The sequence below is a fragment of the Allobosea sp. MMO-172 genome (genome assembly GCF_037147855.1).
Classification (GTDB): domain Bacteria; phylum Pseudomonadota; class Alphaproteobacteria; order Rhizobiales; family Beijerinckiaceae; genus Allobosea.
The window spans coordinates 111,056-282,904 of record NZ_JBBCUM010000006.1 but is presented as its reverse complement, the minus strand read 5'-3'; the positions used below and the strand labels follow the sequence as shown (position 1 = coordinate 282,904).

The 171,849-nt window shown below is 67.4% G+C and carries 142 protein-coding genes, 2 tRNA genes, 1 riboswitch and 1 other annotated feature (1 of these 146 running past the window's edge); of the genes, 75 read left to right on the top strand and 69 right to left on the bottom strand.

The genetic code is table 11. The annotated features are described in order from the left end of the window. Positions 1-312: 312 nt before the first annotated feature. Entirely contained in the window at positions 313-1,179 is an 867-nt protein-coding gene (locus WFK61_RS12005; RefSeq protein ID WP_336811893.1) for a LysR substrate-binding domain-containing protein, read from the bottom strand. Positions 1,180-1,378: 199 nt separating this feature from the next. On the opposite strand from WFK61_RS12005, the gene ilvD reads away from it, so the two are divergent. The 3 genes from ilvD (at position 1,379) to WFK61_RS11990 (ending at position 5,526) form a co-directional block, all read left to right on the top strand. Beyond that, complete coding sequence (gene ilvD / locus WFK61_RS12000; protein ID WP_336811891.1) at positions 1,379-3,220, top strand: dihydroxy-acid dehydratase; 1,842 nt, start codon at positions 1,379-1,381, stop codon at positions 3,218-3,220. Positions 3,221-3,410: 190 nt separating this feature from the next. Beyond that, complete coding sequence (locus WFK61_RS11995) at positions 3,411-4,511, top strand: HPP family protein (protein ID WP_336811890.1); 1,101 nt, start codon at positions 3,411-3,413, stop codon at positions 4,509-4,511. Positions 4,512-4,581: 70 nt separating this feature from the next. Next, positions 4,582-5,526 carry a hypothetical protein gene (locus tag WFK61_RS11990; RefSeq protein ID WP_336811888.1) on the top strand — a complete coding sequence of 315 codons (945 nt, stop codon included), beginning with the start codon at positions 4,582-4,584 and terminating at the stop codon, positions 5,524-5,526. 57 nt (positions 5,527-5,583) lie between these two features. Here the strand turns inward: WFK61_RS11990 and WFK61_RS11985 are convergent, their stop codons facing one another. Next, entirely contained in the window at positions 5,584-6,045 is a 462-nt protein-coding gene (locus tag WFK61_RS11985) for a hypothetical protein (protein WP_336811886.1), read from the bottom strand. A 235-nt stretch (positions 6,046-6,280) separates the two neighbouring features. On the opposite strand from WFK61_RS11985, the gene WFK61_RS11980 reads away from it, so the two are divergent. Next, on the top strand, positions 6,281-6,724 hold the full coding sequence (locus WFK61_RS11980; RefSeq protein WP_336811884.1) for an Lrp/AsnC family transcriptional regulator: 444 nt from the start codon (positions 6,281-6,283) through the stop codon (positions 6,722-6,724). Positions 6,725-6,902: 178 nt separating this feature from the next. Further along, positions 6,903-8,030 carry a saccharopine dehydrogenase family protein gene (locus tag WFK61_RS11975; RefSeq protein ID WP_336811882.1) on the top strand — a complete coding sequence of 376 codons (1,128 nt, stop codon included), beginning with the start codon at positions 6,903-6,905 and terminating at the stop codon, positions 8,028-8,030. Positions 8,031-8,189: 159 nt separating this feature from the next. Here WFK61_RS11975 and WFK61_RS11970 read toward each other — a convergent pair whose 3' ends face one another. Beyond that, positions 8,190-8,804 carry an HAD family hydrolase gene (locus WFK61_RS11970; RefSeq protein WP_336811880.1) on the bottom strand — a complete coding sequence of 205 codons (615 nt, stop codon included), beginning with the start codon at positions 8,802-8,804 and terminating at the stop codon, positions 8,190-8,192. A gap of 98 nt (positions 8,805-8,902) precedes the next feature. Here WFK61_RS11970 and WFK61_RS11965 point away from each other — a divergent pair, with 98 nt between their 5' ends. Then, complete coding sequence (locus WFK61_RS11965; RefSeq protein ID WP_336811878.1) at positions 8,903-9,811, top strand: protein-methionine-sulfoxide reductase heme-binding subunit MsrQ; 909 nt, start codon at positions 8,903-8,905, stop codon at positions 9,809-9,811. 79 nt (positions 9,812-9,890) lie between these two features. Beyond that, entirely contained in the window at positions 9,891-11,621 is a 1,731-nt protein-coding gene (locus tag WFK61_RS11960; RefSeq protein WP_336811876.1) for an MFS transporter, read from the top strand. Positions 11,622-11,631: 10 nt separating this feature from the next. On the opposite strand, the gene WFK61_RS11955 is transcribed toward WFK61_RS11960, so the two are convergent. Further along, positions 11,632-12,429, bottom strand: a complete 798-nt coding sequence (locus WFK61_RS11955) for an undecaprenyl-diphosphate phosphatase (RefSeq protein ID WP_336811874.1) — start codon at positions 12,427-12,429, stop codon at positions 11,632-11,634. Positions 12,430-12,686: 257 nt separating this feature from the next. On the opposite strand from WFK61_RS11955, the gene WFK61_RS11950 reads away from it, so the two are divergent. From WFK61_RS11950 to WFK61_RS11940, 3 genes are read left to right on the top strand one after another with little or no spacing between them, the layout of a single operon-like run. Then, a complete protein-coding gene (locus WFK61_RS11950; protein WP_047572819.1) occupies positions 12,687-13,379 on the top strand; it encodes a glutathione S-transferase family protein in 693 nt (230 codons plus the stop codon). Further along, the gene (gene queG, locus WFK61_RS11945) at positions 13,376-14,515 is read left to right on the top strand and encodes a tRNA epoxyqueuosine(34) reductase QueG (RefSeq protein WP_336811870.1); all 1,140 of its coding nucleotides are present in this window, start codon (positions 13,376-13,378) and stop codon (positions 14,513-14,515) included. Before WFK61_RS11950 ends, queG begins: the two co-directional genes overlap by 4 nt. Further along, complete coding sequence (locus tag WFK61_RS11940; protein ID WP_336811868.1) at positions 14,512-15,378, top strand: SDR family oxidoreductase; 867 nt, start codon at positions 14,512-14,514, stop codon at positions 15,376-15,378. The genes queG and WFK61_RS11940 overlap by 4 nt, the downstream gene beginning before the upstream one ends. A 6-nt stretch (positions 15,379-15,384) precedes the next feature. Here the strand turns inward: WFK61_RS11940 and olsB are convergent, their stop codons facing one another. From olsB to WFK61_RS11915, 5 genes are all read right to left on the bottom strand, one after another. Further along, complete coding sequence (gene olsB, locus WFK61_RS11935) at positions 15,385-16,248, bottom strand: l-ornithine N(alpha)-acyltransferase (protein ID WP_465246943.1); 864 nt, start codon at positions 16,246-16,248, stop codon at positions 15,385-15,387. Positions 16,249-16,434: 186 nt separating this feature from the next. Further along, positions 16,435-18,528, bottom strand: coding sequence for a hybrid sensor histidine kinase/response regulator (locus WFK61_RS11930; RefSeq protein WP_336811865.1), 2,094 nt, complete (start codon positions 18,526-18,528; stop codon positions 16,435-16,437). A gap of 92 nt (positions 18,529-18,620) precedes the next feature. Beyond that, positions 18,621-20,159: a YifB family Mg chelatase-like AAA ATPase gene (locus WFK61_RS11925; RefSeq protein ID WP_336811863.1), complete on the bottom strand. Its 1,539-nt coding sequence runs from the start codon at positions 20,157-20,159 to the stop codon at positions 18,621-18,623. Positions 20,160-20,274: 115 nt separating this feature from the next. After that, on the bottom strand, positions 20,275-20,931 hold the full coding sequence (msrA, locus tag WFK61_RS11920) for a peptide-methionine (S)-S-oxide reductase MsrA (RefSeq protein ID WP_336811861.1): 657 nt from the start codon (positions 20,929-20,931) through the stop codon (positions 20,275-20,277). An 82-nt stretch (positions 20,932-21,013) separates the two neighbouring features. Further along, entirely contained in the window at positions 21,014-21,334 is a 321-nt protein-coding gene (locus WFK61_RS11915) for a hypothetical protein (RefSeq protein ID WP_336811859.1), read from the bottom strand. Between the two features lie 186 nt (positions 21,335-21,520). Here WFK61_RS11915 and WFK61_RS11910 point away from each other — a divergent pair. Together WFK61_RS11910 and WFK61_RS11905 are read left to right on the top strand one after the other, a co-directional pair. Beyond that, positions 21,521-21,610, top strand: a tRNA-Ser gene (locus tag WFK61_RS11910). A gap of 499 nt (positions 21,611-22,109) precedes the next feature. Then, positions 22,110-22,165 (top strand) — a sequence feature (sul1 is cis-regulatory element that is thought to sense ions involved in sulfur or methionine metabolism; They are found in Alphaproteobacteria). 73 nt (positions 22,166-22,238) lie between these two features. Next, positions 22,239-23,717 (top strand): SulP family inorganic anion transporter, encoded by a 1,479-nt coding sequence (locus tag WFK61_RS11905; RefSeq protein WP_336811857.1) that lies wholly within the window; start codon positions 22,239-22,241, stop codon positions 23,715-23,717. A gap of 213 nt (positions 23,718-23,930) precedes the next feature. Here the strand turns inward: WFK61_RS11905 and WFK61_RS11900 are convergent, their stop codons facing one another. The 4 genes from WFK61_RS11900 to WFK61_RS11885 all read right to left on the bottom strand — a co-directional run bounded on the left by WFK61_RS11900 (position 23,931) and on the right by WFK61_RS11885 (position 28,318). Continuing rightward, positions 23,931-24,857, bottom strand: coding sequence for a serine hydrolase (locus tag WFK61_RS11900; protein WP_336811856.1), 927 nt, complete (start codon positions 24,855-24,857; stop codon positions 23,931-23,933). A gap of 36 nt (positions 24,858-24,893) precedes the next feature. Further along, entirely contained in the window at positions 24,894-25,706 is an 813-nt protein-coding gene (locus WFK61_RS11895; RefSeq protein WP_336811855.1) for an ABC transporter permease, read from the bottom strand. Between the two features lie 4 nt (positions 25,707-25,710). Continuing rightward, on the bottom strand, positions 25,711-26,646 hold the full coding sequence (locus tag WFK61_RS11890) for an ABC transporter permease (protein ID WP_336811853.1): 936 nt from the start codon (positions 26,644-26,646) through the stop codon (positions 25,711-25,713). 145 nt (positions 26,647-26,791) lie between these two features. Then, the gene (locus WFK61_RS11885; RefSeq protein WP_336811852.1) at positions 26,792-28,318 is read right to left on the bottom strand and encodes an ABC transporter substrate-binding protein; all 1,527 of its coding nucleotides are present in this window, start codon (positions 28,316-28,318) and stop codon (positions 26,792-26,794) included. 120 nt (positions 28,319-28,438) lie between these two features. Here WFK61_RS11885 and WFK61_RS11880 point away from each other — a divergent pair, with 120 nt between their 5' ends. Then, a complete protein-coding gene (locus tag WFK61_RS11880) occupies positions 28,439-29,314 on the top strand; it encodes a LysR family transcriptional regulator (RefSeq protein WP_336811850.1) in 876 nt (291 codons plus the stop codon). Then, on the top strand, positions 29,311-30,198 hold the full coding sequence (locus WFK61_RS11875) for a LysR family transcriptional regulator (RefSeq protein WP_336811848.1): 888 nt from the start codon (positions 29,311-29,313) through the stop codon (positions 30,196-30,198). Before WFK61_RS11880 ends, WFK61_RS11875 begins: the two co-directional genes overlap by 4 nt. A gap of 125 nt (positions 30,199-30,323) precedes the next feature. Here the strand turns inward: WFK61_RS11875 and WFK61_RS11870 are convergent, their stop codons facing one another. From WFK61_RS11870 to WFK61_RS26130, 8 genes are all read right to left on the bottom strand, one after another. Then, positions 30,324-32,099: a CopD family protein gene (locus tag WFK61_RS11870; RefSeq protein WP_336811847.1), complete on the bottom strand. Its 1,776-nt coding sequence runs from the start codon at positions 32,097-32,099 to the stop codon at positions 30,324-30,326. A gap of 1 nt (position 32,100) precedes the next feature. Beyond that, positions 32,101-32,454, bottom strand: coding sequence for a copper homeostasis periplasmic binding protein CopC (gene copC / locus WFK61_RS11865; protein WP_336811846.1), 354 nt, complete (start codon positions 32,452-32,454; stop codon positions 32,101-32,103). A 36-nt stretch (positions 32,455-32,490) separates the two neighbouring features. Continuing rightward, positions 32,491-33,297 (bottom strand): ABC transporter ATP-binding protein, encoded by an 807-nt coding sequence (locus tag WFK61_RS11860; RefSeq protein ID WP_336811845.1) that lies wholly within the window; start codon positions 33,295-33,297, stop codon positions 32,491-32,493. Further along, the gene (locus tag WFK61_RS11855; RefSeq protein WP_336811843.1) at positions 33,291-34,313 is read right to left on the bottom strand and encodes an ABC transporter permease; all 1,023 of its coding nucleotides are present in this window, start codon (positions 34,311-34,313) and stop codon (positions 33,291-33,293) included. Before WFK61_RS11855 ends, WFK61_RS11860 begins: the two co-directional genes overlap by 7 nt. Further along, positions 34,300-35,319: an ABC transporter substrate-binding protein gene (locus WFK61_RS11850; protein WP_336811842.1), complete on the bottom strand. Its 1,020-nt coding sequence runs from the start codon at positions 35,317-35,319 to the stop codon at positions 34,300-34,302. Before WFK61_RS11850 ends, WFK61_RS11855 begins: the two co-directional genes overlap by 14 nt. 48 nt (positions 35,320-35,367) lie before the next feature. Beyond that, positions 35,368-35,904 (bottom strand): OsmC family protein, encoded by a 537-nt coding sequence (locus tag WFK61_RS11845; RefSeq protein ID WP_336811840.1) that lies wholly within the window; start codon positions 35,902-35,904, stop codon positions 35,368-35,370. Positions 35,905-36,371: 467 nt separating this feature from the next. Beyond that, positions 36,372-37,379 carry a PLP-dependent cysteine synthase family protein gene (locus WFK61_RS11840; RefSeq protein ID WP_336811839.1) on the bottom strand — a complete coding sequence of 336 codons (1,008 nt, stop codon included), beginning with the start codon at positions 37,377-37,379 and terminating at the stop codon, positions 36,372-36,374. A gap of 420 nt (positions 37,380-37,799) precedes the next feature. Beyond that, positions 37,800-38,024 (bottom strand): PLP-dependent transferase, encoded by a 225-nt coding sequence (locus tag WFK61_RS26130; RefSeq protein ID WP_442896294.1) that lies wholly within the window; start codon positions 38,022-38,024, stop codon positions 37,800-37,802. Between the two features lie 913 nt (positions 38,025-38,937). Here WFK61_RS26130 and WFK61_RS11830 point away from each other — a divergent pair. Next, complete coding sequence (locus tag WFK61_RS11830) at positions 38,938-41,727, top strand: bifunctional aconitate hydratase 2/2-methylisocitrate dehydratase (protein ID WP_336811836.1); 2,790 nt, start codon at positions 38,938-38,940, stop codon at positions 41,725-41,727. A gap of 355 nt (positions 41,728-42,082) precedes the next feature. Here WFK61_RS11830 and WFK61_RS11825 read toward each other — a convergent pair whose 3' ends face one another. Beyond that, entirely contained in the window at positions 42,083-42,745 is a 663-nt protein-coding gene (locus WFK61_RS11825; protein ID WP_336811834.1) for a TenA family protein, read from the bottom strand. 2 nt (positions 42,746-42,747) lie between these two features. Next, the gene (locus tag WFK61_RS11820; RefSeq protein WP_336811832.1) at positions 42,748-43,395 is read right to left on the bottom strand and encodes a TenA family protein; all 648 of its coding nucleotides are present in this window, start codon (positions 43,393-43,395) and stop codon (positions 42,748-42,750) included. A gap of 79 nt (positions 43,396-43,474) precedes the next feature. Next, a riboswitch (TPP riboswitch) is annotated at positions 43,475-43,589 on the bottom strand. Between the two features lie 638 nt (positions 43,590-44,227). Between WFK61_RS11820 and WFK61_RS11815 the strand changes: the two genes are divergently transcribed. The 8 genes from WFK61_RS11815 (at position 44,228) to WFK61_RS11780 (ending at position 54,290) form a co-directional block, all read left to right on the top strand. Then, positions 44,228-44,731, top strand: coding sequence for an RNA polymerase sigma factor (locus tag WFK61_RS11815; protein WP_336811830.1), 504 nt, complete (start codon positions 44,228-44,230; stop codon positions 44,729-44,731). Positions 44,732-44,831: 100 nt separating this feature from the next. Beyond that, positions 44,832-45,779, top strand: a complete 948-nt coding sequence (locus WFK61_RS11810) for a FecR family protein (RefSeq protein ID WP_336811828.1) — start codon at positions 44,832-44,834, stop codon at positions 45,777-45,779. Between the two features lie 119 nt (positions 45,780-45,898). After that, complete coding sequence (locus WFK61_RS11805) at positions 45,899-48,358, top strand: TonB-dependent siderophore receptor (RefSeq protein WP_336811826.1); 2,460 nt, start codon at positions 45,899-45,901, stop codon at positions 48,356-48,358. After that, positions 48,355-49,275 (top strand): ABC transporter substrate-binding protein, encoded by a 921-nt coding sequence (locus WFK61_RS11800; RefSeq protein WP_336811824.1) that lies wholly within the window; start codon positions 48,355-48,357, stop codon positions 49,273-49,275. The genes WFK61_RS11805 and WFK61_RS11800 overlap by 4 nt, the downstream gene beginning before the upstream one ends. Next, positions 49,268-51,271, top strand: a complete 2,004-nt coding sequence (gene fhuB / locus WFK61_RS11795) for a Fe(3+)-hydroxamate ABC transporter permease FhuB (protein WP_336811823.1) — start codon at positions 49,268-49,270, stop codon at positions 51,269-51,271. Before WFK61_RS11800 ends, fhuB (WFK61_RS11795) begins: the two co-directional genes overlap by 8 nt. Continuing rightward, positions 51,268-52,077 (top strand): siderophore-interacting protein, encoded by an 810-nt coding sequence (locus WFK61_RS11790; protein WP_336811821.1) that lies wholly within the window; start codon positions 51,268-51,270, stop codon positions 52,075-52,077. Before fhuB (WFK61_RS11795) ends, WFK61_RS11790 begins: the two co-directional genes overlap by 4 nt. Positions 52,078-52,532: 455 nt before the next feature. After that, positions 52,533-53,396 carry a flagellar motor stator protein MotA gene (gene motA / locus WFK61_RS11785; RefSeq protein WP_336811819.1) on the top strand — a complete coding sequence of 288 codons (864 nt, stop codon included), beginning with the start codon at positions 52,533-52,535 and terminating at the stop codon, positions 53,394-53,396. A 21-nt stretch (positions 53,397-53,417) separates the two neighbouring features. Continuing rightward, on the top strand, positions 53,418-54,290 hold the full coding sequence (locus WFK61_RS11780; protein ID WP_336811817.1) for a flagellar motor protein MotB: 873 nt from the start codon (positions 53,418-53,420) through the stop codon (positions 54,288-54,290). Positions 54,291-54,360: 70 nt separating this feature from the next. On the opposite strand, the gene WFK61_RS11775 is transcribed toward WFK61_RS11780, so the two are convergent. Further along, a complete protein-coding gene (locus WFK61_RS11775) occupies positions 54,361-56,445 on the bottom strand; it encodes a putative bifunctional diguanylate cyclase/phosphodiesterase (RefSeq protein WP_336811815.1) in 2,085 nt (694 codons plus the stop codon). A gap of 183 nt (positions 56,446-56,628) precedes the next feature. Beyond that, positions 56,629-57,681 (bottom strand): alpha/beta fold hydrolase, encoded by a 1,053-nt coding sequence (locus WFK61_RS11770; protein WP_336811813.1) that lies wholly within the window; start codon positions 57,679-57,681, stop codon positions 56,629-56,631. Between the two features lie 309 nt (positions 57,682-57,990). Between WFK61_RS11770 and WFK61_RS11765 the strand changes: the two genes are divergently transcribed. The 4 genes from WFK61_RS11765 (at position 57,991) to WFK61_RS11750 (ending at position 60,773) form a co-directional block, all read left to right on the top strand. After that, positions 57,991-58,407, top strand: coding sequence for an organic hydroperoxide resistance protein (locus WFK61_RS11765; RefSeq protein ID WP_336811811.1), 417 nt, complete (start codon positions 57,991-57,993; stop codon positions 58,405-58,407). A gap of 26 nt (positions 58,408-58,433) precedes the next feature. Next, positions 58,434-58,577, top strand: coding sequence for a hypothetical protein (locus WFK61_RS11760; RefSeq protein ID WP_336811810.1), 144 nt, complete (start codon positions 58,434-58,436; stop codon positions 58,575-58,577). Between the two features lie 145 nt (positions 58,578-58,722). Then, positions 58,723-59,463, top strand: a complete 741-nt coding sequence (locus tag WFK61_RS11755) for a response regulator (RefSeq protein ID WP_336811808.1) — start codon at positions 58,723-58,725, stop codon at positions 59,461-59,463. Next, on the top strand, positions 59,460-60,773 hold the full coding sequence (locus WFK61_RS11750; RefSeq protein WP_336811806.1) for an ATP-binding protein: 1,314 nt from the start codon (positions 59,460-59,462) through the stop codon (positions 60,771-60,773). Before WFK61_RS11755 ends, WFK61_RS11750 begins: the two co-directional genes overlap by 4 nt. A 40-nt stretch (positions 60,774-60,813) precedes the next feature. On the opposite strand, the gene WFK61_RS11745 is transcribed toward WFK61_RS11750, so the two are convergent. The 9 genes from WFK61_RS11745 to WFK61_RS11705 all read right to left on the bottom strand — a co-directional run bounded on the left by WFK61_RS11745 (position 60,814) and on the right by WFK61_RS11705 (position 72,558). Then, positions 60,814-61,125, bottom strand: coding sequence for a DUF2218 domain-containing protein (locus WFK61_RS11745; RefSeq protein WP_336811804.1), 312 nt, complete (start codon positions 61,123-61,125; stop codon positions 60,814-60,816). A 10-nt stretch (positions 61,126-61,135) separates the two neighbouring features. After that, positions 61,136-62,245, bottom strand: coding sequence for an ABC transporter substrate-binding protein (locus WFK61_RS11740; protein WP_336811802.1), 1,110 nt, complete (start codon positions 62,243-62,245; stop codon positions 61,136-61,138). Further along, on the bottom strand, positions 62,245-64,515 hold the full coding sequence (locus WFK61_RS11735) for a TonB-dependent receptor (RefSeq protein WP_336811800.1): 2,271 nt from the start codon (positions 64,513-64,515) through the stop codon (positions 62,245-62,247). Before WFK61_RS11735 ends, WFK61_RS11740 begins: the two co-directional genes overlap by 1 nt. 101 nt (positions 64,516-64,616) lie before the next feature. After that, a complete protein-coding gene (locus tag WFK61_RS11730) occupies positions 64,617-65,576 on the bottom strand; it encodes a FecR family protein (RefSeq protein ID WP_336811798.1) in 960 nt (319 codons plus the stop codon). Between the two features lie 97 nt (positions 65,577-65,673). Then, a complete protein-coding gene (locus WFK61_RS11725) occupies positions 65,674-66,183 on the bottom strand; it encodes an RNA polymerase sigma factor (RefSeq protein WP_336811796.1) in 510 nt (169 codons plus the stop codon). Positions 66,184-66,322: 139 nt separating this feature from the next. Then, positions 66,323-67,399, bottom strand: coding sequence for a siderophore-interacting protein (locus tag WFK61_RS11720; RefSeq protein WP_336811794.1), 1,077 nt, complete (start codon positions 67,397-67,399; stop codon positions 66,323-66,325). Continuing rightward, entirely contained in the window at positions 67,392-69,389 is a 1,998-nt protein-coding gene (fhuB, locus tag WFK61_RS11715; protein WP_336811792.1) for a Fe(3+)-hydroxamate ABC transporter permease FhuB, read from the bottom strand. The genes WFK61_RS11720 and fhuB (WFK61_RS11715) overlap by 8 nt, the downstream gene beginning before the upstream one ends. Continuing rightward, positions 69,382-70,272, bottom strand: coding sequence for an ABC transporter substrate-binding protein (locus WFK61_RS11710; RefSeq protein ID WP_336811790.1), 891 nt, complete (start codon positions 70,270-70,272; stop codon positions 69,382-69,384). Before WFK61_RS11710 ends, fhuB (WFK61_RS11715) begins: the two co-directional genes overlap by 8 nt. A 69-nt stretch (positions 70,273-70,341) precedes the next feature. After that, the gene (locus WFK61_RS11705; RefSeq protein ID WP_336811788.1) at positions 70,342-72,558 is read right to left on the bottom strand and encodes a TonB-dependent siderophore receptor; all 2,217 of its coding nucleotides are present in this window, start codon (positions 72,556-72,558) and stop codon (positions 70,342-70,344) included. Positions 72,559-72,786: 228 nt separating this feature from the next. Here WFK61_RS11705 and WFK61_RS11700 point away from each other — a divergent pair, with 228 nt between their 5' ends. The 6 genes from WFK61_RS11700 to WFK61_RS11675 all read left to right on the top strand — a co-directional run bounded on the left by WFK61_RS11700 (position 72,787) and on the right by WFK61_RS11675 (position 80,600). Beyond that, positions 72,787-73,686: a helix-turn-helix transcriptional regulator gene (locus WFK61_RS11700; protein ID WP_336811786.1), complete on the top strand. Its 900-nt coding sequence runs from the start codon at positions 72,787-72,789 to the stop codon at positions 73,684-73,686. A gap of 188 nt (positions 73,687-73,874) precedes the next feature. Further along, on the top strand, positions 73,875-74,675 hold the full coding sequence (locus WFK61_RS11695; RefSeq protein ID WP_336811906.1) for an ATP-binding cassette domain-containing protein: 801 nt from the start codon (positions 73,875-73,877) through the stop codon (positions 74,673-74,675). A 22-nt stretch (positions 74,676-74,697) separates the two neighbouring features. Next, a complete protein-coding gene (locus WFK61_RS11690) occupies positions 74,698-76,452 on the top strand; it encodes an ABC transporter ATP-binding protein (protein WP_336811784.1) in 1,755 nt (584 codons plus the stop codon). A gap of 194 nt (positions 76,453-76,646) precedes the next feature. Continuing rightward, entirely contained in the window at positions 76,647-78,194 is a 1,548-nt protein-coding gene (locus WFK61_RS11685) for an ankyrin repeat domain-containing protein (RefSeq protein ID WP_336811782.1), read from the top strand. A 157-nt stretch (positions 78,195-78,351) separates the two neighbouring features. Further along, positions 78,352-79,284: an acetamidase/formamidase family protein gene (locus WFK61_RS11680; RefSeq protein WP_336811781.1), complete on the top strand. Its 933-nt coding sequence runs from the start codon at positions 78,352-78,354 to the stop codon at positions 79,282-79,284. A 44-nt stretch (positions 79,285-79,328) separates the two neighbouring features. Then, on the top strand, positions 79,329-80,600 hold the full coding sequence (locus WFK61_RS11675) for a M20/M25/M40 family metallo-hydrolase (protein ID WP_336811780.1): 1,272 nt from the start codon (positions 79,329-79,331) through the stop codon (positions 80,598-80,600). 137 nt (positions 80,601-80,737) lie between these two features. On the opposite strand, the gene WFK61_RS11670 is transcribed toward WFK61_RS11675, so the two are convergent. From WFK61_RS11670 to WFK61_RS11650, 5 genes are all read right to left on the bottom strand, one after another. Then, positions 80,738-81,790: an aldo/keto reductase gene (locus WFK61_RS11670; RefSeq protein ID WP_336811778.1), complete on the bottom strand. Its 1,053-nt coding sequence runs from the start codon at positions 81,788-81,790 to the stop codon at positions 80,738-80,740. Between the two features lie 71 nt (positions 81,791-81,861). After that, on the bottom strand, positions 81,862-82,677 hold the full coding sequence (locus tag WFK61_RS11665) for an ABC transporter permease (protein WP_293808591.1): 816 nt from the start codon (positions 82,675-82,677) through the stop codon (positions 81,862-81,864). Next, positions 82,674-83,504 (bottom strand): ABC transporter permease, encoded by an 831-nt coding sequence (locus tag WFK61_RS11660; protein WP_442896293.1) that lies wholly within the window; start codon positions 83,502-83,504, stop codon positions 82,674-82,676. The genes WFK61_RS11665 and WFK61_RS11660 overlap by 4 nt, the downstream gene beginning before the upstream one ends. A gap of 176 nt (positions 83,505-83,680) precedes the next feature. Beyond that, positions 83,681-84,811 carry an ABC transporter substrate-binding protein gene (locus tag WFK61_RS11655; RefSeq protein ID WP_336811773.1) on the bottom strand — a complete coding sequence of 377 codons (1,131 nt, stop codon included), beginning with the start codon at positions 84,809-84,811 and terminating at the stop codon, positions 83,681-83,683. A gap of 15 nt (positions 84,812-84,826) precedes the next feature. Continuing rightward, complete coding sequence (locus WFK61_RS11650; protein ID WP_336811771.1) at positions 84,827-85,942, bottom strand: ABC transporter ATP-binding protein; 1,116 nt, start codon at positions 85,940-85,942, stop codon at positions 84,827-84,829. Between the two features lie 123 nt (positions 85,943-86,065). On the opposite strand from WFK61_RS11650, the gene WFK61_RS11645 reads away from it, so the two are divergent. After that, a complete protein-coding gene (locus WFK61_RS11645) occupies positions 86,066-86,581 on the top strand; it encodes a haloacid dehalogenase (protein ID WP_336811769.1) in 516 nt (171 codons plus the stop codon). A 10-nt stretch (positions 86,582-86,591) separates the two neighbouring features. Here the strand turns inward: WFK61_RS11645 and WFK61_RS11640 are convergent, their stop codons facing one another. Beyond that, positions 86,592-88,403, bottom strand: coding sequence for a chloride channel protein (locus WFK61_RS11640; protein WP_336811767.1), 1,812 nt, complete (start codon positions 88,401-88,403; stop codon positions 86,592-86,594). A gap of 256 nt (positions 88,404-88,659) precedes the next feature. Beyond that, the gene (locus WFK61_RS11635; RefSeq protein WP_336811766.1) at positions 88,660-89,139 is read right to left on the bottom strand and encodes an Lrp/AsnC family transcriptional regulator; all 480 of its coding nucleotides are present in this window, start codon (positions 89,137-89,139) and stop codon (positions 88,660-88,662) included. 104 nt (positions 89,140-89,243) lie between these two features. Here WFK61_RS11635 and WFK61_RS11630 point away from each other — a divergent pair, with 104 nt between their 5' ends. The 3 genes from WFK61_RS11630 to WFK61_RS11620 all read left to right on the top strand — a co-directional run bounded on the left by WFK61_RS11630 (position 89,244) and on the right by WFK61_RS11620 (position 92,352). After that, entirely contained in the window at positions 89,244-90,428 is a 1,185-nt protein-coding gene (locus tag WFK61_RS11630) for a diaminopropionate ammonia-lyase (RefSeq protein WP_336811764.1), read from the top strand. A 20-nt stretch (positions 90,429-90,448) separates the two neighbouring features. Continuing rightward, a complete protein-coding gene (locus WFK61_RS11625) occupies positions 90,449-91,093 on the top strand; it encodes a glutathione S-transferase family protein (protein ID WP_336811904.1) in 645 nt (214 codons plus the stop codon). Between the two features lie 62 nt (positions 91,094-91,155). Beyond that, positions 91,156-92,352, top strand: a complete 1,197-nt coding sequence (locus WFK61_RS11620; protein ID WP_336811762.1) for a multidrug effflux MFS transporter — start codon at positions 91,156-91,158, stop codon at positions 92,350-92,352. Positions 92,353-92,355: 3 nt separating this feature from the next. Here WFK61_RS11620 and WFK61_RS11615 read toward each other — a convergent pair whose 3' ends face one another. Beyond that, a complete protein-coding gene (locus tag WFK61_RS11615) occupies positions 92,356-94,518 on the bottom strand; it encodes a transglycosylase domain-containing protein (RefSeq protein ID WP_442896291.1) in 2,163 nt (720 codons plus the stop codon). Positions 94,519-94,767: 249 nt separating this feature from the next. On the opposite strand from WFK61_RS11615, the gene WFK61_RS11610 reads away from it, so the two are divergent. Continuing rightward, a complete protein-coding gene (locus tag WFK61_RS11610; RefSeq protein WP_336811758.1) occupies positions 94,768-95,154 on the top strand; it encodes a DoxX family protein in 387 nt (128 codons plus the stop codon). Between the two features lie 77 nt (positions 95,155-95,231). Here the strand turns inward: WFK61_RS11610 and trxA are convergent, their stop codons facing one another. From trxA to WFK61_RS11545, 13 genes are all read right to left on the bottom strand, one after another. After that, positions 95,232-95,552 carry a thioredoxin gene (gene trxA, locus WFK61_RS11605; RefSeq protein WP_038366779.1) on the bottom strand — a complete coding sequence of 107 codons (321 nt, stop codon included), beginning with the start codon at positions 95,550-95,552 and terminating at the stop codon, positions 95,232-95,234. 117 nt (positions 95,553-95,669) lie between these two features. Then, entirely contained in the window at positions 95,670-96,329 is a 660-nt protein-coding gene (locus tag WFK61_RS11600) for a DUF1345 domain-containing protein (RefSeq protein WP_336811751.1), read from the bottom strand. Next, positions 96,326-99,820 carry a double-strand break repair helicase AddA gene (gene addA / locus WFK61_RS11595; protein WP_336811750.1) on the bottom strand — a complete coding sequence of 1,165 codons (3,495 nt, stop codon included), beginning with the start codon at positions 99,818-99,820 and terminating at the stop codon, positions 96,326-96,328. The genes WFK61_RS11600 and addA overlap by 4 nt, the downstream gene beginning before the upstream one ends. Next, positions 99,817-102,924: a double-strand break repair protein AddB gene (addB, locus tag WFK61_RS11590; protein ID WP_336811748.1), complete on the bottom strand. Its 3,108-nt coding sequence runs from the start codon at positions 102,922-102,924 to the stop codon at positions 99,817-99,819. Before addB ends, addA begins: the two co-directional genes overlap by 4 nt. Further along, positions 102,917-103,657, bottom strand: a complete 741-nt coding sequence (locus WFK61_RS11585; RefSeq protein ID WP_336811746.1) for a nucleotidyltransferase family protein — start codon at positions 103,655-103,657, stop codon at positions 102,917-102,919. The genes addB and WFK61_RS11585 overlap by 8 nt, the downstream gene beginning before the upstream one ends. A 28-nt stretch (positions 103,658-103,685) precedes the next feature. Continuing rightward, positions 103,686-105,242 (bottom strand): tRNA (adenosine(37)-N6)-threonylcarbamoyltransferase complex ATPase subunit type 1 TsaE, encoded by a 1,557-nt coding sequence (gene tsaE / locus WFK61_RS11580; protein ID WP_336811744.1) that lies wholly within the window; start codon positions 105,240-105,242, stop codon positions 103,686-103,688. After that, on the bottom strand, positions 105,239-107,719 hold the full coding sequence (locus WFK61_RS11575; protein ID WP_336811743.1) for a sensor histidine kinase: 2,481 nt from the start codon (positions 107,717-107,719) through the stop codon (positions 105,239-105,241). Before WFK61_RS11575 ends, tsaE begins: the two co-directional genes overlap by 4 nt. 398 nt (positions 107,720-108,117) lie before the next feature. Beyond that, on the bottom strand, positions 108,118-109,524 hold the full coding sequence (gene ahcY, locus WFK61_RS11570) for an adenosylhomocysteinase (RefSeq protein WP_442896290.1): 1,407 nt from the start codon (positions 109,522-109,524) through the stop codon (positions 108,118-108,120). A 253-nt stretch (positions 109,525-109,777) separates the two neighbouring features. Beyond that, positions 109,778-110,092, bottom strand: a complete 315-nt coding sequence (locus tag WFK61_RS11565; protein WP_257734371.1) for an HPr family phosphocarrier protein — start codon at positions 110,090-110,092, stop codon at positions 109,778-109,780. A gap of 30 nt (positions 110,093-110,122) precedes the next feature. Continuing rightward, positions 110,123-110,524 (bottom strand): PTS sugar transporter subunit IIA, encoded by a 402-nt coding sequence (locus tag WFK61_RS11560; protein ID WP_293808554.1) that lies wholly within the window; start codon positions 110,522-110,524, stop codon positions 110,123-110,125. 108 nt (positions 110,525-110,632) lie between these two features. After that, positions 110,633-111,091: an HPr kinase/phosphorylase gene (locus tag WFK61_RS11555; protein WP_336811737.1), complete on the bottom strand. Its 459-nt coding sequence runs from the start codon at positions 111,089-111,091 to the stop codon at positions 110,633-110,635. Between the two features lie 16 nt (positions 111,092-111,107). Beyond that, positions 111,108-112,907, bottom strand: coding sequence for a sensor histidine kinase (locus tag WFK61_RS11550; RefSeq protein ID WP_336811736.1), 1,800 nt, complete (start codon positions 112,905-112,907; stop codon positions 111,108-111,110). Positions 112,908-112,974: 67 nt separating this feature from the next. Then, a complete protein-coding gene (locus WFK61_RS11545; RefSeq protein WP_336811735.1) occupies positions 112,975-113,676 on the bottom strand; it encodes a response regulator transcription factor in 702 nt (233 codons plus the stop codon). Between the two features lie 141 nt (positions 113,677-113,817). Here WFK61_RS11545 and WFK61_RS11540 point away from each other — a divergent pair, with 141 nt between their 5' ends. The 3 genes from WFK61_RS11540 to WFK61_RS11530 all read left to right on the top strand — a co-directional run bounded on the left by WFK61_RS11540 (position 113,818) and on the right by WFK61_RS11530 (position 117,492). Next, positions 113,818-114,579, top strand: coding sequence for a HugZ family pyridoxamine 5'-phosphate oxidase (locus WFK61_RS11540; RefSeq protein ID WP_336811733.1), 762 nt, complete (start codon positions 113,818-113,820; stop codon positions 114,577-114,579). A gap of 255 nt (positions 114,580-114,834) precedes the next feature. Next, complete coding sequence (locus WFK61_RS11535) at positions 114,835-116,445, top strand: phosphoenolpyruvate carboxykinase (protein WP_336811731.1); 1,611 nt, start codon at positions 114,835-114,837, stop codon at positions 116,443-116,445. Between the two features lie 36 nt (positions 116,446-116,481). After that, positions 116,482-117,492: an Lnb N-terminal periplasmic domain-containing protein gene (locus WFK61_RS11530; RefSeq protein ID WP_336811729.1), complete on the top strand. Its 1,011-nt coding sequence runs from the start codon at positions 116,482-116,484 to the stop codon at positions 117,490-117,492. Between the two features lie 145 nt (positions 117,493-117,637). On the opposite strand, the gene WFK61_RS11525 is transcribed toward WFK61_RS11530, so the two are convergent. The 3 genes from WFK61_RS11525 to WFK61_RS11515 form a co-directional block, all read right to left on the bottom strand. Next, on the bottom strand, positions 117,638-119,008 hold the full coding sequence (locus WFK61_RS11525) for a sodium:proton antiporter (protein ID WP_336811902.1): 1,371 nt from the start codon (positions 119,006-119,008) through the stop codon (positions 117,638-117,640). A 63-nt stretch (positions 119,009-119,071) separates the two neighbouring features. Next, the gene (locus tag WFK61_RS11520; RefSeq protein ID WP_336811901.1) at positions 119,072-120,745 is read right to left on the bottom strand and encodes a TRAP transporter large permease; all 1,674 of its coding nucleotides are present in this window, start codon (positions 120,743-120,745) and stop codon (positions 119,072-119,074) included. A gap of 158 nt (positions 120,746-120,903) precedes the next feature. Further along, a complete protein-coding gene (locus WFK61_RS11515; protein ID WP_336811727.1) occupies positions 120,904-121,503 on the bottom strand; it encodes a TRAP transporter small permease subunit in 600 nt (199 codons plus the stop codon). Between the two features lie 284 nt (positions 121,504-121,787). Here WFK61_RS11515 and WFK61_RS11510 point away from each other — a divergent pair, with 284 nt between their 5' ends. From WFK61_RS11510 to WFK61_RS11490, 5 genes are all read left to right on the top strand, one after another. Then, the gene (locus tag WFK61_RS11510; protein ID WP_336811726.1) at positions 121,788-122,576 is read left to right on the top strand and encodes a class II glutamine amidotransferase; all 789 of its coding nucleotides are present in this window, start codon (positions 121,788-121,790) and stop codon (positions 122,574-122,576) included. 143 nt (positions 122,577-122,719) lie between these two features. Beyond that, positions 122,720-124,375: an acetolactate synthase large subunit gene (locus tag WFK61_RS11505; RefSeq protein ID WP_336811724.1), complete on the top strand. Its 1,656-nt coding sequence runs from the start codon at positions 122,720-122,722 to the stop codon at positions 124,373-124,375. Positions 124,376-124,528: 153 nt separating this feature from the next. Further along, a complete protein-coding gene (locus WFK61_RS11500; RefSeq protein WP_336811722.1) occupies positions 124,529-125,911 on the top strand; it encodes an aldehyde dehydrogenase family protein in 1,383 nt (460 codons plus the stop codon). Positions 125,912-126,000: 89 nt separating this feature from the next. Beyond that, complete coding sequence (rocF, locus tag WFK61_RS11495) at positions 126,001-126,981, top strand: arginase (protein WP_336811720.1); 981 nt, start codon at positions 126,001-126,003, stop codon at positions 126,979-126,981. Positions 126,982-127,201: 220 nt separating this feature from the next. Further along, a complete protein-coding gene (locus WFK61_RS11490) occupies positions 127,202-128,347 on the top strand; it encodes a Gfo/Idh/MocA family protein (RefSeq protein ID WP_336811718.1) in 1,146 nt (381 codons plus the stop codon). A 21-nt stretch (positions 128,348-128,368) separates the two neighbouring features. On the opposite strand, the gene WFK61_RS11485 is transcribed toward WFK61_RS11490, so the two are convergent. From WFK61_RS11485 to WFK61_RS11470, 4 genes are all read right to left on the bottom strand, one after another. Then, positions 128,369-129,370 (bottom strand): pyridoxal-phosphate dependent enzyme, encoded by a 1,002-nt coding sequence (locus WFK61_RS11485; RefSeq protein WP_336811716.1) that lies wholly within the window; start codon positions 129,368-129,370, stop codon positions 128,369-128,371. 97 nt (positions 129,371-129,467) lie between these two features. Continuing rightward, the gene (locus tag WFK61_RS11480) at positions 129,468-129,749 is read right to left on the bottom strand and encodes a hypothetical protein (RefSeq protein ID WP_257734357.1); all 282 of its coding nucleotides are present in this window, start codon (positions 129,747-129,749) and stop codon (positions 129,468-129,470) included. A 305-nt stretch (positions 129,750-130,054) separates the two neighbouring features. After that, positions 130,055-130,130: transfer RNA gene (locus tag WFK61_RS11475), tRNA-Ala, on the bottom strand. Between the two features lie 166 nt (positions 130,131-130,296). Beyond that, complete coding sequence (locus tag WFK61_RS11470; protein ID WP_047577354.1) at positions 130,297-130,695, bottom strand: TIGR02300 family protein; 399 nt, start codon at positions 130,693-130,695, stop codon at positions 130,297-130,299. Between the two features lie 215 nt (positions 130,696-130,910). Between WFK61_RS11470 and aroA the strand changes: the two genes are divergently transcribed. The 3 genes from aroA (at position 130,911) to WFK61_RS11455 (ending at position 133,820) form a co-directional block, all read left to right on the top strand. After that, the gene (aroA, locus tag WFK61_RS11465; RefSeq protein ID WP_336811710.1) at positions 130,911-132,254 is read left to right on the top strand and encodes a 3-phosphoshikimate 1-carboxyvinyltransferase; all 1,344 of its coding nucleotides are present in this window, start codon (positions 130,911-130,913) and stop codon (positions 132,252-132,254) included. Continuing rightward, the gene (gene cmk, locus WFK61_RS11460) at positions 132,251-132,901 is read left to right on the top strand and encodes a (d)CMP kinase (RefSeq protein WP_336811709.1); all 651 of its coding nucleotides are present in this window, start codon (positions 132,251-132,253) and stop codon (positions 132,899-132,901) included. Before aroA ends, cmk begins: the two co-directional genes overlap by 4 nt. 115 nt (positions 132,902-133,016) lie before the next feature. Continuing rightward, on the top strand, positions 133,017-133,820 hold the full coding sequence (locus tag WFK61_RS11455) for a DUF1194 domain-containing protein (protein ID WP_336811707.1): 804 nt from the start codon (positions 133,017-133,019) through the stop codon (positions 133,818-133,820). A 141-nt stretch (positions 133,821-133,961) separates the two neighbouring features. On the opposite strand, the gene hrpB is transcribed toward WFK61_RS11455, so the two are convergent. After that, a complete protein-coding gene (gene hrpB / locus WFK61_RS11450; RefSeq protein WP_336811705.1) occupies positions 133,962-136,466 on the bottom strand; it encodes an ATP-dependent helicase HrpB in 2,505 nt (834 codons plus the stop codon). A gap of 78 nt (positions 136,467-136,544) precedes the next feature. Between hrpB and trpA the strand changes: the two genes are divergently transcribed. The 6 genes from trpA to WFK61_RS11420 all read left to right on the top strand — a co-directional run bounded on the left by trpA (position 136,545) and on the right by WFK61_RS11420 (position 142,037). Next, positions 136,545-137,390: a tryptophan synthase subunit alpha gene (trpA, locus tag WFK61_RS11445; RefSeq protein WP_336811703.1), complete on the top strand. Its 846-nt coding sequence runs from the start codon at positions 136,545-136,547 to the stop codon at positions 137,388-137,390. A 106-nt stretch (positions 137,391-137,496) separates the two neighbouring features. Further along, on the top strand, positions 137,497-138,396 hold the full coding sequence (gene accD / locus WFK61_RS11440; protein WP_336811702.1) for an acetyl-CoA carboxylase, carboxyltransferase subunit beta: 900 nt from the start codon (positions 137,497-137,499) through the stop codon (positions 138,394-138,396). 38 nt (positions 138,397-138,434) lie between these two features. Beyond that, positions 138,435-139,757 carry a bifunctional folylpolyglutamate synthase/dihydrofolate synthase gene (locus tag WFK61_RS11435; protein WP_336811700.1) on the top strand — a complete coding sequence of 441 codons (1,323 nt, stop codon included), beginning with the start codon at positions 138,435-138,437 and terminating at the stop codon, positions 139,755-139,757. Between the two features lie 206 nt (positions 139,758-139,963). After that, positions 139,964-140,386, top strand: coding sequence for a hypothetical protein (locus WFK61_RS11430; protein ID WP_336811699.1), 423 nt, complete (start codon positions 139,964-139,966; stop codon positions 140,384-140,386). Between the two features lie 10 nt (positions 140,387-140,396). Next, complete coding sequence (locus WFK61_RS11425; RefSeq protein WP_336811697.1) at positions 140,397-141,239, top strand: aldo/keto reductase; 843 nt, start codon at positions 140,397-140,399, stop codon at positions 141,237-141,239. Between the two features lie 132 nt (positions 141,240-141,371). Then, positions 141,372-142,037: a L,D-transpeptidase gene (locus WFK61_RS11420; RefSeq protein WP_336811695.1), complete on the top strand. Its 666-nt coding sequence runs from the start codon at positions 141,372-141,374 to the stop codon at positions 142,035-142,037. 168 nt (positions 142,038-142,205) lie between these two features. On the opposite strand, the gene WFK61_RS11415 is transcribed toward WFK61_RS11420, so the two are convergent. After that, positions 142,206-143,090, bottom strand: a complete 885-nt coding sequence (locus WFK61_RS11415; RefSeq protein WP_336811693.1) for an aldose epimerase family protein — start codon at positions 143,088-143,090, stop codon at positions 142,206-142,208. Positions 143,091-143,278: 188 nt separating this feature from the next. Here WFK61_RS11415 and WFK61_RS11410 point away from each other — a divergent pair, with 188 nt between their 5' ends. From WFK61_RS11410 to WFK61_RS11400, 3 genes are all read left to right on the top strand, one after another. After that, positions 143,279-144,175 carry a 2-dehydro-3-deoxygalactonokinase gene (locus WFK61_RS11410; RefSeq protein WP_336811691.1) on the top strand — a complete coding sequence of 299 codons (897 nt, stop codon included), beginning with the start codon at positions 143,279-143,281 and terminating at the stop codon, positions 144,173-144,175. Beyond that, positions 144,172-145,092: a ribokinase gene (locus WFK61_RS11405; protein ID WP_336811690.1), complete on the top strand. Its 921-nt coding sequence runs from the start codon at positions 144,172-144,174 to the stop codon at positions 145,090-145,092. The genes WFK61_RS11410 and WFK61_RS11405 overlap by 4 nt, the downstream gene beginning before the upstream one ends. A gap of 133 nt (positions 145,093-145,225) precedes the next feature. Further along, entirely contained in the window at positions 145,226-145,753 is a 528-nt protein-coding gene (locus WFK61_RS11400) for a retropepsin-like aspartic protease family protein (RefSeq protein ID WP_336811688.1), read from the top strand. Positions 145,754-145,830: 77 nt separating this feature from the next. Here the strand turns inward: WFK61_RS11400 and WFK61_RS11395 are convergent, their stop codons facing one another. From WFK61_RS11395 to WFK61_RS11385, 3 genes are all read right to left on the bottom strand, one after another. Beyond that, positions 145,831-146,424, bottom strand: a complete 594-nt coding sequence (locus WFK61_RS11395) for a TadE/TadG family type IV pilus assembly protein (RefSeq protein WP_336811687.1) — start codon at positions 146,422-146,424, stop codon at positions 145,831-145,833. A gap of 23 nt (positions 146,425-146,447) precedes the next feature. Beyond that, a complete protein-coding gene (locus WFK61_RS11390; protein ID WP_336811685.1) occupies positions 146,448-147,059 on the bottom strand; it encodes a TadE/TadG family type IV pilus assembly protein in 612 nt (203 codons plus the stop codon). A 183-nt stretch (positions 147,060-147,242) separates the two neighbouring features. Then, entirely contained in the window at positions 147,243-147,743 is a 501-nt protein-coding gene (locus tag WFK61_RS11385; RefSeq protein WP_336811683.1) for a pilus assembly protein N-terminal domain-containing protein, read from the bottom strand. Positions 147,744-148,158: 415 nt separating this feature from the next. On the opposite strand from WFK61_RS11385, the gene WFK61_RS11380 reads away from it, so the two are divergent. The 9 genes from WFK61_RS11380 (at position 148,159) to WFK61_RS11340 (ending at position 156,870) form a co-directional block, all read left to right on the top strand. Then, a complete protein-coding gene (locus WFK61_RS11380; RefSeq protein ID WP_336811682.1) occupies positions 148,159-148,323 on the top strand; it encodes a Flp family type IVb pilin in 165 nt (54 codons plus the stop codon). Positions 148,324-148,455: 132 nt separating this feature from the next. Next, on the top strand, positions 148,456-148,968 hold the full coding sequence (locus WFK61_RS11375; RefSeq protein WP_336811680.1) for an A24 family peptidase: 513 nt from the start codon (positions 148,456-148,458) through the stop codon (positions 148,966-148,968). A 122-nt stretch (positions 148,969-149,090) separates the two neighbouring features. Then, positions 149,091-149,864, top strand: coding sequence for a Flp pilus assembly protein CpaB (gene cpaB / locus WFK61_RS11370; RefSeq protein ID WP_336811678.1), 774 nt, complete (start codon positions 149,091-149,093; stop codon positions 149,862-149,864). Then, positions 149,861-151,306, top strand: coding sequence for a type II and III secretion system protein family protein (locus WFK61_RS11365; protein ID WP_336811676.1), 1,446 nt, complete (start codon positions 149,861-149,863; stop codon positions 151,304-151,306). Before cpaB ends, WFK61_RS11365 begins: the two co-directional genes overlap by 4 nt. Before the next feature lie 33 nt (positions 151,307-151,339). Next, complete coding sequence (locus WFK61_RS11360; protein WP_336811675.1) at positions 151,340-152,086, top strand: CpaD family pilus assembly protein; 747 nt, start codon at positions 151,340-151,342, stop codon at positions 152,084-152,086. Beyond that, positions 152,086-153,351, top strand: a complete 1,266-nt coding sequence (locus WFK61_RS11355) for a CpaE/TadZ family protein (protein WP_336811673.1) — start codon at positions 152,086-152,088, stop codon at positions 153,349-153,351. Before WFK61_RS11360 ends, WFK61_RS11355 begins: the two co-directional genes overlap by 1 nt. A gap of 80 nt (positions 153,352-153,431) precedes the next feature. Then, entirely contained in the window at positions 153,432-154,880 is a 1,449-nt protein-coding gene (locus tag WFK61_RS11350; protein ID WP_336811671.1) for a TadA family conjugal transfer-associated ATPase, read from the top strand. Positions 154,881-154,907: 27 nt separating this feature from the next. Next, the gene (locus WFK61_RS11345; protein WP_336811669.1) at positions 154,908-155,885 is read left to right on the top strand and encodes a type II secretion system F family protein; all 978 of its coding nucleotides are present in this window, start codon (positions 154,908-154,910) and stop codon (positions 155,883-155,885) included. Between the two features lie 7 nt (positions 155,886-155,892). Next, on the top strand, positions 155,893-156,870 hold the full coding sequence (locus tag WFK61_RS11340) for a type II secretion system F family protein (protein ID WP_336811668.1): 978 nt from the start codon (positions 155,893-155,895) through the stop codon (positions 156,868-156,870). A 146-nt stretch (positions 156,871-157,016) separates the two neighbouring features. Here the strand turns inward: WFK61_RS11340 and WFK61_RS11335 are convergent, their stop codons facing one another. Further along, on the bottom strand, positions 157,017-157,910 hold the full coding sequence (locus WFK61_RS11335; RefSeq protein ID WP_336811667.1) for a tetratricopeptide repeat protein: 894 nt from the start codon (positions 157,908-157,910) through the stop codon (positions 157,017-157,019). 130 nt (positions 157,911-158,040) lie between these two features. On the opposite strand from WFK61_RS11335, the gene WFK61_RS11330 reads away from it, so the two are divergent. From WFK61_RS11330 to WFK61_RS11320, 3 genes are all read left to right on the top strand, one after another. Continuing rightward, complete coding sequence (locus tag WFK61_RS11330; RefSeq protein WP_336811666.1) at positions 158,041-159,414, top strand: leucyl aminopeptidase family protein; 1,374 nt, start codon at positions 158,041-158,043, stop codon at positions 159,412-159,414. Positions 159,415-159,559: 145 nt separating this feature from the next. After that, complete coding sequence (locus tag WFK61_RS11325; RefSeq protein ID WP_336811665.1) at positions 159,560-159,913, top strand: MarR family transcriptional regulator; 354 nt, start codon at positions 159,560-159,562, stop codon at positions 159,911-159,913. A 41-nt stretch (positions 159,914-159,954) separates the two neighbouring features. Next, complete coding sequence (locus tag WFK61_RS11320; RefSeq protein ID WP_336811664.1) at positions 159,955-160,812, top strand: NlpC/P60 family protein; 858 nt, start codon at positions 159,955-159,957, stop codon at positions 160,810-160,812. A gap of 163 nt (positions 160,813-160,975) precedes the next feature. On the opposite strand, the gene mutS is transcribed toward WFK61_RS11320, so the two are convergent. After that, positions 160,976-163,699, bottom strand: a complete 2,724-nt coding sequence (gene mutS / locus WFK61_RS11315) for a DNA mismatch repair protein MutS (protein ID WP_442896289.1) — start codon at positions 163,697-163,699, stop codon at positions 160,976-160,978. A gap of 104 nt (positions 163,700-163,803) precedes the next feature. On the opposite strand from mutS, the gene WFK61_RS11310 reads away from it, so the two are divergent. The 5 genes from WFK61_RS11310 to WFK61_RS11290 all read left to right on the top strand — a co-directional run. Beyond that, positions 163,804-165,636, top strand: a complete 1,833-nt coding sequence (locus WFK61_RS11310) for a methyl-accepting chemotaxis protein (protein ID WP_336811662.1) — start codon at positions 163,804-163,806, stop codon at positions 165,634-165,636. Positions 165,637-165,758: 122 nt separating this feature from the next. Further along, the gene (locus WFK61_RS11305) at positions 165,759-168,044 is read left to right on the top strand and encodes an NADP-dependent malic enzyme (protein WP_336811660.1); all 2,286 of its coding nucleotides are present in this window, start codon (positions 165,759-165,761) and stop codon (positions 168,042-168,044) included. A 188-nt stretch (positions 168,045-168,232) separates the two neighbouring features. After that, the gene (locus tag WFK61_RS11300) at positions 168,233-169,990 is read left to right on the top strand and encodes an ABC transporter ATP-binding protein/permease (RefSeq protein WP_336811658.1); all 1,758 of its coding nucleotides are present in this window, start codon (positions 168,233-168,235) and stop codon (positions 169,988-169,990) included. Positions 169,991-170,033: 43 nt separating this feature from the next. Next, on the top strand, positions 170,034-170,600 hold the full coding sequence (locus WFK61_RS11295) for a hypothetical protein (RefSeq protein ID WP_336811656.1): 567 nt from the start codon (positions 170,034-170,036) through the stop codon (positions 170,598-170,600). A gap of 304 nt (positions 170,601-170,904) precedes the next feature. Next, positions 170,905-171,849, top strand: the 5' portion of a protein-coding gene (locus WFK61_RS11290) for a lysylphosphatidylglycerol synthase domain-containing protein (RefSeq protein ID WP_336811654.1). 3 nt of this gene lie beyond the right edge of the window; 945 of the gene's 948 nt are visible here — the first part of the coding sequence; it begins with the start codon at positions 170,905-170,907; the stop codon falls past the right edge of the window.

Sequence of the window (171,849 nt, the reverse complement as noted above, 5' to 3'; positions counted from 1 at the left end):
AAATTCAGACAGGAACCCGTCCGGCGAACCGGCATCAGCCCCAGCGTCCTTAGGAAGCGCAGAAGAGGCGCCGCTCAGCGGCGGCGCCGTCTCGATGGGCGGTTTATAGGCGGGACCCCTTTCTCCTGTCAACGCGCTTTTTGAAAGTTTTTCGACAAAAATGAGTTCCGCAATGAATTCAGATACTTAATACGAAAGTATGAGTTTCAGACATCGGATGGGCTGCTGCCGGGCCTGTTTCGAAGCCCCTTTGCCGTCCGGCCAGACCTGACCCGCCCCAGGCCAGCGGACAGGGCCTCGAAGAATAGAGGCTCATGGAAGAGGAGCGGCGTCGCTCAAGGCTTCCGCCAGGAAGGCGCTCAGCGCCGCCATGGCAGCCGCAGCCCGCCCCGGCGCCAGATGCAGCGCGATCTCGGAAGCCGGCAGAGCGGGCAGTCCATGCTCGGCACCGAGCAGCTGAAGACCAGGACGCGCCGTGCCCGCCTTCACCACCGTCAGCGCCACGCCGGAAGCCGCCATCGCCTCGACGGCCCCGATGCTCGACGAGGAGAACAGGATGCGCCAGCGCAGGCCGGCCTCGTTCAGCGCTTCGAGGGCCCATTCGCGAAACATGTTGGGCGCCTTCAGTAATGCGAGCTGCAGCGGCTCCTCCAGAGAGAAGGCCACACGATCCGAACAGGCCCAGGCCGTCTGCTCCTTGCGCAGGACATCGCCGCGCCCGTCCCCGGCCTTCTGGGTGGCGAGCACGAGGTCGAACTCCTCGCCGAGGCTGTTGAGGAGATCGCGGGTGAAACCGGTCGTGACCTCAAGCTCGACCTCCGGATGCGAGCGGGCGAAGCGCGCCAGCGTCTCCGGCAGGACGATGGTGGCGTAATCGTCCATCACCGCGAGCCGGACCCGTCCGCTGACGCTCTGGGCATTGATGACGTCGAGCGCCTCGTCATGCAGCGCGACGATGCGGCGGGCGTACCCTAAGAACTGTTCGCCCGCGCGCGTGAGAAGAACCTCGTGCGGCGAACGCTGCAGCAAGGTCTGGCCGGCGAGCTCCTCGAGGCGGCGGATCTGGGTGCTGACCGTCGACTGGCTGCGGAAGAGCGTAGCGGCTGCCCGCGTGAAGCTCCTGAGCTCCGCGATCGTGACGAAGCTGCGCAACAGGTCCACGTCGATATTGCGCAGCATGGCGCGGCGTCCTCACTTCCCTCGCGGTTCGGCAGGAACCGTTATGGCAATTCGGAAACCATCTGTCCCATAGGCAGGCCGGGGGCCGCCATGCGCGGCGCCGATCATGGAAATCGAAGAATTCAATTTTGTCGCAGGGCGCGGGAGCTATAGCCTGCCGCGCAACGGGACATCAGGAGCCCGAACGGAGACGCATGAGATGCCCAGGTTGAGATCCGCCACCTCCACCCATGGCCGCAACATGGCCGGCGCCCGCGGCCTGTGGCGCGCCACCGGCATGAAGGACAGCGATTTCGGCAAGCCGATCATCGCGGTGGTGAACTCCTTCACCCAGTTCGTGCCGGGCCATGTCCATCTCCAGGATCTCGGCCAGCTCGTCGCGCGCGAGATCGAGAAGGCCGGCGGCGTCGCCAAGGAGTTCAACACGATCGCGGTCGATGACGGCATCGCGATGGGCCATGACGGCATGCTCTACAGCCTGCCCTCACGCGAGCTGATCGCCGACAGCGTCGAGTACATGGTCAATGCGCATTGCGCCGACGCGATGGTCTGCATCTCCAATTGCGACAAGATCACGCCCGGCATGCTGATGGCCTCGATGCGCCTGAACATCCCGACCGTGTTCGTCTCGGGCGGCCCGATGGAGGCCGGCAAGTTCATCGCCGAGGGCGTGCTGAAGAAGGTCGATCTCGTCGATGCGATGATCGCGGCGGCCGACGACAAGTATACCGACGCCGAGGTCGACGTGATCGAGCGCTCGGCCTGCCCGACCTGCGGCTCCTGCTCGGGCATGTTCACCGCGAACTCGATGAACTGCCTGACCGAGGCGCTCGGCCTCGCCCTGCCGGGCAACGGCTCGACGCTCGCCACCCATGCCGACCGCAAGCGCCTCTTCGTCGAGGCCGGCCACCTGATCGTCGATCTCGCCCGCCGTTATTACGAGCAGGACGACGAGAGCGTGCTGCCGCGCAATGTCGGCTCGTTCAAGGCCTTCGAAAACGCGATGACGCTCGATATCGCCATGGGCGGCTCGACCAACACCGTGCTGCATCTGCTGGCGGCGGCGCATGAGGCCGAGATCGATTTCACCATGGCCGATATCGACCGGCTGTCGCGGCGCGTGCCCGTGCTGTGCAAGGTCGCCCCCGCCGTCGCCGACGTGCATATGGAAGACGTCCATCGTGCCGGCGGCATCATGGCGATCCTCGGCGAGCTCGACCGCGCCGGGCTGATCGACACCTCGCTGCCGACCGTCCATAGCGCGACGATGGCGGACGCGCTGGCGCGCTGGGACATCACGCAGACCCAGAGCGAGGCGGTGCGCTCCTTCTATAGCGCGGCGCCCGGCGGCGTGCCGACGCAGACCGCCTTCAGCCAGGACCGCCGCTTCGCCGAGCTCGACGCCGACCGCGAGAAGGGCGTGATCCGCAGCGCCGAGCATGCCTATTCCAAGGATGGCGGCCTCGCCGTGCTGTTCGGCAATATCGCGCTCGATGGCTGCATCGTGAAGACGGCGGGCGTCGACGCCTCGATCCTGAAATTCTCCGGCCCGGCCGTGATCTTCGAGAGCCAGGACGCTGCGGTCGAGGGCATCCTCAACCGGAAGGTCAAGGAAGGCGATATCGTGCTGATCCGCTATGAGGGGCCGCGCGGCGGGCCGGGCATGCAGGAGATGCTCTATCCGACGAGCTACCTGAAATCGAAGGGTCTCGGCAAAGCCTGCGCGCTGATCACGGACGGGCGCTTCTCGGGCGGCTCGTCGGGCCTCTCGATCGGCCATGTCTCGCCGGAAGCGGCGGAAGGCGGCGCGATCGGCCTGGTCGAGAGCGGCGACGTCATCGCGATCGACATCCCCAACCGCAGCATCCAGCTTCAGGTCTCCGACGAAGAGTTGGCACGTCGCCGCGCCGCCATGGAAGCCAAGGGCAAGGATGCCTGGAAGCCGGCCGCGCCGCGCAAGCGTAAGGTCACGACCGCGCTGAAGGCCTATGCCGCGACGACGACGAGCGCCGCCAAGGGCGCGGTGCGCGTCGTCGATTGATGATTGCGGGTCGCCCTGCCCTTACAGCCGGGCGACCTCGCTAGATCGAAATTCCCCAAGCGCGCCGCGCGGAAAGACGTTTCTGCCTTTTGCAGAAAAACCGCCGGCTCGACGGCAGAATGGCGTTGCCCCGCCAAACACGATCCGCCTATTGAGCCTGCACACAATTTAAGCAGCCCAGTCGGCCGTCATGAGTTCGGTTTCCCCTCCCTCTCCGGAGCGCTCGCGTTTCCGGCTCTTCGTGCCGATCCTGGCCGGGGCGACCTGGCGCGATCGATTGGTCGCCTGCCTCGGCGCGCTCGTCTGCGTCGGCGCGACCGGGCTGATCTGTAGCCTGCTGCTCGGCAACGATCCGCATCTGCCGCTGCTCGTCGCGCCGATGGGGGCGTCCGCGCTCTTGCTCTTCGCGATCCCGTCGAGCCCGCTGGCACAGCCCTGGCCGATCGTCGGCGGCAACACCGTCTCCGCCCTGATCGGGCTCCTTGTCAGCCGCTATGTGCCGGAGCCTGCCATCGCGGCCGGCTTCGCCGTGGCGCTCTCGATCGCGGCCATGTCGCTGCTGCGCTGCCTGCACCCACCGGGCGGGGCCGCGGCGTTGACCGCCGCGCTCGGAGGACCTGCTGTCGCGACCTATGGGCTCGGCTTCGCCTTCGTTCCGGTCGGGCTCAACGCGCTGGTGCTGACCCTGCTCGGCATCGCGTTCCACCGCTTCTCCAGCCATAGCTATCCACATCGCGCGCAAGCCCCGGCGAACAGCCACGGCACCAAGGACCTCCCCTCCGCGCAGCGCGTGGGCTTCAACCAGGCCGATATCGACGCCGCATTGAGCGATGTCGGCGAGACCTTCGACATCGATCGCGAAGATCTCGACCGGCTGCTGCGGCGCGTCGAGCTGCATGCGCTCGCCCGCAAGCGCGAGCTGCCGCGCTGCACCGACATCATGTCCCGCGACCTCATCCGCGTCGACCAGCATGACGATATCGAGACCGCCCGCCGGCTGTTGCTCGACCATGCGGTCCGGACGCTGCCCGTGGTCGATCGCGAGAACCGGGTGCTCGGAACGGTCGGCCTGCGCGAACTGACCCGACCCGGCCTGCGCGTGCATGACGTGATGTCCCCGGCCGTGATCGCGCGCCCGGACGAGCCGGCCGTCGACCTCATCGCCGCCCTCACCGATGGCCGCCACCATGCCGTCATCGTCGCCGACGACCGGGAGCACCTCGTCGGCCTGGTCAGCCAGAGCGATCTTCTCGCCGTGCTGCTGCGCCCGCTCCGGCGCGAGGCCGCCTGACGAAAAAGCGGGTTCCCCCCGGCACCTGTCCTGCTTTAGCCTTGGGACAGGGTTCAACGGAGGAATTTGGATGCGGGCCGCGATCGTCGCCCTGAGCTGTCTTCTGTCCTTGCCGGCCGCCGCCGCCGGCCCGTTCGGCAAGATCGTCGTCGGCAACTGGTCGGGCGGCACCTTCACCAACGACCAGACCGGCGCCTTCTCGCATTGCGCCGTCAGCGCCCGCTACAAGAGCGGCGTGACCATGCTGACCTCGGTGACCGCGCAATTCTCCTGGCTGCTCGGCTTCTCGAAGCCGGAATGGAAGCTCAGGACCGGTGAAACGCTGAAGCTCCAGCTCGTCTTCGACCGCAGCTCGACCATCGACGTGACCGCCAATATCAAGTCACCGACGCTGGTCACCATCGCCATGCCGGCGCAATCCGCCCTGATCAATGCCTTCCGGCAGGGGCGCTATCTCGAACTCGTCGCCAATGACGCGCGCTATACTTTCGCGCTGACCTCGACAGGCGAGATGCTGCCGGCGCTGGTCGAATGCGTGAAGCAGAGCGCCAATGTGCGCGGGCCGGTCACGCCCGGCGCGCCCGGCGCGCCCGCCCAGGCCCAGACGCCCCAGCCGACGGAGCAGGAGCGCGCGGCACGGGCGGAGAAGAAGGCGCTGCTGGAGAAGACGCGCGACCTGATCCGCACCAAGATGCTGGCCTGCATCGGCCGCGAGGGCGCGACGATGCTGCTCACCGACGAGAAGGCCGAGGTCGTCGCCAAGGCCGCGATGCTGTTCTGCAAGGGCGATGTCGACGCGCTGACCAACGCCACGATCGAGATCATCGAGAACGAGGACGGGCGGCCGGCCAATCGCAGCGCCGTGCGCGACGCCGCCGAGAAGCGCGTCCAGGAGGTGGTGACCGCCCATGTCATCCGCTCGCGCGGCGACATGATCGGCAAGGGTCAAAGGCAGGACGCTCCGGCGCCGAACCGGCCGACCGATTCAGGATCGCGCCCCTCGCAGTCCCTTTAAAAAGGAAACGCCGCGCCTTGCGGCGCGGCGTTCCGAAAACGTGCCTGCGGCTGAGGATCAGCTCTTCAGCTTGGTGTTGCACTGGCTCCAGTAGCCGCCGCCCTTCTCGATCCATTTCAGTTCGCCATTGGCGTTGGCGGCCTTGTTGGCATTGTACTGGTCGGCGCAGGTCTTGAGACGGGCCTTGCCGGCGCTCTCGTTCGAGTATTTCTGAGAGACGGTCCTCGGGAAGACGGCAGCCTTGGCCTTGCCGGCCGGCTTGGCGGCAGGAGCGGCAGCGGTCGCGCTCGGCGCCGGGGTGTCCGGCACGGCCGCAGCGGCATCCGCATCATTGGCGTCGTCGTCACCGCACTGGGCCTTGCGGAAATCGTTCCACTTCTGGCCCTTCAGCGTGTTGGCCTTCTTGGCGTCCTGATACTTGGCGCTGCACTCCTTCATCGTCAGCGCCGAGGCGGGCGCCACGGAGAAGGAGGCGAGCGCGAAGGCCGATGCGGATGCGAGAATGAAAGTCCTGAACATGGCGTTCTCCATGGCAAAGCGTGCTGCCGCCGGACGGCATGCCACTCCGATTTGCACCCCGAAGCAAGTCCCCTCCGGCGTGCCGACAATGCTTCGGACCACAAGATGTTCCTTTTCGGGCGAATTCCCGCTCAATAGCCCCTGAATAGCGCGCGGATCGCGGAACGAGCCGGGCCCTTGCGAGGCAGCACCGTTTCCCTGCTATATGACGGCCCGCCGAACCGCTGGAGACGACATGGCACGGCCGTCAGACGCCGCAAAGGACCGCGAGCTCATCCGCATCCTGACCGAGAACGCCCGCCTGCCGCTGTCCGAGATCGCCAAGCAGCTCGGCGTCTCGCGGGCAACGGCGCAGGGCCGGCTCGGCCGCCTCGAACGCGACGGCGTGATCGCCGGCTACACCACGATCCTCGGCAAGGCGAGCCGGCCGGCGACCACGGTCGCGGCGCTGATCCTGATCGAGCTGGAGATGAAACAGCAGGGCGGCGTCGTCGCAGCACTGAAGAAGCGACCGGAAATCGTGCAATGCCACACGCTGAGCGGCCATTTCGACCTGAGCGTCAAGATCGAATGCGAGACCTCTAGCGACCTCGACACGATCATCGACTGGATCGCCGAGATGGAAGGCGTGCGCCGGACGACATCCTCGGTGATTCTGGCCCGCAAGTTCGAGCGCTGACGCTCACGCCCCGTCACCGCCTGCATTTCCCATCGTTATTGATCATATCCCATCGAATTGATCGATCATAACGCCCTCCTCCGGCGATCCGCCCGTTAAAGCCCCCACGGCTTGCGGCGATGCTGCGCATCGAGGGGGAGGCTCCTGGCCTGCCCGAGACCCCACCAGGAGATCGCACATGACCATTCAGAAGCGCATTGCCGTGCTCGGCGCCGGCCAGATCGGCGTCATCATCGCCGGCATGCTGGCCGAGCAGGGCCATCAGGTGACGCTGGCCGACGCCTCCGCCGCCCAGCTCAAGCACGCCGCCGGCGGCCGTTTCGCCACCGAGACCGTCGATGCCTCGAACCTCGACGCGCTGCGCAGCTTCCTCAAGGATCGCGACATCGTCGTCAGCGCCTGCCCCTATTTCCTCAACAAGGGCATCGCCAAGGTCGCGGCCGAGACCAAGACCCATTATTTCGACCTGACCGAAGACGTCGCCACTACCGCCTATATCAAGGAGCTCGGCGAGACCTCCGATGTCGCGCTCGTTCCGCAATGCGGCCTGGCACCGGGCTTCATCTGCATCCTCGGCGCCGACATGGCCGCGCGCTTCGAGACCGTCCGCGCCATCAAGATGCGCGTCGGCGCGCTGCCGCTCTATCCGACCAATGCGCTGCGCTACAACGTGACCTGGTCGGTCGACGGCCTGATCAACGAGTACTGCAACCCCTGCGAGATCGTCTTCGACGGCCAGCCGACCCTGGTTCCGGCGCTGGAAGGCATCGAGAGCGTGATGATCGACGGCGTCGCCTACGAGGCCTTCAACACCTCGGGCGGCCTCGGCACCCTGACCGAGACGCTCGCCGGCAAGGTCCGCAACATGAGCTACAAGACGCTGCGCTATCCCGGCCATGCCGAGATCATGAAGCTCCTGCTGCGCGACCTCGACCTCGCCGACGACCGCGAGACGCTGCGCCGCATCCTGACGCATTCCGCGCCCTTCACCCGCAAGGACGTGGTCGTGATCTTCGTGACCGGTGTCGGCGAGCGGAACGGCCGCCTCGAGGAAGAGAGCGTCGTGCTGCGCTATGACGGCAATGACGAGCTCGGCGCGATCCAGCTCACCACCGCCGCCGGCTGCGTCGCCATGGTCGAGCTCTTCCTCGCCGGCAAGCTGCCTGCCAAGGGCTTCGTGCGCCAGGAAGACGCCGTCCTCGCCGATTTCCTCGCGACCAAGGCCGGCGCCCGGCTGGTCGGCGAAGCCCGCGGCGTCGATGCCGCCGGCCTCGCGCCGACCGTCGCGATCAAGAGCGCGGCCTGAACGCCTGTCATTGAGAACGGGAAACACACCGTCATCCCGAGTTTGCCCCGGAATCCATCGAAGGGCGTTGCGTTCTACGATGGATCTCGGATCAGCGCGGCTTCGCCGCTTGTCCGGGATGACGCCGTGGTTCCGAGAACAACAAACAGGCTCTACCCGTCAGAGCCTGACGCCCAGGCCGCGCAGTTCGGCGCGCAGGTCGATGGGCTCGACGAAATGGACGGCCCGCATGCCGGCGGCGCGGGCCCCCACCACGTTCTTCTCGCTGTCATCGACGAAGATGCAGTCCCCGGCCTTCAGGCCATAGCGATCGAACAGCACCTCGTAGATCGCGCGCTCCGGCTTCAACAGCCGCTCATGGGCGGAAACGACGACGCCGTCGAAGCTCTGCAGGAACGGGAAGCGGACCAGGCATTCCGCCCATTTCTCGCGCGAGAAATTGGTGATGGCATAGACCTTCTCGCCCTGCCCTTTCAGCTCCTCCAGCACCCCGACACTGTCGGCGATGGTATGAGGCACGCTGTCATGCCAGCTCTCGTCGAAGGCGCGGATCTCGCGCTCCCATTCCGGATGCTGCTTGACCAGCAGCGCCACGCCCTCCTCCCAGGAGCGGCCGCGATCCTGCTCCAGATTCCAGTCGCCCGTGCAGATGTTCTGCATGAACCAGTCGAGCCGCTCGGGTTCGGGGATCAGCGAGCGGTAGATCAGCCGCGCGTCCCAGCGCAGCAGGACGTTGCCGACATCGAAGACGACGATGGGAGTGCTGGAAGCCATGACCGAACCCGGTTGAAAGGGCCGGCAGGACAAACCATTCACGCGCTTGTGTCCAGACGTGCAGGACAGGGGCCGACCCCATCGTTTATGCCGGGGTGATGAACGCCCGCCCCGCCAATACAGCTTTGCGAACCTGGCTGCCCTGGACCGACCGGCAGGGCCGGTTCTCTGCCTTGCGGGCGGCGGCCTTCGCGCTGCTGCTCGTGCCGGCGCTCATGCTGCTCTACGCCGCCTGGATGCACCAGCTCGGCTCAAAACCCTGGACGCAGGCGATCCACCAGACCGGGACCTGGACGGTGCGTCTCCTCGTCGCCACGCTCGCGGTCTCGCCGTTCCGGCGGCTGTTCGACTGGGGCAAGCTGATCGGCATCCGGCGGATGCTGGGCCTCGGCGTCATGGCCTACGCACTCGGGCATCTCGCGCTGTACTGCATCGACATGGCCTTCGACTGGGGGCTAATCGTCTCGGAGATCGTCAAGCGCTTCTACCTGACCATCGGCTTCGTCGCGCTGATCGGCCTCGTCGCGCAGGGCGTGACCTCGACCGACGGCATGATCCGCCGCCTCGGCAAGAACTGGCAGCGCCTGCACAATCTCGTCTATCCGATCGCTGTGCTGGCGCTGCTGCATTTCGCGCTGCAGTCGAAGATCGACGTCACCGAGCCGGTGCTGATGAGCGGGCTCTTCCTGCTGCTGATGCTCTATCGGGGGCTGTATCGCTGGAAGCTGCCCGTTTCCGTGCCTGTGCTCGCGAGCGTGGCGCTGCTCGGAGGGCTGCTCACCGCCGGCCTCGAAGCCGGCTGGTATGCCGCGACCTCCGGCGTCTCGGCCTGGCTGGTCTTCCAGGCCAATGCCGACATCCTGACCTATCAGGACTATGCCTCGATCCGGCCGGCGCATTGGGTGGCGCTTGCGGGTCTCGCGGTGGCCTTCGGTCATGGCCTGCGCGCCCGCAAGGCACGCCCGCCACGGCAGGCGCGCGAGCCGGCGACCGCACGAGCTGCGTGAGGGAAAAACTTTCCAAGTTTCGACATCTTCCAGATGGAAAGGGTTTCCCCCTCCAGCACTCATGCTCTAACCCTATGACATGCCTGACGACCAGCACGCCCAGCCCACGGCCGATGTCGTAGAAGCCGAGCTCGCCTCGGAAGGCATCAAGCCTACCCAGGCCCGGGTTTCGCCCTTCGTCCCGCTGCAACAGCCGATCTTCCGCGCCGTCTGGTTCGCCAGCCTCGTCTCGAATTTCGGCGGCCTCGTCCAGGCGGTGGGCGCCTCCTGGATGATGGCCTCGATCTCGCCCTCGGCCGAGATGGTGGCGCTGGTGCAGGCCTCGACGACCTTGCCGGTGATGCTGTTCTCGCTAGCGGCCGGGGCCATCGCCGACAATTACGACCGGCGCAAGATCCTGCTGGTCGCGCAAGGCTTCATGCTGACGGTCTCGATCGGGCTCGCGGTTTTCGCCTGGTTCGGCCTGATCACGCCCTGGCTGCTGCTCACCTTCACCTTCCTGATCGGCTGCGGCACGGCGCTGAACAACCCGGCCTGGCAGTCCTCGGTCGGCGACATGGTCCCGCGCCGCGACGTGCCGGCGGCTGTGACGCTGAACAGCGTCGCCTTCAACATCGCCCGCAGCGTGGGTCCCGCGATCGGCGGCGCGATCGTCGCGGCGGCCGGCGCGGTCGCAGCCTTCATCATCAATGCCTTCAGCTATATCCCGCTGCTCGTGGTGCTGGCGCGCTGGCAGCCGCCCAAGGTCGAGCGCCTGCTGCCGCGCGAGACGCTGTTCATCGCGATGAGCGCGGGCATCCGCTATGTCGCGATGTCCCCGAATATCCGCACGGTCACGCTGCGCGCCTTCGTCTATGGCTTCGGCGCCATCGTGGGCCTGGCGCTGCTGCCGCTGATCGCGCGCGACCTCGTGCGCGGCGGCCCGCTGACCTATGGCGTGCTGCTCGGCGCTTTCGGTGCGGGCGCGGTGGCGGGCGCCTTCATGAGCGCGCGCCTGCGCCGGGCGATGAGCACGGAGGCGCTCGTGCGCTCGACCTTCATCGCCTATGCCTGCGGCGTCACGCTGATCGCCTTCAGCAAGACGATCTGGCTGGCAATGGCGGGCCTGTGCGTCTGCGGCGCCTGCTGGGTGCTGGCGCTCTCGACCTTCAACGCGACGGTGCAGCTTTCGGCGCCGCGCTGGGTCGTGGGCCGGGCACTGGCGATGTACCAGATGGCGACCTTCGGCGGCATGGCGACGGGCAGCTGGGCCTGGGGCCGCTCGGCGCTGCATTTCGGCGTCGAGAAGGCGCTATTGATGTCGGCTGTTGTCTTGATCGCCGGAGCGATACTGGGGCTGCGTTACCGTCTGCCGCCGCTTGAGGCACTCAATCTCGACCCGCTCAGCCGCTGGCGCGAGCCCAAGGTCGCGGTCGATATCGAGCCGCGCTCGGGCCCGGTCATCGTCACCATCGAATACATCATCAAGCCGGAGGACGTCGTCGCCTTCCTGACCGTGATGGCGGAGCGGCGGCGCATCCGGCGCCGCGACGGCGCCCGGCACTGGACCCTGCTGCGCGACCTGACCGACCCGACGTTGTGGATCGAGCGCTATGACAGCCCGACCTGGGTCGAATATGTCCGGCAGAACCAGCGCGTCACCCAGGCCGATGCCGAGATCGGCGAGCAGGTCCGCGCGCTGCATAGCGGCCCGAACCCGCCGGTTGTCCACCGCATGATCGAGCGGCAGACGGCCTCGCTGCCGCAACTGACGCCGAGCCGGACGCCGACGCTCGCCGACTCGCTGAACGACCCGGCGCGGCCGGCTTGAGGCGTCGGCTTCAGCCGACGATCCAGAGGCCGGCGAGGCCAACCATGCCGACGATGATGCGCCACCAGGCGAAGGGCGCGAAGCCGCGCTTCGAGACGAAGTCGAGGAAGCTCCTCACCACGATCAGCGCCGAGATGAAGGCCGCGACGAAGCCGACGCCGATGAGCACGCCATCGTCGAAGGTGAGGTTCTTGTAGCTCTTGAGCAGGTCATAGGCGAAGGCGCCGGCCATGGTCGGCATCGCCAGGAAGAAGGAGAACTCGGCCGCCGCGCGCTTGCTGGCGCCGAGCAGCATCGCGCCGACGATGGTCGAGCCCGAACGCGAGACGCCGGGGATCATCGCCAGGCACTGGATCAGGCCGATCTTGAAATACATCGGCAGCGGGAAGGTCGTGGCGTCGGTGTGCTTCTCCTGCAATTCCAGTTCGTCGACGACGAGCAGGATCAGGCCGCCGGCGATCAGCGTGCAGCAGACGAGGAAGGGGTTAAACAGCACGCCCTTGATGAAGCCGTGCAGCAACGCGCCGATCACCGCCGCCGGCAGGAAGGCGATGAGCACGCCGATGACGAAGCGACGCGCCGAAGGGTCGCTCGGAATGCGCAGGGCGATGTCGAGCAGGCGGCGGAAATAGACCAGCGTGATCGCCAGGATCGCGCCGAGCTGGACCAGCACCTCGAAGGTCTTGCCGTTGGATTCGAAGCCGAGGAAATGGCCGATCAGGAGCAGGTGCCCGGTCGAGGAGACCGGCAGGAACTCGGTCAGGCCCTCGACGATGCCGAGGATGAAGGCTTCGATCAGGTTGTGCATGGAAGGCTGTCCTCGTGCGAATCAGCCGGCCCGGTCGTCCGCCCGCGTCAGCCTGCTGCCGGCTTACGCCCAGCTCTTTGCAAATTGGTTACCACTTCGCGAAGCAGCAGCGGCAAATTGCAGAGATCGCCATCGTCGCGGGTTGTGGCGTTTTTCCGGCATGATTATAGCAAGCCGCCGTCGCCTATCGGGTCGCTGCAAGCCCGGCGGCCCTGCTTCCGTCGCATTTTGCCTGCTTCACAGTCCTCATGAGTGCCATGGCGACCCTTTATCATTATCCGCTATGCCCGCATTCGCGTTTCATCCGCCTCGTGCTCAGCGAGTTCGGCATGGAGGCCGAGCTGGTCGAGGAACGCGTCTGGGAGCGCCGGCGGGAGTTCATCGAGCTCAATACCGCGGGAACGACACCGGTCTTCCAGGAGCAGAACGGCCTCGCCGTCCCCGGCGCCGGACCGATCGCGGAATATCTCGACGAGACGCGGGGCCTCGCGCTCGGCGACCGCCGCCTGCTGCCGGAAGGGCCGGGCGAGCGCGTCGAGGTGCGCCGCCTGCTCGACTGGTTCAACATCAAGTTCCATGACGAGATCACCAGCCCGCTCGTGCTGGAAAAGGTGATGAAGCGCTTCATGAGCCGCGACGAGGGCGGCGGCCCGCCGGAAATGAGCGCGATCCGCGCGGCGCGCGCCAATGTGCGCTATCATCTGCGCTATATCTCCTGGCTGCTGGCCAAGCGGAACTGGCTCGCGGGGGCGCAGATGAGCTATGCCGATCTCGCGGCGGCGGCGCATCTGTCCTGCGTCGACTATCTCGGCGACGTGCCCTGGGAAGAGGATGAGGCGGCTCGCGCATGGTATGCGAGAATCAAGTCGAGACCGAGCTTCCGGCCGCTGCTGAGCGACCGCGTGCCGGGCATGGCTCCGAGCGCCCATTACGACAATCTGGATTTTTGAAGGCCGAGAAGCTGAAGCGCGCCGTCGCCGAGCGCGCGCTCACCGAGGGCTTCGCGGTCATGCGCGTCGCCAAGGCCGATGCGATCCCGCAGGCGCCGGAGCGCCTCGAAGCCTGGCTCGCCAGCGGCTATCAGGGCGAAATGGGCTGGATGGCGGAGCGGCAGGCGCAGCGCGCCGACCCGCGCCAGCTCTGGAGCGAGGTCCGCTCCGTCGTGATGCTCGGCATGAACTATGCCGGCGAGGGCGACCCGCTCGCCATGCTCGCCCAGCCCGACAAGGCGGCGATCTCGCTTTATGCGAGGCGGCGCGACTATCACGACGTCATCAAGGGCAAGCTGAAGAGCGTCGCGGGGCTGCTCGCCGCGCGCGGCGGCGCCGACGTCAAGGTCTTCGTCGATACCGCCCCCGTCATGGAGAAGCCGCTGGCGCAGGCGGCCGGGCTCGGCTGGCAGGGCAAGCATACCGTGCTGGTCTCGCGCGAGCATGGCTCCTGGCTCCTGTTAGGCGCGATCTACACCACCGCGGAGCTACCTGCGGACGCGGCGGAGCGCGACCATTGCGGCTCCTGCCGGCGCTGCCTCGACATCTGCCCGACCGACGCCTTCCCGGCGCCCTACCAGCTCGATGCGCGCCGCTGCATCGCCTATCTCACCATCGAGCATGCCGGCCATATCGACGCCGCCTTGCGCCCCGGCATCGGCAACCGCGTTTTCGGCTGCGACGACTGCCTCGCCGTCTGTCCCTGGAACAAGTTCGCCGCGGCCGCGCAGGAAACACGGCTCGCGCTCAAGGACGAACTGGACGGACTCGACCTCGCCGCCCTTGCAGTCCTCGATGATCCGGGTTTCCGCACGCTCTTCGCGGGCACGCCGGTAAAGCGGACCGGGCGCGACCGCTTCCTGCGCAATGTGCTGATCGCGATCGGCAATAGCGGCCGGCCTGAACTGATCGACAGCGCCCTGCCCCATCTCGCCGATCCCTCGCCAATCGTCCGCGCCATGGCGGTCTGGGCGCTGGGGAGGCTGGATGCCGAGCGCGGCCGGCAACTTGCCATCGTCCGCCTCGGCGAGGAGAACGACCCGCAGGTCCGTGCTGAATGGCATGCCCTCACGCTCCAGACGGAAGACGCCGCATGAACATCCTGATCCTCGGCCTCGGCTACTCGGCCGGGTTCTTCGCGCGCGCCGCGCTGGCGCAAGGGTGGGAGGTGACGGGCACCGTGCGCTCGGCCGAGAAGGCGGCCGAGCTCAGCCGCGAGGGCATCCGGACGTTGGTCTTCGGCGGCTTCGCAGTCTCGTCGGCGCTCGCCAAGGCGGTGGCGGAGGCGGACGCGGTTCTGGTCTCGGTGCAGCCGGCAGAGGATGGCGACCCGGCGCTCGGGCCCTTGCGCGCGGCGCTGATGGCGGCGCCGAACCTGCGCTGGATCGGCTATCTCTCGACGATCGGCGTCTATGGCGACCAGGGCGGCGCCTGGATCGACGAAGCCACGCCGCCGGCCCCGACCAATGCCCGCACCCGGCAGCGCATCGAGATCGAGGAGGCCTGGCTTCAGCTCGGGCACGACAGCGGCAAGCCGGTGCAGATCTTCCGCCTGTCGGGCATCTACGGCCCCGGTCGCAATGCCATCACCAAGCTGCGCAACGGCACGGCGAACCGGTTGATCAAGCCCGGTCAGGTCTTCAACCGCATCCATGTCGACGATATCGCCGGGGTGCTGATGGCTTCGCTGGCGCAGCCGCGTCAGGGTGCCGTCTACAACGTCACCGACGACGAACCCGGTCCGCCGCAGGACGTCATCACCTTCGCGGCGGAATTGACCGGCCTGGAGCCGCCGCCGGAAATCCCGTTCGAGCAGGCCAGGCTCTCGCCGATGGCGGCGAGCTTCTACGGCGAGAGCAAGCGCGTCTCGAACGCGCTGGTGAAGCGGGAATTCGGCTATGCCTTCCGCTATCCGACCTATCGCGAGGCGCTGCGCGACTTGGCCGCAGACGGCGAATAAGGCAGCTCAGGCGGCGTGGCGCGGGCCTTCGCCGCCGTAATAATCGGCATAGCGCTTGTCGATCGCCGAGACCGGCAGCACGACCAGCACGTCGGTGGTGCCGAACTGCCGGTCGATGACCGCGCCGGTGCCGAAGCGGGCACCGATCCGCAGATAGCCCTTGATCAGCGGCGGCAGCTGCTTGAGCGCGAGCTTGGCATCGACCATCTCCGGCGGCAGGCGGTCCATGCCGACGAAATGCCCGGCATGGGCAGAGGCGCTCCATGCGCCTTCCGAGCGGGCATGGTGATGCAGGAAGCTCAGCGGCAGGGCCAGCGCATCGGGATCGGTGCCGTCGAAGGAGGCGCAGCCGAACATCGCGTCGATGCGGTGGTGCTGGAGATAGGCCCAGATGCCGGACCAGAGCAATTCGACCGTCCGCCTGGTGCGATAGGGCTTCAGCACGCAGGAGCGGCCGAGTTCGAGGAAGCGGCTGCCCGGATGGAGCGCCAGCATCGGGCCGAGATCGAATTCACTCTCGGTATAGAAGCCGCCGAGCCGCTCGGCCGCGCTCTGCCGCATCAGGCGATAGGTGCCGACGACCTTGGGCTTGATGCCGCCGAAGCGGCCGCGCGCGGCATGGTCGATGACGAGGAGATGGTCGCAGGCCTTGTCGAAACGATCGGCATCACGGCGGAACATGCGCGAGATGACGTCGGGCTTGGCCGACATTTCCTGGTAGAAGACGCGATAGCGCAGGCGTTGCGCCCGCCAGATCTCGCGCGGGCCGCGCGCCAGCCGCACTTCGAGCGAGCCGATTCGGCCGAGCGTCCCCGATAGCGGCGCTTCATCGATCTCGGCGCCCGAACGGCGCATGGCTCCACCCTTCATCAATATCAACGGGGCGAAGCGCGAGAACGGATTGCCGGCTGAAAATCGGCTGGGCAGCGCGTTCTTGCTTCCAGAAACGTGCAATGCCATCGCTTCTCTCATCTCCTGCCGCTACCGGCATGAGGTAGGCTTGCTCCGCTGATCTTACAACTTCGCGACGAAACTGCGTCGGAGCGATGACAGCCGTCAAGCCGTCAGGCTGCCCGCCGAACCCGCGGACAGTTTCTCAAGCCAGCGCAGCAGCGCCTCGCGCTCCAGTGGTTTCGCCAGGCAATCATCCATCCCCGCCGCAAAGGCCGCGGCCCGGTCGGCAGCCGCAACATTGGCGGTGACGGCGACGAGCGGCAGCATGGTGGCGCGGCCGAGGCGTTTCTCGTGAGCGCGGACGGCGCGGGCACAATCGAGCCCGGTCATCACCGGCATCCGCACATCGAGCAGGGCGAGCGCCAATGGTGGCGCGACGCCGGCAAAGCTCGCCTCGACCCGTTTCAGGGCCTCGCGCCCGTCGCGCGCCCAGATCGCCGTGCAGCCGAAGCGCTCAAGCGTGCGGACGACGAGCAAGGCATTGATTTCGTTGTCTTCCGCGACCAGCACGGTTAACCCCGTTCCGGGCTGGCGCGCCGGAGCGGCGCCGGATGCCGTGGTGCCGGCCAGAACCGGCCCGCCCGGCTGGAAGCGATTGCCCAGCTGTTCGTAAAGCGAGCGGGTGCGCACGGGCTTGATCAGGAAGCCGGAGAAGCCGGCCGCCTGCGGCGCACCGAACTGCCGGCGCGCCTGCGGCGACAGCAGGATGAGGCAATCGCGAATGCCGGCTGCCGCCACGATGGCAGCGAACTCCTTTGCCGGGGTATCGCCGAGCGCGTGGTCGATCAGCACGGCGGTTACCGGAACATCCCCGGCGAGCTTCGCGCGCGCGACCTCGACGGTGCCGGCTATCGACACGGTCGCGCCGGTCGTCCGCAGCGTCTCGGCCAGAAAGCGAGCCGCGAAGGGCGCCGGCGAGACGAGCAGGACATGTTGGTTCGGCCAATGCGGAATCCGCGCCTCCGGTGCGCCGGATGCGGCAACGAGCGGCAAGGTGACGCGAAACACCGCGCCCTCGCCAAGCCGGCTCTCGACCCTGACCTCGCCACCCATCAGGCGCGCAAGACGGCGCACGATCGCAAGGCCGAGGCCGGTGCCGGCCTGCCGCTCGGCGGCGCCATGGTCGAGCTGCTCGAACTCGCCGAAGATCGTGTCGAACCGGTCGGCCGGGATGCCCGGGCCGGTATCCGCGACCGTGATCTCGAGCTGGCTCTCGACCCGTGCCAGACTCAGGCCGACACCGCCGGCCTCCGTGAACTTCACGGCATTGCCGACGAGATTGAGCAGGATCTGGCGCAGGCGGTCGCGATCGCCCATCAGCCTTGCCGGCAGATCGGGCGCGATATGGGCCGCGAGCTCGATGCCCTTGGCCTGCGCCCGCGGGGCCATCAGCTCCGCCGCCGTCTCGACGAGCTGCACGAGGTCGAAGGGCTCCTCGACCAGCTCCAGCCTACCGGCCTCGACCTTGGCGAAGTCGAGGATGTCGTCGACCAGCGCCAGCAGCGCTTCGCCGGAGACACGCAAGGCGGCGACATAGGTCGCCTGCTCGGCATCCGGGCCGGTATCGTCGAGGAGATCGGCCATGCCGAGAATGCCGTTGAGCGGCGTCCGGAATTCGTGGCTGACAGTCGCGAGGAAGCGTGACTTCGCCTCGTTCGCGGCTTCCGCCCGCGCCCGTGCCTCGACCAGGGCGTCTTCACCGGCGATGCGCGCCGAGATATCGCGGCCGACGCGCTGAATCAGCGTGCGCCCGTTCGGGCCCGGCACGGCGGTCTCGATCCAGGAGACCCAGCGCTCGCCTTCATAGGTCGCGAGGCATTCGTCGAAGCTGCGCGCGCCGCCTTCCAGCAGCACGAGCGGCCGGCTGGCGAGCTGCGGCAGCAGCATCTCGCTGCCGACGAGATCCTGCTCGGCTGCGCCGAACAGCGCCGCATAAGCCTTGTTGGCATAGACGATCCGCGCGCCATCGCGCCGGACGATCAGGTCGCCCTGGGCCTCGATCAGGCTGCGATAGCGCTCTTCGCTGTCGGCGAGGTTCCAGAGCCGGTCGTTGAAGAGCTCGGCATCATGAACGAGCGCCGCGACCTGTCGGCGCAGACCGTCGCGCTGGCGCAGCAGCGACAGGCCGCCCCAGGCAACCAGGAGCAAGAGCGCCGCGAGGGCAAGAGCAAGCCATGACCAGATCGAAGAAGCCATGCCCTTCGATCTACGCAGGTCGCCTTGAAAAAGCGGCCGGAGAAAACGGCGAATTCGAGGGGATGCAGAGGAGAGTTCATTAACCCTCGACCTCAGGCCGCCTGCACGAGGTCCTCGCCACGCGCCCGATAGGACAGGGCCTCGGCGAGATGGCGCCGGCCGACCTTTGCCTCTTCGTCGAGATCGGCGAGCGTGCGGGCGACCTTGAGCACGCGGTGATAGGCGCGCGCCGTCAAGCGCAAGGCCTCGGCCGCGTCGCGCAGCAGCGCGAGCCCCGCATTGTCCGGCCGCGCGATCTCCTCGATCACCGGGACCGGGCAAGCGGCATTGGTCATGACATGGCCAAGCCCGAGGCCCTCGAAGCGCGCCGCCTGGATACGGCGGGCAGCGGCAACACGGGCGGCGACCGTCGTCGAATTCTCTCCCGCGGCTGGGCGGATCAGGTCCGCCGCCGTCACGGCAGGCACGTCGATCGCGATATCGATCCGATCGAGCAGCGGGCCGGAGACGCGCGCCTGATACTGCGCCATGCAGCGGTCGTTCGGCTGGCGACGGCAGGCATAGCCCGGCTCCGTCGCCCGGCCGCAGCGGCAAGGGTTCATCGCAGCGACGAGCTGGAAGCGCGCGGGATAGACGACGCGGTTATTGGCACGGGAGATCAGGACTTCGCCGGTCTCCAGCGGCTGGCGCAGGGCATCGAGCGCCTGCGGCTGGAATTCCGGCAATTCGTCGAGGAAGAGCACGCCGTGATGCGCGAGCGAGACCTCGCCCGGCCGGGCCTGAAGGCCGCCGCCGACGAGCGCCGCCATCGAAGCGGAATGGTGCGGTGCCCGGAAAGGCCGCCGGTCGGTCAGGGCGCCGTCGGCGAGCTTTCCGGCGACGGAGAGGACCATCGATACCTCCAGCAATTCGCGCGGCGAGAGCGGCGGCAGGATCGAGGGCAGGCGGCTCGCCAGCATCGACTTGCCGGCGCCGGGCGGCCCGTTCATCAGGAGATTGTGCCCGCCGGCCGCAGCGATCTCGAGCACGCGCCGGGCGCTTTCCTGGCCCTTGACGTCGGCGAGATCCGGCAAGGACCCGGCCTGGCGCGCCACCGCCGGCTCGGGCCGTGCCATCACCTGCGTGCCCTTGAAATGATTGGCGAGCTGAATGAGCGAGCGCGGCGCCAGGATGTCGATATCGGCCGCCGCCCAGGCCGCCTCGGGGCCTAAAGCCGCCGGGCAGATCAGCCCCTGCCCTCTAGAATAGGCTGCGATCGCCGCCGGCAGGACGCCCGCCACCGGCGCGATCGAACCGTCGAGCGCGAGTTCGCCGAGCACCGCGTAGCCTGCGAGGGCATCGGCGGGAATCGCCCCGATCGCCGCCATCACGGCGAGCGCGATCGGCAGGTCGTAATGGCTGCCCTCCTTCGGCAGGTCGGCCGGGGCGAGGTTCACGGTGACGCGCTTGGCCGGCAAGGCAAGACCCGAGGCCAGCAGCGCCGCGCGAACCCGCTCGCGGCTTTCGGCCACCGCCTTGTCAGGAAGGCCAACCAGGACGAAGGCGACGCCGCCCGGCGCGATCTGGACCTGAACGTCGACGACGCGCGCCTCGATCCCCTCGAACGCCACCGTCGCGACCCGCGCCACCATCTCGGCTTCGCTCCCCTGTCCCTTGGGGAAGCTAGCGAAGCTTCAGCGCCAACGCAAGAACATATCGGGAACTCATCAGACCCAAAAGAAGGGGAGGCCGAGCCTCCCCTTGTCGTCAGGCCTCGACGCCGAGGCCGATCTGGCAGGCGACGCCGGTGCCGCCCAGGCCGCAATAGCCGCCCGGATTCTTCGCGAGGTATTGCTGATGGTAATCCTCGGCGAAATAGAGTGTCGGCGCTTCCCGGATCTCGGTCGTGATCGGGCCATAGCCGCCAGCCGCCAGCGCCTTGCCGTATTCGGCGCGCGAGCGCTCGGCCGCCTCCTGCTGTTCGGCGCCATAGGTATAGATCGCGGAGCGATACTGCGTGCCGATATCGCCGCCCTGGCGCATGCCCTGGGTCGGGTCATGATTCTCCCAGAAGATCCTGAGCAGGTCCTCATAGGCGATCTTTTCGGGATCGAAGACCACGAGGACGATTTCGGTATGGCCGGTCAGGCCGCTGCAGACCTCCTCATAGGTCGGGTTGGGCGTCGCGCCACCGGCATAGCCCACGGCGGTAACCCAGATGCCCTCGCCGCTCTGCCAGAACTTGCGCTCGGCGCCCCAGAAGCAGCCGAGGCCGAAGACGGCCTTGCGGAGCCCTTCCGGATAGGGCCCGGCGAGTGGGCGGCCATTGACGAAATGGGTTTCGGCGGTAGGGATCGCGGTAGGGCGGCCGGGCAGCGCCTCGGCGGCAGTCGGAATCTCGGTCTTCTTGCGCAGGGAGAACATCGTTGGCTCCGTTCGTTCGGGCTCGACGCCTATGTAAGCGTCCGCAGGCCGTTCGGACAGGGGAGGCAATGCAAGCGTGCCATCACCGACGCGTGACGATGCCGATGGCCTCCTGTGGGCGCCGCCCGAGCCAGAGCAAGGCGAAGCCGAGCAGGAGAGCGGCCAGGGCGACAGGTGAGCGCAGGACCGTCAGCACGACCGGGTCCCAGAGCCAGGGGTGGATATTGCGTTCGATCGTCGGCTGGATGAGCTGATAGCGCTCCTGGACGACCGCGATCAGCACCTCGCCGACCGGCGTGAAGCGCAGGCCGGCATTGGCGATCGACCTGGCACCGTCGATCACCAGCGCGACGAAACCGGCGGCAACGGCCAGATACCCGATCAACCGGAGAAGAAACCGCACCGCCCGCTCCCTGTCGCAATCCGCAGCGACAGGTCATGCCGCCGGCCGGCATGCCGGCTCAGGCTTCCAGATGTGACCCTGCCGGCCCGAGATCGCAACCGGATGAGCATGATTTACCGCGATTGTGCAAAACCCTGCATCTCGGGCCTTGAAAGATGGCGGGCCGGCAGTCATAAGCAGCGCGCCGGACAGGTGGCCGAGTGGTTGAAGGCGCACGCCTGGAAAGTGTGTATACGGGAAACCGTATCGCGGGTTCGAATCCCGCCCTGTCCGCCATTTACTCCCAGCTAAGCAAATGATTTAACTTGGAAATCAAGCTTGGTTGACGTTCGGCACCCCAGCATCCGCTCCTGATCGGGAACTTCTCGGACGGCCGAGAGCTACAACGCCCGTGCCTTCCCTCACAATGTGCCAGTTCGCTCTGCACTGCCGCGACAGCGCAGGTTTGGACGACGTCTGGCATGGCATGCCGCTGGAAACCTATCCCTATTTCTCGAATGCGAATGACTACGTCCAAGTCCTCGCCCTTCCAAGAAGACGGAGGTGAGGGGCGGTCTTGCCGTTCCGACAGATCCCGGCATCGGCGCTCAGATTGATCTCGAAGCGATCAACCCATCCTGCTGCTTCGATTTCAAAGCGGATGTCTGGAAACAAATCGCGAAACGGCCCGCCCGCCGCCTGAGGCGTCGGAAGGCTGGCCTGCGCCAGTCCAGCAGTTATCGGCGGATTGCCCGTTGTCCCTCGCGGTCAGGTGGCTATAACGGTTCCCACGAACCTCGGACCCGGTGTAATTCCGGGTGGCTCTTCCGGCCGCCGATCCGCCGGACAACGCAACAGGCAATCTAACGTCCATCGGAAGGTCGCACCGCCGGGTGGACCGATGGCGATGCCTTGCGAGACCACCATGCTCATATCCACTCTTCGGCGCGAATGGCTGACCAATCCGCCGCGCGAACTTCTTGCCGGCGCCGTTGCCACTTTCGCTCTTATCCCCGAGGTCATCGCCTTTTCCTTTGCCGCCGGCGTCGATCCGCAGGTCGGGCTCTACGGCTCTTTCGTTATTGGCATCGTGATCGCCTTCGCTGGCGGGCGCCCGGCCATGGTTTCGGCAGCTGCCGGCTCGGTCGCGCTGGTGGCGGCACCGCTCGTCGCCTCGCACGGCCTGTCCTACCTTTTCGCAGCCGGCCTGCTGGCCGGTGCGCTGCAGATCGTCTTCGGGCTGCTTCGACTCGGCGTGCTGATGCGCTTCGTCTCGCAATCGGTCCGCACCGGCTTCGTCAACGCCCTGGCGATCCTGATCTTCGCTGCGCAAATGCCGCATCTCCTCGGCGAGGGCTGGCAAACCTATGCGCTCTTCGCCGTCGCGCTGGCGCTGATCTACGGATTGCCGCGGCTGATCACCGCCATCCCATCGCCCCTGATCGCCATCGTCCTGCTCACGGCCGCCGCGAGCCTGCTCCAGCTACCGGTGAAAACGGTAGCCGACCTCGGCCGCCTGCCCGAGGCGCTGCCAGTCTTCGCCTGGCCGACCGTGCCGCTCAGCTGGGAGACGCTGCGGATCATCGTCGGCCCGGCTGTTGCCATCGCCATGGTCGGCCTGCTCGAATCACTCATGACCGCCACGGTGGTCGACGACCTGACAAAGTCGCCGAGTTCCAGGGACCGCGAGTGCACGGGCCTGGGCCTCGCCAACATGGCGTCGAGCCTGTTCGGTGGCATTGCCGGCTGCGGCATGATCGGCCAGACCGTCAGTAACGTGAAATATGGCGGGCGCGGCCGCCTCTCGACGCTGTTTTCCTGCGCCTTCCTGCTGGTGCTGATGGTCGCGCTGAAGCCTTGGGTCTCGCAGGTGCCGGTCGTCGTGCTGGTCGCGATCATGGTGATGGTCTCGGTCGACACCTTCAATTGGTCCTCGCTCAGGGCCGTCGTCGCGCATCCGCGACTGTCGAGTACGGTGATGCTGGCAACGGTGGCGGTCACGGTGGCGAGCCACAATCTCGCGCTCGGCGTTCTCGTCGGCGTGCTGCTCAGCGGCGTCTTCTTCACAGTGAAGGTCGCGCGGCTGATGCATGTCGTCCCCGAGAGCGATACTGCTGCCGGCCCGCTGACCTATCGCGTCACTGGCCAGGTCTTCTTCGCCTCGGCGGACGCCTTCACCGAGGCCTTCGACCTCAATGCGGCGGGCGAGGCCGGCGTGCGCGTCGACATCTCGCAGGCGCATTTCTGGGACGTCACGGCCGTCGCCGCGCTCGACAAGATCGTCGGCCGCTACCGGGCCAACGGTATTCCCGTGGAGGTCGTGGGCATGAACCAGGCCAGCGCGACGATCGTCGAGCGCCTCGCCGTTCACGACACGAAACGACCAGAGTTCTCAAAACACTGATACCGCGAGGTCAGAACGGCCACCCGCGGTCGTTTTGCGTGGTTGGCCAGCGTCCGCTCTTGGAGCCATACCTTGAGACGGCTCATGCGCAGGAGCGAACGCAAAGCGCCAGGAGCAGTCCCAGAGCGTACGCCGGAAAGCGGACATCGAAGGACGATCGGCGTGCAATTAGGGAGCAGTCGCTTCGGGCCGACCAGCGCAGCGATCGGCCTTCTAGCGTCGGCCGGTCATCTCGGCTGCGACCAGCGCCCCGATCGCGGGGAGGAAGCTGTCATCCTCGGCGATAGCCTCGCCCTGGGTGAAGACGGTGAGCAGGAACTCGTCTCCCCCGGGCAGGATCGCGCGCAGCGTGTCGTGCCGGCGGAAGGAGGCGCGGTCGTCACCGAGCCAGCGCGTGCGCCCGGCCTTGGACCAGATCCGGGTGCCGGCCGGCAAGGTGTCGCCGAGATAGCCGAGCAGCTGATAGGCCCCGCGGCCGCGGTCGGGATCATCGGCGTCGCGGGCGAGATGGTCGCGGATGACGGCGCGGCGCGCCGGCGGCAGCAAGTCGGAGCCGCTGAAGATCTCGTGCATCAGCCGCGCCATGGCGATCGGCGTCAGGCAATTGTGACCAGCGGCCGAGCGGTCGAGCGCGACCTTTTCCCGGCCGTAGCGCAGATCGTCCATCAGCTTCTGGTTGAGGTTGATGCCGGAGAGCTCTGGCCAGCCCAGCCCGGCGAAGATCCGGTTGATCTCCTCGCGGCGCTCGCACCAGTCGCTCATCTCGGTATCGCTCAGCAAGGTATCGCCGGTCGTGCCCGTCAGCAGGTCGATGATGTAGTTCGTCGCCGAATTCGACGACCACAGGATCATGTCACGCATGGCGCGGTCGAGTTCGCCATGGGCCGATAGCTGCCCGTCCTGAAGTCGCAACTGCGCGGCGACGAGATGGAACACCTTCACCAGCGAGCAGGGATAGGCGCGCCAGTCCGGCCGGAGAGCAGCTCCCTCGGGCTTGCCGCCGGGCCCCAGCGCAGGCCGGGTCAGGACATAGGCGAACTGGGAGAAGGGGGTGTTGCGCGCGGCATAGATCGGGGCGGCATGGGCCTCGATCAGGGCGCCGATCCGCTTGAGGTCGGAACTGTCGGTGAAGAAGCTCATGGTCGTCTCGCGAGGCAGGTCGTTCGGGGAGATGGGTCAGCCCTTGGGGCGCAAGGCGGTGTCGAGGCCCTCGCCGATCAGGGCGAAGGTGACGCCGGTGTACATGATCGCGAGGCCGGGAGCGGTCGCGATCCACCAGGCGTCGAACATGAACTGGCGTCCGTCGGCGATCATCAGCCCCCATTCCGGTGTCGGCGGCTGGATGCCGAGGCCGAGGAAGGAGAGCGAGGTCACGGCCAGGATCGTCAGCACGACGTCGGCCATGGCGTAGACGATCGCCGGCGTCACCGCGTTGGGCAGGATATGCGCGGCGATGATGCGGCGATCGGTCGAGCCGAAGCTGCGCGCCGCCTGCACGTATTCGAGTTCGCGCAGCACCAGCACCTCGCCGCGGGTGATGCGGGCGAACGAGATCCAGTTCACCAGCAGGAAGGCGAGATAGAGATTGGCCTCGCCCGGCCCGAGCACGCCGACGATGGCGATCACCAGCACATGGAAGGGGAAGGCCCAGAAGATATCGGTGAGGCGCATGATCACGGTATCGACCCGCCCGCCGATGAAGCCTGCGAGCGCGCCGATCGCGATGCCGAGAAGCGCCGGCGCGATGACGCAGATGAGCGCGACCCGCAGGTCGACCAGCCCGCCCGCCATCACCCGCGAGGCGACGTCGCGGCCGAGATCGTCGGTGCCGAACCAGTGCGCGGAAGAGGGTGGTTGCAGTGTGTTGCCGTAGTCGACCAGGAAGGGATCGTACGGCGTCCAGACTTGGCCCAGCCCGACGAGCAGGGCGAGCAGCAGGAGCATGACGAGGCCGACAAGCAGCGTCGGATCGAGGCGGCGCTTGCTCATCGCTTCAATCCAGCCGGATGCGCGGATCGGCCAGCGCATATCCGATGTCCGTCGCGAGATTGATCAGGACGACCAGCACGGCGAAGACGATCGTCAGCCCCTGGATCATCGGGTAGTCACGGGCGAAGATCGACTCGACGAAGAGCGAGCCCAGGCCCGGCAGCGCGAACACGGTCTCGATCACCACCGTCCCGCCGATCACCCAGCTGGTATGGGCGCCGAGCACCGAGATCGAGCTGATCAACGCATTCGGCAGCACATGGACGCGCATGGTGCGTCCCGTTGCATTACCCTTGGCGCGAGCCGTGGTGACATAGTCCGAACCAAGCACGTTGAGGATGCCGCTGCGCAGGCTGCGGATCGTCAGCGAGGCCGTTGCGAGCGCGATCACGAAGGCCGGCAGCGTCAGGTGATGCAGGCGCGAGAACAAGCCGGTGCCATAGCCCGAGGTCGGAAACAGCGGCACCCAGATGGCAAGAACGACGACGAGCACGAGCCCGAGCCAGAACGAGGGGATCGCAAGCAGCACCGTGAAGACGAGCTTGACCAGGATGTCCGGCGCCTGATCGCGCCGCACAGCCGACCATAGCGCCAGCGGGATCGTCAGCAGGACTGCGATCACGGTCGAGTAGGCGACAAGCCAGAGCGTCGCCGGCAGGCGCTCCAGCACCAGCGAGATCACCGGCTGACCGTAGACGACCGAGCGGCCGAGGCTGCCGGACAGGATGTCGCCGAGGAAGAGCAGATATTGACGCCACAGCGGCAGGTCGAGCCCGAGCCGCTGCTTCATCGCGGCGATCTCCTCCGGCCCGCCGCGCGCGCCGAGAAGCAGCGTAGCCGGGTCGCCCGGCAACGCACGCAGCAGGAAGAAGCAGGCGAGCGTGATTCCGAGCAGCACCGGGACGAGCTGGACGAGCCGCTTGAGAATGTAGGTCAGCATGGCAACGGGCCGGGGAGCTGGGCGGCCTCGATCATCGCGCGTCCGAGCGGACGCGGCCGCGATGATCGATCGTATGGTTTTAACATCGGATTCTTCCGAAAAGTGGAATCCACTTTTCGGTCCGATGCTACCGGCCGCCCCGTCCTCACTTCAGCTTGACGTCTTCGAGGCGGAAATTGCCGGTCGGCAGCACCTCGAACCCGCTGACATTGCTGCGATGGGCGTAAGGCGTGCCGGGGTAGAACAGGAAGATAGACGGCGCGCCCTCATGCGAGAGCTTGACCATCTCCCTGAACATCGCGCCGCGTTCGGGGCCGTCCTTGGTGGCGCGCTCCTTCGCGTAGAGCTCGTTGACGCGCTCGTTCTTCCACTCGGTATGATAGGCGTTGGCACGTTCCGGATTGACAATCAGGAAGCCCGCCATCTGGTCGGGATCGATCGTGTCGCTGGAAGCGTAGGAAACGGCCATCTCGTAATCGCCTGCCTTAGTGGTGGACCAGTGCGTGCCGCCCTCGACAAGGCGGATTTCGGCGGTGACGCCGATCTGCGCGAGCGCGCTCTGCAGCGCCTGACCGACCTGGCGGTGCAGCGGCCGGCCGGAATGCACCAGGAGAGAGGTCTTGAAGCCGTCGGCATAGCCGGCTTCCTTGAGCAGGGCCTTGGCCTTGGCGATATCATGCGCATAGGGCTTCAGGTCGGGATCGGCATAGGCCATCAGCGGCATCGGCGAGTTCGCCACCTTGCCGGCGCCATAGAGCAGCGCCTTGACCAGGCCTTCCTTGTCGATGGCGTAGTTGAGGGCCTGGCGGACGCGAACATCGTCGAAGGGCTTCTTCTTGGTGTTCAGCAGCACGAAATCGGTGCGCAGCACATTCGCGACGGCGGTCTTGATGGTGCCGGCGCGGCCGAGGCTCTGCATCTGGTTGAGCGGGATCTCGAGCGCGGCGTCGATCTCGCCGGCCTGCAGCTTCAGCACGCGGCTATTGCCCTCGGGCAGGACGAGGATCTCGGCGCCATCGAGGCTCGGCTTGCCGACCTGCCAGTAATGCGCGTTCTTCTTCAGCGAGAGCGCCTGCCCCTTGTTCCAAGCGGCCACGGTGAAGGGGCCGGAGCCGATCGGCTTCTCGAAGAACTTGTCGGGCGCCGCCTCGAACGCCTTCTGCGGCAGGATCGCCGAGGAGAACAGGGCGAGGTTGTTGAGCAGCGGGGTGAAGACCGTCTTCAGCTTCAGCACGACGGTGCGCTCGTCCGGCGTCTCGATCGCGTCGATGCCGGCGAAGAAGCGCTTCCAGCTCGAAGCGTCGCTGCCGGCGCGCTTCAGCGAGAAGGCGACATCGGCGGCAGTGACGGGCGTGCCGTCCGAGAACTTCGCCGCCCTCAGCTTGAAGCTATAGGTCAGGCCGTCATCGCTCACCGTCCAGCTCTCTGCGAGGCCCGGCTCCAGCTTGCTGGCGTCCGTGCTCGGGCGCAGCAGGGTGTCGTAGATCAAGAGCTGCGCGTGGATCGACGGGTTGTCGCTGGTCGCGATCGGGTCGAGCGAAACGAGGTCCTGCGTCTGCGCCAGCTTGAGAATGCCCTGCGCAAAGGCGCTGGAGGGCGCGGCGGTGAGAGCCGGGCCGATGATGGAGAGCGCAAGCGCGGCAGCCGACACCATGGAGCGGAATGTGGTCATGGATATCCCCTGATCTTGGCCGCTCTGCCTCGGCGGCGGCGGCTTGCAACCTTCCACGGGTACATCTAGTCTCGCAAATGAAACATTCGGCAAGATCATCAACCAAATGGAATAGATTGGATGAAGCTGGGAGCGCTGCAGGTCATCGACGCCTTCGTCCGGCTCGGCGGCACCGGCGAAGCAGCCCAGGGGCTGGGCGTCAGCCAGTCCGCCGTGATCAAGGCGCTGCACCTGGCCGAAAGGGAGCTCGATCTCAGCCTCGTCGCGGTCGTCCAGGGGCGGCTGACCCCGACGCCCGAAGCGCTGGAACTGAACAGGCTCGCCCGGCCAGCCTTCGGCGCCTTGCGCCGGGCCCATCATGAAGCCGACATGATCCGCGTCGGCATGGCCGATCGCCTGCGGATCGCAACCGTGCCGGGACTGGCGCACAGCATCTTGCCGCCTGCCATCGCCGGCGCGCGCCGCGACCTGGACGACCGGGCCGCCGTCGAAGTGATGTTCGACCATGTCCGCGATCACCTCAGCGCCAATGAGGTCGACCTTGCGATTTCCTACGGCCCGATGGGGACGGAAGGGCTGCGGGACATCGCGCTGCGCTGCAGCCCGCTCGTCTGCGTGCTCCATGAGGCTCATCCGCTCGCCGTCTGCGACCGGCTGACGCGAGACGCCCTCGAAGGCCAGCGCCTGATCAGCTACGGGCCGGACGGGATCAGCCTGGCCGACAGCTTTCAGGATGCATTGGGGCGGATCGGCCTGTCGGACCGGATCGCGATCACCGTCCGCCATACCGATAGCGCCTGCCATCTGGCGCGCGAGGGCGTCGGCATCGCCATCGTCGATGGCTTCGTCATCAGCAGCGGCCTGACGCAAGGGCTGGCGGTTCGGCCGCTTGACGAGAGCCCCCTCGTCACGGCCTTCGCGCATCACCGCGACGGCGCGCCGCTCGACCATGCCGCGCGCATCCTGCTGGAGCATCTCGTGGGAGCGGATGCATGAAGTCGTTGACGCCATCCCACGCGACGGTCCTGCGCGCCGTCGCGCGTTGCGGCACCACCGTCGAAGCCGCACGGCAGCTTCATCTGACGCAGTCGGCCGTCAGCAAGATCATCGCCCGCAGCGAACTGGCCCTTGGCGTCCGGGTCTTCGATCGCAGCGATGGTCGCCTCGCCCTGCGCCCGGAGGCTCGCGGCCTGATGTCGGCGCTGGGGCATGTCGAGGATGAATGGCACGCCCTGCGTGGAGCGGTCGGCGACGTGCGGTCCGGATATGCCCTGCCCCTGCGGATCGCCTCGACGCCCAGCATCGGCCAGGGGCTGATCGCGCAGGCGATCCGGCGACTGATGAGCGACTATCCTCAGGCCCGCATCGAGCTGATCATGGGCGATGCGCCCACGGAACTGTCAAAAGGAGCAGCCGATCTCGGCGTGATGTTCTCGCCCCGCGTCACCGACGATATAGCCCTGACGCCCTTCGCGCAGGCGTCGATCATCGCCCTCGTTCGCGAGGACGATCCGCTGGCCCGCCGCGGCCGGGTCAGCTTGCCTGAACTCAGGGACCGACGGCTGATCTGCTTCGATCGCGAGAAATCGCCGCTGGGATGGCTGATCGCGCGCGCGCATGAGCAGGCCGGCATCGACTACGCGCCTTTCATGACCGTGCCCTACAGCATCTCCGCCGCCCATCTGCTGGCGCGCCAGGGCGATGTCATCCTGATCGACAGCCTGCTGACCCAGGCCCAGCGCTTCGAAGGGCTGGTCAGGCTGGACGTAACGCCGGAACTGCCGATCACGATATGCCTCATGACGGTGCGCAGCCGTCCCTTGACCCGGCTGGCAGCATGCTTCGTCGAGATCCTGTTGGGCGGCGAGAACGCCGCTTAGAGGGGCGCTACCGCAGTCGCCCTGCGGGAAGGGGTGCTGGACCGGTAGCAGGCGTCGGAATGTCGACGGGAAGCGGACATGCAGATTCACGGCCTCGTTCGCCTGGCGATCGCTGGATTTGGCCATCAGTGATGTTGCGCATCGCTCTCCAGAGGGCGCTGGCGAATCTCGGCGAGCTCGGATGCGATGGCACTCGGCGTGGCGTCGCCTTCGGTCTTGAAGGCGCGCCGCTGCCAGCCATTGGCATCGACGAGGACGAGCGCCGGCGCGAGAGCGCTGTTGGTGATCTCGGCCAGAGCCGCGGCCAGAGGCTCTGGCTCCTCGACAAGGCATGTGAGACCCGGGCCATCGGCGAGAACCTGTGCGCGTACGCCATGCTGATCGTGCCCGATCCACACCTGCAGCGGTTTCCCATCGCCCGGAGCCACGATGGTGCCGTCGCCGCAGCGTGCGACAAAGCCCGGCATGCGCGCTGCGCCAGACCAGCTCATTTCGGACGATGAGAAGATGCGGGCGCCGGCACGCAGCCTGATGAAATCAACCAGCGACCAGATCGCCATGTCGTCGATCTGTGACGCTGCCGGCATCGAGCCGGTGCCATGGCGAATGGACCAGAACAGCTCGCCGCCCGGGCGCCGGGCGATCAGCGGCGCGGAGAGATCCGGCGGCCAGACCGATTGGGCAACCGCAACGGGGCCTCGGCCCCGCGCGTCCGCGCCGTGACAGCCCGCGCAATCGCGCTGGAACAGGTCCCGGCCCGTTGCGATGGAGCGCGCTGCATAGCCGGTTGGAGACAGCTGAAAACTCGTCGGCACCGCAGCGACGACATAAGGACGCCAGGGCGGGACCTGCACGAAGCTCACGGCGACTGCCCCGGCAAGGAGAGCCGGCCAGCGCAGCTTGCGACCCCCCAAGGCCAACGCGAGGAGGGCCACAGCGAAAGCAGCCGGAGCCACCATGCGCAGAAATCCGTGCCTCAGATAGGCGTCGTTCCAGAGCCCTGGGACCGGCCTCAACGCGAGCGGCCAGATCGACGGCTCGTGGATAGCAGGCGGCTCGGACGCCAAGGCAGCCGCAACCGCCACGGTCGCGAGCCCGAGGGCCGTTTCCGCCGCGATCGACAGCGCAAGACCCCGCGTCGAACCGGTTGCCTCGGCCGCCGGCACAAAGCGGAACCGGTTGGCGGCAGCCATCAGCAGAAGCCCGCCGAACAGGGCGATCTTGGCGATCGCGAGCTTGCCATAGGCGGTGCCAAGCAGGCCGGGCAGTGCCCCGATCAGTGCCTGAATCTGAAGGATCGATGTGGCGGACAGAACGGCGACGCAGGCCAGGCCGAGCGGCGTGAAGCGCCGGGCGATGGCCGGGGCGAATTCGGGGCAAAGCAGACAGGTTGCCAGGAGTGGTGGCAGCGCTCCGAGCCAGAGCCCGGCCGCCACCACATGAAGGCCCAAGGCCACCGTGGTCGTAACATCGGTTGCGGCGCCATGCCCCAGGAGACCTTGCAGCGCGGTCGCGATCCCCAGCACGACCAATCCGCTGACCTGCTTGCCTCCTCTGCCACGCAGGAGGGCGATTGCGAGAACGAGCAGGCCTATGCGCAGGAGCAGCACTTCGCCGAAGCGGGTTGCGGCCACCACGCCTGCGGCATCGACGCTGTCCAGCGGTCGGCCCAGCATTGCGCTGCCTTGCAAGGCAAACCAGCCCATGCTGCTCACAAGCGCCAGGACGAGGGAAAGCCTGCTCCAGGACATCAGCCTGAGCAGGAACAATTCGCCGTTCGGGCTGGCCGCCAGCAGGCGCTGCGACAGGAGACGAAATGCCTCCGTGCCGAGAGCGGACAAAAGGGCGGCGAGATGGAGCCAGCGGACCGCCGGCAGCGCCGCCCCGATCAGTGCTTCCACATCAAGGCCTGATCGTGAATCGATACTGCCCGGTGACGCGATGGGTATCGACCGAGGTCGCGGCCCATTCGACGCTGTAGATGCCCGGCGAGACCGGCTTGAGACGGACCTTGAGTGCCTTGCGGTCTCCCGGAACGGCCTCCGCCGGTGCCGCGCTGACGACCTCGCCGCGCGTATCCTTGACGGTGATGCTGCTCAGCTTGACTTCGAGTTCCTCGGTAAAGCCGAGGGTAACCTCCGCCGGCGCGGCGACGGTCGCACCGGCGGCGGGCGATGCGGTCTTGAGATGGGCATGCGCGAAGGCCTGCGATGCGGCGAGAGCAAAGGCGAGCGTCAGCCCGAAACGTCGAGACATGGATAGGGTCCTGCTATGGGAGAAGGGATTGCGGGCTCACCAGCTCGCGTCTAGCCCGAGATGGGCGAGCGCCTGTCCGCGCAATTCCGCCAGGCGCGGATCGCCGCGATGGCGCGGATAGGGCAGGTCGTTGACGATCTCGGCCTTGATCCGGGCCGGGCGCTCGCTCAGCACGATGACGCGCTGGGCCAGGAACAGCGCCTCCTCGACATCATGGGTGACAAGCAGCGTGGTGAAGCCGCGCTGGCGCCAGAGCTCGGCGATCTCGGTCTGCATCGCGATCCGCGTCAGCGAGTCGAGCTTGCCGAGCGGCTCGTCGAGGATAAGCACGCTGGGATCGTTCACGAGGGCACGGGCCAGTGCGGCACGCTGGGCCATACCGCCTGAGAGCTGGCGCGGGAAGGCCCGCTCGAACCCGGCGAGGCCGACCGTCTTCAGGGCGTCGTCGACGCGGCCCCTCTGGCTGGCGAGCAGGCCGCGGGCCTCGAGCCCGAGCGCGACGTTCTTCCAGACCGTGCGCCAGGGGTAGAGCGTAGGGTCCTGGAAGACGACGACGCGGGAGGGATCCGGCGTCGTGATCTCCTCCCCCGCCGCGGCGATGCGGCCCTGCGAGGGCTGTTCGAGCCCGGCGACGAGCCTGAGCAGGGTCGACTTGCCGCAGCCGCTCGGCCCGAGCAGGGCGACGAACTCGCCGGCCCGGATGTCGAGATCGATATCGTCGAGCACCGGCAGAGGGCGGCCATCGAGATCGAAGGCATGCGAGACGCCGGCGATCGAGAGTTCGGCGCCGTTGGACGCGGGAGCACCAGTCGGGGGCGAGACAGCGAGCTGGGCGGCTACCATTTCACGACATCCTTCTGCCAGCCGAGCAGGCGATCGCGCACGGCGAAGAGCAGCGTGATGAGCCCCGAGAAGATCAGCGCCATCACGATCAGCGCGCCATACATGTTGGAATAGGCGGCCCAACCCTGCGCCCATTGCAGGTAGTAGCCGAGGCCGGACTTGACCCCCATCATCTCGGCCGCGACGAGCACCGAGAACGAGGCGCCGAGCCCCATGAACAGGCCGACGAAGACATGCGGCAGGGCGGCGGGGATCGCGACCTTGAAGATCAGGAAGGCGCGCCCTGCACCGAGCGTCCGGGCGACGTCGTAATAGGCCTTGTCGACGCTGGCGACGCCGGACCAGGTCAGCACCGTGACCGGGAACCAGGTGGCGAGCGCGATCAGGAAGATCGCCGCCGAGAAGCTTGACGGGAAGAAGAAGAACGCCATCGGCAGGAGCGCGGTCGATGGGATCGGCCCGAGGAAGCGCAGCACCGGATGGACCCAGTAACCGAGCCCGCGCGACCAGCCGATCGCGACACCGGTGACGAAGCCAGAGATCGTGCCGAACAGGAAGCCTAAAGCCAGCAGGCGCAGAGAATGCAGCACGCTTTCGCCGAGCCGCGGCCAGTCCTCGGCATAGACCTCGACCAGCGCGGAAGGCGGGGCGAAGAAAGGCACGGGCAGCAGGCCGAGCTTCGCCGTCAGCAGGTCCCAGACGCCCACGAAGAGCGCCAGCACCACGAGCCAGGGCGCGGCGCGGCCGAGGCGCCGGCCAAGCGGCGGCCAGAGCGCGCCCACAGCCGTCGCCAGCGCCAGCAGGACAGCCCAGCCGATGAAGCCGGCATTGGTCTCAGCGACATAGAGCGGGTCGGCAAAGCCGACCTTCTTGTTCGCCAGAAGCGTGACCGAGGCGGCGACGGCGGTCCAGGCCGTCGTGGCGAGCGCCCCCCGCGCCAGGACCGAGCCGTCGACCTGCAGGCGCGGCTGGTCGAAGGCCGTCGATGCGGGGCCTGTCTGTTCAAACGGGGACATGGGGCACGATCTTCTGCGCGAAGGCCTTGGCGTCGGTGTTCTTGCGGATCACGTTGACGAGCTTGAGCTGCTCGGTGAACAGCGCGACATCGTCGCGCAGCGCCGTGCCGGTGGAGTGATGGTCGTGGGTGTGGCTGCGCAGGATCGCGGCCACCGTCTCCGGCGTGACCTTGGCGGGAACGAAGGGCGCGAAGATTTCGGCCGTCTTGTCGGGATTGGCGGCCGTCCAGGCCTGCGCCTCGACGATGGCGCGCGAGATCGCGCCGGCAACCTCGGGCTGGTCGCGGATCAGAGCGCCGCGCAGGCCGAGCACGCAGCAGGTCGATTTCGCGTACTGACCTTCGAGATTGGTGGCGAGTTCGACGAGCTTGTCGCGCTCGCGGATGAGATAGAGATGCGGATCGTCGCCCGCGAGCGCCTGGACCTCGCCTTTCTTCAGGGCTTCGCCGAACAGGTCCTGCGGATACTGCACCCAGCTCACGTCCTTCTCGGGATCGAGCCCGATCTCGGCGAGGCGGATGGCGAAGAAGTTGCGTACCGGGCTCGCGGGATCGGTGACAGCGACCGACTTGCCCTTGAGGTCCTTGAGGCTGCGGATATTGGCGGCTTCAGGCACCAGCAGCCGCATGCAGCCGCCATGGGTGCCGACGGTGAGGCCGACATCGAAGCCCTGCTCCAGCGGCTTCAGCCAGCGCAAGGCCATGCCGATGCCGCCATCGGCGTGGCCGGTCGCGATCGCCTGCAGCAGGGCGTCGGTCGGGCCGCTGAAATTCACCGGCTCCACCGCAAGATTGTATTTCTCGAACAGGCCCTGTTTCAGCGCGACCGAGATCGGCGACTGGCACACGGCTGTCTGGCCCCAGGCGAGCTTTATCGTCTGGCGCTGCTTCAGCGGCGCCACCTGCGCGAAGGCATGCTGCCCGGCCAAGCCGGCCAGCGGCGCGGCGGCGAGCGCAGCGGCTCCGCGCAACAAGGTGCGGCGGGAGGGAAAGGTCGTCTGGGTCATGGTCGCTCCTTGCCGCGCTGCGCGGCTGCATGGTCGGTCGGGGAAAGGTCAGGCTGCCGCGCGGCTGACGGGCACGCGCTCGACGGTGCCGCGCACTTCGACGCCCTGCCGGAGCAGGTTCAGAATCGGGCAGCAGCGCTCGACGGCAGCGTTCAGCGCGTCGAGCTCGGTCGCGTCCGTCGTGAGCCTGACGGTGTAGGACAGGTCGTGCGGATAGATCGGCGTGGTCTCGTGGCCGGGTGTTCCGGCGCGCGGGTCAAGCTGGCCGTGAACCTCGACCGAGACATCTTCCAAGGCGATCTGCTGGTCGGCGGCCTGGATCAGGTAGGTGTGGGTCAGGCAGCTCGACAGCGCGCCGAGCAGCAATTCCGGCGAACTCGGCCCAAGATCGTAGTCGGCGAAATCCGGCGGGCTGTCGCTGATCACCTGGAAGTCGCGGATGCGGATACGCCGCACGCCGCTGCGGCCCTCGGCATGAGCCTGGGCCTGCAGACGCAGCGGGCGAACCTCTCCCGAGCGGGCATGGGCCCTGCGGCGCAAGAGGGCGTCGCGCTTCTGGGCGAGATATTCGGTGAGATTGGACATCGATGCGCCCCGGTCTGGCTTGATGAAGGAATCTGGACAGACGCGCGCGCTCGGTCGCGCAGCCGCGATTGCGGCTGGCGCCAGATGGCTTTGTCTGAGCTGTGAATAGGCTCGAAGCGAGCGAGGAGCGGTGGCCCGTCCTCAAGCTTCGACGGTCAGAGCCGTCGGTGGAAAAGCGATCCGGCTGCGAATTCTGCTATGCTGAACGTCATGGACATTCGCGTCTCCAAAACAAAAGGAGCCCACGAGACATCGTGGTGCTTTTAGCGTTGTTGACGCGGCGCAAGCTGCTCCAGCAAATCCCGCGGCGAAGACGCTGCATGCGTCGTTGCGTTCAAGATTATTGCTCGAGTTATTATTATTGGCAATGAAACAGAATGTGCGTTTTGTGCGGCAGGAAGCGATGATTTGTTTTGTATCCGGCGAGATGACGAGGCGATCGATACCTGCATCGCATCGAGCGGATGTCAGGCCGTGACGGCTTCCCGGGTCTGCGTTCGCGCCGGCTCGTTCGAACTGGCCGGGCCGAGTTTCGGCGCGCTGAGATAGCGCTCGCCGCTATCAGCGACGATGGCGACGATCGTCTTGCCGGCATTCCCGGGCCGTTGCGCAAGAGCTGCGGCGGCGAACAGCACCGCACCCGACGACGTTCCGGCCAGGATACCCTCGCGCCGCGCCAGGATCCGCGCGAATTCCCGCGCCTGCGCCGTCTCGGTGACCACCACCTCGTCGACAACGGACGCGTCGAAATTCTCCGGCAGGTAGCCGGGCTCGACATCGGTCACCTTGTGAACGCCCTCGATGGCGTCCGGATAAGGGATATCCAGCGAGGGCACCGAGGCCGGGCCGGGCTCGACAACGACGACCTGCACGTCCGGATTCTGCTGCTTCAGGAACCGCCCCGTGCCGGAGATCGTGCCGCCAGTGCCGACGGCTGCCACGAAGATGTCGACCTTCCCCTCCGTAGCGCGCCAGATCTCGGGGCCTGTGGTCTCGAAATGAACGCGCGGATTGGCCGGATTGGCGCGCTGATTGGTGTAATAGGCGTCGGGATTCTCGCGGCGCACCCGATCGATGATCGCGTGGATGGCGCCGGGTTCGAGGAAGACACTGTTATCGATCAGCACGACTTCGGCGCCGTAGTGCCTGAGCAGCTTGAGCTTGTCGTCGCTGATCGTGTTGCGCAGATAGAATTTCGATGGGTAGCCGCGCGCGGCCGCCAGCGCCGCAAGCCCGATCCCGGTATTGCCGCTGGTGAGGTCGACGATCTGCTGGCCAGGCTTCAACCGGCCGCTCTCCTCGGCCTCGCGGATGATGCCCCAGGCCGTCCGGTCCTTGATGCTGCCAGCGGGGTTCAGATACTCGATCTTGGCGAGGATGCGGGCGCCAAGCTTCAGCTGCTCTGCAAACCGGCCGATCTCCAGCAGGGGCGTATTGCCGACCAGAGCGGGAAAATTGTCGTTTCGCGATGCCATGACATGCTCTCAGGAAAGGCTGAAAAATGCGACCCTGCCGGGCCCTCGATGGCCCTCTTCATTCGCCCGCCTCGTCGTCGGCTCCGGCGCCAGAGCACTATCGCGCGGACTGGACCACTGCCGCGCGATGAGCGGCTAAAGGTGTCGGAGGCGATACCGGGGTTCGAGCCAATGGGCTTCGGCGCTCGGGTCGAGCGGCGTTGATCTTGCTATGTCGTCGGTCATGGTGAGGTCCCATCGAATGACGCTGGCGGTCGAATTCGCGAGCAACATTCGGGCCCAATCCAGCCCCTCAATCAATACCTCCAATAAAATAAGTATGTTGGCCTACATGCGGGCCAATCATTGCGTAATATTTCCAACGACCATTGAACCAGGAACAAGAACTTGCTGCCGGTGATGACGAAGCCGGCAAGCCACTCATGGCTGCCGGTATCCATTTATCCTGAAGCCGTCGAGCGCTGCGGTGAGGTCGCCGAGGATATCCTCCACGCTTTCCAGCCCGATCGAAAGGCGCAGTAATCTGTCGCTGATGCGTGCTTCAGCCGGCCCTCGCGACTGACAATCGTGTGAGTCATGCTCGTCGGGTGCTGGATCAACGTTCCGCGTCGCCGAGACCGACGGCGCGCGGTGAGGCGATCGAATGCCCGCGACCGCGCGCGAGACCCGGCGATTACGCTCCCGCGCAAAGTCGATAAAAAAATATACGCAACATCAATTACTTAAATTGACTATAAGCACAGCGCCCGTGCGGTGACCCTCCCGATTTACCTTTTGATTTCTCTCATCTTTTTGGGCGGCGACATCCGCCGTCGGGTCGATGCGAGGAAGGTCGTGATCAAGCAGATCACCCGCCGGCTCCCGCGCGAAGCGCGGAGCGAGGCCTCTTTGAGCCTTCTCAACCGCTAGCCCCACGAAACCCAGGGTAGATCGCCTCGAAGGCCTGCGTCGATTTGCGGTTGATGGTTTCGAAGAGGTAGTCGTCTCCCGAACGAGGAATGGCCGCAGCCGGTCGAATTTTGGCGCCAGCTTCAGCCAGTATCTGCCGAAGCACGGCGATGCCCTGCGTTGGCGTGCTGTTGTCCGAGCCGATTTCGTCGAGCAGGTCCTCCTCCGCCAGCGTCAGAACGGAGCTGCGATTTCGATTGCTCCGCCTGCTATCGACATGGCTGGATTCAAAGACGGAAACAAGGGAATGAATATTGTCGCAGAGATGATCACGACCATTTGCAAGCAGATGGGTTTTAGCACTCCTGACGTCATCGGCAGCTGATTGCCAGCGGCGAAAGATCGAGACAACGAAGATTTCATCATCATTCAGATCAGAAAATCCTAGAGGATCTCAGTCGATATTTAGCATTATTCCAATCCGAAACAGGCTGATCTAGGAATCCTGTATGATCGGGGCGGAATCCAAAGTGCATACTTTCTCGATACGCGCTACCTTGCCAGCCGGCCCGCGGTCGCATAGTTCGTGCGTGCAAAGCTTAGCGCCCTTGGAGATGTCGCTGTTTGGGCTGCGTCTCTGATCCGCGCACTGTGTCGTATCGGGATCACGATGAGCCTCTACCAGGATTATCTCGCTGAAATTGAAGCCAGAAAGCCTCAAGGGCTCGCGCCTAAGCCGCTTGATGACGGCAAGCTGGTCGAAGAGATCACCGGCCTGATCGAGGATGCCGGCAACGCTCACAGGGCAGATGCCCTGAGGTTCTTCATCTACAATACGCTGCCCGGCACGACGAGCGCTGCCGGCGTCAAGGCGGCCTTTCTGAAGCGGGTCATCCTGGGCGAGATCGCGGTCTCCGAGATCACCCCGGCCTTCGCGCTTGAGCTTCTGTCGCACATGAAGGGCGGCCCCTCGGTCGACGTTCTGCTCGATATCGCTCTTGGCGACGACGCAGCACTCGCGAAGCAGGCGGGCGACGTGCTGACGACCCAGGTCTTCCTCTATGACGCCGACATGTTCCGGCTGCGCGATGCCTTCAAGACGGGCAACGCCGTCGCGAAGGCCGTGCTCGAGAGCTATGCCAAGGCCGAGTTCTTCACCAAGCTCCCGGATGTCGAGGACGAGATCAAGGTCGTGACCTTCATCGCCGCCGAAGGCGATATCTCGACCGATCTTCTCTCACCGGGCAACCAGGCGCATTCACGCTCTGACCGCGAGCTGCACGGCCAGTGCATGATCACGCCTGAAGCGCAGCAGGAGATCGTGGCGCTGCAGAAGCAGCACCCGGACAAGCGCGTGATGATGATCGCCGAGAAGGGCACGATGGGCGTCGGCTCGTCGCGCATGTCGGGCGTGAACAATGTCGCGCTCTGGACGGGCAAGCAGGCCAGCCCCTATGTGCCCTTCGTCAATGTCGCACCGATCGTCGCGGGAACGAACGGCATCTCGCCGATCTTCGCCACCACGGTCGATGTCACCGGCGGCATCGGAATCAACCTGAAGAACTGGGTCAAGAAGACCGGCGAGGACGGCAAGCCTATCCTCAACAACGACGGCAACCCCATCCTCGAGCAGAAATATTCCGTTGAGACCGGCACCGTCCTGAAGATCGATGCCAAGGGCAAGAAGCTCCGCGACGAGAACGGACAGGAGCTCATCGACGTCGCCTCCGCCTTCACGCCCCAGAAGATGGAGTTCATGAAAGCTGGGAGCTCCTATGCCATCGTCTTCGGCAAGAAGCTCCAGACCTTCGCAGCCCAGACACTGGGCATCGAGCCGACTCCGGTCTTCGCCCCGAACAAGGAAATCTCCATCGAGGGGCAGGGCCTGACCGCGGTCGAGAAGATATTCAATCGCAACGCTGTCGGCGTCACGCCGGGCAAGGTGCTGCATGCGGGCTCGGACGTCCGCGTAAAGGTCAACATTGTCGGGTCGCAGGATACGACCGGCCTGATGACCGCGCAGGAGCTCGAGGCGATGGCGGCTACCGTCATCTCGCCGCTGGTGGACGGCGCCTATCAGTCCGGCTGCCATACGGCGTCGGTCTGGGACAAGAAGGCCCAGGCAAACATTCCGAAGCTCATGTCCTTCATGAACAATTTCGGCGTGATCACGGCGCGCGACCCCAAGGGGGTCTATCACTCGATGACGGACGTCATCCACAAGGTGCTGAACGACATCACCGTGGACGATTGGGCTATCATCATCGGCGGCGACAGCCATACCCGCATGTCCAAGGGCGTGGCGTTCGGCGCCGACTCGGGCACGGTGGCGCTGGCGCTGGCGACCGGCGAGGCAACCATGCCGATCCCGCAATCGGTGAAGGTCACGTTCAAGGGCAAGATGCAGCCCTATATGGACTTCCGCGACGTCGTGCATGCGACCCAGGCGCAGATGCTGCAGCAATGCGGGGACAACGTCTTCCAGGGCCGCATCATCGAAGTGCATATCGGCACGCTGCTGGCCGACCAGGCCTTCACCTTCACGGATTGGACGGCGGAGATGAAGGCCAAGGCCTCGATCTGCATCAGCCAGGACGAGACGCTGATCGAGTCGCTGGAGATCGCGAAGTCGCGCATCCAGATCATGATCGACAAGGGCATGGAGAATGCGGCCCAGACGCTGAAGGGCCTGATCGCCAAGGCGGACCAGCGTATCGCCGAGATCCGCTCGGGCGAGAAGCCAGCGCTGACCCCGGATGCCAATGCGAAGTATTTCGCCGAGGTCGTCGTCGATCTGGACGTGATCGACGAGCCGATGATCGCCGATCCCGACGTCAACAATGCGGACGTCTCCAGGCGCTACACCCACGACACGATCCGCCCGGTCTCCTATTATCGGGGCGAGAAGAAGGTCGATCTCGGCTTCGTCGGCTCCTGCATGGTGCACAAGGGCGACATGAAGATCGTCGCCCAGATGCTGAAGAACCTGGAGAAGGCCGAAGGCAAGGTCGAGTTCAGGGCGCCGCTGGTGGTCGCGGCCCCAACCTACAACATCATCGACGAGCTGAAGGCTGAAGGCGACTGGGAGATCCTGCAGAAGTACTCGGGCTACGAGTTCGACGATCTCAAGCCGAAGACGAGCAATCGGACCGAATACGAGAACATCCTCTATCTCGAGCGTCCCGGCTGCAATCTTTGCATGGGCAACCAGGAGAAGGCCGAAAAGGGCGATACCGTCCTGGCGACCTCGACCCGCCTGTTCCAGGGGCGCGTTGTCGAGGACACCGCCGAGAAAAAGGGCGAGTCGCTGCTAGCTTCGACTCCCGTCGTCGTGCTCTCGGCCATTCTCGGCCGTACGCCCAGCATCGAGGAGTATCGCGCTGCCGTCGACGGGATCGACCTGACGAAGTTCGCTCCGCCCAAGACGGCCCGTATCGATGCATTATCGGTCCACTACTGACGTCAGATCGCCACTCGTCGTCAGCTGATGCGAGGAGCGGAATGGGCGAGCCACCAAGGCGCAGCCCGTTCTGACCTCGACGTACCACGAGACCATCCGGGCCGGCACGTCGTTTAAGTCGTCGCTGCGCCTCTGGAGGACAATCTGCGCCTTGCGCTCGCACATGCGCGCGGAGACTGGACGGCAATCGTGCCGAACCCCGTCGCCCATGTGGTGCGCTGACATCTTGATCAGGTGGTCCGCCAAGAATCGAAGATGGATTTCCTACAGCCTCCTTGTGAGACGCCGATTGGGCCGGTTCGCTGGAGATCGGTGAAATGCGCCGACAACATCACGTCGTGCCGGCGCAAGGCCGTCAACCAGCAGCCTCAAGCCCCATCTGCCAGAAATCCGCTTCCAGCTGCGACGCCTTGCTGAAGAGGGCAGCCAGCTCGCCGAAACGATGCTCGGTCATGCTTCGCGCGGCAAGCCTGTCGAGCTGCTTTCGGGCGGCTGCGGCGACGTCCTGATACGCTTCGCCGGCATATTCGGCGATCCAGTCGCGGTAGGGATGCTCGGCCAGCGCAGCCACACCGTCGGGGGCAAGCGCATTGCCGATCTCGGCGTAACCGATGACGCAAGGTGCCAGCGCCACCTGGAGGTCGAGCAGATCTCCGGCCGCGCCGCAATCCAGCACGAAGCGCGTATAGGCGACCGTCGCCGGATGCTCCGGCGCGGCATCGAGCTCCGCGCGCGAAATCCCGCGGCGTGCGCAGAGCCGCACATGCAGCTCCGTCTCGTCCAGAATTGCAGCCAGCCCCATCTGCGCGGCGCGGATGTCGGCGATGGTGCGGCTCTTATAGGCGGCGAGCGCCCAGGCACGGGCGAACTGGATCAGGAACAGGTAATCCTGCACGAGATAGGTGCGGAACGCGGCTTCCGGCAGCGTGCCCTGGCCCAGCTGCCGAACGAAGGCATGGTCGACATAGCTCTGCCATTCGGGAACAGCGGCCTGCTTGAGACGATCGAAGACGTCCATGATCACTCCGCTGCCTCATAGGCGACATCGAAGAAGGCGAGTTCGAGCGAGACGGCCCGAAGGAAGAAATCCCGGCTGACCTCCGCTTCGGAGGGGCCGACGCGATCCAGCTCCGAGCGCAGGAAGGCGACGAAGTCGCGGAAGTCGGGATTGTCGTGCAGCGTGACCCATTCGGCATGGACGAAATTGTCTGGCAAGGGCCGCGGCGCGCGGGACGCCCAGTCAAGATAGAGCCATTCGGCGACATTCAGCACCGAAAGTGCCGCGGCATAGGAGCGGGTTTCCGCAGCTTCCCTCATGATCGCCTGGAAGCCTTTGGTGGGCGCTGCATCGGGAATGGCTTCGCGCTGCGCCTGCGTCACGCCCAATGCGTCGAAGGCGCGCAGGAAATAGGTGTTCTCCTCGCCCGACACCATGCCGACGAAACGGCCGAAGCGCAGCCGTGCATCGAAGCTATCCGCGGTGGCAATGGCCGCGCCGAGCAGCGTCAGGAAGCTGTCGAGGAAGCGGTGGTCCTGAACGAGATACGACGCCATGACCTCGTCGGAGATCGAGCCTGCGAGGAGTTCAGTGACGAAGCGGTGCTCAACGGCTTTCGTCCAGGCCGGCTCGCTGGCCTGCTTGAGCGTCTCGGTGAATCGTTCGGTCATGATGCTGCCCTTCCACGCTTGGCAGCGAGACCGCGGCTTTCCGACATGATGCAGCCTCGCGACGAGGCCGGCAAAAGGCAGGGCTGACAATTCCCATCCCTTCGCCGGCATGATCCGGATCAGGTTCGAAGGGTCACCGCGCTGCTCGCGCCAGCGGTATCTCAGCCCCTTGCGGGACACCCCTTGGTCCGGACATTTGTAGGCGAGACCAGAAGCAATGTCACCGAGGCATCTGCCGACGCCATTCGCGGCCCGAAAAATACGCTGTCCGATGCCGCTCCCGCGGGTTTCACGAGAACGCGGGATCGCTACGCGAGCGGTTAGCGGTGCCCAATGATCTCAAGCGTTCAGCGGGCGGCTCTGCGCTTGGCTTTTCCGAGGTGCGCCAACGGCTTGATAGTGGCGATCGCCCGGGAGCGCATGTCCACATCCCCGGGGCAAGGCTGGATCTCGCCAAGTTTCGAGCATTTTCGGTCTAGCTGAGCGGGATAACGCTTTGTTCGCAGTGGGTACTGCCGTGCCCCACCAGCACCATCGGCAGCCGCCGTAGCATGGATTCCGTGAACGGCATTCGGAATTCCCGATGCTGAAGATGCACTCTGAAATAGTTCTAAATCATTGTCATTGCAAGGAAATCCCTGCTCGTTTATCCACGGGCACCATGACGCCGAAGATCGGCTGAACGATTTGAACTTTGCCCTAGCCCTTGGTCGCCCTGGCTCATGACCTACGCCAGACCATTCCCTGACGGCTCACAGGAGCGGAGCCAGGCGCATCCAGCGATGCTGCCCGGCTGCCTGCTCCCTTGCGCCGCAGAGCCGGTGAAGGTGCGATGAGCTGGGACCTGCAGCAGCTGTTCGTGCGCTATGCCCGCGACATCAACCGCTTCCTGCGCAAGCGCGGCCACAGCCCCGAGACGGCCGAGGACCTGACGCAGGACACCTTCGTGCGCGTGCTCGCCGCGCCTCCGCCCGAAGCTGGGCTCAACCATAATCCCCGAGCCTATCTCTATCAGGTCTCGCGCAATCTCAGCATCAACCATCACCGGCGCGACGCGATCGTATCCTTCACGGACCTGCCGGCCGAGGATGCCGCGCAGATCGCCGACCCTGCGCCGTCGCCCGAGCGGATCGTCTATTCCCGCCAGTGCCTCGCGCAGACCCAGCAGGCGCTCGCGGAACTGCCCGAGCGCACCCGCCTGGCCTTCGAGATGCACCGGATCGGCGATTGCACGATCGCGGAGGTCGCCCGGGAACTCGGCCTGTCGAATGCCCGGGCCTGGGGGCTGATCCACGAGGCCTATCGCCATCTGCTCGCGCGGGTCGACGATCTCTGAAACCAGCCTGCCCTGCTGGTGAATTTTTCCGCCGCTCGTTTGTTATAGACGGTAGGCGTGTGTCGTCGGCCTTGGGCCGCGCCACGCCGAAGGATGACGGATGCGCGAAACGGAACAGGACCAGGACAGGCTGACCGACGAGGCGATCGACCTCGTGATCCGCCTGCAGAACGACCCCGCCAATCCGGTGGCGAGCGAGATGATGCGCTCGTGGCGGGCGCGCAGCCCGGCGCATGAGCGCGCCTGGGCGCGCGTCGCAAGGCTGCATGGCGCTGCCGGCAAGGTGCTCGCCGAGCATGGCGAAGGAGCCGAGCCGAATCGCCGGGCCCTGCTGCTCGGCGGCGTGCTCGGCCTCGGCGCTCTCGGCGCCAGCTATGCGCTGCTGCCGGAGATCCTGCTGCGGAACCGCGCCGACCATGCCACCGGCAAGGGCGAGACGCGGCTGCTCACGCTCGCCGACGGCACGAAGGCGACGCTCGGCCCCGACAGCGCGATCGCCGTCGATTATGGCGAAGCGCGCCGCAAGGTCGAGCTGCTGACGGGCATGTGCTTCTTCGAGGTGGCGCGTGAAACGTCGCGGCCCTTCATGGTGACGGCAGGCGATCTCGATGCGACGGCACTGGGCACCGCTTATGACGTCTCCTACGAGGCCGGCCTCGCTCAGGTCGCCGTCGATCGGGGCACGGTGCAGGCGGCCGCTCCCGGCCTTGCGCTGCCGGCCGGCCTGAGGCTGGAGGCCGGGGATTGGATGAGCTTCGATGCGTCCTCGAACCGGCTGGAGCGCGGCCGGCTGGAGGCCGGGCAGGTCGCCACCTGGCGCGACCGGCTGATCATCGCCGAGAAGGAGGCCGTCTCGACGCTCGTCGCGCGGATCGGGCGCTGGATACCGGGGCGCATCGTCATGGCCGATCCCTTCATCGGCTCCCAGCGCGTCAGCGGCCTGTTCGACCTCAGCGACCCCGTCCGCGCGCTCGAAGCGGTCGTTCATCCGGCCGGCGCGCGCGTCCGCCAGGTCTCCTCCTTCGTCACGATCATCTCCCCGCTCTGAAAAAATTCGCAGCGAGGGTGAAAATCCCGCGGCCCCGATTGTAACAGTGATGGGGCCGGCGCGACCCGCATGATCGGATGCCGCCATCCCCGTGACGTACAAGCACGGAGTTGTTCGGGATGGGGTTCGGGGCTGGAAATTCCACCGCCGCAGTCAGGCGGAGGGCAGCGCTGTTCGCGGCGTTGACGATCACGGCGCTCGCCACCGGTGTCGTCACGACCGATACCGGTGCCTTCGCCCAGAGCGCCGTCCAGTCGTCGTTCGACATCCCGGCCGGGCCGCTGAACCGCGCCCTGACCGCCTTCGGCCGCCAGGCCGGTATCCAGGTCACCTATCTCGCCAGCGTCGCGGCCGGCAAGACTTCGCCCGGCCTGTCGGGGCCGGCGACGCGCGAGCAGGCGATCGCCCGCATCCTGCAGGGGACCGGGTTGTCCTACCGCTTCACCAACGCCACCACCGTCGCGATCTCGCCGCAGGTCGCGATCACCGGCTCGGCCGCGGGCGCAGGCTCGCTGCAGCTCGACACGATCGAGGTCCAGGGACGCAACGAGACTGCCTGGGGGCCGGTCGACGGCGTGGTGGCGCATCGCAGCGCCTCCTCGACCAAGACCGACACGCCGCTGCTAGAGACGCCGCAATCGGTCTCCGTCGTCACTGCCGCGCAGGTCACCCAGCAGGGCACGCAAAGCATCGGCGAGGCGCTGCGCTACACGCCCGGCACCTATAGCGACATCTACGGGACGAACACGACGCGCGACCTCGTCCGCATCCGCGGCTTCTCGCCGAAATTCTATCAGGACGGACTGGTGCTGCCCTATGGCGTCGGCTCCCAGGGTACTCAGAGCGAGCCTTTCGGCCTGGAGCGCATCGAGGTCCTGCGCGGCCCCTCCTCCGTGCTCTACGGCCAGAACCCGCCCGGCGGCATCGTCAACATGGTGAGCAAGCGCCCGCTCGATGAGGCCCGTCGAGAGGTCTTCGTCCAGGCCGGCAGCTTCAGCCGCCTGCAGGCGGGCATCGACGTCAGCGGCCCGGTGACGGCCGACAAGAGCCTGCTCTACCGCGTCGTGGCCATGGGCCGGCAGAGCGGCACGCAGGTCGATTTCGCCGATAACGACCGCTCCTATTTCGCGCCGAGCTTCACCTGGAGGCCGACTGCCGCCACTTCGCTGACGGTGCTCGCCTCGGTCCAGCGCGACCGGACGGGCATTGCCGACCAGTATTTCCCGGCGGCCGGCACGCTCTACCCCAACCCGAACGGGCGCCTGCGCACGCGCACCAATATCGGCGAGCCCTGGCTCGACAAGCTCGACCGCAAGATCACCACGGTCGGCTATGCCTTCTCGCACGACTTCTCGAACAATCTCAGCTTCCGCCAGAATGTCGGCTACAACTATGCCGAGGTGTTCAACGCCTCGACCTATACGACCGGCATCCTCGCCGATAACCGCACCATCACGCGCCGTTTCAGCACGATCGACCGCACGCTGCGCTATTTCTCGATCGACAACCAGCTGATCGCGAAGATCGAGACGGGGCCGCTGCGGCACGAAATCCTCGTCGGCCTGGACCATCGCAATTCCAGCGAACTCGCGCTGAACGGCGGCGTCACCTCGGCGCCGAGCCTGAACATCTTCGCGCCGGTCTATGGCCGGCCGTTCAACGCCTACTCCTACAACCAGAACTACCGGGACTTCGTCCGTCAGACCGGCATCTATGCGCAGGACCAGATCCGCTTCGACAAGTGGCTGCTGACGCTGAGCGGACGCCAGGACTGGTCGAAAGTGGGCCGTGATGCCTATTTCCCGACCCGCTCCAAGACCCAGGCCGAGGACAGCGCCTTCACCGGACGCGTCGGCCTGAGCTACCTCTTCGACAACGGGCTTGCCCCCTATGTCAGCTATTCCACCTCGTTCGAGCCCGTCACCGGCGCGACCTCGCCGGCGCGCGGCTCGGAGGCGTTCCGGCCGACGGAAGGCGAGCAGTTCGAGGCGGGGGTGAAATACCAGCCAACCTGGTTCGACGGCCTGTTCACGGCCGCGATCTTCGACCTGCGCCAGACCAATGTCTCGACGACCGATCCGCTGGATACGCGTTACAGCGTCCAGACCGGCGAGGTGCGCGCCCGCGGCTTCGAGTTCGAAGCGCGCGCCAACATCACCGCGTCGCTCAGCGTCATCGGCTCCTACTCCTACACGGATACCGAGGTCACGAAGAGCAATGTGGCGGCGCAGCTCGGGCGCGTGCTGCCCTCGACGCCGAAGGACCAGGCCAGCCTGTGGGCGCAATACGCCTTCAAGGAAGGGCCGTTCAACGGCCTCTCGGTGGCCGGCGGCGTGCGCTATGTCGGCGCAACCTATGGCGATGCGGCCAATCTCTGGCGCGTGCCGGGCTATACCCTGGTCGATGCCTCGCTGACGCTCGACCTCGGCAAAATCTGGCAGCCGGCCAAAGGAGCCACCTTCCAGGTCAACGCCAACAACCTCTTCGACAAGGAGGTCGTGAACGTCTGCTTCAACGCCTATAGCTGCATGGTCGGCCAGCGGCGCACCGTGCTGGCGACTTTGCGCTACCAGTGGTGAAGCCGGTCGGACCGACCCGCCGCCAGGCCGTGCTGGCGCTTGCGGCGGCGGGCATCATGCCCACCGTCAAGACGCCCGCGGCGGCCGGCGAACCGGCGCGCGTCGCCTGTACCGACTGGACCGCCGCCGAGACGCTGCTCATGCTCGGCATCGCGCCGGCAGGCGTCATCGACAAGGCGGGATATGCCCGCACGATGGTGGAGCCCTCCCTGCCGCCGGCCGTGGTGGAGCTGGGGGCCGGCTGGGCCCCGAATATCGAGATGCTTCAGCATCTCGGGCCCGACTTCATCCTCGTCCCACAATGGACGGTCCGGCAGCCGCATTTCCCGCGGATCGCGCCCGTCGTCGTGCTGCAGAACCGCAGCACGGCGCTCGACGCGATCGAGACCGCCAAACGGCAATTGCCGGAACTCGCCGAGCGCTTCCGGGCACCGCGGTCTGCGGTGGAGATCGGCACGCGCTTCGACGCTGATCTGCAGGCGATCCGCGATGCTCGCGGTACCTGGGATGACCGGCCGATCGCCTATCTCAACCTCAACCCGGACGGTCGGAACGTCTCGATCGCCACGGCGACCTCGCTCTTCGAAGATGTGGCGCGCCGGCTCGGCCTGAAGAACGCATGGGGGCGGCAAGCGCATATCTGGTCCTTCTACGTGACGGGCGTGGAGCAATTGGCAAGCATTCCCGATGCGCGGCTGATCTATGCCGATCAGGGGCCGCGCACGGATGCGGCGCTGCGCCGGCTGGCGGAGAACCGGATCTGGAACAGCCTGCCGGCCGTGCGCGAGGGTCGGGTCACGCGCATCGCTGCGACCTATCCCTATGGCAGCCTGCCCACGGCCCTGCGGCTGGCGCGCATGCTCGCGGAGACCGTCAGCCGCCCTGCCCCGCCGCAGCCCGGACCGGTCTATGGCTGAGGTCGCGAGCGTGTCGCGGCCGGCCCTCCGTCCGCATCCCTGGCTTCTGGCCGTCCTGCTGCTCGTGCTCGCCGGCGCGAACACCGAGATTCTGCTGTCACGGCAGGCGTCGTCAGCGCACTGGCTCGCCGCGCTGTTGCAGCCGCAGGAAGCCGCGATCGGCGACCTGCTGATCGCCTACAGCCTCGCGCCGCGCGCGGCGATGGCGCTGCTCTGCGGCGCGGCACTCGGCCTTTCCGGCAGCATCTTTCAGACGGTGTTGCGCAACCCGCTGGCGGAACCGAGCACGCTTGGCGTCTCGGCCGGGGCCAGCCTGGCGCTGGTGAGCGCAACCCTCTGGCTCCCCGAATGGCTCGCCTGGGGGCAGGAGGCGATCGCGCTCGCCGGCGGCGGTCTCGGCTGTCTCTCGGCCTTCCTCATCGCGCGGCGGCAGGGCATGGCGCCGGCCGCGCTGATCATGGCCGGGCTGGTGGTCAGCCTCTATTGCGGGAGCCTTGCTGCGCTCGCGGTCCTCTACAATCAGGACAACCTCACCAACCTTTTCATCTGGCAGTCCGGCGCGCTCTTCCAGAGCGGATGGAGCGGCGTGCACTACCTGCTGCCACGCGTCCTGCTCGGCGCCATCCTGGCATTCGCGGCATTGCGCCCGCTCGCCCTGCTCGAACTCGGCGATCAGACGGCCACGGCAAGCGGGCTGAAGGTCGGACAGGTTCGAGCCGGCATCCTCGTCATCGCGGTCGCGCTAGGCTGCTTCGTCGTCAGCGCGGTCGGCATGATCAGCTTCATCGGGCTGGCTGCGCCGAACCTCGCCCGCTTCTGCGGCGCACGCACGGCCCGCCAGCGCCTCGTTTGGGCGCCTCTCATCGGTGCCGGCCTGCTCTGGTCGGCGGACAGCCTCGTCCAGCTTCTCGGCCTCGTCATGCGGGAGCTGCCGACCGGCACCGCGACGGCGCTGCTCGGCGCGCCCTGTCTCCTCATCCTCCTCGTGCATAGCCGGCAACGCATCCTGCCTGCCGTCAGCGAGGCGGGGCTGCCTCGCGCGTCGCGGACCGGCGCCGGGCTGCTCGGCCTCGTGATCCTGCTCGCGGTCGCGGTTGGTGTCGCGCTGTTCATCGGCCGCGGTCCGGATGGCTGGGAAATCACCCTGCCATTCGCCGACGCGCACGCGGTGCTGCAATGGCGCTGGCCACGCGCGCTCGGCGCGCTGGCTGCCGGAGGCCTGCTGGCGATCGCGGGGACAGCCTTGCAGCGGCTCACCGCCAATCCGATGGCAAGCCCCGAGGTGCTCGGCCTGACATCGGGCGCGGCGCTCGGCTTCATGGTGCAGATCATGCTCCTGCCGGCCCAGGCGGCCGGGGCTGGCCTTGCGGGAGCCGGCATCGGCGCCGCGCTGACACTGGCCGCGCTGCTGCTGATCGGATCGCGGGCCCATGGCGGCCCGGAGCGCAGTCTTCTGGTCGGCATCTGTCTGGCGACGTTGTGCAGCGCGGTCGTGACGGTGCTGCTCTCGACTGGTCATCCGGCCTTGCGCGGACTTCTCGGCTGGCTCTCGGGCTCGACGGCCGGCGTCACGCCGCAGGCGGCGCTGGGGGCGCTGGCAGCGCTGCTCGGCGCGCTGCTGATCCTGCCGGCCCTGTTGCGCTGGCTCGCGATCCTGCCGCTGGGATTGGCGACGGCAGGCGCTGTCGGGGTGTCCGTGAGGCCCGCCCGCGCGCTCATCCTCACCTATTGCGCCGTCGCCACCGCAGCCGCGACCCTGCTGATCGGGCCGCTCGGCTTCGTCGGCCTGATGGCGCCGCATATCGCCAGGCGCTTCGGCTTCACGGCGCCGGGCAGCCAGTTCCTCGGCGCTGTGCTGGTTGGGGCTGCGCTGCTCGTCGTCTCCGACTGGATCGGGCGCGTCGCGATCTTCCCCTGGGAGATCCCGGCCGGGCTGGTCTCTGCCTTCGTCGGCGGACCTTACTTCATCTGGTTGATGCAGAGGCGCGGGCCATGACGGGCTTCGGCATAACCCACAACCCCGGCCGCGGCACCTTCCGGAGGCTGCAGGTTCTGCGCGCCTGGTGCTTGACGCCGCACATGCGCCGGGTCGTCCTCTCCGGCCCGGAGCTGGCGGGCTTCGCGTTCTACCGGCAGGGCCTCGGACCCTATGTGAAGCTGCTCGTGCCCCCCGCCAATTTCAAGGATCCGGGCTGGCCGCGCTTCGACGCCGCCGGCGCGATCGAAGGCCCGGTCGCTGAGCGGCCGGTCGTGCGGACCTACACGGTGCGGGATTTCGACGAGGCGCTACAGGAGCTCACCATCGATTTCGTGCTCCATGGCGATGACGGCCCGGCCTCGCGCTGGGCCATCCGGGCGGAGCCCGGCGACAGCATCGCGCTGCTCGAACGCGGCTTCTCGCAGCCGCATGGCGTGGACCGCTATCTCTTCATCGGAGACCATACGGCGCTGCCGGCCATTGCCCAGAGCCTGGAGAGCCTGCCGGACGACAGCAAGGGGCAAGCGGTCATCTGCCTGCATGATGCGGCCGACAAGCAGCCGCTTCGCGCTCCGCCCGGCTTGTCACTGACCTGGCTGATCGACGAGGGGCCGATCGGCTTTGCTGCCGTGATGCAGGCCGTGCAACAACCGCTCACCGCGCAGGGCGAGCATATCTTCCTCTGGGTCGGAGCCGAGGCCAGCCTCGCGAGGTCGCTGCGGGCCTATGCGAAGAATGAGCTTGGGCTGCCCCGGGATCAGCACTCGATCCTCAACTACTGGCGCCAGGGATTTGCGGAGGGAGCGTTCGAACGTAGCGGCTAGGTTTCCTCGAATGCGCTTGAGCAATCCTTGCATTAGGCCGCTTGCCGCCGGGCCAGTCTGGAAGCACGGATCGATATGCCGGAAACCGGACATTCTGCATGTCGGACACGCTTCAGTTCGACCATGCAGAACCTGGCCATGCTGAACCACCTAGATCCCGACATTCCTGGCGCCAGCAATGGGCCAAGATCGGGCGCTCTAGATGTTGGCTCGGGGCCATTTTGGGCGTTGGCACCATCGTCAGCCATCTATCTCCGCTGAATTGACCCGGCACTGAACCCCGATCATCGGGATTGGCGGAGCTTCATTGCACCCCGATTTCGGCCCCAGGGCCACCCTCACAAACCTGCCGGCGAAGCGGGCATAAACTCGCCCTTAACCTCGATCGTTCATTTCCTCGAAGCAGTAGTGGCTTCGCGCGGGCTGTAGCTGCTGCGGTGCGAGGGTAGCAAACCATGCGGCTGATCGTCGGCGCAATCATCGTCTTCGTCTGCGTCTTCGGCAGCTACGCGGCCATGGGCGGCCATCTCGAGGTCCTCTGGCAGCCGTTCGAATTCGTCATCATCCTCGGTGCCGCGATCGGCGCCTTCATCATCGGCAACCCCGGCCCGGTGCTCAAGGCCGTGCCCGGCATGCTCGGCACGATCGTGAAGGGCCCCAAATACAAGCAGGAATGCTATGTCGAGCTGCTGGGAATGCAGTATTCCCTGTACAAGCTCGTGAAGCAGAAGGGCATGCTCGCGGTCGAGCAGCACATCGAAAATCCGAGCGAATCGACGCTGTTCAACGCCTTCCCGACTTTCGCGGCGAACCACCATGCGGTCGAGTTCGTCTGCGACTACATGCGCATGCTGACGCTGGGCGCCAACAACGTCCACGAGATCGACGCTCTGATGGACGAGGAACTGGAGACGCACCACCAGGAGCAGGAGCGCATCGTCTCGGCCATGCAGTCGATCGCCGACGGAACGCCGGCGCTCGGCATCGTCGCCGCCGTGCTCGGCGTGATCAAGACGATGGGCGCGATCAAGGAGCCGCCGGAGGTGCTGGGGCATCTCATCGGCGGCGCGCTCGTCGGCACCTTCTTCGGCGTCTTCGTCGCCTACGGCTTCTTCGCGCCCATGGCCGCGTCGCTCAAGAGCACCTTCGAGGCGGAATCGAAATACTTCCTGTCGCTCAAGGCGGGCCTCCTCGCCCATATCAGCGGCCAGCCGCCGGTGATGGCGGTCGAATTCGCCCGCAAGGCCCTGATGAGCGACGTGCGCCCGACCTTCGCCGAAGTGGAAGCGGCCACCGCCGCTCTGCCCGCCAGCATCTGATCCAGTCTCCCGCAGGACGCGATGGCCAAGTCGACCCAGCCGATCATCATCAAGAAGGTCAAGAAGGCCGGCCATGCCCACCACGGCGGGGCCTGGAAGATCGCCTATGCGGACTTCGTGACCGCCATGATGGCGTTCTTCCTGCTGATGTGGCTGATCAGCATGACCACGCAGGAGCAGAAGGAAGGCCTGGCGGAATATTTCGCGCCGGCGGCCCTGAGCCCGACGAATAGCGGCGCCGGCGGCGTGCTGATGGGCACCGCCCTGGACAAATCGGGCAACAGGGCATCGGTGCCCCGCGACGTGGCGAGAGGCACCACCGGGCAGGACGACAAGGCGCGGCCGACCAGTGGGGGCGGCGCCAGCGAGCGCGAGGTCAGCCGCCGGCCCGCCAACGTGCAGGCCAATTACAGCGCCATCGCCAGCATCCGGCAGGCACTCCAGAACATGCCGGAAATCGCCGAACTGTCGCGCAACATCGTGATCGAGCAGACCAAGGAGGGGCTGAACGTGTCTCTCGTGGACGATAACGGCCGCTCCATGTTCCCCGACGGCTCGGTCCAGCCCTACGAGCGCACCCGTCTCGTGCTGGAGGCGATCGCGCCCACCCTGCGCCGGATGCCCAACCAGCTGTCCGTCAGCGGCCACACGGCCGCTGCGCGCCCGGGCGCGGTACAGGCCGTCGAGTCCTGGGGCCTCACCGCCGGGCGCGCGCTCGCCGTACGCGAGATCCTGTCGGGTGCCGGGCTCCCCAACGACCGCTTCACCTCCGTGGTGGGACGTTCCGACACCGAGCCGCTCTTCCTCGACAATCCCTATATCCCGCCCAATCGCCGGGTGACGATCACACTGCTCAATGCGGAGCCGCCGCTGCCCCCGGGCTCCTTCCCCTGACGGCAAGGCGCCTCGGCCGCCTCGGAGACCGTCCGAGATCGAGCCCGATGGGTGAGCCGGACACCCGGCATCAACGCAGGTTGCGAACGTATCTGCCCTTGTCGGTTCCGGCCGCGCCATGGATCTGGCGCAGGGGCCAATCCTGGATGGTCTTCGGCACCTCGGCGCCGGGGCGAGGCTTCGCATACAGGTAGCCTTGGGCGAAATCGCAGCCGGCTTCGCGCAGACGCGTCATCTGCTCGGTGTTCTCGACCCCTTCCGCGGTCACGTGAATGCCCATGGCGTGGCCGAGATTCACGATGGCCGAGACGATCGCAGCATCACCGTCATCGCAGGTGAGGTTCTGAACGAAGCTCTGGTCGATCTTGATGTGGTCGACCGGGAACTGCTTGAGATGGATCAGCGAGGCGAAACCCGTCCCGAAATCGTCGAGGGCGATGGAGACGCCGGCCTTGTGCAACTCGCTCAGGATGAAGGACGCCGTCGCCGTCCGGCGCGCCAGAAAGACCGTTTCCGTGACCTCGACCTCGAAATGCGCCGGGGGAACGCGGGCCTCTTCCAGGATGCGCATGATCCTGGCGGCGAGGCGCGCGTCGGAGAAATCGGCCGAGGACAGGTTGACGGCCACCCGGCCGCATTCGAGCCCCTGGTCCAGCCATGACCTGACATCGGCGGCAACCTGGCGGATCATCTGCTCGCCCAGCGCGGCCGAAATGGCCTGCTCGGCGAAGACGGAGCCGAAATAGGCGGGGGACAGAAGCCCCTTCTTCGGATGCTGCCAGCGCACCAGCGCCTCGAACCCAACGATCTTGCCCGTCGTGAGCGAGACTTTCGGCTGGTAGTGCGGATGAAACTGCCTGGCCGCCAGCCCGTCGCGGACCTCGCGGGCGACCGTCACGCGATGCTCCATCTTCGCGCGGGCGGCGCTGGTGAACACGGCCGCCTGGCTGCGGCCCTGCTCCTTCGCGCGGTAAAGCGCGATATCGGCCGCCTTCATCAGCTCGATCGGCTCGCGATGATGCTCCGGGAAGGTGGCCACCCCGATGCTGACGGTGGTCGAAAGCGCCCGCCCTTCCTGCTGGAAGGGGATGCAGAGGTCATCGACGATGGCTCTGGCCCGCGCGGCGGCTTCGGACGCGCCGGACACCTCGGCAAGAATGATGGCGAACTCGTCGCCGCCCAGTCTGGCGACGGTATCCCCCTCGCCAACGAGATTGCCGAGCCGAAGGGCCGTTTCCTGGAGAAGCAGGTCCCCGACCACATGGCCGAGTGTATCGTTGACGTCCTTGAAGTCGTCGAGATCGAGCAGCAGGAGGCCGACGCCGGAGCCCGAAATCTCCGCGTTCTTCAACGCCTCCTCAAGGCGGGACTGGAACAGCGCGCGATTCGCCAGCCCCGTGAGCGGGTCATGGTTTGCGGTTCGCCAGATGGCGTCCTCGGCCGCCTTCCGGTCCGCGATGTCGAAGGTGAGCCCGATGAGCCGCCGCTCGTCCTTGCGCTCGGCCCTGAGCGCCACCCAGGTCTGCCTGCCGCCGGGCACGAGATAGCGCACCTCGGTCGCGTTGCTGCCCTCCGACATGACCGAGCGCCAGAACGCGGCCACCTTCGGCCGATCGTCGGGATGAACCCGCTCGATGAAATCGGATGCCGGCCCGGAGCCGATGCCCAGCAGCGCCATGGAATTCTCGGAGCGGTCGACCCATTGCGTCTCGAGATCGAGCTCCCACGCAGCCATCAGGCTCGCCTGCAAGGCCAGCCGCAGGCGCTCCTCGCTGACGCGGATCGCGCTCTCGGCCGCCTTCCTGATGGTGATATCCGTGAAGGTGCGAACCATACCGCCATTGGGAAGGCGGTTGGTCCGGATCTCGAGCACGGTTCCGTCCGGCCTCTGCCTTTCGTAGTCGAGAATCTCGACGTTGATGCCCTCGTATTTGATGGCGCGCAGCAGCGTGTCGGTGACCGTGCCGAATTCGCCTTGCTCCAGCTGCCATCTCTTCACGTCCTCGAAGAGCGGATTGGAGCGCATCAGATCGGGAGGCAGGCCGAGCAGGTCGATTGCGCGCTGATTGCAGACGGCTACGTAACCCTGGGCATCCACCATCAGGATGCCCTGATCGACATGCTCCAGGACAGCATTCAGCAGAGCGCCGTCCACGGAAAAGGGTTGAGCCTTGCCTTCAACCGTCAAATGCCGACCTTTCCCGAGCATGGGGCCGGTCAGGATTAAGGTGGAGCGCTTTCGAAATCCTAAAAGATCAAGCTCGACCTGTTCCGGTCATGCGACAAATATCTTCGCCGGGCCTGCCGTCCGGTTCTGACCCGGACGGCGAGCCGCGCTTCAGAGCCTGTCGGCGTCGAGGATCGCCTGCGCGAACTCCCGCGGCGCCTCCTGCGGCGGATTGTGGCCGATACCGCCCTTGAACAGCCGATGCTCGTACTTGCCGGAGAAGCGCTTGGCATAGGCGGCCGGCTCCGGATGCGGCGCGCCATTCGCGTCGCCCTCGATGGTGATGCTCGGCACGCCGATGCCGGGGAAGGCGGCGAGCTTCCGCTCCAGCGCATCGAATTGCGGCTCACCCTGCGCCAATCCGAGGCGCCAGCGATAGTTATGGATCGAGATCGCGACATGGTCGGGATTGTCGAGCGAAGCGGCCGAACGCGCGAAGGTGGCGTCGTCGAACCGCCATTGCGGCGAGGCGAGTTCCCAGATCAGCCGGGCGAAGTCATGGGTGTTCTTCGCATAGCCGGCCGCGCCCCGCTCGGTGGCGAAATAGAACTGGTACCACCATTGCAGTTCCGCCTTGGGCGGCAGCGGCGCCTTGTTCGCCTCCTGGCTGCCGATGAGATAGCCGCTGACCGAGACCAGCGCCTTGCAGCGCTCCGGCCAGACGGCAGCGATGATGCCGGCGGTGCGCGCGCCCCAGTCATAGCCGCCGATGACGGCCTTATCGATCTTCAGCGCGTCCATGAAGGCGATGATGTCGGTGGCGAGTGCCGCCTGCTGGCCGTTACGCGGCGTATCGGGGGAGAGGAAGCGGGTGGTGCCATAGCCGCGCAGATGCGGCACGAGCACGCGGTAGCCGGCCCGGGCGAGGATCGGGGCGACGTCGACATAGCTATGGATATCGTAGGGCCAGCCATGCAGCAGCAGCACCGGCGGACCATCGGCCGGACCGTCCTCGGCATAGCCGATATCGAGCACGCCGGCCTTGATCTGCTTGATCGCGGCGAAGGTGGCGTGGCCGCCCTGCCCCGCCTGAGGCAAGGCCGCGGAGGATTGCGAACGCGTCTGGGCATGGGCACGGCCGATCGCGGTGAAGGGCGCGACAGCGGCGCCGAGAGCGAGCGCGCCCAGCAGGTTGCGGCGAGAGGAGATGATCTGTTCCGACATGGGTTCGTTCCCGTTGCGATGATGGCAACGAGATGAGCGCCTCTGCTGTATCCAGGCTGTGTCGGCAGCGGCCGGAATTGTAAGCCTTCTCCCGTTTCAGGCCCAGCGATACAAGTCGGTACAATCAGCCCGCCTCCCGCCCGGTCGCAATCCGGCCGGTGCCTCCTCCTCGTCAGGCTCTGTATCGCGACGCTAGAGACATACGTTGCGTTACAAATCGGCCGGGTCGGCCAAACAATCCGGACATCTCGGCTTGGCAAATGCTCCTCACCCGCCGCCGCTCATGGCGGCGCAGAGATGGAGCGTTCCATGACCACGATCGACAAGGTCCTCTATACCGGCAGCACCCACACCACCGGCGGCCGCGACGGCGCCTCGCGCAGCTCCGACGGCCGGCTCGACATCAAGCTGTCGCCTCCCGGCAGCGCCGGCGCCGGCACCAATCCCGAGCAGCTCTTCGCCGCCGGTTGGTCGGCCTGCTTCATCGGCGCGATCGGCCTCGCCGCCGGCAAGCGCAAGGTCACTCTGCCGGCCGGTCTCGCCGTCGATGCCGAGGTCGATCTCGGCACGACCGACGGCGCCTATTTCCTGCAGGCGCGCCTGCGCGTCAGCCTCCCCGGTCTCGACCGCGAGCTGGCGCAGAGCCTCGTCGCGGAGGCGCACCAGACCTGCCCGTACTCGAAGGCCACGCGCGGCAACATCAACGTGGAACTGAGCGTCGCCTGACGGCGCTGCAGCAAGGAGGCGATGACGTGACCACCATCCGCAAACGCAAGATCGCCTTCGCCCTGCTGGCGATCATCGCGCTGGCCGCCGTGCCCTGCGCCTGGGATGCGAGCGACCCCGCCGTCGCATCCTGGCTCCCGGCCGTGTACGCGACGCTGGCCGGCTCGTAGCCGAAGGCCAGACGGTGCCGGGCGTCATCGCACGCCCGGCACCGCACGTCCCAAGGCCATGTTCGGGGCTTCGCCGGAGCCTGCCCCCCGGCTATGACAAACACCTGTTGCGAAGCGCCCGTCAGTGAAAGCGGAAAGCCCGGACATGGACCATGTCGACCACATCCTGATCGTCGATGACGATCGCGAGATCCGCGATCTGGTCTCGAGCTATCTCACGAAGAACGGGCTGCGCACCTCGACCGCCGCCGACGGGCGGCAGATGCGCAGCTTCCTCGACGCCAACAGCGTCGACCTGATCGTGCTCGACGTGATGATGCCGGGCCAGGACGGGCTGGCGCTCTGCCGCGAATTGCGGGCGGGCAAGCACAAGGCGACGCCGATCCTGATGCTGACGGCCCGCAGCGACGAGATGGACCGCGTCATCGGGCTGGAGATGGGCGCCGACGACTATCTCTCGAAGCCTTTCGCCGCCCGCGAATTGCTGGCGCGGATCAACGCTGTCCTGCGACGGACCCGGATGCTGCCACCGAACCTCCAGATCAGCGAGGCCGGCCAGATACTGACCTTCGGCACGTGGCGGCTCGATACGGTGCGCCGCCACCTCATCGATGCACAAGGCACGGAGGTGGCGCTCAGCGGGGCCGAGTACCGGCTGCTGCGCGTCTTCATCGACCATCCCCAGCGCGTGCTCAACCGCGACCAGCTCCTCAACCTGACGCAGGGGCGCGATGCCGAATTGTTCGACCGCTCGATCGACCTGCTGGTCAGCCGATTGCGCCAGCGGCTCGGCGATGACGCGCGCGAGCCGACCTATATCAAGACGGTGCGCAGCGAGGGCTATGTCCTCTCGGTACCGGTCGAGATCACGGAGCCCCGGTCGTGACCGCGACCACCGCGTTTAGCCTGCTGCCCCGGAGCCTGCGCGCGCGCCTGTTCCTGATCCTGCTCGCGGGGCTGGCGATCGCCTACGGCCTCTCCTTCAGCGCTCTCTATGCGGAGCGCAGCATGGCGGCCAAGGCCGTGATGTTCCGCACGCTGGAGAACGATGTCGCGACCTCGCTCGCGGTGCTCGACCGGACGCCGGCGGCGGAGCGGCCGGAGCTGCTCGAATGGCTCAGCCGCGGCAATTACAGCCTCGCCCTGGGTCCGGGCCGTGCCGGCGTGCCCAACAAATCCCCCCATGGCCGGGAGATCGCGGCCAGGCTGGAGAACGCCGCGGGGACGCGCTTCCCGCTGCGGATCGAAGCGATCCCCGGCGAGGGGGGCCGCCTCCAGGCGCATCTGAACCTGAGCGACGGCAGCCCGTTGACGATCGAGATCACGCCGCGCGGCATCATGCCGGTCGCGGACTGGTTGCCCTATGTCCTGGTCGCGCAGATGCTCCTGCTGCTGGGCTGCACCTGGTTTGCGGTCCGAGAGGCGATCCGCCCGCTCGGCGAGCTCGCCGCCGCCGCCGATGCGCTCGATCCGAACACGAAGAGCGCGCCGCTCAGCGAAGCGGGGCCCAGCGAGGTCGCCCATGCCGCCCGCGCCTTCAACGCGATGCGCGAGAGGATCGCCCATTACCTCGAAGAGCGCGTCCAGATCCTCGCTGCGATCTCGCATGACCTGCAGACGCCGATCACCCGCATGCGGCTGCGCGCAGACATGGCCGACGACACGCCCGAGAAGGACAAGCTCGTCAGCGATCTCCGCGAGATCGAGCGGCTGGTGCAGGACGGCATCGCCTATGCGCGCAGCGCCCATGGCAGCGGGGAAAAGACCGCGCGCATCGATCTGGCGTCCTTCATCGACAGCATCGCCTATGACTATCAGGACACCGGCAAGGCAGTCTCCGTCACAGGCCCGATCGACGGCACGGCCTCGACCAGGCCGCATGCGCTGCGGCGCATCCTCTCGAACTTCATCGACAATGCCCTCAAATTCGCGGGCGCTGCGGAAATCGAGGTGGAGCACAGGGACGGGGGCGCCATCGCGATCACCGTGCTGGATCGCGGCCCCGGCATCCCCGATGACATGCTGGCTGCCGCGATGCAGCCCTTCTTCCGCCTGGAGCAATCACGCAACCGCGAGACCGGCGGAACCGGGCTCGGGCTCGCCATCGCCCAGCAGCTGGCCGCGACGCTGGGCGGCTCCGTCAGGCTCTACAACCGGTCAGGCGGCGGGCTCGCGGCAGAAGTGGTCATTCCCTGATCGCTCGCGCCACAGGGCCTACCCGTCGGTGCCCGGGTTGTCAGGCAGCAGCTCCGGCCCGCCATTCGACGGTGAGCGGCTCGCGGAAGGCGAAGCGAAGGAGGTGGCTCGCGACGACATCCTGCAATTGCAGCAGCGCCTCGGCATCGGGCGCGTCGAGCGCGAGGCGAAGCACCTCTCCTTCCGCCTGCAGGCGGCAATCGCCGATCGAGAACCGGACGATACCAGCCTTCTCGTCGAAGCTGGCCTCGACCTTGTGGCCGAAATGCTTGCAGAGCTGCTGGAGATAGCGCGAGGCGTTGGCCGTCGCGACCTCGGCATGGCTGTGCTGCCGGTTCGATGTCTCGCTCATGTCGTTCACCTCAGCGCAGGCTCGTCCAGTAGGTGCCGTCCAGCGGCACGGGCTGGAAGCGTTGCTGCATCGTCGCCAGCAACGCCTTCGGGTCAAGATCGGCGAAGAGCTGCGGGTGCAGCCATTGCGCGAAAGCCTGCACCGCGACGACGTTGAAGGGCGAGTTGTAGAAATGGTGCCAGACGGCATGGGCCCTGCCCTGCCGGACGGGATCGAGCCCGGCGATGCCCGTGCGCGTCAGCGAGCGGGCGAGCAGTTCACGCGCCCGCGCCGCATCGACGCCGGGGCCGAGCGCGAGCCAGGGCGCGTCGGCGGGCTGCAAGCCGTTGCCGATCGCCGTGCCGATATAGACCTCCGGCGGATTCGAAATCAGCCATTCCAGATTGACCACGCCGGCCTCGGCCGGAATGAGAGCGTCGGCGATGTTCACGCCGCCGGCCGCCGTGACGAAGCGGCCCATCATGCCGCGCGTCATGGTCTCGCAGCAGCCGGTGCCGAGCCCGACCCGGCTCTCGACGAAGACGCGCGCAGGTCTTGGTTTCGCTGCGGCCAGACGATCCGTGACGGTTGCCAGCGCCGCCCGCCAGGCCGCGATGAATTCGGCAGCCTCGGTCTCGCGGCCGAGCAATGCGCCGAGCAGCTCCATGGATTTCGGCGTGTTGACCAGCGGGTCGCTGCGGAAATCGATGAAGACGATGGCGACGCCGGCTGCCTCCAGCGCGCGGATGACCTCGCCGGAGCGGGTATCCGGGCCATGGCCATGCAGGCCGAAGATCGCGACCTGCGGCGCGGCCGAGATCGCCTGCTCGATGCTGAAGGTGTCGCGCGTGTTGCGCCCGATGCGCTTGACCGCGTCGAGCGCCGGGAAGCGCTCGCGATAACGCTGGTAGCTGATCGGATCGACCGCCTCGTAGTCGCCCATCATGCCGACGAGCCGCGCCACGGGATCGGTGCGGTCGAGGACGGCGAGGGCCGGCAGATGCCGCCCCTCGCCGATGATGATGCGCTCGACCCTGTCGGGAACGGCGACCGTGCGGCCGGCGAGATCGACGAGCTCCCGCCCGCTCGCCAGCGACGGCAGCAGCAAGGCCAGCAGGGCGAGGACGCCGGCGAACCGCATCAGAAGCGCGCCGAGGCACTCAGCACGACAGCGCGGCCGGGCTGGTAGAGCGGCGTCACCGTGCCGAATTCCTGGCCGTAGGTGGCGCGGTCGGCATAGGTCTTGTCGAGCAGGTTCTTGACCTCGGCACGGAAGGTCAGGTTGGGCATCTGCACCGGCTTGTACTCGGCGAAGAGGTTGACGACCTCGTAACCCTTGAGCGGCTGGTTGCCGGGAGCGACCTTCTTGTAGTCGCGCACGATCTCGACATCGGCGCCGACGGTCACGCCCCATTGCTTGAAGGTATGCGCCGCCGTCAGCGTGAAGACGTCGCCGATCGGGGTGGCGAGATAGGTGCCGGCATCCGAATCCGCGCGCTCGCCGTCGATCCTGACGTCGACGCTGGCATATTTGCCGCGGATGAAGCCGTCTTCCCAGGCATAGCCGAGGCCGATCTCATAGCCCTGCGACTCGATCTCACGCGCCAGGGTGGCGCTGGCGACGGCGAAGCGGGCGGCCCGGGCATTCTCCAGCTCGGTGCGGAAGACCGAGCCTTCCAGCGTGAAGCCGTTCCAGCGGCCGACGAGGCCGGCGATCACGTTGTCGGACTGGACCGCTTTCACGCCGGTGCCATAGCGCCAGGCCGTGTTCATGATGAAATTCTCGGCCAGCTGGACGCCTCCCCAGACATGGGAATAGCCGGCGCGAACCGTCAGGTGCTCCGGGATCAGGTCGAACTCGGCCGAGATGTTGCGGGACAGGCCGGAATCGTCGAAGTCCTCGCCGGTCGTGCCGGTGAACCATTGCCGGTCGCCGCGCAGGCCGAAGGACAGGCGCATGCGCTCGAAGGGCTTCAGCCGCGCCTGCGCGTAGATGCCGAGATTGCTGGCCTTCTCGCTCGCTCGGAAGTTGCGGTCCTTGTAGAGCGCCTTGTCCTTGTAGAAATCGACGCCGGCGACGACGTTGCCGAACTCGCCGAGGCCGAAGCGGTTCTCGAACTTGCCGTTGAAGCTGTCGGTGATGCCGGTGCCGGGATAGGTGACGGGAGGATTCGCGCCGATCGGCCGATCGAAGATCGGCGTGTCGACCTCGGTGCGGCTATAGGCGATGACGGCTTTCGGATCCCACAGGCCGATCGCCGAGGTGCGGCTATAGGTGAAGACCGTGTTCTGCCGGTCGATCTCGTAGCGGCGCGTGCGCGGCTCCCAGGCCGGGCGACCCGAGATGAAGCCGATATTGCCGCGGAACGGCCGGATCGCATCGTCGCGGACGCGCTCATGGCTGATCTGGAAGCGGTCGCCGCTGGGCGCCTCCCAGCCGAGCTTGAAGAGCCCGCTCAGCAGGTCCGTCTTGGTGCCGATCACCTCCTGGCCGTCGCCCGCCTTGTAGGTGCCGCCCTTGCCGATCGTGCCATAGGCGAGAAAATCGAAGCCCTCGTAGCGGCCATAGCCGGACAGGCTGTTGGTGAAGATCGAGCCGTTGGTGTTGAACTGCGTCTTGGCGAAGGCGCCGACACCGTTGCCGGAGAGGAAGTCGCGCGCGTCCTTGGTCTCATAGGCGATGGCGCCCGCCAGCGCGCCGGGGCCGGCATCGGCGGGGGCCACGCCGGCATCGATCCGCGCCGCCTTGAGGAAGGACGGGTCGATCAGCGTCGTGCCGTTATGGTGGAAGACCTTGTTGTTCTGCCGGCTGCCGTCGATGGTGACGGCGAGGTTGGTCTCCTCGACGCCATTGACATAGACCTTCTGCGACATCGGCGTGGAGCCTCCGACCTTGACGCGCGGCTCGCCGCCGAAGACGTCGCGGATATCGGTCGGGTTCCGGCGCTCCAGCTCGCGCGGGCCGATCAGGATCTCGGCGACGCCGCCGCGCGCCAGCGGATTGCCGGCGACGTCGATCGTGTCGAGCGCGATGGCGCCTTCCGGAACCGCCCCGCCCGCAGCACCGGCCGATCCGGCGGCGCTGATCGTGACGCTGGTCGCGCTGGTGAAGCGGAAATTGAGGCCGGTGCCCGCCAGCAGGCGGGACAGGGCCGCTTCCGACGACAGGGCGCCATTGACGGCGGCGGAGCGCTTGCCGGCGGTGGCCGAGGCGGGAGCGACGACCGCGACGCCGGTCTGGCGCGAGAAGGCGATCAGCGCGGAGGAAACGGGCTGGGCGGGGATGTCGAGCGTCCGCACGGACTGCGCCATCGCCGGCACCGTCACGATTCCCGCCGCCAGAGCGGTTCCGCACAGCGCCGCAGCCAGTCTCGCCTGGCGGACAAGCCGCGCTCCAACCCGAATACCCATTGTCGATCCCCAAGATACGGCGAGGGTCGAGACGATTCCGGCCCTCGCAAGGGTAAGACGCCGGTGGCGGCCGGACTCATTAGTGCACTGCGGAAAAATTTTCAGGCGGGGAGGAGCAGGGTCAGCCAGGCGAAGGGGCGGACCACGCGCAGCCCCAGGCCGCCAGCGAGCATGTCGAGCCCGCCCGACGGGTCGCGCGCATCGAGCACCGCCGTTACGCGGCGCTGGCCCGCCTCGCGCGACAGGATGCCGATGCGACCGCCGCCATAGCGTTCAAGATCGGCGACAGCCTCGGCCAGGCGGACGTCGTGGAAGACCAGACGGCCCCGGCGCCAGTCGCCGATCTCGCCGGGATCGAGCGATCCCGGCTGCGAGATGGTCTCGCCCTCGTAGCCGACGCCCTGGCCCTGGCCGACGACGACGCCGGCCGCACCGGGCACCTCGACCTTGACCCGGCTTTCATCGACCGCGACCGCGACCGCCGAGCCGAGCCCGAGCTTGACGTCGAAGGCCGTGCCGAGAGCCGTCACGGTGCCGCCGCGCGCCGCGACCGAGAACGGCCGGGCCGGGTCCTTCGCCACGGTGAAGAAGGCCTGGCCGGAGACCAGCCTGATCATCCGGCGCGAGCCGGTCAGGTCGACATCGATCGCGGAGGCCGGCGCGAGTTCGACCTGCGAACCGTCGGCGAGCGCGATGATGCGACGCTCGCCGGCCGCCGTCCTGAAATCCGCGAACCGGCCGGACTGGAGCAGGACGGTCATGATACCCGCGGCCAGCACCAGCGATGCCGCCAGCGCGAAAGCAACCTGCCGCCACCGCCTCGGCCTTGCCGGAACGGCAACATGGACGGGAGACACGACCTCGGCCGTCTTCAGCGGCGTGAGACGATCGAGATCGGACCAGAGCGTTTCGAGCTCCGCCCAGGCGCGGCCATGGCCCGGACTCGCCGCCAGCCACGCATCGAAGCCCCGGCGCGTGGCCGCATCGGCCTCGCCATCGCGCAGCCGCACGAACCACTGCAAGGCCTGCTCGTCCGGTGTGTCCTCTGCCTGATCTGCCATCGCCCTATCCCGAGCCTGAATCCACCCTTGCGGCCGAGGGCCGCTCTGGCAACCGGACGAAGCCTTTCTCAATAGACGATCCGCGCCGCCGGATGCATTAGTCGGAAGCGCGCAAAGCGGCGCGCAGGCTGCGCATGGCATTCGCGAGATGGACCATGACGGTGTTGCGGGCGATGCCGAGCCGCAGGCCGATCTCGACATAGCTCAGCCCCTCGTATTTGTGCAGCAGCAGGACTTCGCGGCTGCGGGGCGGCAAATCCTCGATCGCCCGGCGCAGGCGCCTGTCGCGCTCGCCTGCAAGCAATTGCCCTTCGAGAGAGGCCGTGTCGTCGCTCACCGCCGGAGCCTCGGGCGGCAAGGGCTCGAACAGGGCGGTATGGCGCTGCTGACGGCGCCAGTGATCGACCGCCATCGTATCGGCCGAGCGGCGCAGATAGGCGCCGGGATCACGCAATTCGGCAGGCGGAGACCGGAGCAGGCGCAGGAAGATGTCCTGCACGGCGTCGGAAGCCTGCTGCGCATCGAGCCCGCGCCGGATCAGCCGTAGCTGCAGCTTGTGCTGCTCGGCGGCATAGATCGCAGCGATCCCGGCTGTCTTGTCGCTCATACCCGCGCGGCTCGTGGCTGGAACCGCGCTTATGCTGGCAAGCGCAACAGAATAACAAGCAAAAATGCTGCAAGATCAATAGATTAGATCGATCCTAATTTAAGGCTGAGATCTTTCGGAGCGCCTCGCAACGCTGCGACTACTCGCCGTGATCGTGAGCGTCGGCATGGCCGTGGCGCCAATAGGCGGCGACGAGATGCCTGTCCTTAGGCAACTTCCAGACGCTGCGCAGATGCTTGCGGATCGCCCGCGCCGCGGCCTGCTCGCAACCGACGAAGACGAAGGGGTTTCCGCTCTCCGGCGGGGTAACGCCCATGACGGCCCGCGGCAGCAGGTCGGTGGTTCCGGCCGGCGCATCGCCGCGGTGGAGCCAGGTGACGTCGATCGCGGCCTGCGAGGACAGCTCCTGCTGCTCGGCGCGATCGGCGACCTCGATGACGATCTCGGCCCGCGCCGTGGCGGGCAGTTCGGCGGCGATGCGGGCGATCGCCGGCAGCGCGGTCTCGTCACCGCAGAGCAGGTACCAGTCGGCCGCAACGACATCGCCGCCGCCCGGCCCGAGCAGACCAACCCGGTCGCCGGAGCGCGCATTGCGGGCCCAGGTCGATCCCGGCGAAGCATCGTGCAGCACCACGTCGATCGCGAGTTCCCGGCGCTGACGATCGATGGAGCGGATCGTGTAGATGCGCCTGATCAGCTCGTCCGCGCCGGCTGGCCAGATCACGCGATTATCCGGCCCGACGCCCGGCCAGACCGGCTCGCGCCCTGCAGGCGGGATCAGCACGCTGACATGCAGGCCGCCGCTCTCGAAATGGGCAGTGTCCTCGCAGGTCAGGATGACGCGCCGCATCGCAGGTGTCACGTCATAGGCATCACGCACCACCGTTTCGCGGAAATAGGGAATCCGCGGCTGCTCGGGCAGGCTTCCGCGCCAGCCAACCTGAAGGGCCTCGCCCTCGGCGAATTCATGCAGGTGCTCGGCGACCGAGGAGGTCACGACGAAGAGATAGGTCTCGTTCGGGCTGGTCACCGCGATATCGAGGGCACCGTCGGCGGAGCCGAGCTCCACAGCGCCGAAGCGACCTTCGAGGCGGGCGCCGCTGTCGTGATGCGTCACCGTGCCGTGCTCGACGAAATGCGCGCAGAGCCGTTCCAGCATGGCCGCTGGATCACGCATCGCGACGCGCGCATCGGCGCGCAATTCGGGCTCAGCCATGGCGGCTCGCTCCACGGTTCAAGAGCCAGATCAGATAGGGTCCGCCGATCAGCGCGGCGAAGAGCCCGACCGGAACCTGGTAGGGAAAGACGACGAGCCGCGCGAGCCAGTCGGCGAGGATCATGACTCCGCAGCCGATCAGCATGGCGGCGAGCAACTGGTCGCGGCTGCGCGCGAAACTGGCGAGACGGGCGAGATGCGGCGCGATCAGCCCGATCAGGCTGAGCGGACCGACCAGAAGCGAAGCCACCGCCGTCGCCAGCGCGGCCATGGCAGCCAGGCCAAGACGGCTGCGCTCCACCGACAGGCCGAGGCTGCGGCTCGTTGCCTCGCCGAGCGGCAGCAGGTCGAGCCAGCGAATGGCGAGCAGGAGCGGCAAAATCAGGGCGATGCAGGCGATCAGACCGGCCCAGGCCTCGAACGGGCCGGCACGATTGGTCGAGCCCGACAGCCAGACCAGCAGCATATAGGCGCGCAGGTCGCCCTGTGCCATCGCCGTCGAGACCACAGCCATGCAGAGCGCCCCCATGGCGATGCCGGCCAGCAGCAGGCGCTGCGGGCCGATGCCGGGGCGGGCCGCGAAGAGCAGCATGACCAGGAGCACCGCGAGCGAGCCGCCGGCAATACCGGCGAGCATCGCAAAGGGACTGGCCGGCATCAGGGTGAGCGCAAGCAGCAACCCGACGCCGCCGCCGGCACTGACGCCGAGCACTTCGGGGCCGGCGAGCGGGTTCGCGGTCAGGCGCTGCATCAGGCCGCCGGCCGCGCCGAGAAGCGCCCCGGCCGCGCCGGCAGCCACGAGACGCGGGCCCCGAAACGGCAGCAGGTCCCAGAACAGCGTACCCGTCGCCCAGTCCCAGCCTGCGGGACCGCGTCCGAGCACGAGGCCGAGCGCTGCCGCCACCAGGATGACCACGGCCAGAGGAGCGAGCGAGAGCAGCGAGCGCGCCTGCCTGTCCGATCGCCATGTGACGTCATTGCCTTGTGGCGGCAGGGACGGCGGCACCCGCCGCATCAGCCAGAGCAGGATGGGGCCGCCGAACAAGGCGGTCGCAGCACCGGTCGGCGCGAGATCGTTGAAGCCTGAGCCGAGCAATTGCACGGCGCTATCGGTGATCGAGAGCAGGAGCGCCCCGAGTGCGGGCGCCGCCAGCAGCATCTGGCGTGGCGTGCGGGCGCCGAGTTCTCGTGCAAGCGCCGGCGCGGCGAGGCCGACGAAGCCGATCACGCCGACCTCGGCGGTGACGCTGGCCGCCAGCCAGATCGCAATGCCGAGCACGGCGAGCCGCGCCGCGTGCAGGGTCAGCCCAAGGCCGCGCGCGACATCCTCGTCGAGGCCGATCAAGGCGAGCGGGCGCAACAGCAGCACCGCTGCGACAACGCTCAGGGCGAGGCGCGGCGCAAGCGCGAGGACCGCATCCCAGCTCTGCTGGTTGAGCGAGCCGGCGCCCCAGATGAAGAGCGACAGCACATATTCGCCCTTGGCGAGGATGACCGTCGCGCTGGCAGCTGCCGCGACGAGCGAAACGACCATGCCGGACAGGACCACGGTCATCGGTTCGAGCCCGCGCCGCCAGCTCAGGCCGAGGACGAGCACGACCGCCGCGAAGGCGCCGGCCAGCGCCACACCTTCCCGCGAGAAGGCGATCAGCGCAGGCGCATAGGCCGAGGCGATGGTGAGCGCGAGCTGCGCGCCCGATGCGATGCCGAGCGTCGAGGCATCCGCGATCGGGTTGCGCAGCACGCGTTGCAGCAGCATGCCTGCAAGCCCGAGCGCCGCGCCACAGATCAGCGCGGTCACGGCCCGCGGCATCAGGCTGTGCCAGAGCAGAATGCTGTCGAGCACCCGCGCCAGCTCCGGCGCGGCCGGCAGCGACGGCCGCGTCGCGATCACCGCCACGAGCAACGCGACTGCCGTCAACGCGGCGAGAGCCCAGATGCCGGGGCGCCCGCCAGGCTGGCGGCGCATGGGAGCGGCAGCCTCAGCCACGCGCCGTCTCCGCCGCGATCAGAGCCTCGGTCAGGAGCCGCGCGAAGCGCCGCGCCGCCGGCAGGCCGCCATAGGGATTAATCGAACCGATTTGCAGGAGCCGGCCCTCGCGCAGATTGGGCAAGGCGTTCCAGAAAGCGCTGCGCGCAAGGGTCTCCATCGCGCCAGGCGGCACCGGCGGGATCAGGGCGATATGGGCTTCCGGCACGCGCGCCAGCGCCTCCAGCCCGATCGGCGCCATAGCCGAATAGCTGGTATGGTCGCTCCAGGCATTGGTGAGGCCGAGCCGCTTCAGCACCTCGCCGAACAGGCTGTCGTCGCCGAAGACACGAAAATGCCTGGCGTCGCCGAGATTGACGGGAATGACGGCGCGCTTCGCGAGCGGCTTCAGCCTGCCTCGCAGGCCGGCGAATTCGGCTTCGGTCTCGGCGATGTAGCGCTCGGCGGCGGCAGCGGCGCCAAGGCGCTCGCCGATGGCCCGCGTCATGGCAACGGCCGGCTCATAAGGTGGCCGGCCCGGCGCATAGACCGAGAAGCTCTCGACCGGCGCGATCCGGCGCAGGCGCGGCTCGGAGCTGACATAGAAACTCGACGACAGGATCAGGTCCGGCCGCGACAGGAGCAGCAGTTCGAAGTTGACCGTGCCACGCAGGCCGAGATCGGCGACGCTCTCGGGAACCACAGGCTCGACCGCGACCTCGGCGAACTGGCGCAGTTCCGGCGCCGCGACGGGCGGGAGCCCGAGCGCGAGCAAGGTCTCCAGCACCGACCAGTCGACGGTCCCGACGCGCAGGCCCGTGGCCTGCGCCGGCCGGGAGATGCCCGCCGCGGCGACCAGGGCGAGCGCGGCGCGGCGCGTCGGATATGCCGTGAAGCCGGTCATGCGCGTGGAACTACCACAGCAGAAGGCCGCAGCGCAGGGCTGCGGCCTTCGATGCCTGGGAGACGATCGTCACCAGCGATAATTCGCGGAGACGGTGACGGTGCGGGCATCGCCATAGCTGCAGCTCGAAAAATCCTGGCAGCTCTTCACATAGGCCTTGTCGAAGAGGTTGGTGACGTTGACCGCCAGCCCCCAGTTGCCGAGCTTGTAGCGGATCGCGGCATCGACCAGCGTCGCGCCGGGCACCCTCAGGGTATTGGCATTGTCGGCCCAGGACTTGCCGACATAGCGGATGCCGGCGCCGAGGCTCAGCCCCTTCAGCGCACCCTCGTTGAAGGTGTAGTCGGCCCAGCCCGAGGCAGTGATCTCCGGCACGATGAAGGGCGTCTTGCCGACAAGCGCCGTATTGGTGTGCTTGCTGATCTCCAGATTGAACGCGGTCAGCGAGGCCAGCACCTTCAGATTCTCGGTGAGATTGGCCTTTGCCTCGAACTCGACGCCGCTCGAGGTCACCTGCCCGAGCTGCTGCTGGGCAAAGGCGTTGAAGTAGGTCGGTGCGGGAACGAGGACATTGTCCTTGACGATGTGGAAGACCGAGGCGGTGAAGAGCGCATCGGCGAAGGTCGGCCTGTATTTGACACCGGCCTCGACCTGCCAGCCCTTCTCGGGCTTGAAGGGCAGGAAGACGCCGGGCGTTCCGGTCGAGGTGCCGTCGAAGACCGGGTTGAAGAAGGACGCGACGCTGGCATAGGGCGTCATCCCGTTCGCGAACTCGTAGGCGAGGCCGGCGCGCCCGCTGAAGGCGCCTTCCCGATCGTCATAGCTCGGCGAGAAGGCGAGCGTGGCGGGGCTCACCGATTTCTTCTCGGCATAGTCGTAGCGCCCGTTGAAGGTCGCCAGCCAGCCGCCGCCGAAGCGGATCTGGTCCTGCAGGTAGATGCCGACCTGATGGTGCTTCAGCTTCTGGTCGAGATAGACGGCGCTCGCCCCCTGCGGCGCGCCATAGACCGGGTTGGTGACGCTGATCGTCGTCGCGCCGCCCGATGCCTGGACATGGTCGATCTCGAAATACTTGTAGTCGAGCCCGATCATCCAGGAATGCTGCAGCGGCCCGGTGTCGAACTTGCCTTCCAGGCGGTTGTCGATGGTGAAGGTGTTGACCTTCGTGTTCTCCTGGAAGCCGATGCGGTACAGCTTGTAATCCGGCCCGAGCGGCTCGAAGCGGTTACCGAAGGGCGCGTCGGGCCCGGCATAGCCGTAGCCGTAGGGGCCGAGCTGGGAGCCGCGCATCTGGCCGTAGCGTGCATTCTGCGAGAAGGTCACGCCGCCGAAATCATGCTGGAACTCGTAGCCCAGCATGGTCGTGACCCGCTTCTGGCTGTCGATCGACGGCTCGCCGAAGAAGGCATCGCGCCGGATCTTGCCGAAGGGCGCGTTCACCACCGTGCCGACATAGGGCAGGAAGCCGCCGCCGGAATGGACCTGATCGAGATAGCTATAGGCGCCATAGGCGGTGATGCGGGTGGTTCCGTTCGGCTGATAGGTGATCTGCGGCATGATCGTGCCGCGGAAATCCTTGGAATAGTCGGTGTACTGGTCGCCGCCCGAGAGCTTGCCGGTCAGGCGCGTGCTCCAGACACCCTGCTTGTCGCTCGTGCCGACATCGATGCCGAGATAGGCATTGCCGAAATTGTTGATGCCGGCCTCGACATAGCCGAAGTTCCTGCCGTTCGGCCGCTTGCTGACGAGGCTGACGATGCCGCCAGGATTGGAGCCGCCATAGAGCACCGAGGCCGGGCCCTTGAGCACCTCGACCCGCTCCAGCATGAAGGGATCGATCTGGAAGCCGCCGAAGCCGAAGGAATAGAGCTGCAGTCCGTCGAGATAGACGCCGGTCTGGGTCGCCTGGAAACCGCGGACGAAGAACCAGTCCGTATCGGGGTCGGAGCCGAAAGGCTGCGCCTGCACGCCGGCGGTATAGCGCAGCGCCTCGTCGACCTTCAGAGCCTTGCGATCGTCGAGTTCCTCGCGGCCGATGACCGAGACCGATTGCGGGATCGCGGTGATCGGCGTGTTGCTCTTCGAGCCGGTGGCGGAGCGCGTCGCGACATAGCCGGTGACGGGGCCCGTCGCCTTCTCGCCCTGGCCTTCGACGGTGATCGTATCGAGCTGGACAGTCGGGCCGGGCGCCGTCTGTGCGAAGGCGATCGCTCCGTAAAACATCGCACCGAATGAAACAGTCGAACGAAGAACAAAGTTCTTATTCATGCTTCTCTTATAGCACATGGCCAGACCAAGCCCCAATATTGTGCGCCCAATGAGAATTGCTCAAAATTAGAACCATTCAAAATGCAGGCACTGCTTTGCATGGCGGCGTATCACTGCTAAGTAATAGGGGATTGATCGTTCCTGTCATGCGTTGAACGTTCCTGGGCAGGCAGGCACAATTGCGCTCTTCGCGTTGCATTTTGAACACGCGCTTTGGCGCGACGATCCGGCCGCAGGAGGGTCAGGATGGGTTTCCAGCCAGGCATGCGCTCCGTCCGCGAAGGCATCAGCGTGATCGGCTCGCTCAAATGCCGCAGCTGGAACGGCGTCATCGCCGATCTCTGGCAGGCCGAGTGCCAGGCCGGCGCCACCGGCGAATATGTCTCGGATCATCCGCGGCTCTTCATCGTGCTCGACAAGGTCGGCGGCAGTTTCGAGACGCGGCTCGACCCGTCGGAGCCGGGCGTCTCGCCACGGGGCGGCGCGCATTCGATCAGCTTCATGCCGGCCGGCGTGCCCGTCTGGGGCCGCACGCAGCAGCGCATGCGCATCCGCCATCTCGACCTGCATTTCGACCCTGCCAGCGTCAGCGAGCGCCTGGGCGAGGCCCTGTCACCCGAGCTCTTGCGCCAGCCGCGCATCATGTTCACGAACGAACGCATCCAGACGCTGGCCCGGCTCATCGCCGGCGAGTGCGCCGAGCCCGATGCACGGCACGATCTCTATGGCGACGGCCTCGTCATGGCGGTGCTGATCGACCTGTTCGGCGTCAGGCGCGAGGCGCCACGCCGCCGGACGCCATTGACCAGCCGGCAGCTCAGGACCGTGACCGACTACATCGCCGAACATGCGGCCGGCACGATCCGCCTGCAGGATCTCGCCGGGCTCGTCGGCCTGTCGCAATCGCATTTCAGCCACGCCTTCAAGGCCTCGACCGGTCTGCCGCCGCATCAATGGCAGCTCAAGGCCCGGATCGAGCAGGGCCAGAGATTGCTGGCGGCGGGCGACCGCTCATTGACCGAGGTCGCGGTGGAGGCCGGGTTTTCGGACCAGGCGCATTTCACCCGCGTCTTCCGGCGCATGGTCGGCGAGACGCCGGCCGCCTGGCGGCGCGGCACGCTGGAAAAGGCGCTGGCGCTGGACTGAAGTCCACACGCGCCGGCAGCTTCCTGCAAGGCCTCGATGCCAGAGCCCATCTTTCGCCACCGGCGGCTGCGGTGTAGGGCAAGGCGACTTCCATCAGCTCCTGTCTTTCCAAGGCGTACCGGACCATGGACAACAAGCTTTCCGCATCCGCGCCGGCTGATGGCCTGCTGGCCGAGAGGGCCCTTTCCATGGCGGCTGGCAGCGCCTTGAACGACGGCAGCCTGTTCGATCTCGACGGCGTGTCCTTTTCCGTGCCCGGCCGCGTGCTGCTGGAGCCGCTGACGCTGTCGCTGCCGACGCGACAGGTCGTCGGCCTGATCGGCCATAACGGCTCGGGCAAGTCGACGCTGCTCAAGCTCCTCGCCCGCCAGCAGGCGCCGACAGCCGGCACGGTCCGTTTCGAAGGCACGGCGCTCGACGACTGGAGCAGCCGCGGCTTCGCCCGCAAGGTCGCCTATCTGCCGCAGCAGACGCCGGCCTCCTCCGGCATGCTGGTCAAGGAACTCGTCGCACTCGGCCGCTATCCCTGGCATGGCGCGCTCGGCCGCTTCGGCGCCAGGGACCGCGAGAAGGTGGCCGAAGCCATGGCGCTGACCGGTGTCGAGGCCTTCGCCGACCGGCTGGTCGACACGCTCTCGGGCGGCGAGCGCCAGCGCGTCTGGATCGCGATGCTGATCGCGCAGGATGCCGAATGCCTGCTGCTGGACGAGCCGACCTCGGCGCTCGACATCGCCCACCAGATCGAGGTGCTCTCCCTCGTGCACGAGCTTTCCGCGAAAAAGGGCCTCGGTGTCATCGTCGTGCTGCACGACGTGAATATGGCAGCGCGGTTCTGCGACGAGATCATCGCGCTGCATTCCGGCAAGCTGATCGTCAGGGGAACGCCGGACGAGGTGATGACGTCGCAGCAGCTTGCCCGTATCTACGGCGTCGAGATGAGCGTCATCGCCCATCCGCAGACGCAGCGCCCGATCGCCCTCCCAGCCTGAGAGCGATCCCGCGGAGACCGACATGGACCTGATCAAGCGGTTCGCCGCCTATTACCGGCCGCATCGCGGCCTCTTCCTGCTGGATTTCTGCAGCGCGGTCGCGGCCGGCCTGCTCGAACTCGCCTTCCCGGTCGCGGTGACCCTGTTCATCGACCGCTTGCTGCCGACGGGTGAACTCGGGATGATCGGGCTTGCCGCAGCCGGTCTCTTCGTCGCCTATCTGATCAGCGCGGGCCTGCAGGTCATCGTGACCTATTGGGGACATATGCTCGGCATCGGCATCGAGACCGAGATGCGCGCCAAGGCCTTCGACCATCTCCAGAAGCTCTCCTTCGGCTTCTTCGACAACCAGAAGACCGGCCATCTCGTGGCGCGCCTGACCAAGGATCTCGAAGAGATCGGCGAGGTCGCCCATCACGGCCCGGAGGACCTGTTCATCGCGATCATGACGCTGATCGGCGCCTTCATGCTGATGCTGTGGGTCCATCCCCAGCTCGCGATCATCACCGCGCTCGTCGTGCCGCTCACCGCCTTCGTCACCATCCGCTACGGCAGCCGCATGACCACGAACTGGCATGCGCTCTATGGCCGGGTCGGCGATTTCAACGCCCGCATCGAGGAAAATGTCGGCGGCATCCGCGTCGTCCAGGCCTTCGCCAACGAGGACCATGAGCGCCGGCTCTTCGCCGAGAGCAACCGGCATTACCGCGACACCAAGCTCGCCGCCTACAAGCTGATGGCCGCCTCGACCTCGCTGTCCTATCTCTCAATGCGCTTCGTGCAGGTCGTGGTGATGCTGGCCGGCGGCTGGTTCGTCGTGCGCGGCGAATTGTCGGCCGGCGGCTTCGTCGGCTTCCTGCTGCTCGTCGGCGTGTTCTTCCGCCCCGTCGACAAGATCAACGCGGTCATCGAGAGCTATCCGAAGGGCATCGCCGGCTTCCAGCGCTACCTCGCCTTCCTCGCGACGCGGCCCGATGTCGCCGATAGGCCCGGCGCCCGCGAGGTCGAGCGCCTGCGCGGTGACATCGCGTATCGCGACATGCATTTCGGCTACAGCGCGGGACGGCCGATCTTCGACGGGCTGAACCTGGAGATCAGCGCTGGCGAGACGATCGCCTTCGTCGGCCCCTCCGGCGCCGGCAAGACCACGATCTGCTCGCTGCTGCCGCGCTTCTACGAGGTCACGGGCGGAGCGATCACCATCGACGGCATCGACATCCGCGACATGACGCTGAAATCGCTGCGTTCCAATATCGGCATCGTGCAGCAGGACGTGTTCCTGTTCGCCGGCACGATCCGCGACAACATCGCCTATGGCCGCCTCGGCGCCACGGAAGAAGAGATCGTCGAGGCGGCCCGGCAGGCCAGACTCGACACCGTCATCGCAGCCCTGCCCGACGGGCTCGACACGGTGATCGGCGAGCGCGGCGTCAAGCTCTCTGGTGGCCAGAAGCAGCGCCTCGCCATCGCCCGCATCTTCCTGAAGAACCCGCCGATCCTGATCCTCGACGAGGCGACCTCGGCCCTCGATACCGAGACGGAGAAGGCAATCCAGCTCTCGCTGGCGGAACTGTCGCGCGGTCGCACCACGCTCGTCATCGCGCACAGGCTCGCCACCATCGCCAATGCCGACCGCATCGTCGTCGTCGAGAACGGCGACGTCGTCGAGCAGGGCAGCCATGTCCAGCTGCTTGCCCGGCAGGGCGGGCGCTATCGCAGCCTCCACGCCGCGCAGTCCGGCATGCCGGGAGCAGTCTCGGGCAATGCCGTCGCCTAAGCGGGCGGCGGCAGGGAAAGCGCTTCAAAAAGTGGCTTGAGCGCGGAAGCGACAGGCTCTATCCAAGGCGCAGGCGGAACGAGACGCCTCCGGACCCGCGGAAAAGGTCTAACCTGCTCGCTCGACGACTGATTGTGCTGTCTGCCCTCCGTGCAGCCGATTGCGGGTTCTCGGCCTGATGCACAGGAGGATTCATGTCCAGACTTCCCGCATCCCCCGATCTCGACCATCTGCGCAAGCAGGCCAAGCGGCTGCTGCGCGTCTTCCGCTCCGGTGACGGCGAGGCCATCGCCCGCTTCCGCGCCAGCTTGCCGGCTGCGCAGGACCGTCCCGCCACCTTCGTCGCCGCGCAGCCCTATCGGTTGCACGACGCCCAGTCCGTGATCGCCCGCGAACACGGCTTCCGCTCCTGGCTGGAGCTCAAGCGCCATGTCGACTGGTGCCGCAGCTCCGAGGCCGAACGGCGCACGCGCTGGCTTGAACTCGTGTTCTCGGAACGGGCGCGCGAGCGCGCGCTCTCGCGGCGCATGCTGGAGGCGGAACCGGGGCTTGCCCTCGGCGCACCCTGGCTCGCCTGCCTGACCGGCGATACCGGCAGGCTGGAAGCCGCGCTCGACGCCGACGCCGATTTCGCCAACCGGCCAGCCGGGCCCTACACGATGCCGCCGCTCGCCCTCGTCGCGAATTCCCAGTTGATCTGGAAACCGGCCTTCGCGCCCGGCCTCCTCGCAAGCGCGCGGCTGCTCATCAGCCGCGGCGCCGATGTCAACGGCCGCTGGACCGATCCTCGCTATCCCGGCGATCCGCTCTCGGTTCTCTATTGCGCCGCCGGGCGCACTCATCACCCCGGCATGACGCAGCTCCTGCTCGAAGCCGGAGCCGATCCCGACGACAACGAGTCGCTCTATCATGCGATGGAGAGCCCCGACCCGGCCTGCGTGCGCCTGCTGCTCGATGCCGGCGCCAAGGTCGCGGGGACGAACGCGATCGGGCGCGCGCTCGACTATGACCGCATCGACGGCTTGCAGCTGCTGCTCGCGCAGGACTCCGCGAACGAAAAAGGGCATTGGTTGCACCATGCGATCCGGCGCGGCCGCTCGCAGGAGCATATCGCGGCGCTGATCGCGGCAGGCATCGACGACGGCAACGCCGACCGGCGGGGCCGCAGCGCCTACAAGCTCGCCCGTCTTTTCGGCCGGGACGATATCGCGGCATTGTTGACACAGGCCGGGGTCGAGGAGTCGCTGTCGACGGCGGAAGCCTTCGTCGCCGCCTGCAGCCGAGCGGATGAGGTCGCCGCGCGCGCCTTCCTGCTGGGCGATCCCGGCCTGATCGCCGGGCTGGACGAGAGCCTGCTGACGATCATGCCGCAGCTCGCAGCGATCGGCCGGACGCAAGCCGTGCGGACGATGCTCGTGCTCGGCTGGCCGCGCGAGGTCAAGACGGCCTGGCAGGCGACGGCGCTCAACCTCGCCATCTTCGCCGGCGACGCCGTGATGACGCGCCTGCTGCTCGAACACGGAGCCGACTGGCAGACGCGCCATGGCTATGGCGACAATGCGCTGGGCACGCTGTCCTTCGCCTCGCAGGCCGATGATCTCGGCGAGCCGGCGCCGGGCGACCATGCCGGCTGCGCGCGGGCGTTGCTCGACCACGGCGTCCCGCTGGAGCGGTTCAAGCCTTACGGCTTCTCGGACGATGTCCAGGACCTGCTGGATGGGGAGGCAGCGGAAGAGGCATAGCCGCTCCCTCTCGCTTCGACCTGAAAGGGGGTGCCCTGCAGCGGCCGGTCACCGCGCATGCAGGGCGCCCCCTCGCCTGCGAGTGCTTCTCAAGCCGGGAGCTTGCTCCTACGGTCGCGGTCCGACACCGACGCGAACCCGGCTCAGGAAGGCTTCCATGGCGCGCCACAACTTCGTTCCGACCCGCTACTCGAACGTGCTCGCCACCTTGCCGCCGGTGCTGGAGATCGCCAGCGGCGACAGCGTCGTCACCACCACTCTCGATGCGGCGGGCTTTGGCGGCGACGGCGCGCAGCATGCCCCGCGCGGCAACCCGATGACCGGACCTTTCTTCGTCACCGGGGCAGAACCCGGCGACGCGCTGCTCGTCACGATCGAGCGGATGACGCCGAACCGGAAGACCGGTTGGACCTATTCGCCCCTGGCGCCCGGCGTGCTCGACCCTGCCGTCCTGGCCGATCTGCCGAAGCGCGAGCGCCATGAATGGGCTGTTGATGCGCAGGCCGGCACGGTGAAGCTGCTGGAGCCTTCCGCTCGCATCAAGGACTGGAGCTTCCCGCTCGCGCCGATGATGGGCTGCTTCGGCGTCGCGCCCGAGCGCGGCCAGGCGATCTCGACCGCGACCAGCGGCGCCAATGGCGGCAACATGGACTACCGGCTGTTCGGGCCGGGCGCGACGATCGCCTTCCCGGTCTTCGTCGACGGCGCGCTGTTCTTCCTCGGCGACGGCCATGCCTGCCAGGGTGATGGCGAGATCGCCGGCACCGGCGTCGAGACCTCGTTCGAGGTCGAATTCTCGGTGAAGCTCCTCAAGAAACAGAACCTGCGCTGGCCGCGCTGCGAGACCGAGACCGACCTTTTGGTCATCGCCAGCGGGCGCCCGCTCGACCAGCCCCTGCAATTCGCCACGACGGAACTGCTGCGCTGGGTCGGCGAAGACCTCGGCGTCGACCCGGTCGAGGCGAGTCACCTGCTTGGGCAGGCGGTGCGCTACGACATCGCCAATGTCTTCAACCCCGCCTATTGCGTCGCCGCGCGGCTGGAAAAGACAGAGCTCACGCGCGCCATGTCGTTCCGCACCCGCGGCTGAGCGCCTTTCATCATCCTTCGAAACGCCGACCAAGAAGACTGACCATGTCCACGGATAAAGCCGCCCTGAAAGCCGAACTGCTTCAGGCGATCGATCAGCGCCGCGACGAGATCGTCGAGCTGCTGAGGCGCTTCCTGCGCATCAAGAGCGTCAACCCGCCGGGCGATACGCGGGAGGCTGCGGCTTTCGTGCGCGAATTGCTCGACGCTGCCGGCGTCTCGCATCGCACCGAGGCTTTCGTGCCGGAGATGCCGAACATCATCAGCCGCTGGGAGGCCGGCAAGCCCGGCCGCCATCTCATGCTCAACGGCCATATGGACATCTTCCCGGTCACCAACGAGAAGCTCTGGGAAGCCGAGATCGTCGACGGCAAGATCATGGGCCGCGGCGCTTCCGACATGAAGACCGGGACGCTCGCCTCGATCCTGGCCTTCTGCCAGCTCTACCCTCACCGCGAGAAGCTCAACGGCGCGCTGTCGCTGACCGTGGTCTCCGACGAGCAATCGGGCGGGCGCTATGGCACGAAGTTCCTGTTCGACGAGTTCGGCGCCGAGATGGAGGCCGATTGCTGCCTGAACGGCGAGCCGAGCGGCCTCGCCAATCTGCGCTTCACCGAGAAGGGCACGCTGCGCTTCTCGCTCTCGGCCAAGAGCATCGGCGGCCATGGTGGCTACGCCCATCGGGCACGCAACCCGATCGCGGATGTGAGCCGGCTCGTGACCGCGATCTATGACCGCTACCATCTCAAGCTCGCCGCGCTGCCGCCCGAGATCGACGCCGTGCTGACCTCGCCGGAGACGATCGCGGCCGCCGATCTCAACCTCGGCAAGGGCGCCGGCGATGTCGCAAGGCGCATCACCGTCAATGTCGGCATCCTGCAGGGCGGGCAGAAGGCGACGCAGATCCCGACGCATTGCATCGCCCATTTGGACATGCGCATCCCGATCGGCTCCGACCGCGACGCGATCCGCGCCGATCTCGAGGCACTGGCCCGCGACGCCGATTGCGAGATGGTGGTCAACGAGGACCACAGCTATCCGGCGAGCTTGACCGACCCGTTCAGCGAGATGGCCAACATCCTGCGCGGCAATATCCGCGAGCTGCTCGGCCATGATGCGCCGCCGGTGTCGAGCCTCGGCGGCACCGATACCCGCTACTGGCGCTGGCGCGGCGTTCCCGCGCTGATCTGCGGGCCTTCGCCGATCAGCATGGGCACCGACGAGGAACACGTCACCATCGACGAGGCGATCGCGGTGATGAAGCTGCATGTCGCCTGCGCGGTCGATTACCTCGGCTCGACGGGAGCGCCCAACTAAGCCGCTGTCATCCCGGACAAGCCGCATAGCGGCGCCGCTCCGGGATCCATCGAAGGGCTCGGCGCTCTACGATGGATCCCGGGGCAAGCCCGGGATGACGGCGCTCATAGGGCGCGCTTCAACCACTCCGGCGGCGTTCAAGCCTCCGGGACCGGCGCCGCTTCGGCGAGCAGGCCCTCGGCCTTCAGATCACGCCAGAGCGCGGCCGGGACCGGCCGCGCGACGAGGTCGAGATTGCGCGCGACCTCCTGTGGCGTGACCGCGCCGAGCACGATCGTCGCCACAGCCGGATGGGCCGCGCAGAAGGCAAGCGCGGCTTGCGGCAGGGCGACGCCATGGCTGGCGCAGACCGCCTCGATCCGGGCGACGCGGGCCAGCACCTCAGGCGGCGCCGGCTTGTAGTTGTAGAAGGCGCCGGGTTTAGCTCCCGTCGCGAGGATGCCGGAATTGAAGACGCCGGCCAGCATCACCGCGATCTTCTTCTCCAGCGCCAGCGGCAGGAATTCCGTTAGCGCGCCCTGCTCCAGCAGCGAGTAGCGGCCGGCCAGCATCATCACGTCGAAATCGCCCGCGCGGGCGAAGCGCACGCACATCTCGGCTTCGTTGACGCCGACGCCGACCGCCTTGACCGCGCCTGACGCGCGCAGCTTCTCCAGCGCGCGATAGGCACCGTCCATCGCCTCGGCGAAGCGCTGCTCCATCCGCTCGCCATGGGTCCAGACATCGACATCGTGGATCAGCAGGATGTCGATATGGTCGGTACCGAGCCGGAGCAGCGATTGCTCGAAGGAGCGCATCGCGCCGTCATAGGAATAGTCGATCACCGCCGGGTGCGGCAGGCCGCCGGCATAGCCCGAGCCGTCGCCTTTCGGCGCGCCGGCCTGCATCCAGCGGCCGACTTTCGTGGAGATGATGACGCTGTCGCGCGGCACGCTGCGCAAGGCGGCGCCGATGCGGTGCTCGGAGAGGCCGTGGCCGTAAAGCGGCGAGGTGTCGACGAGGTTGATGTCGGCCGCAAGCGCGGTGCGAACCGTGTCCTGCGCCGTGACCTCGTCGAGATGCCCGTAGAGATCGCCGAGCGGCGCGCCGCCGAAGCCGATCAGGCTGGGGACAAGCCCCGCGAAGGAGCGGCCACGCGGAACGGAACCCGGATTCGTCCCGGATCGGGAGAGTTCAGCAGTGTTCGTCATCGCGGGTCCGCAAGGCAGGAGGGAGCGGCAGAGTTGCGGATCGCCCGAGGGCGCGCAAGCCCGCCCTCGCCTCAGGCCCCGACCTTGGCGAGCACATCGGCCCGCAGGAAGCGCTCGATGAACAGCATGAACAGCACCGAAGGCACGAGCAGGATCAGCGCCGTGATCGAGGCGACCTGATAGTTGCCGCCCATCGCCGCGTTGTAGAGCAGGAGCGGCAGCGTCGTGACCTGCGGCACGCCGACGAAGAAGGTGCCGGTGAACTCGTCGAGCGATTCCAGGAAGACGAAGATGCCGCTGGCGATGATGCCGGGCGCCGCCAAAGGCAGCGTCACCGAGAAGAAGGTCTTGAGCGGCGAGGCCCCGATATTGCGCGCGGCGAGTTCGAGGTCCTTGTCGACAGCGGCGAAGGCCGCGGCCGCGATCCATACGGAATAGACGAGGCCGTGCGCGGCATGGACGAGCACGACCGCGAAGACCGTGCCGTTGATGCCGATATTGTAGAAGACGCGGGCGACGTTGATATAGATCGCGACCGAGGGGAAGGCCTGCGGCAGCAGGAAGAGCACCATGAAGAACGCACGCGCCGGCAGTTTGAGCCGCGCCAGCGCGTAGCCGGCCGGTATCGAGAGCGCGAGCGCGACGAGCACCGTCAGCACCGCGATCCAGACCGAAGTCGCGAGCGAGGCCATGGCGTCGCCGGTCGGGCGGAAGACCTGCTCCCAGTAGCGCGTGCCGTAGACGACCGGCAGCTTGTAGGGCGTGTACCAGCGCTCGGCGACGGACCAGAGCGCGAGATTGACCAAGGGGCCGATCAGGAAGAAGGCGAAGGCCGCGAGCGCGAAGGCCGCCAGGACCATGCGCAGGCCGGAGACGGCCCGGATCATGGCGTGCCCTCCTTGGCCATGCCGCGCTTGAGGTAGATGATCGCAGCACCAGCCGAGATCAGATAGGTGATCACGCCGAGCGCATTGGCCGTGGCGTAGTCGCCATAGGCGTTGATGCGGAAGGCCATGTCGACGGTCAGCATGGTCGGCTGCGAGCCCGCCACCATCATCGGCACCGAGAGCACCGAGAGCATCGTCACGAAGGAGAGGACGAGGGCGACGAGGAGCTGCGGCATCACCTGCGGCAAAGCGAGCTCGACGAGAACGCGCATGCGCGAGGCGCCGAGATTGCGGCCGGCCTCCAGCGTGGCGCGGTCAAGCGCTGCGAGCGCGCCGGCGAGCAGCAGCGCGACGAAAGGCGTCTGCTTCCAGACGAAGGTCGCGATGATGCCGCGCCAGTCGAGGAAGCTCACCGCCTGCAACGGTTCCATCAGCCCAAGCGAGACGAAGGTATTGTTCATCAGGCCGTTCTTGGCGAGGAAGGTGCGCATGCACTGCGCCGCGACGATGAAGGGGATGAAGAGCGGCCAGCGATAGAGCGCCTTCAGCGTGCCGACGATGTAGCGGTTCTCGCCGAGCGTCAGCGTGCCGGCGATGATGATCGCGGCGAGCCCGGTGAAGAAGCAGGAGGCGAGCACGATGACGACGGTGAAGACGACGTCGCCGGAATAGAGCTCCCAGGCCTTGCCGAAGGCCTGCAGCGAGAAGCCTCCTTCAGGCCCGGTGAAGGCCGAGATCAGCGAGAAGCAGAGCGGATAGAGGAACAGCGCCGCGACGAGCGCGAGGCCGGGCGCGATCAGCAGCAGGGCGAGCTGGCGTTGGGACAGGGACATTCTGCGCGACCGCTCCTGAAGCTCTGCGCCGTCATCCCGGACAAGCCGCGAAAGCGGCGCCGATCCGGGATCCATCGAGGGGCTGCGGAGCCCCAGGATGGATCCCGGATCTCCGCTTCGCTACGTCCGGGATGACGTCGAGGCTCCGACGCCATCCCGAAAGGCGAACCTCAGTTCGCGACCTTCTTCTCGTAGCCCTCGAGGATGTCGTTGAAGTAGGGCGCGATCGGGAAGGGCTTGCCGTTCTTGGCGAGCTCGGCCGGCGTGACGTCGGTGAAGAGCTTGTCCCAGGCGGCCTTGTCGAGCTTGCCTTCGAGGTTCTTGGCGTCGATGCCCGGATACCAGTTGAACTTCTTGACGATGCCGTCGGCCTGGACCTGCGGCGAGGTCGCGAGCGCGATGAAGGCCTCGGCCAGCTTTTTCTGGGCCGATTTCTCCGGCACGGCGTAGTACATCGGCTGGCCGGGCATGCCGGGCGAGACGAGCTTCAGCTTCATGTTCGGGGGCAGCTTGCCGTCGGCCTGCCAGGAATAGAACATGTCGACCCAGACCGGGCCGATGGCGATCTCGCCGCGGTTCAGCATGTCGAGCGTGCCGGCATTGCCGGGGGTGATCACGGCGTTCTTGTTGAACTCCTTCAGGTCGGCGAAGGCCTTGTCCCAGCCGGCCTTGGTGGCGGCATCATAGGGGCCCTTGATCAGCTTGTCGGAGTCGCCGCCGAAGGCATAGACCCAGCCGGCGACGAAGGAGACGCCGGACATGCCGCCCTTGATGCCGTTATAGCCGAACTGCTTGGGGTTCTTCTTGGCCCAGTCGGCCAGCTCGGCGAAGGTCGCCGGCGGCGCCTTGACCATGTCGGCATTGTAGGCGAGCGCGGTCTGCGACTGGAACATCGGGATGACGAAGCCGCCGACATCGGTGCCGAGCGCGTTCTTGGCGGCGTCGCCGGTGGCGAGCTTGGCCGTCTCGACATTGCCCGTGTACTTGTTGAGCAGGCCTTCCTTGACCATCTGGCCGGCGGCCTTCTGGTGGATGACGACCACGTCGAAATCGGTGGTGGCAGCGCCCTTCTGGGCATCGAGCTTCTCGTAGATCTTCTGCGAGCCGGAATCGCCCGGGCCGGTGCCGACCGAGACGACCTTCACGCCCGGATTGGCCTTCTCGAACATCGGCCCGAGATAGTCCTTGACGTAGTCGACCATGTTCTGGTCGCCGGCGGAGGCGACGTTGAGGGTCTGCGCGGATAGCGGCGATGCCACGATCAGCGCGGCAAGCGAGCAGGCAAGCGTGATAATGCGCATGTGTCTGACTCCCTGTCAGGCGGCAATCCCGGCCTCGGTCGCCGGGAAGATGTGAAGGCGCTGCAGCGGAATGCGCAGCCCGACCTTCGTTCCGAGTTCGTGACGGGCGACATCGTCGACCGTGATCTGGCGGCCGGCGGCTTCAACCTTGTAGCGGTAGATGCCACCGGGATAGGCGCGCGCGGCGATGGTGCCGGGGACGACGAGATCGCCATCGCCAGCCGCCGCGTCATGCGCGTCGAGGCTCGCGACATCGTCGCGGAAATAGGCGAGCGCCTCGCCGGGAGGCAGGGCCGCGGTCGCAGCGCCTGCGAGCGTGGCGCGGGCCGCGCCGGCGACGACGAGCGCCTGCCCCTCGCCCTTGGCGATATTGAGCGGCAGCACGTTCTCCGCGCCCATGAAATTGGCGACGAAGGCACTGGCCGGGCGGTCATAGACCTCCTCGGGCGTGCCGACCTGCGCGACCCGTCCGGCCTGCATGATGACCAGCCGGTCGGCCATGGTCATCGCCTCCTCGCGATCATGCGTGACGTGGACGGCGGTGAGGCCGAGGCGCTGCTGGATGGCGCGGATCTCGTGGCGCATCACCATGCGGATCTTGGCGTCGAGATTGGAGAGCGGCTCGTCGAGCAAAAGGATGCCGGGATCGATGGCGAGCGCCCGGCCGAGCGCGACGCGCTGGCGCTGGCCGCCGGAAAGCGCGGTCACCTTGCGGTCCTCGTAGCCGGAGAGGCCGAGGAAGCTCAGCATCTCGCCGACCTTGGCCGCGATCTCGGCCTTGGACTTGCCGCGCAGCTTGAGGCCGTAGCCGATATTCTGGAGCACGGTCATATGCGGCCAGAGCGCATAGGACTGGAAGACCATCGCCATGCCGCGCTTTTCCGGCGGCAGGCCGGCGACGTCGCGGCCGCCGACGACGATCGAGCCATCCTCGACCGGGACGAAGCCCGAAAGCGAGCGCAGCAGCGTGGTCTTGCCGCAACCGGAGGAGCCGAGAAGCGCGGTGAAGCTACCGGGGGTGAAGTCCAGATCGATGCCATGCAGCACGCGCGTGCCGCCATAGGCGACCTTGAGCCCGCGCACGCCGATGGCCGCGCCGCTACCCGCTCTCGCTTGCGTTTCCGGCTGCAAGGCGCCTACTCCCCCGGTTCTGCTCTTATCGCCTGACAATGGAATATTTCTTCCACAATCGGCTCAGTTGAAATAAACGTTACGCACGGGGCGCAGTCTATGCAAGAGCTTTGTGAAAGGCAGATGACAGTGCGGATTCATTCTCTCTGGCTGATGCCGGCGCCTTCCGACGAAGCCCTGCTGACCGGCTTTGTCAGTGACCTGTCCGGCCGTTTCGGCACGCCGTTCTTCGCCCCGCATCTGACATTGCAGGGCGACACCGAGACGACGCCTGCCGCACTGGAGCGTGCGATCACGGCAGCGGCCGGGGCGGTCGAGGCTTTCACGGAGCCCGTCTCCGTCGTCGAGGGAAGCGATGCCTATTTCCGCTCGTTCTACGCCCGCTTCGCCGTCTCACCGGCCTTGGCGAAGCTGAAGCAGGTGCTCGATCCCGAGGGTCTGGCCAGCTTCATGCCGCATGTCTCGCTGCTCTACGGGCAGGTCGAGGCCACAGCGAAGGCCGCAGCCATCGCCGAGATCGATGCCCGCCTCGCCGGCCGCCCGATCCGCTTCGACCGGATCGGCATCGTGACCTCCGGCCAGGATGTGCCGATCGCGGACTGGCGCGTCGTCACGAGCGTCGCCCTGCGTTCGGCCTGAGGCTTCCCGGCTATTCCCCGGTCAATTCGCGGTTGCGGCGGCTGACCTCGTCGCTATAACGCTTGATCGCGTGCGCCTCGCTGAGGATGCCGATGATGCGGCGGCTGTCGCGGTCGGCGACGACCGGCAAGGCTTCGCTCTCGGCCTCCTCGAACAGCTTCAGGGTGTCGCGCACCGTCATGTCGGCGAGCAGCATACGGTCGGAATTGCGCAGGAGATGGCGCACGGTGCGCGGCGCGGGCTCGGCGGCCGCTTCCTCGTCCAGCGCCGGATCGGGCTCGTAGAGCGCGCCCGGAGGCACCATGCCGGCATAGGCGTCGCCGGGGCCGATGGCGACGAGATAACTGGTCGAACCCGGCGGGTATTTCAGCCGCGCCTCGGCGATGCTGGCGTCGGCCGCGATCTTCGGCACCTCCAGGCGCATCATGCTGCCGGCGGTGAGCTCACGCATCCAGCCGATATCATGGGCGCCGCGGATGCTCTCGCCGCGCAGGTGGAAGCGCCAGGTCGCGAAGGAGAAGCCGAACAGGCGGCGCGTCACCAGCGAGGCCGCACCGGCCGCACCGACGACCGCGAGCGTCAGCTTGAGGTCGCCGGTCATTTCGAGCGCGAGCAGCGTCATGGTCATCGGCCCGCCGACGACCGAGACCGCGAGCGAGCTCATGCCGACCAGCGCGAACAGCGTCTCGTGGCCGGCGAGGTTCGGGAAGGCCAAGGTCAAGAGGCCGATGAAGAGGCGGCCCGTCAGCACGCCGAGCAGCAGCGAGGCGAAGAACAGGCCGCCGCGGAAGCCGGAGCCGATCGAGACCGAGGAGGCCAATGCCTTGGCGACCAGCACCAGCGCGAAAAGCCCCAGGCTGGCATCGATGCCGAGATAGAGATTGATCGCGCCATGACCGGCCGAGAAGACCGAAGGGTTCCAGACCGCGAGCGCGCCGACCAGCAGGCCGCCGAAGGCCGGTCTGAGCCAGGTCGGAATCCGCGAGCGGCGGAAGCCAGCTTCGACGAAGGCGGCGGCGCGCATCACGACGATGCCGACGAGCCCGCAGGTGGCGCCCAGCATCACCACCAGTGGCAGGTTCGCCATGGTGATCAGGCCGATCGGCGGAACCTTGACGGCAAGCAGCGAGGGCGAGAGCAGGCTATGTGTCACCGTTGCCATGAAGGTCGCGGCCATCACAGGCACGAAGGCGGCGATCGAGTAGCTGCCGAGGATCAGCTCGAAAGCGTAGAAGGCGCCGGTCAGCGGCGCATCGAAGGCCGCACCGATGGCGCCGCCGGCGGCGCAGCCTACCATGAGCCGCATATCCGCCCGGCGCAGGCGCAGCCGCCGGCCGATGTGAGAGGCGAGCCCGCTCGCGGCCTGCGTGTAGCCGGCTTCGAGGCCGACCGAAGCGCCGGCGCCGCTGGAGCCCATGGTCTGGAGCGCGACGAAGACACTGTCGCGAAAGGACATGCGCCCGCCATGCAGGGCATTGGCCTCGATCGGGTCGATCGGCTGCTTGCGGCGGCGGAAGAACAGCCAGGAGGCGAAGCCGATGGCGAGGCCGCCGAGAACCGGCCCGGCGATCGCCCGCCAGGCGGGAATCGTGGTGGTGATCGAGAGGCGCTGGCCATGTGCGAGGCCGAAGATCAGCTCATGCAGGAGCTGCGTGGTGAAGGACATTGCCAGCACGACCAGTCCGGCGAGCACGCCGACCATGGCGGCCAGCGCCACGATGCCGATCTCGCTGGAGCGGACGAGCGCGCGCCAGCCTTGCGGCGTATCGCCCTCTCCGGCCGGCATGTCCGAGGCTTTCACGGTGATCACGGCAAGGCCCATCAGGCTCGTTCGTCACGTCCGTTCGCGGTCGCATATCGAAGCGACCGGAACAAGACGGTCCGGCGATAGCGGTCTTGCCCCGGCCGCAGGACAGTTACGGAAATCCGTCTGACAATGAACAGCCCTCATCCTGAGGAGCGAGCGTAAGCTCGCGTCTCGAAGGATGCTCTAGGAGGCTCTGGAGACATCTGGATCATCCTTCGAGACGCGCCTGCGGCGCTCCTCAGGATGAGGGCTGGATGGAATTGCGAGCACGCTAGGAGATCGGCACGCCAAGCTTCGTCTTGACCCGGTCCATCGCGACGAAGGAGCGGAACTTGCGGATATTGGGATTGGCGAAGAACAGGCGACGCGTCAGCGCCTCATAGGCCGCCATGCTCGGCACCAGCACGACCAGCATGAAATCGACCTCGCCGGTGACGTAATAGCATTGCTGCACCTCCGGCGCGGCGAGGAAGGCGCTCTTGGCCGCGTCGATATCGGGCGCGGTCTCGCTGACCAATTCGATCTCGACGAAAAGCGTGATCGGATGGCCGAGCGCGGCAGGATCGACCACCGCGACATTGGCGCGGATGACGCCATTCGCCTCCATGCGCCGGATGCGGCGCTGTACGGCCGGCGCCGACAGGTTGACGCGCTCGCCGATCACCCGCTGCGGCGTGGTGTTGTCCTGCTGGAGGATCGCGAGGATCGCCCGGTCGAAAGCATCGAGATCGTGAGCGGTCGGCTCGGCCATACCTCATCCTGTGAAAGAAACTTGCAACGGGCGCAGCCAAATCCAGCGCCTTTTTCGCCTTCGATGCAATATCCATTCGAGCCATCCAGCCAGACGAGGCCGCCATGTTCCTGCTCAACCATCACCCGGATTATCGCTCCGCCCTGCATCCGGAGGATATCGCGACGCTCGGGCCGGCCGGGGCGGGCGCGATCGCAGCCCATCTGGCCGAGCGGCCGAACCATGTGCCGACGCCGCTCCATAGCCTGCCGGCGCTGGCCGTCGCGCTCGGCATCGGTGCGCTCTCCATCAAGGACGAGGGCCAGCGCCTCGGGCTCGGCAGCTTCAAGGCGCTCGGCGGGGCCTATGCGGTGATCCGGCTGGCGCTGGAGGCGGCTTCCGAGACGCTCGGCAGAAAGCTCGGCGACGCCGACATGAACGATCCCGCCGTCCGGGAGGCCGCCGCCGGCATGACCTTCGCCTGCGCGACCGACGGCAACCATGGCCGCTCGGTGGCGCAGGGCGCGCAATTGCTCGGCGCCAAGGCGGTGATCTTCGTGCATGGCGGCGTCAGTGACGAGCGCGTCGCGGCCATCGCCCGCTTCGGCGCCGAGATGAAGCGGGTCGACGGCACCTATGACGATTCCGTGGTCGAGGCGGCCCGCGTCGCGACCGAGCGCGGCTGGACCATCGTCTCCGACACCTCCTGGGAAGGCTACGAGCGCATCCCCGGGCTGGTGATGCAGGGCTACACCGCCATCGCCCGCGAGGGGCTGGCGCAGATCGCGGAGCCGCCGACGCATGTCTTCGTGCAGGCCGGCGTCGGCGGCATCGCCGCCGCGCTCGCCGCACAGATGCAGACAAGCTTCGGCGACAGGCGGCCGTTCTTCACGGTGGTCGAGCCGTCGCGCGCGGCCTGCATCTTCGAGGCGGCCAAAAGCGGCAAGCCCGGCAAGATCCCCCATGGCGCACCGACCGTCATGGCGATGCTCGAATGCTACGATCCTTCGCCCTTGGCGCTGCGCGTGCTCTACCGCGCGGCCGATGCCTTCATGACCGCCGAGGATTCCGATGCGGTGGAGGCGATGAATCGTCTCGCCCGGCCGGCTCCCGGCGACCCCGCCATCGTCGCCGGCGAGAGCGGATCGGCGGGGCTTGCCGGATTGCTGGCTGCCTTGCGTGATCCGCAGGCGCGTGCGGCGCTGAAGCTCGACGGCCAATCGCGCGTCTTCCTCGTCAATACCGAGGGCGCGACCGACCCGGCGCGCTATGCCGAGCTCGTCGGCCTCAAGCCGGAGGAGGTCGCGTGAGCGCGCCGTCCAGCGAGCGGCTGACGCTCCATTCGCAGAGCCATTCGCCCTATGCGCGCAAGACCATCGTCTTCGCGCATGAGGCCGGGATCGCCGATCGCCTCGACATCGTCGATCAGGAAACGAGCCCAACCAACCGCAACCCGGAAGTCTTCGCGGTCAATCCGCTCGGCAAGGTGCCGGTGCTGATCACGCCGGAAGCCGGCGCGATCTTCGACTCGCTGGTGATCTGCGACTATCTCGACGGATTGCATGGCGGGCGCCGTTTGATACCGGCCGAGGGCAAGGCGCGCTGGCAGGCGCTGCGCCTGCACGCCATCGCGCAAGGGCTCTGCGATGCCGGCATCGCCTTGCGCTGGGAGACGCTGCGCCGGCCGGAGCATCTGCGCTACCCGCCGCTCCAGGAGGGGCAGGCGGCCAAGCTCGTCGAGAGCTTCGACGTGCTGGAGCGCGGCGAGAGCTTCGACGAGCCCGTCCATATCGGCCATATCGGGCTGGCCACGGCGCTCGCCTGGCTGGAATTCCGCAACCTGCCGGATTTCCGGTCTGGACGGCCGAAGCTGGCGCGCTGGTACGAGGCGTTCTCGTCACGCCCCTCGATGCAAGCCACCGCCTATCACGGCGAAACGCAGGACCGGCCGGCGGCACCGGCCATTGCCGGATGACCAGCTGACGTCGTAGCAGGGCCCGGCAGTGCGACGCGTTCCAGTCGCGCCGGAGGCCCTGCATGACGCTTCGTCCCGACACGCTGGCGATGACCGCCGTCCTCGCCATGCTGACGGCGCTCGGGCCCCTCTCAACCGATTTCTACCTGCCCTCCCTGCCCGAGATCGCGCGGGTGATGCAGACCGATGTCGCCGGCGCGCAGGCGACGCTCTCCTCCTTCCTGTTCGGCTTCGCGGCCGGGCAGATATTCTGGGGGCCGCTCTCGGACCGGCTGGGACGCAAGCCCGTCCTGCTCGCAGGGCTCGCCCTGTTCGGAATCGCGACGCTGGCCTGCGCCTTCGCGCCCTCGATCGGCGCGCTGACCCTGGCACGGGCCTTCCAGGCGCTCGGCGCCTCCGGGCCGATCGTGCTCGGCCGGGCCATGGTGCGCGACCTCTATGATGGGGTGCGCGCCGGGCGCGAACTCGCCCGCATGGGCATGATCATGGGGCTGGTCCCGGCGATCGCGCCGGTGATCGGCGGCGTGCTTCAGGTCGCCTTCGGCTGGCGCTCGACCTTCCTCGCCTCGCTCGCCTTCGGGCTGGCGCTCGCCGTCGTCATCATCACCGTGATGCCGGAGACGCTGCGGGCGCGTTCGCCGCAGCCGTTGTCCCTCGTCAGTATCTTCAAGGGTTTCGGCACGCTGCTGCACAACCGCGCCTTCCGCGTCTATGTCGCGCTGACGGCGCTGGCCTATGCCGGGCTCTTCGCCTTCATCTCCGGCTCGTCCTTCGTGCTGATCGGCGTCTACGGACTCTCGCCCATCGAATACGGCTTCTCCTTCGGCTTCGGCGTGCTCGGCTACATCGCCGGCACGATCATCGCCCAGCGACTGGTCGGACGGCGCGGCATGGACGGGGTCATCGCCATCGGCGTCGCCTGCCTGGCCGGCGGCGGGCTCGCGATGCTGGTCGGCGTGCTCACCGGCTTCGGCGGAGCGGCCGGGGTCGTCGTGCCGATGGCGCTCTATGCCTGCGGCGTCGGGCTGACCATGCCGCAGGCCCAGGCCTCGGCGATGATGCCCTTCCCGGACCGGGCCGGCGCGGCCTCCTCCTTCAACGGGCTCTGCCAGATGCTGCTCTCGGCCTGCGTCGGGCTGCTCGTCGGACACCTGCTCAAGAACGCCGCGCTGCCCCTGCCGCTGGTGATGTCGGCGCTGGGCGTGACCGCCCTCGTCCTGTTCCGCACGACGCGGGACATCCGGTCGGCGAAGAGCTAAGCCTCAGCCGCCGAAGAGCCGCTCGAAGAAGTTCTTCTCCTGCGGCCGCGGGGGCACCCAGGCGCGATCGCTGGTCGGCGGCGGCGCCTCGGGCTGACGGGCATCCGCCACCGGCGCACCATCGCCGATCGCCTTCGGAGCGCCCTGCCAGAGGCCGCCCGGCAGCGGAAGGGGCTGCGCTCCGGCATGGGCCGCCTTCATGTACTTGCCCCAGATTTCGCCGGGCAGGCCGGCGCCGGTAACGCGCTTCATCTTCGAATTGTCGTCATTGCCGACCCAGACGGCGGTGACGAGCTTGGCGGTGAAGCCGACGAACCAGGCGTCGCCGTAATCCTGCGTCGTGCCGGACTTGCCGCCGACCTGCCAGCCCGGGATGTTGAACTTGCTGCCGGTGCCGCCGTTCATCACACCGTTGAACATGGTGTTGATCATGGCGAGGTTCTGCGGCTGGATCACCGGGCCGAGATTCGCGGCCTTGCGGGCATAGACGACCTTGCCGTTGGTCTGGCGCACCTCGCGGATGACATAGGGCAGCACCGACTGGCCGCCATTGGCGAACGTCGCATAGGCCGCCGTCATCTCCAGCGGCGTCACCTCCGAGGTGCCGAGCGCGAGCGACAGGTTCGGCTGCAGGGCCGAGGTGATGCCGAGGCGCTGGGCCGTGCGGATGACCTCCTTGGGCGTCACCTCCTGGATCAGCCGGGCGGCGACCGTGTTGAGCGAATGCTGCATCGCCGTCGCCAGCGTCACCGGGCCGCGATAGTTGCGCGAATAGTTCTCCGGCTCCCAGCCCTTGATCGAGACCGGGGCGTCGTCGCGGATGGTGTCGGGCGTCATGCCCTTCTCGAGCGCGGTCAGGTAGACGAAGGGCTTGAACGAGGAGCCCGGCTGGCGGCGTGCCGCCGTGGCACGGTTGAACTGGCTTTTGGTGTAGTCCCGGCCGCCGATCAGCGCGCGGATCGCGCCGTCGGGCGCGAGCGAGACGACCGCGCCCTGCGACGCGTTCAGCTTGGCGCCCTGCGCGGACAAAGCATCGACCAGCGTCGCCTCAGCCGAGGCCTGCAGCTTCGAGTCGATCGAGGTCAGGACGGTGACATCGCCTTCGACGGCGCCGATGAAATCGTCGAGCACGTCCATGACGTAATCGGCGGCATAGTTCACGGAGCCCGCCCCGACGCGCTCCGGCACCTCGGCCGGCGCGGTCAGAGCGGTCTTGGCCGCCGCCTGCGTGATGAAGCCCTGATCGGCCATCGCGGCGACGACGAGCTGGGCGCGCTTCTCGGCCAGATCAGGATTGCGGTTGGGCGCCAGACGCGACGGCGCCTGGACGAGGCCGGCCAGCATCGCGGCCTCCGCGATCGTCACCGAGCGCGCCGACTTGTTGAAATAGCGCTGCGCGGCCGCCTCGACGCCATAGGCGCCGGAGCCGAAATAGACGCGATTGAGATAGAGCTCGAGGATCTGGTCCTTGGTGTAGGTGCGCTCCAGCCAGAGCGCCAGGATCGCCTCCTGGATCTTGCGGGCGGCCGTGCGATCCTGCGTCAGGAAGAGGTTCTTGGCGAGCTGCTGGGTCAGGGTCGAGCCGCCCTGCGCCACGCCGCGCCCGCGCAGATTGGTGACGAGCGCACGGGTGATGCCGATCGGGTCGATGCCGAAATGCTCGTAGAAGCGCTTGTCCTCGATCGCGACGAAGGCGCGCGGCAGATAGGGCGGGATCTCGCCGATGGTGACGGTGCGCCCGCCGGTCTCGCCGCGATTGGCGAGCAGCGAGCCGTCGGCGGCCAGGATCGCGATATTCGGCGGCCGCTTCGGCACGGTGAGCTGGTCGATCGGCGGCAATTGCGAGGCGTGATAGGCGACGAGGCCACCAACGCCGATGGCGCACCAGAGGCCCAGCACCATCGTCCAGTAGAACAGGCCGCCCAGGAACGAGCGGCGGCCACGCCGGCCGCGGCGCTTGCCGCCGCCGCCTCCACCACCGCCGCGCTTGTCGCGCTTGGGCGGGTTGCGGAGCTGCCGGCTCGGCTCCGGCTGCGCCGGGGCGTTGCGGAAACGGGTCGGGCGGTCGTCTGGAGAAAGGCGCATGTCACCGTCCACGTGACGCGCGTCACGCTCATAACCAAAGGAGGGCTCGCGCCGCTCGCCTCGTGCAATCCGGTCGTTCATCCTGCCCCGTTTTCGGCCGCCAAGCCGCCTCGCGATGCGGTCAGGTCACACAGGATTCAAACATGGCGCTTTTAAGGGTTCGTAAAGCGTGCAATGCGGCAGGACGATCACAGCCGTCGCGCAAACGTGATCGAACTTGCAAACACGCAAACGCAAACGTCATCAACCGGGATATTGCGCAAAATCAGAGGGCTCGCCTAGAACCCGAAGCTGGACCATACGCAGCTATCCGCAACCAAGGACCACCGCATGCAGTTTCTGTCGCGCTTCCAGCCCTATGCTCTCGGCCTGCTTCGCATCTTCGCCGCGCTGAGCTTCATCTCGCACGGCACCCAGAAGCTGTTCGGCTTCCCGGCCGCTCCGTCCTGGGGCATGCCCTCCGCCATGAGCCTGCCCTGGACTGCCGGCGTGCTGGAGATCGTCGGCGGCGCCCTCGTTCTCGTCGGCTTCTTCACCCGCCCGGCCGCCTTCGTCCTCTCCGGCCTGATGGCCGTGGCCTACTGGATGGCCCATGGCTCGAAGGGCTTCTACCCGCTGCTGAACGGCGGTGAGGCTGCGATGCTGTTCTGCTTCATCTTCCTCTACATCGCGACCGCCGGCCCCGGCGCCTTCGCGCTGGATTCCCGCAAGAACTGACGTTCGACGGTGATCAAACAAGAAAGGCCCGCTTCCTCGTCGGAAGCGGGCCTTTTTCATATCCGGGCCTGAGCGAATCAGACCGCCGCGGAGATCCAGCGCGAGAGATCGCTCTTGGGGGCCGCGCCGACCTTCTGCGAGGCGAGCTTGCCGTCCTTGAAGAGCATCAGCGTCGGGATCGAGCGGATGCCGAACTGGGCCGGGATCTGCTGATTCTCGTCGACGTTCATCTTGACGATCTTGACCTTGCCGTTGAGCTCGGTCGCGATTTCCTCGAGCGCCGGGCCGATCATGCGGCAGGGGCCGCACCATTCCGCCCAGAAATCAACCACGACCGGCTCGGACGACTTCAGGACGTCGGCCTCGAAGCTCTGATCGGTTACCTTGCTCGTTGCCATGACTGGCCGCCTTTCGGTTTCAATGGGAGGCAATGCCACCCTTCGCCAGCGAAGCTATGAACGCCGGCCCCCCGGGTCAAGGCGCGTGCACCGCAGGGCAGAGGTGAAACCGGCGCGTCACGACCCGCCCGAGACCAGGCTGGCACCGACATTGATCGCCATCGCCAGGATCGAGGTGTTGAAGATGAAGGTCAGGATCGAATGCGCCAGCACGATGCCGCGCGCCTGGCGGGTGGTCACGCCGATATCGGAGGTCTGCGAGGTACAGCCGATCGTGTAGGAGAAATACAGGAAATCGACATAGTCCGGTTCGGCCTTGCCAGGAAAGTCGAGGCAGGGCTCGGCCTTGCCGCCGCGATAGTAGATGCCGGCATAGTGCAGCGTGAAGAAGGCGTGCAGCAGCGTCCAGGAACACAGGATCGTGACGCCGCCGAGCGCGAGATGGATGCCGTGCTGATCGGCCGGCAGCGCGGCGATGCCGCTGAGCTGGACGACGATGGCGGCAAGGCTCGCGCTCGCGGCGAGGCAGGAGATCACGAGAATGGCGACGGCGCCCTCGTCCTGTTGCTCCGCCCGCGCCCGGATCTCGTCGACCGTCTCGGTGAACATCGTCGTCGCCAGCAGGCCGAGATAGAGGACAGCGCCGGCGTCCCAGGCCACCAGCAGCCGCGTCGCCCAGCGCCAGTCGCCCGGCAACAGCAGGGTCAGCACTGCCCCGGCGGCGAGGGCGATCAGCAGGCGCGGGCGCAGCGACAGGGAATGCGGCACGAATCTCATGGCGTGGGCGCTCCCGCGGCGATGCCGGCACTCTCATTGGCCGCCAGCGCGGCGAGCGCCGCGGCGAGCCGGCTCGGCTCCAGCTCGAAACAGGTCAGGCTCGCCGTGTAGATCGCCAGCGCCCGCACCTGCCGGCCCGGATAGATCTCCCGCATCAGCGCGGCATAGGCGGCGAGCTGGGCGACCGTCGTGGCAGGGATCGCGTCGACCTCGCGCGGAGGCCGGGCCGTGGTCTTGAAATCGGCGACGACGACGCTCTCCGCCGTCACGGCCAGCCGATCGATCCGCCCGGAGACGGCACGCGCCTCGCCATCCGGCATGCGGATCGCCCCCGCGACAGGCACCTCCGCGAGGGCGTCAGCGGCGAACAGCCCGGCCAGGGCGGGCGCCGCCAGCAATTGCAGGGCGTCAGCGACGATGGTTGCGCGCCGCTCGGGCCGCAGGGCTCCCCCGCGCGCTTCCGCCAAAGCTTCCGCCGTCGCCAGCCTGCGCGCCTCGGGGACACCCGGCAAGACTTGCAGCAGGAGATGCGCCAACCGGCCAGCCGCCGCCGCTTCGGCGAGGAAAGGACCGTCGCCCGGCCGCTCCTCGCCATCGGCGGCGGTCAATGCGCTCGACGGTTTCAGCGGCGGCAAGGGTTCGGCCTCGCGGGCGACCCGGGTGCCCAACCAATCAGGGATTGCGAAGGGCACAGGCTCGCCCTCCAGCCGGCCGGCCTGCTCCTCCACAGCCACCGGCACCGAGACCATGAAACGCTGCGTGGCGTCGTCGCCTTCGCCGATCAGCTTCAGGCCGGCCTCCGACTGCATCAGCCCCTGCTCGATCATGGCGTACCAGCTGCCGGGCGGGGCCTCGCCCTTCGGCTGGGCGCCGCAGACGATCAGGCGATCCTCGGCGCGAGTCATCGCGACATAGAGCAGGCGATGATGCTCCTCGACCATCTGCCCGACGACCACGGCCTTGGCGGCCTCGGTTGCCTGGACATCTTCGGCGGAGGCCGGCGGCCAGAGCGGCACGAGATCGCCTGCCGGCATCGGCACCGCCAGAATCTTCGGCAGGCGACGCGCGCCCGGCTCGACGCCGAGATCGGCGAGGATGACGATCTTCGCCTCAAGTCCCTTCGAGCCGTGCACGGTCATGACGCGAACCTCGCCGGCGCTGGCCGAGAGATCGCGTTTCACATCGGCGGCGCTGCCCGCGACATGCTGGAGGAAACCGGCGAGCGAGGGGCCGTAGCGGCGCTCATGGTCGAGCGCGGCATTGAGGAAGGCGTCGAGCGCATCGCCCGCTTCGGCGCCGAGCCGGGCCAGCGCGAGATTGCGCCCGCCGCCCGGCCCGAGCAGATCGGCGAAGAAGCGGAAAGGTCCGTGCCGCCCGGCCTCACGCGTCCAGCGCGCGAGCTTCGCCTCAGCGGCGGCATAGCGCGGCTCGCCGGCCGCAGCCTCCCGCAGGGCGTCGCGCACCGAACCCTTGCGGTTCGGCGCGAGACGCAGGAGATCGTCATCGTCGAGATCGATCAGGGGCGTTTTCAACGCGGTCGCGAGCGTCAGGTCGTCATCGGGCAGGAGCAGGGCCCGCCCGAGTACGACGAGGTCCTCCACCGCCGGGTGCTCGGCCAGCGTCAATCGATCCCGGCCCGCGACGGGCACGCCGGCATCCTTCAACGCCTTGACGATTGCCTCGAACAGCGCGCCGCGCTGGCGCAGCAGGATCATGACGTCGCCCGCCGCGAAGGGATGGCCGAGATCGTCGCGGCGGTCGCGATGCCAGCGCTGCAAGGTCCGCGCGATGCGCTCGGCAAGCTTCACCGTGCCGCTGCGCCGCTCGGGCGCATCGACCGGCGTGGTCCAGGCATCGGGCGGTTCGCCGGTGTCGTTGGCGGCGAGCGGCCAGATATCCACGGTGCCGGGCGCGTTGCGACGGACGGTGTCGTGGGTTTCCGGCCGCGCCGCGCCGTCGAAGACGAGGCCGCGCGCATGATCCGGCAGGGCGAAGACGGCATCGACCGCCTGCATGATGTCCGGCGCCGAGCGGAAGGAGGTGTTGAGGCTGATCGCCTCAAAATCCCGCTCCGCCGCCCGGATGCGATTGCCGAGCGCCCGGCGCTCCTCGCCGAAGGCGGAAGGCGCAGCCCCCTGAAAGCCGTAGATCGACTGCTTCTCGTCGCCGACGACGAAGATGGTGCGTGGCTTGGCCCGGAGATCGCCGCCGCTGGTGAATTCTTCCGCCAGCTTGCGCAGGATCGCCCATTGCGCCTCGCCGGTGTCCTGCGCCTCGTCGAGCAGGATGTGGTCGATGCCGGCATCGAGCTTGTAGAGCACCCAGGCGGCCTCGACCCGCTCCAGCAGCGAGCGCGTGCGCGCGATCAGGTCGTCGTAATCGAGCAGCGAGCGCAGGCTCTTCTGGCGCTGGTAGGAGGCGAGCATGCGCGTCACCAGCAGGGCGAGCGCCGCGCTACGATCGCGGATGGCGACGGCATTCAACCGCTCGGCCGCACCCAGCAGGCAGGCGGCGAGGTCCTCCAGTGCCGACAGCAAGGCGCCGTCGAATTCGGATTTGCCCTTGCCGCGGATATTGGCGTTGACCGTGCCCTCGGCCGTGATGAAGCCGCGCCGGCAGAAGCCGACAGGGTCGCCGTCATCCTGCCCGGCCAGCAGGGTGCGCAGGTTTGCCGCGAAATTCTGGCGTGTGGCACTGCCGGCCCGAAGCGCCTCGATCAGGGCGTGCAATCCCGGTAGCGCGGCCAGATCGGCGCGGAAGCGGGCTCTGACCGTATCGGCCGAGAGGTCAGGCGCGATGCCGAGGAAGGCGGCGATGCCAGCCTTCACCGCGCCCGCGTCGCGAGCCCGGCCGTTTTCGTCGCTGAACAGGGCGCGCTGGCGCAGCGCCTCCTGGAACATGGTCTCGAACGAATCCTGCGCCGCGAGCCGCGCGAGCAGGTCGAGCGCGCGCGCTTCCGGCCCGTTCGGCTCGGCCGCGACGAGGGCGAGCAGTTCGCAACGTGCGGCGCGCAGCATCTCGGCCTGGGCCAGGTCGTCAGCGACCTCGAAGCGCGGCGACACATTGGCCTCGAAGGGCGCCGCCTGCAGCACGCGGGTGCAGAAGGCGTGGATCGTCTCGATGCGCAGGCCGCCCGGCGTCTCCAATGCCTGCGCGAAGAGGCGGCGCGCCTTGGCGCGCTCGGCCATCGTCGGCGCGCGGCCCGTCAGGTTCGCCAGTGCTTTGGCAAGCGCCTCGTCGGAGAGCGTCGCCCAGGCGCTCAATGCCTTGAAGATGCGGTTCGCCATGTTGGCGGCGGCCGCCTTGGTATAGGTGATGCAGAGCATCCGGCCGGGCGCGACATCGTCGAGCAGCAGCCTGAGCACGCGGTTGACCAGCACATGGGTCTTGCCCGAGCCGGCATTGGCCGAAACCCAGGCGGAGAGTCCGGGATCGGCGGCCTGCGCCTGGCGCTGGTTGGTCAGCGGCGGGACGATCCAGCCCGGCTTCATGCTTCGCCTCCCTCGTCCCCACCGGGCGCGGCCGACCATTCCTTGACGCGGGCCAAGTGATCGTAAGGGCTGGCGTAACGGATATAGTCGGGCGCGCGGCGCGAGACGAAGGGCTCGCGGCCGGAGCGCAGGACTGCGAGATACTCGAGCAGGCGTTCGAGATGGCGCGCGGCAACATCGGCCAATGTCTCGTCGCCGAACTTGAGCGGCACGCTCGTTCCCCAGCCCTTCGGATCGTGATGAAGCTTGACGTAGAGCACGTCGTCGACCGGCAAGGGCCCGGAGAGCCCCTTGAAGCCGGCCCGCGCCGCCAGATCGGCTTCCAGCGTCAATTGCGGAGCAAAGCCCTTCTCGACCTGCTTCTTGGAGGGCGGCGCACCGGTCTTGAAATCGACGATGCGCAGCGAGGGCGTGCGCGTCAGCTCGATCCGGTCGGCCTTGCCGCTCAGGCGGAATTCGCTGCCATCGGCGAGCGGGAAACTCGCGGCCGTGAAGAGTTCGACACCGATACGGCCGATATCGGCGCGCCGGCTTTCCTCCCAGCGGATGAAATGACCGGCCGTCAGCAGGAAGCGCGGCCACCAGAAGGCCTTGACCTCCGGTACGTCGTCATAGGCGCGGAAGAGCCGGGCTCCGATCCCGATCAGCTGCCCGAGCGCATCGGCCGGCAGCCCTTCGGGATAGGTCGTGGTGAATTCCTCGACGATGCCGTGCAGGAGCTTGCCGCGATCCTGCGCAGTCGGGTCCGCCACCAACTCGTCGAGCGCGTCGAGCTTCAGGATCTTGCGGGCATGGATCTGGTAGGGGTCGCGATAGAGCGTCTCGACCTCGGTGACGCTGAGCGACAGCGGCTGGAGATCGCGCGGCGGGTACGGTGCCGGGCGGCCGATCGGTTTCGCATCGGCAGGAGCGCTGAGCACGCCGGCCAAGGCCCGCAGCTTCGCACCGTCCTCCACGGCTTTCGCCCAGACCGGTTGCGGCGTCACCGCCTGCAGGCGCTGCCAGAAGCGCGAAGCGATGGTTTCGGACTCGCCGGCCTTGCGCGGGCGCGTCAGCGTCACCTGCGGCGCCAGCGCCGCCATGACGAAATCATGCGCAGTCTGGCCGACGCGCCGCTCGGGCGGGGACAGACCGAGCTCGGCCCGCATCGGCCGGTTGATGAAGGAATCGGTCGTGGTCTGCGGCGGCCAGACGGTCTCGTTCAGGCCGCCGAGCACGACATGGTCGGCCTCGAGCAAGCGCGCTTCGAGCAGGCCCCAGATCGCGACGCGCGGATAGCCCGATGTCGCGCGCTTGACCACGGTTTCCGCCAGAAGCCCGTCGAGGATGGCGACGAAGTCGCGCGCCGTTCCATTCGGCGGCATGACGGCCTCGACACCGGCAAGATCGTCGAAAAGCCCCGAGAGGGCCTCGCCATCCGGCCCGACGAAGGCGAGCGGCGTGCCGGCCTCGTTCAGGCTGAAGGCTGTGACCGCCGCATGGGCGGCCGTGACCACCGCAGCCAGTGACGGCGTCTCGGCCGCGAAAGCCTCGCGCAAGGTAGTGCTTGCCGTGCCGAGCGCCCGCAGCACCTTGGCCGCGGCGGCCTGATCCTGAGCGGCCAAGCGCTTGCGCGGCCGCGGAACGTGCCCGCTCTCGCTGATCGCCTCCCAGTTCGCGAGTGCGGCTTCCAGGCCCGGCATCCCGCGCCCCACGGCTTCGCCGCGCCATGTCCCGATATCGAGCGCGGCAGCGCCCTGCACCAGCGCATCCCGGCCAAGCCCCAGACGGCAAAGCGGGTGCGCAAGCAAGGGCACGAGTGCGACCGGCGCCATGTCCCCCAGCACCGCTTCGAGGATGAGGCGCAGCAGCGAGCCCGCAGGCCAGCGCCCGAGCGGCAAGCCGGCGGAATCATCGACCTCGACGCCCCAGCGCTTGAGCTCGACGGCGACGCGCTCGGCGAGGCCGCGATCCGGCGTGACCAGGGCCGCATGGGCGCCGGGTCGTTCCAGTGTCTCGCGCAGGGCGATCGCGACGATCAGAGCCTCCTCGCGCTCGTCGGCGGCCTCGACGACGCGCAGGCCCTCGAAGCCCGCGGCCGCCGTCGCGTCCGGCACCCGAGCGCCGATATCTGACCAGAGCTCGGTAACCGAAGCCGGCAGCATCGCCTCGCGCAGCAGCGCGGCCCGCGCACCGCGCGCGGCATCCGGCTGCGACAGCTCGCGCACGTCATCGCGGACGGCTTCGAGCGTGTCCATGAGATGGTGCAGGGCCGCTTGCGGATGCGAGGGCGCGGGCTCCCTCGCGATCGCATCCCAGGCGCGTTGCTCCAGACCAAGATCGATGCCAGGCAGGACCACCGCGCCATTCGGCAGGCGGGCGATGGCGGCAAGCAGGCGCGCGGTCGCAGGGACCGTACCGGTCGAGCCGGCGGCGATGATAGGCCCAGCCGCGCCGCCAGCGATGAGCCTGTCGCGCTCGGCCGCGAGCATGCGGTTGCGGAAGGCGGCGGGGTCGCAGGCGCCGCGCTCATGCAGGATTTCGGGCCAGGCCTCGCCGAGAATGGCGAGGAAGCCGGCATTGAGCTGCCAGACACGGTCGAAGCGCGCGGCATCGAGCGAGGCCAGTCGCTCGACCGAAACACCTTCGGTCTGCATCTGGTCGAGCAGGGCAGCGAGATCACCGGCCAGCCCATAGGCCTCCGCCAGCGTCGCCGGCACGAGGGCGGGCTCGGACGGATCGAGCCGGAGATGGTTGCGATTGGCGGTGCGACCCCAGGCATCGACGAGGCGCGTCAGCAGCATGCGGCGTTCGAGCGGCGCGATCGGCGCCAGGCGCCCTTCCGCCCAGGCACCGGCACCGATCAGCGCCGTCTCGGCCTCGTCGACATCGCCGAGCGGGACGATGCGCGGCAGGAGCAGCGGCTTCCCGCCAAGCTTTCCGGCGAGGATCGCGGCGAAGGCGCGGGCGGCGCGGCGTGTCGGCAGGTAGAGCGTCGTCCGCGCCATCGCGGCGGGATCGGCGGGGTCGTGGACCGGCCCGAGCCGGCCACCCAGCATCGCCTGCGCCAGCACCTCCAGGAAGGGCGCCCCGGCCGGGATGCTGAACAGGTTGAGCTCAGGCATCGACCGGCTGGGCGGCGGCGAAGGCGGCCTCGGCCGGCGCGATCGCCTCCGGCCGGTCGACATGCAGCCAGCGACCCTGGAGGACATGGCCGGAAAGGCGTCCGCGCGCGATGGCCCGGTCGTAGAGCAAGTTGAACGAGAAGGATGCCGGGGTATCCGCGAAGAATTCCGGCGTCACGATCCCGATGCCGGCATAGACGTAAGGCGCGGTCGGCGCCGTTCCCCGGCGCGTCAGGCGTCCGGCCTCGTCGCGGAAGAAATCGCCGGGACCGTTGAAGCCGACGCTGCTCTCGCGCTCCGCCAGCAGCAGCAGCATGTCCATGCTCTCGCCGTCCCAGGCCGCGGCCATCGCGCCGAAATTGGAGACGCCCCACTCGCTCCAGAGCGAATCCGAATTGACGCTGAAGAAGGGCCCGTCGCCGAGCAGCGGCAGGGCCTTCTTGGCGCCGCCGCCGGTTTCGAACAGTTCGTCACGCTCGTCCGAGATCACGATGCGGGGGCGAACGCGGCCGGCCAGATGCGCCTCGACCTGCTCGGCGAGGTGATGGACATTGACGACCGCCTCCTCGACGCCGGCCTCTGCCAGCCGTTCGAGCGCATGGTCGAGCATCGCCTTGCCGCCGATCTTGACCAGCGGCTTGGGCAGCGTGTCGGTGATCGGGCGCATGCGCTGCCCGAGGCCGGCCGCCAGCACGATCGCCCGGCGGATCGGCGGCGAAGCGGTTGTGGTCACGCGAATCTCCGTGTCGATCGGCCTGAGCTTAATCCGCCGCTTCGGTCTCGAACAGCTTCGGCATATGCGCCTGATACCAGCCCTTCAGCTCTTCGAGGGCGGGATGGTCGAGGTTGCGACGCAGATAGCCCTCGATGCGCGGCAGATGCTTGAGATAGTCCGGCTTGCCGTCGCGCTTGTCGAGGCGGGCGAAGATGCCGGCGATCTTGGTGTTGCGCTGGGCGCCGAGGATCGCATAGGCGCGGGCGAAACCGGCGAGGTCGAAATCCGGCGTATCGGCCCGGCGCGCAGCCCCATAAGCCGCGAGCAGCCGCAGTTCGAGCGAAGCCGGCACGTCGACGCGCGCATCCTGCCCGAGCGAAGCCAGATCATAGGCCGGGTGGCCGAGCACGGCGTCCTGGAAATCGATCAGGCCGAGCTTGGCATGGCCTTCGCGGCCTTCCAGCCAGATCAGGTTCGGCGAGTGATAGTCGCGCAGCGTCCAGGTTGCCGGCTGGGCGAGAATCTCGTCGAAGAGCTTGCTCCAGATCCGCGCGAACTCGGCCTGCGTCACCGCCGGCAGCGTCACCCCGGCAATATGCGGCGCATACCATTCCAGGATCAGCTCGGTCTCGATCGCCATGGCCTGGCGGTCATATTCGGGAATGGCGTGGTCGCGCCCCTCGGCCACCGGCAGGATCGACGGCAAGGTGTGGCGGTGGAGATCGGCGAGCAACCGGGCCGCCGCTTCGTAGCGCTCGGCGATCGGCCGGCGCTCGGCATCGATCACACCCTCATTGCCCAGATTCTCGATGATCAGCAGGCCGGTGTTGAGGTCCTCGGCGAGGACCTCCGGCGCGGCATAGCCGAGCGAGCGCAGGCCGCGATCCATCGCGACGAAGGCTTCGACATTCTCGGCGAGATGGGCGAGCGCGCTATAGGGCTTGCCGAGGCGGATCGGCGGGCCGTCCGGGCGCGGCGGCGAGATCATCAGCACCGCGGTCTCGCCATTCGGCCGGGTCAGGCGCTCATAGGCGCGCGTCGAGGCGTCTCCGAGCATGAAATCGCGGCGGGCCTCGCCCCAGCCGGCAGCGTCGACGAGCCGGCGCGACGCGACCGCGATGGCCACGCGCTGCTTCCAGAGCACGCCACCGGAGAGATCGGCGATGCGGCCGGTCTCGGGATTGTCGGGATCGACGTCGAGCACGATGTCGAGGCGCCGGGCTGCGGGCAGGCGCGAGCCGGCCCGGTCCGGCCACTCGACCAGCAGAATCAGGCGGTCGATATCCTCCACCAGCCCGATATCGTCGAGTTCGTCGGGCGAGCGCACGCGATAGAGATCGGCATGCAGGACGGTGCCCTGCCCGGTCTCATAGCTCTGGACCAGCGTGAAGGTCGGGCTCGGCGCCTCCAGCGTGGGATCGCGGGCAAGCTCGCGCAGGATGGCGCGGGCCAAGAGCGACTTGCCGGAGCCGAGATGGCCGGAAAGCGCGACGATGTCGCCCGGCTTCAGGATGGCGGCGATATCGGCGGCGAGGCGCAGCGTCGCCGCCTCGTCCGCCAGCAGAAGCCGGTGCGTGCCGGCCTTGCGGGCTTCTTCCGTCATTCGGCGGCATCCGAGAGCGGCACGCCCTGTGCCGGGAAGACGGCCGTCACCCGCGTGCCGCGGCCCGGCGCGGAATCGAGCTCGACATGGCCGCCATGAAGCTCGACGATCGAGCGGACGATGGAGAGGCCCAGGCCCACGCCGCGATGACTGGAGCCGAGCGAATGGCTCTCGAAGCGTTCGAACACCTTCTCCATCACCTCGGCCGGTATGCCGCGGCCCTGGTCGGAGACGGTGATGCGGATGTCTCCGCCCGTGCGCGTCGCGTTCACCGTCACGGTCTGCCCGGCGGAAGAGAACCCGATCGCATTGGAGAGCAGGTTGAACAGCACCTGACGCAGGCGCTTGCCGTCGGCGCGCAACGGGCCGGTGCGGGCATCGATCTCGACCTTGAGGTCGAGCTTGCTGTCGGTCAGGCGGTCCTGGAGGCCCGAGGCCGCCTGCGCGATGGCATCGGCGACGTCGACATCCTGAATCTCAAGCGTCAGCGCGCCGTTGTCGATGGTGGCGAGGTCGAGGATGTCGTTGATGATGGCGAGCAGCGCGCCCGACGAGCGGACGATATGGGAGGTGTAGTCGCGCTGCTTCTCGTTGAGCGCGCCGACCGTCTCGGTGCCCAGCAATTGCGCGAAGCCGATGATGTTGGTGAGCGGCGAGCGCAGTTCGTAGGAGACGTGGTGGACGAAATCCTCGCGCAGCCGCGAGACCTTCTCCAGCGCGTCGTTCTTCTCGGTCAGTGCCCGCTCGACATTCACGCTGGCGGTGACGTCGGCGAAGGAGATCAGCGTCGCGCCGTCCGGCAGCGGGGCAGCGGCCATGTCGAGCACGGTGCCGTCCCGCCGCTCCATGCGGCTGCTGTAATCCTCGCGGGCATCGCGCACGCCGGTGACGACGCTGTGCAATTCGCTCCAGACCTCGTCCTGCGGGAAGAGCGGCTTGCAGAGCCGGATGACCTCATCGATATGCGGGGCGCTCGCCGCGAGATCGCCGCCCTGGATGCGCCAGGACTGGGCGAAGGCCGGATTGGACAGCTTGAGCCGCCCGTCCGAACCGAACACGGCGACGCCTTCGCGCAGCGAATCCAGCGTCTCGCGCTGGGTGCGGGAGAGCGCATTGAAGCGCGATTCCAGCGTGAAGCGCTCGGTGACGTCGTCGTAGAGATAGGTGACGCCGCCCTGCGGGTTGGGGCTGGCGACGACATGGACGGTGCGTCCGTCCGGCAGATACCACCAATCCTCGCTGGCCCGCGTTGCGGTATAGGCGGCCTGAGCTGCCGTCTTCCAGCTGCGGTAGTCGCCGAGCTCGGGCAGGCGCCGCTCGGCACGCAGCCTGTCGAGGATCTCGCCATCGGTCGGCTGGCCGTCGAGGAAGCCGGCTTCCAGCGACCAGAGCGCGTCGAAACCCGAATTGCGATAGACGAGGCGCTGGGCGCCGTCGAAGACCGCGACCGCCGTCTTCAGCCGGTCGAGCGTGCGGACATGGGCATCCATCTGGCGCTGGAGATCGGCGCGGATCGCCTCCAGCTCGCTCATGTCGATGGCGAAGCCGGCATAGCCGGTGGCCGTCGGCAGTTCCATGATGTCGAGCGTGCGCCGCTGGCCGGACACGACGGCCGGTGCGCGCAGGGCGAAGGTCGCGCCTTCGCGGCGCGCCCGCCTGGCGGCGTCGCGCTCGGTGCGATCGAGCAATTCGAGCCCGCTCTTCACGACGGTCGCCGCGTCGGCTGCCTCGACGGCGCGGGCATAGGCGGCGTTGACCCAGGTCAGGCGGCCATCGGCATTGCGCATCCAGGCGGGATGCGGCAGCCCGGCCAGCAGGCTGGAGAGCGCCGCATGGCCGGCCGTGACGCGTTCGAGTTCGCCGCGCAGCGTCATGACCTGCGCCCGCTCGCCCGTGACCTCACGGAAACGGATCACCGCGCGCCCGGCGACGGGACGGCCCTCGACATCGATGAAAGGGCCGGCCTTGCTGCGCAGCGTGAAATTGAACGCCTCGCCACGCTCCTTGAGCGCATCGGTCGCCAGTTCCAGGCGTTTCGCGTCCGCCGGCGGCGCCCAGCTGCCATAGGCCAGAGCCAGGGCCGTGCCGGGCGCGCCGAGGAAGCCGCTATCGCCCTCGAAGATGGGCTCGGCATTGCGACCCTTCCAGCTCACCACGACCTGCGGATCGGCCGCCAGCAGAATGGACAAGCGCTCCTGATGGCTGCGCGCCGCTTCGAGATCGGCCGCGAACTTGGCCTCGCGCTTCTGCCAGCGCGTGCGCTCGCGCACATAGATCAGCGATGTCGTCGTGGCGAAGACGGTCAGGCCCGCCAGGATCAGCGAGAGCCCACCGGAGCTCATGGTGTCGAAGGAGACGGGCGCCAGCCATTCGCTGCGGGCCATGGTCGGGACGGTGGCCGAGGCTGCCGCCAGCCCGGGCAGCAATGCGCGCGGACGCCAGCCGCCATCTCGCCCCTGTCGCCTCGCCCGTGCCATTCCGCTTCCGTCGTCTCTCCGGCAGCCGGAGCCGCCTTGTCCATCGGGCTCGTCGGAATCGGCCGGGGGAGCTGGCAGGGCTGCCATCTCCGGAGGGGCCGATCCACGCTCGCCACCACGCCAATCACATCAGAGCTGTGCTCCGGCTCGCGCATCGCGGCAGCCGAATCAGCTCCACTCTAATCATCGCTGGACTCCGTCAGGAAGTGCTTAATGGCAGGTAAATCGTTCGATTTTGGGAGCGATCCGGCTTCAAGCCGGAAATCATCAACCAATAGAGGCTGCGAACCCCTTCGGCACAATTTGTAGTGTCTGGAGAGGTGATTCCCGGAAGGCACAGCCAAGAAAAAAGGCCCGGCGAATGCCGGGCCTCGGGTCGTCAACGCCGGAGCGCCTTGTCAGTAGCGGTAGTGATCCGGCTTGAACGGGCCGGCCTGCGGCACGCCGATGTACTTGGCCTGGGCGTCGTTGAGCTTGGTGAGCTTGGCGCCGACCTTGGCGAGATGGAGCGCCGCGACCTTCTCGTCGAGATGCTTCGGCAGGGTGTAGACGTTGTTCTGGTAGTTCGCGTGGTGGTTCCAGAGCTCGATCTGGGCAAGCGTCTGGTTCGAGAACGAGCAGGACATCACGAAGGATGGGTGGCCCGTGGCGTTGCCGAGGTTCACCAGGCGGCCTTCCGAAAGCAGGATGATGCGCTTGCCATCGGGGAACTCGATCTCGTCGACCTGCGGCTTGACGTTGTCCCACTTGAAGTTCTTCAGGCCGGCGACCTGAATCTCCGAGTCGAAATGGCCGATATTGCAGACGATGGCACGGTGCTTCATCGCGCGCATGTGGTCGACGGTGATAACGTCGAGGTTGCCCGTCGCCGTGCAGAAGATGTCGCCGCGCGGGGCAGCGTCTTCCATGGTCACGACCTCGTAGCCTTCCATCGCCGCCTGCAGGGCGCAGATCGGGTCGATCTCGGTGACGAGCACGCGGCAGCCGGCCTGGCGCAGCGAGGCGGCCGAGCCCTTGCCGACGTCGCCATAGCCGGCGACGACCGCGACCTTGCCCGACATCATGACGTCGGTGCCGCGGCGGATGGCGTCGACCAGCGACTCGCGGCAGCCATAGAGGTTATCGAATTTCGACTTGGTGACGCTGTCGTTGACGTTGATCGCCGGGAACGGCAGGCGGTTGGCCTTGGCCAGCTCGTAGAGACGGTGCACGCCGGTGGTGGTCTCCTCGGAGACGCCCTTGATCGCGGCGCGGGTCTTGGTGAACCAGCCCGGATTGGCCTTGAGCTGGCGCTTGATCAGCGCAAAGAAGATCGTCTCTTCCTCATTGCCCGGCTTGTCGAGGAAGGCGGCGTTGCCGGCCTCGGCCTCGGCGCCGAGGATGATCAGCATGGTCAGGTCGCCGCCATCGTCCAGGATCATGTTCGGCGTGCCGCCGTCGCCCCAGGTCGCGGTCTTCAGCACATACTCCCAGTACTCCTCCAGCGTCTCGCCCTTGATGGCGAAGACGGGGGTGCCGGTCGCGGCGATCGCGGCGGCGGCATGGTCCTGGGTCGAGAAGATGTTGCAGGACGACCAGCGGACGTCGGCGCCGAGATCCTTCAGGGTCTCGATCAGCACGGCGGTCTGGATGGTCATGTGCAGGCAGCCGGCGATGCGGGCGCCGTTGAGCGGGTTCTTGCCCTTATGCTCGGCGCGCACCGCCATCAGGCCCGGCATCTCGTCCTGGGCCATGTTGATTTCCTTGCGGCCGTAATCCGCAAGCGAGATGTCCTTGACGATGTAATCCGACACGGGTGGCTCCAATCGCTCAGCCTGAATGATGGCGCGCTCTCTAGCAGCGCCCAGAGCGAATGGCAATCAAAGATATAAAGATGTCTTTATATCCCGCCTTCAGCTCGCCGGTCATCCCGGGCGGAGCGAAGCGTAGACCCGGGATCCATGCCCGAAACTCTACCGGAAACGCTCCGGAATGGATCCCGGGTCGGCGCGACTCCGTCGCTTGTCCGGGATGATGACACGCTGGAAAAGCCCTTCGCGAAAGGAGCGGGTAAGAACTCTATTCCCCCTCGCCGAACTTGTCGGCGATCAGGGCCGCGAGCGCGTCGAGCGCCGGTTGCGCCTCGGCACCCTTGGCGACGATGGTGATCGTCGAGCCGATGCCGGCGCCGAGCGTCAGCACGCCCATGATCGAGGTGGCGCCGACCGTCTCGCCGCAGCGGCTCACCGTGATATCGGCCTCGTAGCGGGCGGCGCATTGCACGAATTTCGCGGTGGCGCGGGCGTGCAGGCCCTTCTTGTTGACGATCTGGAATTCGCCGTAGAGGGCGCCGTTGGGAATTTCGACTTCGGGGCAGTCGCAGTCTTCGTCCATTCGCCCCTCTTGCCGCCCCTCTTGGCGCCGTTACTTGCCCGCCAGCACGCGGCTGGCGACCGTGATGTATTTCCGCCCCGCATCCTGCGCGCTGGTGACGGCTTCGTCGAGGGTCTTCTCCTCGCGCACGCTGGCGAGCTTGATCAGCATCGGCAGGTTGACGCCGGCAACGACGTCGATGCGGCCGGGCTCCATCACCGAGATCGCCAGGTTCGAGGGCGTGCCGCCGAACATGTCGGTGAGGATGATGACGCCGCGGTCGGTCTCGACCTGCTCGACGGCCGCGATGATGTCGCGGCGACGGCTCTCCATGTCGTCATCGGGGGCGATGGCGATGGTAGCGAGGTTCCTTTGGGGGCCGACGACGTGTTCGAGCGCAGCGCGGAACTCCGTCGCCAGATGCCCATGCGTCACGAGGACCAGTCCGATCATTCAATCCAGCACCGGAGAGCGCCGTCAGCGCCCGGACAAGGTCGCGGTTTATGCGGCAGGAGCGCGGTCTGCGCAAGCCGTCAGCCGTCAAACTTGTCAAAATCGTGGTTAGCGCTCGGCCTCTGTGAATAAGTCCAAGGCGTTCAACGCAAGTCTCTCGTCGCCGGCGCGGCCCGTCATGCGCAGGCGCGGGAGGTCGATGCCGGCCAGGCTGTCGACGAGGTCCTCGGGCTCGGGCATGCGCGCCGGTTCCTCCGCCGACAGATCGACGACGAGCCGGACCACGACCGCCCCCGTATGCGGCTCGGGCGTGAGGCCGAGACCGCGTCTTTCGATGATGCCTTCCAGAGGCGCGACCGGACGCGCCACCAGCCGCCCGCCCTTCGCGGCGAGCTCCACCCGGTCGTCGGCGACGAGCCGGGCGAAACGGCCCGCCTGCGAAGCGAGCGTGATCAGCGCCAGCGCGAGCATCGACTTGCCGCTGCCGGAGGCGCCGCGGATCAGGATGCCGGCTTCGCCGACGGCGATCACGGTCGCATGGATGCGGGTTCGTTCGCGCGCGGGCATCGCAGCCATCCCGGCGTCAGGCCGCATGGGCATAGGCCGCCGGCAGGCAGACGATGAAGCGGGCACCGAGACGCTGTGCCTCACCGTCCGGGCCGATCGGCCCCAAACGGTTCTCGGCCCGGATCGAGCCGCGATGCGCCTCGACGATCTGGCGCGAGATCGACAGGCCGAGGCCGGAATTCTGGCCGAAGCCCTCGTTCGGGCGATCGGTGTAGAAGCGCTCGAAGATGCGCTCCAGCGCGTGCGGCTCGATGCCCGGCCCCTCGTCCTCGACGGTGACGAGCACGTCGTTGGCGACACGCGAGAGCATGACCTTCACCGGCTTGTCGACCGGCGAGAAGGAGCGGGCGTTGTCGATCAGGTTGACCAGGACCTGGCCGATGCGGGAATCGTGGCCGAGCACGAGGAAGGCATCGTCGCCCAGGCGCTGGCTGCGCCGGTCGCTGCTGAGCTCGATCTTCGGCTGGCCCTCGCGCCGCGTCTCGTTCTGGATCGTCACCACGGCGCCCAGCACCTGCGCCACATCGACCGGTGCGGAATCGTTGCGGGCAAGCTCGGCATCGAGGCGCGAAGCATCGGAAATATCCGAGATCAACCGGTCGAGCCGGCGGACATCGTGCTGGATCACCGCCATCAGGCGGCCGCGGGCATCGTCCGTCTTGGCGCGGGGCAAGGTCTCGACGGCGCTGCGCAGCGAGGTCAGCGGATTCTTGAGCTCATGGGCGACATCGGCCGCGAAGCTCTCGATCGCCTCGATGCGGCTGTAGAGCGCCTTGGTCATGTCGCGCAGCGTGCCGGACAAATGGCCGATCTCGTCATGGCGGCTGCTGAAATCCGGGATCTGCTCGCGCGACTTGACACCGCGCCGCACGCGCTGGGCGGCCTCCGCGAGCTTGCGGATCGGCTCGGCGATGGTGCCGGCCAGCAGGATCGAAAGCACGATCATCACGCCGGCCGCGACCGCGAAGACCTGGAAGATCGCGAAGCGCTCGGAGGCGATCACCGCATCGATGTCGCCCCCTTGCGTGGAGAGCAGCAGCGCGCCCTTCACGGTACGGAAGCGCTGCACGGGCACCGCGACGGAAACGATGGTCTGCCCGCGGGTGTTGACGCGCACGACGCTCGCCGGCGCGCCGTTCAGGGCGCGGGCGACCTCCGGATAGGATTTGCCGTTGGCGTTCTCGAAATCGTCATAGGTCGGGACATCCGCCTTGCCGAGGCGGTTGCGCAGCATGTTCCAGGTGCGCTCGAGCAGCGGCGGCTCGTCGGGCTCGCCGACGCGCGGCAGGTCGAGGCGTAGCACGTCGCCGCGCGAATAGAGGCTGCGCGAGTCGATGGTGAGCATGCCGTCCTTGTCGTAGACCCGCGCGCGGGTCTTGGTCGGCGTCACCAGCCGGCGCAGCAGCGGCGCCACCTTCTCGGGATTGATCGAGAAATCGAGTGGGTCCTCGGCAATGCCCGCGCTCTCGCCGGCCTGAAGCTGCAACAGCTTGTCGGGGTCGATGGCGATCGTGTCGATCTCGATCGTGGCCGAAGAGGCGATCGCGCCGGCGATGATCTCGCCCTGCGTCAGAAGGCTCTGGACGCGGGCCTCGATCAGCCCCTCGCGGAACTGGTTGAGGTAGAGGAAGCCGATCAGCAGCGCGACGAGCCCGCCGAGATTGAGGACGAGGATGCGCCGGGTCAGGCTGGAGGCGGCGCGCAGCGAGATCGCGCGTACCATGCGCCGCCAGGCGATGCCGGTACGGCGACGCAGCACGGCGCGCCAGCCGGCAGGCGGCGCGGGCGTTCTGGCCTCGTTGTCGACGGTTGCCATGGCTGCGGCTTGCTTCCCGCTCGGGATGACGGCGGCAGCGAATCCGCCGCGCGCCGACTTCCTTGCCTCAGGTTTCCTTGAAGCGATAGCCCACGCCGTAGAGCGTCTCGATCATGTCGAAATCCGCATCGACCTGATTGAACTTCTTGCGCAGGCGCTTGATGTGGCTGTCGATGGTGCGGTCGTCGACATAGACCTCGTCGTCATAGGCGGCGTCCATCAGGGCGTTGCGGCTCTTCACCACGCCCGGGCGCTGCGCCAGCGACTGCAGGATCAGGAATTCGGTCACGGTCAGCGTCACCGGCTCGCCCTTCCAGGTGCAGGTATGGCGCTCCGGGTCCATGCGCAGCAGGCCGCGCTCCAGCGCCTTGGCATCCTCTGTGCGGGTGGCGACGGTCGCGTCCTTGGCGCCGGCGCGGCGCAGGATCGCCTTGACGCGCTCGACCAGCAGACGCTGCGAGAACGGCTTCCGGATGAAGTCGTCGGCGCCCATCTTCAGGCCGAAGAGCTCGTCGATCTCCTCGTCCTTCGAGGTCAGGAAGATCACCGGGAGATCGGATTTCTGGCGCAGCCGCCGCAGCAGCTCCATGCCGTCCATGCGCGGCATCTTGATGTCGAAGATCGCGAGATCGGGCGGGTTCTGCTTGAGCCCGTCGAGGGCCGAAGCGCCATCGGTATAGGTCATGATGCGATAGCCCTCGGCCTCGAGGGCGATCGAAACCGATGTCAGGATGTTGCGGTCGTCATCGACCAGCGCAATCGTTGGCATAAGGCTTTCGTCTCTTGTTCTCGTTGCAATACAGGGTTCCCCTCCCGCGCGAGAGGGGCCAAAGCATGGCGGCAATCTAGCCGGGGCGTGGCGATTTGCCTATGACCCCGTAGCACAAGCCGGAAATCGGAGTGAGGTTCCATGAGCAAGGCCGCCAAAGACGTGATTCAGCCGATGGACGAGGCGGTCCGCGCGGAGGCGAAGGGCCTGCTGCGCGAGGCGCGCTCCGCCGCGCTCGCTACCCTCGGTCCCGACGGGCACCCCTCGGCGAGTCTGGTCGGGCTCGCGACCGACATCGACGGCACCCCGATCATCCTGATCTCGGGGCTCGCCGCGCACACCGCGAACATCGCGGGCGATCCGCGCGCGTCGCTGCTGATCTCGCCCGGCGGCAAGGGTGACCCGCTTGCCCATGCCCGGATCACGCTGAAGGTCCGCGCCCGCAAGATCGACCGCGAGAGCGAGGATGGCGCCCGAATCCGCCGGCGCTATCTCGCCCGTCAGCCGAAATCGGCGCTCTATGCCGATTTCCCTGATTTCTCCTTCTTCGCCCTCGACATCGAGAGCGCAAGCCTCAATGGCGGCTTCGCCCGCGCCTTCGCCCCGACGCCGGCCGACCTGTTGAGCGATCCGGCCCATGCCGCCGCGCTCGCGGAGGTGGAAGCCGGCGCCGTCGCGCATATGAACGACGACCATGCCGACGCGATCGCCCTCTATGCCACGCAGCTGCTCGGAGCGAAGCCTGGGGACTGGCGTGCCATCGGGCTCGATCCGGACGGGCTCGACATGGCGCTCGGCAGCGCGGCGCTGCGCCTGCCCTTCCCGGCTTCGGTGGACGGCCCAGGCGGCCTCAGGCGCGCCCTGGCGGAGCTCGCCACGAAGGCGCGCGCCCAGGCGGCGTGACGTTCCGGCGATCGCCTGCAGACATGGCTGCGGCTTGGGCGCGCGGCCATTTACCACAGGCCGAAATTCAATCGATTTAGGAACAGGAGCCCCGACGGCCGGGGTTTTCAATGACTTGAGCGGCGAGCCGCATCGCCTTAAAGACCTTCGTGGCCTCACGGCCTCGCCTTCGACGCCCGGGCCCCGCCACCGGCCCGTGCGCATTCGTGAAGACAACGGGCCGCCGACAGCATGGCCGGCCTCCGGAGGAATTCAGTGGACAATATCGGTCAGTTCAATGCCGCCCAAGGCGCCGAGGGCTTCGGCTTCCGCAAGCTGAAGGCCGTGCACTGGAACCTGGAAGCGCCGCAGCTCTATGAAGAGTCGCTCGACCGGGGCGAATCCCGGCTCGCCCGCGGCGGCGCGCTCTGCGCCGATACCGGCACCCATACCGGCCGTTCCCCCAAGGACAAGTTCACGGTGCGCGATGCGCTGACCGAGAACACCGTCTGGTGGGAGAACAACCAGGCGATGAGCCCGGAGCATTTCGAGACGCTTCTGGCCGATTTCCTGGCCCATGCCGAAGGCAAGGAGCTGTTCGCGCAGGACCTCTATGGCGGCGCCGACCCCGTGCATCGCGTCAAGGCCCGCGTCTTCACCGAGATGGCCTGGCACTCGCTCTTCATCCGCAATCTGCTGATCCGCCCGCCGCGCGACGAGATCAACGCCTATGTGCCGGAGATGACGATCGTCGATCTGCCGAGCTTCAAGGCCGATCCGAAGCGCCATGGCTGCCGCAGCGAGACCGTTGTCGCCATCGACTTCACCCGCAAGATCGTGCTGATCGGCGGCTCCGCCTATGCCGGCGAGATGAAGAAATCGGTCTTCACCTATCTGAACTACGTCCTGCCGACCAAGGGCGTGGTGCCGATGCATTGCTCGGCCAATGTCGGCTCCAAGGACGATTCCGCGATCTTCTTCGGCCTGTCCGGCACCGGCAAGACCACGCTCTCGGCCGATCCCGAGCGCACGCTGATCGGCGATGACGAGCATGGCTGGTCGAAGGACGGCATCTTCAATTTCGAGGGCGGCTGCTACGCCAAGACGATCCGCCTCTCGGCCGAGGCCGAGCCGATGATCCACGCGGCCTCGCTGCGCTTCGGCACCGTGCTCGAGAACATCGTCATGGACCCGATCACCCGCGAGGTCGATTTCGACGACCAGTCGAAGACCGAGAACACCCGCTCGGCCTATCCGCTCGACTTCATCCCCAACGCCTCGCGCACCGGCCGCGCCGGCATCCCGAAGAACATCGTAATGCTGACCGCCGACGCCTTCGGCGTGATGCCGCCGATCGCCAAGCTGACCCCGGCCGAGGCGATGTATCACTTCCTCTCCGGCTACACCGCGAAGGTCGCCGGCACGGAGCGCGGCCTCACCGGCGTCGAGCCTGAGTTCTCGACCTGCTTCGGCTCGCCCTTCCTGCCGCGGCACCCGTCGGAATACGCCAACCTGCTGCGCGACTTCATCGCCAAGCACCATGTCGATTGCTGGCTGGTGAACACCGGCTGGACCGGCGGCAAATACGGCACCGGCCGGCGCATGCCGATCCGCGTCACCCGCCGCCTGCTCACCTCGGCGCTCGACGGCTCGCTCAATCGCGCCGATTTCCGCCGGGATCCCTATTTCGGCTTCGCGGTGCCGACCTCGGTGCCGGGCGTCGAGCCCCACATCCTCTATCCCGTGAAGACCTGGGCCGATAAGGCCGCCTTCGCCGAGACGGCCAAGAACCTCGTCGAGATGTTCGCCAAGAACTTCGCCAAGTTCGAGGACCATGTCGACGACGCGGTGAAGGCGGCCGCACCGACGAGCTCGCTTGCGGCCTGAGGCCAAGCCTTCCGGGCTGTGCTACGAGAGGCGGCCATGAGCCGCCTCTTTTTCATTGTGCTGAAGCTTCTCCTCACCCTCATCCTGCTCGGTGCCGCGCTCTGGGGCGCAGGCTTCCTGCTGTTCCGCCTGTCCGGCGCGACCGCCACCATCGCAGCGATCGGCTTCGGCATCGCGGCGCTGGCCGGGCTCGTCGGCATCTGGACGAGCGACGCGCGCCTGTCGCTCGGCTTCGGCATGGTCTTCGTCGGCCTGCTCGGATGGTGGAGCAGCTTCCAGCCCTCCCATGACCGGAACTGGATTCCGGAACTCGCGAAATTGCCGAGCATCGCGCGCGAGGGCGATGCAATCACCGTCTCCAACCTGCGCGACTTCCGCTGGCGCACGGAAGAGGATTACGACCAGCGCTGGGAGACGCGGCGCTACAATCTCGCGTCCCTCACCGGCGCCGATATCTTCCTGACCTATTGGTCGGGCGAGGCAATCGCGCATCTGCTCGTCAGCTTCACCTTCACGGATTCGGTGCCGCTGACCTTCTCGATCGAGGTCCGGCGCGAGAAGGGCGAGGACTGGTCGGCGCTGGCCGGCTTCTTCCGCAGCTACGAGATGGCCTATGTCGCCGCCGACGAGCGCGACATCGTCGGTTTGCGCACTCATGCGCGGCGCGAGGATGCCCGGCTGTTCCGCCTCAGTGCCTCGGGCGCCCAGGCGCGCGACCTGCTCCTCGCCTATGTCACCGATATCAACGACCTCGCCGCGAAGCCGCGCTGGTACAACACGCTGACGACGAATTGCACGACGGTGGTCTACCACCTCGTCGCCAGCGTCGCGCCGGGCTGGAAATTCGCGCTGCCGCTCGATCCGCGCGTGCTGCTCTCCGGCTACCTGCCGGGCTATCTCCAGCAGATCGGCGCGATCCGACAGGATATCCCGCTGGAAGACCTAGTCCGGGCCGCGCGCATCGGCGACCACGCACGCACGCTCTCGCTGGACGACCCGCAGTTCTCGGCGAAGATCCGGGAGGGCGTGCCCACCGGGCGGCCGTGAGTGTCATCCCGCACGCACTGCGGCATGCGAATGCTGCTGCGCAGATGCGGGATCGCGTGCAGAAAAAGGCGCTCTTCCGTCGGACGGTCCCGTGTCTGCGCAGCAGCATTGGCATGCTGCAACGCGCACGGGATGACACGCTGCGTTACCGGAAGAACAGGAAGGTCTGCACCACGAAGAGCGGGATCAGGATCGCGCCGGACCAGAGCATGTAGCCGAAGAAGCTCGGCATCTTCACCTTCCGGTCCTTGGCGATGGCGTAGACCATGAAGTTGGGCGCATTGCCGATATAGCTGTTCGCGCCCATGAAGACCGCGCCGGCCGAGATCGCCGTCAGCGTCAGCGCGCCCGTCGTCATCAATGCCTTCGGATCGCCGCCCGCCAGCTCGAAGAAGACGAGATAGGTCGGGGCGTTGTCGAGGAAGGAGGAGAGCGCTCCGGTCAGCCAGAAATAGGCAACCGTGTTGGCGCTGCCGTCAGGATTGCTGACCAGTGCGACCAGCGGCGCGAAGGCGCCGGCCTTGCCGGCCTGCAGCATCGCCAGCACCGGGATGATGCAGATGAAGATGCCGGCGAAGAGCTTGGCGACCTCCTTGATCGGCCCCCAGGAGAATTCGTTGCCGGCGCGGACGGGGCCGGGCGTGAGCTTCAGCGAGAGGCCGGCAAGGGCAAGCAGGATCAGGTCGCGCAGCAGGTTCTGCCCTTCGACGGGGACGCCGTGGAGGGTGAAAGCGACGCCCGGCTTCCAGTTCGCCGACATCAGGATCGCAGCGATCACGCCGGCCATAAGCAGGATGTTGACCTTGCCCCAGAGCTTGATGGCGCGGTCCGGCGTCGGGTCCTTGAGCCTGGGAAAGCCCTCCTCCTTGCGGAAGAACCAGCTGTCGAGCGCATAGAACAGGGCGAGCAGCACGACGACGGCGAAAGCCGTCTCGGGCAGGAGATGCGTCGTCGTCCAGAAGAAGTCGACGCCGCGCAGGAAGCCGAGGAAGAGCGGGGGGTCGCCGAGCGGGGTCAGCGATCCGCCGATATTCGAGACCAGGAAGATGAAGAAGACGACGACATGGACGTTGAAGCGCCGGTCGTCATTGGCGCGCAGCACCGGCCGGATCATGATGATCGAGGCGCCGGTCGTGCCGACGAAGCTCGCCAGCGCCGTGCCGATCGCCAATAGCACCGTGTTGGTCGCCGGCGTGCCGTGCAGGTTGCCCGAGATCAGGATGCCGCCCGCGATGGTGAAGAGCGCGAAGAGCAGGATGATGAAGGGGATATAGTCGAGCAGCGCGGTATGCAGCAGCGCGCCAAGCGCCGGATCGGCGCCGCGCAGCAGGACGAGCGGCACGAGCGTGAGCGCGGCCCAGAAGGCCGCGAACTTGCCGTAGTGATGCTCCCAGAGATGCGGGAACAGCACGGGGCCGAGCGCGATCGAGAGCAGCATGCCGGCGAAAGGCAGGGCCCAGCCCGCGCCCATGCTGGCGCCGCCGATACCGCCCGCCGCCCAGGCGGAACCCGGCATCGCCACGAGAGCGAGCGATGCCACCGCGATCAGCCTGCCGGCTACCCCCGTCACGACGCGCCCTTACGGCTTGGGCGGCGTGCCGATGACCGGCGGCGCGTTGAGGTCGAACCCGCCCGGCAGGCCCGATCCGCCGAGGCCGGGGATCTGGATCGAGTCGAACTGCTTGTCGATCGCCTTCTGATCGAGCTGCACGGCCGAGGCCTTGTAGTGCATCACCATGCTCGGGAAGATCACGACGAGCGCGACCATGATGCACTGGATCACGACGAAGGGCACGGCGCCCCAGTAGATCTGGCCGGTGGTGACCGGCTCCATCATCCGGCCGGTGACGCGATCCTTGTAGGCGTTCTTCGGCGCGACCGAGCGCAGGAAGAACAGCGCGAAGCCGAAGGGCGGATGCATGAACGAGGTCTGCATGTTCACGCCGAGGATGACGCCGAACCAGATCAGGTCGATGCCGAGCTTCTCCGCGGCGGGTCCGAGCAGCGGCACGACGATGAAGGCCAGCTCGAAGAAGTCGAGGAAGAAGGCGAGCAGGAAGACCATCACGTTGACGACGATCAGGAAGCCCGTCGCGCCGCCCGGCAAGCCGACCAGCAGATGCTCGACCCAGAGATGGCCGTTGACGCCGTAGAAGGTCAGCGAGAACACGCGCGCACCGACCAGGATGAAGAGCACGAAGGCCGAGAGCTTGGCCGTCGATTCCGTCGCCTGCCGGAGCAGGTCGAAGGTCATGCGCTTCTTGCCGTAGGCGAGCAGGATCGCGCCGGCCGCGCCCATCGCGCCGCCTTCCGTCGGCGTCGCGACGCCGATGAAGATCGTGCCGAGCACGAGGAAGATCAGCGCCAGCGGCGGCACCATCACGAAGACGACCTGCTCGGCCATGCGCGAGAGCAGGCCGAGGCCGAGGAACTTGTTGATCAGCGCGATGACGAAGGAGATCGCCACCATCAGCGACATCGTCAGGATAACGAAATCGGCGCCCGCGGTCAGCTTGGTGAAGAGCTTCATGTAGCCATAGGCGAGCGCGAGCGAGAGCAGCGCGACGACCAGCAGCGACAGGCGCCGCGTCTTGCCGTCGGCGTCGCGCAGTGTCTGCGCTTCCGGCGGCAGGCCGGGCGCGCGATTGGGATAGACCAGGGTGACGAGGAAGACGTAGCCGGCATACATCGCCGAAAGCACGAGGCCCGGGATGAAGGCGCCCTCGTACATGTCGCCGACCGAGCGGCCGAGCTGGTCGGCGAGCACGATCAGGACGAGCGAGGGCGGAATGATCTGGGCGAGCGTGCCGGAGGCCGCGATGACGCCCGAGGCAAGGCGCCGGTCATAGCCGTAGCGCAGCATGATCGGCAGCGAGATCAGGCCCATCGAGATGACGGAGGCCGCGACGACGCCGGTGGTGGCGGCGAGCAGCGCGCCGACGAAGATGACCGCATAGGCGAGGCCGCCGCGGATCGGCCCGAAGAGCTGGCCGATGGTATCGAGCAGGTCCTCCGCCATGCCGGAGCGTTCGAGGATCAGCCCCATGAAGGTGAAGAACGGCACCGCCAGCAGCACGTCGTTGTTCATCGTGCCGTAGATGCGCTCGGGAAGGGCCTGGAGGAAGTTCTCCTGGAACATGCCGAGCTCGATGCCGATCAGCGCGAAGAGCAGGCCGTTGGCGGCGAGCGCGAAGGCGACGGGATAGCCGAGCAGCAGGAAGACCACGAGGGCGGCGAACATCACCGGCGCCATGTTGACGCGCAGGAAATCGCCGACGCCGCCGCCCGCCGCGAAGGCGTCGCCGGTATGCAGGCCGAAGAAGGCGAGGAGGGTCAGCGCGAGCAGCAGGCCGGCGACGCGCGGAAGGCGATGAGCGTGCATGGGACGGTTCCGGACTTCTTGCGGGCCGCTCACGAAGCGAGGCCCTGTTCCTTGGCTTGGTCGAGCAGGCGCTGGGCTTCCGCCTCGGCGGCCGCGGCATGGCCGAGCGCCGCCTCGTCATCCTCGAGATCGCCGCGCATGATCGCGACCTGCTTGATGATCTCGGAGATGCCCTGGAAGGTCAGCATCACGAAGCCGATGACGACGAGGCCCTTGGCCGGCCATTGCGGCAGGCCGCCGGCCGAGAGCGACTGCTCGTTGATGGCGTAGGAGCGCATGAAGAACGGCCAGGAATGGTAGACGATCAGCAGGCTGAACGGCATCAGGAAGAGCACGTGGCCGAGCAATTCGATCCACTGGCGGACGCGCTTCGGCAGCATCGAATTCACGATGTCGATGCGGATGTGCTCCTTCACCTGCATCGTCCAGGACGCGCACATCAGGAAGACCGCGCCGAACAGCATCCATTGCAGTTCGAGCCAGGAATTCGACGAGACGTTGAAGAGTTTGCGGACGATGGCGTTGACCGTGGCCACGATCACGGCCGCGAGAATGAGCCAGGCGACCTTCTTGCCGATCTGGCCGTTGACCGCGTCGATGACGCGGCTGATGCCGAGGAGACCCTTCACGCTTCCGCTCCCGTCCAGGCGCGCCATGAACCGGATATGCCGACCGGTCTCGTGTTTATGCGCCGCTTATGCGCTGGATCGGTATAGGAGGGATGCGCGGCACGCAAGACTGTGCGGGCCTTATCCATTGGACGAAAGGCGAAGTGCGCGACTGCCTGTTTTTGCGGCAGCAGATTGCGCGCCGGGATCGTCCTCGCCGACGAAGCGAAGAAACGTTATGTTCGTGTTCATCTTCGGAGAACATTATTCTCCGGCCCGCTTCCAACCGTCGATTCGAGGCGCCGATGTGCCGCTTCCTCGCCTATTCCGGCGTTCCCGTCTTCCTCGAGGACTTCGTCGCCTCGCCCTGCCATTCGCTGATCCACCAGTCGCTCCATGCAGAGGAGGCCAAGACCGGCACGAATGGCGACGGGTTCGGCGTCGGCTGGTATGGCGAGCGGCCCGAGCCCGGCCAGTATCGCGAGGTCCGGCCCGCCTGGTCCGACGAGAACCTGCTCTCGATCGCGCGGCAGGTGCGCTCGCATCTGTTCTTCGCCCATGTCCGTGCCGCGACCGGCACCGCGACGACGCGGGCGAACTGCCACCCCTTCGTCCATGGCCGCTACCTCTTCATGCATAACGGCCAGATCGGCGGCTACGGCACGATCCGCCGCCGGCTGGAAGCGCTGATCCCGGATTCGCTCTATGGTGCCCGCGCCGGCACGACCGACTCCGAAGCGCTGTTCCTGCTTGCGCTCTCCCACCTCTCCGAAGGCATGGCGCCGGGACAGGCGCTTGCCGCCGCCTTGTCGGACGCGCTCTCGCTGATGCAGCAGGCCGGCATTCGCGAGCCGCTGCGCTGCGCGGCCGCGCTCGCCGATGGCGACAGCATCCACGCGATCCGCTGGTCCTCCGACACCAAGCCGCCGAGCCTCTATGTCTGCGAACGGCCGGACAGCGTCGTCGTCGCCTCCGAGCCGGTCGATGCCGCCCGCGAATGCTGGCAGGCCCTGCCCTGCAACACGCTGGTCACGGTGCAGGGCGGCGCGGTGACGTTCTCGCCCTTCGAGATTGCGCTGAAACAGGCCGCCTGAACCGGCTTCGACCTATTCGCTTCAAGTCGCGGCCGGGCAGAACGGCCATGCGCCGTGCGCCCTGACACGCCCCCGGTTGCGTTCCTACGTCGAGAGCCTAGCCTTGCCCTTCAGCGAGGCTCTCTCCGCGAAAGGCACGGGCGATGAAGAAGGGTTCCGATCTTCTGGTCGAGGCGCTTGAGAACGAGGGCGTCGATCGCGTCTTCGGCGTTCCCGGCGAGGAAAATCTCGACGTCGTCGAATCCCTGCGCAAGTCGAAGATCGAGCTGGTGCTGACGCGGCACGAGCAGGCCGCCGCCTTCATGGCCGCGACGCATGGCCGCCTCACCGGGCGCCCCGGCGTCTGCATCGCGACACTCGGCCCCGGCGCGCTGAACTTCTCGACCGGCGCGGCCTATGCCCATCTCGGCGCCATGCCGATGACCCTGCTCACCGGGCAGAAGGCGATCATGACCGCCAAGCAGGCGCGCTTCCAGATCGTCGATGTCGTCGCCTCGATGCGACCGCTGACCAAGATGACGCGCCAGATCGTCAGTCCCGCCAGCATCCCCTCGGTCGTCCGTGACGCCTTCCGTGTCGCGATGGAGGAGCGGCCGGGCCCGGTCCATCTCGAACTGCCCGAGGATATCGCGGCCGAGGAGATCGAGGATATCCCGCTGATCCCGATCCATCCGATCGACCGGCCGGTCGCGCCGGCAGCCCCGCTCGACCGCGCCGCCGCGATGATCCTCGCCGCCAAGCGCCCGTTGGTGATGATCGGCGCCGCCGGCAACCGGCCGCGCCTAGTCGAGCCGCTCTCGGCCGCCGTGCGCCGCATCGGCCTGCCCTTCTTCAACACGCAAATGGGCAAGGGCGCCGTCACCGGCGGCTCCAACCTCTATCTCGGCACCGCCGCGCTCTCGGAAGGTGACTATGTCCATGAGGCCGTCGCTGCCGCCGACCTGATCATCGCGGTCGGCCACGATACGATCGAGAAGCCGCCTTTCCTGATGCGCAATGCCGGCGGACCGAAGGTGATCCATCTCGGCTTCCAGTCGGCCAATGTCGAGCAGGTCTATCACCCCGATGCCGAAGTGATCGGTGATATCGGCGTCACCATGACCGGGCTCGCCGACCGGCTCGAAGGCAAGCTGCCCGAGCAGAAGCAGACGCTGGAGCTGCGCCAGAAGATCCTGGCGAAGATCAATGCCCGAGCCGAGGAGGATCGCTTCCCGGTGACGCCGCAGCGGCTCGTCCATGACGTGCGGGCGGTGATGCCGGAGGACGGCATGGTCTGCCTCGACAACGGCATGTACAAGATCTGGTTCGCGCGGAACTACCGCACCCATGTCGCCAACACGCTGCTTCTCGACAACGCGCTGGCGACGATGGGCGCAGGCCTGCCCTCTGCGATGATGGCGGCGATGCTCCATCCCGAGCGGCGCGTCATGGCCGTCTGCGGCGATGGCGGCTTCATGATGAACTCGCAGGAGATGGAGACAGCGGTCCGGCTCGGCCTCAACCTCGTCGTGCTCGTCCTCAATGACGGCGCCTATGGCATGATCCGCTGGAAGCAGGCCGTCGACCAGTTCCCCGATTACGGCATGACCTTCGGCAATCCCGATTTTGTCGCCTATGCCAAGGCCTATGGCGCCAAGGGCTCGCGCGTGACCTCGGCCGAGGCGCTGGTGCCGACGCTGGAAGCGGCCTTCAAGGGCGGCGGCGTCCATCTCGTCGATTGCCCGATCGACTATTCCGAGAACACCCGCGTCCTCGTCGAGGAACTCAGAAACAAAGTGCCGGACGTCGATCTGGCTTAAGCCGCGCTTCATCGCTCACCGCGGGTCATCCCGGGCGACCGAAGGGAGACCCGGGATCCATGCCGGAGCGCTTCCAAAAAAGGTTCAGGAATGGATCCCGGATCTTCGCTTCGCTCCGTCCGGGATGACCCGCGACACTCTTTGGAGAGAATCATGCTCAGGGTTGTTCAGGCCTATGACCGCGCCCCGATCACCGAGATCGAGACCGATGACGAGGCCGCGCTCGAACGCAAGCTGCAGGCGGCGCAGGCCGTCTTCAGAGATCGCGACAACTGGCTGAAGCCGCATCAGCGCATCGCGATCTTGCGCAAGCTCGCCGGCCTCCTCGAAGCGCGGCGCGACCATTTCGCCATGCAGATCGCGCGCGAAGGCGGCAAGCCGCTGCCGGACGCGATCGTCGAGGCGAACCGCGCCGTCGACGGCGTCTACAACGCGGCCGAGGAACTCCGGAACTTCGCCGGGCGCGAGATCCCCATGGGGCTTTCGGCGGCGGCAGCCGATCGCTGGGCCTTCACCACCAAGGAGCCGATCGGCATCGTCGCGGCGATCTCGGCCTTCAACCACCCGCTCAACCTGATCGTGCATCAGGTCGCGCCGGCGATCGCAGTCGGCTGCCCGGTCATCGTCAAGCCGGCCGGCACGACGCCGCTCTCCTGCATCGATTTCGTCAAGCTGGTGCACGAAGCCGGCCTGCCGGAAGCCTGGTGCCAGACATTCGTGCCCCTGGAGACCGCGCTGGCGGAGAAATTCGCCACCGATCCGCGCATCGCCTTCCTGAGCTTCATCGGCTCGGCCAAGGTCGGCTGGCACCTGCATTCCAAGCTCACCCATGGCGCGCGCTCGGCACTGGAGCATGGCGGCGTGGCGCCGGCGATCGTCGATAGGAGCGCCGATCTCGACGCGATCATCGAGCCGATCGTGAAGGGCGGCTATTACCACGCGGGGCAGGTCTGCGTGTCGACGCAGCGCATCTATGTCCATGACGCTGTTATCAACGACTTCACCGAGCGGCTCGTCGCCCGCGTGAAGAAGCTGCGCACCGGCGACCCGACGCTGGCCGACACCGAAGTCGGGCCGCTGATCATCCCGAAGGAGGCCGACCGCGTCGCGTCCTGGATCGACGAAGCCGTGAAGGGCGGCGCGCGGCTCGCCACCGGCGGCAAGCGCCTGTCGGAGACGACCCTGGAGCCGACCGTGCTGATCGATCCCGATCCGGAAGCGCGCATCTCCAGCGAGGAGGTCTTCGGCCCGGTCGTCGCGATCTATCGCTACAGCAAGCTCGACGACGCGATCGCGCGCGCCAACTCGCTCCCCGTCGCCTTCCAGGCCAGCATCTTCGCACAGGACATCGACGTGGCCCTGCGGGCGGCGAACCGGCTCGACGCCTCCGCCGTGATGGTCAACGACCCCACGACCTTCCGCACCGACTGGATGCCCTTCGCCGGCCGGCGCGTCTCCGGCTACGGCACCGGCGGCATCCCCTACACGATGCGCGACATGACGCAGGAGAAGATGATCCTGCTCAAGCGCCGCTGACCACAACACTCGACAGGGGCATGCCGATGGGCCATGGACGGCGCGTCGGCGCATGACGCCTACCGAAATCGCATAGACGGACCACTGGAATGACCGCCTCTTCAGCCAACGCTCCCGCTTCCCAGGGCCGCATCGCCCTGCTCGGTGCGCCCATCGAGGTCGGCGCCTCGCGCCGCGGCGCGCTGATGGGTCCGGCCGGCCTGCGCACCGCCGGCCTCGTCAGCGTGCTGGAAAGCCTCGGCTACACGGTCAGCGACCATGGCGACATCCTGCCGCGCGACCTCACCCCTGTCGACGGCCCCGCCCCGGCCAATGCCCGCTTCTACAACGAGATCGCCGCCTGGATGCGCGCACTCAGCGCCCGCGCCTACGAGATCGCCCGCTCCGGCGACACGCCGATCTTCCTCGGCGGCGACCACAGCCTGTCGATGGGCTCGGTCAACGGCGTCGCCCGCCACTGGCAGGAGCAGGGCCGCAAGCTCTTCGTGCTCTGGCTTGATGCCCATGCCGATTTCAACATGCCGGCGATCTCGCCTTCCGGGAACATGCACGGCATGTCCTCGGCCTTCCTCTGCGGCGAGGCCGGGCTCGACGACCTGCTCGGCTCGGAGCCGCGTGCGTCGATCCCGTACGAGCAGCTCAGCCTGTTCGGCATCCGCTCGATCGACCCGCTCGAGAAGGCGGCGGTGAAGGCGCGCGGCGTCGATATCGCCGACATGCGCGCCATCGACGAGCACGGCGTCGGCGTCCTGATCCGCCAGGTCATCGAGAAGGTGCGCGCGGCGAACGGCGTGCTGCATGTCTCCTTCGACGTCGATTTCCTTGACCCGCCGCTGGCGCCGGGCGTCGGCACCACCGTGCCGGGTGGCGCGACCTATCGCGAGGCGCATCTCGTGATGGAGCTCCTGCACGATTCCGGGCTGGTGCGTTCGATGGATATCGTCGAGCTCAACCCGTTCCTCGACGATCGCGGCCAGACCGCCCGCCTCGCGGTCGAGCTCGCCGGCAGCCTGTTCGGCCAGCAGATCACCGACCGGCAGACGCCGTCCAACGCGATCGGCGCGGCGTAAGTCGCGCTTTCGCGAAAGCCGATCTTCATTCTTCGATGCGATAGACCGTCGTCAGATAAACCGGGTCATCCCGGACGGAGCGCAGCGGAGATCCGGGACCCATGCCTGAGCCTTCCCGAACCAGGTTCCGGCATGGATCCCGGGTCTCCCTTCGGTCTCCCGGGATGACCCGCCTCCTATTGTCGATGCCTGAGATCAGGTTCCAGGGGGCGATCCGGCCATGAAGATCGCGCTCGTCGGCACGGGGTTCGTCGCCGACTACTACATGACGACGCTGGCGAACCATCCGGCGCTCGCTCTCGCGGGCGTCTGGGATCGCGACGCGGCGCGGCTCGACGCCTTCCGCGCCTTCCACACTGTCCCCGCCTATCCCGATCTCGACGCCCTGCTGGCCGATCCGGCCGTGCAGATCGTCGTCAACCTGACGACGCCCGAGAGCCATTACGAGATCACCAGCCGCGCGCTCGCCGCCGGCAAGCACGTCTATTGCGAGAAGCCGCTGGCGATGGAGCTGGCGCAGGCCGAGGCTCTCATCGCGCAGGCCGAGGCCGCCGGTTTGACGCTGGCGACCGCCCCCGCCAACGGGCTCAGCGACACGCATCGCCTCGTCGAGGAGGCCTTGCGCTCCGGGCGGATCGGTGCGCCGCGGCTGGTCTATGCCACGATGGAGGACGGCCCTGTCTTCCGCGACAAATGGGCCAGCTGGCGCTCACGCTCGGGCGCGCCCTGGCCTGGACTGCACGAGTTCGAGATCGGCTGCACGCTGGAACATGCCGGCTACGCGCTGTCCTGGCTGGTCACGCTGTTCGGCCCGGTCGAGAGCCTGACCGCCTTCTCGGCCGTGACCTTCCCCGACAAGGGGCCGGGTACCGGGCACATCACGATGGCGCCGGATTTCTCGGTGGGCTGCCTGACCTTCCACTCCGGCGTCGTCGCAAGGCTGACCAGCGGGCTCGCCGCGCCGCGCGACCGTTCGTTGCAGGTCTTCGCCGAGAAGGGCTCGCTGACGGTGCGCGATCTCTGGGACAATCGCTCGGTCGTCCATGTCGAGGAGGCCGATGCGCCGCGCCCTCTGCTCGGGCGGCTCCTGACGCGGGCGGAAGCCAAGCTCGGGCGCGCCCTGCCGTGGAAGCCGACGCCGGGGCGCAAGCTGGCCTATCCAGCCCAGCCGATGAGCAAGGCCCTGCCCGGCTTTCCCTCGCAGATCGATTTCATGCGCGGCGCCGTGGATCAGGCCGAGGCGATCCGGCGCGGCGAGGCGCCGCGCTTCTCGGGGGCGCTCGCGCTGCACATCACCGAGCTGGCCCTCGCCCTCAACAATGCCCGCGACCTGGCCCAGCCCTACCGGCCGCGCTCGCGCTTCTGACCGCAGCCGGAACTGAGGCTCTCAGTTCACCGTGAGAAACTGCTCGCGCTGCGAGAACAGCGATGCCGTCCCGCCGGTATGAAGGATGCAGGCCGGCTCGCCCGGCGGAATCGCCCCATTCGCAACCAGATCGAGAAAGCCGGCGCAGGTCTTCGCCGTATAGACATGCTCGACCAGGATGCCCTCGGTGCGGGCGAAGGCGACGATGGCCGCCTCCGATTCCGGTGTCGGGACACCCCAGCCGCCGCCAAGATGGGCCATGTGATAGTGCAGCGGCGCCTGATCGAGCCGGTCGACCCGGATCCCCGTCCGCTCGCTGATACCCTCGTAGATCCGGCGGATGCGGGCCTCCAGCTCGGCCTGCCCGTATTCGACGCTGACCTGATGGACCTGGAAGGGCTGGCCGAGCATGGCATTGCCGAAGATGAAGCCGGCCTCGGTCGGCCCCATCGATCCCGCGAGGAAGACATGGCGCAGCGGTGCCTGCTCGCTCTGCGACTGCTCATGCAATTCGAAAGCGGCGAGGACATAGCCGAGCGCGCCGAGCACGGCATCGCCGACGATATAGGGGGCCCGCCCCTGTCGCTTCAGCTCCGCGGCAGCAGCCTTCACCGCCGCTCCGCGCTCGTCTTCGCCGACCACGCCGATGAAACGCGTTTCCGCGCCGAACAGCCGGTTCAGGAAGGAACGCTCGCGATTCGCCGGGCTGTCCTCGGCATTGTGGATGATCACGCAATCCAGGCCCGCTATCGCTGCGGCAGCGGCGGTGAGGCGGCAGAGATTGGACGTCGCTCCGCCGGCGACGAGGACGATGTCGGCCCGCTCCCGGAGCGCGGCACCGAGCCAGAATTCGAGGCTGCGCAGCTTGTTGCCGCCGAGCCCGATCTCCATCAGGTCGTCGCGCTTCATGAAGAGGCCGGGACGGCCGAGCTTGCGCTCGAAGCCGGAGAGGCGCTGCAGCGGCGTCGGCGCCTTGACGAGGTCGTAGCGCGGCTCGCGCAGGATATTCTGCAGGTCCGACATCAGGCCAACCGCTCTCCAAATCGCGCCTGCAAGCGGCGCGGCATCGCCGCGTGCTCGCTCATCGCCTCAGGAAAGACAAGCCCCGTCGATGCCGGCCTTATGCCGAGCGCTTCTTGCGGTCGTCCTTGCGCTGGTCCGGCTCGGCGGCCGACTTGGACGAGCGCACGAGCGTCGCAATCGCCAGGGGCGGCTTGCCCGACCGCTCCGAGATGACCTGATCCTGTTCCATGATCGCCGTCCGGGCGGGCTCATCGCCATCCAGGCCGCCGAGCAACGACGTCGGAACGCGCCGGTTCGAGGTCCTCGACCCGTCCTCATAGACGACGTCGAACATGGTGAACTCGCTATCCAGCGCCTTGGATTTCGTACGCTTGGCCATTCCTGCTTCCTTCTACGGAGCGTGCAACGGGGCGGCTTTCACGCCGCGATTCGCGAGTGCCTGCGCGGCAAGCTGCCGGGTGATTCGCGGCTTCCCGCGGAGCCAGACGGAAGCGCCAGAGGGAATGACGCCAGAGCGAAGAGCGCCCGCCGGGTTCCGCCTTGGGAAAGACCGCCCGAAACCTCGCGGGGTTCGGCGAAGAGCGATCCCGTCAGGTTTCAGATCGACCGGAAGCGTTCGGAATATCAGGACAGCGCCGAAGCGTGATCCGAGACACCAGCCTGTTCAGTGCTCTCGGAGAAATTTGGTGGAGCCAGGCGGAATCGAACCGCCGACCTCTTGAATGCCATTCAAGCGCTCTCCCAACTGAGCTATGGCCCCACGCGAGACGACCGACTTGGGGATCGATCATCAACCGGAATTTGGTACCGCCTCGGCGGTTCCGTCCGGGCCGCCCTGCCGGCGACGAAGCGCTCTATAGGCGGCTCGGACGGAAGACACAAGCGCTTAATGTCGCCGTGTCGTCATCTTTTTTCGAGGCTGTGGATCAGTTGTCCTCGTCGCCTTCGATGTCGCCATCGATCAGGTCGGAGACGTCGTCGTCGCCTTCCTCATCCTCTTCGAGGAAGGTGTCGTCTTCGTCATCGCCGCCGACATCCTCGACCTCGATATCGTCCTCGCTGGTGACGACGGCTTCCTTCTCCGAAGCCTCGGCATCGGCCTCGTCGAGCGAGACGAGCTCGACGGCGCCATCGGCGGCCTCGGTCTCGTCTTCCTCGTCAGCTTCCGGCTTGGCAGCCGCCGCGGCCTTGGCCTGCGGCTCGAACATCGCCCGCGGATAAGCCTGGCCCGTATAGGGCGAGACGATCGGGTCCTTGTTCAGGTCATAGAATTTGCGGCCCGTGACCGGGCAAACGCGCTTCGTTCCGAGTTCCGGTTTCGCCACTGCGTCGGACCTTCAACTATCATGTTTTGAAAAGCAGGCGCGTCCGTTAGTCGGGGTAAGCCGCGCTGTCAAATGTTGATTTGCGCAAAGCCGCCCTGAGGAGGCCGGGAGCGTCGATTCGGCGCGCCACCACGCGCTCGCCTTGGCGCATCGCGCGCGGGCATGCTACGGCCCTTCCTGCATTCCTTTCGGCCAGCCCGCAGAGACCACGCCTCGTGTCCCACGACCATGAACCCGTTCCCGTCACCGCCCGTCGCGGGGGCCCGCTCAAGGGCCGCGTCCGCGTTCCCGGCGACAAGTCGATCTCGCACCGGGCGATGATCTTCGGCCTCCTGGCGATCGGCGAGACCAAGGTCACCGGCCTGCTCGAAGGCGAGGACGTGATGCGCACCGCCGCGGCGGCGCGGGCTCTCGGCGCCATCGTCCATCATGACGGGCCCGGCGCCTGGCGCGTGCAGGGCGTCGGCGTCGGGGGCTTGCGCGAACCGGCCGGCGTGCTGGATTTCGGCAATGCCGGCACCGGCTCGCGCCTGATGATGGGCGTCTGCGGCTCGCACCCGATCACCACGACCTTCGACGGCGACGCCTCGCTGCGCAAGCGGCCGATGCGGCGCATCCTCGACCCGCTCGAGCAGATGGGCACGGTCGTCGTCTCGCAGCAGGAGGGCGGCCGCGTGCCATTGACCCTGCGCGGCCCGAAGGAGGCGATCCCGATCACCTACAGCCCGCCGGTCGCCTCGGCGCAGATCAAGTCGGCCGTTCTGCTGGCCGCGCTCGCTGCGCCGGGCGAGACCACCGTGATCGAGGCGGAAGCGACCCGCGACCATACCGAGAAGATGCTCGCGCATTTCGGCGCCGAGATCACCGTGACGCAAGAGGGCGCCCATGGCCGGCGCATCGTGCTGAAGGGCCAGCCGGAATTGAAGGCAGCGCCGATCGTCGTGCCGGCGGACCCGTCCTCGGCCGCCTTCCCGCTGGTGGCGGGGCTGATCGTGCCGGGCTCGGACATCCTGATCGAGAGCGTGATGACCAATCCGCTGCGCTCGGGGCTGCTGACCACGCTGCGCGAGATGGGCGCCGACATCACCGTCGAGCGCGAGGCCAACGAGGGCGGCGAGACGGTCTGCGACCTGCGCGTACGCGCCTCCAGCCTGAAGGGCGTGACGGTGCCGCCGGAGTGGGCGCCGGCGATGATCGACGAATACCCGGTGCTGGCGGTGGCGGCTTCCTTCGCGACGGGCACGACGCGGATGCGCGGCCTGCAAGAGCTCCGCGTCAAGGAATCCGACCGTCTCGCGGCGGTCGAGGCCGGACTGAAGGCCGCCGGCGTGACCTGCCGGATCGAGGGCGACGACCTGATCGTCGAGGGTTCGGGTGGCGCAGCCGTTCGCGGCGGCGGGCCGATCGCGACCCATCTCGACCACCGCATCGCGATGAGCTTCCTCGTCATGGGGCTGGCCACCCAGAATCCCGTCGTGGTCGATGACGGGTTGATGATCGCGACGAGCTTCCCGAGCTTCGTCTCGCTGATGAACGGCCTCGGAGGCCAGATCGGATGAGCGCGGCTCGGGCCGGCCGCCTCGTCATCGCCGTCGACGGCCCCGCCGCTTCCGGCAAGGGCACGCTGGCGCGCCGGCTCGCCGCGCATTACGGCCTGCCCTATCTCGATACCGGCCTGCTCTACCGGATGGTGGCGCGCGCGATGCTCGATGCCGGCCACGACATCCATGACGCCGTGGCGGCCGAAGCGATCGTCGGCAGCTTCGACGAGACAGCCTTCCCCGAGGAGCGGCTGCGCGGCCGCGAGATCGGCGAGGCCGCTTCCGTGGTCGCGGCCATGCCGGCCGTGCGCGCCGGCCTGCTGACCCGGCAAAGGCGCTTCGCGGCGCAAGCCGGTGGGGCCGTGCTCGACGGGCGCGATATCGGCACGGTGATCTGCCCGGAGGCACCGGCCAAGCTCTTCGTCACCGCGACGCCGGAAGTGCGGGCCGCACGGCGCCACAAGGAGCTTGTCGGACGCGGCGAGACCGTCACCTTCGAGGGCATCCTCGCCGATATCCGCCGGCGCGATGCCCGCGATTCCGGCCGCAGCGACGCACCGCTCAAGGCGGCGGAGGATGCGGTCGTGCTCGACACTTCGGCGCTCACCGTCGAGGAGGCGGCTGCCGCCGCGATCGGCATCGTCGAGGGCCGCCGCGCGGCCTAAGGTTCCCGCTCGCGAATTTGCTATCGAAACAGGCGCCCTTAGCCGGATTTTCCGGCTTGGCGCGCGTCCCGGCCGGGCGCACACTTCTTCTCGCAAATCGGCGACGGAGGTGGCGATGCGGCGTTGGCTGTACGGTCTCTCATGTCTGGCAGCGGCGGCGCTCTGGCAGCCCGCCCTGCCCAGAGCCCAGACGGCGGCTCCGCCCGAGGAGGTCGATGTCGCGCTCGTGCTCGCGGTCGACGTCTCCTATTCGATGGATCTCGACGAGCTCGCCCTGCAGCGCAACGGCTATATCGAGGCCTTCCGCTCGAAACAGCTGCACGACGCCATCAACAAGGGCGCGATCGGCAAGATCGCCGTGACCTATTTCGAATGGGCCGGCGGCAATTTCCAGTACATCGTCCGGCCCTGGAAGGTGATCGACGGCCCGGCTGCGGCCATGGCCTTCGCCGAGGAATTGGGCGAGGCGCCGACGCGACGCGGCCGGCGCACCTCGATCTCGGGCGCGATCGATCTCGGGGTGCAGTTGCTGGAGCAGTCGAATGTGAGCGCGATGCGTCGCGTGATCGACATCTCCGGCGACGGCGCCAACAATGACGGGCGCCCGGTCACCGCCGCCCGCGACGAGGCCGGCGCCAAGGGCATCGCCATCAACGGCCTGCCGGTGATGCTGAAACAGGCCGGCTACTTCGACATCGACAATCTCGACACCTACTACACCGATTGCGTCATCACCGGCATCGGCGCCTTCGTCATCCCGATCCGCGAGAAGCACCAGTTCGTCGAGGCGACCAAGACGAAGCTGCTGCGCGAGATCGCCGAGGCGCCCGCCGACGCGACCTTCCACAAGGCGCAGTCCGGCAATATCGCGACCTGCCTCGCCGGCGAGCGGCAATGGCGCGACCGGATGGGGAATTGAGGGCTTTTCTGCGACCTCGTCGTCATCCCGGGCAAGCGAAGCGCAGACCCGGGATCCATGCCTGAACTGTTCCGGAATGGATCCCGGATCGGCGCCGCTGACGCGGCTTGTCCGGGATGACGGAGAGGGAGTCGTAAAGCCTTACGTCCCCCTCGGCTTCGCCCGCGTCGTCGGCAGGGCGGCAGCGGGATCGTCCGGCCAGAGATGGCGGGGATAGCGGCCCTTCATCTCGGATTTCACCGCCGCCCATGATCCCCGCCAGAAGCCCGGCAGGTCGCGCGTCACCTGGATCGGCCGATGCGCCGGGGAGAGCAGTTCCAGCACGAGCGGCACACGTCCCCCTGCCAGCGCCGGATGCGTCGCGAGGCCATAGAGTTCCTGCACCCGCACGGAGATGGTCGGGCCGGCCTCGGCGGCGTAGTCGACCGCGAGCGAGGAGCCGGTCGGAGCGGTGAAATGGGTCGGCGCCTCCTGGTCGAGCCGCCGCTTCAACTCCCAGGGCAGCAGCCCTGCCAGCGCCGAATCGAGATCGGACGCTTGAATCGCGGCGAGCGAGGCGCGGCCGAGAAGATGCGGCGCCAGCCAGAGTTCCGGCTCCTGCGCCAGCCCTTCGTCCGATAGATCGGGCCAGCCGGCCTCGGGCTCGGCCTTGCGCAGGAAGGCGGCGCGCTCGCGCAACTGGTTCTGCCCCTTGGTCCAGGGCAGGAGATTGATGCCGAGCGCCGCGATGCCCTTGGCCAGCGCCTCGGCATTCTCCGGGCTATCGGCAACGGATAATGGCCGTTCCGACAACGACAGCGCGCCATAGCGGCGCACGGCCCGGACACGCAGGGCGCGCGCCGTGCGGTCGAAACTCGCTTCCTCGCGCTCCGTGATGGCGAAGGGCGCAAGGCCATGGGAGACGAGCGTCGCGATCTCCGCTTCGTTGATCGCGGCGGCGGCCATGATGCGGGCCTGCTGGGCGGCACCGGTCATCTCGGCCACGACGATATAGGGCTCGCGCGCCAGACGCTGCGACGGCTCCAGCGCGCCGCCGCGCCCGTTGGCAAGGAGATACTGGCCGGAGCCCGGCGCACGCGCCCTGGCGACGCGGTCCGGATAGGCGAAGGCGAGCAGGAGGCCTGCCGAAAGGGCCTCGCTGGCTGAAACCTGCCCCTTGCCGAGGCTACGCTCGGCGGTGCGCGCCCAACCTTCGGCGAGGCGGCGCATGTCACCGGCCCGGCCGCCGCGCTCACGGTTGAAGCGCTCCAGCCGCTCAGCCAGATCGATGGCATCGCCGCCGAGGCCGCGCTCGACCAGCACGGCAGTGAGATCGGCGGCTGCTTCCGCCTGCCCGAAGCGCGCGGCCGCCACGATCATGCGGGCAAGGCGCGGCGGCAGAGGCAGCGCCTGCAGGGCGCGACCATCGGGCGTGATCCGGCCATCGCCATCGAGCGCACCGACATTGCTCAGGAGCGCGCGGGCTTCCTTGAGCGCAGGCGCGGGCGGCGGGTCGAGGAAGGACAGCGTCGTCGGATCGCCCACGCCCCAGGCGGCACAATCGAGCAGGAGCGGACTGAGATCGGCCGAGAGGATTTCCGGCCTTGCGAAGGCTTCGAGCGCGCCGGTCGCGGCCTCCTCCCAGAGCCGGTAGCAGACACCCGGCTCGGTGCGGCCGGCGCGGCCCCGGCGCTGGTCGGCGGCCGCACGGCTGACACGGCGGGTCTCCAGCCGGGTCACGCCGATATCAGGCTCGTAGACCGGCACGCGAGCGAGGCCGGAATCGATGACGACGCGCACGCCTTCGATGGTCAGCGAGGTCTCGGCGATGGCGGTGGCCAGCACGACCTTGCGCCTGCCCGCCGGCGCCGGCAGCACGGCGCGATCCTGCTCGCGCTGGTCGAGCGCGCCATAGAGCGGCGCGATCTCGACGGCGGGATCGCGCAATCTCTCGCGCAAACGCTCCTCGACGCGGCGGATTTCGCCCTGGCCGGGCAGGAAGACGAGCTGCGAGCCCGGCTGCTCGTTGAGCGCGAGCAGAACCGTCTCGGTGACCTGATCCTCGATGCGCTTCAGCGGGTCGCGGCTGCGATAGCGCGTCTCGATCGGATAGGCGCGGCCCTCGCTCTCGATCACCGGGGCATCGCCGAGCAGCTTTGCGACGCGGGCGCCATCCAGCGTCGCGGACATCACGAGGATGCGCAGGTCCTCGCGCAGTCCGCCCTGCGCATCGAGCGCCAGTGCCAACCCGAAATCGGCATCGAGCGAACGCTCGTGGAATTCGTCGAACAGCACGGCGGCGATGCCGTCCAGCGCGGGATCGTCGAGGATCATCCGGGCGAAGACGCCTTCGGTCACGACCTCGATGCGCGTCTTCGGGCCGATCTTCGAACCGAGACGCACACGCAGGCCAACGGTCTCGCCGACGCGCTCGCCCAAGGTCTGCGCCATCCGGTTCGCCGCGCCGCGCGCCGCCAGGCGGCGCGGCTCCAGCACGATCAGCTTGCCCCCCTTCGTCCAGGGCTCGTCGAGCAGGGCGAGCGGCACGCGCGTGGTCTTGCCGGCGCCGGGCGGGGCGACCAGAACGGCGTTCGGCCGCGCCTGCAGGGCGGCGGCGAGATCGTTGAGAACAACGTCGATCGGAAGGGGCGTGTCGAAGGCGCGCATGCCCGGCCGATGTGGCGCAGGCGCGTGCCGCACGCAAGCCACTCGCCAGCCGGCGCGCGTCATGCTAACCGCTGCGGCATGACTGAGACCGGCCAGACCCGCATCCAGAACCGTTTCCAGGCCTGCGCCCGCGAGGGCCGGGCAGCGCTCGTGACCTTCGTCACCGCCGGCGACCCGGATTTCGAGACCTCCAGCGCGATCCTCGCGGCCCTGCCGGGAGCCGGCGCGGACGTGATCGAGCTCGGCGTGCCCTTCACCGACCCGATGGCGGACGGCGTGCCGGTCCAGCTTGCCGGACAGCGCGCACTCAAGGCCGGCCAGACGCTGCGCAAGACGCTCGCCATGGTCGAGAGCTTCCGCAAGGCCGGCCATGACACGCCGATCGTGCTGATGGGCTATTACAACCCGATCTGGGCCTATGGCGTCGAAGCCTTCCTGACCGATGCCCGCCGCGTCGGCATCGACGGGCTGATCGTCGTCGACCTGCCGCCGGAAGAGGACGAGGAACTCTGCCTGCCGGCGCTGAAGGCCGGTGTCTCCTTCATCCGCCTGGCGACGCCGACGACGGACGACAAACGCCTGCCCAAGGTGCTGCAGAACACCTCCGGCTTCGTCTATTACGTCTCGGTCACCGGCGTGACCGGCGGCGCCATCGCCGATTACGGCGCGGTCGGCGATGCCGTCGCGCGGATCAAGCGCCATACCGACCTGCCGGTCGCGGTCGGCTTCGGCGTCAAGACCGCCGAGGATGCCGCCACCATCGCCAAGCGGGCGGACGGCGTCGTCGTCGGCTCGGCGCTGGTCGAGCGCGTCCGCCTTTCGCTCGACGATCAGGGCAAAGCCACGGAAAAGACGGTTTCGGCTGTCACCTCGCTGGTCAGCGAGCTCGCCAAGGGCATCCGCTCCGTCGCCAAGGCGGCCTGAGCCCAAGGTTTCGTTCATGGTCGCGTCGCTTGCCCGCCGGCAGGCGCGACCCCATTTTCGGCGTGACGGCGCGCAAGCGCTGACAAGCCCATCAGGGATTCATCCGATGAACTGGATTTCCGAAGTCGTCCGGCCGCGCATCAAGACGCTGTTCAAGCGCGAGAGCCCCGAGAACCTCTGGATCAAGTGCCCCGATTCCGGGCAGATGGTGTTCCACAAGGATGTCGAGGCCAACGGCTACGTCATCCCCGGCTCCGAGCACCATATGCGCGTCACCGCGCCGGAGCGCCTGCGTCTGACCTTCGACGACGGCAAGTGGCTCGACGTCGCGCTGCCTGAAGTCTCGGTCGATCCGCTGAAATTCCGCGACGAGAAGCGCTATGTCGACCGGCTGAAGGATGCCCGCGCCAAGACCGGCATGCAGGACGCCTTCAAGATCGGCTATGGCCGGGTCAAGGGCCTGCCGATGACGCTGGCCGTGCAGGATTTCCACTTCATGGGCGGCTCGCTCGGCATGGCGGCCGGCGAAGCCTTCGTGAAGGGCGCCGAAACCGCGCTCGACAAGAAGACGCCCTATGTCGTCTTCGCCGCGTCCGGCGGCGCGCGCATGCAGGAAGGCATCCTCTCGCTGATGCAGCTGCCGCGCACGACCGTCGCGGTGCGCCGCCTGCGCGCTGCCGGCCTGCCCTATTTCGTGGTGCTGACCAATCCGACCACCGGCGGCGTCACGGCCTCCTATGCCATGCTGGGCGACATCCATATCGCCGAGCCCGGCGCGCTGATCGGCTTCGCCGGCCCGCGCGTGATCGAGCAGACGATCCGCGAGAAGCTGCCGGACGGCTTCCAGCGCTCCGAATACCTGAAGGATCACGGCATGGTCGACATGGTCGTGCATCGCCGCGACCTGCCGGAGACGCTCGCCCGGCTCGGCCGCCTGCTGACGAAGCAGCCGACCGTGAAGGACGAGGCGGCAGAGCCCGCGCGCCCGGTGGCCGAGGCGGTCTGAGCGGTCCGAGATAGTTTACGGCTGGGGGCCGTCACGCCATGGGGTCTTCCGACGCCTTGCTCGCGCGCTTCATGGCGCTGCATCCCAAGCTGATCGACCTCTCGCTCGGCCGCATCCTGACCCTGCTCGAGCGGCTCGGCGATCCCCAGACGAAGCTGCCGCCGGTGATCCATGTCGCCGGCACCAACGGCAAGGGCTCGACCATCGCCTTCATGCGGGCGATCCTCGAAGCGGCCGGCCTCTCGGTCCATGTCTATATCTCGCCGCATCTGGTGCGCTTCCATGAGCGTATCCGGCTGGGCGCGCCCGGCGGCGGGCGCTTCGTCAGCGAGGACAAGCTGGTCGAGGCGCTGGAGCGCTGCGAGGCGATCAATGCCGGCGATCCCATCACCTTCTTCGAGATGACGACGGCGGCGGGCCTGCTGCTCTTCTCCGAGCATCCGGCCGATGTGCTGCTGCTGGAAGTCGGGCTCGGCGGGCGCTTCGACGCGACCAATGTCATCGCCCATCCGGCCTGCACGGTGGTGACGCCGGTCTCGCTCGACCATTCCGAATATCTCGGCGACACCGTCACCAAGATCGCCGGCGAGAAGGCCGGCATCTTCAAGCGCGGCGCCCCGGCCGTGATCGCCCCGCAGGAACCGGAGCCGACCGCGGTGCTGGAAGCCGCGGCCGAGCGCGCCGGCGCCTCCAAGATTCTGATCGGCGCGCAGGATTTCAACGTCCACGAGGCCGGCGGACGCCTGGTCTACGAGGATCAGGACGGCTTGCTCGACCTGCCGCTGCCGCGCCTGTCGGGCCGGCACCAGCATATCAATGCCGGCACCGCCATCGCAGCCTTGCGAGCCGCCGGCTATGGCGCCCTGCCGACCCGCGCCTTCGAGGACGGCATGCGCCAGGCCGACTGGCCGGCGCGGTTGCAGCGCCTGTCGCGCGGCGCGCTGGCCGAGCTCGTGCCGGAACGCGCCGAGCTCTGGCTCGACGGCGGGCACAATCCCGATGGCGGGCGCGTCCTCGCCCAGGCGATGGCCGATCTCGACGACCGCAACCCGGCGCCGCTGGTGATGATCGCCGGCCTGCTCTCGACCAAGGATGCGGCGGCGACGCTGCGCCATTTCAAGGGGCTGGCGCAGGTGCTCTACGCCGTGCCGATCCATAATTCGCTGGCCGCGCGCCCGGCCGAGGAGGTCGCGGAGGCCGCCCGCAGCGCCGGGCTCGTCGCCGAGGTCGCCAGCTCGGTCGAGCAGGCGCTCAGGACGATCGCCGCGCGCGACTGGCCCGTGCCGCCGCGCATCCTGATCTGCGGCTCGCTCTATCTCGCGGGCGAGGTGCTCTCGGATAACGGCACGCCGCCGACCTGATCAACGATCATCTGCCGTACCGCATCTAGCAAACGCGGGTCATCCCGGCCGGAGCGTAGCGAAGAGCCGGGATCCATGCCTGAACCTGTCTCGGAAACGCTCCGGAATGGATCCCGGGTCTCCCTCTGGTCGCCCGGGATGACGACGTGCTTCTACAGGGACACGACAGGTTCCGAATTTCCCGCCGAAACGTAGAGAGACAAACCATGCCCGTTCCCGGACTGACCGTCATCGGCGCGACCTTGCTCTGCGGACTGCTCGGCGGCTGCGTGACGACCGAGGGAGCCGGGCCCGGACAGGCCGAGAATACGGAGCGGGTCGCATCCGGCAAGCGGACCTTCCTGCAGAAGACCTTCATGACGATGGATGAGCGCTGCCGGCCGATCCCGCGCCCGTCAGGCGTGCTGACCGAGCCACCACGCCACGGCAAGGTCCGGCTGGCGACGCGCAAGGCCGCGGCCGAATACGGGCCGGGCCCGTTCCAGCATTGCAACGGCAAGGTCGGGCCGTCTCTCGCCTTCGAGTACACGTCGAAACGCGGCTATCGCGGGGCTGACAGCTTCCTCGTGCGTATCCGCTACAATGATGGCGAGATCCGCTACGAGCGTTTCGAGATCGCGGTCGACTGAGGAGAGCCTGATGCAGCGCAGCTTCGGAGCTTCCGGCCCGCTCGTCCCCTCGATCGGCCAGGGCAGCTGGTACAGCGAGCAGGGCGACCGGCGCGAGGCGGTCGCCGCCTTCCGGCGCGGGCTCGATCTCGGATTGACGCATATCGACACCGCCGAGATGTATGGCGACGGCCGCGCCGAGGCGCTGATCGGCGAAGCCGTCGAAGGCCGGCGCGACGAGGTCTTCCTCGTCTCGAAGGTGCTGCCGCATAACGCCTCGCGGCGCGGCGTTCAGGCCGCCTGCGAGCGCTCGCTCAAGCAGCTCAGGACCGACCGGCTCGATTGCTATCTGCTGCACTGGCGCGGCCCGCATCCCCTTGCCGAGACCTTCGCCGCTTTCGAAGCGCTGAAGCAGGAGGGCAAGATCCTGTCCTGGGGCGTCAGCAATTTCGACGAGGACGATCTCGACGAGGCGCTCGCCGCCGCCGGCAAGGGCAAGATCGCCTGCAATCAGGTGCTCTACCATCTGCGCGAGCGCGCGATCGAGCATGCGGTGATCCCGTGGTGCGAGCGGAACGGCGTTGCCGTCGTCGCCTACAGCCCCTTCGGCCATGACGATTTCCCGGCCGCTGGCAGCGCGCAAGGCCAAGTCCTGGCCGAGATCGCGGCGAGCCATGGCGCGACGCCCCGGCAGGTCGCGCTTGCCTTCCTGACGCGGCACGACAGCGTCTTCGCGATCCCGAAGGCCGGCCGTGTCGCGCATGTCGAGGACAATGCGGGCGCGTTGAACCTCGCGCTTTCCGAAGCTGAGATCACCCGGATCGACTCGGCCTTCCCGCGTGGCCGCAAGCCGTCTTCCCTGCCGATGATCTGAAGCGTCGGAAACCACGTTCCGCCTTCCGGCTTTACAAGCCGGTGGCGTCGGCGCTTTCCTAGAGTCAAGGGCGGCAGCCGTCAGAGCTCGATAACGCCTCATCCAGCAGTAGCGTCTTTCGGAGTGAGTGTGATGCGTCGCGTTCTCGGCATTCTGGCCGCCCTCATCCTGTCGGCTTTCACCGGTGCCGCCCATGCCGGCGTCGATGTCAGGGTCGATATCGTCGCCCAGCGCATGTCGGTGACCACCACCGACGGCGAGGTCTACGACTGGAAGATTTCGTCAGGCCGCAAGGGCTTCCGTTCGCCCAACGGCGTCTACCGCCCGACCCGACTCGAGAAGAACTGGTATTCGCGCAAATATGGCGGCGCGATGCCCCATGCCGTGTTCTTCCGCGGCGGCTATGCGATCCATGGCACCACGGCGGTCGGCGCGCTCGGCCGCCCGGCCTCGCATGGCTGCATCCGCCTGCACCCGGCCAATGCCGCCAAGCTCTTCGCGCTGGTGAAGAAGCACGGCTCCGGCCAGACCAAGATCGCGCTGCACGGCGCCGCGCCCGACAATCTCTCGCGCTTCGCCAAGGCCTCGTCGCCGTCGAAGGCCAAGCTCGCGAAGGCGGGCGCGTCCAAGCAGACCCTCGCCAAGGCCAAGCAGCGCCATCAGGCGACGAGCGTCGCCCAGCAGCGTCGCGGCGGCGGCTGGGAAGCGGCGCGCGGCCAGATCCTGCTCCGTCCCGCCCTGCCGGCCGGAGCGTATGGCTACCAGCCCTACTATCCGAGCGGCTACGGCTGGCGCTGAGAGCTCGTTTTGAAACTCAGCCCTCATCCTGAGGAGCCGCGTCAGCGGCGTCTCGAAGGATGGTCCAGAGGGTTAGGGAGCCTCCTGAAACATCCTTCGAGACGCCATTCCCGAGGGAATGGCTCCTCAGGATGAGGGCTCAGGGAGTAACCAACCAGACTCGAAGCGCTAGATCGCCTCAGGCACGATCCTGAGCCAGCCTTCCAGCATCTCGCCCGGCGCCAGACGCCGGAGCGGTGCCGCCGCCCGCGCCGGCGGTTCGCTCGGTGCGCCGATGGCATGGCTCTGCGGCTCGACGCAGAGAAAATCCGCGCCGGCCGGCGCCCAGACCACCGGGCAGTCGAGATTGTCGCTCGCGGTCAGGGTGATGGCGATGCCGGCCGAGGGCGTCTCGATCCGGGCCGTGCCGTCCCAGCCAAGGAAGCTCCAGGCCGTCACGGTCTCCGCGCGGAAAGGATGCACTTGGGCATAGGGGCCGCCATCGGCGAAGGCCTGCTGGCCCGTCGCGCGGAAGGCGTCGCCGAAGACCAGCGCGCCGGTGCTGCGCATGACGAGGCGCGTGTCGGCGGCACAGGGAAACCAGGGATGATGACCCATGCCGAACGGTAGTGCCGTTTCCGCCTCGTTGATGATCGCCATCCGGATGGTCATACCGGCTTCGTCGAGGATGACTTCCTGCCGCGCCCGGTAGCGATAGGGATCCGGGCCGTCGGTTCGGCGGTGTTCGAGGACGGTATGACCGCGGTCATACTCCAGCACCTCCCAGGCCGCCTGCCAGCCGAAGCCGTGAATGGCGCCGCCGGGATCGTTCCGCGGCACGAGGAAACGCCGTTCGCCATCGTCGACGACGCAACCGAAGGCGCGGTTGGCGAAGGGCAGCAGCGCCCAGGTCCCGAAGAAATTCGGCGAGGCCGTGCCCGACTGCCGCCCGGCAGGCGGGTAAAGCACGTCATGGCGCCGCCCATCCGGCCCGCACCAGTTCAGGCAGGAGACGATGCCGCCCATCTCGGGATGGATGACGGCGTCGAGGCCGCCCGCTTGCAGTTCGAGCATCCGGCTTGTCCGATTCGTCCGCGTGATCCCGAACCGCAGGGTTGCCGGGAAGTCGAGCCTTGCACAAGGCTTCCAACCGCCGGCCCTTGACCGGGCGAAGCACGACGGAGACAGTCGCGCCTTAGATCGCCCCTCGTCCTGTCGGATGCGTGGCGGTCCACCCATGTGATACCGCCTCGGATTCTGCCATGCCCAAACCTCTGATCGCGCTCGACTGGGGCACGACCCGCGCGCGCGCCTTCCTGATCTCGGAGACGGGCGAGGTCCTGGAGCGGCGCATCGCCGATCGCGGCATCCAGTCGGTTCCGGCCGGCGGCTATCCCGAAGCCTTCGCCGAGCTTGCCGGCGATTTCCGGCAAGCCGCGCCGGACGCCGCAATCGTGCTCGCCGGCATGGTCGGCAGCCGCAACGGCTGGATCGAGGCGCGCTATGTTCCCTGCCCGGCCTCGCCCGCCGAGATCGCCGCCGCCGCGATCAAGGCCGAGCTCGATGGGCAGACGACGGCGACCATCCTGCCCGGCCTGAGCTGCGACGACGGCGCTTTCGACGTGATGCGCGGCGAGGAGACGCTGATCGTCGGGCTCGGCCTGGGCGACGGCATCGCCTGCCTGCCCGGCACCCATTCGAAATGGGCCGAGATCAGGCAGGGCCGCATCACCCGCTTCGCCAGCTTCATGACCGGCGAGGTCTACGGGCTCCTGCGCAACGATTCGATCCTCGCCCGGCTGGCGGAAGCTCCCTCCGAAGCGGATGCGGCCGACGGTGCCGCGCGCGGCCGCGCCGCCGCGGGCCGGGCGGGCGGATTGCTCAACACCGCCTTCGCCGCCCGCACCGAGATTCTCGCCGGCCGGATGGCAGGCGGCGCGGTCGGCCCCTATCTCTCGGCGCTGCTGGTCGGGCAGGAGATCGCCGGCGCCGAAGCCCTGTTCGGCAAGGGGCAAGACATCCATCTCGTCGCGGACGGAGCCCTGGCCGAGAGCTATGGCGCCGGATTGCAGGCGCGCGGCCATGCCATCAAGATCGTCTCGCCCGAGGCCGCCTTCGTCGCCGGCGTCCGGCGGCTCGCGGCGGATCTGCCGGCATGATCATCGTCTTCGGCTCGATCAATATCGACCTCGTGACGCCGGTGGAGCGCCTGCCGGGCCCGGGCGAGACCGTGCTCGGACCGGGCTATGCCCTGCATCCCGGCGGCAAAGGCGCGAACCAGGCCCTCGCAGCGCGACGTGCCGGCGCGGATGTCGTGCTCGTCGGCGCGACCGGGCGGGACAGATTCAGCGATACCGCGCTGGCGCTGCTCAGCGCCGACGGCGTCGATCTCGATCATGTCGCACAGGTCGACGCGCCGACCGGCGCCGCCTTCATCGCGACGGATCGCGAGGGCGCCAACCAGATCATCGTCGCGGCCGGCGCCAATGCCGTCGTGCGGCCGGATGCCTTGCGGCAGCTCGAGCTCGCGGGGGAGGATATCCTGCTCCTGCAACGCGAGGTTCCCGAGGAAGCCTGTCTCGCGGCGGCGCTCGCCGTGAAACAGGCAGGCGGGCGCGTCATCCTCAACCTTGCCCCGGCCGAAGCGCCCTCGCCCGCGCTGCTCGACCTGCTCGACCTTCTGGTCGTCAACGAGCACGAGGCCCTGGTGCTTGCGCAGGCGCTCGGCTGGCCGGAGCAGGACCCCGATGCGATCGCGCGCCGGCTCGATGGCGAGCGCGGCATCGCCACGGTCGCGACGCTGGGAGCGGCCGGGGTCGTCGCCTGGACCGGCGGAATTCGCCATCGCCTCGCCGCCCCGCAGGTCGCGGTCGTCGACACGGTCGCGGCCGGCGACAGTTTTACCGGCGCCTTCGCCGCGGCGCTGGCCGCCGGCAAGGACATGCGTGCTGCGCTGCACGACGGGCTCGCCGCCGGATCGCTCGCCTGCACGCGACGGGGTGCCCAGCCGAGCATTCCCTTCGCCGCCGACATCGCGGCGCTGGCCGCCACGCTCGCAGACCAGCCGGAGCGGTAAGACCGGATTAAGCCTGTCGGCATTCGCCTCGCCCTTCGCGCCCCGGTTGCGCGCAAATGCGTGCAACCTCTTCACCCTTCGTCAGGGCTCTCTCCCTCATCGTGGCCGAACCGGCAGAGGGACCGGAGGGGCCGTGACGACATCTCCATTGACCTGGGCGTTGAGCGTGGCCGGAGCCGCGACTGTCGGGGCATTGTCCTATACGCAGCTGATCGCCCCGCGCCTGACGAACCCGGCGCCAGCCGTCGCGGTCGCGACTTCGGAGCAGAAGGCTCCGGGGCCGCGCACCCTCTCGACGCTCGCCGTCGCTGCCGATTATCGCGGACACTATATCGTGCACCCGACGGTCGAGAACTACCGGGTCAAGATGATGGTCGATACCGGCGCGAGCATCGTGGCTCTGACCGCGGCCGATGCCCGCGCGCTCGGGATCAGGAGAGATGCCTCCACGCGCAAGATGATGCTCGGCACCGCCAACGGAACAGTCGTGGGCTTCCGGACGACGCTGCGCGAGATCCGGCTCGGCGATATCGTCGTGCGCAACGTGGAGGCGGTGGTCCTGCCCGAGGGCGCACTCTCGATGAGCCTGCTGGGCAACTCCTTCCTCGGCAAGCTGCAGGGCTACGAAGTCCAGACCGGGCGGATGGTGCTACGCGGCTGAAGCCGTAGGCCGACCGCGCAGGTTTCCGGACGAAGACGCTGGTAAGCCCCCGTCAGGATCGCCCTGTCACGCAGCGCTCAGAATGTCGGGCAGGCATCGGCATTGGTTCGCTTGACCTGCTCGATGCTCAATGTACCGCCGGCCAGGCCGTTGCGCGGGCGCGCGTAGATCGGATCGTCGCCGAGCGCGATCGCCCCGGTGAGGACATAGCCGATGGCGGGGGTATAATCGTAGCTCGCGCGCGCCATGATCACGGAGGTGTTGGCGACCTTGACACTGTCAGGCAGCGTGACCGTCGCTCCCCGGGCCAGCGCGGTTCCGTTACGCTGATTGCTCCAGCAGACCCGCCCCACGCCGGACCCGTCGACCACGACGCTGGCGAGGACCATGCGGGCATTACCGGGATCATAGGGCATCAGGATCGTCTGCGCGGCATCGAAGATGTTTTCGACATCGGCAGGCGCGACGGATTGAACGCGCGCCGTAAGGTCGGCCAGGGCCGAGGTCAATTGCGTGACCTTGCGGTTGATCATGACGAGCTGTGCAACCTCGACCGTCCCGAGATAAGCGACGAGCATCACCGGCAGCGCCATGGCGAACTCGACGAGCGCCACGCCTTCGCGATCGCGGCAGAAGCGGCGCCAGAGCGGCAGGGTCGTCTTTCTCTGCATGTCCGTCATCCCTGCCACCGACGTCAAACGAACGGCTCAGCCCGGAAGGCCGTGCTCGCGACGATGCCGCGCCGTCCGCTCCCGATATTCGCCAGGGAGGTCGAGGCCCAGCTGGTCAGGAAGAGCGAATAGTCCAGCACCGCACGCACCACGACGATGTCGTTCTTCTGCGGCTGGGTGTAGGAGAAGCTGCTCGTATTGAGGTTGCCGCCCGCCAGGGGGTTGCTGGCGGCCGCTCCCGAGCTGGCGGCCGCGAAATTGGCGAAGACCCGGACGTCGATGGATAGTTTCGAGCAGTCGATCAGCCCCATTGGCGCCTGGGCGCAGACGTCGTCGCGGAACTTCGCTGCGTTCGCTGCACCGGTCGAGGCCGTGTAGATGGAGCGGGACTGCCCCGTGATCAGGGAGCGGGAGACCTGCGAGAGCGATTCTTCCAGGACCTGATTGGTCCAAAACATCAGAGCCTGCTCGAAAATCGCGAAGAGAAGCGCGAAAAACGGGACCGCGACGAAGGCAAATTCGACCGCCGCCGCCCCGTTCTGGGAGCGACGAAAGCGCCGGAACAGCAACCTGTCGGCGCGGCAGCGCCGTGTTCCGGCGTCAGGCGAGGAAATCTGTTGCGGTCGGTCGAACATCCGGTTGCCCCGTCGAGCTTCGGTTCTGAACCAAATCCCTACGGCAAAAGAATTTCAGATCGGTTAGGGGCGCCGCCAGCCAGCCCGAAGCACCATGAAGCTTTCGCTAACCATGGCCGATCCCATCCGCCTCGTGCATACGCGCCCTCGCGCGCGTACCTGATAGACGACCGAAGCCGGCCGTCAGTTCCGCGCAGCGGTGTTCGCCAACGCATTGCGCGCGGCCGATTGACCCGTGGCGCTCGAGAAGAACCTGGTCTCGTCGCCCATCTGGATGGAAGGCTGGCAATCGGGGTTGCAGGCGTAGCTCTCGCGATCCATCCCGCGCTGAACGGTCAGGACCGCATCGGAAGCCTTGCCGACCCGTACCAGCGATTCAGCCAGAAGCGTCCCGTTGGCATCCAGCGCGATCAGATTGGTCTCCCCGAAGCTCTTGCCGGTGACGATCATGACGCCGTTGCGCTGCACGGAGACATCCGCGATGGCGGGATTGCCGACCACCACCGTCTGCGCCTTCTCCGGCAGGCGCACGACCTTGGCGTGATCGACGGTGACGATGACGGCATCGGACTGTGCGCGCTGCGGTGCGGCCCCGGCGCCTGCACTGGCGGCGATCGCGAGGGCCGTCGCAGCCGCCCGGAGGCTGAGCCAGCGGCGCCCTTCGAGAGCACGGATGATCAACATGGCAGCGCCTCAAGCTTTTGGACCCTGCCAGTGAAGCCCAAAATGATGAATCAAACCCTAAGCGCGCCTATGGCAGCGATTTCGCGCTGCCGGCCGCAACTTGTCGCAGCGGAACATCCGCGCCAACTATCGTTAACTTCCGACACCTCGGAAACTAAATCGATGTTATCAAATTCGTTAAACGGCCTGTTTACCGTCAATTTCGCTTGAGCCGAACTTTATTCATAAGCTGCCGTTGAATTTATGCCTGTTAAATCGAGCGTTAACTACAGAAATAACGCCTGAAGAAAGCGGCCAATTCTTCTATCCGTTTAACCGATCAGCAAGACGAGGGCGCTAGTGTCACTCCTGTCGCTGACCGAAGCCACTTCAGAGCACAGGCAGCCGTCAAACCGTGGTGTAAAGGAGTTCCAGCATGACCAACGTTTTCAAGCGCTTCGTCAAGGATGAGTCGGGCGCCACCGCCATCGAGTACGGCCTGATCGCCGCCCTGATCGCCGTCGCCGCGATCACCGCGATGACCACGATCGGCACGAAGCTCATTTCGACCTTCACCGAGGTCTCCAACAAGCTGAAGTGAGATCACTTCGCTATGCCTTGGAAAGCCCCGGCCTGCCGGGGCTTTCTGCTTTCAGCGCCCCCTCGCCACGGCCGTAAGGCTTTGGTGATGGATCGGTGCCAGTATCAGCCGGGTTCCTGATCGGATCATGCCATGTCGCTGTCGTTGATCGTCCTGCTGGTGATTTTCCCGTTCGCCATGGCCTATGCGGCCGCGAGCGACCTGGTTTCCATGACGATCTCGAACCGGCTCTGCCTCCTCCTCGTCGGATCGTTCGGGCTTTGCGCCCTCCTGCTCGGCCTGACCCTGTCCGAGATCGGCTGGCATCTAGCCGCCGGCGGCCTCGTCCTCGCGATCGCGTTCGGCCTGTTCGCAGCGGGCTGGATCGGCGGCGGCGATGCCAAGCTCGCCGCAGCCACCGCGCTCTGGTTCGGCTTCGACCAGCTCATGCCCTATCTGATGATCTCCGGCCTGTTCGGCGGCCTCCTGACGATGATCATCCTCATGTTGCGCTCGCGTCCCCTGCCGGCTCGTATGGAGAAATGGCCGTGGCTGCGCCGCCTGCACGCTGCCAACGAGGGCGTCCCCTACGGCATCGCGCTCGCTTTCGCGGCGCTCCTCATCCTGCCGGAAACCACGATCTGGCATGCCGGGATCGGCCTCTGAGGGATGACCGGCCGCAACGTCAGCGGCCTAAAAAAATATACGACCGATTAACCATAAGTTGACGTTTCCGACCGACGATCCGGATCGAGAGCCAATCACGCTTGGCTGAGGATCGTTCGTCCATGAGTCCCGCACGCATCATCATTCTCGCGGTCGCGCTGGTGGCAGGGCTCGGCGCGGCGCTGCTCGTCCAGAGACCGTCCCAGGCTCCCGAGCCGGCGAAGATCGAGGCGGCCCCGACCGTGCCGGTGCTGGTGGCGGCCTCCGACATCCCGATCGGCAACACGGTGTCGGCCGCCGACCTGCGCTGGCTCGACTGGCCGCTGGCGAGCGTGCCGACCGGTATCATCCGCAAGGACGAAGCCCCCGAGGCCGAGCAGGAGATCACCGGGCAGGTGGCGCGCTATGCCATTCTCGGCGCTGAGCCGATCCGCCGCGAGAAGCTGATCAAGACCGACGGAACCGGCTTCCTTTCGGCCGTCCTGCCCTCGGGCAAGCGGGCCGTCGCGATCAGCACGGACAACCGTGGCGCCAACACGGCGGGCGGCTTCATCCTGCCCAACGACCGCGCCGACGTGGTCTCCACCTGGCGCGACGAAACAAGCGGCAAGTCGGAAGCCTATGTCAGCGAAACCATTCTGTACAATATCCGCGTCCTGGCCGTCGGCCAGAACGTGCAGGAGCGCAACGGCGAGAAGGTCGTGGTCGGCGAGACCGCGACCCTCGAAGTCGATCCAGCACAGGTCGCGATCCTGGCCCAGAGCCAGAAAGCCGGCACGCTCTCGCTGGCGCTGCGCAGCCTCAAGGACGCCGGAGAGACGGCGCCTCCCGCCCAGGCCGACAACTCGATGACCCTCGTGCGCTACGGTGTCACCTCGAAGAGCGTGAAGCCATGATCAGATCCTCCCTCCGCATCGCCACGGCCCTCACGCTAGCCTTGGCCGCCGGCACCGCCGGCGCCCAGTCCACCGGCAGCGGCCCGGCGCCTGTCCTGAATGTCGGATCGAGCGAATACGCGATCTCGCGCCGGCTCGATCTCTCGATCGGCCGCTCGCTCATCGTCGAGCTGCCGCGCGACGCCAAGGAGGTCTTCGTCGCCAATCCCAAGGTCGCCAACGCGGTGGTCCGGACGGCGCGCAAGCTCTTCATCATCGGTATCGCCGACGGCTCGACCTCGATGTTCGTGATGGATGGCGACGGGCAGCAGATCACCGCGCTCGACATCAATGTCGGGCGTGACCTCAACGTGCTCAGGCAGACGCTGCGCACTGCGCTGCCGAACTCGCAGATCGACATCAAGCCGGCCGGCGATTCGATCCTGCTCGTCGGAGTAGTGCCGAACGCCTCGGAAGCGACGCAGGCCGTCGACATCGCCAAGGCCTTCGTCGGCGGTGCCTCCTCCTGGCGCAGCGGGACGGTGATCAACTCGCTGACCTTGCGTGATCGCGATCAGGTCATGGTGAAAGTCACGGTATCGGAGATTTCGCGCAAGGCGATCAAGCAGCTTGGCATCAACTCGACCGGCGAGTGGAAGCTCGGCAAGTTCTCGGTGACGCCGTCGATCGAGAACCCGTTCCCCCTCCAGCCGCAGCAGCTTTCGGCGACCGCGATCGGCGCAGGCCTCGGCAACACCCAGAACTTCACGCTGCGCGCGCTCGAGCGTGCCGGCATGGCACGCGTTCTCGCCGAGCCGACGGTCACCGCCATCTCGGGCGAGAGCGCGAAATTCACCGCCGGCGGCGAAGTTCCGGTGCCGAAGGGCCAGAACTGCTCGTACGATGTCTTCAACCGGCGCAGCTGCCAGATCCAGATCGAGTACAAGCCGATCGGTGTCGCGCTCAACTTCACGCCGATCGTGCTGTCCGACAACAAGATAAGCATGCGCATCGCGACGGAAGTCACCGAGCTCGATTTCGAGAACCAACTCCGCTTCAACGGCGCCAATGAAGAAGCCCTGAACGTCCCCGCCTTCCGCGTCCGCAAGTCCGACACCACGGTCGAGCTGCCCTCGGGCGGCACGCTGGCAACGGCCGGCCTGATCCAGCGCGTCTCGAAGCAGTCGATCAACGGCCTGCCCGGGCTGATGAACCTGCCGATCATCGGCACGCTGTTCCGCTCGCGCGACTATCAGCGCGAGGAGACCGAGCTGATGATCATGGTCACGCCCTATATCGCCAAGCCGATGCAGCCCAACCAAATCCAGCGGCCGGATGACGGCTTCGTCGAGGCGCACGATTCCCAGGCGATCCTGCTCGGGCGGCTCAACAAGATCTACGGCAGCGGCGGCGGGCCGGTTCCCCAGGCCTACAAGGGTCGCGTCGGCTTCATCGCCGACTGAGCCCCGGTGACAACGATGATGGATGGCCCGACCATGACGGTTTCCTCCCGGATCGCCTCGACAGGACCGCACCTGGTCGTCGCCATGCTGGCGCTCGGCGCCCTCCTCGGCGGCTGCGCCAAGCGCACGGCCGAGGCCGATACCCTCGCCTTCGGGCCGGACGACGTCCGCGAGCGGCACCCGATCGTGCTGCGCGACGCGCCGCGCTCGCTCGACGTCTTCGTCGGGCGCAACGGCGGCACGCTCGACGCCAGGCAGGCCGAGGATGTCGCCGGCTTCGCCCGCGAATTCCGCCGCTCCGGCAAGGGAGGTCTCGTGGCGGAGGTCCCGACCGGGGCTCGCCGCGATTACGCCACCCATGACACGCTCAGCGGCATCCGGGCAGCTCTGGCGCGCGGCGGCGTCTCGCCCAACGCCCTCAGCGTGCGCAGCTATCCCGTCCAGGACCCCGGCCTAGCCTCCCCGATCCGCCTGACCTTCGCCTCGCTCCAGGCGGGCCTGCCGCATAATTGCGGGCAATGGCCGACCGACCTTGGCAGCTCCGAGTTCCGGTTCTCGTCCTCGAACGCGCCCTACTGGAATCTCGGCTGCGCCTCGCAGGCGACACTGGCGGCGCAGGTCGCCGACCCGATCGATCTCGTCCGGTCGCGTGAAGAGGGCCGCCCGGACATGGTCAAGCGCATGGGCGCCATCGCCAAGATCCGCGAGGGTCGCGATCCTTCGACCCAGTACCGGCAGGCGACGCCGCAGATCAACTCCACGGTCGGGGGCAGCAACTGATGCAGGCCGATCCCCACGAGAGCCCGATCGCCGAACTGCCGAGCGACGAGATCATCGCGCCCCTGCCGCGCATCACGCTGCAGGCCTTTTGCGAAACGCCGGCCGTCGCTGCGACCATGCAGGCCGCCGTCGCCGACCGGCGCATGGACAAGGCACATGCCCGCATCCAGATGGGCGGCCCGGCGGCCGCCGTCGAGGCCTTCCGCGCGGCGCCCACGCCCAACATCATCGTCATCGAGACGGTCGCCGACCCGGCGACGCTCGTGGCGCATCTCGAAATCCTGTCCGAAAGCTGCGACGCCGGCACCAAGGTCGTCGTCATCGGCCATGTCAACGACGTCCAGCTCTATCGCGACCTGATCCGACGTGGCGTCAGCGAGTACCTCATTGCGCCGCTGGAGCCTCTCGACGTCCTGCGCACGCTGTCGGAGCTCTATATCGCCCCGGAAGCCCGCAATCTCGGCCGCGTCATCGCGGTCATGGGGGCCAAGGGCGGCGTCGGCGCCTCGACCATCGCGCACAACCTTTCCTGGGCGATCGCGCGCAATCTCGACGCCTCGACCGTGATCGTCGATCTCGACATCGCCTTCGGCACGGCCGGACTCAACTTCAACCAGGACCCGCCGCAGGGTATCGCGGAAGCGGTGTTCGCGCCGGAGCGCCTCGACTCCAACCTGCTGGACCGGCTCTTGTCGCGCTGCAGCGACAATCTCGCGCTGCTCGCGGCCCCGGCGGTGCTGGACCGGACGGTCGATCTCGACGAGGATGCGTTCGAACAGCTACTCGAATTGCTGCGTGCCAGCGTGCCCTGCATCATCCTGGACGTGCCGCACCAGTGGAATGCCTGGGTGAAGCGCACGGTGCTCGGCGCCGACGAGATCGTCATCGTGGCCGAGCCCGAGCTTGCCTCCCTGCGCAATGCCAAGAACCTGGTCGACCTGTCGCGCGCCTCCCGGCCGAACGACGCCATCGCCCGGCTCGTCCTCAACCGCGTCGGCGTGCCTAAGCGGCCGGAGATCAGCACCGCAGAGTTCTCCAAGGCGCTCGGCATCGACGTGCTCAGCACGGTTCCCTTCGACGCCCAGCTGTTCGGCACGGCCGCCAATAACGGCCAGATGATCGCCGAGGTCCAGGCCAGCAGCAAGGCGACCGAGGCCTTCACCCAGATCGCCAGCGCCCTGACCGGACGCGGAGAAGCCAAGCGGAGCCGGCGCAGCCTGCTCGAACCGTTCGTCGCGAAGCTGAAGCGCCGCAAGGCCTCGTGACGGACCGGGACCGACGATGACGGGGAGACGCCCGGACGCCAGGCGGGATACCGGCCCGGAACGGGCGGGAGAGTGTTGAGATGTTCGGCAAGCGATCCGCAGGCGCAGGCACCGCGCCCAATCTGAACGCAAGAATTCCCGCGGCCGCGCCGGCCGCGCCGCGCAAGCTCGAGACCGCGCCCGTCGCGATCGAGGAGCGCAAGGTCGCGCAGGTCGCCGAGACGGCCCCGCGCTCCGAAGACTACTACCAGATGAAGAGCATGATCTTCGGGGCGCTGATCGAGGCCATCGATCTGTCGCAGCTCGCGAAGCTCGACTCCGAATCGGCGCGCGAGGAAATCCGCGACATCATCAACGAGATCATCTCGCTGAAGAACGTCGTGCTCTCGATCGCGGAGCAGGAGGAACTGCTCGACGACATCTGCAACGACGTGCTGGGCTACGGGCCGCTCGAGCCCCTGCTGGCGCGCGACGACATCGCCGACATCATGGTCAACGGCGCGGGCCGGACCTTCATCGAAACCGCCGGCAAGATTCAGCTCACCAATATCCGCTTCCGCGACAACGCGCAGTTGATGAACATCTGCCAGCGCATCGTCAGCCAGGTCGGCCGGCGCGTCGACGAAAGCTCGCCGATCTGCGACGCGCGCCTCGCCGACGGCTCGCGCGTCAACGTCATCGCCCCGCCGCTGGCGATCGACGGACCGGCCCTGACCATCCGCAAGTTCAAGAAGGACAAGCTGACGCTCGACCAGCTCGTCAAGTTCGGCGCGATCTCGCCGCCCGGCGCCGAGCTCCTGAAGATCATCGGCCGCGTCCGCTGCAACATCGTCATCTCGGGCGGCACGGGCTCGGGCAAGACGACGCTGCTCAACTGCCTGACCAACTATATCGACGATGACGAGCGCGTCATCACCTGCGAGGACGCCGCCGAGCTCCAGCTCCAGCAGCCGCATGTGGTGCGCCTCGAAACCCGCCCGCCCAATCTCGAAGGCACGGGCGCGGTGACGATGCGCGATCTCGTCAAGAACTGCCTGCGCATGCGCCCTGAACGCATCATCGTCGGCGAGGTACGCGGGCCGGAAGCCTTCGACCTCCTGCAGGCGATGAACACGGGCCATGACGGTTCGATGGGCACGCTCCACGCCAACTCGCCGCGCGAGTGCCTGAGCCGTATCGAATCGATGATCACCATGGGCGGCTTCTCGCTGCCCTCGAAGACGCTGCGCGAGATGCTGTGCTCCTCGGTCGACGTCATCATCCAGGCCCAGCGCCTGCGCGACGGCTCGCGCCGGATCACCCACATCACGGAAGTGATGGGCATGGAAGGCGAGGTCATCACGACCCAGGATCTGATGCTCTACGACATCGTCGGCGAGGACGCGGCTGGCAAGCTGATCGGCCGCCATCGCTCGACCGGCGTCGGGCGCCCGCGCCTCTGGGAGCGCGCCCGCTATTTCGGCGAGGAGCAGCGCCTCGCGGCCGCCCTCGACCAGCTCGAGGAGGCAGGCGTCAGCAATGCCATCTGAGCGCAGGGTCTCATCGGGGTTCCAGCCATGAACACGAGCACGCTCGCGGTCGCGCTCCTGGCCATGTTTGCCGTCGGCGGCGTGGTCTACGCCCTGCTCTACCCGACGCTCAGCGGCGAAAAGCGTGCCGAGAAGCGCCGTAAGGAATTCGCCGGCCCGAGCGCGGTCCGCGGCATCGACCGGGAAGCCCAGGCGCGCAACAAGCGCGGCCAGATCGCGCAGAGCCTCAAGGAGATCGAGAACCGCGAGAATGCGCGCAACAAGGTCTCGCTCGAGCAGCGCATCGCCCAGGCGGGGCTCTCCTGGACGCCCAAGAAGTACTACGTGATCAGCGCGACGATCGCGATCATCGTGGGGCTCGTGCTCTGGATCCTCAGCGCCAGCTGGATCCTGGGTTTCGCCGGCCTCTTCATCGGCGGCTTCGGCATGCCCGCCTGGTTCCTGAAGCGCTGCAAGGACCGGCGCCTGAAGGCGTTCGGCGTCGAGTTCCCGAATGCGCTCGACGTGGTCGTGCGCGGCATCAAGGCGGGCCTGCCCGTCAATGACTGCCTGCGGATCATCGCCAGCGAGGCGCAGGAGCCGGTCAAAACCGAGTTCCGGCTGATGATCGAGTCGCAGGCGCTGGGCCTGCCGCTGGCAGAAGCCGCCATCAAGCTCTACGAGCGCATGCCCTGCGCCGAGGCCAATTTCTTCGGCATCGTCATCGCCATCCAGCAGAAGACCGGCGGCAATCTCTCCGAGACGCTCGGGAACCTCTCGCGCGTGCTGCGCGAGCGGCGCAAGATGCGCGACAAGATCAGGGCCGTCTCGACCGAGGCCAAGACCTCCGCGGCGATCATCGGCGCCCTGCCGCCCACGGTCGGCGTGCTCGTCTGGATCACCACGCCGAAATATATCGAACTTCTCTGGCTGACCCAGGCCGGCAAGTTCGCGCTGGTCGCGAGCGGGATCTGGATGCTGATCGGCGTTCTGGTCATGCGCAAGATGATCAATTTCGACATCTGAGGCCGCGATGATTTCCCAGATCGTCTCCAGCGTCACCAATCCGCAGTTCATGCTGGCGCTGCTGGCCGCCGTGGCGGCGGCAGCGACCGTGCTGACGATCGCGATCCCGCTGACCGAGGGCAACAACCTCCAGAAGCGGATGAAGAACGTCGCGACCGAGCGCGAGAAGATCCGCGCCCGAGAGCGCGAACGGCTCAACCGGCAGAACGAGAAGGTCTCGCTGCGCCAGGAGCCGAAAGCCTACATGCGGCGCGTCGTGGAGCGCTTCAAGCTCGGCGACTGGCTGGGCACCGAGAACGCCAAGAAGCAGCTCGCCATGGCCGGCTATCGCGGCCCGCAGGCCGAGATCGCCTTCCTGTTCTTCCGCCTTGCCGCGCCCGTCGCGCTGTTCCTGTTCACGCTGTTCTACCTCTTCGTGATCAACGGTTTCGGCCTGAGCTTCACGATCAAGATCGCTATCGGAATCGCCGGCGCCTATCTCGGCATTAAGGCGCCCGAAATCTTTCTGTCGAACCAGACCACCAAGCGACAGGCCTCGATGCGGCTGGCCTTTCCGGACGCGCTCGACCTGCTGCTGATCTGTGTCGAATCCGGCATGTCGATCGAAAATGCCTTCCGCAAGGTCGCGGGCGAGATCGGCAATCAGTCGGTGCCGCTGGCGGAGGAATTCGCGCTCTGCACGGCCGAGCTCTCCTATCTGACCGATCGCCGCATCGCCTATGAGAACCTGTCGCTCCGCACCGGCCTCGAAAGCGTGAAATCGGTCTCGACGGCGCTGATCCAGGCCGAGCGCTACGGCACACCGTTGGGCACGGCGCTGCGCACGCTCGCCCAGGAAAGCCGCGACCAGCGCATGTCCGCCGCCGAGATGAAGGCCGCAGCCCTGCCGCCGAAGCTCACCGTGCCAATGATCCTGTTCTTCCTGCCGGTGCTGTTCGTGATCATCCTGACGCCGGCGCTGGTGCAAGTCTTCAAGTGGCAATGAGCGCCCGCTGCACACGGCGCTCGGCCTGAAAAGCCTGCGAGCGCCATCATCGAACAAAACAGAAAGGCCGGAGCCCCAAGCTCCGGCCTTTCTTCATTTGTCCAGGGTTCCGGCACGACAGTGCGGACCGGCGGAAGGCTCTGGCCTCAGGCCGGCGGCGCGGCGGCAGGTGCGCTACCCGCCCCACCGGCGAGCGGCTGCCGGGACTGCGACGGCCCCCGGCCCTTGCCGCCCTTCAGCAATTCCCAGCTGTTCTGCTGGCTGACGCTGCGCTTGAGATAGGCGATCGTGGCTGCCGCCTCGGCAGGGCTCTGATCGCGGCGCGCCAGGGTCTCGGCTTCACCGAACCGGCCTTGCAAACCGAGGACGAAGACGAGGTTCTGCCGGACCCGCGCATCGGCCCGATCCGAAGCCGCCGCCTCGGCCAGGACGCGCTCGGCCTCAGGCAGATTGCGCGACAGGGCCAGCGACAGCCCGTAATTCGACATGATCGTCGGCTCGTTCGGAGCGAGCCTCAACGCCGTCTGGTAGATCTGCTGGGCGCGCGCATGCTCGCCCATCTGGTCGGCGACCGTGCCCTGCGCAGACAGGATCCGCCAGTCGGGCCGCTCGGGCGAATGCGCCCGCGACAACACCTCGTCCGCCTCGCGCAGGCGCCCGTTATCGGCGAGCGAGCGGCCATAGGCGCCGAGAAGCTCGCGATCGTCCTGATGGACGAGAACGGCATTCTGGAGCACCGCCATGGCCTGTGCGTTCTGGTCGAGGCTGCGCAGGGCTCGTGCATAATAGAAGGCTGCGTCGCGGTCCTTGGGGTTGGCGTCGTAGCGCTTCGCCCAGGTCTCGCGATCGCCCTGCCAATCCGAGGCTGTCCGCGGCGCGCTCGCCTGGCTGCTGCGCCCGATCGAGCCCGTGACATCGCCGAGGCCGCGGCCCTGGCAGCCGGCAAGGGCAAGCGCCGCCAGGCAGACGGCGAGGCCGAGAGCAGGACGCGAGCTCCGCAGGGATTCGCGGGCGGAAGAATGGGGCCGGGCTGAAGACATGGGCCGGATCGCCTCCCGAAAACGGGTCGTCTGGATGGGTTCGTCTGGTCGATCCGGTGATAAAGCGTTAACCCTAATGCATTCTTAATTCCCGCCCCGGCACCCCTGCCCGAAACCGAAACAGCGCTCCGTGCATAGCCTCCTGATCCCCGCTTCCGCCGCCGCCATTCCCGTCCACGTCGTCTCGGCCGGCAACTGGCCCAAGCTTCAGGACCGGCTTTCTCCCGCCAATCGCAGCTTTGCCCTTGCGCAAGGTTTCGCGGCCCGTGCCGGGCAGCATTGCCTGCTGCCGGATCAGGAAGGCGCGCTGGCGGCGGTCCTGCTCGGCATCGACACCGCTTCGCGACGGCCGGACCCCTTCGCGGCCGGGCGCCTCGCCGCGCTGCTGCCGGCCGGCGATTATGCGTTCTCGGGAGAGATCGGCGATCCCGCTCTCGCCGCGCTCAGCTGGCTGCTGCAGGGCTATCGCTTCGACCGCTATCGCAAGCCGAGCCCGGCGCGCGCCCGGCTGGTCATCCCCGACGGCGCCGATGGCGAGGAAATCAGCCGGATCGCCGAATCCGCCATGCTGGCGCGCGACCTCGTCAACACGCCGGCCAACGAACTGGGCCCCGGCGAGATCGAGGCGGCGATCCGCGGGCTTGCGACCGAATGCGGCGCAACCGTCACCAGCATCGTCGGCGACGACCTGATCGCCCGCAATTTCCCGATGATCCACGCGGTCGGCCGCGCCTCGACCCGCGCACCGCGGCTCGTCGACCTCGTCTGGGGCGACCCTGCTCATCCAAAGGTCACGCTGGTCGGCAAGGGCGTCGCCTTCGACACGGGCGGGCTCAATCTCAAGCCCGACGCCTCGATGCTCCTGATGAAGAAGGACATGGGCGGCGCGGCGGCCGCGATCGCGGCCGCACGGATGATCATGCTGGCGAAGCTGCCGGTGCGCCTGCGCCTGCTGGTGCCGGCGGTCGAGAACGCCGTGTCCGGCAATGCCTTCCGGCCGGGCGACGTCTTGTCGAGCCGCAAGGGGCTCTCGGTCGAGATCGGCAATACCGATGCCGAGGGCCGGCTGGTCCTGGCCGATGCGCTGGCGCTCGCCGACGAGGAGGCGCCGGACCTGCTCGTCGATTTCGCGACGCTGACCGGGGCCGCCCGGACCGCGCTCGGCCCGGAGCTGCCGCCCTTCTACACGCATGACGAGACTCTCGCCGCCGAGATCGCCCGGCTCGGCATGGCCGTGAACGACCCGGTCTGGCGGCTGCCGCTCTGGCCGTCCTATGACGGGCTGCTCGATTCCAAGATAGCCGACGTCAACCACATCTCCGGCGGCGGTATGGCCGGCTCGGTCACGGCGGCGCTGTTCCTCAACCGCTTCGTCGAGAAGACCAGCTCCTACGCGCATTTCGACATCTATGCCTGGACCCCCTCGAACAAACCGGGGCGGCCGGAAGGCGGCGAGTGCCAGGGCGCGCGCCTGATCCATGCATTGGTAAAGCAACGGTTCTGACCCCGCATCGGCGGGTCCGAAAGCCCGCCGCCACGTTTCGGGCCGATGCTTTCCCGCGGGATTAAGGCTGTTCCGCGAAGACGATTGCGCGGCAGCTCCGTCACGATAATGATACGGGTCCGTAACGATCTGGACCCGTGCCTTCATGCCCCTGGAGATCAGGCCTTCGCAGGCGCTCAAGCTGTGGCGACAGGTCCATCTCGATCTGGTGCGGGACCACGATGCCGATCTCTCGGCGCGCCAGACCGCGATCCTGCTGACGGTCTATCTCGAATTGCCGCCACATACGGTGCGGGGGCTGGCCAAGCAGCTCGGCGTGACCAAGCCGGTGATCACGCGCGCGCTCGATACGCTCGGCAAGCTCGGCCTGCTCACCCGCAAGCGCGACGAATCCGACCGCCGCAATGTCGTGATCCAGCGCACGGTCGCAGGCGCGCTCGCCGTCGAGCGGCTGGCCGATCTCGTGACGGAGCACGCCAAGGAGATCGGCGGCAGTTGAGGCCTCTCCCGGAGCGCCTTCCGCCACGCTAGATTGCCGCCATGACCGCGATTCTCGACCGCCGCATCCATGCTTTCCGCCCCGACCTCGCAGCGCGTGCGCTGACGGGACAGGTAGAGGCCGCCCGCTTCGCCGATCCGCAGCCGATGCGCATCGTCGCAGCCTCAGCTCCGGTGCGGCGCGAACCGCGGCCGGACGCCGCGCTCGATACCGAGGCGCTCGCCGGCGAGCTGGTGCAGGTCTATGAGCGCGAGGAGGGCTGGGCCTGGGCACAGCTCGCCCGCGACGGCTATGTCGGCTACATCCCCGACGATGCCCTGCGACCGAACCAGCCCGCACCGACCCATCGCGTCGCGGGCTTGCGAACCTTCGTCTACCCCGGCCCCTCGATCAAATTGCCGCCGCTCGCCGCGCTCTCGCTCGGTGCCGCTGTGACCGTCGTCGATAGCAAGGGCGATTTCGCGGTTCTGGCCGATGGCGGCCACGTCTTCGCCGCCCATCTCGCGCCCATCGACCAGCATGAGCCCGACTTCGTTGCCATCGCCGAGCGCTTCGTCGGCGTGCCCTATCTCTGGGGCGGCAAAACCAGCCTCGGGCTCGACTGCTCGGGGCTGACGCAGCTTTGCCTGGCGGCAGCCGGCATCGCCGCACCGCGCGATTCCGACATGATGGAAGCGTCGCTCGGCCGGACGGTCGACTTGCGCGAAGACCTGTCGGGGCTCCAGCGCGGCGATCTCGTCTTCTGGAAAGGCCATGTCGGCATCCTGACCGACGCCACGACGCTGCTCCACGCCAGCGGACATGTGATGAGCGTCTATCGCGAGCCGCTGCGCGAGGCGCGCGACCGCATCCGCGCCAAGAGCTTCGGCGAGATCACCGGCATCAAGCGGCTGGGCTGACGCCCCGATCCATTAAAGCGCGCCGTCATCCCGGGCGGAGCGAAGCGCAGACCCGGGATCCATTCCTGAAGCCTTATCGGAGACGCTCCGGAATGGATCCCGGATCGGCGCCGCTGACGCGGCTTGTCCGGGATGACCGCGTGGAGGTGCCCTTCAGAACCGCTCAGGCGATGCCCTTCAGGCGATAGAGCGCTTCCAGCGCCTCGCGCGGGGTCATTTCGTCCGGATCGATCCCGGCGAGCGCTTCACGCAATCCATCGGGTTCACCTTCGGCAACCACCGGCGCCAGCCGGCGCTGCGGCACGGCGAAGAGCGGGAGATCGTCGACCAGCGAGGCGACCGGCTTTTCGCGCTCGGTCTTCTCGAGTTCGCCGAGGATGGCGCGCGCCCGTTCGACCACGGCCGGCGGCAGGCCCGCGAGCTTGGCGACCTGGATGCCGTAGGAGCGGTCGGCGGCGCCCGGCACGACCTCGTGCAGGAAGACGACCTCGCCCTTCCATTCGGTGACGCGGACGGTCGCGTTGGCGACGCGGTCGAGCCGATCCCCGAGCGCCGTCAGCTCATGATAATGCGTCGCGAACAGGCTGCGGCAGCGATTGATCTCGTGGAGATGCTCGATCGCGGCCCAGGCGATCGAAAGGCCGTCGAAGGTCGCGGTGCCACGCCCGATCTCGTCGAGGATCACCAGCGCGCGCGGGCCGGCCTGGTTCAGGATCGCGGCGGTCTCGACCATCTCGACCATGAAGGTCGAACGGCCACGCGCGAGATCGTCGGCGGCGCCCACGCGCGAGAACAGCCGGTCGACGATACCGATATGCGCGGAGGTCGCCGGCACGAAGGAGCCCATCTGGGCAAGCACCGCGATCAGCGCGTTCTGGCGCAGGAAGGTCGATTTACCGGCCATGTTCGGACCGGTGATCAGGCAGATGCGACCGCCCTTGGCCCCGGTCGCAGGCGGCGACAATTCCGTATCGTTGGCGACGAAGGGCTTGCCGTCGCGCTTCAGCGCCGCCTCGACCACGGGATGGCGGCCGCGCTCTATGGTGAAGGCGACGCCGTCATCGACCTGCGGGCGGCTCCAGCCCTCGCGGCTAGCGAGATCGGCCAGGGCCGCGGCGACATCGAGTTCAGCCAAGGCCAGAGCGGCGGCCTTGATCGGCTCGGCCTGGGCAAGGACGGCCTCGCTGAGCGCGGCGAAGATCGCGAGTTCGAGCTTCAGCGCCCGGTCGGCGGCGGAAGCGATCTTGGCTTCGAGCTCGCCGAGCTCGACCGAGGAGAAGCGCATCGCATCCGACATGGTCTGGCGATGCACGAAGGTCGCGCGCCAGGGATCGCGCAGGAATTCCTCGCCGGTCGCCTGCGGTACCTCGACGAAATAGCCGAGCATGGCGTTGTGCTTGATGCGCAAAGTCCGGCAGTTGGTCTCGGCCGCATAGCGCGCCTGCAACTGGGCGATGACCTTGCGCGAGTCGATCTGGAGCAGGCGCAATTCGTCGAGCGCGGGGTCGAATCCCTCGCGCACGAAACGGCCGTCGCGACGGTTGAGCGGCAATTCGTCGGCCAATGTCGCGTTGAGGCGCACCGGCAGGTCGGGATCGCTCTCGCCGAGAGCGCGCATGGCGCGGGCAAGCTCGACGGGCAATTCGCCGCGCCGGACCAGCAAGGCGGCGATGGCGCGGGCCGCATCGAGCCCGGCACCGAGCGCCGCGAGATCGCGCGGGCCGCCACGGTCGAGCGAGAGCCGCGCCAGGGCGCGGGCGACATCCGGTACCTTCTCCAAAGCCGAGCGCAGATCCTCACGCAGACCGGCATCCGCCACGAGCAGCTCGACCGCGTCGTGGCGCGCCGCAATGGCGGCGGGATCGGTCAAGGGACCGGCAAGGCGCTCGGCCAGCAGGCGCGCGCCGCCCGGCGTCACCGTGCGGTCGATCGTGGCAAGCAGGCTGCCCTGACGGTCGCCGCCGAGCGTACGCGTCAGCTCCAGATTGGCGCGGGTCGCGGCGTCGATCAGCATCGTCGCCGAGCCGGAATCGCGCACCGGGGCCGAGAGCGGCGGACGGGCGCCGAGCTGGGTGCGCTCGACATAGGCCAGTGCCGCGCCGGCCGCCGCGATCTCGGCACGCGTGAAGGCGCCGAAGGCATCGAGCGTGGCGACGCCGAAGAATTCCTTCAGGCGCCGTTCGGCCGAGGCCGCATCGAGCCCGTCGCGCGCCAGCGGCGTCACCGGCACCGCGATCTCGCGCCAGAACTCCTTGAGCTCGGGGTCATCGTGAATCGCATCGGGACAGACGATCTCGCGCGGTTCCAGCCGCGAGAACTCGATGCCGAGCCGCTCCTGCGGCGTCTCCATCACGGTGAAACGCCCGGTCGAGATGTCGATCGCCGCCAGCCCATAAAGCGAGGCGGCTTCGCCGGTCTTGCGGCGCGCGACGGCGACGAGGAGGCTGGCGCGGCCCGGTTCGAGCAAGCGCTCCTCGGTGATCGTACCGGGCGTGACGAGGCGCACGACGTCGCGCTTCACCACCGACTTGTTGCCGCGCTTCTTGGCCTCGGCCGGGTCCTCGGTCTGCTCGCAGACGGCGACGCGATGACCGGCGGCGATGAGGCGCTGGAGATAGTCGTCGGCGCGCTCGACCGGCACGCCGCACATCGGAATGTCGTCGCCCTGGTGTTTGCCGCGCTTGGTCAGAACGATGCCGAGCGTGCGCGCGGCGATCTCGGCATCCCGGAAGAACAATTCGTAGAAATCGCCCATCCGGTAGAACAGCAGGCAGTCGGGATTCGCCGCTTTGATCTCGACATACTGCGCCATCATCGGCGTGACGCGTTCCGCAGCGGCAGCTGGCACGGCAGAAGGGGCGGATTCGGGAGAGGAGCTCTGGCGCATTGCGCCGGCACGCTAGCAAAATGTCCGGCCAAGGCCATCCGTTAGGACGGCTTTCAACAATTCAAAGCACTGTTCAGCAGCCGAATCGGGCCAGGGTCTCCACATTGCTGCTGATCAACCTCGCCGAGAGCCTGTTCTTCCTGCTGCTGGCGGGATTGCTGCTGACCGTCGCAACGCCGCGGATCGGTGACCGGGCCTGGCTGCGCCAGGTGATCGTCGGCACCCTGTTCGCGGCCGGCGCCCTGGTCAGCATGGGCAATCCCTTCGAGATCATGCCCGGCCTCGTCATCGATTCCCGCAACAGCTTCGCCATCCTTGCCGGACCGGTGGGCGGCCCCTTCGCTTCCGTCCTGACTGCCGCGCCGCTGGTGGTGATGCGCTATCTCGGCGGCGGCGTCGGCATGGTGACGGGCATCACCGGCATCCTCCTGCGCGCCGCGATCGGCATCGCCTACGCGCTGTGGCTGGCCCGGCGCCGGCGCCCGTTCGGGCTGGGCGACCTCGCCGCGCTCAGCGCCATCGACGCGATCATCCTTCTGGCCTCGGCCGGTTTCATCCCCGGCGCGGCCGGCGAACGCTTCCTGCGCGAGGCGGTGCCGGTGATGATCCTGGTCGGCACGATCGGCATCTTCCTGACCGGCATCATCGTGATCAACGACACCGAAAGGCGGGAGACGGCCTATCGGCTGCGCACGCTGATCGATCGCGCGCCCGGCACGCTCTACCAGCGCCTCGTGCAGCCGGACGGCACGATGACCTATCAGTTCGCCTCCTTCGCCATCGACAAGCTGCTGGGGATCACCAAGGCGGAGGTCGAGCGCGATCCCGAGGTCTGGATCGGCAAGCTCCTGCCCGAGGACCGGGCCCGTTTCGACCAGCAGCGGCGCGACCAGCAGGAAACCGAGACGCTCTGGCGCTTCGAGGGGCGGTATCACGCTCCCGACGGCGGCATCGTCTGGCTGCGCAGCGAATCGACCAAACGGCGCCTGCGCGACGGAACGCTGGTCTGGGACGGCATCCTGCTCGACATCACCGCCGAGAAGACGCTGGAGACCCGCCGCGCCGAGATCGAGACATTGCGCAAGACGACGCTCGACGCGCTCGCGAGCGATCTCGAACGCACCGTCGGCAAGGCGCTCGGCGATGTCGGCGCCTCGCTGCACGGCATGCATGCCGCCGCCGGCCAGATGGTCGAGAACGCCAACAAGACGACCTTGCGTGCCGAAAGCGCGACGCAGGAGGCCGACAGCGCCTCCCGCCGCATCGGCAGCGTCGCGGTCGCCGCCGAGGAGATCGAGGCCTCGATCCGCGAGCTCACCCGCCAGACCAGTCATGCCGACGACACCGTGCGCGCCGCCGCATCCTATGTCCGCAGCACCCGCAGCGACGTCGCCGGGCTGACGGAAGCCGCCGACAAGGTCCGCGCCGTGCTCGACTTCATCGAGGAGATCGCGGCCCGCACCAACCTGCTCGCGCTCAACGCGACGATCGAAGCGGCCCGCGCCGGCGCGGCCGGGCGCGGCTTCGCCGTGGTGGCGGGCGAGGTCAAGACGCTGGCCGAGCAGACCCAGAAGGCGACCCGCGACATCGCCGAGACGCTGGCCGATATCCGCGGCGCCGCCGCCACCGCCTTCGAGGCCGTCGCCCATATCGAAGGCACGATGACGACGATCGAGCAGACCTCGGGCGCGATCGCCGATGTCGTCAGCCGCCAGGCCGGCATCGCCTCGACCATCGCCGCCGACGCGCAGGCCGTGGCGCTGAGTGCCGACGCCGTGACCAACAATGTCGGCGCCGTCGGCGTCGAGGCGCGCGTCACCGGCGATGCCGCGATCCAGGTCGCGGACGCCGCCCGCAAGGTCGACGAGCAGGCCGAGGCGCTCGACCGCTACGTCGCCGATTTCGTGCGCAGCGTGCGCAGCGCCTCGCGGGCCTGACCGACCCGCGATACCCCTTCGCGCCGACAAGGGTTCTGTGAAGCACTCGCCGCTTGTGATCCCGGGCGCCGCCGCCTTATGGTCGGTACCCCTCGAGGAAACGCACAAGAAAAGACGCTTCGATGAACGACCGTCCGACGACCAAGAGAGCCCGCCCGACCTTCACCGACCAGGAGGCCCTGCTGTTCCATTCGCAGGGACGGCCCGGCAAGCTGGAGGTGGTGCCGACCAAGCCGATGGCGACGCAGCGCGACCTGTCGCTCGCCTATTCGCCCGGCGTCGCCGTGCCGGTGCTGGCGATCGCCGAGGACCCGTCGCGCGCCTATGACTACACGACGCGCTCGAACCTCGTCGCGGTGATCACCAACGGCACCGCCATCCTCGGCCTCGGCAATCTCGGCGCGCTCGCCTCGAAGCCGGTGATGGAGGGCAAGTCGGTCCTGTTCAAGCGCTTCGCCGATGTCGACTCGATCGACCTCGAAGTCGATACCGAGGACCCGGACAAGTTCATCGAGGCCGTGCGCTATCTCGGCCCGTCCTTCGGCGGCATCAATCTCGAGGACATCAAGGCGCCTGAATGCTTCATCATCGAGCAGCGCCTGCGCGAATTGATGGACATCCCCGTCTTCCATGACGACCAGCACGGCACCGCGATCATCGCCGCCGCCGGCCTGATCAACGCGCTCGATATCACCGGACGCGACATCAAGGCGACCAGGCTCGTCATCAACGGCGCGGGTGCGGCGGCCATCGCCTGCATCGAACTGCTGAAGGCGATGGGCTTCAAGCCCGACAACGTCATCCTCTGCGACACCAAGGGCGTGATCTACCAGGGCCGCACCGAGGGCATGAACCAGTGGAAATCGGCCCATGCGGCGGTCACCGACCGGCGCACGCTGGCCCAGGCGCTGGACGGGGCCGACGCCTTCTTCGGCCTGTCGCAGAAGGGCGCGGTGACGCCGGAGATGGTCGCCTCGATGGCGCCGAACCCGATCATCTTCGCCATGGCCAATCCCGATCCGGAAATCACGCCGGAGGAGGTCCACGCCATCCGCGACGACGCGATCATGGCGACCGGCCGCTCGGACTATCCGAACCAGGTCAACAACGTGCTGGGCTTCCCCTTCATCTTCCGTGGCGCGCTCGACGTGCGCGCCACCACGATCAACATGGAGATGAAGATCGCCGCGGCCGAGTCGCTGGCGATGCTGGCGCGCGAGGACGTGCCGGACGAGGTCGCCGCCGCCTATCAGGGCTCGCGGCCGCGCTACGGCAAGGACTACATCATCCCCGTTCCGTTCGATCCCCGGCTGATCCATGTCGTGCCGATGGCGGTCGCCAAGGCCGCGATGGATACCGGCGTCGCCGGCAAGCCGATCGTCGATACCGCCGCCTACAAGGCGCAGCTCTCGGCCAGGCGCGACCCGATCGCCGGCACGCTCAACCGCATCTTCGAGCGCGTCCGGCGCTATCCGAAGCGCGTCGTCTTCGCCGAGGGCGAGGAGGAGCAGGTCATCCGCGCCGCCGCCTCCTTCGTGGCGCAGGGGCTCGGCCAGGCCATCCTCGTCGGCCGCGAGGACCGCATCTCGGAGGCCGCGACCTTCCTCGGCGTCGACCTTGAAGCCAAGGGCATCTCGATCCAGAACGCCCGCCTCTCCCACCGCAACAGCGCCTATGCGCAATATCTCTACGAGCGGCTGCAGCGGCAGGGCTACCTGTTCCGCGACTGCCAGCGCCTGATCAACCAGGACCGCAACCATTTCGCCGCGGCGATGGTGGCGCTCGGCGATGCCGACGCGATGGTGACCGGCGTCACCCGCAACTACTCGATCGCGCTGGAGGAGGTCCGCCGCGTCATCGACGAGAAACCGGGGCATCGCGTCATCGGCGTCTCGATCGTGATCTCGCGCGACCGCACCGTGCTCGTGGCGGATACCGCAATCACCGAGATGCCGACGGCACGGCAGCTCTCGGAAATCGCGATCGAGGCCGCTGGCGTCGGCCGCCGGCTCGGCTACGAGCCGCGCGTCGCGATGCTCGCCTTCTCCAGCTTCGGCCATCCGGCCGGCGAGCGCTCGGAGAAGGTGCGCGAGGCGGTGGCGCTGCTCGACGGCCAGCGCGTCGATTTCGAGTATGACGGCGAGATGGCCGCGGATGTCGCGCTCAACCGCGAGGTGATGAGCCAGTATCCGTTCTGCCGCCTCTCCGGCCCCGCGAACGTGCTGGTGATGCCGGCCTTCCACTCAGCCTCAATCTCGACCAAGCTGCTGCAGGAACTCGGCGGCGCGACCGTGATCGGCCCGCTGATCGTCGGCCTCGACAAGCCGATCCAGATCGTGCCGCTCGGCGCGAAGGATTCCGACATCGTCAACATGGCCGCGCTCGCCGCCTTCAATATCGGCGGGTGACGGACCAGCCGCTTTAAGATGCCGGACTCATGGCGCCGCCGCCCGTGCAAGGGCGGCGGCGCCATCCGTTCATGTGGAGTTCATTTTCGCCCGATCAGGTTCGAGCCCGAGGAGACCGGAAAACCGGCCCTGGGGGACTAATCGCAACCGTGCTGACGCCCGACGAGACGAAAGGCGCGAGATCGGACGTGCCTGGAGATCGCCAGGTCGCGCTGCGATTCGCGCGTTTGACCCGTGATTTCTGGCGTGGCGAGACGGCGCGCTGCGCCTGGCTCTGGACGTTGCTGCTGGCGGCAGGCGTCATCCTCACCGTCTTCGCCAATGTCACCGTCAACCGCTGGAACGGCTGGTTCTTCGACGCGCTGGAGCGCAAGGATGGCCACAGCGCGCTCGTCGCCATGGCCGTGTTCCCGGTGATCGTGCTGGTGGTCGCCGGGCTCGGCGTCCTCATCCTGAAATCGCGCGAGACCTTCCAGGTCCACTGGCGGCGCTGGCTCACCGCCAAGCTGGTCGATGGCTGGGTCGGCGACCGGCGCTTCTTCCGGCTCAGCCTCTCCGGCAAGGAGCCCGCGAACCCGGAATACCGGATCGCCGACGATGTCCGCTGGGCGACGGAGCCGATCGTCGATTTCGCGATGGGTCTGCTCTCCTCCGTCATCACCATCGTGATGTTCATCGAAATCCTCTGGGAGATCGGCGGCAGCCTGAGCCTGACCTGGGGCGGGAACGAGATCACCATTCCCGCCTATCTCGTGCTCGCCGCGATCCTCTATGCCGTGATCGTCACCTTGCTGGTGACGGCCGTCGGACGGCGGCTCGCAGGCCTCATCGCCCAGCGCACGGAGAGCGAGGCGGGCCTGCGCTTCGCGCTGATGCGCATCCGCGACCATGGCGAGGCGATCGCGCTCGCCCGGACCGAGGCCGGCGAGCGCCAGGCCGTGGCGCAGAGCCATGGCGTGCTGGTGCTGCGCTGGCTCTCGGTGATCACGCAGCGGGCGCGCCTGACCTGGATCACCAATGGCAGCAGCGCGCTGGTGCCGGTCGTGCCGCTGCTGCTGGCCGCTCCGAAATATCTCGCCGGCGAGATGACGCTCGGCGGCGTCGTGCAGGTCGCCGCCGCCTTCGTCGCCGTGCAGAACGCCTGCAACTGGCTGTTCGACAATTTCATGCGCATCGCCGAATGGCTCGCCGCCGCAAGACGCGTCAACGAACTCGCCGACGCGCTGGAAGAGGTCGAGCAGGAGCCGCCGGCACAGGGCCTCACCGTCGAGGACGGCCCGCATGACAGCCTGCGGCTGGAGGCGGTGACGCTGCATGACGGCGCCGGCCACGCGCTCGCGGCAGATGTCAGTTTCGTCCTGCCCGCCGGCGCGGTGCTGCATGTCACCGGCGATGCCGGCTTCGCCAAGAACGCGCTGATGCAGGCCGTCGCCGGGCTCTGGCAGCAGGGCGAGGGCGCGATCGTGCTGCCGCGCGGCGCCCGCGTCGCGACCGTGCCCCAGCATCTGCAACTGCCGGGCATCGGCCTTCGGCATCTGCTGCAAGGCGACCGGCCGCGTCCCGCGCCGGAAATCGCCGCGACCTTGCGCCGCTACGGCCTCTCGACCCTGACCGCGCGGCTCGACGGCGAGGAGGACTGGAACAGGAGCCTGACCCGCGCAGAGCGGCAGCGGCTCGCGCTGGCCCGCACCGAGCTGGCCGACCCCGCGATCGTCCTGCTCGACGAAGCGACGAGCGCGCTCGAGACCGATGCAGCGCTGGAGGTCCTGACCGAGCTGCGCGCTGCCCTGCCGCGCGCGATCATCATCGCCTTCGGCCAGAGCCCGGGCCTGGCGGAGAGCGCCAGCCACCGGATCGTGCTGCGCCGGATCAGGGGCGTGGCCGAAATCGTCGAGCGCGAGGGCTTCGCCGAGCCCCGCATCGCCGCGATCAGCGAAGCCCGCTGACCGGCATCACAACGAGAAAACCCATTCGGAGAGGAGAAACACCGTGAAGATGAATATCTGGGATGCGTTCTGGGGTCTGGAGATCGAGCAGTGCCCCTGCGACGTGCATTTCGTCGAATGGCTGGAGCAGGAGAAGCTCAGCGGCAAGCGCATCTATCATTTCGGCACCGGCGGGCATCACTATGTCGGCCTGCGCTGCGCCGAGCCGCATCTCGACAGCACGGTGCTGGGCATCACCGCCTCGCCGCAGGAATACGAGTCCTTCATCAAGCTCGCGACCGACAACCCGAACGTCACCAAGACCTACAGCGCCTATTTCGGCGACATCTACACCAGCAATGCCCGCCTGCTGCCGCGCTTCGACGTCGTGACGATGTTCCATACCGGCGAGTTCCGCGGCGAGGCCAACGACGCCTATGGCGCCTTGACCGACCGCGAGGTGATCGACCTCTTCACCGCGCAGACCGACAAGGGCGGCTACATCCTGTTCTACAAGGGCTCCTATGCCTATGACGTGGCCGAGCGCCTGATCCCGGACTGGATGAAGATGATGCCGGTCGAGGAGGTCGAGGGCTTCAAGACGCTGCGCATCTTCCGCAAGACCGCCTGAACCCGGCGCTAGAGCACGCGCCGAACAGACTGCACCGCAGCCTGTTCGGATCACGCATTCTCTATCTAGAAGTTGGAGACGGATTCACCGATCAGGTTGATGCAACCTGATCGGATCCGACTCCAGCCGCGCTCGAAGCCGGGTTCCCTCATGCGGCCCATTCGCCGCAGCGGCTTGTGCATTGCCGCCAAGGCGCTATCTGTCGGACGGGGCTCGCCCGAGCCCTGCCCGCCACCGCGCCGCCGCATCCCGCGGCATCGCGCAACCCCGAGAGCGCATGTCCTTCGGCCAGCACGAGCCCGGAATGCTCCCGCGCAAGCGCAGCCGCTGGTGGTGGCTCGGCCCGCTGGCGAGCATCGTCATCTTCGGCGCCTCACTGGTCGTGCTCTGGCACATCATCAGCGGGATGGAGCCCGGCCAACTCGCCGGCGCCTTCCAGAACGCCAGCCTGCGCCAGCTCGGCCTCGCCGTCGCCTTCACCGCGCTGAGCTATCTGCTGCTGACCGGCTACGATGCGCTGGCATTGCGCCGGCTCGGTCTCTCGATCCCCTATCGCACCACGGCGCTCGCCTCCTTCACCAGCTATTCCGTCTCCTTCACGCTCGGCTTCCCGATCGTGACCGGCGGCACGGTGCGCTACTGGATCTATTCACCCAAGGGCATCAGGGCCTCCGAGGTCGCGAGCCTGACCGTGATCGCCGGCATCACTTTCTGGCTCGGGCTCGGCGCCATCCTCTGCGCCAGCCTGATCTATGCCTCCGATGCCGTCGCGATGCTGGCGCGGACCTCGCCGCTCATCGTCCAGATCGTCGGCGGGCTCGTGGGCATCGGCATCGTCGGCTATCTCGCCTGGATCGCGACGGACGACCGCACGATCCGCGTGCGCGGCTGGAACCTGCATCTGCCCGGCCTCGGCACCACGCTCGGCCAGATGGCGCTCGGCGCCTGCGAGGTCAGCGCCGCCGCCGCCGTGCTCTTCGTGCTGCTGCCCGGCGGCTATGGTCTCGAATACCCGACCTTCCTCGCTGCCTATATCTTCGCCTGCCTGATCGGCATCGCCAGCCACGCGCCGGGCGGGCTCGGCGTGTTCGAGGCGACGATGCTGGTCGCGCTCAACCGCTTTCCCTATGAGCAGGTCCTGGGCGCTCTGCTGATCTTCCGGGTGGTCTATTACATCCTGCCCTTCATCCTGGCGCTGGTGCTGCTGGCGCTGAACGAGATGATCCGCCGCATCCGCCGCCACGAGACG

Bases quoted from the DNA above. Each gene is read 5' to 3' on its own strand.
- WFK61_RS12005 (WP_336811893.1), bottom strand. From the start codon at position 1,179: ATGCTGCGCAATATCGACGTGGACCTGTTGCGCAGCTTCGTCACGATC.
- ilvD (WP_336811891.1), top strand. From the start codon at position 1,379: ATGCCCAGGTTGAGATCCGCCACCTCCACCCATGGCCGCAACATGGCC.
- WFK61_RS11995 (WP_336811890.1), top strand. From the start codon at position 3,411: ATGAGTTCGGTTTCCCCTCCCTCTCCGGAGCGCTCGCGTTTCCGGCTC.
- WFK61_RS11990 (WP_336811888.1), top strand. From the start codon at position 4,582: ATGCGGGCCGCGATCGTCGCCCTGAGCTGTCTTCTGTCCTTGCCGGCC.
- WFK61_RS11985 (WP_336811886.1), bottom strand. From the start codon at position 6,045: ATGTTCAGGACTTTCATTCTCGCATCCGCATCGGCCTTCGCGCTCGCC.
- WFK61_RS11980 (WP_336811884.1), top strand. From the start codon at position 6,281: ATGGCACGGCCGTCAGACGCCGCAAAGGACCGCGAGCTCATCCGCATC.
- WFK61_RS11975 (WP_336811882.1), top strand. From the start codon at position 6,903: ATGACCATTCAGAAGCGCATTGCCGTGCTCGGCGCCGGCCAGATCGGC.
- WFK61_RS11970 (WP_336811880.1), bottom strand. From the start codon at position 8,804: ATGGCTTCCAGCACTCCCATCGTCGTCTTCGATGTCGGCAACGTCCTG.
- WFK61_RS11965 (WP_336811878.1), top strand. From the start codon at position 8,903: ATGAACGCCCGCCCCGCCAATACAGCTTTGCGAACCTGGCTGCCCTGG.
- WFK61_RS11960 (WP_336811876.1), top strand. From the start codon at position 9,891: ATGCCTGACGACCAGCACGCCCAGCCCACGGCCGATGTCGTAGAAGCC.
- WFK61_RS11955 (WP_336811874.1), bottom strand. From the start codon at position 12,429: ATGCACAACCTGATCGAAGCCTTCATCCTCGGCATCGTCGAGGGCCTG.
- WFK61_RS11950 (WP_047572819.1), top strand. From the start codon at position 12,687: ATGGCGACCCTTTATCATTATCCGCTATGCCCGCATTCGCGTTTCATC.
- WFK61_RS11940 (WP_336811868.1), top strand. From the start codon at position 14,512: ATGAACATCCTGATCCTCGGCCTCGGCTACTCGGCCGGGTTCTTCGCG.
- olsB (WP_465246943.1), bottom strand. From the start codon at position 16,248: ATGAAGGGTGGAGCCATGCGCCGTTCGGGCGCCGAGATCGATGAAGCG.
- WFK61_RS11930 (WP_336811865.1), bottom strand. From the start codon at position 18,528: ATGGCTTCTTCGATCTGGTCATGGCTTGCTCTTGCCCTCGCGGCGCTC.
- WFK61_RS11925 (WP_336811863.1), bottom strand. From the start codon at position 20,159: ATGGTGGCGCGGGTCGCGACGGTGGCGTTCGAGGGGATCGAGGCGCGC.
- msrA (WP_336811861.1), bottom strand. From the start codon at position 20,931: ATGTTCTCCCTGCGCAAGAAGACCGAGATTCCGACTGCCGCCGAGGCG.
- WFK61_RS11905 (WP_336811857.1), top strand. From the start codon at position 22,239: ATGCTCATATCCACTCTTCGGCGCGAATGGCTGACCAATCCGCCGCGC.
- WFK61_RS11900 (WP_336811856.1), bottom strand. From the start codon at position 24,857: ATGAGCTTCTTCACCGACAGTTCCGACCTCAAGCGGATCGGCGCCCTG.
- WFK61_RS11895 (WP_336811855.1), bottom strand. From the start codon at position 25,706: ATGAGCAAGCGCCGCCTCGATCCGACGCTGCTTGTCGGCCTCGTCATG.
- WFK61_RS11890 (WP_336811853.1), bottom strand. From the start codon at position 26,646: ATGCTGACCTACATTCTCAAGCGGCTCGTCCAGCTCGTCCCGGTGCTG.
- WFK61_RS11885 (WP_336811852.1), bottom strand. From the start codon at position 28,318: ATGACCACATTCCGCTCCATGGTGTCGGCTGCCGCGCTTGCGCTCTCC.
- WFK61_RS11880 (WP_336811850.1), top strand. From the start codon at position 28,439: ATGAAGCTGGGAGCGCTGCAGGTCATCGACGCCTTCGTCCGGCTCGGC.
- WFK61_RS11875 (WP_336811848.1), top strand. From the start codon at position 29,311: ATGAAGTCGTTGACGCCATCCCACGCGACGGTCCTGCGCGCCGTCGCG.
- copC (WP_336811846.1), bottom strand. From the start codon at position 32,454: ATGTCTCGACGTTTCGGGCTGACGCTCGCCTTTGCTCTCGCCGCATCG.
- WFK61_RS11860 (WP_336811845.1), bottom strand. From the start codon at position 33,297: ATGGTAGCCGCCCAGCTCGCTGTCTCGCCCCCGACTGGTGCTCCCGCG.
- WFK61_RS11855 (WP_336811843.1), bottom strand. From the start codon at position 34,313: ATGTCCCCGTTTGAACAGACAGGCCCCGCATCGACGGCCTTCGACCAG.
- WFK61_RS11850 (WP_336811842.1), bottom strand. From the start codon at position 35,319: ATGACCCAGACGACCTTTCCCTCCCGCCGCACCTTGTTGCGCGGAGCC.
- WFK61_RS11845 (WP_336811840.1), bottom strand. From the start codon at position 35,904: ATGTCCAATCTCACCGAATATCTCGCCCAGAAGCGCGACGCCCTCTTG.
- WFK61_RS11840 (WP_336811839.1), bottom strand. From the start codon at position 37,379: ATGGCATCGCGAAACGACAATTTTCCCGCTCTGGTCGGCAATACGCCC.
- WFK61_RS11830 (WP_336811836.1), top strand. From the start codon at position 38,938: ATGAGCCTCTACCAGGATTATCTCGCTGAAATTGAAGCCAGAAAGCCT.
- WFK61_RS11825 (WP_336811834.1), bottom strand. From the start codon at position 42,745: ATGGACGTCTTCGATCGTCTCAAGCAGGCCGCTGTTCCCGAATGGCAG.
- WFK61_RS11820 (WP_336811832.1), bottom strand. From the start codon at position 43,395: ATGACCGAACGATTCACCGAGACGCTCAAGCAGGCCAGCGAGCCGGCC.
- WFK61_RS11815 (WP_336811830.1), top strand. From the start codon at position 44,228: ATGAGCTGGGACCTGCAGCAGCTGTTCGTGCGCTATGCCCGCGACATC.
- WFK61_RS11810 (WP_336811828.1), top strand. From the start codon at position 44,832: ATGCGCGAAACGGAACAGGACCAGGACAGGCTGACCGACGAGGCGATC.
- WFK61_RS11805 (WP_336811826.1), top strand. From the start codon at position 45,899: ATGGGGTTCGGGGCTGGAAATTCCACCGCCGCAGTCAGGCGGAGGGCA.
- fhuB (WP_336811823.1), top strand. From the start codon at position 49,268: ATGGCTGAGGTCGCGAGCGTGTCGCGGCCGGCCCTCCGTCCGCATCCC.
- WFK61_RS11790 (WP_336811821.1), top strand. From the start codon at position 51,268: ATGACGGGCTTCGGCATAACCCACAACCCCGGCCGCGGCACCTTCCGG.
- motA (WP_336811819.1), top strand. From the start codon at position 52,533: ATGCGGCTGATCGTCGGCGCAATCATCGTCTTCGTCTGCGTCTTCGGC.
- WFK61_RS11780 (WP_336811817.1), top strand. From the start codon at position 53,418: ATGGCCAAGTCGACCCAGCCGATCATCATCAAGAAGGTCAAGAAGGCC.
- WFK61_RS11770 (WP_336811813.1), bottom strand. From the start codon at position 57,681: ATGTCGGAACAGATCATCTCCTCTCGCCGCAACCTGCTGGGCGCGCTC.
- WFK61_RS11765 (WP_336811811.1), top strand. From the start codon at position 57,991: ATGACCACGATCGACAAGGTCCTCTATACCGGCAGCACCCACACCACC.
- WFK61_RS11755 (WP_336811808.1), top strand. From the start codon at position 58,723: ATGGACCATGTCGACCACATCCTGATCGTCGATGACGATCGCGAGATC.
- WFK61_RS11745 (WP_336811804.1), bottom strand. From the start codon at position 61,125: ATGAGCGAGACATCGAACCGGCAGCACAGCCATGCCGAGGTCGCGACG.
- WFK61_RS11740 (WP_336811802.1), bottom strand. From the start codon at position 62,245: ATGCGGTTCGCCGGCGTCCTCGCCCTGCTGGCCTTGCTGCTGCCGTCG.
- WFK61_RS11735 (WP_336811800.1), bottom strand. From the start codon at position 64,515: ATGGGTATTCGGGTTGGAGCGCGGCTTGTCCGCCAGGCGAGACTGGCT.
- WFK61_RS11730 (WP_336811798.1), bottom strand. From the start codon at position 65,576: ATGGCAGATCAGGCAGAGGACACACCGGACGAGCAGGCCTTGCAGTGG.
- WFK61_RS11725 (WP_336811796.1), bottom strand. From the start codon at position 66,183: ATGAGCGACAAGACAGCCGGGATCGCTGCGATCTATGCCGCCGAGCAG.
- WFK61_RS11720 (WP_336811794.1), bottom strand. From the start codon at position 67,399: ATGGCTGAGCCCGAATTGCGCGCCGATGCGCGCGTCGCGATGCGTGAT.
- WFK61_RS11710 (WP_336811790.1), bottom strand. From the start codon at position 70,272: ATGACCGGCTTCACGGCATATCCGACGCGCCGCGCCGCGCTCGCCCTG.
- WFK61_RS11705 (WP_336811788.1), bottom strand. From the start codon at position 72,558: ATGTGCTATAAGAGAAGCATGAATAAGAACTTTGTTCTTCGTTCGACT.
- WFK61_RS11700 (WP_336811786.1), top strand. From the start codon at position 72,787: ATGGGTTTCCAGCCAGGCATGCGCTCCGTCCGCGAAGGCATCAGCGTG.
- WFK61_RS11695 (WP_336811906.1), top strand. From the start codon at position 73,875: ATGGCGGCTGGCAGCGCCTTGAACGACGGCAGCCTGTTCGATCTCGAC.
- WFK61_RS11690 (WP_336811784.1), top strand. From the start codon at position 74,698: ATGGACCTGATCAAGCGGTTCGCCGCCTATTACCGGCCGCATCGCGGC.
- WFK61_RS11685 (WP_336811782.1), top strand. From the start codon at position 76,647: ATGTCCAGACTTCCCGCATCCCCCGATCTCGACCATCTGCGCAAGCAG.
- WFK61_RS11680 (WP_336811781.1), top strand. From the start codon at position 78,352: ATGGCGCGCCACAACTTCGTTCCGACCCGCTACTCGAACGTGCTCGCC.
- WFK61_RS11675 (WP_336811780.1), top strand. From the start codon at position 79,329: ATGTCCACGGATAAAGCCGCCCTGAAAGCCGAACTGCTTCAGGCGATC.
- WFK61_RS11670 (WP_336811778.1), bottom strand. From the start codon at position 81,790: ATGACGAACACTGCTGAACTCTCCCGATCCGGGACGAATCCGGGTTCC.
- WFK61_RS11665 (WP_293808591.1), bottom strand. From the start codon at position 82,677: ATGATCCGGGCCGTCTCCGGCCTGCGCATGGTCCTGGCGGCCTTCGCG.
- WFK61_RS11655 (WP_336811773.1), bottom strand. From the start codon at position 84,811: ATGCGCATTATCACGCTTGCCTGCTCGCTTGCCGCGCTGATCGTGGCA.
- WFK61_RS11645 (WP_336811769.1), top strand. From the start codon at position 86,066: ATGACAGTGCGGATTCATTCTCTCTGGCTGATGCCGGCGCCTTCCGAC.
- WFK61_RS11640 (WP_336811767.1), bottom strand. From the start codon at position 88,403: ATGGGCCTTGCCGTGATCACCGTGAAAGCCTCGGACATGCCGGCCGGA.
- WFK61_RS11635 (WP_336811766.1), bottom strand. From the start codon at position 89,139: ATGGCCGAGCCGACCGCTCACGATCTCGATGCTTTCGACCGGGCGATC.
- WFK61_RS11630 (WP_336811764.1), top strand. From the start codon at position 89,244: ATGTTCCTGCTCAACCATCACCCGGATTATCGCTCCGCCCTGCATCCG.
- WFK61_RS11620 (WP_336811762.1), top strand. From the start codon at position 91,156: ATGACGCTTCGTCCCGACACGCTGGCGATGACCGCCGTCCTCGCCATG.
- WFK61_RS11615 (WP_442896291.1), bottom strand. From the start codon at position 94,518: ATGAACGACCGGATTGCACGAGGCGAGCGGCGCGAGCCCTCCTTTGGT.
- WFK61_RS11610 (WP_336811758.1), top strand. From the start codon at position 94,768: ATGCAGTTTCTGTCGCGCTTCCAGCCCTATGCTCTCGGCCTGCTTCGC.
- trxA (WP_038366779.1), bottom strand. From the start codon at position 95,552: ATGGCAACGAGCAAGGTAACCGATCAGAGCTTCGAGGCCGACGTCCTG.
- WFK61_RS11600 (WP_336811751.1), bottom strand. From the start codon at position 96,329: ATGAGATTCGTGCCGCATTCCCTGTCGCTGCGCCCGCGCCTGCTGATC.
- addA (WP_336811750.1), bottom strand. From the start codon at position 99,820: ATGAAGCCGGGCTGGATCGTCCCGCCGCTGACCAACCAGCGCCAGGCG.
- addB (WP_336811748.1), bottom strand. From the start codon at position 102,924: ATGCCTGAGCTCAACCTGTTCAGCATCCCGGCCGGGGCGCCCTTCCTG.
- tsaE (WP_336811744.1), bottom strand. From the start codon at position 105,242: ATGACGGAAGAAGCCCGCAAGGCCGGCACGCACCGGCTTCTGCTGGCG.
- WFK61_RS11575 (WP_336811743.1), bottom strand. From the start codon at position 107,719: ATGGCACGGGCGAGGCGACAGGGGCGAGATGGCGGCTGGCGTCCGCGC.
- WFK61_RS11565 (WP_257734371.1), bottom strand. From the start codon at position 110,092: ATGGACGAAGACTGCGACTGCCCCGAAGTCGAAATTCCCAACGGCGCC.
- WFK61_RS11560 (WP_293808554.1), bottom strand. From the start codon at position 110,524: ATGATCGGACTGGTCCTCGTGACGCATGGGCATCTGGCGACGGAGTTC.
- WFK61_RS11555 (WP_336811737.1), bottom strand. From the start codon at position 111,091: ATGCCCGCGCGCGAACGAACCCGCATCCATGCGACCGTGATCGCCGTC.
- WFK61_RS11550 (WP_336811736.1), bottom strand. From the start codon at position 112,907: ATGGCAACCGTCGACAACGAGGCCAGAACGCCCGCGCCGCCTGCCGGC.
- WFK61_RS11545 (WP_336811735.1), bottom strand. From the start codon at position 113,676: ATGCCAACGATTGCGCTGGTCGATGACGACCGCAACATCCTGACATCG.
- WFK61_RS11540 (WP_336811733.1), top strand. From the start codon at position 113,818: ATGAGCAAGGCCGCCAAAGACGTGATTCAGCCGATGGACGAGGCGGTC.
- WFK61_RS11530 (WP_336811729.1), top strand. From the start codon at position 116,482: ATGAGCCGCCTCTTTTTCATTGTGCTGAAGCTTCTCCTCACCCTCATC.
- WFK61_RS11525 (WP_336811902.1), bottom strand. From the start codon at position 119,008: ATGCCGGGTTCCGCCTGGGCGGCGGGCGGTATCGGCGGCGCCAGCATG.
- WFK61_RS11520 (WP_336811901.1), bottom strand. From the start codon at position 120,745: ATGGCGCCGGTGATGTTCGCCGCCCTCGTGGTCTTCCTGCTGCTCGGC.
- WFK61_RS11510 (WP_336811726.1), top strand. From the start codon at position 121,788: ATGTGCCGCTTCCTCGCCTATTCCGGCGTTCCCGTCTTCCTCGAGGAC.
- WFK61_RS11505 (WP_336811724.1), top strand. From the start codon at position 122,720: ATGAAGAAGGGTTCCGATCTTCTGGTCGAGGCGCTTGAGAACGAGGGC.
- WFK61_RS11500 (WP_336811722.1), top strand. From the start codon at position 124,529: ATGCTCAGGGTTGTTCAGGCCTATGACCGCGCCCCGATCACCGAGATC.
- rocF (WP_336811720.1), top strand. From the start codon at position 126,001: ATGACCGCCTCTTCAGCCAACGCTCCCGCTTCCCAGGGCCGCATCGCC.
- WFK61_RS11490 (WP_336811718.1), top strand. From the start codon at position 127,202: ATGAAGATCGCGCTCGTCGGCACGGGGTTCGTCGCCGACTACTACATG.
- WFK61_RS11485 (WP_336811716.1), bottom strand. From the start codon at position 129,370: ATGTCGGACCTGCAGAATATCCTGCGCGAGCCGCGCTACGACCTCGTC.
- WFK61_RS11480 (WP_257734357.1), bottom strand. From the start codon at position 129,749: ATGGCCAAGCGTACGAAATCCAAGGCGCTGGATAGCGAGTTCACCATG.
- cmk (WP_336811709.1), top strand. From the start codon at position 132,251: ATGAGCGCGGCTCGGGCCGGCCGCCTCGTCATCGCCGTCGACGGCCCC.
- WFK61_RS11455 (WP_336811707.1), top strand. From the start codon at position 133,017: ATGCGGCGTTGGCTGTACGGTCTCTCATGTCTGGCAGCGGCGGCGCTC.
- hrpB (WP_336811705.1), bottom strand. From the start codon at position 136,466: ATGCGCGCCTTCGACACGCCCCTTCCGATCGACGTTGTTCTCAACGAT.
- trpA (WP_336811703.1), top strand. From the start codon at position 136,545: ATGACTGAGACCGGCCAGACCCGCATCCAGAACCGTTTCCAGGCCTGC.
- accD (WP_336811702.1), top strand. From the start codon at position 137,497: ATGAACTGGATTTCCGAAGTCGTCCGGCCGCGCATCAAGACGCTGTTC.
- WFK61_RS11435 (WP_336811700.1), top strand. From the start codon at position 138,435: ATGGGGTCTTCCGACGCCTTGCTCGCGCGCTTCATGGCGCTGCATCCC.
- WFK61_RS11430 (WP_336811699.1), top strand. From the start codon at position 139,964: ATGCCCGTTCCCGGACTGACCGTCATCGGCGCGACCTTGCTCTGCGGA.
- WFK61_RS11425 (WP_336811697.1), top strand. From the start codon at position 140,397: ATGCAGCGCAGCTTCGGAGCTTCCGGCCCGCTCGTCCCCTCGATCGGC.
- WFK61_RS11420 (WP_336811695.1), top strand. From the start codon at position 141,372: ATGCGTCGCGTTCTCGGCATTCTGGCCGCCCTCATCCTGTCGGCTTTC.
- WFK61_RS11415 (WP_336811693.1), bottom strand. From the start codon at position 143,090: ATGCTCGAACTGCAAGCGGGCGGCCTCGACGCCGTCATCCATCCCGAG.
- WFK61_RS11410 (WP_336811691.1), top strand. From the start codon at position 143,279: ATGCCCAAACCTCTGATCGCGCTCGACTGGGGCACGACCCGCGCGCGC.
- WFK61_RS11405 (WP_336811690.1), top strand. From the start codon at position 144,172: ATGATCATCGTCTTCGGCTCGATCAATATCGACCTCGTGACGCCGGTG.
- WFK61_RS11395 (WP_336811687.1), bottom strand. From the start codon at position 146,424: ATGCAGAGAAAGACGACCCTGCCGCTCTGGCGCCGCTTCTGCCGCGAT.
- WFK61_RS11390 (WP_336811685.1), bottom strand. From the start codon at position 147,059: ATGTTCGACCGACCGCAACAGATTTCCTCGCCTGACGCCGGAACACGG.
- WFK61_RS11385 (WP_336811683.1), bottom strand. From the start codon at position 147,743: ATGTTGATCATCCGTGCTCTCGAAGGGCGCCGCTGGCTCAGCCTCCGG.
- WFK61_RS11380 (WP_336811682.1), top strand. From the start codon at position 148,159: ATGACCAACGTTTTCAAGCGCTTCGTCAAGGATGAGTCGGGCGCCACC.
- WFK61_RS11375 (WP_336811680.1), top strand. From the start codon at position 148,456: ATGTCGCTGTCGTTGATCGTCCTGCTGGTGATTTTCCCGTTCGCCATG.
- cpaB (WP_336811678.1), top strand. From the start codon at position 149,091: ATGAGTCCCGCACGCATCATCATTCTCGCGGTCGCGCTGGTGGCAGGG.
- WFK61_RS11365 (WP_336811676.1), top strand. From the start codon at position 149,861: ATGATCAGATCCTCCCTCCGCATCGCCACGGCCCTCACGCTAGCCTTG.
- WFK61_RS11360 (WP_336811675.1), top strand. From the start codon at position 151,340: ATGACGGTTTCCTCCCGGATCGCCTCGACAGGACCGCACCTGGTCGTC.
- WFK61_RS11355 (WP_336811673.1), top strand. From the start codon at position 152,086: ATGCAGGCCGATCCCCACGAGAGCCCGATCGCCGAACTGCCGAGCGAC.
- WFK61_RS11350 (WP_336811671.1), top strand. From the start codon at position 153,432: ATGTTCGGCAAGCGATCCGCAGGCGCAGGCACCGCGCCCAATCTGAAC.
- WFK61_RS11345 (WP_336811669.1), top strand. From the start codon at position 154,908: ATGAACACGAGCACGCTCGCGGTCGCGCTCCTGGCCATGTTTGCCGTC.
- WFK61_RS11340 (WP_336811668.1), top strand. From the start codon at position 155,893: ATGATTTCCCAGATCGTCTCCAGCGTCACCAATCCGCAGTTCATGCTG.
- WFK61_RS11335 (WP_336811667.1), bottom strand. From the start codon at position 157,910: ATGTCTTCAGCCCGGCCCCATTCTTCCGCCCGCGAATCCCTGCGGAGC.
- WFK61_RS11325 (WP_336811665.1), top strand. From the start codon at position 159,560: ATGCCCCTGGAGATCAGGCCTTCGCAGGCGCTCAAGCTGTGGCGACAG.
- WFK61_RS11320 (WP_336811664.1), top strand. From the start codon at position 159,955: ATGACCGCGATTCTCGACCGCCGCATCCATGCTTTCCGCCCCGACCTC.
- mutS (WP_442896289.1), bottom strand. From the start codon at position 163,699: ATGCGCCAGAGCTCCTCTCCCGAATCCGCCCCTTCTGCCGTGCCAGCT.
- WFK61_RS11305 (WP_336811660.1), top strand. From the start codon at position 165,759: ATGAACGACCGTCCGACGACCAAGAGAGCCCGCCCGACCTTCACCGAC.